At 50.1% G+C, this 167,312-nt stretch carries 139 protein-coding genes and 1 riboswitch (1 of these 140 cut by a window edge); of the genes, 114 read left to right on the top strand and 25 right to left on the bottom strand.

The genetic code is table 11. The features are described 5' to 3' along the window. Positions 1–31: 31 nt before the first annotated feature. Positions 32–328, bottom strand: a complete 297-nt coding sequence (locus tag KB559_RS15130; RefSeq protein WP_211022752.1) for a transposase — start codon at positions 326–328, stop codon at positions 32–34. 483 nt (positions 329–811) lie between these two features. Between KB559_RS15130 and gltC the strand changes: the two genes are divergently transcribed. From gltC to KB559_RS15115, 3 genes are all read left to right on the top strand, one after another. Continuing rightward, a complete protein-coding gene (gene gltC, locus KB559_RS15125) occupies positions 812–1,714 on the top strand; it encodes a glutamate biosynthesis transcriptional regulator GltC (RefSeq protein ID WP_211022777.1) in 903 nt (300 codons plus the stop codon). Between the two features lie 294 nt (positions 1,715–2,008). Further along, complete coding sequence (locus KB559_RS15120) at positions 2,009–2,452, top strand: DUF1641 domain-containing protein (RefSeq protein ID WP_211022751.1); 444 nt, start codon at positions 2,009–2,011, stop codon at positions 2,450–2,452. 41 nt (positions 2,453–2,493) lie between these two features. Next, a complete protein-coding gene (locus tag KB559_RS15115; RefSeq protein WP_211022750.1) occupies positions 2,494–3,672 on the top strand; it encodes an NAD(P)/FAD-dependent oxidoreductase in 1,179 nt (392 codons plus the stop codon). A 570-nt stretch (positions 3,673–4,242) separates the two neighbouring features. Here KB559_RS15115 and gdhA read toward each other — a convergent pair. Together gdhA and KB559_RS15105 are read right to left on the bottom strand one after the other, a co-directional pair. Next, the gene (gene gdhA / locus KB559_RS15110) at positions 4,243–5,622 is read right to left on the bottom strand and encodes an NADP-specific glutamate dehydrogenase (protein ID WP_211022749.1); all 1,380 of its coding nucleotides are present in this window, start codon (positions 5,620–5,622) and stop codon (positions 4,243–4,245) included. 261 nt (positions 5,623–5,883) lie between these two features. Next, positions 5,884–6,798 carry a GNAT family N-acetyltransferase gene (locus KB559_RS15105; RefSeq protein WP_211022748.1) on the bottom strand — a complete coding sequence of 305 codons (915 nt, stop codon included), beginning with the start codon at positions 6,796–6,798 and terminating at the stop codon, positions 5,884–5,886. 163 nt (positions 6,799–6,961) lie between these two features. Here KB559_RS15105 and KB559_RS15100 point away from each other — a divergent pair, with 163 nt between their 5' ends. Next, positions 6,962–7,948 carry a Gfo/Idh/MocA family protein gene (locus tag KB559_RS15100; RefSeq protein ID WP_211022747.1) on the top strand — a complete coding sequence of 329 codons (987 nt, stop codon included), beginning with the start codon at positions 6,962–6,964 and terminating at the stop codon, positions 7,946–7,948. 76 nt (positions 7,949–8,024) lie between these two features. Here KB559_RS15100 and KB559_RS15095 read toward each other — a convergent pair whose 3' ends face one another. The 7 genes from KB559_RS15095 to KB559_RS15065 form a co-directional block, all read right to left on the bottom strand. Further along, positions 8,025–9,440 (bottom strand): copper amine oxidase N-terminal domain-containing protein, encoded by a 1,416-nt coding sequence (locus tag KB559_RS15095; RefSeq protein WP_211022746.1) that lies wholly within the window; start codon positions 9,438–9,440, stop codon positions 8,025–8,027. Positions 9,441–9,485: 45 nt separating this feature from the next. Further along, the gene (locus KB559_RS15090; protein WP_211022745.1) at positions 9,486–10,871 is read right to left on the bottom strand and encodes an MBOAT family O-acyltransferase; all 1,386 of its coding nucleotides are present in this window, start codon (positions 10,869–10,871) and stop codon (positions 9,486–9,488) included. Between the two features lie 209 nt (positions 10,872–11,080). Next, positions 11,081–12,487 carry an ABC transporter substrate-binding protein gene (locus KB559_RS15085; protein WP_211022744.1) on the bottom strand — a complete coding sequence of 469 codons (1,407 nt, stop codon included), beginning with the start codon at positions 12,485–12,487 and terminating at the stop codon, positions 11,081–11,083. A gap of 315 nt (positions 12,488–12,802) precedes the next feature. Further along, positions 12,803–13,630 (bottom strand): carbohydrate ABC transporter permease, encoded by an 828-nt coding sequence (locus tag KB559_RS15080; RefSeq protein ID WP_211022743.1) that lies wholly within the window; start codon positions 13,628–13,630, stop codon positions 12,803–12,805. Continuing rightward, the gene (locus KB559_RS15075; protein WP_211022742.1) at positions 13,627–14,586 is read right to left on the bottom strand and encodes a carbohydrate ABC transporter permease; all 960 of its coding nucleotides are present in this window, start codon (positions 14,584–14,586) and stop codon (positions 13,627–13,629) included. Before KB559_RS15075 ends, KB559_RS15080 begins: the two co-directional genes overlap by 4 nt. Positions 14,587–14,816: 230 nt before the next feature. Next, positions 14,817–15,500, bottom strand: coding sequence for a CidB/LrgB family autolysis modulator (locus tag KB559_RS15070; RefSeq protein WP_211022741.1), 684 nt, complete (start codon positions 15,498–15,500; stop codon positions 14,817–14,819). Beyond that, complete coding sequence (locus tag KB559_RS15065; RefSeq protein ID WP_211022740.1) at positions 15,497–15,877, bottom strand: CidA/LrgA family protein; 381 nt, start codon at positions 15,875–15,877, stop codon at positions 15,497–15,499. Before KB559_RS15065 ends, KB559_RS15070 begins: the two co-directional genes overlap by 4 nt. A 144-nt stretch (positions 15,878–16,021) precedes the next feature. Here KB559_RS15065 and cidR point away from each other — a divergent pair, with 144 nt between their 5' ends. The 6 genes from cidR (at position 16,022) to KB559_RS15035 (ending at position 23,801) form a co-directional block, all read left to right on the top strand. Further along, positions 16,022–16,930 carry a cidABC operon transcriptional activator CidR gene (gene cidR / locus KB559_RS15060; protein WP_211022739.1) on the top strand — a complete coding sequence of 303 codons (909 nt, stop codon included), beginning with the start codon at positions 16,022–16,024 and terminating at the stop codon, positions 16,928–16,930. A gap of 131 nt (positions 16,931–17,061) precedes the next feature. Next, positions 17,062–18,459: a branched-chain amino acid transporter BcaP gene (bcaP, locus tag KB559_RS15055; RefSeq protein ID WP_211022738.1), complete on the top strand. Its 1,398-nt coding sequence runs from the start codon at positions 17,062–17,064 to the stop codon at positions 18,457–18,459. A 267-nt stretch (positions 18,460–18,726) separates the two neighbouring features. Further along, a complete protein-coding gene (gene pdaA / locus KB559_RS15050) occupies positions 18,727–19,488 on the top strand; it encodes a delta-lactam-biosynthetic de-N-acetylase (protein ID WP_247681856.1) in 762 nt (253 codons plus the stop codon). Between the two features lie 190 nt (positions 19,489–19,678). Further along, entirely contained in the window at positions 19,679–20,140 is a 462-nt protein-coding gene (locus tag KB559_RS15045; protein WP_244861380.1) for a MarR family winged helix-turn-helix transcriptional regulator, read from the top strand. Positions 20,141–20,163: 23 nt separating this feature from the next. Beyond that, complete coding sequence (locus tag KB559_RS15040) at positions 20,164–21,891, top strand: ABC transporter ATP-binding protein (protein ID WP_211022736.1); 1,728 nt, start codon at positions 20,164–20,166, stop codon at positions 21,889–21,891. Continuing rightward, positions 21,888–23,801 carry an ABC transporter ATP-binding protein gene (locus KB559_RS15035; protein WP_211022735.1) on the top strand — a complete coding sequence of 638 codons (1,914 nt, stop codon included), beginning with the start codon at positions 21,888–21,890 and terminating at the stop codon, positions 23,799–23,801. Before KB559_RS15040 ends, KB559_RS15035 begins: the two co-directional genes overlap by 4 nt. A 177-nt stretch (positions 23,802–23,978) precedes the next feature. On the opposite strand, the gene KB559_RS15030 is transcribed toward KB559_RS15035, so the two are convergent. After that, positions 23,979–24,575, bottom strand: a complete 597-nt coding sequence (locus KB559_RS15030; RefSeq protein ID WP_247681842.1) for a Crp/Fnr family transcriptional regulator — start codon at positions 24,573–24,575, stop codon at positions 23,979–23,981. 304 nt (positions 24,576–24,879) lie between these two features. On the opposite strand from KB559_RS15030, the gene KB559_RS15025 reads away from it, so the two are divergent. Together KB559_RS15025 and KB559_RS15020 are read left to right on the top strand one after the other, a co-directional pair. After that, positions 24,880–25,332: a V4R domain-containing protein gene (locus KB559_RS15025; protein WP_211022733.1), complete on the top strand. Its 453-nt coding sequence runs from the start codon at positions 24,880–24,882 to the stop codon at positions 25,330–25,332. 137 nt (positions 25,333–25,469) lie between these two features. Then, positions 25,470–26,960 carry a methyl-accepting chemotaxis protein gene (locus tag KB559_RS15020; protein ID WP_211022732.1) on the top strand — a complete coding sequence of 497 codons (1,491 nt, stop codon included), beginning with the start codon at positions 25,470–25,472 and terminating at the stop codon, positions 26,958–26,960. A gap of 370 nt (positions 26,961–27,330) precedes the next feature. Here the strand turns inward: KB559_RS15020 and KB559_RS15015 are convergent, their stop codons facing one another. The 4 genes from KB559_RS15015 to KB559_RS15000 are packed head-to-tail and all read right to left on the bottom strand — an operon-like array spanning position 27,331 to position 29,996. Next, positions 27,331–27,678 (bottom strand): EamA family transporter, encoded by a 348-nt coding sequence (locus KB559_RS15015; protein ID WP_211022731.1) that lies wholly within the window; start codon positions 27,676–27,678, stop codon positions 27,331–27,333. Continuing rightward, positions 27,662–28,009, bottom strand: a complete 348-nt coding sequence (locus tag KB559_RS15010; protein WP_211022730.1) for a DUF2304 domain-containing protein — start codon at positions 28,007–28,009, stop codon at positions 27,662–27,664. The genes KB559_RS15015 and KB559_RS15010 overlap by 17 nt, the downstream gene beginning before the upstream one ends. Beyond that, positions 28,006–28,713: a glycosyltransferase family 2 protein gene (locus KB559_RS15005; protein ID WP_211022729.1), complete on the bottom strand. Its 708-nt coding sequence runs from the start codon at positions 28,711–28,713 to the stop codon at positions 28,006–28,008. The genes KB559_RS15010 and KB559_RS15005 overlap by 4 nt, the downstream gene beginning before the upstream one ends. Then, entirely contained in the window at positions 28,710–29,996 is a 1,287-nt protein-coding gene (locus KB559_RS15000; protein WP_244861350.1) for an ArnT family glycosyltransferase, read from the bottom strand. The genes KB559_RS15005 and KB559_RS15000 overlap by 4 nt, the downstream gene beginning before the upstream one ends. 82 nt (positions 29,997–30,078) lie before the next feature. Here KB559_RS15000 and KB559_RS14995 point away from each other — a divergent pair, with 82 nt between their 5' ends. Further along, positions 30,079–30,354: a hypothetical protein gene (locus KB559_RS14995; protein ID WP_211022728.1), complete on the top strand. Its 276-nt coding sequence runs from the start codon at positions 30,079–30,081 to the stop codon at positions 30,352–30,354. 43 nt (positions 30,355–30,397) lie between these two features. Here the strand turns inward: KB559_RS14995 and abc-f are convergent, their stop codons facing one another. Beyond that, entirely contained in the window at positions 30,398–32,440 is a 2,043-nt protein-coding gene (gene abc-f / locus KB559_RS14990; RefSeq protein ID WP_211022727.1) for a ribosomal protection-like ABC-F family protein, read from the bottom strand. Positions 32,441–32,950: 510 nt separating this feature from the next. Between abc-f and KB559_RS14985 the strand changes: the two genes are divergently transcribed. Next, positions 32,951–33,415 (top strand): hypothetical protein, encoded by a 465-nt coding sequence (locus KB559_RS14985; protein WP_211022726.1) that lies wholly within the window; start codon positions 32,951–32,953, stop codon positions 33,413–33,415. A 110-nt stretch (positions 33,416–33,525) separates the two neighbouring features. On the opposite strand, the gene KB559_RS14980 is transcribed toward KB559_RS14985, so the two are convergent. The 4 genes from KB559_RS14980 to KB559_RS14965 all read right to left on the bottom strand — a co-directional run bounded on the left by KB559_RS14980 (position 33,526) and on the right by KB559_RS14965 (position 37,178). Next, positions 33,526–34,470, bottom strand: coding sequence for a DUF4097 family beta strand repeat-containing protein (locus tag KB559_RS14980; RefSeq protein WP_211022725.1), 945 nt, complete (start codon positions 34,468–34,470; stop codon positions 33,526–33,528). Further along, positions 34,463–35,077: an HAAS signaling domain-containing protein gene (locus KB559_RS14975; RefSeq protein WP_211022724.1), complete on the bottom strand. Its 615-nt coding sequence runs from the start codon at positions 35,075–35,077 to the stop codon at positions 34,463–34,465. The genes KB559_RS14980 and KB559_RS14975 overlap by 8 nt, the downstream gene beginning before the upstream one ends. Continuing rightward, a complete protein-coding gene (locus KB559_RS14970) occupies positions 35,074–35,400 on the bottom strand; it encodes a PadR family transcriptional regulator (RefSeq protein ID WP_211022723.1) in 327 nt (108 codons plus the stop codon). The genes KB559_RS14975 and KB559_RS14970 overlap by 4 nt, the downstream gene beginning before the upstream one ends. 212 nt (positions 35,401–35,612) lie before the next feature. Continuing rightward, the gene (locus KB559_RS14965; protein ID WP_211022722.1) at positions 35,613–37,178 is read right to left on the bottom strand and encodes an FAD-dependent oxidoreductase; all 1,566 of its coding nucleotides are present in this window, start codon (positions 37,176–37,178) and stop codon (positions 35,613–35,615) included. A gap of 141 nt (positions 37,179–37,319) precedes the next feature. On the opposite strand from KB559_RS14965, the gene KB559_RS14960 reads away from it, so the two are divergent. From KB559_RS14960 to KB559_RS14850, 23 genes are all read left to right on the top strand, one after another. Beyond that, on the top strand, positions 37,320–38,972 hold the full coding sequence (locus KB559_RS14960) for a spore germination protein (RefSeq protein WP_211022721.1): 1,653 nt from the start codon (positions 37,320–37,322) through the stop codon (positions 38,970–38,972). A gap of 48 nt (positions 38,973–39,020) precedes the next feature. Next, on the top strand, positions 39,021–40,235 hold the full coding sequence (locus tag KB559_RS14955; RefSeq protein ID WP_211022720.1) for a Ger(x)C family spore germination protein: 1,215 nt from the start codon (positions 39,021–39,023) through the stop codon (positions 40,233–40,235). 21 nt (positions 40,236–40,256) lie between these two features. Then, on the top strand, positions 40,257–41,396 hold the full coding sequence (locus KB559_RS14950) for a GerAB/ArcD/ProY family transporter (protein ID WP_211022719.1): 1,140 nt from the start codon (positions 40,257–40,259) through the stop codon (positions 41,394–41,396). Positions 41,397–41,799: 403 nt separating this feature from the next. Then, positions 41,800–42,189 (top strand): Fur family transcriptional regulator, encoded by a 390-nt coding sequence (locus tag KB559_RS14945; RefSeq protein ID WP_211022718.1) that lies wholly within the window; start codon positions 41,800–41,802, stop codon positions 42,187–42,189. After that, positions 42,171–42,986 (top strand): winged helix-turn-helix domain-containing protein, encoded by an 816-nt coding sequence (locus tag KB559_RS14940; protein ID WP_348772925.1) that lies wholly within the window; start codon positions 42,171–42,173, stop codon positions 42,984–42,986. Before KB559_RS14945 ends, KB559_RS14940 begins: the two co-directional genes overlap by 19 nt. Before the next feature lie 218 nt (positions 42,987–43,204). Beyond that, positions 43,205–44,455 (top strand): methyl-accepting chemotaxis protein, encoded by a 1,251-nt coding sequence (locus KB559_RS14935; protein WP_211022717.1) that lies wholly within the window; start codon positions 43,205–43,207, stop codon positions 44,453–44,455. A 78-nt stretch (positions 44,456–44,533) separates the two neighbouring features. Continuing rightward, a complete protein-coding gene (locus tag KB559_RS14930) occupies positions 44,534–45,397 on the top strand; it encodes a uroporphyrinogen-III synthase (RefSeq protein ID WP_211022716.1) in 864 nt (287 codons plus the stop codon). 84 nt (positions 45,398–45,481) lie between these two features. Further along, a complete protein-coding gene (locus KB559_RS14925; RefSeq protein WP_211022715.1) occupies positions 45,482–45,790 on the top strand; it encodes a phasin family protein in 309 nt (102 codons plus the stop codon). A 3-nt stretch (positions 45,791–45,793) separates the two neighbouring features. Then, positions 45,794–47,464 carry an ABC1 kinase family protein gene (locus KB559_RS14920; RefSeq protein WP_211022714.1) on the top strand — a complete coding sequence of 557 codons (1,671 nt, stop codon included), beginning with the start codon at positions 45,794–45,796 and terminating at the stop codon, positions 47,462–47,464. A 486-nt stretch (positions 47,465–47,950) separates the two neighbouring features. Continuing rightward, complete coding sequence (locus KB559_RS14915; protein ID WP_373316688.1) at positions 47,951–49,399, top strand: DEAD/DEAH box helicase; 1,449 nt, start codon at positions 47,951–47,953, stop codon at positions 49,397–49,399. 143 nt (positions 49,400–49,542) lie between these two features. After that, the gene (locus KB559_RS14910; protein WP_244861352.1) at positions 49,543–50,469 is read left to right on the top strand and encodes a M15 family metallopeptidase; all 927 of its coding nucleotides are present in this window, start codon (positions 49,543–49,545) and stop codon (positions 50,467–50,469) included. A 93-nt stretch (positions 50,470–50,562) separates the two neighbouring features. Continuing rightward, entirely contained in the window at positions 50,563–50,916 is a 354-nt protein-coding gene (locus tag KB559_RS14905; RefSeq protein WP_211022713.1) for a DUF3243 domain-containing protein, read from the top strand. A gap of 168 nt (positions 50,917–51,084) precedes the next feature. Then, positions 51,085–51,942 carry an ABC transporter ATP-binding protein gene (locus KB559_RS14900; protein ID WP_211022712.1) on the top strand — a complete coding sequence of 286 codons (858 nt, stop codon included), beginning with the start codon at positions 51,085–51,087 and terminating at the stop codon, positions 51,940–51,942. A gap of 35 nt (positions 51,943–51,977) precedes the next feature. Beyond that, the gene (locus KB559_RS14895) at positions 51,978–52,787 is read left to right on the top strand and encodes a (2Fe-2S)-binding protein (RefSeq protein ID WP_211022711.1); all 810 of its coding nucleotides are present in this window, start codon (positions 51,978–51,980) and stop codon (positions 52,785–52,787) included. A 42-nt stretch (positions 52,788–52,829) separates the two neighbouring features. After that, positions 52,830–53,879 (top strand): ABC transporter substrate-binding protein, encoded by a 1,050-nt coding sequence (locus tag KB559_RS14890; RefSeq protein WP_247681841.1) that lies wholly within the window; start codon positions 52,830–52,832, stop codon positions 53,877–53,879. Next, the gene (locus tag KB559_RS14885; protein ID WP_211022710.1) at positions 53,876–55,966 is read left to right on the top strand and encodes an iron ABC transporter permease; all 2,091 of its coding nucleotides are present in this window, start codon (positions 53,876–53,878) and stop codon (positions 55,964–55,966) included. Before KB559_RS14890 ends, KB559_RS14885 begins: the two co-directional genes overlap by 4 nt. 450 nt (positions 55,967–56,416) lie before the next feature. Continuing rightward, on the top strand, positions 56,417–57,778 hold the full coding sequence (locus KB559_RS14880; RefSeq protein WP_211022709.1) for an FAD-dependent oxidoreductase: 1,362 nt from the start codon (positions 56,417–56,419) through the stop codon (positions 57,776–57,778). Positions 57,779–58,008: 230 nt separating this feature from the next. After that, positions 58,009–58,920 carry a formate/nitrite transporter family protein gene (locus KB559_RS14875; RefSeq protein ID WP_211022708.1) on the top strand — a complete coding sequence of 304 codons (912 nt, stop codon included), beginning with the start codon at positions 58,009–58,011 and terminating at the stop codon, positions 58,918–58,920. A gap of 191 nt (positions 58,921–59,111) precedes the next feature. Beyond that, positions 59,112–61,178, top strand: a complete 2,067-nt coding sequence (locus tag KB559_RS14870; protein WP_211022707.1) for a molybdopterin-containing oxidoreductase family protein — start codon at positions 59,112–59,114, stop codon at positions 61,176–61,178. Positions 61,179–61,349: 171 nt separating this feature from the next. Continuing rightward, positions 61,350–62,573, top strand: a complete 1,224-nt coding sequence (locus KB559_RS14865; RefSeq protein WP_211022706.1) for an MFS transporter — start codon at positions 61,350–61,352, stop codon at positions 62,571–62,573. A 47-nt stretch (positions 62,574–62,620) separates the two neighbouring features. Then, on the top strand, positions 62,621–63,118 hold the full coding sequence (locus KB559_RS14860) for a GNAT family N-acetyltransferase (RefSeq protein WP_211022705.1): 498 nt from the start codon (positions 62,621–62,623) through the stop codon (positions 63,116–63,118). A gap of 65 nt (positions 63,119–63,183) precedes the next feature. Continuing rightward, the gene (locus KB559_RS14855) at positions 63,184–64,875 is read left to right on the top strand and encodes a glutamine--tRNA ligase/YqeY domain fusion protein (protein WP_211022704.1); all 1,692 of its coding nucleotides are present in this window, start codon (positions 63,184–63,186) and stop codon (positions 64,873–64,875) included. A 113-nt stretch (positions 64,876–64,988) separates the two neighbouring features. Continuing rightward, complete coding sequence (locus KB559_RS14850; RefSeq protein WP_211022703.1) at positions 64,989–66,128, top strand: cation:proton antiporter; 1,140 nt, start codon at positions 64,989–64,991, stop codon at positions 66,126–66,128. A gap of 298 nt (positions 66,129–66,426) precedes the next feature. Here the strand turns inward: KB559_RS14850 and KB559_RS14845 are convergent, their stop codons facing one another. Then, positions 66,427–67,635: an MFS transporter gene (locus KB559_RS14845; RefSeq protein WP_211022702.1), complete on the bottom strand. Its 1,209-nt coding sequence runs from the start codon at positions 67,633–67,635 to the stop codon at positions 66,427–66,429. A gap of 132 nt (positions 67,636–67,767) precedes the next feature. Between KB559_RS14845 and mobA the strand changes: the two genes are divergently transcribed. After that, positions 67,768–68,406 (top strand): molybdenum cofactor guanylyltransferase, encoded by a 639-nt coding sequence (gene mobA, locus KB559_RS14840; protein WP_348772927.1) that lies wholly within the window; start codon positions 67,768–67,770, stop codon positions 68,404–68,406. A 458-nt stretch (positions 68,407–68,864) separates the two neighbouring features. Continuing rightward, entirely contained in the window at positions 68,865–69,551 is a 687-nt protein-coding gene (locus KB559_RS14835; protein ID WP_211022701.1) for a TorD/DmsD family molecular chaperone, read from the top strand. Between the two features lie 76 nt (positions 69,552–69,627). On the opposite strand, the gene KB559_RS14830 is transcribed toward KB559_RS14835, so the two are convergent. Continuing rightward, positions 69,628–72,828, bottom strand: a complete 3,201-nt coding sequence (locus KB559_RS14830; RefSeq protein ID WP_211022700.1) for an efflux RND transporter permease subunit — start codon at positions 72,826–72,828, stop codon at positions 69,628–69,630. Positions 72,829–72,856: 28 nt separating this feature from the next. After that, entirely contained in the window at positions 72,857–73,768 is a 912-nt protein-coding gene (locus KB559_RS14825) for a TetR/AcrR family transcriptional regulator (protein WP_211022699.1), read from the bottom strand. A 242-nt stretch (positions 73,769–74,010) separates the two neighbouring features. Between KB559_RS14825 and cls the strand changes: the two genes are divergently transcribed. The 39 genes from cls to KB559_RS14630 all read left to right on the top strand — a co-directional run bounded on the left by cls (position 74,011) and on the right by KB559_RS14630 (position 116,343). Beyond that, positions 74,011–75,519 carry a cardiolipin synthase gene (gene cls, locus KB559_RS14820; protein WP_211022698.1) on the top strand — a complete coding sequence of 503 codons (1,509 nt, stop codon included), beginning with the start codon at positions 74,011–74,013 and terminating at the stop codon, positions 75,517–75,519. A 47-nt stretch (positions 75,520–75,566) separates the two neighbouring features. Then, entirely contained in the window at positions 75,567–77,045 is a 1,479-nt protein-coding gene (locus KB559_RS14815) for a phytoene desaturase family protein (RefSeq protein WP_211022697.1), read from the top strand. Between the two features lie 61 nt (positions 77,046–77,106). Continuing rightward, entirely contained in the window at positions 77,107–78,138 is a 1,032-nt protein-coding gene (gene fni, locus KB559_RS14810; protein ID WP_211022696.1) for a type 2 isopentenyl-diphosphate Delta-isomerase, read from the top strand. 109 nt (positions 78,139–78,247) lie between these two features. Then, entirely contained in the window at positions 78,248–78,808 is a 561-nt protein-coding gene (locus KB559_RS14805) for an ECF-type riboflavin transporter substrate-binding protein (protein ID WP_211022695.1), read from the top strand. 15 nt (positions 78,809–78,823) lie between these two features. Then, positions 78,824–80,584 carry an ABC transporter ATP-binding protein gene (locus KB559_RS14800; RefSeq protein WP_211022694.1) on the top strand — a complete coding sequence of 587 codons (1,761 nt, stop codon included), beginning with the start codon at positions 78,824–78,826 and terminating at the stop codon, positions 80,582–80,584. Next, positions 80,577–81,404 carry an energy-coupling factor transporter transmembrane component T family protein gene (locus KB559_RS14795; protein WP_211022693.1) on the top strand — a complete coding sequence of 276 codons (828 nt, stop codon included), beginning with the start codon at positions 80,577–80,579 and terminating at the stop codon, positions 81,402–81,404. Before KB559_RS14800 ends, KB559_RS14795 begins: the two co-directional genes overlap by 8 nt. Positions 81,405–81,629: 225 nt before the next feature. Then, the gene (gene ychF, locus KB559_RS14790; RefSeq protein WP_211022692.1) at positions 81,630–82,730 is read left to right on the top strand and encodes a redox-regulated ATPase YchF; all 1,101 of its coding nucleotides are present in this window, start codon (positions 81,630–81,632) and stop codon (positions 82,728–82,730) included. A 142-nt stretch (positions 82,731–82,872) separates the two neighbouring features. After that, entirely contained in the window at positions 82,873–83,217 is a 345-nt protein-coding gene (locus KB559_RS14785; RefSeq protein ID WP_211022769.1) for a TM2 domain-containing protein, read from the top strand. Positions 83,218–83,220: 3 nt separating this feature from the next. Continuing rightward, the gene (locus KB559_RS14780; protein WP_247681839.1) at positions 83,221–83,667 is read left to right on the top strand and encodes an NINE protein; all 447 of its coding nucleotides are present in this window, start codon (positions 83,221–83,223) and stop codon (positions 83,665–83,667) included. A gap of 188 nt (positions 83,668–83,855) precedes the next feature. Beyond that, positions 83,856–84,923 (top strand): peptide chain release factor 1, encoded by a 1,068-nt coding sequence (gene prfA, locus KB559_RS14775; RefSeq protein ID WP_211022767.1) that lies wholly within the window; start codon positions 83,856–83,858, stop codon positions 84,921–84,923. Position 84,924: 1 nt separating this feature from the next. Then, the gene (prmC, locus tag KB559_RS14770; RefSeq protein WP_211022691.1) at positions 84,925–85,809 is read left to right on the top strand and encodes a peptide chain release factor N(5)-glutamine methyltransferase; all 885 of its coding nucleotides are present in this window, start codon (positions 84,925–84,927) and stop codon (positions 85,807–85,809) included. A gap of 186 nt (positions 85,810–85,995) precedes the next feature. Beyond that, positions 85,996–87,186 (top strand): FtsW/RodA/SpoVE family cell cycle protein, encoded by a 1,191-nt coding sequence (locus KB559_RS14765; protein ID WP_211022690.1) that lies wholly within the window; start codon positions 85,996–85,998, stop codon positions 87,184–87,186. Between the two features lie 447 nt (positions 87,187–87,633). Continuing rightward, positions 87,634–87,954, top strand: a complete 321-nt coding sequence (locus KB559_RS14760; protein WP_211022689.1) for a MazG nucleotide pyrophosphohydrolase domain-containing protein — start codon at positions 87,634–87,636, stop codon at positions 87,952–87,954. Between the two features lie 445 nt (positions 87,955–88,399). After that, complete coding sequence (gene spoIIR / locus KB559_RS14755; protein WP_247681854.1) at positions 88,400–89,080, top strand: stage II sporulation protein R; 681 nt, start codon at positions 88,400–88,402, stop codon at positions 89,078–89,080. 225 nt (positions 89,081–89,305) lie between these two features. Further along, positions 89,306–90,478 carry an L-threonylcarbamoyladenylate synthase gene (locus KB559_RS14750; RefSeq protein WP_247681838.1) on the top strand — a complete coding sequence of 391 codons (1,173 nt, stop codon included), beginning with the start codon at positions 89,306–89,308 and terminating at the stop codon, positions 90,476–90,478. A gap of 56 nt (positions 90,479–90,534) precedes the next feature. Then, on the top strand, positions 90,535–91,398 hold the full coding sequence (locus KB559_RS14745) for a DUF72 domain-containing protein (protein ID WP_211022688.1): 864 nt from the start codon (positions 90,535–90,537) through the stop codon (positions 91,396–91,398). A 28-nt stretch (positions 91,399–91,426) separates the two neighbouring features. Further along, on the top strand, positions 91,427–93,463 hold the full coding sequence (locus KB559_RS14740; RefSeq protein ID WP_211022687.1) for a Na+/H+ antiporter: 2,037 nt from the start codon (positions 91,427–91,429) through the stop codon (positions 93,461–93,463). Between the two features lie 120 nt (positions 93,464–93,583). Next, complete coding sequence (locus KB559_RS14735) at positions 93,584–94,144, top strand: manganese efflux pump MntP (RefSeq protein WP_211022686.1); 561 nt, start codon at positions 93,584–93,586, stop codon at positions 94,142–94,144. Positions 94,145–94,200: 56 nt separating this feature from the next. Next, positions 94,201–94,800, top strand: a complete 600-nt coding sequence (locus tag KB559_RS14730) for a low molecular weight protein arginine phosphatase (protein WP_211022685.1) — start codon at positions 94,201–94,203, stop codon at positions 94,798–94,800. Between the two features lie 50 nt (positions 94,801–94,850). Beyond that, a riboswitch (ZMP/ZTP riboswitch) is annotated at positions 94,851–94,933 on the top strand. 214 nt (positions 94,934–95,147) lie between these two features. Further along, positions 95,148–95,732 carry a TIGR01440 family protein gene (locus tag KB559_RS14725; protein WP_211022684.1) on the top strand — a complete coding sequence of 195 codons (585 nt, stop codon included), beginning with the start codon at positions 95,148–95,150 and terminating at the stop codon, positions 95,730–95,732. 36 nt (positions 95,733–95,768) lie between these two features. After that, the gene (gene glyA, locus KB559_RS14720) at positions 95,769–97,019 is read left to right on the top strand and encodes a serine hydroxymethyltransferase (RefSeq protein WP_211022683.1); all 1,251 of its coding nucleotides are present in this window, start codon (positions 95,769–95,771) and stop codon (positions 97,017–97,019) included. 163 nt (positions 97,020–97,182) lie between these two features. Continuing rightward, positions 97,183–97,821 carry a GDSL-type esterase/lipase family protein gene (locus KB559_RS14715; RefSeq protein ID WP_211022682.1) on the top strand — a complete coding sequence of 213 codons (639 nt, stop codon included), beginning with the start codon at positions 97,183–97,185 and terminating at the stop codon, positions 97,819–97,821. A 492-nt stretch (positions 97,822–98,313) separates the two neighbouring features. After that, positions 98,314–99,606, top strand: a complete 1,293-nt coding sequence (locus tag KB559_RS14710; protein ID WP_211022681.1) for an ABC transporter substrate-binding protein — start codon at positions 98,314–98,316, stop codon at positions 99,604–99,606. A gap of 45 nt (positions 99,607–99,651) precedes the next feature. Further along, on the top strand, positions 99,652–100,944 hold the full coding sequence (locus tag KB559_RS14705) for an ABC transporter substrate-binding protein (RefSeq protein WP_211022680.1): 1,293 nt from the start codon (positions 99,652–99,654) through the stop codon (positions 100,942–100,944). Positions 100,945–100,963: 19 nt separating this feature from the next. Then, entirely contained in the window at positions 100,964–102,253 is a 1,290-nt protein-coding gene (locus KB559_RS14700; protein WP_211022679.1) for an ABC transporter substrate-binding protein, read from the top strand. Positions 102,254–102,283: 30 nt separating this feature from the next. Then, entirely contained in the window at positions 102,284–103,588 is a 1,305-nt protein-coding gene (locus KB559_RS14695) for an ABC transporter substrate-binding protein (RefSeq protein WP_211022678.1), read from the top strand. A 24-nt stretch (positions 103,589–103,612) separates the two neighbouring features. Continuing rightward, positions 103,613–104,917, top strand: a complete 1,305-nt coding sequence (locus KB559_RS14690; RefSeq protein ID WP_211022677.1) for an ABC transporter substrate-binding protein — start codon at positions 103,613–103,615, stop codon at positions 104,915–104,917. Positions 104,918–105,292: 375 nt separating this feature from the next. Next, positions 105,293–106,579, top strand: a complete 1,287-nt coding sequence (locus tag KB559_RS14685; protein ID WP_211022676.1) for an ABC transporter substrate-binding protein — start codon at positions 105,293–105,295, stop codon at positions 106,577–106,579. 156 nt (positions 106,580–106,735) lie between these two features. Beyond that, positions 106,736–107,365: a uracil phosphoribosyltransferase gene (upp, locus tag KB559_RS14680; RefSeq protein WP_211022675.1), complete on the top strand. Its 630-nt coding sequence runs from the start codon at positions 106,736–106,738 to the stop codon at positions 107,363–107,365. A gap of 27 nt (positions 107,366–107,392) precedes the next feature. Beyond that, complete coding sequence (gene wecB, locus KB559_RS14675; protein ID WP_211022674.1) at positions 107,393–108,547, top strand: non-hydrolyzing UDP-N-acetylglucosamine 2-epimerase; 1,155 nt, start codon at positions 107,393–107,395, stop codon at positions 108,545–108,547. A gap of 378 nt (positions 108,548–108,925) precedes the next feature. Beyond that, positions 108,926–109,303, top strand: coding sequence for an ATP synthase subunit I (locus tag KB559_RS14670; protein WP_211022673.1), 378 nt, complete (start codon positions 108,926–108,928; stop codon positions 109,301–109,303). Between the two features lie 35 nt (positions 109,304–109,338). Continuing rightward, positions 109,339–110,103, top strand: a complete 765-nt coding sequence (gene atpB / locus KB559_RS14665; protein ID WP_211022672.1) for a F0F1 ATP synthase subunit A — start codon at positions 109,339–109,341, stop codon at positions 110,101–110,103. A gap of 87 nt (positions 110,104–110,190) precedes the next feature. Next, positions 110,191–110,403, top strand: a complete 213-nt coding sequence (atpE, locus tag KB559_RS14660; protein WP_006213098.1) for a F0F1 ATP synthase subunit C — start codon at positions 110,191–110,193, stop codon at positions 110,401–110,403. A gap of 113 nt (positions 110,404–110,516) precedes the next feature. Continuing rightward, positions 110,517–111,008, top strand: a complete 492-nt coding sequence (gene atpF / locus KB559_RS14655) for a F0F1 ATP synthase subunit B (protein WP_211022671.1) — start codon at positions 110,517–110,519, stop codon at positions 111,006–111,008. After that, positions 111,005–111,553, top strand: a complete 549-nt coding sequence (locus KB559_RS14650) for a F0F1 ATP synthase subunit delta (RefSeq protein WP_211022670.1) — start codon at positions 111,005–111,007, stop codon at positions 111,551–111,553. Before atpF ends, KB559_RS14650 begins: the two co-directional genes overlap by 4 nt. 15 nt (positions 111,554–111,568) lie before the next feature. Further along, complete coding sequence (gene atpA, locus KB559_RS14645; protein WP_211022669.1) at positions 111,569–113,083, top strand: F0F1 ATP synthase subunit alpha; 1,515 nt, start codon at positions 111,569–111,571, stop codon at positions 113,081–113,083. A 313-nt stretch (positions 113,084–113,396) separates the two neighbouring features. Next, the gene (gene atpG, locus KB559_RS14640; protein ID WP_211022668.1) at positions 113,397–114,257 is read left to right on the top strand and encodes an ATP synthase F1 subunit gamma; all 861 of its coding nucleotides are present in this window, start codon (positions 113,397–113,399) and stop codon (positions 114,255–114,257) included. 215 nt (positions 114,258–114,472) lie between these two features. Next, positions 114,473–115,873, top strand: coding sequence for a F0F1 ATP synthase subunit beta (gene atpD, locus KB559_RS14635; RefSeq protein WP_211022667.1), 1,401 nt, complete (start codon positions 114,473–114,475; stop codon positions 115,871–115,873). Between the two features lie 59 nt (positions 115,874–115,932). Beyond that, positions 115,933–116,343 (top strand): F0F1 ATP synthase subunit epsilon, encoded by a 411-nt coding sequence (locus tag KB559_RS14630; RefSeq protein ID WP_211022666.1) that lies wholly within the window; start codon positions 115,933–115,935, stop codon positions 116,341–116,343. Positions 116,344–116,501: 158 nt separating this feature from the next. Here the strand turns inward: KB559_RS14630 and KB559_RS14625 are convergent, their stop codons facing one another. After that, on the bottom strand, positions 116,502–117,197 hold the full coding sequence (locus KB559_RS14625) for a copper homeostasis protein CutC (protein WP_247681837.1): 696 nt from the start codon (positions 117,195–117,197) through the stop codon (positions 116,502–116,504). 222 nt (positions 117,198–117,419) lie between these two features. On the opposite strand from KB559_RS14625, the gene KB559_RS14620 reads away from it, so the two are divergent. From KB559_RS14620 to KB559_RS14505, 24 genes are all read left to right on the top strand, one after another. Further along, positions 117,420–117,671 (top strand): DUF1146 family protein, encoded by a 252-nt coding sequence (locus KB559_RS14620; protein WP_211022665.1) that lies wholly within the window; start codon positions 117,420–117,422, stop codon positions 117,669–117,671. 251 nt (positions 117,672–117,922) lie between these two features. Next, complete coding sequence (gene murA, locus KB559_RS14615) at positions 117,923–119,269, top strand: UDP-N-acetylglucosamine 1-carboxyvinyltransferase (protein ID WP_211022664.1); 1,347 nt, start codon at positions 117,923–117,925, stop codon at positions 119,267–119,269. 413 nt (positions 119,270–119,682) lie between these two features. Further along, a complete protein-coding gene (spoIID, locus tag KB559_RS14610) occupies positions 119,683–121,080 on the top strand; it encodes a stage II sporulation protein D (RefSeq protein ID WP_247681836.1) in 1,398 nt (465 codons plus the stop codon). Positions 121,081–121,181: 101 nt separating this feature from the next. After that, a complete protein-coding gene (locus KB559_RS14605) occupies positions 121,182–121,943 on the top strand; it encodes a M23 family metallopeptidase (RefSeq protein ID WP_211022663.1) in 762 nt (253 codons plus the stop codon). Between the two features lie 300 nt (positions 121,944–122,243). After that, complete coding sequence (gene spoIIID / locus KB559_RS14600; RefSeq protein WP_114497259.1) at positions 122,244–122,528, top strand: sporulation transcriptional regulator SpoIIID; 285 nt, start codon at positions 122,244–122,246, stop codon at positions 122,526–122,528. Between the two features lie 214 nt (positions 122,529–122,742). Next, positions 122,743–123,741, top strand: coding sequence for a rod shape-determining protein (gene mreB, locus KB559_RS14595; RefSeq protein ID WP_211022662.1), 999 nt, complete (start codon positions 122,743–122,745; stop codon positions 123,739–123,741). A gap of 108 nt (positions 123,742–123,849) precedes the next feature. Continuing rightward, positions 123,850–124,746, top strand: a complete 897-nt coding sequence (locus tag KB559_RS14590; RefSeq protein ID WP_211022661.1) for a flagellar hook-basal body protein — start codon at positions 123,850–123,852, stop codon at positions 124,744–124,746. Positions 124,747–124,773: 27 nt separating this feature from the next. Continuing rightward, entirely contained in the window at positions 124,774–125,592 is an 819-nt protein-coding gene (locus KB559_RS14585; RefSeq protein WP_211022660.1) for a flagellar hook-basal body protein, read from the top strand. Between the two features lie 10 nt (positions 125,593–125,602). After that, the gene (locus KB559_RS14580) at positions 125,603–125,806 is read left to right on the top strand and encodes a DNA-directed RNA polymerase subunit beta (protein ID WP_211022659.1); all 204 of its coding nucleotides are present in this window, start codon (positions 125,603–125,605) and stop codon (positions 125,804–125,806) included. A gap of 509 nt (positions 125,807–126,315) precedes the next feature. Beyond that, positions 126,316–126,738: a 3-hydroxyacyl-ACP dehydratase FabZ gene (gene fabZ, locus KB559_RS14575; RefSeq protein ID WP_211022658.1), complete on the top strand. Its 423-nt coding sequence runs from the start codon at positions 126,316–126,318 to the stop codon at positions 126,736–126,738. A gap of 37 nt (positions 126,739–126,775) precedes the next feature. Then, positions 126,776–128,494: a phospho-sugar mutase gene (locus KB559_RS14570; protein WP_211022657.1), complete on the top strand. Its 1,719-nt coding sequence runs from the start codon at positions 126,776–126,778 to the stop codon at positions 128,492–128,494. A gap of 26 nt (positions 128,495–128,520) precedes the next feature. Then, positions 128,521–130,539, top strand: a complete 2,019-nt coding sequence (locus KB559_RS14565; RefSeq protein ID WP_211022656.1) for a DUF5693 family protein — start codon at positions 128,521–128,523, stop codon at positions 130,537–130,539. Continuing rightward, positions 130,512–131,732 (top strand): polysaccharide pyruvyl transferase CsaB, encoded by a 1,221-nt coding sequence (gene csaB / locus KB559_RS14560; RefSeq protein ID WP_211022655.1) that lies wholly within the window; start codon positions 130,512–130,514, stop codon positions 131,730–131,732. Before KB559_RS14565 ends, csaB begins: the two co-directional genes overlap by 28 nt. A 53-nt stretch (positions 131,733–131,785) precedes the next feature. After that, positions 131,786–132,508: a WecB/TagA/CpsF family glycosyltransferase gene (locus KB559_RS14555; protein ID WP_211022762.1), complete on the top strand. Its 723-nt coding sequence runs from the start codon at positions 131,786–131,788 to the stop codon at positions 132,506–132,508. Positions 132,509–132,620: 112 nt separating this feature from the next. Continuing rightward, on the top strand, positions 132,621–133,742 hold the full coding sequence (locus KB559_RS14550) for a glycosyltransferase family 4 protein (protein WP_211022654.1): 1,122 nt from the start codon (positions 132,621–132,623) through the stop codon (positions 133,740–133,742). A gap of 396 nt (positions 133,743–134,138) precedes the next feature. After that, positions 134,139–134,885, top strand: a complete 747-nt coding sequence (locus KB559_RS14545; RefSeq protein WP_211022653.1) for a stalk domain-containing protein — start codon at positions 134,139–134,141, stop codon at positions 134,883–134,885. A gap of 232 nt (positions 134,886–135,117) precedes the next feature. Next, the gene (locus KB559_RS14540) at positions 135,118–139,239 is read left to right on the top strand and encodes an S-layer homology domain-containing protein (RefSeq protein ID WP_211022652.1); all 4,122 of its coding nucleotides are present in this window, start codon (positions 135,118–135,120) and stop codon (positions 139,237–139,239) included. Between the two features lie 151 nt (positions 139,240–139,390). Beyond that, positions 139,391–139,732 (top strand): hypothetical protein, encoded by a 342-nt coding sequence (locus KB559_RS14535; protein WP_211022651.1) that lies wholly within the window; start codon positions 139,391–139,393, stop codon positions 139,730–139,732. Positions 139,733–140,241: 509 nt separating this feature from the next. After that, positions 140,242–143,577, top strand: coding sequence for an Ig-like domain-containing domain (locus tag KB559_RS14530; RefSeq protein WP_211022650.1), 3,336 nt, complete (start codon positions 140,242–140,244; stop codon positions 143,575–143,577). Between the two features lie 224 nt (positions 143,578–143,801). After that, positions 143,802–146,357: a hypothetical protein gene (locus KB559_RS14525; protein WP_211022649.1), complete on the top strand. Its 2,556-nt coding sequence runs from the start codon at positions 143,802–143,804 to the stop codon at positions 146,355–146,357. A gap of 96 nt (positions 146,358–146,453) precedes the next feature. Further along, the gene (locus tag KB559_RS14520; protein ID WP_211022648.1) at positions 146,454–146,984 is read left to right on the top strand and encodes a hypothetical protein; all 531 of its coding nucleotides are present in this window, start codon (positions 146,454–146,456) and stop codon (positions 146,982–146,984) included. A gap of 118 nt (positions 146,985–147,102) precedes the next feature. After that, positions 147,103–147,375, top strand: a complete 273-nt coding sequence (locus KB559_RS14515; RefSeq protein ID WP_211022647.1) for an alpha/beta-type small acid-soluble spore protein — start codon at positions 147,103–147,105, stop codon at positions 147,373–147,375. Positions 147,376–147,558: 183 nt separating this feature from the next. Beyond that, complete coding sequence (metK, locus tag KB559_RS14510; RefSeq protein ID WP_211022646.1) at positions 147,559–148,761, top strand: methionine adenosyltransferase; 1,203 nt, start codon at positions 147,559–147,561, stop codon at positions 148,759–148,761. Positions 148,762–149,014: 253 nt separating this feature from the next. Next, positions 149,015–153,043 (top strand): SwmB domain-containing protein, encoded by a 4,029-nt coding sequence (locus KB559_RS14505; RefSeq protein ID WP_211022645.1) that lies wholly within the window; start codon positions 149,015–149,017, stop codon positions 153,041–153,043. Positions 153,044–153,259: 216 nt separating this feature from the next. Here KB559_RS14505 and KB559_RS14500 read toward each other — a convergent pair whose 3' ends face one another. Beyond that, positions 153,260–154,021, bottom strand: a complete 762-nt coding sequence (locus tag KB559_RS14500) for a hypothetical protein (protein ID WP_211022644.1) — start codon at positions 154,019–154,021, stop codon at positions 153,260–153,262. A gap of 265 nt (positions 154,022–154,286) precedes the next feature. Here KB559_RS14500 and KB559_RS14495 point away from each other — a divergent pair, with 265 nt between their 5' ends. The 12 genes from KB559_RS14495 to fliW form a co-directional block, all read left to right on the top strand. Beyond that, a complete protein-coding gene (locus KB559_RS14495; RefSeq protein ID WP_211022643.1) occupies positions 154,287–157,010 on the top strand; it encodes a stalk domain-containing protein in 2,724 nt (907 codons plus the stop codon). 48 nt (positions 157,011–157,058) lie between these two features. Beyond that, entirely contained in the window at positions 157,059–158,234 is a 1,176-nt protein-coding gene (locus KB559_RS14490; protein ID WP_280520351.1) for a sensor histidine kinase, read from the top strand. Beyond that, a complete protein-coding gene (locus tag KB559_RS14485; protein ID WP_211022641.1) occupies positions 158,227–158,955 on the top strand; it encodes a response regulator in 729 nt (242 codons plus the stop codon). The genes KB559_RS14490 and KB559_RS14485 overlap by 8 nt, the downstream gene beginning before the upstream one ends. Positions 158,956–159,346: 391 nt before the next feature. Next, entirely contained in the window at positions 159,347–159,772 is a 426-nt protein-coding gene (locus KB559_RS14480; protein ID WP_211022640.1) for a vWA domain-containing protein, read from the top strand. 225 nt (positions 159,773–159,997) lie between these two features. Further along, on the top strand, positions 159,998–162,106 hold the full coding sequence (locus KB559_RS14475; protein ID WP_211022639.1) for a helicase-related protein: 2,109 nt from the start codon (positions 159,998–160,000) through the stop codon (positions 162,104–162,106). After that, positions 162,103–163,143 (top strand): ComF family protein, encoded by a 1,041-nt coding sequence (locus tag KB559_RS14470; RefSeq protein WP_211022638.1) that lies wholly within the window; start codon positions 162,103–162,105, stop codon positions 163,141–163,143. Before KB559_RS14475 ends, KB559_RS14470 begins: the two co-directional genes overlap by 4 nt. A gap of 93 nt (positions 163,144–163,236) precedes the next feature. Continuing rightward, positions 163,237–163,662, top strand: coding sequence for a TIGR03826 family flagellar region protein (locus KB559_RS14465; protein WP_211022761.1), 426 nt, complete (start codon positions 163,237–163,239; stop codon positions 163,660–163,662). Between the two features lie 128 nt (positions 163,663–163,790). Continuing rightward, positions 163,791–164,075 (top strand): flagellar biosynthesis anti-sigma factor FlgM, encoded by a 285-nt coding sequence (gene flgM / locus KB559_RS14460; RefSeq protein ID WP_211022637.1) that lies wholly within the window; start codon positions 163,791–163,793, stop codon positions 164,073–164,075. A gap of 8 nt (positions 164,076–164,083) precedes the next feature. After that, on the top strand, positions 164,084–164,584 hold the full coding sequence (locus tag KB559_RS14455) for a flagellar protein FlgN (RefSeq protein WP_211022636.1): 501 nt from the start codon (positions 164,084–164,086) through the stop codon (positions 164,582–164,584). Positions 164,585–164,602: 18 nt separating this feature from the next. After that, positions 164,603–166,156: a flagellar hook-associated protein FlgK gene (gene flgK / locus KB559_RS14450; RefSeq protein ID WP_211022635.1), complete on the top strand. Its 1,554-nt coding sequence runs from the start codon at positions 164,603–164,605 to the stop codon at positions 166,154–166,156. 22 nt (positions 166,157–166,178) lie between these two features. Continuing rightward, complete coding sequence (gene flgL, locus KB559_RS14445) at positions 166,179–167,084, top strand: flagellar hook-associated protein FlgL (protein ID WP_211022634.1); 906 nt, start codon at positions 166,179–166,181, stop codon at positions 167,082–167,084. A gap of 69 nt (positions 167,085–167,153) precedes the next feature. Further along, positions 167,154–167,312, top strand: partial view of a flagellar assembly protein FliW gene (gene fliW / locus KB559_RS14440; RefSeq protein ID WP_211022633.1) — the beginning only. 300 nt of this gene lie beyond the right edge of the window; the window shows 159 of its 459 coding nt (coding positions 1–159); the start codon lies at positions 167,154–167,156; its stop codon lies beyond the right edge, outside the window.

Genomic DNA, 167,312 nt, shown 5'->3' with positions numbered 1-167,312 from the left:
TCGGAGCGATGATCTTCGATGAACTGGAACCTTAGTTCTTTTCTTTCCCGAAGATGTGCACGGCCTTTTTTAAAATTTCGATCTCTTCTTTCAGGTCCGCGATCTCACGTTTTTGGTCTTCAATGAGTTGGGATTGCTGTCGAAGTGATTCTCCTTGGTTTACCGGCTCATTTTCAAACTCACGGTACTTACCCACCCAGTTTCTCAACGTACCGGGATTGATGTTCAGCTCGTCGGCCACCTGCTCCAGCGTCTTTGTCTGCTCTTGCACATACTTTACGGCCTCACGCTTAAATGTTTCATTGTATCGTTGCCTAGACTCACTCATTTCTCGACACCCTTTCTGACTCAATAGATTTATTATCTGTGTGACATTAAGAGGTGTCTACTTTTTATTCTAGCTGCAGTTTTACAGTTAATTGATGGGATTCCCCGAATTCGTCGCAATTAGCTGCAGAATTTCCCTCTATTTTGTTTTAGGCAACCCATGTATATAACAACAAGGTTAGATCAAGGAATGGTTTCCCTTCCCGGATCTAACCTTGTTTGCTTAATGCACTTCCGCCGACCCCTAACCTCGGTCCCAGGCTCCGGAGGTCAAGCCAGTCAAGCCGGTCAAGCCAATTTGTGCATAACCAGCCTTCTCTTTACTACAGCAGAAACAGCTAGAAGAGGTGCAAGGCTTCCGTTCCGGAGGGATACCCTATATAATGAGGGATAATCAATCGATATTACATGGTATGGAAGTGTTTTTGGAATATTGAATCTGGCGGGATATCAGCGGGATATCCGCGGGAGCGGAGGCGGCGAAGTGGAACTCAGGCAAATCCAATATTTCATCGAGGTTGCGAAGCTGGAGCACGTAACCGAAGCGTCTTATGCGCTGCATGTATCGCAGTCGGCGGTAAGCCGGCAAATTTTTAAACTGGAATCGGAGCTCGGGGTGGACTTGTTCATCCATGAAGGCCGAAAAGTAAAGCTGACACCGATCGGTCGATTGTTTCTGGAGCATATGGAACATTTGATGAAGGTAATAGATAACGCCCAACAGGAGATCAGCGAGTATCTGGACCCGGAGCGCGGGATTGTTCGGATCGGATTCCCGAGCAGCCTGGCGGCGCAGATGATTCCGAAGATCGTTTCCGCTTTTCGGGAGCGGCACCCGTTTGTTCATTTTCAATTGCAGCACGGGTCTTATAAGGAATTGGTCGAGTGGGTGGCAAAGGGCGACATGAACTTGGCGATCATGGGGCCTGTCCCGCATAATGAACCGCAAATCAAAAGCACCGTACTCTTTCAAGAGAAGTTTGTCGCTTTGCTTCCGGCAGGTCATCATTTAGCCGGTCAAGCCTCGGTTAAGCTGAATGAATTAAAGGACGATTTGTTCGTTCTGTTCCCTGAGGGATTTGTACTGAGGGAAATCGTGGTGGAGGCGTGCGCGAATATTGGCTTTCAGCCGAAGGTAACATTTGAAGGCGATGATCTGGATGCTATCAAGGGACTGGTATCCGCGGGACTTGGCCTTACCGTATTGCCTGAAATCGCGTTGAGCGAGCATATTGCGTCCTCGATCGTAATTCTGCCAATAACGGAGCCGCGAGTAACCAGGGATGTGGGCGTGATCGTTCCGGCAAACCGGGAACTGCCGCCGACGGAGAAATTATTTTATGACTTTTTGCAGGAAATAATACCGGAATTAGGATTTCCAGAGTGAAAAGCGCGCAGCAGTGATTATGTAAAATCCCAGGTAAAGCAAGCCCTTTATCGACTGTAAGCACAGAATAGGTTGAGTTAAATAGGACAAACTATGATGAAATTCACTTATTTTAGTCATTAAGTTAATACTTAATGGCTATTTTTGTAGAAAATATGTTACAATGGATGACGGGTTGTTTACTTCTTAATTGTTCAATTTTTCACTAACTTACTTAGTTAAGTTGTGACGGGAATTGGGTCCCTGATCAACCCAAAATTCAAGCATTAAGGCTTATTGTAAAGGAGAATTGGAATGTCAGAACCGACCACTGAAACAAATTCTGCAGTAGAAACGAATGTTTCGTCCACCGATAATGCCGGACGCGATATCGTTGATCAACTGCTCAAGCCCGAAGTCCAGGAATCCTTGACGGTCCTGGTTCAGCAGCTGCCTAAACTAACCGAGCTGGTTAATTTGATGACTAAATCGTATGATTTCGCCAAAACGGTAGCAACGGACGAAACTTTAAAGAGCGATACAATCGGGGCGATTACGGAAATCGCCGGACCGGTTAAAGACAAAGTTAAAAATCTTGCGGCTACTGTAATTGAAGCCAAAGACCGCGCCGATGAGAGCCAGGAAGTTATCGGTCTTTTCGGTCTGCTCAAAATGCTTAAAGATCCTGAAGCGCAGAAACTGTTCCGTTTCGTAAATGCTTATCTTCAGGTTGCCGGTGAGAAAAGTAAACAAAAATAAATACTAATTCATTTTTTCAGAACGGAGGACGGAGAATTACTATGTCTAAACATATTGTTATCCTGGGTGCCGGTTACGGCGGTGTACTGAGCGCTTTGAACGTGCGTAAATATATGACCAAGGAAGAAGCACGGGTTACCGTAGTCAACCAGTATCCAACACACCAGATTATTACTGAACTGCATCGTCTTGCTGCAGGCAGCATCGCTGAGCGGGCGGTAGCTTTGCCGCTGGAGAAGCTGTTCAAAGGAAAAGACATCGATCTTCGCATCGCAAAAGTAGAGAGATTCTCGGTAGACAGCAAAGAAGTGAAGCTGTCCGACGGTACGCTTCTTTCGTATGACGCTCTCGTTGTCGGTCTTGGCAGCATCACCGCATATTTCGGGATTCCGGGACTTGAGCAGTACAGCATGGTCCTCAAATCGGCAGAGGATGCCAACCGCATTCACCGTCATATTGAAGACCGGATCGCTGAGTACGCTAAATCGAAAAACCCTGCGGACGCTACTATCCTTATCGGCGGCGGAGGGTTGACCGGGGTTGAGCTGGTCGGGGAAATCGCCGACAAGCTTCCGGAAATGAGCAAGAAGTACGGCGTGAATCAATCCGAGATTCAGCTTATGCTTGTAGAAGCCGGACCTAAGATTCTGCCGGTTCTGCCGGACGTGCTGATTGAACGCGCAACGGCCAGCCTGGAGAAACGCGGCGTTAAATTCCTGACCGGTTTGCCTGTTACGAATGTGGAAGGCAATGCGATCGATTTGAAAGATGGACAAAAGATTGTCGCCAATACGTTTGTATGGACCGGTGGCGTACAAGGCCATCCGCTTGTCGGCGAGTCGGGTCTCGAAGTTAACCGCGGCCGCGCGACTGTGAACGATTTCCTTCAATCCACTTCGCATAGCGATGTTTTCGTTGCCGGTGACAGTGCGGTATACTTCGGAGCGGACGGACGTCCTTACCCTCCAACCGCGCAAATCGCTTGGCAAATGGGCGAGCTGATCGGCTACAACCTGTATGCAGCCTTAACCGGCAAGCATTTGGAAACCTTCAGCCCGGTCAACTCGGGAACCTTGGCCAGCCTTGGCCGCAAAGATGCCGTAGCTACGGTCGGCGCAAGCAACACGCAACTGCGTGGCTTGACGGCTACAATGATGAAAGAAGCAAGTAACATCCGTTACTTGTCCCACATCAAGGCTTTGGACGCTTTGGCTTACTGATAACTAACAAGTACAAAACGACATATAAGCGAAGAGCCTGTACCTTTGATCGGAGATGCGATCCTGGGTACAGGCTCTTTTGGTTCTTTAGCATTCTATAGCATTCCTTGGCATCTCTTGGCATTCGTTGGTATTGGTTGGCTTGCAATCTCATTTCTTTGATATTCCCTGAATTTCCTGCAATTCTACATTACTTTGAGTCCAGACAACGTAATATTAGTGTAACTGATGCAATAGGGCAGCATTTTTTAGCTTGTAGGAGATAAAGTTACTCGGAATGAGGAGGGATGATGTATTTTCGCAGCAATACTTCCCTTTCGAGCCAGGAAATTAATAAACTACTGCACTTTTGCAGGATTCCTCCCTAATTCAGTATGCTCCAGCATTATCACACCGCCCGTACTATTCCGATGACTTTTTCTACTGTTACAACGCATTTCGAGACCTGTTCAAGACCAGCTCAAAGACTAATCTAAATCTGTCCTAAGGCTCTCTAAAACAACCAAAAAGAGTATCCGCTGAGCCATGGCCCCGCGGATACTCTCCTACTTCAAGCTAATTATATTATGATTAAACCACGCCGTGAGCGACCATCGTGTCGGCGACTTTCAGGAAGCCGGCGATGTTGGAGCCGACCACGAGATTGCCTGCATGACCGTACTCTTCAGCCGCATTTACGCTGTTGCTGTAGATGTTTTTCATGATTTGTTGCAGCTTGGCGTCAACTTCTTCAAACGTCCAGGCCAGTCTTGCACTGTTTTGCGCCATTTCCAGAGCCGATACGGCAACCCCGCCGGCGTTGGCTGCTTTGGCCGGTCCGAAGTACACGTCGTTGCTCAGGTATACTTCAATGGCTTCCAAAGTGGAAGGCATGTTGGCGCCTTCGGCAACGAATTTCACGCCGTTCGCTACGAGCGTCTTGGCAGCTTCTTCGTTAATTTCGTTTTGGGTTGCGCAAGGCAATGCGATGTCGCAAGGAATGCTCCAAATGTTCTCGCAGCCTTCATGGTATTCTGCGGACGGATGTTCGCTTACATATTCCTTGATCCGTTTTCTTTCCACTTCTTTGAGGCGTTTAACTGTTGCCAGATCAATGCCGTTTTTGTCATAAACATAGCCGTTGGAATCACTGCATGCAACAACTTTGGCGCCGAGCTGTTGAGCTTTTTCGATCGCGTAGATCGATACGTTACCGGAGCCGGAAATGACAACCGTTTTACCTTCAAAGCTTTCGCCCTTAGTTTTCAACATTTCGTCGGTGAAGTAAACCAGACCGTAGCCGGTAGCTTCCGTACGCGTCAAGCTTCCTCCGTACGTAAGTCCTTTGCCTGTCAGGACGCCTGCTTCATTTCCACCGCGAAGGCGTTTGTATTGGCCGAACATATAACCGATTTCTCTCGCGCCTACACCGATATCGCCGGCAGGTACGTCTGTGTCTGGACCAATATATTTGGACAATTCTGTCATAAAGCTTTGGGTAAATTTCATGACTTCGTTATCGGATTTACCCTTCGGATCGAAGTCGGAACCGCCTTTACCGCCGCCGATCGGCTGGCCGGTCAAGGAGTTCTTGAAAATTTGCTCAAAGCCGAGGAATTTGATGATGCTGGCGTTTACGGACGGATGGAAGCGAAGTCCGCCTTTGTAAGGTCCGATCGCGCTGTTGAATTGAACGCGGAAGCCGCGGTTCACTTGAACTTTACCTTGGTCATCGACCCAAGGCACGCGGAAGGAGATCAGTCTTTCAGGCTCCACGATTCTTTCCAGGATCGCATGGTTTTTGTATTTAGGGTTCTTTGCGAAAACCGGCACGAGGGAATCAAGGATTTCTTTTACGGCCTGGTGAAATTCGCTTTCTCCGGGATTGCGTTTTTTGACGGTTTCATAGACTTCGTTCACGTATTCTTGTGCGGCTTGGAGCTCGGGACTAGTTTGTGTAGTAATTGCCAATGTGTTCTCCACCTTTCGTTTTTTAGCATTATGGTTTGTTCCATTTTTCACGATTTTTCTAACTCTAATTGTAATATCTATGTAAGATATAAACAAAACTTTATTTAGATGAAGTTGATGACCTTTTGAGATGAACTTTACAGTTCGTGTAAGATAATTGAAGCATCGAAACAAACTTAATGCATAAAAAACCAGGCGGCTCAAGGATTGATCCGCTTGGCGATAGAATTCAGGGATTGAGGAAATAGAGCAATTTTCAGGTTACAGTTTTTTCTCGTAAAAAGCCATTTGAAACAATGCTTTCATTCCTACGGCTTCGTACAATTTGTTTGCGCCAGTCAGGCTAACGTCATCGACACTGAGCAGGACTTGCTCTATCCCGCGGTTATATGCGGCGTGAAATACGTGTTCCAGCAGAGCGCGGGCGATGCCTTGTTTGCGCCATGGACGCCTTACGCCGAGGAGATCGACATAAAGGTGATCCCCGAAGTTTTTACTGATAATGAAGCCGGCTAATTGATTATCGGCATGGGCTATGAACCAAAAGTTACGGTCATAATGAGCTCCGCCTTTCTCTTTTAACCACTGGGACTTGTCTACTTCATAATAGGTTCTAGTGTCCTGAAACGTCTCGCAGTAAGCGGACCAAAGGAGATCTTCATCGGTTGCGGGATTATAAAGATCGATAGATATGCCGTTACCCGGAGTTGAAAGAGCAGGAGGAGTCTGCAACTCCATACCCATCCGGCTATACTTCCGTTGAAAGACATAACCGCGGTTTTCCAGCAACTGCCGGGCCGCTTCGCTGAGTGCAGGGATGACGTTGGAGAGGGTGCAGGCAGTTTCGGTAGAATCCAGTGCATATTCGCGGGCTCTGTTTTCAATGGCTTCAAGGAGAAGAGAACCCAGTCCCTGACTTTTCCACTTGGGATGGACATAGCCGTAAGAAGACAAACGACCCTTTTCATTTTCTTCAAGAAAAGCGAAAGCGACCACCTCGCCGTTCATCTGGATCATCCATGAATTGGTGGCTAATGGAATGTCGCTGCAAATGTCCAGCAAGTCTTCAAGCACGAAATCAGGCTGTCCGTATTCGTCAATATCGCAGGCGATAACAAGCTCCGTAATCTCCTCCGCTAAAGCCAAGTCGACCGGTTCAAGCGTAACATTTTGCATATAAGCACCCCTAATTTCCCAACAAATTTGATTATATTATTCCACAGGGTTCCATTTTCTGCCACTGGTTTTTGCGTTTCCGAAACTTTGCTCCCCTTGTGATTCGCCTAAATAACCGCTACGCTTAAGAAATAAGACAAAACGAATTCAGGAGGCAGACAACATGGATTTGAATATCGGAATTGTAGGTACGGGCTGGTTCAGCAAAGTGCATGGCGATATTTTGGCCGGGATGGATGGAGTTCGGGTTGCGGCAGTTAGCGGAACAAGCTTGCCCAAGGCAGAATCCCTGGCGGCGCGATATTCCGGAGCTCGCGGCTATGCCAGTTTGACCGAGATGCTGGATGGAGGGAAACTGGATGCCGTATACCTCTGTATTCCGCCGATGTCCCATGGCGACATTGAAGCCGAACTGATCGAGCGGGGAATTCCGTTTTTGGTAGAAAAGCCGCTCGGCGCCGAGCTTGATACCCCGCTTAGCATTCTGAATAGCCTGGAGAAGAAGCCGGTCATTCATTCCGTAGGCTACCACTTCCGTTACAAAGCCTCCATTCAGAAGATGAAGGATGCTTTGGATGGCCGAACGATCGGGATGGCTCTCGGCACCTGGATGGGAGATATGCCGCAGGTTTCCTGGTGGAGAAGGCAAGATGGCTCCGGCGGCCAGTTTATCGAACAGACGACGCATATTGTCGATCTGCTGCGCTATACGGCCGGCGAAGTGGAAGAAGTTTATGCGACCTATGGCAACCGCGTAGTTCATAATCAATTTGAAAATGTAAATGTTGCGGATGTGGGCACGGTCACCCTCAAACTGCAGAGCGGGGCTATTGCTAATATTTCAAATACCTGCGTTTTGCCGGGCGGTGTGGGTGAAGTTGGCCTGAAGCTGTATACCGACGAAGGAATTCTGGACTGGAACCCGGATCGTTTGGAAGTAACACGAGCGGGAGAGAAGAGCTCTTATGTAATAGATGACAATCCTTATGTAAAAGAAAGCGAAGCCTTTATCCATGCGTTGCGAACCGGAGATACGTCCGGGATTCTTTCCGGCTACGCCGATGCCGTGAAGACACAGCGGGTAACATGCGCTGCGCTGGAATCGGCCGCAACCGGCAAGCCGGTGACAATCGCGGGCGCCGCCGAGTAATTAGATTGATTCGCCAGGCTCGGCCGTCATAATCAAAAAGCTCTCTTCCCTGCATCGCGGGAAGAGAGCTTTTTTCTTAAAATGTTATATCATAATTCACGAAATGAGGATCCCCATTAACTTCGGTGGTCGTAATTTCTCCGCCTAAAAGTTGGGTCAACTGTACAACAGGTCCGACCAGCCGGCCCTTGACGATGACGGGCTGCGAATCCAGATTCACAGCTTCCCCGTTCACATTCGCCAGCGGATCATTGACGCTAAGCACGAGCTCTTTATCGCCGAGAGTCAGGGTTGCTTTCTTGGCGGTGGTATCATAGATGAATTCCGCACCGATGCCTTCCGCAAAATCTTTCAGCGGAACGCGAACCTGATCCTTGGACGTAGTCGGGATTTGCTGGAAGGAAGCCGGCTGTCCGTCGACGGTCAGGGTGAGCGAAAAGAGAGGTCCATTTTCATTGATGACCAGGCTCTGCACCTGTTGCTCAAGATCCTTGTTGAACTGATCTACGTTTTCGGCGGTGACCTTGTTCGTTCCCACAGCGATTTCTTCCGCAATGCGCTGATTCACTTCCGCCGAGTGATGCGACAAATCTTTGTATACACCGAGATCGTAGGTGATGGAGTCATCGCTTTGGAAGTCGTAAATACTCACATTGTCAAAGGCGCTGAATTGCTCGAACATATATTTTTTCATAGCCATTTGATTGGCGAAGCGTTCCGGATTCAGACTGTACCATACCTGCTGGCGGATGACGGAATACGGCGGGTAATAGAACGTAAACTCTACTTCCGGATGTTCCTTAACCAGTCTCAGAATATTGTCCTGAAACCGCTGTTTAACTACGTCCAGCGAAGGCTCGTTTACCGATGTTGTCTGCTCGGAGTTCCATGCCTCTTGCCATTTGATCATGACGCGATCCGCGCCATATTTAGCGTAGCCCCCCCAGTAATTGAGCTTTTCCAAATTGCGGTATTGGGGATACTTGTCCTTGGGCAGAAACAGGGCGCCGAAAGCATGCTTTACATTAGAGATATTGAAAATATATTTATAGTCGTTAAGCTTGTTATCGTCGTACAAGTAAAAGGGAAAAGACTGCTCATCCCGCACGGAATTTTCACGCAACGAGAAGTAATCAAGGCCCCAAAGTACTTTTTTAACTTGTCCGGTACCGAAAGCTACATCGGCGATCATGCTTTGCTCCTTGGCGGTTGAGCCCTCCGTCGACAGCTTAAGCACATTGCCGCCGAGTGTCTCGCCGACCTGGGATGGAATGAAATTCTCGGTCATGGAGCTGCCGATAATGACCATGTCGTATTTGTAATTTTTGGCCAGCCCCGGGTTCTGATAGCGTTGTTCCCCCGAGAAAAGAGGCTGATAAGACGCCTTCCGGTATTGCTGGAGAGGGTCGACGGCATATACGAACGTTCCGACGATCGCGCCGAACAGCACGATAAAGACGAGGAACGAAACAATAAAACGAAGGTTCTTCAAGAAGTGATCTCCCTTTCGCAGAATGATGAATATCCGGGGAATTTTTTAGAATGTGAAATACAGGAATTCGCTGACTTGGTTAAAATACAAGACGGAGAACACGAACAGGAACGCGATGAACGCGGCGTGTCTCAGGTTAGGCCGGAATTTCTTGTTCATTTCCATCGAGTTACGGGCAAAGACGGCAACTACCAGTCCTACGAAAATCAGCAGAACTTGTCCCAGCAGACTCATCGACAGGTCGATGGACCCGATATCGAACATGCCGCGGAACACTTTAATAGCGTCATCCCATGTTTTGGCGCGGAAAAACACCCAACTGAAGTTGATGAACATAAACGTAATGAACCAGGCAACCCAGTTCGGGAGCACGATTCCGGTTTTTTTCCACAAACGTTGGATGACCTGCGCGACTCCGTGCATCAGACCCCAGATGATAAATGTCCAGCCCGCGCCATGCCAAATCCCGCCGATCACGAAGGTGGCGACCAGGTTGAAGTAGGTGCGGAAATGACCTTTGCGGTTGCCCCCCAACGGAATATAGATATAATCCCTGAGAAAACGGCTCAGTGTCATGTGCCAGCGGCGCCAGAAGTCCTGGATGCTGAGGGCTTTGTATGGTGAGTTGAAGTTAATCGGCAGCTTGATGTTGAAGAGCAGGGCGATCCCGATCGCCATGTCGGAATAACCGCTGAAATCAAAGTACAACTGCAACGTATAGGCCAGCGACGTAGTCCAGGCTTCCACGAACCCTAAATGGGCGGTTACGTCAAAGCCTTGCGTTGCGATCGGAGCTAAAGTGTCGGCAATGACGACTTTCTTGAACAGACCGATGCAGAATACGAACAATCCTCTTGCAACATTGCCCGGAATAATTATTTTGCTGCGGGCCCGGTCGAATTGCGGCATCATTTCTTTATGATGAAGGATCGGACCTGCGATTAGGTGAGGATAGAAGGTTACGAAGAGCACGTAATTTACGATGCTGTACTCCTTGGCCGAACCCCGGTAGGCGTCAACCAGATAGGCGATTTGCGTAAAGGTAAAGAAGCTGATTCCGAGCGGCAGAGCCAATTGCAACAGTTGAAGTTGCGCGGAGAACAGCGAATTTACGTTGGTTATCAGGAAATCGGCATATTTATAGTAGCCGAGCAGCAGAACATCCCCGGTAATCGCGAGCGTAAGCAACAGCTTTCGGACGGACCTGGATTTATCAGCATGGCTGATGGCGCGGCCCATAATGTAGTTGAAGGCGATTGAAGCGAGAATCAGCGGTAGGGACTTAATGCTCCACCAGGAATAGAAAAACAGGGACGCGAGGGCCAACCACAGTTTTCCGATAATCGGGGGGCAAAAGCGATTTAGTAAAAAATAGACGACAAATGAGACGGGCCAGAAGGCAAAAATGAATTCGTAAGAGTTAAACAGCAAGTCCTGTGTACACCTCTTTGCTAGATTAAGAATAGTATTCAAATAATATGATCATACCCCAGACGGCAATAATCGACAATGCAAAAAATACGAATGCGCCCCCGTGGCTGAATCGAAAAAGAGGCCGTTCTTCCGGGTGGAAGGCAGCCTCTTTATTCCAAATTCGAGCCGACAAAATATTAACGTTGCTACTCACATGAAAGTTACTGTTACTTGACGGTTTTATTATAGTTTTCTATTTTGCTACTAATCTCTTTAGAAGCATCGTCCAGGGCTTGCTTCGTCGTCTTGGAGCCTCCGAGCGCTTCCTCGATGGCGCTTTCCACGATTTGCCGGGCTTCAGGGAACACGCCCATTACAGCGCCTTGCGTTGCCTGGCTTGGTTTGCTGGCATGAAGCTGGTCGATCGCCGTTTGGAACTGCGGATATTTGGCCAGATTATCCTTCACGATTTGTTCGTCATAGGCCTTCTTCGTGATTGGGAAATAACCGGTAGAAATATGCCATTTCGCTTGGGTATCCGGCTGAGCCAGGAATTTGATGAATTCCCAGGCGGCTTGCTGCTCGGCTTCCGGCTTGTTGTTTAAGATCCACAAGCTCGCTCCACCGACTACTACGCCGCCGTCCTCCGTACCGTCGGGTTTCGGCAGGAATGCGGTGCCGACTTCGAATTTATCTCCTACGCCATCAACGATGCCGCGCAGGCTAGCCGTAGAATCCAGCGTCATACTGATTTGTCCGGCGAGGAACGCCTTTTTCGTATCATCCGTTTTACGCCCGAGATTGATGGCGGCTTTACTGTCAATGAGGCCTTTCCACCAATCCAGAGTTTTCGTGCCGGCTTCGCTGTTTACGAGTGAAGCATCAGCCGGAGCGGTCCGGCCGTTTCCGTTGTTCACGTACTCCGCTCCCTGATTTGCAAAGAATTGCTCCATAAACCAGCCGTAGATCGCGAAGGAAGCGGGGGCTCCCTTTTGTGCCAGCTTATCGGCAGCCTGTTTTACTTCCTCATATGTAGCTGGCGCCTTCTCCGGGTCGAGTCCGGCGGCTTTAAATAAGTCCTTATTATAGTAGAGAATCGGATTGGAGGTATTAAACGGCATGGAGTATTGTTTGCCATCAAACGTGTAATAGCCGGCGATGTTCTCCTCCAACTGGCTGACATCGTAACTCTCCTGGTCGATAAAGTTCTGGACCGGGGTGATAGCGCCGGAATCGATCATGAAGCGGGAGCCAATTTCGTATACCTGGATCAGGGACGGTCCGCTCTTGGAATCCAAAGAGGCTTTCATTTTATTCAAGCTCTCGTCGTAGGTGCCTTGATAAACGGCTTCGACTTCTACGGTGCTTTGCGAGGCGTTGAAGTCCGTCACTAACTGATCCGCCGCTTTGCCCAGCTCTCCGCCCATGGAATGCCACCAGACCACTTTAGTCTTGGATGCGGAGGTCTCTTCTTTGTTCCCGTTTGAGTTTGCGTTGGCAGCTTGTTTGTTGTTGCTTGCCGCTCCGGCATTGGACGCGGTGTTCGTTTTGGCCCCTCCGCAGGCCGTCGCCAGCATGGACAGCAGCAATACGGTAATCAGCAATAAGGAACTTTTCAGCTTCGGTTGTCTCATTTCGGATGGTTCTCTCCTTTTTATATAAGATGAACTATTAAAGTGGATGGGGGGCAAGTACGTAAAATGTTCCTATGATCGCTGTTGGTTCCAGATTTCTTGATCTTATAGAATCTGAATCGGTAGAAATCCGGAACCAAAGGCGACCGCAGCCTATGCTTCCGATGCAGCTTTCTTGCAGAAAGCTTTGAACTTCTTCGGAATCATTTTACTCCCTTGCCTGCATCCCCTTCTTTTAAATCATCTTATAAATATAAGATTTTGTATTTAAAACCGTCCTGAAGGACGGGGATCTTTACGGATAACGTCGAGCGGCTACCCCTTTACCGCCCCCGCGGTCAAGCCGCGGACAAGCTGTTTAAGACCGAGAACGATCAGAAGCAGAGACGGCAGCAGGACGAGCGCCACACCGGACAATACGATGTTCCAGGCGGTGAATTCCTCGAATTGCAGCATGCTGACCCCGATTTGAACGGTGCGCATCTCGGCGGTATTGGTGATGAGCAATGGCCAAAGGTACATATTCCAGGTGTTCAGGAAGACATATACGGCCAAGGTGGCAAGTCCCGGGCGGGAGAGCGGCAGGACGATGTTGGCAAAATACCGCAAATGCCCGCATCCATCCATTTTCGCGGCTTCGAACAGTTCCTTGGGCAGCTGCAGATAGAATTGCCGGAGCAGGAAAACCCCGAATGCCGAAGCCAGAAAAGGAAAGACCAGCCCCGGGTAGGTGTCGAGCCAATTCCATGATTTGATCAATAGGAAGTTGGGAATCATCGTAACCTCCCACGGAATCATCATGGTCGATAGAAAGACGGCGAACCAAATCGCTTTTCCGCGAAAGGAAATAAACGCGAAGGCATACGCGGCCAAGCTGGCAGTAATCAGTTGCCCGATCATCACCAGGCCGGAGACGAGAAAGCTGTTAAGAATAAAACGCCCTACTGGAATGAGGTCGATCACTGCCTCGAGGCTGCCCAGATATAGACTGGAAGGCAGCAGCTTGGGCGGGAATTGATTGGTCTCCTCCGGGGTCATAAAGATGGACAGAAACGTATAGAGCAGAGGATATAGAATGAACAGCGCCATCAGGCACAACAAGAGATATACCGCGCTTTTCCGAAGCGGGAGGGGGAGCGTCATTGATAATGCACCTTCTTTTCCACAAGAGTGAATTGGATCAGCGTCAGAATCATGATGAGCACAAAGAGCACGATGGCCATGGCGCTTCCGGTGCCGAATTGATAGTTGACGAAGGCTTCTTTATAGATGGAATATACAAGAACCTCTGTAGAGCCGGCGGGGCCGCCCTTGGTTAAAATATGCATCTGTCCAAATGCTTGAAAAGCTCCAATAAGCGAAACGACCGTCAAAAAGAAAACGACCGGTGATAGAAGCGGCAGAATAATCCGTACGAAAGTCCGGACCGGGCCGGCTCCGTCGACCTTTGCGCTGTCGTACATGTCTTCGGGGATGCCCTGTAGCCCGCTGAGTAGCACGATGAAGTTGAAGCCTGAGTTCATCCATATCGTCATGACGGAAATGGACAGCAGCGCCCACTTCGGATCGGTTAGCCATTGCACGGCCGGAAACCCGGCCAGATCGAGAAAGTAATTGAACATCCCGAGGGTAGGATGAAACAGCATCATCCATATGACTGCGGAAGTGCTCACTGAGAGCGCCAGTGGCAGCGAGAAAATAAACTGGAAAATCCGCATCCCCTTGAGCCGGGAATGGGCGAGCGCGGACATGATCAAACCGAGCAGAAGCCCGCCGGGCACGGTGATGAGCGCAAATTTTCCGGTTACGGCGAGACTGCCCCAAAATGAGGAGGAGGTCAGCAACTGCCGGAAGTTATCGAACCCGACATAAGCGGCGATATGGCCGCGGGGGTCGGTCAGGAAGAGACTGAGGTATAGGGAGCGCATCAACGGGTAGAGCAGAAACAATCCAAAAAGCAAAATGGATGGCGCCAGAAAGAGGTAAGCCAAAGCGGGTTCCTTTAGGCGGGACAGGCTCCGTTTTTTTGCGCGAACCGCTTTATAAGAAGATGCCGGAGTTACGGCCGGAGCGGTTGCATTTTGGGCGGAAGAATTCACAGGGATGCTCTCCTTTCAATTCGGATTGGTAGAGATATCTCTATCAGTTTAGGAAAGGGGGATTATCCCGGCATCAACGCGGGGTAAAGTTACCGTTAAATATGAATGGAATTGTATAACCCTAAATATCGCTATGGCGAAAAAAAACGACCCCGCCAATGGCAGGGTCCAAGAGAGAAATCAATATATGAAAATTAGGAGGAAACAATAGTTAAAGTACTTACTTCGAATTAACGAATAAGCACTGAGATCAGCATCGGCGCCACGCCCAGCGTGAACAGGGCGGCCAGAATCATCGAGATGCTGGAGATCGTTCCGGTCAGGGAGCTCAGCTCAAACGCCTTGGAGGTGCCGGTGCCGTGCGCGCTCGTACCGAACAAGACGCCGCGGGCAACCTCGCCTTCGATGCGGAACAGCTTCATGACCATCGGTCCGAGCATGGCACCCAGAAGGCCGGTCAAAATAACAAAGACTGCGGTGATGTTCGGAACCCCGCCGATCACCTGCGATACGCTCATGGCGATCGGGGTCGTAACGGAACGGGGGATCAAGCTGCTGACGAGCTGGGCATCCAGATGCATCCACTCCGCCAGGATTGCGGAGGAGATCATCGCTACCACCGAGCCGGTGAGGACGCTGACGAGTATTTCCACCGCATGCTTTTTCAGCACGTTATAGTATTTGTAAAGAGGCACCGCAAAAGCGATGGTGGCCGGCTGCAGCAGAGCGCTGAGCCATTTTCCTCCGCTATGATAAGTTTCGTAAGGAACAGAGATCCAGATTAATCCGATGACCAGCACAAGCGGAGTGATAAGCAGCGGCGACAAATATACCCGCGGCCGGATGCGGTACAATTGTTTCGACAATCCATAAACAACGAGCGTAACGATCAGACAGATCAAGCCTGGAATCATGATAGCTTGCGCTCCTTTCTTTTGGCGATTTGAGAGGCGACCAGGCCGGAACTGACCATAACGATTACCGTACTGGAGATGACTACAATAAGTATCCGTACACCGTCGTGCTCCAGTAACGGAATATATTTCATGACACCTACCGCGGCAGGGATAAAGAACAGCAGCAGCTCGGCAAGCAGCCAATTCGCCCCCTGCTCGATCCATGTCAATTTGATGATGTTCGTTTTTAGTAATGTGAAAAGGACGATAATGCCCAGAATGGATCCCGGTATCGGCAGATGAAGCCACTGCGCCAGGAAATTCATTGCTATCGAGATCAGGATCAGAATAGCTACCTGCATCACGATTTTTCCGATCGTTTTAACCATTCCCATAGGTCGTGGGCTCCTTTCTGCAAAGTTAGATTTGATATTGAAAATATTACATCAATTGCTTTCATGGGTAAAATGAATATACTGAATGAATAGCATTCCATTTGTCTATGGTAAAACAGTCAATGTAGAAGGGACACGCGAAAGATGGATATCCGGCAGATGCAGTATCTGATCGAGGTTGCGCGCCTGAAGAGCTTTACGAAAGCAGCCAGCGCACTTTTTGTTACTCAGCCGACGATCAGCAAAACGATAAAGGGGATGGAAGAAGAACTTGGGGTTGTCCTGTTCGACAGGGTCGGTAAAAGAGTAGAGCTGACCGATGCCGGGCAGCTAATCGTTACGCAGGCACAACAGATCGTCACCTCTTTTCAAAATTTGACGGCGGAACTGGATGACTTGAGAAACCTGAAAAGAGGACATATCCGGATCGGACTGCCCCCTATGGTGGGCTCGAGTTTCTTCCCGCGGGTCATTGGCCAATTTCATCAGCGCTATCCTGAGATTACGATCCAACTGTTTGAGGATGGGGCGAAGAAGGTGGAGTCCGACGTTGCGGACGGGCTGCTGGAGGTCGGGGTGGCGGTGCTGCCAACGGTCCAGGAGGGGCTGTGCAGTTTTCCGTTTGTCGAGGAAAAGCTGAATTTGGTGGTGCATCCTTCACATCCGCTGGCCGACCGGGAACAGGTAGAATTGGCGGAGCTGGCGGGTGACGGGTTTGTTCTTTTCCGGCAGGATTTTACGCTGCACGACCGGATTATCGCGGAATGCGCCAAGGCGGGGTTTCAACCGCATGTTATATATGAAAGCTCCCAGTGGGATCTGATCAGTGAGATGGTGGGCGTCGGCCTCGGAATCACCCTGCTGCCGGAGACGATTTGCCGTGAAATCGGTAAGGAGCGGGTTCGGATTCTGTCCCTTGTGAACCCGGTTATTCCTTGGAAATTGGGCATTATATGGCGAGAAGACCGATATTTATCGTTTGCTACCCGGGAATGGATCCGATTTGCGCAAGAGGTTCTGACTTCTCCTGGGGATATCGAATATTCTCTTTAATGTATAAAAAACCACGAAATGTTCACTTTTTGGGTAAATTAACCATGTAGAGCTGCCTAGTCATGTAAGTTCGGTTTTATTATAATTACGGAATGTGTTTAAATACTTCAATATTAGGGGACAGAGCCTAGATGAGTTTTTTTAGAAGAAAATCGATTACATCCATGCTTCAAGAAAAAGCGGCCTCCAGTGCTGGAGGATTGAAGAAGGAGCTTGGCGTATTTGATCTGACCATGCTCGGTGTGGGCTGTGTAGTCGGCACCGGGATTTTTGTGTTGACCGGAGTGGCTGCTGCCAAGCACGCCGGGCCAGGCCTTATCTTATCCTTTTTGCTGGCGGGAATCGTCTGTGCGTTCTGCGCGCTGTGCTATGCGGAATTTGCCTCCATGGTTCCCGTATCGGGAAGCGCCTACACGTACAGCTACGCCACCTTCGGCGAAATCATCGCCTGGGTTCTTGGCTGGGACTTGATCCTGGAGTACGGCTTCGCCGCCTCTATGGTAGCGAGTGGCTGGTCGGGCTATTTTCAGGGACTGTTATCGGGATTTGGACTGGAAATCCCCAAAGCGATCAGCAGCGCTTTTAATCCGGCAGGGGGAACCTACTTTGATTTGCCTGCGGTTCTGATCGTGCTTTTGCTTACTTTTGTCGTGTCACGCGGGGCCAAGGAATCCACCCGGCTTAACTCTATTATGGTAATCATTAAAGTAGCGGTCATTATTCTGTTCATTTCCGTCGGTGCGTTCTATGTGAAGCCGTCCAACTGGACACCGTTCATGCCGTACGGCTTCAGCGGCGTGGTCACCGGCGCAGCCACGGCATTCCTGTCTTACATCGGCTTCGATGTCGTCGCTACAGCGGCCGAAGAAGTCAAAAATCCGCAAAAGGACCTGCCCAAAGGGATCATCTGGTCCTTGGTCGTCTGCTCCTTGCTCTATATTCTGGTCACCGCGGTATTGACCGGCATGGTGCCGTACACGCTGCTGGATGTAAAAAACCCGGTTGCTTTTGCACTCCAATTCATCCATCAGGATTGGGTCGCCGGCTTTATTTCACTCGGCGCGATCGTCGGGATCACCACGGTGCTGTTCGTGCTTCTGTTCGGACAAACCCGTCTTTTTTACGCAATCGGCCGCGACGGCCTGCTCCCGGAGAAGCTGTCCCGGCTGCATCCGAAAACGGGGGCGCCTGCGGTCAGTACTTGGGTGACCGGCATTGTAGTTGCCATCTTCGCCGGGGTCATTCCGCTGAACAAGCTGGCGGATCTGGTGAGTATCGGCACCTTGTTCGCCTTTATTGCCGTTTCCCTCGGGATCGTGATCTTGCGGAAAACCCGCCCCGATTTGCAACGGTCCTTTAAAGTGCCGCTCGTTCCGCTGATTCCGATCATTGCGGTGCTCACCTGCGGGTACCTGCTGATCAGCCTGCCGGGGATCACCTGGATCGCTTTCCTGATCTGGATGGCGCTGGGGTTATGCGTTTACTTCATGTACGGCTATAAGCATAGCCATCTGGCCGAGAAGAAATAGAACTCAGCTACACCTTTGTGCTATGAATGAATCTATAAGGCATGCATATTTCCGGCAAAAAAGGCTGAAGTTAAGCAGAGCACTGGAGCAGAGCTTGCAAGCTGGAGCTCGAACTGCCAGGTTTCTTTAACACAACAATTCATGAAGAAGGAGAGAACTTTCCTTATGAAGGTTGCCTTGATTCCGGGGCTGCTTGCCTGTTTTCTTCTCAGCCCTGCAGCCGTAGGGAATGCTGCGGCTTCTGCTGCGGCTACAGCCAAGACGGAAATGGCCACTGCCGCTGTCTCTGCCGATGTGCCTTATCATTTCGGATTTAAAAGAAGTGTGGGCGGTCAGCTTCCTTCCATTAACGAGGAGGGTTTTAAGGAGATCGTAGATCGGCACGGCGCGATTTTTTTGGGGGATACGTCCCGCAAAGACCTGTTCCTAACCTTTGATAACGGGTATGAGAACGGGTACACTACGCCGATACTGGACACGTTAAAAACGAAGAAGGTGCCGGCAGTCTTTTTTATTACAGGCCATTATGTGAAGGATCAACCGGAGCTTGTGAAGCGTATGGCAGCGGAAGGGCATTTGGTCGGCAATCATTCTTGGAGCCATCCGGATATGACGACGATCCCGGACGGGAAGATCAAAGAAGAGCTGGACCGGGTGAAGCAGGCGTCTACGCAGCTAACCGGCACCGATAAAATGCGCTATTTGCGCCCGCCGCGCGGCATATTCAGCGAACGGGTACTGCGGGTGACGAAGGAGCTCGGGTACACGAACGTGTTTTGGTCGGTCGCCTACAAGGACTGGGATGTCAATGACCAAAAAGGGGCGTCCTACGCCTACCAGAAAGTCGTATCCCAGCTTCATCCCGGGGCCGTCATTCTGCTGCATTCCGTTTCCAAGGACAATGCTGCCGCCTTGGGATCGATCATCGACGAAGCCCGCCGCCAGGGTTATGAGTTCAGAAGCCTGGATGATCTCGGCAAAAAGCCGGAGTCAGAGGCTCAGCCGCAGCAACCTAAGGAAGCAAAATAAGAGACAGACCGTTCTGATTCGGGAGTAACCCGTTCGGAACGGTCTTTTTTAGTGGAAGTCATTTTTGGGTTTATTTAGCGCTAGGAGTGCTGCTTGACTTTGGAATTTTAGGCTCCTATAATTAGGCTTACGAATAAATAAGTTACCTAAATATTAAAGTATATAAATAAATGGAGGCGATGACTTGAATATGGGCGAGGATCCGATGGCCCAGCGTTTAATGGAGGTACTAAGCCGGTTCCGGAAAGCGGAGTGGCATAAGACTCCGAAGGAAGGCTTCACCCCGAGCGAGCTTAAAGTATTATTGCTTATCCAAAAAGGAAGTTTAAAGGAAAATCGGGGCGTGGCCATCTCAACCATCAGCAGCATGATGGGCGTGAGCCCTCCTACGGTAACCCCGCTAGTTCGCAGTTTGGAGACGCAGGGCCTGATTACCCGGTTTAATGATCAAGAAGACCGGAGGGTTGTTCGCGTCAAGCTCACGGAGAAGGGTGAGGAAATAAGGCGCGAGGTAAAGGCGGCATATGCCCGGTACTTCACGGAGCTAAACAGCTTCTTGGGCCCGGAACGGAGCAGCCAGCTTGCCGATCTGTTGGAACTGGTGTTTCAGTATTTGGATGAGAAACATAAACAAGACATCAATCATTCGTAAAAAGAGAAGTGGAGATGATAGGAATGACTAGGCTTTTCCGGCATTTGAAGCCATACGGCTGGCTGGTAGCGGCAGTATTGGTGCTGGTGTTTTTTCAAACACTCTCCGAATTGTACCTGCCTACTTTGATGTCCGATATCGTGGATACCGGTGTCGTTAAGGGGGATACCCCGTATATTTGGAAGATAGGCCTGTTTATGCTGCTTGTAGCTCTGGGCGGGATGGCCTGTTCGATCGGGGCAAGTTATTTTTCGGCCAAGGCGGCGTCCGGGTTCGGTAAAACCTTGCGAGGCAAAGTGTTCGGCCACGTATCGAATTTCTCGCTTGAAGAGTTTGATAAGATCGGTACGGCCTCGCTGATTACCCGTACCACCAATGACATTACCCAGATCCAGCAGGTATTGATTATGATGCTGCGGATGATGATCATGGCGCCGATGATGTGTATCGGCGGTATTATTATGGCTGTGTCGAAGGATGCGACCTTGTCGCTCATCTTTATCGTCATTATGCCTGTGCTGGCAGCAGCGATTTTTCTGATCGCGAGAAAAGGGATTCCGCTGTTTAAAGCTATCCAGAAGAAAATCGACAAACTGAATCTGGTTATGCGCGAAGGGTTGACCGGGATTCGGGTCATTCGGTCGTTCAATCGGATCGACCATGAGAAGAAGCGTTTTGACGCGGCCAACTTCGACTTGACCGATACTTCGATCAAGGTAAATAAAGTGATGGCCTTTATGATGCCGATTATGATGCTGGTGCTGAACGTTTCTTCCGTGGCGATCATCTGGTACGGCGGTCTGCGGATTGATGCCGGTCATATGCAGGTCGGAGATCTGATGGCATTCCTGCAATACGCCATGCAGATTATGTTCTCCCTTATCATGGTATCGATGATGTTCGTGATGATTCCCCGGGCCTCGGCTTCGGCTGTGCGGATCAATGAGGTGTTGGAAATGGTTCCTGTTATTAAGGATACAGTGACCCCTACATCGACTTCCGGTCAAAAGGGATATGTGGAATTTCAAAATGTAACGTTCAGCTATCCCGGTGCGGAGCAACCGGCAATACAGGACATTTCCTTTAGCGCCAAGCCCGGTGAAGTCACCGCGATCATTGGCGGTACAGGTTCCGGCAAGTCGACGCTGATCAGTCTGATTCCTCGCTTCTATGATGTGGAAGAAGGCAGCGTGCTTGTGGACGGCGTTGACGTAAGGGATTTGCCGCAGGAAGAGCTGCGGGCCAAGATCGGCTTTGTGCCGCAAAAGGCAGTCCTGTTTACAGGAACGATTCAGGAAAATATCCGTTACGGCAAGGAGGATGCGACGGACGAGGAAGTCTGGCATGCCGCCGAAATCGCACAGGCCTCCGATTTCATCGCGGGAATGGAGCAAGGCTACGATTCCGTGATTGCACAGGGAGGAACGAACGTCTCCGGCGGGCAGAAGCAGCGCCTTTCCATCGCCAGAGCGCTCGTCCGGGGGGCGGAAGTTTATATCTTCGACGATAGCTTCTCCGCGCTCGATTTCAAGACCGACGCCAAGCTGCGCGCTGCGTTAAAAGAGGAAACACGCGAGTCGACCGTTATTATTGTGGCACAGCGGGTAAGCACCGTGTTGGATGCCGACCGCATTATCGTGATGAACGAAAGCCGGATCGCCGGGATCGGCACGCATCACGAACTGATGGAGACCTGTGACGTATACCGCGAGATCGTGTATTCGCAGCTTTCGGAGGAGGAGATCGCATGAGCCAGGAGCAATCAAGAAAAGGTCCCGGCCGGTCCGGAGTCAGACGCGGCGGACCCGGCGGACCCGGCGGACATGGGCCCGGCGGTCCGGGCATGATGATGCCGGCAGAGAAAGCCAAGGATTTCAAAAGTACGCTAAAACGTCTGATTCGCTATTTGCGTCCGCATAAATATCAACTGGGCGCTGTCCTGGTTATGGCTATTTTAAGTACTCTATTTAGTATTCTCAGCCCGAAAGTCATGGGTAAAGCAACGACGAAATTGTTTGAAGGAATTATCGGCAAAATGAAGGGCATTCCGGGGGCGGCGATCGATTTCCACTATGTGTGGCAGATCATTATGGTCCTGCTCGGCCTGTACTTGCTCAGCTCGATATTCAGCTATTTCCAGCAGTATCTGATGGCCGGCGTCGCGCAAAAGACCGTTTACGACCTGCGGCGTGATGTGAACGACAAGCTGTCCAGACTGCCGCTGAAATACTTTGATGCCCGGACGCACGGGGAAATTCTGAGCCGGGTGACCAACGACGTGGACAATATCAGCTCCACGCTTCAGCAAAGCTTGACCCAGCTAATCACGTCTATATTGACGATTATTGGAGTTCTGGTAATGATGCTGTCGATCAGCCCGCTGATGACGCTGATCGCCGTGCTGACTTTGCCGGTAAGCATTATCGCGATCACGTCGATCGCCAAGCGTTCCCAGAAGCAGTTTATTCGTCAGCAAAAAGAATTGGGAGAGCTGAACGGACATGTGGAAGAAATGTATACCGGCCACAAAATTATCAAAGTGTTCGGCCGTGAACAACGTTCCCAGGAACAATTTGACGACATTAACGGCCGCCTATACGATGCAGGGTGGAAGGCGCAGTTCATCTCCGGCGTGATCATGCCGATCATGAGCTTTATCGGCAATATCGGTTATGTGCTCGTCTCCGTAGTCGGGGGTATTCTGGTCACGAAGAAAAGTATCGAAATCGGGGATGTTCAGGCGTTTATCCAATACGCAAGACAGTTTACTATGCCGATTACCCAGACGGCGAATATCGCCAACATCATTCAATCCACGGTAGCTTCGGCGGAGCGCGTCTTCGAAATATTGGATGAAGAGGAAGAAGTGAAGGAAGCTTCACATCCTGTCGTTCTTGAGGAGCCTAAAGGCAATGTAGTCTTTGATCATGTGAAATTCGGGTACGAGCCGGAACATACGCTGATTCAGGACATGAACATTCAAGTATCTCAAGGGCAGATGATCGCCATCGTCGGTCCGACCGGTGCAGGTAAGACGACGCTGATCAATCTCCTGATGCGTTTCTATGAAGTGAACGACGGGGCGATTACGATCGACGGCGTCAATATTACCGATATGAAACGCGGGGATCTCCGCAGTCTCTTCGGTATGGTACTGCAGGATACATGGCAGTTCAACGGAACGATCCGCGAGAATATCGCCTATGGTCGCGAAGGCGCCACGGAAGAAGAGATTATACAGGCTGCCAAAACGGCGCATGCCGATCACTTCATCCGGACGCTACCAGCCGGATATGATACGATTCTGAACGAGGAAGCATCGAATATCTCGCAGGGGCAAAAGCAGCTTCTGACTATTGCCCGCGCCATTCTTGCCGATCCGGCTATTCTGATCCTGGACGAAGCGACAAGCAGTGTCGATACCCGGACCGAGGTCTACATCCAAAAGGCGATGAACGAGCTGATGAAGGGCAGAACGAGCTTTGTTATTGCCCACCGGTTATCGACGATTCGGGATGCCGATCTTATCCTCGTGATGAACCACGGATCCGTAATCGAGCAAGGCACGCATGAGCAACTGCTGGGGCAAGGCGGATTCTACGCCGATCTGTACAACAGCCAGTTTTCGAAGGGCGGCGGCTTTGATCAGGAAGTAGGCTAAATCTTTATCAAACCCAGCCTTCGAACGAGAAAAACGAGCGGACAGACCATCTAACTCTTGCTCGTTGGATTATCTTGATGTGTACCTCCAAAAAAATAAGGGGCTGTTCCAAAAGTCATGAATGATCTGCTTTTGGGACGGCCTCTTTTTTTACTATAGAATCCGGGTTTGCTGCTCCTAAGCTTCCCCCGCCAGACTCCTCAGCTTGGCCTCATCCAAAATGCGTATCTTTCTTCCGCGGACCACCGCAATGCCGCCCTTTGACAGTTGGCCCAGCTTACGGCTGATGGTTTCCGGGGTAGCTCCGATCACCCCCGCAAGCTCCTTCTTGCTGACAGGCAGGTTGAATTCGTTGGAGAAAGGCACCGACTTGTTGCGGAAGTACAACAGCATTTTAGCCAGCCTGCGGTCGGCTTCAAGCAGCGTAAGAACGGCGGCCCAACTGTCGGCCTCTTCAAGCTGTCCGCTGAGCGCGCTCATGAACCGGGCGGCCGTATCCGGGCTGCGGCGCAGCACCTCCAGGAAATCGGCGCGGTGAATGCGGCAGATGTCGGCCTCGTCTGCCGCATCCGCGCTGGCATAATGGGGTTTTTCCTGAAGCAGCGAAAATTGGCCGAAGAAGTCGCCCGGGAACAACAGCCGGATAATGTGTTCTTTGCCGTTGTCTTCAAGCTTGGTCAATTTGATGACCCCCCGGCTGAGAACAAAGAGTGAATCCGAGCGGTCTCCTTCTTTAAAAATGTTCTCCCCTTTGCCATAATGGCCGGATCTCATCACAGAGTGAAGAAGCTCGAATTCCTCGGGACGAAGCTGACTGAATACCGGAACACGGGAGAGGCAGGAGGGAAGTTGTCCTGCTCCGTTTGAGTGTAATAAACAAGCCATTCGTTATCACCTCGACAAATATCTTTATTTTTAAGTTACCAACAGGTGGAAGTCGTTCTCGTGATTTTAGTCACAAATAAAAGGGACAAAACTTGACTTAAATCAAGGCCGGAAATCCGAAGATAGTGCAAATTGGTAGTAGAGAAGCGGCTATGGGGATAAGAGGCTTTATACAGGACAGGAGGAGACAACGATGAAAGGATTTAATTTTGACGATTTAAAACAGGTGGATCGTACCCGGCTTGGCAAAGAGGTACCGCTGGAACTGTTCCGGGCGATCCGGCTGATCGGAATGCGTGAGGGATTGCCGCTGGAAGGTAAAGGGACGACGGCCTCCATCGGCCGGAAAATCGGTGAAAGCCTGCCGGTGTCCACGGAAGAGGAATTGTTGGATCTGTTTGCCGAGCTAAAGATCGGATTGCCCCGCGTAACTCACCGGGAGGAACGCTTGATCAAAATCGTAGTGGACGATTGTTTTTGCAAGGGACTTCCCGTTCTGGAGGAGAAGAAGGTGTGCGACCTGGAGGGAGCGATTATTGAGGGGGCGCTGGGACGGATTATGAACCGAAAAGTTAGCGTCCGTGAGACGAAATGTAATGTCTGCGGGGATGAGCATTGCGAATATGAGGTTCGTTGGTATGACTAAGTCGGGAACTTTATAAGTTAATTTTCTAATATCAGGATATTTGCCAACATTTTTCGATAACACTCTACACGATTCGACATGTCCTGCCGATATTCATTTTATTATCACACATATAATGCTGGCAGGAGGAAATGGGTATGGTGGAGCAGGATAATCAAACTCAGTTTATTTATCAGGATTTACGCAAGAGAAATCAAATGATCTGTTGGATGGTTACCTTTACGGTCGGATTAACGATATTTATGCTGCTCGGATTACGTGCGGGGGGTACGGCGTTCGCGTCGATTATGATTCCTTGCGTCATATTGGTAGCGGTAGTATGGTTTGGGCATCTGACTAAAAAGTTTGAACGTTGGATTTCATTAATCTCGGTTCTGGGGATGTTTGCTATATCCGTGGTTCCCATTTTGCAAAACGGGGGCAGCGCAACTGGAGGGTTATCGGCCTTCTTCGTACTTAGTATCGGCTTGATGTACAACGTACCTATTGTCGTATGGTCCGCATTCGGCTCCGGTTTGGTACTTCTCCTTGTTACTTATTTTATGGCTCCGTCAGACGTTCCCAATTCCGGCATAGAGTTTTCATTATATTTGTTCTACTATATCGTCTCGGCTGCGGTTTTGCTCGCCCAGTCGGGGTTAAGCAGAAAGATGCTGAATCATGTAGGCGAATTGAGCCAAAGCACAACGGAGATGCTCGCGAAAGAACTGGATCGTGAAAAGGTTACCGCTGAAGCCACGCGAACGATCTCCCAGAGCATTACAGAGATTCGGGTCAACAGCCAGGATAGCCAGCAGGCATTCCGGGAAATGAACACCGCCTTTCAGGAAATGGCAACGGGATCGGCCGTTCAGACGGAAACCATTGGCGGAATATCCAATCTGATTTATTCCTCCAACCTGAAGATCGGTCATATGATGGACTCCATGACTCATTTGGTAGAGACCGTCATGGAGACAAAGAAGGCTTCCGCGGATGGTTCGGAAGTAATCACGCAGTTGACCACAACGATCGATCAGTTCCACGATAATATGAATGAAATGAAATCGGAAATCGGCGCATTGATCACCAACATTCATCAAATTGCCGAACTGACGTCTTCGATTCAGGAAATTGCCAGCCAGACAAGCCTTTTGTCGTTGAACGCCAGTATTGAAGCGGCTCGGGCAGGAGAGCAAGGGCGGGGATTCGAGGTCGTTGCCAACGAGATTCGCAAGCTGGCCGATCTTACGAATGAATCGGCGAAACAGATTACCGAAAATGTCGGACATGTTACCCGTCAAGCCGATGTGTCCCATATCCGGCTGGAGGAGAATGCGGCAAGCATGAAGCAGAGCCTGGAGCTTGTTGATCAGACGAAGCGGGCGTTTGATTCGATCGACAAAAGCGTTGGCGAGCTGACGGTCGGTGCGACTGAAATTTCGGAGGTAGCGGGTTCCGTGAAGAAAACGTCTGGAGAAATTGAACATTCCGTCAACGACTTTGTGGCGGTAATCGAGCAATCTTCGGCAACGCTGCAGGAATTGCTGGCTACCGTAGATACGCTGACCGCCCAGAATGAACCGATGGTCCGCAGAATCGAAGAGACGGATCAAGCCGTCAAACAGCTGGTCTCTATTGAGAGTTGATCATATCAAGTAAAAGAATCCGCCTGGACTATTATGTCCAGGCGGTTGTTTTGTAATCGAAGCAAGTGTGAGTACGTGCGGTATACGTAAATCGGCACAATAGTACTCAGCCTAGCTGATTAAATGGAAAACCTACAGTTAATTTAAAGAGAATACACTCTTATCGCAAAATAGATGGATAACCTGCATTTATTTCAACCGTATTGGTTGATTCAGCGTTTTTACTCCAAGTTTAACTGCAGATTTTACAGCTAATTGTGCAGGAATCGTCTTTTGTTTAAAAATAACTGTAGGTTTTCCAGTTAGTTGTCTGACCAGCAATTAATGTATGGTTTACAAGCAAATTAGGGCTCTAATGCCCGCTTGTTCCTCATGACTTCGCCAGCAAATACACCCCGAAAAGAATCACCGCGACTCCGGCCAGCTTGGTAGGCGTGATCGTTTCGTTGAACATGAAATAAGCGGGGATCATCGCCAGCACGTAAGCGAATGCTTGCATCGGGTAAGCAACGCTGAGCGGCATTCGCGTGAGGACCGCAAACCAGAGCAAAGTGGCGATACCGTACAGCGCAACGCCGCCGATGACGGCCGGTGAGGTAACAAGTTTACCCCAGTGCAGTCCGCCCGAACGCCCCAGCCCGATTTTAAATAACATCTGGCCTGTGACCAGTAATACTATGTTGCCTAATAATAGGAGATAACTAATCGTTTTGTCCATGGAGAGCCTCCCGTTCCTTCAGAATCGTCAATTCCTGGGTCAGCCGCAGCACTTGGGCCGTGAGCCTCGTAACGACGATCGTCAGGTGAAGAATGAATGCGAAGCAAAATAATAGTCCAAACAAAAACAGGATGGCAGGCGCATATTTAACTCCGAGCCTCGCTGCAATCCATTCGATGAAAGATACGTTAAACGAAACGATGAACAGAACCGCACTGAACAGAATCCACAGCAAAGAATACTGTTCCTTGAGCTTTTGCCGGCGGACCAATTCCAGCACCAGAAGCAGAAACAGGAAGGCCAGCACGACGGACAATACATAGATCATCATGGCTTGGACACCGCCGTTCTGTCGTAACGGATCGCACTCATCAATACGGCTAACGTTACTTTAATCATATAATAGACCGATTTCCACGGGGTGATTGAGGATTTGCCGGCTTGGCGGTCATGCATTTCCGTCGCTACCTCGGTAATCCGGCATCCTTTGCGTTTCAAATAAACGATCGACTCCACTTCGGGATAGTCCATCGGATAATAGTCGGCATACAACTCGATCACTTTACGGCCCGCAGCCCGGAAGCCGCTGGTCGTATCGGTAAAACGCTGGCCGGTTACCAGCGAGACCAGGCCCGAGAAGAACACCATGCCTATCCGGCGGAGACGGGAGGAGCGATAGGAGGTCGTCTCCACGTATCTCGAACCGATGACCAGGTCATAGTCTTTTGCCTTAGCGATCAGCTTGGGGAGCTCCTCAGCGGGATGCTGCCCGTCGGCATCCATCTGCACCGCGATATCGTATCCCATGCGCTGGGCATACAGATATCCCGTCTGCATGCCTCCTCCGATCCCGACGTTGTAAGGAAGCGTCAGCACCTTGGCCCCGTCGGCTTCCGCAATCTGCTCCGTCCGGTCGGTCGACCCGTCATTGACGACGATAATGTCGGCCTCGGGCGTATGACGGCGAATGTCCCGGATGACGCCCGAAATGCTGCCTTCTTCATTATATGCAGGAATAATAATCAGCGTTTTCATAGGGATGACGACCTCCTTGCTTCAAGTCGGTCCGAACCGGAGTATCTGGCCAGCAGACGCTCGATCAGATAAGAACCGAACAGGATCAACAGCGCCATGTTAGGGTAACCGTATCGGTTGAACGCGACAAACGGAAGGTAAATGACCGTGAAATAGGCGATCGCCAACCACAGGGGCAGCAGGCGGGAGAAAGAGCATTTAACCAGCGCCCAGACGATCCCTGCCATATTCACCAGCATGAGCGCAATTTGCAGGACGTTCATCACAGGGCGGGTGATCGGCCAGATCGGACGCGAATAAAAGGGATGGAAGTACAGCTCCACCCATCTCCCCAAAGTGAACCAATATAAGTATTTCAGCGGCTCATGTTTAAAACCGTAAGAGATGACGTCCAATCCTTTTTGAATCGCCGTGCTGTCCGAGCCCTTGAACAAGGTCTCCGGATCGTACTGCGGATGGGCCTCGAAGAATCCGGCCGGCGGCAGCTGCCCGTGTATCCGGGTTCCGAGCAGGAACGGGCTACCTCCCGAGTTGGTAAACAGAATGAACTCGTGGAAAGTGACCCAGTTGCGAATCCACCAAGGCGTCAGCAAAGCCGCATAGACGATAACGATCAGAAACATGTACTTCAGCGCGAGCCGCCAAGGGAGCTTGTCCCTCCACCAAAGCACCAGAAATACGGCGGGATATAGCGACGCATGCGGTTTGAAATAGGCGGCGGCAGCCGTTAGAACGCCGATCAGTATGTACAGGCTCGTCCGGTTACGTTCCAGCGCGAGAATAGTGACGCATACCAGAAGCAGCAGCAGCGTCCGGAAGGTTGTTTCCGACAAGATGACGCCCGAAGAGAAATAATCGGGTAAATACAATGCACTAATGATGGAGGCGATCAGACCGACCCGTGTGTTGAAAAGGCGTCTGCCGATCCAGAAGATCAGATAAACGGATAAGGCCTGTTCCAGGCATTGAAAAATCCGGAAAGCGATGACGCCCCCTTGGTCTTGACCGAATATCGCCATGAAGCCGGCTAACATAAACGGCATCCCCGGCATAATGAAGGCGGACGGCCTTTCCTTGGTGTTATACGCCAGCACTCCTTCATTCAGCAGCAGCCGCGAGCTTTGAATGTACTTTACATCGTCATTGTTCGGATTCACCGGATCTCCCAGCAGAAAATAATCGTTGTACGCGAGGACGATGATGCAGGACAGAATGCCCGTAAAGGCGATCAATCCGATCAAGAGAACCCTGGCCCTGCGGCTCATTCCTGTTGGTGAGAACAAATTTCTTCAACTCCTTTACTTCATGAATGTTTTCATTTTCCTTTCAGACCCATTATATCAGTTTATATCCATAAAAAAGCTTATGCAATCCTTCAACGCTTGGAAGGCTCATAAAGTTTCAGACGGTACGCTGCATCTTTGCTCCAGCGACTGTCCGAAATCGACATGGACCGCGTTGCGAAACCCATTGGTAAACATTTCCGGCCTTCCCGATCCTCCATATCGTATACCCACTTCGCGGCACGCTGAAGCCCTGTGTCTACCTCAGGCCGGAATTGCTTTGGGCCGCCAGCGCGGCCGGGGAGAATTCCCCGGCCAGCTCCAGCAATCGGCTGCGGATCGTCGCCTCAGCGCTTGATCGTTGTACATGTCAATTCGTTTCCTGTAAGGCGACTTTAACTTTACTCGATCAAGGCAAAATACTGCTCCAGCAGATCATCCACCCGCTGCTGGAGTTGATTCCGGGCGGCCTGCAATTCGGTCAGCCGCATGGCGTCGCAAGCGGCTTCCGGCTCCAGCATGGCCGCGTCGACCGCCGCCAGCTCCGCTTCGGCGGCTGCGATATCGCGCTCCAGCTTGCTCACCGCAGCTGGATTCGGCGCCTTCGGCGGGCGGCCCGCCTCCCGGCCTGCGGCAGAGCCGGGGCTCGCCGCAGCAGCCGGCCCCGGGCCGGCAACGCCCGCCGCCGGCACCAGGGTGGCACCGCCGCTTTGCGCAGCAGCGGCGGCCCTGTCCGTAGCCGCGCCGTCATCGCCGCGCGGCGCAACCCGCCGCTGGCTGTCCGCGCCAGCGGCCTCCGCTGCGGCTTCCCGCTTCAGCCGCTCCGCGCGGAAGTCGTCAAAATTGCCCCAAGTCACGGACAGCTGTCCGTGATCCAGCAGCCAGACCTGGCCGGCAATTTTGTTGATGAAGTAGCGGTCGTGCGAAACGGCCAGGAGGGAGCCGGGGTATTCCTCCAGCGCCTCCTCCAGCGCTTCGCGCGAATCGATGTCGAGATGATTCGTCGGCTCGTCTAGCAGCAGCAGGTTGGGCTTCTTATACATCAGAATCGCCAGGCGGAGCCGGGTCCATTCCCCGCCGGACAAGCTGCGGACCTTTTTAAAGACGTCGCTGCCGTAGAACAGGAACCGGGCGAGCTGATTCCTCGCTTCTCCCGTTTCCATTCCAAGCTCATCGCGGAAGTATTGCAGCACGGTCCCTTCCTCATCGGCAGGAGCGGACTCCTGGGCCAGATATCCGGTTTCCACCCGGGAACCGAGCCGGATATCACCCGCATCAGGGGAACTCAATCCGAGAATGCTCTTTAAGAGCGTGCTCTTTCCGGCTCCGTTGCCGCCGATCAGCGCGGCGTTCTCCCCGTATCTCAGCGTTCGGGAGACACCTTCGTACAGCTTTCGTCCGCCCGCGGATTGGCTTACCTCCGAGAGGATGAGCGCTTCTTTGCCTGAACGGTCTGCTTGCTCCAATTGAAGGTCGATTCGTTTGCGTTCCAGGATCGGCTTCTTCAGCTTAACCATCCGGTCCAGCGCTTTCTGCATCGAGGCCGCACGCCGGTGGAATCCCGGATTTGGCGGATTGGAACGGTTGCCCCATTCGATCAGCTGTTTGATCATTTCTTGCATTTTCTTGATCTTCTTCTGCTGTTCCTGATAATCGGCGAATTGCTGGAGCAGCCGGGTTTCTTTTTCTTCCTTGTACTTGCTGTAATTGCAGTGGTACGTGAACGCTTCGCCATCCTCGATTTCGATGATTTTTTCCGCCACGGCATCGAGAAAATAACGGTCATGCGATATAACGACCACTGTGCCGCCAAATGAGCGAAGGAAGCCTTCCAGCCACTCGATGGCGGCCATATCGAGGTGGTTGGTCGGCTCGTCAAGCAGCAAAATGTCCGGGTTTTGCAGCAGGATGACGGCGAGGCCGACCTTGGTCTTTTCACCGCCGGACAGGGAAGAGAAGGGACGGTCATATTGGTCTTTCGGGATGCCGATCCCGCCCGCCACCCGGTCGATTCCCGCCTCGATTTCATAACCGCCGCCGCGCTCAAAGCTTTCATGAAGCCGTCCATATTGCTGGAGAAGCGGCTCCAAATCCGATTTCTGTCCGTCGGCTGCGGCTAAGGACATCTCGACTTCCAGGCGCGTCATTTCCGCCCGGGCCTCCAGCAGCGGCCGGAAAGCGGATTGGAGCACATGGTATACGGTCTCCTCCCGGCCGTAATCGGGGATTTGAGCGAGGGAGCCGATCACCGCGTCTTTGCGGATCATCAGCGCTCCCTGATCTGGAGCCTCGCTGCCCGTAAGCAGGCGCATCAGCGTCGTTTTGCCGGTTCCGTTCCGCCCGATCAGTCCGACGGTTTCGCCTTCTTTGATTTCGAACGATACATCGGTCAGCACCAGTTCGGCACCGTAATATTTTTGAATATGGGCACATTGAATCATCATCGTAATTATCTCCTTCGGCCAATGCCGTCCGCCCGTACCTCTTCGGAGAACAAAAAGAAGGCTGCAGGAAAAACCTGCAGCCTTCTTCACACGTACAATTTCAGTCCGTGAGGTAGGGTAGGAGCGGCATTTCGCAATTAGTTATGGATATCGAATTGTGAAAAATGGACAGACTTATCCCGTTACGGAATTCAGCATGAACATTGCCAAACATTGCCATCGGCAGTTGGCCAATTCGACTCCACGCAAACTTGCGATCCACTTCTACCCACCTCCATTCGTAAAACAAGATATTGAAAGTATATGTGTTGGCTATGGAAAAATCAAGTAATCGTACAAAAAGAAAAATTTCACATTATTGTAATGTTTGAGCCTGGATTTTTTCGGGTAATGATTGGTTTGTTGTTTATTTCCCCATTCTTTTCCTTTATAATCATTCTTAGGCCAAAAACGCGGTTTCGCCACAGCGGCTGCGCAGTGTCAATCTATGATGAAGTAAGGGGAGCCTAATTGGAAAGATCAACAGCGAAGCAAATCCTTGATGAATTGCTGGAAGTGTCAGGCAGCGAGGTCTCCGTCCATATCAAGTCCCGGTTCCCGGGGGGCCGCAATGTAGGCGGCAAGTACAGCCTCTCGGATCACTCGGTGACGATGTATCTGGGAGAGATTAAGAAGCAGTGCCTTACACTGTTCGGCTCGGTTGACGGTTGCGAGCGATTGCTCCGGATCGTCTTCGCTCATGAGCTCGGTCATGCGGAAGATGCCATGTTGGCTGAATTATCTAACCGCCTCGATATTTGTGACAGTGAGCTGGAACGGAAGAGAATCGCCCTGCGGATCGAAGAGAACGCCTGGGAGTATGCCATGAAGCTTGTACCTGATACGGACCGGCAGATGATGGATACGGTCATTTACTATTCCCTGCAGTCCTACCGCGAAGCGATCGCGCAAGAAACGGCACAGGAAATCGCCTGATACAGGCTGCACGAATATAGAACAAACCTCATTGCAAAAAGGGTTAAACCCGGCATCTCGCCGCGGTTTAACCCTTTTGTTTATTTACGCGACCAGAGGGTCGTTCGTTCTTATTGAATCTTTATATTTCCCGACGTCGTTCTGGCTTTGATCACATCCCGGGTCTGCATCGGAGAGTCGGGAGCCTTGACGTTGCCGGTCGAGGACTTCAAATCATAAATTCCTTTGAATTCAGGGTCTGCACTTAAGGTGATATTACCGGAGGTAAGGGAAATGTCCAGTGAATCGGAGCGTTGGTTGGTCAATGTAATATTGCCGGACGTGCTCTTGATCACGCCATCCCCGGTGAAATTCTTGAGGCGGATATTGCCGGAGCTTAACTTGGCATCGATCGCACCTTCCGCGTCTTCAACAGAAAGTTCGCCCGAGGTTCCGTGGGCGGTTAGATTCCCTTGAATCTGCTCCACTTTTACATTGCCCGAGCCGATTCTGATCTCGGTTTCTCCCTTAATCTCAGAAGCCTTCAAATTGCCGGATGTCGCCTTCATCGTCAAATGCTCGGAGGTAATGGAAGAAGCGGTCAAGTTCCCCGAAGACGTCGTCAGCTCAATATTTTTGGCGCTCAAGCCTTTAAATTGTCCGCTATTGGAGTGCAGCTTGAAGTTAATTTGATCGATCATGGCCGGATCGGTTAAGGCCACGGTCATATGCTGCTTGCTGGATTGGAAGTTGATGACCATAAAACTCCACTTATTTGACCTCGAAAGATCGAGGTTGACATTCGGGCCGGACACAGTTGTTTTTTTCAGTCTGTTGATCGTATCCTCGGCCATGTTGCCGCGAATCTCGATATAATTGGTTCCGTTCGTGCTTTCAATGACCTCGACATCGATATCATAACTGCTTTGAACCGCAAGAGATTTCAATGATTCCAAGGTCCATTTTTGCTCGTGATAAGGATCCTCATCCCCAAAATTAAAGCTCTGATAAGCCATCCCGGCAAAACCGATAATGATTAAAATAATGGCCAGCAAAGACCACCTTTTGTTATTCATGTCCCGCTCCTCCTTTGGCTACCCGTACATTCCATCTCCAATAAGATACGCTGATCAGGACCAGCGCTTTAAAAATATAACGCGAGGCAATGGCGAGAAAAATGCCCACACCCACCAGGGCTACCGTAGCGTAGGTTTTTGCAGCAAAATATCCATGACCTGCGAAATAATCAAGCACGACTGCCAGCGGACTGAGTAATCCTGCCAGAGCAGAGGCGGCCAAAGCGATTCCGACAGACCAGAAGGAGATTAATAGAGGAACGAGAATCAGGTTCAGGAAAAACAGTCCGATATAAACCATCGTCGTTACGGCTCCGCCGCGCCGTTTCACAGGCTGTTGTCTGACAGGCGTCTGGATGGGGGCCGGCTCTGGATTGGCCGGATTAAACCAGTATACGGGTTCTTTGGGGGCAAAGCGTCCGTCGATGGCTTCTTTGGCCAGCTCGGCGGGATTTCCCAGCTCCTGCGCAATTTCTTCCTCGGTTTTACCGTTTTGCAGGGCAAAGGCGAAATGTGCCTCGTAATCTTCCATCAGTTCGCTTCGTTCTTCCGGCGGCAGAACCGAAAGATGGTCATGAAGCTGCGCCAAAAACTGACTTTTATTCATAAGCGGCTTCCTCTCTCGATTAAATTAGATACGCTTTTTACAAATTGCTTCCACTCGATAACCAGCTTTTTCATATAATGTTCACCTTCGGGCGTCAGCTTGTAATATTTACGCGGCGGGCCTTCCGTGGATTCCTGCAGATAGGTTGTGCAGTAGCCCTCGCCGACGAGTCTCCGGAGCAGGGGATAGAGTGCTCCCTCCGCAACCTCGATATGCTGGGACACGGATTGGGCGAGCTCATATCCATAGCGGTCACGCTCATGGATTAGCACCAGCACGCATAATTCCAAGGCGCCTTTCTTAAATTGGACGCTTATATCCAATGATATCGCCTCATTTTCGCTGTTTATTAATTTCTAGTACTGAATATTGATTAGTATTGCTGAATAGATAGTATCATACAGTACTGATTAATGCAACATAGTGAATTGCGTTCCTCTAAAAATGGGCTGTTCCCACATGAAAATAGCGATTGGAAAAGGGGATGAACCCTAATCCAATCGCTATATGAAGCCGCTCATTCCACACGCAGTTTCTATTCCCGGCTTCCGTACTGCGGGCTGAGCCGGGGCAGATCTTCCGTAGCCGGTCCTTCGATCACGGCGCCGGTATAGTCGAATCTGGAGCCATGGCAAGGACAATCCCAGGAGCGTTCGGCCGGATTCCATTTGCATTCGCATCCCATATGCGTACAGGTGGTGTCCACCAGATAGATGTTTCCCTCGGGGTCTCTGTAGGCGCCGGCTTTTTTGCCCAGATGCTTGACGGCTGCGCCTTGATCCGGCATGAGATCCTCGACTTTTCGATGGACGATGTCAACTTTGCCGGATACTAATTCTTTGGCAACGTTGGCATTTTGTACGACCAGGTTCTTGATTCCGGGATTAGCTTTGAAACGGGAAGGGGTGAATAGCTCGGCATACCGGCTGTCTTTGCCCTGAATCAGGTCGGAAATCAGCAAGGCGGACAATGTGCCGCTGGTCATGCCCCATTTGCCGAAGCCCGTAGCTACGAAAATATGCGGGTGGCTGGCGGTGATGGGGCCGATATAAGGAACCTGGTCGATGGTCGCCAGATCTTGGGCGGACCAGCGGTAGGGAACGCTCTTCGCGCCGAATGTCATGCCGCCGAATTTCTCAAGCTCTTCGTAGTGCTTGATCGTACAATCGCTTTGTCCGGTCTTATGCGATTCCCCACCGACCAGAATCACTTCTTTGCCGTCCAGCTCGGCGGCTCTGAGCGAACGCTTCGGATTGCCGCAGTTGATATACATTCCCCCGGCGTAAGGAGTTTCGGGTTCGATCGCTACGACATAGGAACGATCGGCATGAAGCCGGGTGAAGTAGAGTCCGCCCCCATCGTAGAAAGGAAAATGCGAAGCTGAAATAGCGCTCCTGCACGTAATCGTCACGCCCGACTCCGTCTTCAGCAGCAGCTTTCCGTCTCCGGTCTCTTCAGCGGAATCGGCCATGGTCGTATTTTCATAGAAATCGCCGCCATGCTTGATTACATAGTCGACTAGCGTATTCAAATATTGAAGCGGGTGAAACCGGGCCTGATCCGGCATTTTGACCGCTCCTTTGACTACAATCGGAAGCGGAATCGTATCGCACCATTCTCCCGGCAGATTCAGCTTTTCATAAGCGGCCCACTCTTTTTCAAGCTGCTGTAACTGATCATCCGAATCTGCATACAAGTAGGCGTCTTCCTTAGTAAAGCCGCAGTCGATATCATGCTCGCGAACGGTTTCTCCGATAAAGCGGAGGGCGTCCCGGTTAGCTTCAAAATACAGCCGGGCTCCTTCTTCCCCGAAATGGGAAATCAGCTGGTCATAGATCAGTCCGTGTTGGGCGGTCACTTTCGCCGTGGTATATCCGGTCGTCCCGTCCAGGATTTTACCCGCATCGACGACGGCCACCTTATATCCTGCTTTTACAAGCAAATAGGCCGAGGTAATTCCGGTAATTCCGGCTCCTGCGATAAGGACATCGGCCTGAATGTCCTCTTTCAGCGCGGGAAATGAAGGGAAAGACGATGTTTCTCTCCACAGCGATTCCGGATATCGGGGAAGTCCGGGAGAGGTGAACGAACTGCTGTTCATAAGAGGGTCCTCCTTGTTGGTTTATTGTCTCATTATTACCACTGCAAGGAGATAAGAAACGAGGTCAGGGGCCTTCGCATGAAAAAGGAATGAAAAGCAGATACTGGGATCAGGATTCGATATGGATAGGAGCTGCTTAGTATGATACGCAATCGGTCCCGCGGCCGGACCGGCCAGCAAAACAGGAACGCGCAGAACGGAGATTCGCTGAAATCTGAAGTTTCCGGGAAAAACATAAATTCTTCCGATGCAAGGGCATTTTCGGGACATCTGAAGAGCATGCTGGACCTCATCCGGGAAGAATCGGGGAACAGCCCTGATATCGTCATCCGGCAATTTGAAATCGGGGAGCCCGCCTCCCGTCAGGCTGACGCGGCCGTTGTATTTCTTAACGGGCTCAGCGATGAAAGAACGATAAACAACGTAGTAATGAGATCCTTGATCGAATTTAAACCTGATCCGAATCTTGTCACCGACCCTGACCGCCTGATGGAGACGATTTTAAATGAGGCGCTCGCTTCGGGGGATTGCTCAATCCACATGGATTGGAAGGATATGCTGTTGTCGGTCTTATCCGGAGATACGGTTATTTTACTGGAAGGCTGTGAAAAAGCGCTTGTGATCAGCACCCCGGGCGGGGAGTGGCGCGCAGTGACCGAGCCTTCATCCCAACTTGTCGTCCGTGGGCCGAAGGATAGCTTTGTCGAGTCGATCGGCATCAATATTTCGCTCATCCGCCGCCGGATTAAAAATCCCGACCTGTGGCTTGAAACAATGAAGATTGGAACCGTATCCCATACCCATGTGGGGATTATGTACCTCAAAAGTTTGGCGGACGAAAATCTGGTGGAGGAAGTGAAGCGGCGTCTTCATGCCATAAAGATTGAAGCCGTGTTGGAGTCCGCTTATATTGAGGAATTTATCCAGGATGAGACGTTTACACCCTTCCCGACAGTGTTCAATACGGAACGGCCGGACGTCGCGGCCGGAAACCTGCTGGAGGGCAGAATCGTACTCCTGGTGGACGGCACTCCGTTTGTACTGATTCTCCCTACCGTATTTGCCCACTTTTTTCAATCTCCCGAAGACTATGCCCAACGTTATGACATCACGATCTTGATGCGTCTTATCCGCTATATCAGCTTCATCATTCTTTTGTTGGGGCCCTCGGTGTATATTGCACTGACTACCTTTCACTACGAAATGATCCCTTCCCTCCTGCTGATCAGCTTCGTGGCGCAGAGGGAGGGGGTTCCTTTTCCGGCCTTTGTCGAGGCGATGCTAATGGAAGTCGCCTTTGAGATTCTACGGGAGGCCGGCGTCCGAATGCCAAGAGCCATCGGCCAAACGGTTTCGATCGTGGGTGCACTGATTTTGGGACAGGCAGTAGTGGAGGCGGGAATCATCACGCCGGTCATGGTTATCGTCGTTGCGCTCACGGGTATCGCCAGTTTTGCGCTCCCGGCTTACAATCTATCGATTGCCGGCCGGTTGATCCGGTTTTGTTTCATGGTGTTGGGAGGCATGTTCGGCTTCTACGGTATTACGCTCGGACTCATTGCACTCGTGGCGCACATGAACAGCTTGCGTTCTTTTGGAGTGCCTTATTTGGCTCCGCTCAGCCCGTTTGTTATGCAGAGTCAGAAGGATACGATTCTAAGATTGCCGTTCTGGACATTAAACAACCGTTCCCGAAAGATCGGCAACCACAAGACCAACATCGAGAAAGCCGAGGAAATTGCGCCGCTCGGAAGGCCAGGACAGCAAGACGGGTCAGACGGGAACAGGCAGTGAGGCGAGTTGCATCAAGCTCGAATTTCACCCAAGGAGAAACGGTAACCTATGGTACAAAAACGGACGAAGACAGCGGCATTTCTGGCGCTCGCCTTCCTAATAATCATTACATCGGGATGCTGGGATGCCAGGGAACTGAATAGAAGAGCGATTGTTTCGGGCATTGGCATTGACCGTTCCAAGGAAGGCTTTCTGGTCTCGCTGCAGGTTATCATTGCGGATGAGATTTCTGGAAAAATCGGCCGCGGAGGGACCCCGACTTCGGTGTATAGCGCTTCCGGGCGAAGTGTGGTGGAAGCGATGCGAAATGTATCGCTGAAAGTACCGCGCCTAATTTCAACGGCTCAAACCAGGATGGTAGTAATATCCGAGGAAGTCGCCAGGGAGGGCATTTCCGGCATTGTCGATTTTCTCGATCGGGATTCGGATCTTAGATTGTCCACCCAATTGTATGTCGCCAGAAAGGGGACCAGAGCGCTTGATATTGTCTCGGCGATTACCCCGCTCGGGAGGATTACCGCCTATGCACTGGTTCAGAAAACGGAATTGGCTGCCAATGAGCTGGGGGCTAATTTTTCCCTCGAGATTGACGATGTGATCCGGGGTTTGCTGGCTCCTGGAGGGGGGCCGGTTATGAACGGATTGAATATCCTGGGGGATCTCAAGAAATCGGGGGACAAGAGCAATTTGGAGAGAACGAATGCCCAAGGAGTCGTCATCATTGATGATATGGCCATATTCAAGGGCGATAAATTAGTGGGCTGGATGGATCTCGAAGAGTGCAAAGGCCTCGTATGGGCCATGAACAAGATGAAGAAAACGGTGGTAGTTGTAAAGGATGAAACAGACCATGAAGAGATCACAATGGATGTTTTTGAAACAAGCACGGCAACGAAAGTGGATATTTCCAATCCGCTGAAGCCGGTCATCCAATTAAGGGTGAAGCCGCAGATTTCGATTCGCGAGGCGGGGACATCGACCGATTTACGGGATCCGCGCGTATTGGCGAAGATCGAGGAGAAGGCGAACAAGGTCATCGCTGCGAAGCTCGAGGGCGCGGTAGCAAAAGCCCAGGGGCTTAAAAGCGATATATTTTATTTCGGACAACAGATAGAACGTCAGAACCCCAAAGTCTGGTCGAGAATCAGCGGTCAATGGGAAGCGATTTATCCGACAATCGAGGTCCGGTGTGAGGTGGAGTCTATAATCCGCAATACTCAGATGAGGGACCGTTCCTACAAGTACAACATCAAGAGCAAATAAAGAAGGAGGGATGTCGCCGCCATGGACAAGACAAGAATCAGCTCTTTACAATTTTTTTCGTTGATGGTGCTGTTTCAGATGGGGACTGCGCTGGTCGTAAACGTGGGGATATTGGCCGGCAGGGATGCCTGGCTGGCTATTCTGGTCGGTATGGCTGCCGGAAGCTTGCTGTTTGCCGTTTATGCCAATCTGAATAAGCTGTTTCCGGACATGCAGCCCACTTCTTATTGCAAAGTGCTTCTCGGAAAACGCCTCGGAACGGCGGTCGGCATCGCTTATGTGGTGTTTTTTCTGCATAAGGCTTCCCGGGATTTGATGGATGGGGGATTACTGGTTCTGGCTTCTGCGCTGAAGGAGACCCCGCTCATGATTATCAACTTATTGATGATTCTGACGGTAGCCTATGCGCTTCATAAAGGAGTCGAGGTCCTGGCTCGTACGGCATTTATATTTTTGATTGTCGTCATGGTGATCGGGGCGTTTATCGTACTGGTGGTCTTTTTTTCGGATATTATGAATCTCAATCGGTTGCGACCGATTCTTGGCGGAGGAGTTAGGGATGTATTTGTGTCCGTGTACCGTCAAAATTATCAATTTCCGTTTGCGGAGGTCATCTGCTTCGTAACTGTCATGCCGTCGTTAAGCAACAAAAAAGGGGGGGTGAAGGCAGGGTATCTTGCGATCCTATTATCGGGACTGATCCTCTCGGGTGCCATAGCGTCTACGATTGCTGTGCTCGGCGTCGATATAACCGAAAGGTCGGTCTTCCCTTTATTGACGATGATCGGGAAAGCCTCCATTGCGGACTTCATACAGCGCACCGATATTCTGGTGGTCATGATCCTGATTATCGGCGTATTTTTCAAAATAAGCTTGTTTTATTATGCGGCGGTCATCGGAATGTCGGATATTTTCAAGATCCCGTACAGGAAGCTGCTGTATCCGGTTGCTGTAGTCATTTTGCTATTTTCCCTGATGATTTCCCGCTCTTTCAGCGATCATCTGACCAAGGGAGGAGAAGTTCTGTACAGAGTGGATCCTGTATTCTTTGTCGTTATTCCTTTGATCCTGTTTCTTGCCGGCTTTGTTTATAAGTTTCGCTTAAAAAGGCAGGGTCGGAGCGGGGCTCAGAGTCGGGAAGGTGACCGGAATCCGAATTAGAACCTGTGTTTGAGTTAAAATCGGAAGAATGATCGGCCTGGGCATGACTGCTCCTTTTGCTCATGAATTTACGGTGAAGATCCGGTACGATCATGAATATGATCAAGGCCGCCAGCGTTAATTTTTGGGTTAAGGTCACCATACCATAGTTAAAGTTCTTCCAGAAAGTATACCAGGGCTGCCCGAGCAAAACGTCCACAAAGATCGCATAGACAAGGCCAAGCGATAAGAATATTAGGGTGACCAGGTATTTTTTGATCAGCAACGGAACCCCCTCCTTTTTTTTAGTATGAAAAAATAAACGCCTTAACATGCAAGCCTACATTGAAGAAGTAAAATTGACTATTCATGAATTAAGACTTATACTAAGTCTAAAATAGTCATTAAAGGAATGATCCAATATATGAAATCCTTAAATTTGACGACCCAGCGCAAAGCCGTTTATGACGTCGTTCGGAATGCCGACGATCACCCGACTGCGGCTGAGGTCATGAACAGACTGGTTGAGCAAGGCTACAATTTTGCATATGGAACGGTATATAATTCACTTCGATATTTGGCGGACAAAGAAATGATCCGCGAATTGAAGCTCGGCGAGGCGGCCAGCCGCTACGATGCCAAGCTGGATGATCATCAGCATATTTTGTGTGAAGTGTGCGGACGGGTGGACGAGGTGATGTCCCAGGTGCCCGAGGAATGGAGCAGTACGGTTGCCAAAGAAACCGGGTATGACGTGCATCATGCCCATGTAGTATTCGGGGGGGTGTGTCCATCGTGTCGGCAGAAGAAGTGAAGACCCGGGGGCGCGTTCAAGCTGGAACTGTAACCCCGTTCAGACGGCCGGAGGAAAGCAGCAAGGACATCTCTGAACATTTCGACGGCCGGGAGATGTGTCCGGTAACGCAGCGGGTAATTCTGGTCAGTCCGTTTCCGGGCGGAATCCACGAACTGGTTCGCGATTTGTCCGAGGACTGCTTCGACGTCCTGGTGTTCCATCATTGGGAGCAAGGAATCCGCAACGCACAAACGGCGGACCTGCTGATTTTCGACCTGACTCCGTTTCAAGATCCGGAGGAAGCGGCTCTCGTGAAATCGCTGGTACAGGATGCGGGCAATGTTCCGTCTCTGCTGCTGGTTAATGAGACACTCCTTCCGAAGCTGGATCAAGGAATGATGAATCAAGAGCTTCTCGTATGGCCGGCGCGTCCGGGAGAGATTAACTATCATGCCCAGCGCATTATCCGCAACGGAGGCCAACGGACGCCGGCATCGCGTCTGATGACCGGGACTTCTCCGGCAATCTTCAAGGATCTGTGGATCGATCGCAACAAAATGGCCGTATACCGCAGCGGGGCCAAGATCGGACTGACCAAGACCGAATATGAACTGCTGGTAAAATTGCTGGAACGGGAAGGCTCCGTTCTATCGCGGGAGGAACTGCTTACGGAAGTATGGGGAACCTCGTTCCTGGGCGGCAGCAATATCGTTGACGTTCACATTAAGAGCTTGCGAAAGAAACTCGGAGACCGCGCGGTAAACTCGATATATATTGCAACCGTAAGAGGGGTAGGTTACCGTTTGGCGGATTGAGAACAAGCGGCGGGGTTCGTGCGGATAGGCAATGTTGTGATGAAAATACAAAAGGGCTGTCCCAAAAGCATGCGGCTTGGGGGCGGCTCTTCATTTTTATTAAAGCTGATACATATCCTAGTTTTTGGGGATTACGCGGGTCCACTCTAAAGGAAATGAAGCCGAAGATGTCGAAATAGGTAAACTTGTAAAGATTTTTGAAGAGGGGATCTGTATTCATGAAAAAACGCGTCAGAATCACCTTGCTAGTATCTACTGTTGTTGCCGCCCTGGTTCCGATTTTACTGGAATTTCTGATTTCGAGTGAGATGGAAGGAAGGACCTTGATCATTGCAGGCGTTTCGCTGGTAGTCGCGGCAGCGGCGGCCTGGTTTGCGATCCGCAGCATTGCTGTTCCGCTGGACCGGTTGGGCGAATCGGCCCGGTTAATCAGTCAGGGAGATTTAACGAAACGGGTCGATGGGTTAAACAGATCGGATGAAATCGGCATTCTTAGTAATCATGTACAGCGCATGGTCGATAACTTGAACGACATGATAACAAGCGTACACGAAACAACGAACCGGGTATCCGCTTCGGCGCAACAGCTCTCTGCCGGTGCGGGGCAAACGACGAGAGCGATTCAGGACGTCACCGTTGCGATTCAGGAAATGGCGGCAGGCAGCGAGCAGCAAATGAATAATATCGAAACCGGCATTAGGGGCGTAGAGGAGATGTCCAGTCAGGCCGTTGTCATTTCCGAACATATTCGGACATTTACAGAAACCATGGAGCGGACGACGGCGGTCGCTGAGGAGGGGAATTCCTCCGTAATCAGCGTCGTTGAGAAAATAGAGCACATCCAGCATACCGTCGAAGAGCTGGGAACCGTAATCGAAACGTTAAGCGAGCTTACGGAGAATATCGGAGGCATCGTAGAGGTGATCACGGGGATCGCCAAGCAGACGAATATGTTGGCTTTGAACGCTTCCATCGAAGCGGCAAGAGCCGGGGAACAAGGAAAGGGCTTTGCCGTTGTGGCCTCGGAAGTGCGCAAGCTGGCTGAGGGGTCGGAAAGGTCGGCCCACCAAATCGAAGAATTGATCGGCAGCATCCAGTCGGAGGTCCGCCGTGCGCAGAATTCGATGGAGAACGCCAAGCAAGGCGTGGAAGAAGGAATTATCGCAGTGGATACGTCCGGCCGTTCCTTTTCGCGGATCCGCAAAGCGGTCCGGGGAACCGCCGATAAGATTGAGGGCGTGCTGGCATCGTCTCAGGAATTGGCTGCCGGCGCCGGAAAAGTTACCGAATCGATAAGCGGCATACGCGTCGTAGCCGAAGAGTCGGCCGGAAACACACAAACCATTTCGGCGGCGGCCGAGGAGCAGCTTGCCTCCATTGATGAAATCGCCTCTTCCTCAGCGGAATTGTCCCGGATGGCCGTAAAGCTTCAGGAACTGGTCGGGAAATTCAAGGTACAGAAGCTCTAGGATTGACTTGAATTGGCGAAGGCTTAATCGGGAACAGACAGAAAGAGGCCGCGAGAGACCTTGAATAGGAGGGAATACATGGCACGCAGATTGGAAGGGAAAAGAGTGGCCATCACCGGTCCGCGCCGCTCTGAAGAGCTCGGTAAACTGGTCGAAAATATGGGAGGCATTCCTTTATACAGACCCGCCCAGGGGACCGTGCTGTTGGAGGATCTGGATTTGAGGAACGGCCTCGTTGCCTGGGCCTCCCATCCGCCGGATTGGTCGATATTTACGACCGGGATGGGAATCGACGCGCTGTTCGATATGGCCGAGGACATGGGAGTTGCCGAGGATTGGCGGAATATCCTTCAGAACAGCAGCATTGCCGCGAGAGGATACAAGACGGCAAATGTACTGAAGAAGCGTGGGCTTACCCCGATTGTAAGAGATGACGACGGCAGCACTGAAGGGCTGATTCGCGGTTTGGCGGAACATGATTTCCAAGGGAAGGACGTTATCTTACAGCTTCATGGCGATCCTGCCCCCAGACTGGTATCCTGGCTTGAAGAGCAGGGGGCTTCTTGCAGACAAATTCTTCCGTACCGGCATATCGCTCCGCCCCGCGAAGAACTTGATCTGTTGCTTGCGGACCTGATCGAGGGGCGGCTGGATGCCGTGACGTTTACGAGCGGCCCGCAGGTCCGGTTTCTGATGGAGCATGCAGCTGGCCAGGGAAAACGGGAAGCCTTGATGGATGCGCTGCAGGGCCCTGTCATCGCTGTGGCGGTCGGCAAAGTCACAGCGCAAGGCTTGTTTGAAGCGGGAGTTCCCCGTGTGGTAGCTCCGCGCGAGGAACGCATGGGCAGCATGATGGTGGAGCTGGCCAAATACTATGCTGGAGAGACGGAACCCCTGACAGGTGAAAGAAAACCTGCTCCGGACGAGAAAATCGGGGAGTAGGTAGTATTTGGCGGAACCATGGGTATTACTATGGTAAGGGCTATGCTTTTCGATCACATGAATGTACGGGAAAGGATGTTTAGCATGAGCGATTTGTTAAAGAAGGCCATCTCATTGGGGTGGGGACTTACGATTGTCAGCAAAGAAAAGGTGGAAAGCCTTGTCGATGATTTAGTCAAACGCGGCGAGCTCGCGCCTTCGGAATCCAAACAGCTTGTGGAGCGTCTGATCGATAAAGGGGCGGAAGAACAGAACCGCTTCAAGGAATTAGTGAACGAACAAGTAAAATCCGTACTGCAATCCATGGGCCTTGCTTCGGCCAAGGAAATGGAAGAACTGGCCAGGCGGGTGGCCGAACTGGAAATTAAGCTCGCCGAGCTGCAGCAGCCGTAAGCCATGGGCATCCGTGTCCGGCATTCCGGCCGTTATCGTGAGATCGCCATGGCGCTGATGCGCCATGGCTTCGGCTATATGGCCGAAGAAATCGGGCTGAATCGGCTTTTCGCCGTGCCGCTCCGCTGGATTCACAAGACCGAGGTGGGCAGCCTCTCCTTGGGAGAGAGGATTCGGCTTGTGCTTGAAGAGCTTGGCCCGACGTTCGTCAAGCTGGGCCAGCTCGCCAGCACCCGTTCGGATCTGCTTCCGGAGCCGATTATCGCCGAGCTCGTGAAGCTTCAGGATCAGGTGCCGCCGTTTTCGGGCGAGGAGTCCCTCGCTATCATCGAGCAGGAATTCGGGATGCCGGCTGCCGAACTGCTGGCCCAATTCGAAGAAGTACCTATAGCCGCGGCGTCGATCGGACAGGTCCATAAAGGGCAGCTTGTTACCGGCGAGGTTGTAGCCATAAAAATTCAGCGCCCCGGCGTGGTGCCCCAGGTCGAACGGGACTTGGATATTCTTAAGAACCTGACGGGTGCAGCCCAAAAGCACTGGCCTTGGGTCAACCGGTATCAAATTCCGCAAATGGTGGAAGAGTTCTCCCGGTCGATCACGGCCGAATTGGATTACAGCATCGAGGGCCGGAATATGGAAAAGATCCGTAGGCAATTTAAGGACAGCGAAGAGGTCTGCATTCCCGGAGTCCATTGGTATTGCTCCACGTCCAAAGTTTTGACGATGGATTATGTGGAGGGCATTCATTTGAACCGGATGACCGAGCTTCGGAAGGGCGGGTTCGACACTAAGGAGATCGCCGAGCGATTGGTGAACGCCATGTTCGAGCAGATTTTTGAGGGCGGACACTTTCATGCGGATCCGCATCCCGGCAACCTGCTCGCAACCCGGGACGGGAAGCTGGCCTTTATCGACTTCGGCATGATCGGACGCTTAAGCCCCGAGATGCGGGATCATCTTTCCTCGCTCGTGATCGCCTTGATGCGGCGCAGCAATGAGGGAATGCTCCGGGCCATCCTGCGGATGGGACTGCTGGAAGATACGCGCGATTTGAACGCTTTACGCACGGACCTTGAACGGCTTCATGATCGCTACTATGATATTCCGTTTTCGGAAATCAGCATCGGAGAAGCGCTGAACGACCTGTTTGCAACCGCACAGCGGCACCGGATTGTTTTGCCGCCGGATTTGCTTCTGCTCGGCAAGGCGCTGCTCACTCTGGAAGGCGTGGCGATCAGTCTGGACCCGCAGCTGCGCATTCTCGATTTGGCGGAGCCTTATGGCAAGAAGCTGCTGCGGGAGAAATTCGGCAGCCGCCGCCTGGGGAAACAGCTCATCGGCGGGGCCGTCGACTTTGCGGAAGCGCTGACGGGTTTTCCCCAGCAGGTGAACCGCCTGTTCACTTTGCTCGGCAAGGGCAAAGTGAAGATGGAGATGAGCGTGCCGGAAATGGAGCATTTCCTGAAGAAGCTCGACCAAATCGGAAACCGGCTCTCCTTCAGCATTGTTCTGTTGGCATTCAGCATTATTATGGTCGGACTTATTATCGGCTCCTCCTTAACCCGAATGCCCACCGTGCTGTGGAACATCCCTGCTATCGAAATCGGTTTTGTGGTCGCTTTTCTGATGGTCATTTGGCTGCTGTATTCCATCTTCCGTTCGGGGAGGTTTTGACGGGCCAAGTCTAAATTGCCGGTACGCCTGAAGGCTGCCGGCTTTTTTTGACATTCCCCTACTTCTCCGATTTTTTTAACGAACCTGAGGAACGCTATTTCGTGATAATTTACTGTTTGTTTAGGCTAACGAATCTGAGGATTCTTATTTGAAGATTTTGACCCTTTTTTGGCTGGAAATTGAAGAATAACGTGTACTGAGTTCGTTAAAATCTAAATTTACTAGTTTTCGATCGGATAAGGCTTCCTAGGTTCGTTAGAATTGGAGGGACTTGGAGGACTTGGAGAGGGGCTATATTTCTTCGGTCTCATGTGGGATTTGGCGGACAGAGGCCAGGTTCTTCGTTATCCCGATGAAAACTTAAAAGGTAGCCGGATTTTCGGGACAATCTCTGTTACAATAAAAAGGCCCGCTTTTAGAATTAGGAAGACAAGGGAAAAATGTGGCTAATCCAATGCCGGGCTAATAACTAATGAGGTGAACTTTTTGACAACTTTTCAGAAAATGGGTCTATCGACGGCCGTTTTACAAATATTGCAGGGACAAGGGATCGTGAATCCCACTCCGGTACAGGAAAAGGCTATTCCTGAGCTGCTTGCGGGGGAGGATGTCATCGTCCAGGCCCAAACGGGCACCGGAAAAACATTGGCGTTCTTGCTGCCGATCATGGAGAAAATCCGGACGGACCGTCCGGATGCGCAGGCGCTGATCATTACGCCGACGCGCGAGCTTGCAATTCAGATTACCGCGGAAGCGCGGAAACTGGCGGCAGCCCGCGAAGGCATGTCCGTGCTGGCCGCTTACGGCGGGCAGGACGTGGAGCGGCAGCTCCGCAAGCTGCAGAACGGGACGCAGCTCGTCATCGGTACGCCGGGCCGGCTATTGGACCATTTGCGCCGGGGCTCGCTGACGCTCGGCTCTGTCCGTATGCTGGTGCTGGACGAAGCGGATCAGATGCTGCATATGGGATTTTTGGCCGAGGTGGAGGAAATTATCCGCCTTGTTCCGCGCAGCCGTCAAACGATGCTGTTCTCGGCAACCATGCCCGATAACGTAAAACGTTTGGCCAAGACGTATATGCAGCAGCCCCGCGATATCCGGATCGCCGAAACCTCCCGCGTGACGCTGGACAGCATCCGGCAAATTGTCGTGGAATGCACGGACCGGAACAAGCAAGAGGCGTTGATCACGATGATCCGGCAGCACCGTCCGTATCTGGCGGTAATTTTCTGCCGTACGAAACGCCGGGCAAGCACGCTGAATGAAGCGTTGCAAGAGGCGGGCTTTGCTTCGGACGAGCTCCATGGCGACCTGTCGCAGTCGAAGCGCGAACAGGTGATGCGCGCATTCCGCGACGCCAAGCTGGAATTGCTGGTCGCGACCGATGTAGCGGCCCGAGGCATCGACGTCGAGGGCGTCACGCACGTGTTTAACTACGACATTCCGCAGGATGTCGATAGTTACATCCACCGGATCGGCCGGACGGGCCGGGCCGGGGAGAAGGGCATCGCCGTGACGTTTGCGGCGGTGAAGGATGTGGAAGCGCTCCGGAACATCGAGCGCGGTATTGCCCGCCGCCTGGAGCGGCAGCGGTATGAGAAGAGCGGAGTGTCCGCCGTAGGCGGCAGCGGCAAGCCTGCAGGCACCGGGCAGGGACGTTCCGCCGCGGAAGGACAGGAGCGCAGCCGGAAGGGCAGCGGATTCGGCGGCCGGAACGGCCAGGGCCAAGGGCAAGGCGGCGGACGCGGCGGATCCTCGGGCCGGGGGAAACCGGGAACCGGCGGCCAGGCGGGCGGCGCAGCAAGAGGTGGGCGCAGCCAGGACGGCGGCGCGAAGCGCGGCTCCAGGAATGCATCCGGCAGCGGGCGCGGCGGACGTGATCAGAGCCCTGGAGGTAGACGCGGCCGGAATGAGGGCGGCCGTCGCGGGCGTTAATCACCCGGGCACCGCTAATTTAGAAATGAAAAGGCAGCCGCCCGTTCTTTGAGAATGGGGGCGCCTTTTAGATACGATTACCAGCAACTAAAACGTCCGCAGAGGCGTCAGTATAGAAACACACACACATGGGGGGAATCATAATGAAGCTTCGGACGGGTTGGGGAGCGACAACATCGGCTGTCGTCCTTGTGATGGCTGCCGTTTTATTTACAGGATGCGGCAAAGATAAGCCGGCGGATACTGAACCATTGAATCAGACACCGGGAACCGAACTGAATGATGCAGGGAATACAGGTGCAAATGAAGGTGTTAATGGCGGGTCCGGCAGCGGAACCGATGGCAATACCGATAATGGGGCTAATGGCGAGACCAACACTGGAGCGGATCAGGGAGATACTTCCGCAGCAGGTGGAGGGACAGATTCCGGTACGGCAGAAGAAGGGAACGGAGCAAAGCCGGATGCAAGTCAGTCCGCAGCGGCCGATGCCGACAGCGTGGCCGTGCTGGTGAACAAGGAATTCGCCTTGCCGGAGGATCATAAGCCTGGCGATCTCGTCTATCCGGACGTTCGCTTCACCTTTAAAGAGAAAATCGAGAAACGCATGATGCGCAAAGAGGCCGCTTCGGCTTTGGAGAAATTGTTTGAAGGCGCGGAGAGCGACGGAATTTACTTGGCCGGCGTTTCGGCGTATCGTTCCCACAGTACGCAGACATCGCTTTTCAACCGTTACGTAAAAAAGGACGGATTGGAAAAGGCCAAAACCTACAGCGCGGTGCCAGGGCATAGCGAGCATGAAACCGGCTTGGCCATCGACGTGTCGGGCAGCGACGGCAAATGCGCCGCGGAGGATTGCTTCGGCGATACCGAGGAAGCGAAGTGGCTGGCGGAGCATGCATCGGAATATGGCTTCATTATTCGTTATCCCGAAGGTAAAGACGATATTACCGGCTACAAATACGAGCCATGGCATCTTCGTTATGTAGGCAAGGAAATTGCATCGGATATCGCCGAACGGGATATTACGCTGGAAGAGTATTACGATGCCGTGCCGGTAGCCAATCCTTAAGCGATCAACACGGTTAGAACGACGGATTGATTCACGATCCTGCGTGCGGGTTATGTACTAACGAACTCTATATCTCAGAAGGAGGCGTTATGCATGTCCGAACATAACCATGTTGTAAACAAGGAAGGCCAGACAGCGCTGGGAAGAGTGGATGCGGCGTTAGACCGGATGGATGATAAGGCAAAGGATGAAATTCTGGAGAGTTTCGATACTTTTAAAAAATATTTGGGTTTACGGGTCGAGCTCGCGGAAAATATCGGCTTGAGCGAGGAGACGATGGCAAAAGCGGCTGAGCGGATCGGCAATTATCTGGCAGCCAAAGAGGAGCCTCGCAACCGGGAAGAGAAGCTGCTCCAGGAATTGTGGAAGGCCGGGAATTCGGAGCAACAGCATGCGCTGGCGCATATGTTGGTGGGGCTGGCTCAGAACGCCCACGAAAACAAATGAATTTAAACTTAGTAAAGGGGCGCCTGTCAAGGCGCCTCTTTGTCGTCTTCGGACATAAATTCCTGTTGACAAGTGATAATGATTATCAGTATCTTTAGAAAGTAGAGAAGATTACGGAAATCTTTTTTGGACCTCATTTTCAGGTCATATACGGAAAGGAAGATGGTCATGGCGTCATTGAAGACCTCCCATTTGGATATAGCGTATGAGGACCGGTTGATTGTCCAGGATTTGAATATATCGATCCCCCAAGGGAAAATTACGGCTTTGGTAGGTGCGAACGGGTCGGGGAAATCGACGATTTTAAAAACGATGGCCCGGATTTTGCAGCCTAAGGGAGGAAGCGTACTGCTTGACGGCAAGTCGATTCATAAGCAGTCCACCCGGGAAGTTGCCAAGCAGCTCGCGATATTGCCGCAAAACCCGACCGCACCGGAAGGGCTTTCGGTGTACGAATTGATTTCATATGGCCGTTTTCCGCATCAAAAAGGGTTTGGCGGATTAAAAGAGCAAGACCGCAAGATCATCGAATGGGCGATTGAGGCAACGCGGATGAATGAGTTCAGTGACCGCGCTCTGGAGCAACTGTCGGGCGGACAACGCCAGCGGGCCTGGATTGCAATGGCATTGGCCCAGGAAACCGATATTTTGTTCCTCGATGAACCGACCACCTTCCTGGATATGGCTCATCAGTTGGAAGTGCTGCAGCTGCTTGAGGAACTGAATGCCGAGTCTCAACGGACCATTGTTATGGTCGTTCACGATTTGAATCACGCGGCCAGATACGCCCATCATATGATTGCGATTAAAAAGGGGCAGGCAGTTGCCGTCGGAGCACCGGAAGAGGTTGTTACTTCCGAAGTGCTGCGCGAAGTGTTCGGCATCGAAGCGGATATCGTGACCGATCCGCGCAGCGGGGTGCCGCTTTGTCTTCCGTACGAGTTATACCGCGCAGCTACAGAAGGTAAGGTCCGGCCCGGTAAGAAGGATGATTCGGCCAATAATAAGGTAGTCTCATTCCTATAGGGAAAGTTACCGGCAGAAGTACAGGAGGCGTAGTGATGGATATTGATTTTGGGCTGCTTGATCGGGCGCTCTCCATAGTAACCGAAGAAAGGGCGGATGCCCTGTTTACGATACCGGCGGAACGCCTGCCGGATCGTGAACAGGCGGAGCGGCTGCTCGAGGTTTACCGGGAGCAGATTAAAGGGAAAGACATCCAGGTTGCAGCCACCTATTATGCTGCTTGTTGGCGAGTCGTTCCGGCCGCCCTGCTTTATATGGTTGCGGGGTGCGACGGTGGCGTAGATTTTTCGCTTAAAAATCTCACTATTCAAATTGGCATAGTAAATGATTATCCCCGGTTTTTCTTCGTGATCAAGGATTCCGCTAAGAATGCTTGGCCGACGGGGGATATAAGCGAATGGCGTGAGGAAGTACTGGGAGCTTTCATCCGGGATACGCTCCGCCCGGTTATGGAAACGGCATCAGCCATCTCGGGGCTTCCGGTGGCGCAATTATGGGGACAAATGCCGCTCGGCGTGGAGTTTTACCTGGATTATTTGGGCAAGCAGATGGGCGACCCTTCTGTGACTGAACCGTTTAAGGAGCAGTACGCCTTTTTTTCGAGAGTCCTTGATGCCCAATGGTTCGGTTTGAAACGAAATCCGTTCGATTTGAAAGAAACTTGGATCGAGGATCCTTATCGGCCCGGTGAGATGACTCGAATGAAACCGACCTGCTGTCTGGCCTACCGGACGGATTCAGGACACGGGTATTGTTACGGCTGTCCAAAACTGTCGAAGGCAGACCGGGAAGCCAAGCGCAAAGAACTGGTAGCTGCGATGGCAGCGAAGGAGAAGGCGACGTAGGTGGAGTTAAGGCTTTATTTTTACATAATGGGGGAGTTAAGGATGAGAAAAATGAAAATGTTAAAGATGGTGGCTTCCGTAATTTGCATTTGCCTGGTTTTGGCGGCGTGCGGAAATGCGAAAAACAACAATAACCCGGCACCTGCCGGTAACGGGGAAAATGCAGGGAATACGGCGGAACAATCTCAAAATGCGGCCAACTCGGGACAGCAGGCAGACGGTGTGCGTTCATTCAAGCATGCGCTTGGTACTGCGGATGTTGAAGGGACTCCGACACGGATCGTAGCCTTGGAATATACGTATGCCGAGGATTTGATCGCATTGGGAGTTCAGCCTGTCGGCGTAGCCGATGTGAAGGGATACCAAGCCTGGGTGAATACTACGCCTGGACTGGATGCGAACGTGCAGGACGTGGGAACCCGTCAGGAGCCGAACCTGGAAGCGATTATGGCGCTGGATCCGGATCTGATTCTTACTTCCGATTTCCGGGCAAAGGACATTTACGACAAACTGGCGGATATCGCGCCGACGATTGCTTTTTCGCCTTATCAGGATGAGAACGGCGTGGATCAGTATCAGGAAATGATCGATACGTTCAATACGATTGCGGATGCGGTGGGCAAACAGGAAGAAGCTAAACAAGTGCTGGCCGGATTGGACGAGACTTACAAGGCAGCGGCCGAGAAGTTGAAATCCGCAGGCAAGGAAAATGCGGAGTTTACGCTGGTACAGGCATTCAGTAACCAAAATTCGCCGGTATTCCGTATTTTTACGGATAACTCGATGGCCGTGAAGATTTTGAATAAAATCGGGCTTCAAAATGCAAATAAGGAACCGGCCTATGAAGTATACGGCTATTCGGAGAAATCCGTGGAGGCTTTCCCGGCGCTTCAGGACTCGAACTTTTTGTACATCGTGCAGGATGACGACAATGTGTTTGAAACGCACTTGAAGGAAAACCAAGTTTGGAAAAACCTGAATTTCGTAAAAGAGAACCGCACCTATGCGTTAGGAGGAGACTCGTGGGTGTTCGGCGGACCGTTATCGGCAAAAACCCTCGTGGATAAAGCCGTGTCCGTGCTGGCGCCATGAGTACGGGTCTCATTTCGGCTAACGCGAATGCCGGAACTCGTTCGAAGCGAACCTCCCGGGGTTCGCTTCTTCTTGTATTCGGAGCCGGTCCGCTAATTCTGCTGCTGCTCCTGTGCGTGCAGATCACGCAAGGTACGGCGGGCATTTCGCTGTCTTTGATCCGGGAGGCATTATTCCATCCGACGCTGGATGATCCGTTGCAGCAGATCGTGCGCGGGGTGAGACTGCCCCGGGCTCTGATTGGTGCGCTTGCAGGAGCGGCATTATCCGTGGCAGGCGTACTTCTTCAAACGCTGACCCGCAATCCGCTGGCCTCCGCCGGAACGCTTGGCATTAACGCCGGAGCTTATTTGGCCGTGGTGGCGGGCACGATCTTTTTTCCGTCGCTGATTAGCGGATTCCCGTTGTTGACGGCGATGGCGGGCGGGCTTCTTGCGGGAGCCGTCGTGTTCCTGATGGCCGGACGGAAACGGAGCGCGCCCGTACGCCTGGCTTTGGGCGGCATGTCGCTTACGCTGGTGCTCTCCTCGCTGACAGGCACGCTTCAACTGTTATTTGAAAATGAAACCGCAGGCCTGTTCCTTTGGGGCTCCGGCTCTTTGATCCAAAATGATTGGCATAACGTGGCGGCAATCTGGCCGTGGGTGCTGGGCGGCTTGCTGCTGTCGGTGCTGTTCAGCCGGAATCTCGACATTCTATTGATGGATGAAGATGTCGGCAAGTCGCTCGGCCAGCGGATCGGATTAACCCGGACGGTCAGTGTGCTGACGGCCGTATTGCTGGCCGCGGTGACGGTAAGTGCGGTGGGGCCGATTGGCTTCGTCGGTCTCATTGCGCCGCATTTGCTGCGGCTGATGGGCCTGCACCGTCACCGTCTGCTCATCCCCGGCGCGGTCATTTGGGGAGCGATCGTGCTGGTGGCGGCCGATCTGGCCGTGCTGTTGCTGGAGCCGGCGTTCGGGCTGCTGCCGGCCGGCTCCGCCACGGCGGCGCTCGGCGCGCCGTGGCTCATTTGGCTAGTGTACCGCATGAAGCCGTCGCGCGGCGAGGTGCAGGGTGCTTCCTCCGGCATGGGCGCGGGCTTCCGGCGCGTCCTGCCGTATCCCGCCCTGCTGGTGGGGGCGGGGCTTCTGCTGCTGCTCGCGCTGGGCGCCGGCCTCGTCTTCGGCGGCACAACGGTGCCGCTGCATGACGTCTGGGCCGCTTTGACGGGCGAGGCCAGCAAGATCACCAGGTATATGGTGATCGAGACCCGGCTGCCCCGCCTGTTGGTGGCGGCCCTTGCCGGCGCCTCGCTCGCCGCGAGCGGCACGCTGCTGCAGGGCGTCGTGCGCAACCCGCTCGCCGATCCCTCGGTGATCGGCGTCACGTCCGGCGCCGGGCTGGGCGCGCTCGTCTTCCTGATTCTGCTGCCGCAGTTACCGAGCTCGGTCGTGCCGGTCGCCGCCTTTCTTGGCGCCATCGCTGCAGCGCTCGTAATCTTCGCGATCAGCCGCAAGGGCGGCATGCAGCCCGCGAAGGTCGCGTTGATCGGCATGGCGGTCTCGGCCTTCGGCTCGGCCGGCATCCAGGCGCTCGTCGTCAAGGCGCAGCTTCGCGTCGCTTCGGCGCTGACCTGGCTGTCGGGCAGCACGTATGCCCGGGGCTGGGACGACCTCGGCTGGCTGTTCGCCTGGCCGCTCGTGCTGCTGCCGCTCGCCTGGTGGCTGGCCCGCCGCCTTGATCTGCTCGCCCTTGGCGACGCCTCGGCGATCAACCTCGGCGTCTCCGCCGAGCGGACGCGCATGCTCGGCGGCCTGCTTGGCGCGGCGCTCGCCGCTTCGGCCGTGGCGACGGTCGGCACCGTCGGCTTCGTCGGCCTGCTGGCGCCGCATGCGGCCCGGCTGCTCGTGCCGAACTCGAATCGCAAGCTGACCTTGCTCTCGGCCCTGCTCGGGGCCGTGTTCCTGGTGCTTGCGGATATCGTCGGCCGCGTGCTGCTCGCGCCAAAAGAAATTCCGTCCGGCTTGGTCGTGGCTTTGCTCGGCGCGCCGTACTTCCTGTGGCTGATGCGGACAGCCGGCGCGCGGTCCGCTTCTTCCAAATAAACCTGAGAACCGTTCGGCTTCGGCCGAGCGGTTTTTTGCGTTCGTCAACCGAATGAAATGAAATAAATACAAAGTTCAACTCATGATATCGGGTAAAGCTAGAAATAATAATAAACCTGAGCCAATGAACAGCCAATAAACCACCATTAAACTTAGTAAGCCCCCTAATTGTGCGCCTCAGAAGGACAAAACGTTAAAATGTCCGTTCAAAAGGTGGACAAAGGGACAATATCATCAGCCAGCCCTCCAAAAATATTTAAAATTGTGAATATTTTTTGAAATGGCGGTTTGCTACTTGCAATGTGAAAAATGTCACACTATAATAAGAGTATCAGGTGAACAAATTCACAATCACAACAAATTTAAAGTGACTAATTTCACAAATAATACCCCTAACGATTACAAACTTATTAAATAAAACAATACAGGGGATTCGAGGAGGAAGAAATCATGAAAGTAGCAGTTATCGGATGTACTCACGCAGGAACAGCAGCCATTGTAAATACAGCAAAGCTTTATCCGGAGGCGGAAATTACGGTATACGAGCGCAATGACAACATCTCCTTCCTGTCGTGCGGCATTGCTTTATATGTCGGCGGCATGGTGAAAGACCCGCAAGGCCTGTTCTATTCGTCGCCGGCACAATTGGCTGAACTGGGCGTGAACACGAAGATGCGCCATGAGGTAACTGCGGTGGATACGGCGGCAAAAACGCTGAAGGCCCGCAACCTGGAGACCGGCGAAGAGTTGACTGATACATTCGATAAGTTGATCGTGACGACAGGCTCGTGGCCGATCATTCCGAAGTTCGAAGGCATCGAGCTGGAGAACATTCTGCTCTCGAAAAACTTCAATCATTCGAACACCATTATCGAAAAGGCCGAGCAAGCTAAAAACATCGTCGTGGTTGGTGCAGGCTATATCGGAGTAGAGCTGGTCGAAGCGTTCCAACTGAACGGCAAGCAGGTGACTTTGATCGATGCGGAAGACCGTATCTTGAGCAAGTATCTGGATGCCGAGTATACGGATAAAATCGAAGCATCGCTCCGTGAGCATGGAATTACTCTTGCCTTGGGCGAGAAAGTGACGAAATTCACAGGTGAGCACGGCAAAGTGGGCCAGGTAGTAACGGACCGCGGTCAGTACGATGCGGATCTGGTCATTATGTGCATCGGGTTCCGTCCGAATACGGACCTGTTGAAAGGGCAAGTCGACATGCTCACGAACGGCGCGATTATTGTGGATGAATATATGCGGACCAGTACGCCGGATGTGTATGCGGCAGGCGACAGCTGCGCGGTCTTCTACAATCCGACGAAAAAGCATGCCTATATTCCACTCGCTACCAACGCTGTCCGGATGGGAACTTTGGTCGCCCGTAATCTGGTGGCCCCAACGGTTAGATATATGGGGACTCAAGGAACCTCGGGTATCAAAATCTACGAGGATAATATCGCAGGAACCGGGATGACGGAAACGGCCGCTAAAGATGCCGGTATTGAAGCGGAAGCGGTCATCATTACGGATAACTATCGTCCTGAATTTATGCCGACCCATGAGCCGGTAATGCTGAAAGTGGTCTATGAAAAAGAAACCAGACGCATTCTGGGCGCTCAAATCATGTCGAAGGTCGATTTGACGCAGTCGATCAACACCATTTCGGTTTGCATCCAAAACGGCATGAAGATGGAAGAGCTGGCGTTCGTCGATTTCTTCTTCCAGCCTCATTACAACAAGCCTTGGAACTTCTTGAACAGCGCAGGCCTTGGGGCGCTGCCGGAAGTACCGGTAAGAGAAACGGTTCAGGCGTAACACCGGACCTGGATCGAAGCTGATCAAATCAGAATTAACCCCATGCTAGACTCTCTCTTCGCCAGCAGAATTATCATTCTGCCGGCTTTTTCTTTTTTACATATTTGTGTGAAATTCTTCACTTTATGAGGCCATGTCGTGACTTATGTTACTTAAGGATTGAAATACCCAAGTTACAATTAAGGCGGAGTAGGAGAGTTTACAAACATAGTCCTAAAGGAGAATGAATCATGGCTTACAATAAACCTGATCAAATTGCGAAAGTGACGGTCGAAATGGGCATCAAGAAGGCGCACAATCCTTTGCTGACGGTTTTGATTCTTGGGTTTTTAGGCGGGGCCTTTATCGCCCTCGGATTTTTGCTGGATATTCGCGTTATAGCCGGCGCTCCGAAAGAATGGGGCAGCATCGCTTCTTTTATCGGCGCAGCGGTATTCCCGATCGGTCTGATCCTGGTGCTTCTCGCCGGTGGAGAGCTACTAACAGGAAACATGATGGCCGTGCCGTTATCGCGGCTGGCGAAACGGATTACGACGGGTGAGATGTGCAAAAACCTGGTCCTCATCACTATAAGTAACTTTGTAGGCGCGTTGTTCGTCGCTTACTTTTTCGGACATGTCGTAGGGCTGACCTCCAGCGGCGTATACTTGGATAAACTGGTTGATATGGCCGGGCATAAGCTGGATGACAGCTTTTTGCAGGCTTTCATATCGGGGATCGGCTGTAACTGGCTCGTGGCCCTTGCCGTATGGCTGTCTTATGGTGCAGATAATATGAGCGGGAAAATTCTCGGGATCTGGTTCCCGACGATGGCTTTCGTTGCAATCGGGTTTCAGCACGTCGTAGCAAATATGTTCCTGATTCCGGCTGCCATCTTTGAAGGCTACTTCTCCTGGGGAGATTACTTCAGAAATTTTGTTCCGGTATGGTTGGGGAACCTCGTGGGCGGCGCATTGTTTGTTGCCGGTGCTTACTGGACGGCCTATTTAAAAGACAACGGTGCAGGAACGACATTAACGGGAAAACAGGTGAATTCGGCCAATGTATCGAATAATGGACCAACCAATGTACCAGCCAATGCTCCAGTCAATGCTTCGGCTAATGCTTCGGCCCCATCTTCCGGTCCGATGCTCTTTCCTTAAGCAGCCGGCTCAAGGCTGTAACTTCATAGTAATATACTTCGGTATTAAACGGTCTAAAGGCTGCGTCTTCGTTCGCGAAGAGCGGCCTTTTTCGTCTTACACGTTTGTCGGAAAGACGGCGGCTCCACCTTGCCTGTAGACAAGGATTGGGCTTTTTTCTACAATTACTTAGATAGGGAGGGAAGCTCGCAATGATTCATGAAGAGAACGGAATATTTCCCGCGGTGTGTCCGCTTGATTGCCCGGATACCTGCGGTTTACTGCTGCATAAAGAGAACGGAAAGATCGTGAAGGTGACGGGAAATCCCGACCATCCGATTACGCAGGGAGCGATCTGCAATAAGGTGCGTAATATGGCTGAGCGGGTCTATCATCCTGAACGGGTGCTGTACCCTATGAAGCGCATCGGCGCTAAGGGAGAGGGGAAATTCGAACGGATTACCTGGGATGAAGCCATAGCTGAAATCGCAGGGCGATTTCAGGAACTGACCCGAGAGCATGGTCCCGAATCGATCCTGCCGTACAACTTTTACGGAAATATGGGGATTCTTAGCGTCGAGGGAATGGACCGGCGATTCTTCAACCGGTTGGGCGCATCCAAACTGCAGCGGGCGATCTGCACGGCTGCGGGGAGTGCCGGCTGGGAATACACGATGGGCTTTGGCGGCGGTACCAGCCCGGAAGAAACGTTGAAGGCAAAGCTGATTATTGTGTGGGGCGGCAATATCGTCAGCACGAATATGCACCAGGTCGCCCTGATTGAAAAGGCCCGGAAGCAGGGGGCGAAGCTCGTAGTCATCGACGTTCACCGCAACCGTACCGGCCAAAGAGCCGATTGGTTCATCCCGCTATATCCCGGGACGGACAGTGCGTTGGCGCTAGGTATGATGCATGTGCTGTTTGCGCGGGGATTGGTGAACGAAGAGTTCCTTGAACGGTATACCTTGGGTCATGAGGAGCTTCGCGAGCATGTGAAAACCTATACGCCACTTCATGTTTCGGCAATTACGGGGGTTCCTGCCGAGGATATCGAAGCCCTCGCAATCATGTATGCGGAGACTTCGCCCGCTTATATTCATATGGGCAACGGGCTTCAACACCATGATAATGGCGGAATGGCGATCCGTACGATTAGCTGCCTGCCGGCTTTGACCGGGCAGTGGCTCGTTCCGGGCGGCGGAGCGTTCAAGTCGAACGGCGCTTACGCCAATATGAATTCGGATGCGTTGGAGCGCCCGGACTTAAGGTCGGATGACCAGGTCCGCACCATCAATATGAACCGCATCGGGGAGGCGTTGCTCACGCTTGATCCGCCGATCCGTTCGCTGTTTGTTTACTGCTCGAACCCGGCTGTGGTGGCGCCGGATACGGGCAAGGTCGAACAGGGCTTGCGCAGGGAAGATCTATTCACAGTAGTTCATGATTTATTCCTGACCGATACGGCCAAATATGCGGACATCGTGCTACCGGCGACATCGTCTTTTGAAAATACGGATTTGTATGTTTCTTATTGGCATCATTATGTCCAGCTTCAGGAACCGGTCATTCCGGTTCAGGGCGAGAGCAAAAGCAATGTGGAAGTGTTCCGGCTGCTGGCCGCGGCTATGGGCTTCGGGGAAGAAGCGTTTCAGGAGACGGAAGAGGAGATGATCCGGCAAGCGCTGAATTATCCGGACAATCCTTATCTGGAGGGGATCTCTCTGGAAGGCTTGCAGGAGAACCGGGCGATGAAGCTGAACATGGCGCATCAGCAGAGATATCTGGATGCTCTGACGACGCCTTCGGGGAAGATCGAGCTATACTCAGCCCGGATGGCGGACGCCGGACTTCCGCCGCTCCCGACATACATCCCGCTTTACGAGGGATATGACGGAGTAAATCGTCCTGGAGAGGGTAGTCCATATCCGCTGATGTTCGTATCGCCGCCGAATCACAGCTTTCTGAATTCCACCTTCGGCAATGTCGAGAAGCTGACGAAGCTGGAGAAAAGCCCACTGCTGCAAATTCACCCGCAGGATGCGGCCGCGCGCGGCATTGAAGACGGCGATGATGTTATCGTCTGGAACGACCGGGGCAGCTATCAGATCAAAGCAAACGTAACCGACAAAATGCTGCCGGGCACGGTAGTCAGCCAAGGTCTATGGTGGGGGCGGGACGGGCAGCGTCGCCGCGCCAATGCCCTTACGCCGGACCGGCTCGCCGACATGGGCGGAGGGGCTGTCTTTTTCTCGACCGTTGTTGATGTAAAGCGTCAATAAATGTGCTTGCGAAATCCGGACTATTTAGGCGATACTATGGTAATCTGGGCTGCAAATACTTGCAATCACTATAAAAAGTGACGGTAACAGGGGGCCGAATCGGGCTCCCTTTGTTATTTTCTTGTACATAATTATAGGGATAAAGGCTTGGCAGAGGGGAGAGAAAGTGGAATGAAATGGTTGCAGGCGTATCCGAAGGAAATCAAAATTTTCCTTGTCGCCAGTCTGATTAGCTCAGCCGGAGGATCTCTGATGTGGCCTTTGATTACGATGTTCGTATTCAAGGTGCTGGGCAGGAGCGGGGCCGATGCCGGTCTGGTCATCCTGGTTATGTCGCTGGGAGGGATCGCGGGACAAATTCTCGGCGGCTCGTTATATCATAAATTGGGCGTAAAAAGGCTGATCGTCGGCGGCGTGGGGATGAACGCGCTTTTCCTTCTGCTGTTGCCTCTGGGGAGCGGAAATTGGTCTCTGTTTATGCTGCTGATGGGATTGATCGGGTTCTTTAACGCGATGTCTATGCCTGCTATTCAGGCATTTATCGGCTTCCGTTTTGCGGAGCGCCGGGGAGAATTATTTAATGTTATCTATGTAGCCAACAATATCGGCGTTGCCCTGGGGACGGGGCTCAGCGGATTTTTGGCGCGGATTTCCTATGATATGAGCTTTATTATGAACGGGGTGACGTCGGCGGCATTTGCTATTTTCTTCTGGTTTTATTTGAACAAAGTTCAAAAAAACGAGGGCGACCTGCAGATGGAAAAGAAACGCAAAAGCACGTCGGAAGGCCAGAATACTTGGAAATTGTTAAGCCGCTATAACGTTTATCTGTTTATGGGCATTGGCTCCTTCTTCCTTTGGCTGGGTAACTGCATCTGGAACAATGGGGTATCGCCGTTTACGCTTTCCAAAGGGATGCCGGAGTGGAATTATAGTATTTTATGGACACTAAACGGGGTGCTGATATTCGTCGGCCAGCCGTTTATTTTGTGGATCAAACGGACGTTTGCCGAATCGGCGGAAGCGCAATTAACGGCTAGCGCAATCTTTTATATGCTGGGATATGTAGCGATTCTCGGCTTCCGTTCATATCCTGGCATGGTGTTTGCGATGGTGCTGACCACCTTTGGAGAAATGCTTATCTCACCGGCCATTCCATCGTTTATTTCGGATCGGACAGGCAAGTCGGCGCCGTTCTATCTAGGCGTTGTTGGCGGGATGGGTGCCGCGGGAAGGGTCGTCGGCCCGTACGCCATGGGCGTCCTGTTCGATTGGAATGGACTTGTCCCGGTGGCTTGGCTGGCTGTGGCGATCTCGATGTTGGCGGTAGGAGCTTTTTTGATTCACGCTTACAAGAACCGCGATGCAAAAGGCGAGCTTTATCGTACGGTATAATTTAACTTTTTGGGGTATAATCGAAATCATATGTTGGAGGTGCAAGCATGTCAGAATCACTCTGGATCCGTCTGTCGCAAATGGGTGATGCGGGGGCGTTAATGGAGATCGACTCCCTCACTTGGGACGAGCATTCCACGCCGGCACAGCGCCTCGTATGGAGCTCCCGGGAGCAATATTTGCAGAAATGTCCGCCGGGAAGCCAGCTCGTCGCCGGTATCGGAGAGGAAATTTGCGGGTGTTTGGGATTTGACCACCCGACTCCCTTGGAGAGCAATCGTCATGTTTATGAACTTAATATCGCCATTCATCCCGCATACCAGAGACGCGGCGTGGGCCATAAGCTGATGGAGGCCGTCAAGCAGCTCGCCGCCGAACGGGGAGTTCGCAAGCTGTCCTTGCGCGTTCTGGCAAGCAATCCCGGAGCGGTTGCCTTTTACCGGAGCTGCGGGTTTGAGGAGCAGGGCCGTTTGGTTGAAGAGTTTTACTTGGGCGGACAGTATGTCGATGATATTTTGATGTGGTGTCCTGTTGAACATTCGTAAAGATATCGGTATATTTATAAGAAGAAAATTCGGAGAAAATAAACAAAAGCTTTGAACTTCGTTGAATGGAAAGGTTGATCACCGTGGAGAACAATAACTGTACCCCTCCCAATTTCATCAAGAATATTATTACCGAAGATTTGAAGAACGGAAAAGTGGAAACCGTAGTGACACGCTTCCCGCCGGAGCCGAACGGCTATCTTCATATCGGCCACGCCAAGGCGATCTGGATTAACTTTACCCTGGCCGATGAATTCGGGGGCCGGACCCATTTGCGTTTTGATGATACGAACCCGGTAAAAGAGGATATCGAGTACGTCAACTCCATTAAGGAGGATGTGAAATGGCTCGGTTTTGAATGGGAAGAACTGCGCTTCGCTTCGGATTATTTCGAAGAGATGTACAATCGTGCCATCGTGCTGATTAATAAAGGTAAAGCCTACGTGGATGATTTGAGCGCCGATCAAATTCGCGAAACGCGCGGGACGCTCACGGAGCCGGGGCAAAACAGCCCTTATCGCGACCGTTCGGTCGAAGAGAACCTGGATTTGTTCGCGCGGATGCGCGCCGGTGAGTTCAAAGACGGAGAGAAGGTACTTCGCGCCAAGATCGATATGGCTTCGCCGAATATCAACCTCCGGGATCCTGTCATCTACCGGATCGTACATGCTTCCCATCACAATACCGGCGACAAATGGTGCATCTACCCGATGTATACGTTCGCCCATCCGCTGGAGGATGCGATCGAAGGAGTAACGCACTCCCTTTGCTCCACCGAGTTTGAAGATCAACGCCCGTTCTATGATTGGGTCATCGCCGAAACGGAAATGCCGAGCGAGCCGCATCAATATGAGTTCGGACGGCTCAATTTGGAGCAAACCGTAACAAGCAAGCGGAAGCTGAAAATGCTCGTCGACGAAGGGGTTGTCGATGGCTGGGACGATCCGCGCATGCCGACGATTTCGGGCCTTCGCCGCCGGGGATATACGCCGGAAGCGATCAAAGCGTTTGTCTTCGAAACCGGGATTTCCAAAGCCTACGGCTCCATCGATCTGAAAATGCTGGAGCATTTTATCCGGGAAGATCTGAAGCTGAAGGCGCCGCGCACGATGGCGGTCGTCGACCCGCTTAAGGTGGTCATCACCAATTATCCAGAAGGCCAAACGGAACTGTTGGAAGCTGAGAATAACAGTGAAAATGAAGAGATGGGCAACCGTCAAATTCCGTTTTCCCGTGAAATTTATATCGAGCGCGAAGATTTCATGGAGGATCCGCCGAGCAAATACTTCCGGCTGTTCCCCGGCAATGAAGTCCGCCTGAAGCATGCGTATTTCATTAAATGCAACGATGTGATCAAAGACGCGGACGGCAACGTGGTGGAAATTCACTGCACCTATGATCCCGAAACGAAGAGCGGCAGCGGGTTTACCGGCCGCAAGGTCAAAGGAACCATCCATTGGGTGGAAGCCAGTCAGGCGGTACCTGCCGAATTCCGGCTGTATGAGCCGCTGATTCTGGACGAAGAACCGGAAGAGGAAGGCGCGGAGGAAAAACCGTTCCTGGAGCGGATCAACCCGAACTCTTTAAGCATCATGCACGGCTATGTGGAGCCGGGAATGAAGGATGCACAGCCGCAAGACAAATTCCAATTTTTCCGTCACGGCTATTTCAACGTCGATTCGAAATATTCGAAGCCGGGGCATCCGGTGTTTAACCTGATTGTATCGCTCAAAAGCTCGTTTCAATTGCCGAAATAAATTTTAGATAAATAATTGAATATTGGTTTTTTATGGAGGAGCCTGGTCACCCAAGGCTTCTTTTTGTTTTTTTTTAGGCATTCAAAATACAAAAGTTGTACAGGAGGAGTTCTATGTTCTTTTTAACAATTCTAATCATCTTGCTCGCCACCAAGCTGGCCGGGGACCTCAGTGTTCGTTTAGGGCAGCCCGCGGTCGTAGGTAAACTGCTCATTGGAGTAGTTATTGGACCCGCTCTGCTCGGATGGGTAGAAAACTCACACATCATTGGAGAGTTGAGTGAAATCGGTGTGCTTTTATTGATGTTCATGGCTGGTCTGGAGACTGATTTAGGAGATTTGAAACGCTCCTTAACCTCATCGATGGCTGTAGCGGTAGGCGGAATCATCGTACCATTTGCCGGTGGATATTTAGCGGGGGCTGCGATCGGTATGTCACCGGCTCACGCGATTTTCTTGGGGCTGCTGCTGTCCGCCACTTCGGTCAGTATTTCCGTCCAGTCGTTAAAAGATCTCAATTTGATGAATACCAGGGAAAGCACGACACTTCTGGGAGCGGCGATTATCGACGACATTCTGGTGGTAGTATTGCTGGCGTTCGTAATGAGCCTTTTTGGCGGCGGTGATGTAAATCTTGCGATGGTTATCGGCAAAAAATTCATTTTCTTTTTGATTGCAGGACTCTTTATTTGGAAAATAGCGAAATGGATCATGAAGTGGCTTGCCCCGCTACGCGTGACTGAGTCGATTATCAGCGCCGGCCTGATTTTATGTTTCTTTTTGGCTTACATTGCGGAGGAGCTCGGGGTAGCCGGCATTATCGGTGCGTTTGCCGCAGGATTGGCGATTTCGCAAACGAGCTATAAACATGAGGTTGAGCAGAAGCTGGAGCCTATTGCGTACACGATTTTCGTACCTATCTTTTTTGTCAGCGTCGGTTTCTCCGTTTCCTTTGACGGATTGGGGAGTCAGCTCGGTCTTCTGGTGCTCTTCTTCCTGATTGCGCTGGTTACCAAACTGGTAGGCTCGGGGCTTGGGGCTCGCCTGACAGGGTTTTCGCTCCGGTCCTCGGCGGGAATCGGCTCGGGGATGGTATCGCGCGGGGAGGTTGCGCTCATCATCGCAACATTGGGTTTAGAGAATGGGTTACTGGAGCAAAAGTATTTTACGGTCCTGGTCATTGTAGTTATTTTGACGACTCTCGTTACGCCATACTTGTTGAAACTGACCCTGGGAAGGGGACAGAATGACTGATAGATTATGATTTTTTGTTAATTATTAATTAATCTTGCTCTGAAATGCATTTCATAGTGTACACTTTAGTTGGGAGCCGCAATCACCCCGGTGATCGACGAGCATCTCCAAGAAAACAAAGCTCCAGAATCAGCGGCGTAACCTTCCCGGATTTGCCGGATGGGCGTGACGCTGATCGGAGCTTGTTTTCTTTAAGAAGTTGTTCAAAAAGTTATCTTTCCAAGACGAAGCAGATCACGAAGCGGATTCGACGTCGAATCTTGAATTTCCTGAAAACCTGACTTTTTGAACTCGCATTTTATTGCTCTTGCGGAATGGATGGAGAGTATCCGTTTTTGCGGATATGCTGCCACAGTAAGCCGAATCCGAGCGCTCCGATGATCGCAAGAGCGACCCCCATTTTGTACATGATGACGGGGCCGAAATTTTGGAACACCCATCCGCCCAGAAAACCTGAGATCACGCCCGATACTCCGCTCAAGGCAAATGCATAAACGGCTTGGCCGGCGGAGCGAAGCGGTCTCGGAAGGAAAAGGGCGGTAAGCCTTGTTCCTACATAGAAGAAACCGCCGAAGGTAACGGCATGGAGGATTTGAATCAGGATAATCTGCACCGGATCCGTCGCCTCGGCCATCAGATTCCAGCGCAGCGCGAACAACAGGCTGACGAGCGTCAAGCATCCCATCAGAACAGTGATTTTACGCTTCAGATAACGGTTCAACAGGACGAAAGCAAGCACTTCGAAGATGGTCGACAGGAATACTGCGCCGCCGACCTGGAATCGCGACCCTCCCAGGTCGCTAATGAATAATGGCATAAAGATGCCGTTGATTGCATTTGGAATCGCGACCAATGTCCCGCACAATACGAAGGCAAGAAAATGTTTATTTTGCAGGGTACGGCGAATTTCACGGGACGAGATCCACGGCGTGTTTGTAGTAAGCGTGATTGGCGGCAGAAGCAGGGCAGACCCCATCGCCAGCATCAAGGTGATGCTGAAGAGCAGGGAAATTCCGTTCTGGCCAACGCTATCGATAATCGGGCCTGCCGTCAAAGCTACGAATGTCCAGCCCATAGAGCCCCAGAGCCGATAGGCGCCGAACTTTTGCCGGCTCTCTTCAATGTACCCGAGGGTCAGGCTATTCGACTGAGCAAGCAGCGGGCTTTGGAAAAAGAAAAGCATCAGCATCGATACATACAGCATTTGATAGGTATCCGCTTTGAACACAAGATGGCCTGTTATCAGCAAGCCAGTTAGCATGATCAATAGAATGATTCTTATATTTTGACCGCGGTCGCTTAAATATCTCCAAAAAGGATGAGCCAGGAGCGAAATGAACGGGCTGATAGCCATAAGGCTGCCAATCTCCAGCTTGTCCATGCCGATGTCCTGCAAATATAATTGAAAAAAGGCAGCAAAGATAACCATCGTACCGTAAACGAAAAAATTAAGCAGCCCCAAGGGCAATTTAGACGAGGACTGGGTATTGTCCGGCAAGCGCTCCATTCCTTTCTGTCCAACTCCGATTGTACTGTGGGAAAATGATAAGTGATTATGTTCCCAATGTAACACAGAGATGAAAGGGGATACAAACCATCTTCTTTTTGTTTTTCCAGTATTTGTTGAAGAAAGGGGAAGATTCTGATCGAGATCACCGCCATTATTTTAGCCGGAGGACGTTCTAGCCGGATGGGAAGCAATAAAGCGCTTTTGCCGCTGCAGGGCATACCGGTTATTGAAAGGCTGGTCCGGGAGCTGGACACGGTCGTCGGGCGAGTTATCATTGCCGGGGGCAATCAGCCGGAAGCCTATAGTTACTTAGGAAAGGAAATCTTTTCCGATGTTTATCCCGGAGCGGGACCTTTGGCCGGACTGCATGCCGGATTAACGGCCGCTGAGACTCCGTGGAGCCTTGCAGTCGCGTGCGACATGCCCTTTGCTTCCCGGGAAGTATTTGAATGGCTTGTGGAGCGTGTACGGACGGCGGAGAAGTCAAGTGGACCAGAAGCTATTATTCCGGTCGTACAGGGGCGTGTACAGCCCTTGCTGGCTGCATATCGCCGCAATGTATTGACCGGGCTGGAGAAGGAGCTTCAAGCCGGGAGCTTGAAGATGACCCGATGGACGGAAGGACTGCATGCCGAATATGCGGATGGAGCTGAAATAGCCGCCGCGACCGGGCTCCCATTGGAACAAATCCCCTTCAATATGAACCGTCCCGATGATTACCGCCAAGCACTTGATTGGCTGGATAGAGATCATAAGGGGAATGCTTAAGAGAAGGTTCCAACGACTTGTTAATAATCTGTCAAATATTTCACATAAAGCGTTTTCATTTTACAGTATAATAGAGCATGAAGATACATGATCCCCCTTAATCATGTGTCGGTATATGTACAATGGATGATTTCCGTCAAATAAGGAAGTCATCTTTTTTTAAACAAAGAATACATTTGTTGTGTCAGGATCATGCATGTCAGCACTGCATTACCTATAAGCTATTATTCAAAAAGTTAGGTTTTCAGGATCGAGAAGGTTGGAAGAAGCTAGGGACTGAGTAGCGGAGCTAAACGTTTTCGTAGAAAACGACTTCGTAAGCATTTGCTCATGGGGTACGTGAGCAACGGAAGGCCCGGCTGAATTCAAGATTCGATGTCGAACCCTCATCATGAACAGCCTCGTCATGGAAAGATGACTTTTTGAATTACCTTTAAAAGATCAGGGAGATGACCGATATGACCATGCTGTTTAAGGAGCCTGTTCAAATTCCGGAAGAGCAAGCCCGTTGGATGGAGATTAGAGGTTGGGTTTATGAGTTACTAATGGATTTTCTGAGCCGTCCGCCGCGGATGTCGTTGATTGCTCAGTGGCGCAGACGGGTGGAACTGAAGAATATTATTCCTATGTGCCAGGGCGGGAAGAGATTGAAGAGTTACCTGGAAGGCATTCCCGAAGAGAATTTCCGGCAGGTCTGCTATGAGGAAGCCGAGGAATACAGACGGCTATTCATGGGCGACAACGCCGTCATGATCGCTTGCGAATGTCAGTACCGCGCAAAGGAAGAGAGCTTGGACGCTCTGGTCTGTCTTTTGGATATCAGAAACACCTATATGGAGAGCAGCGTTGTCTTTAACAAGATTTCAGGCGAACGAGACGATCATATTGCACTGGAATTGGAATTCATGGCGGTTTTAAGTGAAGAAATGCTCAGTAAAGCCGGTCTTCATGAGAGCTGCCTGGAGCTGGCGGATGTGCAAATCCGCTTTCTTGAGAACCATCTGATGCAGTGGGCGCCCCGTTTCTCGGGCGAATTGGCTTCGGCGACGTCCAGCCCGATGTACATTGGTTTGGCTGAACTGCTTGTCCAATTTCTCGCAACGGATCTTGAGAACCTCTATGCATGGCGGAATTTGCAGAATTAGTTTAAGAAAATATAGAGAACAAAATAAAAAGCCGGGCCGGAGACCATTCTCCGCCCGGCTTTTATTGAGTTAAAGATTAATCCAAATCTCCGGCCGCAGGACCGCGGCGGCGGAATTTCATGAGGAACTCGTAGACCACCGGCACGATGACTAGCGTCAGCAAGGTGGAGCTGATCAAGCCGCCGATAACGGTGATACCGAGACCGCGGGAGATGATGCCCGCGCTGTGTTCCCAGCCCAGAACGAGCGGCAGCAAGGCGCCGATCGTAGCGAGCGCAGTCATAAGGATTGGACGAAGCCGTGTAGCCCCTGCTTCAAGCAATGCATCGCGGGTGGACAGGCCTTCGCGCTCCTTGTGGATGACGCGGTCGATGAGAACGATCGCGTTGGTGACGACGATCCCGATCAGCATCAGAACGCCCATCAGAGCCGACACGTTCAGGGTTTCTCCGCCGATCAGCAGGCCGATCATGGCGCCGATCACGATAAACGGCAGCGAGAACAGAATTGCAAACGGTGCAAGACCGCCGCCAAACGTAACCACGAGTACAAAGTATACGATCGCGACCGCAGCAGCCATAGCAAGACCCAACTGACCGAACGTATCGTTGATTTGCTCGGTTACACCGCCGAAGCTTACTTTGATTCCTTCCGGTTTATCCATGGCGTCGATTTTGTCCTGCAGTGAAGAGGACGCTTTTTGGACGTCGGTAGCGACGATCTTGGCGCTCACCTCAACGACCGTCTTGCCGTCGATACGCATGATGGAATCCGGAGAGCTTCCTTTTTCGACCTTGGCGACTTCTTTAATCGGCACTTCCATGCCAAGCGGGGAAGTCAGCGTCTCGTTCTCCATGTCCTGAATGCTGGTATAAGCATTCTTCTCGGTTTCGATATAGACTTTATAATCTTTGCCGTCAAGCTTAACTTCGGTAAGCACCGGACGCTCGCGAACCGGACTCAGCTTCATTGCGATTTGTCCCGGGGTCAGCCCGAGCGAGCTCAATTTTTGCTGATCCGCTACCAAAGTGTACTGGTCGTAAGCCGTGGAGAGCGAGGTCTCGCCTTTCTCGAAGTTCTTCGTATCCTCCTGAACCAATTTCAGGATTTCATCGGATACCGGCTTGATCTGTTCCAGATTGTCGCCGAATACGTTGACGCTGAGCGTACTGCCGCCCATACCGCCCGTCATCATTTCGGACATGTCTCCCCACTCGCCGTCGGGAACTTCATTCTTCAAGCCAAGCAGGAGCTTTTCTTTAACGTCTTCGAAGTGCTTCGTATCTTTCTTATATTCGATATAGAATAGAGCGGAGTTGGAAGAACCTACGCCAAGCGGATTGCTTCCGCCGACGGAATATTGCATTTTATCCATGTCTTCCTGGGCCAAAACGTATTGCTCCGCCTTTTGCATTTTCTCTTGGACATCTTCAAGACGGTCTCCGGGAGCCGGAGAATAAGTAACCATAACATATTTATCTTCTTGCTCCGGCAGGAAGCTGACGCCGACGAGCGGATACAGGAACAAGCTGCCTACCAGCAGGACGATGGCAAGTCCAAAGGTGATAAGCTTATGGGACAAAGACCAGTTGAGGATGCGCTGATAACCCCGTGCCATTCCTTTCGGATTGCTGTCATGGTCATGCTTCTTGTTCAGTCCTTTGCGGAACAAGGTGTGCGCCAGGGCAGGCACCAATGTAATGGCAACCAGCAACGAGGCGAGCAGCGAGAATACCATCGTGTAGGCGAACGGTTTGAACAATTCGCCGACCATTCCGCTTACGAAAGCGAGCGGCAGGAAGACGGCGATCGTAACGATCGTCGAGGACATGATCGGAACGAACATTTCCCGGGTTGCCGCGATGATCAGTTTGCCGCCCTTCAGCTTCTCGCCGGTCAGGGACAAGCGGCGGTAAATGTTCTCGATGACGACGATGGAGTCGTCGACCACGCGGCCGATGGCGACCGTCATGGCGCCGAGCGTCATCATGTTCAGCGTAATATCCATCTGCTTCAGCGCAAGAACCGCGATTAGAAGCGATAATGGAATGGAGATAATGGAAATGATCGTCGAGCGGATATTCCGCAAGAACAACAGGATGATCAGAACGGCGAACAATGCGCCGAACAAAGCCTTGGACAGCATCGTGTTGACGGAGTCCGTGATCGGCTTGCCTTGGTCAAGCAATACGGTGAAGTCGATATGGCTGTACTGTTTTCCCAGCTCATCGGCTTTGTCCTTGACAAGGTTCGCAACATCGACGGTGTTGGCGTCGTTGTCCTTCACGATTTGAATCCCGATCGATTCGGCACCGTTGGTGCGGGAAATCGATTCAGCTTGACCGATGACTTCGATCTTGGCGATGTCGCCGAGTTTTACGGTCGGAATGCCGGCCGGAATGCCAGCCATGCCGCCTTGAGGCGCACCGGCTCCGGCAGCGGCATCATTGCCTGCAGCGCCTGCTCCGGCACCGGCGGCACCAGCCCCCGCGCCCGCAGCGCCTGCACCCGCGCCGGCAGCACCCGCACTCGGCATAGCCGGAATGGCGAGGTTCTTAAGATCATCTACAGTAGTGATGTTGCCGTCAACAACGACAGCCTTTTGCGATTGTTCCAGGTCGAACAGGCCGAGCGGAACGCGCAGCGCGGAAGCTTGGACGATACCCTTTACGGTATCTTCGCTAAGTCCGAGCTGCTGCATTTTCGCCTCATCGAAATTGAGGCGGACTTCTTTGACGTATTGTCCGGCAATTTGCACCGATGCTACGCCATCCAGGTCTTCAAGTGCAGGCTGGATGTCGTTTTGAATCGTGCGGGTCAAAGCTTCCAGATCGCCCGAAGCGTTATCGGACAAGCTGAGCGAGATGACCGGCATGGAATTCAGGCTAAACCGGGTAATTTGCGGCTTTTGCGCATCTTCCGGCAAAGTTACATCGTTCAACGCTTCCCGGACGGCAGCCGTGGCATTGTCCAGATTGGTGTCATAATCAAATTCGATGAACAGGGAAGCCGCGTTCTCCATGGATGTCGATGTAATTGTTTTTACTCCGTCGACATTGTGGAGCTTGGTCTCCAGCGGCTTGGTAATATCCTGGACGACGCCTTCCGGCGCTGCTCCCGGATAAATTGCAGTAACGCTAAGGTAAGGGACATTGATATTCGGAATAGTCTCCTGCTTCATCGTAAGGCCGCTGTATAAACCGACAACCGTGACGATAATCGTCAACAGCCAAATCGCAAATTTATTCCGCAGTGAGAATTGAATGATACTTTTCATCAGCTAGGTCTTCCGCTCCTCTCTATATTTACGCATGATTCAAATAAGGCCGCATAAGTCGTTCCAGTTCCTCCATCCGATCATCCAGTTCGGGAATAGCTTTGACATTAGCGAGCATTCCCGTCAGAACGACCCGGCGCGGCCGGAGTTCGAGGATTTCTTCCTCCATCAGTTGCAACGATTCGCGTCCTTGCTGGCGGACATCCGGAGATGCCACCCGGCTTTCAATTAATTCCTTCAGTTCCCGGATTGCCAGGAGGGGGTGACGTTCCGGCTCCTTCATGCAGGTATCGTCCGCTCCCCAGCGTTTCAGGACTTCCTCGCTGATCAAGGGCTCCGGGCGCTGGCTGATCATCCGTTCTGCAGCTCCATCAAGCAGATCGACCATATAAACGGCCATCCGATGGGTACCGACCGTTATGGCCGGATCAAACAACAACCTTATGTAGACTCCAAGAATGCCGTGGACCAGCATGATCAGATCCGCCGTATAAGGTGAGATTTGTTCTCCGTAAGCCGCTTCAATCGCCTTTTTGCTGTAATGGTGCAGCTTGGCGTTGTTTTCCCGGATGACCCCAGGCTCCCCGCGGTACAGGTTGCCGTTTTTGATCCAATCCCGAAACTGCATCAGCAGAAATTCCCGCAATTCCAGCACCAGGTTGAGCAATACTTCGATTTGCAGTATGAGTCGTTCCCGGGGATTAAGACCCGGCTGATTTTCGGCCTGCAGCAAATGTTCCTGCAGCAATTGATAGCAATAATCGAACAGGCTGAACTCCAGCTCATCCTTCGACTTAAAGTGAAGGTACAGACTTCCTTTGGACATGCCGCAGGTGTCAGCAATTTCCTGCATCGAAGTGGCGGAAGAACCCTTGGCGGCAAAAAGCTGCATGGCGGTTCTGAGAATCAGCGTTCTTTTATCTCCAGATTTAACGGACAATAACGGTTCACCTCCTCCTGACTCTTAAGTTCTCATATTGACCAACGGGTCAAAATGATTATATTACATATTTAAAGCACATTACAAATTTACGCGGTAAGTAGGGTTCGGTTCCAGAAATGCGGCAGGGGCAACGTTTCTTTATCGTCAGGATCTTTTAATGGTAGGAAGATATCGAAGGTTCATGTAAAATGTAGAGAGATAGGCGAACGTGCAACAAAATAGGGAAGAGGAGTACAACCATGAGACGTGGACTACAAATTATATTAATCGCAGCCATCCTGTTTGCTTTTTACTTCTTCGGATTCGGCATCTTCGGTAAATTCGGCGGGATGCTGGTCAGTATATTTCAAACCCTGACTGTCGTCACGATCGGTCTTGCGATCTTTATGGAGAATCGCAATCCTTCCAGTACGATGGCCTGGATTCTTGTACTGGCACTGTTGCCGGTCGTTGGCTTGGTGCTCTATTTCCTGCTGGGGCAAAACTATTTCAAACGGCGGAAATTCGATAAGAAAGCGGAGGCGGACCGGCAGAGCTTCGAACGGATCGACCATAACGGCAATATGCTGCCTCGGGATTTGTCGCAGTTTACACCAGGGCAGCAGCGGCTTCTGCAAATGTCGCAGCGGATTGCCCGAACTCCGTTTTCCATGGCGACGCGGACGCGGGTGTTGACCAACGGGGAGGAGACGTTCTCTACCCTGCTGAAGGAATTGAAAATGGCCCAGCACCACATACATATGGAGTATTACATTTACCGGGCGGACGACATCGGCCGCGAAATTCAAAAGACACTGATCGAGAAGGCGCAAGCCGGCGTGGAGGTCCGGTTCATGTTTGATGCGGTCGGCAGTATCGGGCTTCCGAAATCTTTTATCAAGGAACTCAGGGATGCCGGCGTCAAGGTCGGAGTCTACGGCGAAGTACGCTTCCTGGCGCTTTCCAGCCGGGTCAACTATCGAAATCACCGGAAAATCGTCGTCATCGACGGCAATACCGGCTTTATCGGCGGACTGAACGTGGGCGATGAGTACTTGAGCCGCAGCAAAACTTACGGTTTCTGGCGGGACACGCACATGCTGGTCAAAGGGGAGGCCGTCCGGTCTATGCAGATTATTTTTTTGCAGGACTGGCAGTATGTCACCGGCGAAAAAATCATGGACCTCGAATATCTGTCCCCGGAGCTGGAGCAGGGCTGCAGCGGCGCGGTTCAAGTCCTGCCCAGCGGGCCGGATAACGAAAGCAGCACCTTGAAGAACATCTTCTTCGCCATGATTACGTCGGCCAAAAAATCGGTTTGGCTGGCGACGCCTTATTTCATACCGGATGAGGATATTTTGACGGCCCTCCGCGTAGCGGCCATGTCGGGGATCGACGTACGGATTTTGTTTCCGGCCAAACCGGACAAGTGGCTGCCTTTCCTGGCCTCGCATTCCTATTTTCTCTCGTTGCTTGAGGTGGGCGTGAAAATCTATGAATACGAGAAGGGCTTCCTTCATTCCAAGCTGCTCATTGTCGACGGCGAGGTTGCGACTGTAGGTACGGCAAATATGGATATGCGCAGCTTCCATCTTAACTTCGAAGTAAACGTGCTGCTCGTCCAGAACGACAGCATTGCCAAAATCGTCAAGGATTTCGAACGGGACTTGTTGTCCACGAAGCAAATTAAAAGAAAAGCGTTTATGAAGAAAAAGGTCGTCGTTCGCTTCATGGAATCGGCTGCCCGGTTGATGTCACCGCTATTGTAAGGGAAGTTGTTTCATCCTTTAATGAAAAGGAGGCGGGCGTTGTACAGATGGAAAGAAAAGCGTTGATTGTCGGGGCGGGCTTTGGAGGCCTGTCCTGCGCCATTGAGTTGGCTATCAGGGGATTCCGGGTAACCGTGCTGGAGCGCCAACCTAGCGTTGGCGGCAAGTTACAGCGGGTCTTGATCGACGGGTACCGTTTTGACAGGGGACCTACAACGATTGAAATGGCGCATGTTTTTCGAAATCTGTTCCGCCGGGCTGGCCGGGACCTGAATGATTATGTACGGCTGATTCCGCTTGAGCCTAGGTCGCGCAGTGTGTTTGCCGACGGGAATGTCGTGGATTTGACCGGGGACGTGGAATTTATGCAGCATCAAATCGGCACCTATAGCCCGGAGGACGCCTTGCACTATCCTGCGTTTATTCAGGAGTCTCGGCAGATGCTCCGTTACGCCAGTGAACATATCCTTAACCGGCTTCCGCTTAATGGTTTGGATAAATGGTGGCCCAGAATACTCATGAGCCTGCTGGTACCGGAGCTTCACCATTCTTTGAATCGCCAGCTTCGCCGGCATTTCAGCCATCCCAATACGCTCGCAATGTTCGGAAGATATGCCGCCCGCGTAGGTTCTTCCCCGTTCAAGGTTTCATCCTTATGCGGCATGCTGGTAAGCTGCGAGGCCGATCAGGGGATATATACGGTCCGCGGGGGAACCTACCAGTTGATCGAAGCTATGAAGCGTCTGGCGGAAGAACTGGGCGTTGAAATTGAGACTGGCGTGGAAGTGACCCGAATCCGGGTGGTCGACCGTAATGTTAGAGGGATTGAAACTACGAAGGGCGATTATGAATCCCCGCTGGTCATCGTCAATGGGGATGCGCTTTCTCTTAGCAAAAGATTGCTGGAGGAGAAGGACCGCCCCTCCATGACCGATCGTCTGATTTCCACCTTCGAGCCCTCCTTGTCGGCCTTTGTCCAGCTCGCAGGGGTACCGGTCCGGTTAGACCGGCTCCATCATCACACTGTGTTCTTTTCTGAAAATTACGAGAATGAATTTCATGATATTTTCTCCAGACGTCGTCCGCCGACCCACCCGTCGGTATACATTTGCAATTCTTCCTATTCGGAGGAAGGGGCGGCCCCTCCAGGCTGCAGCAACTTGTTTATCATGACCCATACCCCTTATTTATCGAGGGAATGGGATTGGGAGCGGGAAGGGGAAGCTTACTCCAGAACGGTATTCTCCACATTAAGACAGCACGGATTAAACGATTTGGTCCAAGAGCATGAACTCGCCCGGTATACGCCGGTCGATTTGGCACGGGATACATACTCCTATAAGGGAGGAATGTTCGGGCTTGCTTCACACAGTTTTATGCAGGAACTGAAGAGGCCCGGCAACCGCAGCCGGGATATAAGGGGTCTCTGGTATGCGGGAGGCACGACGCATCCCGGCGGGGGCGTCCCTTTCGTCACCTTGTCCGGCCAGTTGGTAGCGGGTTATATAGCGAAGGGTTCAGTCTGATAGCCGGAGATTTATATAGAGGAAGTAAAAACTGAGATTTACGTTAGAAGGAGGAACGAAGATGGGAGATACATCCGGGCGCAAATCCGAGCATATTCGTCTTTGTCTGGAGGAGCAGGTTGGCGGTGAAGGGATTACTACTGGATTTGAAAAATACAGGTTCCGCCACAACGCGCTGCCGGAGCTGAACTTTGACGAGGTCAGCTTGAAGACGGTCTTTCTCGGCGCGGCTGTACGCACGCCGCTGCTGATCAGTTCGATGACCGGCGGAAGCAAGCTCGCCGGGGAGATTAACGACCGCCTGGCGGAAGCGGCGGAGCGGCGGGGTTGGGCGATGGGAGTCGGCTCGGTCCGCGCCGCCGTGGAACGCGGGGAGCTGGCTCCCACGTTCGCGGTCCGGCGCAAGGCGCCGAGCATCCCGATCATCGCCAATTTGGGCGCGGTCCAGCTAGGGTACGGCTTCGGCGCGGCGGAATGCCAGCGCGCGGTCGATATTGCCGGAGCGGACATGCTTGTGCTGCATTTGAACAGCCTGCAAGAGGTGTTCCAGCCGGAAGGTAATACCGGCTTCGGCGGTTTGCTCGCCCGCATTGAGGAAGTGTGCCGGGCGCTGCCGGTTCCCGTCGGCGTCAAGGAAGTAGGCTGGGGCATCGACGGAGGTACGGCGAGACGCCTCCGCGAAGCGGGCGTAGCTTTCATTGACGTGGCCGGCGCCGGCGGAACCTCCTGGAGCCAGGTCGAGAAGTTCCGCAGCGCCGACCCGGTGCGGCGTGCGGCTGCGGAAGCATTCGCGGATTGGGGCATCCCCACCGCCGAATGCATCCGCGAAGTGCGGGCGGCGGCGCCGGATGCCGCCCTTATAGGCAGCGGGGGCCTGAACACCGGCGTGGACGCCGCCAAAGCGCTGGCGCTTGGCGCGGATCTGGCCGGGTTCGGCCGGGCGCTGCTGGAACCGGCGGTGCATTCGGAGGAGCGGCTCGATGCGCTCTTGGAGCGCGTCGAGCTGGAGCTTCGCACCGCCATGTTCGGGATCGGCGCCGGGACCGTTTCGGCGCTGCGGAATACGCCGCGGCTGGTGCGGCGTGAGGTGTAAATAAATTAATCATATAAATCCGGGAAGATTACAATGAATTTTTCATTGCGTTTCTGAAACATTCCCATTATATTGAAGTTAGCAAGCTTCAGACAAAGGGGGAAACGTTATGAAGTCATCGATTTGGAAATGGAATACGAGGACGGTAGTTACCATCGGGATCGGGGCGGCGTTATACGGAGCGACAAGCTGGATCGGCATTCCGATCGCGCCGGATACGCAGCTTCGTCCGGCAGTGGCGCTGCTTGCGATCTTCGGGGCATTATTCGGACCGGTGGTCGGCTTTGTCGCCGGGCTCATCGGCCATGTGATTAACGATTTCCTTACGAGCGGCACCGTTTGGTGGGGCTGGGCGTTGGGATCGGGGATAACGGCGGCCTTTATGGGTCTGATTTATTTGTCCAAGGGGTTCAACCCGCAGGACGGGGAGATCCGGAAGGGCCATGTGGTCCGGTTTTTGATCTATGGTTTGGTCGGGATTTTCGTTTCCCTGGCTTTCTCGGGATTGTTCGATATTTACGTCATGGGAGAGCCGAACGATAAAATCATCATTCAAACGGTAACCGCCGGATTGGCCAATACCGCGGTTTTCGTAATTCTCGGCATTCCCGCAGTGTGGGCGTATGCCAAGCGCAACCGGAACAATACGAATTTAACGGTGGAAAGATAGGAGAAACCAGCGAATATGCAGCCGGCGATTTCATTTCGAAATTTCAGTTTTCGTTACAAAAGCCAATCCGAACCCACCCTGAAGAACATCTACCTGGACATTTCGCCCGGGGAGAAAATCTGGATTGCCGGGCCGAGCGGCTCCGGCAAATCAACCTTAGCCCATTGCATCAATGGGCTAATTCCTTTTTCCTACGGGGGCGAGGTTTCGGGCAATTTATACATAGGCGGTCTTGAAGTATCAGAGCAGGGAATCTTCGAGCGGAGCCGCAGCGTGGGCACCATTTTGCAGAACCCGGATGCCCAGTTTGTCGGTCAAACCGTCGGGGAAGATACAGCCTTCCAAATGGAAAATGAACAAGTGGCTCAGTCGGTCATGAAGGCAAGAGTCGTCACCGCTCTGGATCTAGTCGGCATGCTGGCCTATGAGGGACAGGGTCCGCATGATTTGTCCGGGGGACAGAAGCAGAGTGTCTCTCTGGCGGGAGTGCTGTCGACCCACGCGGACATCCTGCTCTTCGATGAACCGCTGGCCAATTTGGATCCGGCCAGCGGAGTAAGGGCGATGCAATTGATCGAAGATATTCATCGGCGCGAAGGAAAAACGGTCATTATTATCGAACACCGGGTTGAAGATGTTCTTGCCCAGCCGATCGACCGGATCGTCGTGATGAGTGAAGGGGAAATCGCCGCGATCGGTACACCCGAGGAACTGCTCAGAGAAGGAGTGCTGGCACGTCACGGCTTGAGGCAGCCGCTGTATTTGAACGCATTGGAATATGCCGGTGTTCCGATTAGCGGGCTCAAGAGTCTTGCCACGCCGGAAGGACTCGTTACTCTTGCAGGGGACGGGAATCTTCCGGAAGGCAGCGAATATCTCGGGGAGACCGAGATCCGAAGCCGGCTGGAGGCCTGGGCGGAGCGAGTGGAACCTGCCACGGGGCGTCTCTCGGGGGCCCCGTTGCTCGAACTGAAGGATATTTCCTTTGCTTATGGCCGCGGTCGAACTGATGTCGTTCGAAATGTCTCCTTCTCGATTTCGGAAGGGGAGCGGCTGGCCTTGCTCGGGAGCAACGGGGCGGGGAAGTCCACGCTTTCCGGGCTCATTACCGGCATTTTGAAGCCGAAATCCGGGACGATTACGCTTCGCGGTGAGGATTTAAGCCGTTGGAGTATCCGGCAAAGAGGCGAAGAAATCGGTTATGTGATGCAGAATCCGAATCATATGATCACACAGCACATGATTCGCGATGAGATTGCGCTCGGTCTTACGGCGAGGGGCGTACTTTCCCCGGAGCGGGAGCGGAGAATCGATGAAGTCTTGCACACTTGCGGGCTATATCCTTATCGCAACTGGCCGGTTTCCGGGTTGAGTTTTGGACAGAAGAAACGGCTGACCATTGCGTCCATTCTGGCATTGGAGCCGAAGCTGATGATTCTTGACGAGCCCACGGCGGGCCAGGATTACCGTCATTATACCGAGTTCATGGATTTTATCGACGGGTTGGCCGGCCGAGGGATGGCCTTTTTGTTCATCACGCATGATATGCACCTGGCGCTGGAGTATGCGGACCGGGCCGTCGTTATGGCGGAGGGGGAAATTATCGCCGCCGATACGGTGCCCCGGATTCTCTCGGACAGCGAGGTGACGGGACGGGCCCGCCTGCGGGAGACCAGCTTGTCGCGCTTTGCGAAGGCGTGGCGGTTATCCTCCCCGTCCGGGTTCGTGCAAGCTTTTATCGAAGCCGAGAAGAAGGTGAAGGAAGCCGATGAGTAAAGCGGGAAATCTGTTTGTTGAGGGAGATTCCCTATTCCACCGGATGGACGGAGCCGTGAAGCTGATTCTTCTTTTGACCTGGACGGTGTCGACCTTCCTGTTCCTGGACCTCCGGATATTCGCCGTTATGCTCTCTGCGGGAATCGGCATGCTGCTCCTATCGCGGATTCCGTTCCGGCGGATGGCGTTATTATTCTGGGTGCTAATGGTGTTCACGTTAATCAACAGCATTTTTATTCTGATCATTACGCCGAGATTCGGCTCTACCCTGACCGGCAGCAACACGCCGCTGATTCCGGTGGGGTACGATACGATCAGCGCGGAGACGCTCTTTTACGTACTTACCTTGTCCGCCAAATATTTAACGCTGCTGCCGGTTACGATGCTGTTCATTTTCACGACCCATCCGAGCCGGTTCGCGGCCAGCCTTAATAAATTGGGCGTTCATTATAAAATGGCCTACGCGGTAAGCATCGCCTTCCGGTATATCCCGGACCTGACACAGGAGTTCAAAAATATTTTGAACGCGATGCAGATGCGGGGGATGGGCATCTCGCGCGGCGACGGTAATTTGTGGCGCAGGATGAAGAATTTATCCCTAGTCGTCGTACCGCTGCTTCAATCTTCTCTCCAGCATATTGAGTCGGTGTCGAATGCCATGGATTTGCGCGGCTTCGGTACCGGAAGCAAGCGAACCTGGTACATGGGCATGCCAATGTCGCGCAGCGACAAATGGATGCTGCTCCTCTGCGTACTGCTATTAGTGGCGGCTATCCTGCTAAAGGGGTTCTGGGCGGAGAAGTTTTGGTACCCTTTTTAAAGGTTGTTCAAAAAATCATCTTTTGATCACGAAGTGTTTCAAGCAGTTGAATCGACATCGAATCTTGCGTTGACCCTCGAAGTCCGGTACTCATGTTCAAAAAGCCGACTTTTTGAACATAAACTTTTAGCTGTAAAATTGGAGATGTCCTTGAAATCTGGCCGGGGGATAGGTACTATGGTTGAAGAAGATGAGCAATTACAAGAATGAGGAGTTGTCATAGATATGGCTTTAAAAGCAGGAATCGTGGGCCTTCCGAATGTCGGAAAATCCACGTTGTTTAATGCAATTACCCAAGCGGGAGCGGAATCCGCAAACTATCCGTTTTGTACGATCGATCCGAACGTCGGCGTGGTTGAAGTGCCGGATGAGCGTCTCGACAAGCTGACCGAACTGGTCGTCCCTAACAAGACGGTGCCTACCGCTTTTGAATTTGTGGATATTGCGGGCCTTGTCCGCGGCGCCAGCAAAGGCGAGGGCCTCGGCAACAAATTTTTGGCTCACATCCGTGAAGTGGACGCGATTGTGCATGTAGTCCGCTGCTTTGAAGATGAGAACATCACGCACGTCGACGGCAAAATCAACCCGATCAGCGATATCCAGACGATTAATCTGGAACTGATTTTGGCGGACCTGGACAGCGTCGAGAAGCGGATCGAGCGTTCCCGCAAAAATATGAAGGGCGGCAACAAGCAATATGCGCAGGAAGTGGAAGTTCTCGAGCGCATCAAAGAAGCTCTGTATAACGACCAGCCCGCTCGTAGCGTAGAGTTGTCCGACGATGAGAAGCTGATCGTCCGCGACCTCCATCTTTTGACGCTCAAGCCGGTATTGTATGCGGCCAACGTGAGCGAGGACGGTGTTACCGAAGCGGACAGCAATCCGTTCGTGCAGCAGGTTCGCGAATTTGCGGCCGGTGAGAATGCCGAAGTCGTTCCGATCAGCGCTAAAGTGGAAGCGGAAATCGCCGAGCTGGAAGGCGAGGACAAGGCTATGTTCCTTGAGGAGCTCGGCTTGCAAGCCTCCGGGTTGGATCGTTTGATCCAGGCGGCTTATCGCCTGCTCGGCCTGTATACGTATTTCACGGCCGGCGTACAGGAAGTACGCGCCTGGACGATCCGCAAAGGGACGAAAGCGCCGGGAGCGGCCGGAGTTATTCACTCCGACTTCGAACGCGGCTTTATCCGAGCGGAAGTAGTATCCTATGACGATTTGATGGCTGCAGGTTCCATGAACGCCGCCAAGGAACGCGGACAGCTTCGTCTGGAAGGCAAAGAGTATGTCGTTCAGGACGGAGACGTCATGCATTTCCGGTTTAACGTTTAATCCGATAACCGATTAACGGGGTTTGCCTAAACGGCAAGCCCTTTTTTTATTTACCAGTTTTTTGTATTGCTGTGAACGGAAGTGGTTTGTATACTAGAGTCAATTGATCTTAGATCGTTAATATGGAGGGAACGCAATGAGTATGAATTATGCTTTAGGCAGAAAGAGTCAGCTCGATTCGAGAGAACTTCTTCTCTTGGAATCCGAGGTAAAAAACAGAGGAAAGAACATGGTCGTTGCCTATATCCTGTGGTATTTCTTGGGTATTGTCGGCGGACACCGTTTTTATTTGGGCAAGACAGGAACAGCCGTTACCCAGCTTATTTTGTCCATCACGGTCATCGGGTTGATTGTGACGTCCATCTGGTGGATCGTGGATGCGTTCCTGACTCACACCTGGGTAAAAGAACACAACGCCGTACTGGAAAATCAGCTTATTGATCAAATTATGTATAACAGAGGCATGTCGGAAACTTATCCGATCTAACCGATGAACTCTACTATGAACATCTCCAAGCAAACGTTGTCCACGACGGAGCTCCTTATTCTGAGTTCGGAAATGTCCAAGCAGGAGAAGTCATTGACGCTGGCCTACCTTATGCTGCTAGCAGGCCATTTGGGCGTTCACCGCTTCTATTTGAAAAGACCGCTTTCCGGCACGATTCAATTGGTCTTGTTCGCTTTAACCATGGTTTGTTACTTCGTGTTTGCCATTATGTCCGCTTTCGAGAGCGAAGTTTACTCGGATGGTTTAGGGATGTCGATCGTGTTTCTAGTCCTGACTCTTCTAATGGGACTGGCACTGACGATTTGGGTCATTGTCGACGCTTGCATCCTGCCTGGTATGGTAAAGTCATGGAATGCGAAATTGGAGCAGTCTTTAATCGATCAAATTGTAGCTTACCGATCAAACGCTGCATTTGCACAACCGAAGTAGCTGCTAAATAAGATCAGTGGGTTTCAACTTCGGTTGAGATCCACTGTTTTTTATTATTCGGGGTGCTGGCAGGCTGCTGTTCAATCCGATTAGAATATGATATAATATAAAGTCGTCCGGACTAGAATTTGTAGTGCGGATATGACGATGATTTTTTCGACTTGCTTATGAAGAAAGAGGTGATTTCCTTGTTGGACCGACTACAATCCCTGGCTGACCGTTATGAGAAGCTGAGCGAGCTGCTCTGCGATCCCGACGTGGCGAACGATACGAAGAAGCTGCGGGATTATTCTAAAGAACAATCGGATTTACAGCCGGCTTATGAGGCGTACACTGAATACAAGCAGGTTATGGAAGAGCTTGATGCCGCGAAAGCGATGCAGGCAGAGAAGCTTGACGATGACATGCGCGAAATGGTGAAGATGGAAATCGAGGACCTTTCCGCACGCCAGCAAGAACTGGAGGAGAAAATCCATGTTCTGCTGCTGCCGAAGGACCCGAATGACGATAAAAACGTAATCGTGGAAATCCGCGGCGCTGCCGGCGGGGACGAAGCGGCTTTGTTTGCGGCTGACCTGTACCGCATGTACACCCGCTTTGCCGACACCCAAGGGTGGAAAGTGGATATCATGGATGTGAATGAAAGTGACCTTGGCGGTTTCAAAGAGGTTATTTTTATGATTAACGGACGCGGCGCTTACAGCAAAATGAAATACGAAAGCGGTGCCCACCGGGTACAGCGGATTCCGTCGACGGAATCCGGCGGACGGATTCACACGTCGACCTCGACGGTGGCGGTCATGCCGGAAGCCGAAGAAGTCGATATTGAAATTCTCGATAAGGATATCCGTGTGGATACGTTCTGCTCCAGCGGCGCGGGCGGCCAGTCCGTCAACACGACGAAATCGGCGGTGCGGGTAACGCACATTCCGACGGGCATTGTGGCAACGTGCCAGGACGGTAAATCGCAAAACTCCAATAAGGAGAAAGCGTTGCAGGTGCTTCGCGCCCGGATCTCGGATATGATGCGCCAAGAGGAAGAGGCGAAATATGCCGGGGAGCGGAAGAGCAAAGTGGGAACCGGGGACCGCAGTGAGCGGATCCGTACCTATAACTTCCCGCAAAGCCGGGTAACCGACCACCGGATCGGTCTTACGCTGCACAAGCTCGATCAGGTCATGAACGGAGAGATCGCGGAAATCGTATCGGCGCTGACGATTGCGGAACAGGCCGAACTGATGGACAAAGGAGAATAACATGCCTGACGATAACGGATATGTGTTATCAGGAGCGGTTAATATTTCAGAAGCCCGTAGAGAGGCTTCTTCTTTTTTAGCGGCTCGGGGCGTGCACGAGCCGGATTCGAATGCGGAGCTGCTGCTCCGCCATGTTTTGGGGTTGGAAGGCGCGGCGTATTTGGCCGCGCTGCGCGATCCCTTCCCGGCGGAGCGTAGAGACGCCTGGGAGGCAGTAATCCGCCGCAAGGCGGCGGGCGAGCCAGCGCAGTACATTATCGGGGAACAGGACTTTTACGGCTTGACCTTCAAGGTCACGCCGTCCGTGCTGATTCCCCGCCCGGAAACGGAGCTGCTCGTGGAGCGAATCGTCCAGATCGGCGATTCGCTGTGGCCCGGCGGCGCTCCGCTGGCCGCCGACATCGGCACCGGCAGCGGCGCGATTGCAGCCGCGCTGGCCCATTTGCGCCCGTCATGGCGCGTATCGGCGAGTGACATCTCGCCGGAAGCGCTGGACGTGGCGGCAGCGAATGTCCGGCGGCTCGGCCTGAACGTGACGTTCAAGCAGGGGAACCTGCTTGAACCGTTCGCCGGCGAGCCGCTGGACATCGTGGTCAGCAATCCGCCGTACATACCGGCGGATACCATCGCGCACCTGCAGCCCGAGGTGCGCGACTACGAGCCGCGCGGCGCGCTCGACGGCGGCCCGGATGGGCTCGCGCCCTACCGCGTCATGATGGCGCAGCTTCCGCTGCTGCCTCGTCCGCCCCGCCTGATCGGCTTTGAGCTCGGGATGGGGCAGGCCGGCGATGTTGCAGATCTGCTGCGCCAAGCCGGCTGCTGGCGCGAGGTCGTCACGGTTACGGACCTCGCGGGGATTGACCGGCATGTGATAGGCATCGCCTGACGGGCGGTGTCTTTTTTCTGTGCAAACAGGGGTAATTAGGACTGGTGTCATCGTCCAATAGACTTTAGCGGGAGTCTTCCTTTACAATGGGAAGGTAAACTATTTGTTCGGCTGGTTGGAGAACGAAGGATGGATGCCTGTTTACTCAGGCCGAAGGAAAAATCGGATGGCGGAGGACGGGAAGTAATGCTTAACAAACTTAAAAAAATCGACTACACGATCGTGTTCATCCTGTTGCTCCTTATGGGCATCAGCATCGCGGTACTCTATAGCGCCACATCGAATACGGCTTACCACGGATATCATATACGGATGGGCGTATACTATCTGCTTGGATTTGCGGCGTTTTTTGCCTTTTCCCTGATTGACTTCAAACTGTTTATCAAATATTCGCCCTACATTTATCTGTTCGGGGTCGGTTTGCTTATCGTAGTGTTTTTCATCGGAAATACGTATTACAGCGCGACCGGATGGCTTACCCTGCCGGGGGGACTCAGTTTTCAGCCGGCGGAATTTTTCAAATTGCTGCTGATTCTGTTTCTTTCCTTCATGCTGCTCCGCAAGCGGAAGCCAAGGTTGTCGTTTTGGCGGGACGTCGTGCCGATTCTATTGATTACATTCATTCCGTTTCTAGTCGTAATGGCGCAAAATGACCTCGGTAACGCCCTCAGTTATTTGGTGATTTTGGCGGGAATGCTGTGGATCGGTAACATTAAATACATGCATGCCCTGATTGCATTGGTGATCTTTGCAGGCTCGGTTTTTGGCGGGATTACCGCGTATAAAGTGTATCATGATAAGGTATACACCTTCTTTGTAGATATCGGACGCGAACACTGGATTGAACGGATCGACCCTTGGCTGGTACCGGAAAAAGCGACCGAAAAAGCCATCTATCACACACGGAACGCCAAATTGGCGATCGCATCAGGCGGTATGACGGGAGAAGGTTACTTAAAAGGAGAGACCGTTCAGTCCGAACGCGTGCCTCTAACCTATTCCGACTCCATCTTCGTAGTAATCGCCGAGGAATTCGGCTTCCTGGGCAGCTCGGTGTTGCTGCTGATCTATTTTGTACTGATACACAGGCTAATTCTCATTTCACTGGAGTGCCGGGATCGCGGCGGACCGTTCCTTATCGTGGGGATCGTAGCGATGTTCCTGTACCAGATTTTCGAAAACATCGGCATGTTTATCGGTCTGATGCCCCTCACCGGGATCACCCTCCCTTTCATCAGTTATGGAGGAACCTCGCTGATGATCAACATGGCCTGCATCGGCGTCGCGATGAGCATCCGCATTCACGGTCATGAAACCGACGAGGAGCAGCAGATGCCTGCCTCCCGTTTCACCAAACTTAAAACGCAAAACCGGTAACACGAAAGCGGCGATTCCTTTGGGGGTTGCCGTTTTTATTGTTGTTTATTATTACAGCCTACGAAAAACAGAATCGAACCTGGTGTAGGGCGGGGTGAGCAGGGCTATGGCTATTTTTAGTGCTTGTGTCCTCCCACGGTGGAAAAATATGAAGATTTGTCTTTCAAATAGTGGACACTCTTCACCGGAAGAGATATACCTCGCCTCGGATTTTTAATTCTATATATAGTGAGTTGGGATTTTTGATATACTAGATGTTGGTGATTGTTGGTGGGCGCGTAAATGTGCGTAATGTCCACTTTTAGGTGGACATTTTGACGATTTGTCTACCTCGGGAGGACGGTGAAATGTGAAGCGTGTTGATTGAATTGCCCCAAGTAGGGAGGCCGGGGGAACAATCGATGAAATTGTTTGAGATCGAGCAATCTTGGTATGTTGGAGGGAAACATGGATATTATTGAATTTCAACAATGGGTGAAGGAATATTACAAGAATCGCAACTGGTCAGACTTAGATATATTTGTCCGTATTGGTTTTCTTGCTGAGGAAACCGGGGAAGTAGCCCGTGCAATTCGTGCATTAGAGATTGGCAGGGATCGTCCGGATGAGGTTGCAGGCACATTTCAAGAAAATAAAACCGAATTAACGGAAGAACTTGGAGATGTTTTAGGAAATCTCATTGTGATCGCAAATAAATATGATATATCGCTTGAGGATATCCTAAAATCGCACAAACAAAAGCTTCAGGCACGTTACTCAGAAAATTAAAATAAACGGGACGTATTTAACCGAACAGCGTACTTGAGCAGAGTAGCGAGTAGCCCCCAATATGACTACTTTTTCATTGAACTAACAGGTAACATTAGTTAAACAACAACAGCGGCAGTCTAAGACTTCAATTATTGAGTCTTGTTCTGCCGCTTCCTCATTAATGGTGGAGCAGTCTAGAGTAAGGAGAGAATTGTAATGAATGGATGGAAGTAAGGATTGTGTATAGAGGTTATTAGTAAAGATATGAGTAAGGATATGATTAATAAATTTTTAATAGATTAATAGGTTTAGCTCTCTTTTAACCGGACATACTGATAGACATCAGAGGATGGCGAAGGGAGTAGCGACGATGCGGGAAGCCGGGAATGGGAATGGCAAGGGATCGGGAACGGGAACGAGAACGAGCAGAGGCAAAACAGTAGCTCTTATTATAATTAGTATTATGATATTGATGATGTCCTGGGAGGGACAAAAAATAGATTCGGCAGCAGCCGAAGGTCGGATTCCTCAGGAGTCGATCCGGTTGCGGATTTTGGCCAATTCGGATAAAGCGGGGGATCAGGTCGTTAAACGCCGCGTAAGGGATGCGGTGATTAAGCAGATCGACGGCTGGGTGACCGAGCTGGATAATCCGCAAAGTTTGGATGCGGCGCGCGGCGTCATTCGTGATCATATGGATGAAATTGAAGGCCTGGTAGGGAAGACGCTGGCCGGTAGCGGCAAAAAATATAGTTACAAGGTCGAGTTGGCGGTGGTGCCTTTTCCGACAAAAATGTACGGCAGTGCCGTGTACCCGGCGGGTGATTATGAGGCGTTGCGGGTAACGCTCGGAGAAGGAAAGGGCAAGAACTGGTGGTGTGTGTTGTTCCCGCCGTTATGTTTTGTGGATGCCGGCAGCGGGGATGCGTTGCAAAGCAAAGCGGACAAGGGAAAGGCCGGGGCGGACGCGAAGTCTGCTAAGCAAACATCATCCGGTAAAGGCGAAGTGAAGACAGCGTCGTCCCAGACAGGTCCTGGTGCCGAGGGGGTTAATCAGGTTGACCCGGAGGAGACGGAAGTTCGGTTCTTTTTGTGGGATATGCTGGTGAAGCTGTGGAACTGGATCGTGGGCTTGTTCTCATAAGAAATCTTTGTGAAATGAACCGTGCGGGGATAGCCTGTGCGGTTCTTTTATATTGGGGGGAGATGGGGAGTGGTCCGGGAGGATCTGGAGCGGATGTTAAGGGGATGAAGGCGCGACTGTTGTGTTGAATCTGAGAAGGGCGGCTCTGCTGAAGGTGGCTAACTTTCAGTGAGGGTTGTTATAATAGAGAGTATATCTTTGAAAAGTTTGGGATGATCAACTGTTATGGGAGACAAGATGATGGAAGATGCAGGTTTTGAAAATAGACGTTCTACCCGTTTATGGGATGTGACTGCCTTGGTGAATGATGAAGCTGGCCAGGGTGCTAATGTTTTAGAGGATTCAAAGGTTATTGCCGCTGAACAATCGTTGGCCGAAGCGGGAGAGGTGCTTGCGGCGGGCGGAACGGTGGCTTTTCCGACGGAGACGGTGTACGGACTCGGAGCGGATGCCCGCAACACGGAGGCGGTGGAGGCGATATTTGCCGCCAAAGGGCGGCCGTCCGACAATCCGCTGATCGTACACATCGCGGACATGAGCCAATTGGACGGTCTCGTCACCGCGGTGAACGAGACGGGGCGCCGGCTCATGGAGGCATTCTGGCCGGGGCCGCTGACGCTGGTGCTGCCAGCGGCTCCCGGCGCCGTCTCGCCTCGCGTGACGGCGGGTCTGGACACGGTGGCCGTGCGCATGCCGGCCCACGATATCGCGCTGCGGCTCATCGCCGCAGCGGGTTGCCCGGTGGCGGCGCCGAGCGCCAACCGATCCGGGCGGCCGAGCCCCACGCTGGCGAGCCACGTGGGCGATGATCTTGCCGGCCGCATCGACGGCATCGTCGACGGCGGGCCCACCGGGGTGGGCGTGGAGTCGACAGTGGTGGAGGCCGGCGACGACGGGGTTGTGACCGTGCTCCGCCCCGGCGGAATCACGGTCGAGCAGCTCGCCCGCCATGCCGCGGGCGGCGTGCGGCTGGACGCCGCCCTGCAAAACGCTGGCGGCGACAGCGAAGCCAAGGACATGCCGGCGCCTCGCTCGCCCGGCATGAAGTACACGCACTACGCACCCCGCGGTGCGCTGCGTGTAGTGTCCGGGTCCGCCCCCGAGCGGGTGGCGGACCGCATCCAGGCCGAGCTCGACGCGGCCCGGGCGCGCGGGGAGATAACGGGCGTGCTCGCCTTTGACGAGCATCTCCCGTTCTACCGCGCCGACTGCGTGCTATCGCTCGGCAGCCTAACGGCGCTGGAGACGGCTGCGCATCGTCTCTACGCGGCGCTCCGCCGCTTTGACGACAGCGGCGTCACCTTTATTATGGCCGAGTCCTGTCCGCAGGAGGGACTCGGCGCCGCCGTGATGAACCGCCTGCTTAAAGCGGCGGGCCAACAGGTAATCTATGTGTAAGAGAACAAACTCTATAAGGTGATCTGACCTTATTCCCTACGGAAAGGCGGGGTACTATGATTACAATTGGTTTAACCGGATGGGGAGATCATGAGGAGCTGTATCCTCCCGGGACTCCGGCAAAAGCAAAGCTGGCGCTGTACTCTAAGCATTTTCCGGTCGTGGAAGTTGATAGTTCCTTCTATGCCGTGCTTGGTGAACATACTTACCGGCGGTGGCTTGAAGAAACGCCTCCGCATTTTACTTTTATATTAAAGGCATTTCGGGGAATGACCGGGCATAATAGGGGAAAGAATCCTTACGGAGGGCCGGGGGAGATGTTTCAAGCCTATCTCGATTCGATTCGGCCGATCGTAGAGTCGGGCCGTCTGAAAGCCGTGATGTTTCAATTTCCCCCTTGGTTTGATTGCAGTCCGGACAATGTGCGGCAGCTTCGCGCTGTAAAGAAGTGGATGGGTTCCTTGCCGCTGGCCTTAGAGTTTCGGAACCAGAGCTGGTATGCACCGAATGTTCGTGAGGACACGCTCTCTTTTATGAAGCAGGAGGGCTGGATTCACATAATTTGCGATGAACCGCAGGTCGGGCAGGGCTCTGTCCCGGCAGTCCTGGAGCCGACAAATTCCGAATTAACGATCGTCCGGCTTCATGGGCGCAATACGGGCGGCTGGCTGCAGGGGAGTGCGCCGAATTGGCGGGAAGTCCGCAATCTCTACCGGTATAACCGGGAGGAGCTGGAGGATTGGCGGGACAAGCTGGATATCCTCGAAAAGAAGGGCACCGGGGAAGTTTGCATGATTTTTAATAACAATTCCGGCGGTGATGCCGCTCCAAACGCGATGGAGATGATGAGTCTTCTAGGTCTGAAAACGGCGGGACTGCCTCCGAAGCAGATGGATTTATTCGGGGACGAACACAACTGATATTTACTTCGGCAGGGGGAACTGTATTTTGGAAATTTTTGAAATCGTACTCATTATGCTTGTATTGATTGGAGTATCGAATGTACTGAACCGGTTCATTCCGTTTGTGCCGGTCCCCCTTTTACAGATTATTCTCGGTACTTTGGTGGCATTGCTACCGATCGGCATTCATTTGCCGTTGAATTCCGAGCTGTTCTTACTGCTGTTCATCGCCCCGCTGCTTTATAATGACGGGAAGCGGACGCCTCGGGAGGAGTTGTGGGACCTGAGGGCCCCTATCCTGCTCCTCGCGCTTGGCTTGGTGTTTGTCACCGTATTTGCGGGCGGATATCTGATTCATTGGCTTATTCCGAGCATTCCGCTGCCAGCGGCCTTTGCGCTCGCCGCCATTTTATCTCCGACGGATGCTGTCGCGGTAAGTGCCTTGGCGGGGAGAATCCATCTCCCTAAGGGCATTATGCGGCTGCTCGAAGGAGAGTCGTTGATGAACGACGCCTCGGGGCTGGTTGCGTTTAAATTTGCGGTGGCGGCAACGGTCACCGGGGTATTTTCGATTACCGAAGCTACCCTCAGCTTCTTATGGATCGCGATCGGCGGACTGATCTGCGGAGCTGTGGTCGCCTTTTTGATCGTGTGGCTGCGGATGTTCATCCGGCGGCTTGGTATGGAAGATGTTACGATACATATGCTGATCCAGATTTTGACGCCATTCGTGATTTATCTGGTGACGGAGGAGCTCGGATTTTCCGGAATTTTGGCCGTAGTGGCCGGAGGGATCGTCCATGCGATCGAACGGGACCGCAACGAATCGATGCAGGCTGAACTCCGGATGGTATCGCAGAATACCTGGTCCGTGATCCTGTATATTTTAAATGGCCTCGTATTCGTCATTTTAGGTCTGCAGATCCCAGGCGCGACGGAAACGATATTCCAAAGCCCGGATTACAGCAATTTGCAGGTCCTTGGATTTATTGGTCTGATTTCTTTGGGGTTGATCGTGCTTCGATTTATATGGGTGTATTTATTCTGGGAAGGCTCCTGGCTGCTTGGTAGCGGGGAAAGCATGGGTAGACCGAAGCTGATGTCCTCTGTGCTCATATCCTTGTCGGGCGTCCGGGGGGCGGTTACGTTGGCTGCGGCGTTCTCCATTCCTTATTTTCTTCAGGATGGAAGTCCGTTCCCTGAACGGGATTTAATTATTTTTCTGGCGGCCGGCGTTATTCTGTGCTCGCTGATTATCGCCAGCGTGGTGCTGCCGCTGCTCTCCAAACGGCCTGAAGAAGGCGCCGACCCTGTCGCCGAACGCGAACAGGAAGCCCGGATTTCCATGATCCAAGCCGGAATTAAGGCGATCAAGGAGGCAACCGGGGAGGAGAATGAAGCTGCAGCGAGATCCGTGCTCGGGAGCTATCACCGCCAACTGATCCAGCTGCAAAACGGGCGGGGGCAAGAGTGGTCCGACCGGAAAAGGAACAATGCAATGATGAAGTTAAGGCTTGCGGGGCTGCAAGCGGAACGGCGGGAAATCCAAAATATGCTGGACCGCGGTGAAATTACCGGGGAACTGGCGTCCAAAATCCAAGAGGTCATGAATCAAATGGAGATGGTCATGTCAGGCCGTTTTAAAATGCAGGTCCTTGTATCGCTCTTTCGGATTCGCCGCCTGTTTACGAAGCAGTTTCTCAAACGTAAAACGTTGGACCTCCCACCGGAAACGATGGAACAGCTGAAGGCGACAAGACTTCGGACCTCCATAGCTGCGCTTGAAGCCGTCGAGGCACAAGTCAATGAGGAGAATCGGCGGGAATCGATTTTGGTAATAGCCCAGTATAAGGATTTAATCAAGCGCCTACAGGGACATTCGGGGGTGATGGGCGCTATTGAAGATGAAGATGTGTTTAACCAGCATAAAAACGAACTGCGCATCAAAGGCATTCAGGCCCAGCGCAACGAGGTGCAGTCGATGTTTGAGCAAGGGGATATCAGTTGGGCCTCGGCCAATAAGCTAAGACAATACATCAACTATTTGGAGGCCGGCATCCTGGAACCTGGTGAGGAAGAATAGTCAGAATAGAGATGATAAACCTGACTATTTGAACTTTGCAGATAGCCTTCCCATGTCATGAAACACTTCTTGTCCGCATATGGTTGTACAAGAAGTTTTCGGACATGGAGGAGTGAACGTATGACAGAGGCATTTGTGCGGCTGGGGGAATTGATGACCATTTTGCTTATGGCGGTTGCCTTGGGGATGGACGCCTTTTCCTTGGGGATCGGTATCGGTATGAAAGGGGTACGGCGCAACGATGCCATCCGCATCGGTTCGGCCGTAGCTCTTTTTCATGTCCTTATGCCGCTTATCGGTATTTTTGCCGGTCAATATGTGGGAGTACTGCTCGGGCATCTTGCCCGTTATGTCTCCGGCGGGTTGCTCCTGCTGCTTGGCGCTCATATGATTTATAGTTCAGTCAAAGGCAACGGTTCTCAATCGATCAATCATCGCACCTTGTGGGGAGTACTTCTATTTTCGCTTAGCGTCAGCATTGATTCTTTTTCCGTTGGAGTATCTTTAGGGATGTTTCATAGTGATCTGTTGATCACGGTGCTTGCGTTCGGTTTCTTCGGCGGACTGATGTCCATCATGGGCTTGGCTCTGGGACGGAGCGTAGGCCGGAGTCTCGGCGATTACGGGGAGGCTGCGGGGGGAGCGATTTTGCTTGCGTTTGGCCTCATGTTTATCTTCTGATACAATAGCAATGATTAAGGAAAACAGTAATGGCATCCTTGCGGAGGTGACTGAAAATGCGAATTTTGTTTGTCTGTACGGGCAACACTTGCCGGAGTCCCATGGCGGAAGGGATGATGCGCAAATTGGCCCGAGAGCGCAATATAGGAGTAGAGGTGCGCTCTGCGGGAGTTGCCGCGGCCAAAGGAATGTCGATATCGCATCATGCGGAGGCCGTACTTCGGGAACAAGGCATTGGAGATCGTATTCTATCGACACCGCTGCATGAGGAATTGGTAGAATGGGCCGATTTGATCCTGGCATTGACCGAGAGTCACAAGCGGCAAATCATCTATACATTCCCTGAGGCGGCCGATAAAATATATACGCTAAAAGAATACGCCCAAGACGACCCGGCGGTATTAGCCGAAAGAGAAGAACTTCAGCGGCTTGCGGCCGATCTGGAATTGGACCGGGCACTGGGGAAAAAGCCGGATGAGGCGGCGCAGCGGCGTCTCGCCGAGCTGCTGCAGCGGATGCCGGGTTATGACATTTCCGATCCATTCGGAGGATCTCGCGGGGAATACGACCGGACGGCGGCGGAAATCCGTAACGCTTTGATGAAAATACTGGACAAACTGGAGCAGGATCGGTTTGGCGGCAGAGCTTCCGGGTAAAAACCCGGTTGCATTTGTTCCGCTTATGTTTTATTCTTAAGCTAGTAATGAAGATCCGATGTGACTGGCGACGAAAGTGGATCAAACCACGGTGGAGCATCGGAACATACGGCCGGTCGCCTGGGCAAAGAGCACGACGCTATCTCGCGTCATGCTCTTTTTTCGTCGTAAGTCCGCTTTCTTGTATGCCGTCCCTTGCCGCCTATTTACTCTAAAGGTTGAATTTATTCTCTCTTTGTATGACTTGCTCGAAGTTTGTCGTTAATATGCCTGAGGTTTTAGGTATAATAAAGATAGTTTGTTTTATCGAGACAGAGGCATCTTCGGAGTGAAAGGAGCAGGCGAACATGGAAACGGCAGAGCTTGGAGATATCCGAGGGCAGGTCGCGGAAATTTTGGAAGAGTTAGCGGGAGCCGCAGGGCTGAAGCCCGGGCGGCTGTTGGTTATCGGTGTCAGTACTAGCGAAGTGGCGGGGGTCCGAATCGGCACAGGCGGTGCGGAGAACATTGCCGCAGAGCTGTTCGCTGGCATTGATGAGGTTCGACAAAGACACGGGTTCGATGTCGCTTTTCAATGCTGCGAGCATTTGAACCGGGCGCTTGTTGTGGAGCGGCAAGTATTGGAACGTTTAGGGCTTACGGAAGTGGCCGCTGTTCCGGTGCCGAAAGCTGGAGGTTCCATGGCGGCAACCGCTTATAAGCGGTTGATCGAGCCTTGCCTGGCCGAAAGCTTGGAGGCCCATGCCGGGCTCGACATCGGCGAGACGCTGATTGGCATGCATTTGCGCCGAGTGGCCGTGCCATTTCGGCCGACCCTGCGGTACGTAGGCAAAGCCCGAGTGAACGCAGCCTGGAGCCGACCGAAGCTGATCGGCGGGGAACGCGCCGTGTACACGCTGCCGCAAAGTCAGGATTCACGGTTATGTGACTAAGTGATTAATTATTTTAGCATAGGAGGACTAAGAAACATGGATCAATTGAGAAAGCAAGACCCGGCGGTACTGGAAGCGATGAATCTGGAGCTCAAACGTCAACGGAACAACATTGAACTGATCGCATCCGAGAACATTGTCAGCGAAGCTGTTATGGAAGCAATGGGCTCCGTATTGACAAACAAATATGCGGAAGGATATCCCGGCAAACGCTACTATGGCGGCTGCGAGCATGTCGATATCGTGGAAAATATCGCGCGCGATCGTGCGAAGGAACTGTTTGGCGCTGAGCATGCTAACGTACAGCCTCACTCCGGCGCTCAAGCGAACCTGGCCGTTTACCTTACAGCTTTGAAGCCTGGGGATACCGTTCTCGGGATGAACCTGGCCCATGGCGGTCACCTTACGCATGGCAGCCCGGTCAATGCTTCCGGCTTGTTTTATAACTTCGTGGCTTACGGAGTTCAAGAGGATTCATTCCTTATCGATTATGACGAAGTACGCAAAGCTGCCTTCAAACATCGCCCTAAAATGATCGTAGCTGGTGCCAGCGCATATCCGCGTATCATCGATTTTGAAAAGCTGGCCTCTATCGCTAACGATGTAGGTGCCCTGTTCATGGTCGATATGGCTCATATCGCCGGACTCGTTGCCGCTGGCTTGCATCCAAATCCAGTGCCGCATGCACACTTTGTAACGACTACGACGCACAAAACGCTGCGCGGACCGCGCGGCGGCATGATCCTTTGCCGTCAGCCATGGGCCGCTGCTATCGACAAGGCCGTGTTCCCTGGAACGCAAGGTGGACCGTTGATGCATGTCATTGCTTCCAAAGCCGTTGCTTTGGGTGAAGCGTTGGAGCCTTCCTTCAAAACGTATGCGGAAAATGTTGTGAAGAACGCCAAGGTGCTGTCAGAAACATTGGTTTCCGAAGGCTTGAACCTGGTATCCGGCGGTACGGATAACCACTTGATGCTTATCGACACCCGCAATCTGAACATCACGGGCAAGGACGCCGAGCATGTGCTTGATTCCATCGGCATCACCGTGAACAAGAATGCCATTCCATTCGATCCGACCAGTCCGTTCGTAACCAGCGGTATCCGCATCGGTACTCCGGCCGTTACGTCCCGGGGCATGGATCAGGAAGCGATGAAGACGATCGGTCAGGTTATCGCGCTTGTCTTGAAGAATTCCAAGGATGAAGCGAGCTTGGCTAAAGCCCGTCAACAAGTGTCCGAATTGACCGATAAATTCCCTATCTATCCGGAACTCAGCTACGAATAATCGAAAATTGTAGTTTTACCGCCCGCAGATCACTGCGGGCGTTTTTTTGTGTGCTTAACCGAATGGAAGTCCCAACCAAGAATACGCGAATCTCCCGATCCTGTCCCGTATTTTTTTCATACGATATTAGATACCGGAATTGATGAGCGGAGGAGGTGTTGCAATGGGTTACCATTACACGGCCATTGGGGATTCATTAACGACAGGCGCGGGAGCCTGGTTGAGCGGCGGATTTGCGCCTGCTTATCGGCGTATGGCGGAGAGTCGCCTCCGTACCTCTGTAGGATATGAAAATTTAGGGGTGAACGGGCTCACCTCGCAAAAGTTGCTGCCGATGGTCCAGAGTGATCCGCGAATGCGGGCGGCGCTTCGGCGGGCCGATATCATCACCGTATCCATTGGCGCGAATGACCTTAGGCCCTATACCAAGGCTATTGCCGACGGATCTGGATTGCAAGGTTCTCAGATACCTCAAGTGTTGAACCGCACGAAAGGAAATGTGCGCCAAATTGTATATAACCTGTATCAGATCAAATCACCGCAGCGGAAGCCATTTATCATTCGGATGGTTGGCGTGTACAATCCGTTTCCGAATATCAGAGAGGCAGGGATATATGCGCGCCAGTATAACGCGTTTCTTACCACACTGGGCGGACCCAATTATCGTGTAGCGAACATTTATCCGGCGTTCGAGGGAAAAGAAAGAGAACTGCTTTTTCTGGACGGGGTCCATCCGAACAGCCGCGGTTACCGCGTCATTGCACAAGAGTTGGACCGGCTTGGCTATATGCCACTTCGGTGAATCGCGGGTAGAAGGCAATAAGCAATTTGGAAGGCCGACCAGTTTTGCTGGTGGGCCTTTTTAGTGAAGAGTAAAGGTTTTTTGGGAGTCGTGTAAATACTTCAAAAAATAGTAATTGACACCAATAGAAAGGAGGATATAATCAAGATAAATGGTAACTTATAACATCTAAGGATCATATCGCCTCTTAATACATATTAAATGAGATCATTTCGCTCGTTTGAGCAAACGCTTGCATTTAACTTAGTGAAGTTGGATCACACCTTGTTTAGCCCCCCTCGGTAACGCTGCTTCTTAGATAAATCACCAGTCGGATTTTAGGATTCCATAGATTTAATAAGGAGACATCTTTTATTGGCAAAAATGCAAACGATTGCACGAATGACGTAAGTGTCAAATCCCTCGACGAGCCATAGCCTCCTTACTAGAGCAGGGCCAGCGATTGCTGGATCAGAAGTTCATTTTATGAAGCGTAATCATTGGAGGGCTAAAATGAAGATCAATTTTTTGTTGTTAAGAATAACAATCTTCCTACTGCTTCTTACGTCCTGCTCCTCCAGCAAACAAACCCTTCAATACGAAGGCGACCCGGAAATGAAGGCTACGTTAAAAGTGATGTATCCTCCTGGTGAAGAGTCGTTCATGACCGATTATGGAGATTTATTTAAAGTCAAATTCCCAAATATCGAAATACAAGTAATAGGTTATTGGAATACGCGCTACAAGGAAGTCATGCAGGAGGAGAAGCCTGACGTTATTGCCTTATCTATCGATGAGTATACAAAGTTCATAGAGGAAGACAGATTGTATGATTTAAATCTGTTGTTTTTAAATGATAAATTTGATTTGGATGGAATCAATCCCAATATTCTAGATTATCTAAGGCAGTTGGGTGGAGGTAAGATATACGGCTTACCACCAAAGTTCTTAAATAGAGCCATATATTACAACAAAGATCTATTTGATAAAAATAATGTCCCATACCCTCATGACCAGATGACTTGGGAGGAAATAATCCAGTTGTCAAAACGATTTTCATCAGGGGATGAGATAAGTGGATTATATATGCAGAGCTTTGCTACTAGTGTGAACGAAATAGCTACGAGCCGTGGTCTGAGTTTTTATAATGCAAAGGATAAGAAGATCACAGTGAATACCGAATCGTACAAGAAAGTGTTCGAGCTTGTATTGGATGCTTATAACTCAAAATCAATAGTATTGCCCGGAATTGATAGTCTTGAAGTATATGATCCATTCATCACTGGGACCAGTGCTATGACCATGGATTACTACTATTACATTAATAATAAGATAAACTGGGCGAAAGAAGAGCAAGGTTCGAAGTTTCATTTGAATTGGGATTTGGCTTCCGCTCCTGTGGGAGATGAGTCTAGACGCGGAACAACGTCCTATTTTAACTTTGCCAATATATTTTCTGTAAACTCCGAATCTGAACAAAAGCAGGCGGCTTGGGAACTCGTCAAGTTTATTAATGGTGAGGAACTGGCTAAGAAGAACTCAAAAACCCCAAGCTTTGCTGCCCCAACGAGAACCGATTATTTATATAACCCGGAAGGGAAACGGATTGAAGCTTTTTATAATCAAAGGCCAGAGATAAAACCAGTATCTGCTGAGTTTTACAGTAGTTTGCCTAACGGATTTTTTACTAATATGGATGGAATCATTAACTCTGAACTAAAGGCCGTAACGGTAGGCGTCAAAACCCTCGACGAAGCCATGGCTTCCATGCAGGAGCGGGGGCAGCGGTTACTGGATGAGAAGTAGCGAGAAAGTTCAATTACCTGATGGCACTGGTGGAGGGGGATCGTTTTGAAATTAAGATTAAAAATTATATTAGCTGTTATGGTATGTTCTTTGCTTGTCGTAGCTTGTTCGCCTAATAAGGAAACAGTTAAATATGAAAGCGACCCGGAAATGACGGCTACCTTGAAAGTTCTGACGAATGCGGATACTAAGTATTTCATGGAGAGTGAGGGGGATTTATTCAATGTAAAGTACCCGAATATTGAAATTCAATTTGTCCGGTATACGCCTGATAATATCGACAAGGTCATTGAGGAAGAGAAGCCTGAGATTTTTATCCTGACACTAGACGAATATAAAGAATATTTACAAAATAATCGGTTATTTGACCTGGATGTCCTGTTTTCCAATGATGCGTTTCAGCTTGAAGGAATCCATCCGGAAATCGTCAATTATTTACGACAAATCGGAAATGGCAAATTATATGGGCTCCCTACCGAATTTACAAATCAGGCGGTCTACTACAATAAAGATTTGTTTGATAAGTACGGTATTCCTTATCCGCAAGATGGAATGACATGGGAAGAGCTCTTTCAACTGGCGAAACGGTTCCCGGCAGAGGACGGAGTATACGGCTTGTATATGAATTTCTCTAATCTGGTGGATGATTTGGCTTGGAGGCGGGGATTAAACCCAATTAATACAAAAGAGATGAAGGTAACGCTGAACACGGCATCTTACAAGGAAATATTTGAAATGATCTTGGATGCTTATGAATCGAAAGCGATCACATTGCCGGATCTGGATCGATTTGAAGTATACGACCCTTTTATTACAGGTGAAAGCGCCATGATCGTAGATTATAACGAATACATCAAGAACCATATCAATTGGGCCAAAGCAGAACAGGGAAGCAAATTTAATTTGAATTGGGAATTAGCCTCCGGTCCGGTCGAGGAATCAAGCCGTGATATATCGCCACATTTTACGATCACTGGTATATATGCGATTAATGCGGAATCGGAGCAAAAACAAGCGGCATGGGAGTTTATTAAATTCGCCAGCAGTGAAGAATTGGCCAAGGTAAAATCAAAAGCTATTTCCCACATCTTCTTGTCCACACGGACAAATACGATTCCAAATCCCGATGGCAAACGAATGGAGGCCTTCTATAATTTGAAGCCCGACGTAAATGCCCATACTGGTGTCGATTATCGTTTGCTTCCACTGAGAACTTATTCGAATTTGAAAGGGATCATCAACTCCGAGGCTAAAGCCGTAATGGTCGGGGCCAAAACCCTGGATGAGGCAATGCTTTCCATGCAGGAGCGCGGGCAGCGTTTGCTGGATGAGAAGTGAGGTAAAAGGGGGCATAGAATTGAAAACCCGAGTAACTGCCATATTGGCAGGAATGATCGTTCTATCTCTTCTTATTTCCTGTTCACCCAGCAAAGAAACTGTACAGTACGAAGGCGACCCGCAGATGCATGCCAATCTGAAAATCATGACAGTCGACAGCAAAGATGATTTTATGCAGGATTATGGCGACTTGTTTAATGCGAAGTACCCGAATATTGAACTGAATGTGGTTTCTTTTCAAGAAGGCAATCTCCAAGAAATATTGAAGCAAGAAAAGCCCGATATCTTCCTAACCTCGCAGAACGTATATGAACAACTTCTTCATAAGAGCAAGCTGTATGATCTGGATGCATTACTTAACACAAATGCCTTTAATCTCGAAGGAGTTCATCAGGGGATTGTCGACTCCCTTAGAGACGCCGGTAACGGGAAACTATACGGACTCCCTTCCGTGTTTCTGACGAAAGCTCTATTTTACAATAAAGATTTGTTCGACAACTACGGTATTCCATATCCTCAGGACCGAATGACATGGGAAGAGGTTCTTCAATTAGCTGCACGATTTCCGGCAGGGGACGGAGTTAGCGGATTGTTTATGCGTGACTTTTACTCCTTATCGGAAGATATGGCCCGCTGTTACGGACTAAGCAAGGTTAATGTCAAAGATCAGAAGGTAACGGTAAATACGGCTTCTTATAAAAGTATTTTTCAAGACATTCTCGGAGCCTACGAAGCAAAGGCAGTTGTACTGCCTGAAGTTGATCTTTTCGAGGTTTATGATCCATTTATAACAGGTGCTAGTGCCATGACGGTGGATTATTACTATTACATTAACCACAACATAATCCCCGCCAAAGCGGGAACTGGAGATAAGCCTCTCTTAAACTGGGATGTAGCCACGGCTCCGGTGAAGGAGACGAACCGTGATACTTCGCCTTATTTTAACATTGCAGCTATTTTTTCTATTCATTCCGAATCGGAGCAAAAACAGGCGGCCTGGGAATTCGTTAAGTTTGTTAATGGTGAAGAATTCGCAAAAGCCAAGTCAAAAACAAATGGGTTTACGCTGCCTGCGCGAACGGATTACATTTACAACCCTGAAGGAAAGAATCTGGGCGCTTTTTATAGCTTAAGACCTGATGTGAATCCCATCCAGATCGATTATGATAACGTCCCGAAAGGGTTTTATACCCATATGAAGGAGATTATCAGTTCCGAAGCTAAAGCCGTCATGGTCGGCGTTAAGACCATTGACGAAGCCATGGTTTCCATGCAGGAGCGGGGGCAACGGTTACTGGATCAGAAGTAAAACTGTAAACCAGATTGAGGAGGGTTAGATTTGAAGATCCGGTTAAAGGTCCTATTTGCGACTTTAATGGTGCTATTGCTTCTTTTATCAGCTTGTTCATCGGATAAAGAAACAATTAAATATGAAGGCGATCCGGCTATGAAGGCCACGCTGAAGGTGATGTCTATAGAAAGCGAACGGCAAATCATGGAGGAATATGGAGATCTCTTTAAGGCGAAATATCCGAACATCGAACTTGAGATAGTTAATTACCAATGGAGAAACACAGCGAGCTTAAATAAGGTGCTAGAGGAGGAGAAGCCAGATGTGTTCAGCATTACTTCCAATGATGAATATGAGCAGTTTATCCAGGATAACAGGATGTATGATCTAAGTGCGCTCTTATCCAATCGCGATTTTGATTTAGAAGGGGTTCATCCGGAGGTCATTAATTACTTAAGGAAAGTTGGCGATGGAAAAATCTATGGAATTCCATCCTCCTTTCTTTCCAAAGCAATCTATTACAATAAGGATCTCTTCGATAAGTATGGCATTCCGTATCCCAAGGATCAGATGACATGGGAGGAAGTGATCCAGTTAGCAAAGCGATTTCCATCCGAGGATGGGATAAGCGGGTTATATATGCGAAACTTTTCCGACTTCGTCAATGATATGGCTTGGGTCAGTCGTATCAATCCGGTTAGCGAGAAGGATCTTGCAGTTACCCTTAATACAGAATCCTATCGAAAAATATTTGAATTGATTTTAGACGGGTATCAAACCAAGGCTGTGAATTTACCGGATATAGATCTATTTGAGGTATATGATCCTTTTATTACGGGGACCAGCGCGATGACCGTAGATTATTATTATTACATTAATAACAACATCAATTGGGCCACGGAAGAGAAAGGGGATCAATTCCATTTAAACTGGGACGTCGTATCTTCTCCGGTGGATGAGTTTAATCGTGATATCTCCCCCTACTTCCGTGTTTCCGGTATTGTAGCGATAAATGCCGAATCCGGGCAAAAGCAGGCGGCATGGGAGCTTGTGAAGTTTATTAACAGTGAGCAATTGGCTAAGGCCAAATCCAGAACGGTATCGGTTGTCGTACCGACGCGAACGGATTATATCTATAACCCGGAGGGCAAGCGGATGGAGGCCTTTTATAATTTAAAGCCAGACGTAAATCGTAAGATCATCAATTACAACCTGTTCCCGAATCGATTCTTTGGCAACTTGGATGGAATTATCAATTCTGAGGGAAAAGCCGTCATGGTCGGCGTTAAAACCCTCGACGAGGCGATTGCTTCGATGCAGGAGCGGGGGCAGAGGCTGTTAGATCAAAAATAAAAATGATAGAATGGGGGCGAACAAGTGAAAAATAGAATGAAGTTAGGGGTTAAAGTTGTACTGTTCGTTTTTGTTATGTCCATCGTCGTGGCTTGTTCAAAGAGCCAGGAAACCATACAATTTCAGGCGGACCCTGAAATGGAGGCTACGCTTCGAGTCATGTATCCTGCCGGGGAGGAATGGTTCAGGAAGGATTACGGCGATTTGTTTAATGCCAAATACCCTAATATTGAAATCACGATTATCCCGTCCCCCCAAGGGGGAATGGATAAGTCGTGGTGGAAACGCGAAAAGCCCGATGTATTGGCGCTCGATCTTCCGGTCTATGAACAATTGATCGCAGATGACAAGTTATATGATCTGAACACCGTCATTACCAACGACGTATTTCATTTGGATGGGATGCATCCGGGAATCATCGACTTTATTAGACAAAGAGGTGGAGGTAAGCTGTACGGGTTGCCTCCGACTTTTTATAACAAGGCCATTTATTACAACAAAGAGTTGTTCGACCGTTTCAAAGTTCCCTATCCGAAGGATCAAATGACATGGGAAGAGGTTATTGAACTGGCTAAACGGTTTCCGGCTCAGGAAGGCGTTAATGGCCTATATATTCGCGATTATGAGTTTCTGGTAAGCGAACTTGCCGCAAGCCGCAATTTAAGCCCTTATAACACCGCTAAGTTACAGATGACTATAAATTCGGAAGGGTACAGAAAGGTTTTTGAGACGGTGCTTGATGCGTACAAGTCAGGGGCTGTAGTATCACCCTCTGCGGGTACTCAGCAATATGATCCTTTCATTAATAAGACCAGTGCCATGGCTTATGATTATTCTTACTACATTAATAATGAAATCAATTGGGCCAAGGAGGATTTAGGCAATAAGTTTCAATTAGATTGGGAATTGGCTTCGGCTCCTTCCGATTCCGGCAATCGCGAGCTTTCATCTACTTATTTTTTCACAGACATTCTCACCGTTAGCGCAGACTCGGATCAAAAACAAGCGGCTTGGGAATTAGTAAAATTCATCAATAGCGAGGAAATGGCCAAGGTAAAGTCGAAAACGGCAGGACTGAGCCTGATGACGCGTACCGACTATAACTATAATCCGGATGGCAAACGGATGGAGGCCTTTTACACTCAGAAGCCAAACCTGGATCGGGGTACGATCGACTACACAAAAATTCCGAAAGGATTTAGTTTAAGAAAGATCATTAATCAGGAAGTAACCGGGCTGATCGCAGGGGTAAAGACCGTGGACGAGGTACTCGCTTCCATAGAGAAGCGCGGACAGGCAGAACTCTCTAAAGGGCAGGAGAAGAAATAAAGCAAAGCCTGAAAACCCCAGATCAACCATCGATCTGGGGTGGTTATTTTCCGATTTGACAAAAGCGCTTACATCTATATAATAAAATCCAACGTTCGTAATTAACGAGTGCAGGATATGAATACCGGCTCGTTTCCTCTATAAATAATGAAGTTCTCTTTTCCGCTGCTTCAATCACTCCCTAGCATAGCAAACCATGTCCAATTGATCCAAAAGACTCATATTGTTTCATCAACCTGAAGACGAACTTGTTCATATCCGGGTAAACCATCACGATCTGTTAGAGCAACGGGACAACTCTGCCTGCCAAGAACAAGGTCTCTAATAAAAAGTGAGGAGAGTACCGCGAAAATGATAATAAGGCGATTTAAGGGAGTGCTATCTTCGATATCTGCGATGGCGGCGCTAACGGTGCTGATTTCAGCTTGCGCGTCGGGCAAGGATGTCTTGAAGTATGAGGCCGATACGAATATGAAAGCTTCCATTAAGGTCCTCTATCCGGGCGGAGAAGATTGGTTTATGAGAGCGTATGGAGAACTGTTCCTCACAAAGTATCCGAATGTTGAAATTACGGTGATCGATTACCCGTTGAAGGGGGTCGATGAAGTGGTAGAACAGGACAAGCCGGATGTTCTTGCGCTTCGATTCCCGGACTACGAAAGGTTTGCTCAAGAGGACAAGCTGTACGATCTAAACGCGATGATCACGAATGACTCTTTTGACCTGGAGAAAATGCATCCGGACATCATCGATTTTCTAAGACAGCGGGGAGAGGGCAAGCTGTACGGTCTGCCGCCGACATTTTCGAACAAAGCGACTTTCTACAATAAGGATCTGTTTGATAAATATCAAATCCCGTATCCGGAAGACCGGATGAATTGGGAGGAACTGATTGCGCTAGCCCAGCGTTTTCCGGTAGACGAAGGAATCAGCGGGCTTTATCTGCAGGATTTCTCCTTTATGGTTAGTGAGATGGCGCTAAGCCGCGGTATCAGCCGGCAGAACGCCGCAGCCAAAAAGGTAACGATGGATACGAAATCCTTTGAAAATGTCTTTGAGACGGCCTTGAAAGCCTATCAATCGAAAGCAGTAGTATCCCCCGAGTTGGGGGGATCGGACTATGATCCTTTCATTATGGGCAAAAGCGCAATGACAGTTAATTATTTCTATTACATTAATAATGCGATCGGTTGGGCACAGAGAGACCTTGGAAGCACATTCCAATTAAATTGGGAGTTGGCTTCAGGCCCGGGGGATGATGCCGATCGAACGACGACGTCTTCATTGTTCTTCACGAACATTTTTACGGTGAATGCCGACGCTGGCCCGGATCAGATTCAGGCAGCCTGGGAGCTCGTCAAATTCGTGAACAGCGAGGAAGCGGCAAAATTGAAATCCAAAACGGCGGGATTTGATCCTTCGACCCGTACGGAGCATATATACTCTCCGGACGGTAAACGGATAGAGGCCTTTTATGATCAGAAGCCAAATCTGAAGGATATGTCCGTGGACTATAGCAGTTTGCCCGAGGGTTTCTCGAGTAAATTGGATAACATTATCAATGCGGAGGGAAAAGCGGTTCTGGCTGGTCTTAAAACGCTGGATGAAGCAATTGCAGACATCCAAGCTCGAGGACAGAGCGAGATGGATAAACAGGATTAGCGTGGATTGTACGGTCCTGTTAAACAAAGAATATGGAGGCGACATGGTTCGTGGTAATCAGAAAAGGACAGTGATATAATAAACAAGATTTGCGGAACACTCGGAATGTGGGGTTGCCGCAAGTGTAGACTTAGCTATAAACCGGAGGGACAAACAATGGCAAAACTGGTGGTATGCGATCACCCTTTAATTCAACACAAACTGACATTTATCCGTGATATGCGGACCAACACGAAGGATTTTCGTGAATTGGTGGATGAAGTGGCCACGCTGATGGCCTATGAAATTACAAGAGAAATCCCTTTGGAGTCGATTAAAGTTCAGACGCCTGTGGCGGAAGCGGAATCCCGCGTTATTTCAGGACGCATGTTGGGGCTCATTCCCATTCTCCGGGCCGGTCTCGGCATGTTGGACGGGGTACTGAAATTGCTCCCTGCCGCTAAAGTGGGCCATGTAGGGCTGTTCCGTGATCCGGAGACCCTGCAACCGGTCGAGTACTACATCAAGCTTCCTACGGACGTTCAGGAGCGTGAATTGATCGTTATCGATCCCATGCTTGCAACAGGGGGATCGGCGATCGCCGCGATAGACGCGCTTAAGAAGCGGGGGTGCACGCAAATTAAGATGATGAACTTGATCGCAGCGCCTGAAGGCGTCAAAGCGGTACAGGATGCCCATCCGGATGTGGATATTTATGTTGCTGCACTGGACGAGCGTCTGGATGAACACGGTTATATTATTCCTGGGCTTGGCGATGCCGGTGACAGATTGTACGGTACGAAATAAGAATAGGTTTAGGGAAGGGAAGCAGCCATGTCAAAAATCAAAGTGATGACGATCTTCGGAGTTAGACCGGAAGCGATTAAAATGGCTCCGCTCATTTTGGAGCTTGAAAAGCATCCCGAGCATATCGAATCCATAGTTTGCGTTACGGCGCAGCATCGGGAAATGCTTGATCAGGTGCTGGACGTTTTCCGGATCGTCCCGGACTATGATCTCGATGTTATGAAGCCGAATCAAAGCTTGAACGAAATTACGCTTCGCGTATTGGAGGGACTTGAAAAGGTCCTTCGCGAAGCGAAGCCGGATATCGTTCTCGTCCACGGCGATACGCTGACGACGTTTCTGGCAAGCTATGCAGCTTTTCTCCAGCAAATCAAGATCGGACATGTCGAAGCGGGTCTTCGTACATGGAATAAATTGTCACCTTATCCGGAAGAGATGAACCGGCAATTAACGGGAGTGCTGGCGGACTTGCATTTCGCCCCGACAGACTGGTCTGCGGGGAATTTGCGCAAAGAGAACAAGCCAGAGTCAAGCATATATATCACAGGCAATACAGTAACTGATGTGTTTCAATATACTGTACAGCCGAATTACAACAATTCTGTGCTGGATTGGGCCGCCGGAAAGCGGCTTATTCTTATGACCGCACACCGGCGTGAATCTCAGGGGGAGCCGCATATGAATATTTTCCGCGCCGTAAGACGGATTGCGGATGAATTTGATGATGTGGCCATTGTTTATCCCGTGCATTTGAGCCCAGCGGTAAGAGAACCGGCGTATGAAACTTTGGGAGACCATCCCCGTATTAAACTAATCGAGCCACTGGATGTGGTGGATTTGCACAATTTCTATCCACATACACATCTGATCCTAACGGATTCCGGCGGTTTACAGGAAGAAGCGCCGTCTTTTGGCGTTCCTGTACTGGTGCTTCGCGATACGACGGAGCGCCCGGAGGGCATCGAAGCGGGAACGCTGGAACTCGTCGGCACGGATGAGGAGATGGTATATGAGCGGACAAAGGCGCTGCTCAGCGACAGCGAGCTATATAATTCTATGAGTCGGGCCGCTAACCCGTACGGAGATGGAAAGGCATCGGAACGGATTGTCAATGCGTTATGTCACCATTTCGGGATTATAAGCGAGCGTCCTGAACAATTTCACAGAAAGTTCACAAATTGAAAAGATCAAGAATTGTGTTTCTCATGAAGATAGCATACAGTTATACTGTACGGTTTAACGCTTTCTTGCTTTGATTTAAAGGATTCATCGCTTCAACGCTTTCGTTGACAAAAACTCGTCACATTCAGTAAAATAAGTTGGGACTGCGATCGATGAATAAATCTAACAAAGAAGTTAAACCTTGGATGATAGCCTCTTATATTAGCGGGGCTGGAATTCTGCTTGTTATCTATATTTTGTCGGGTTTTCTGGTTTCCAAGTGGCTTGTGTCGTATTTCGAGGCTTCCAAGGTATGGATAGCTCTCGGATTAATTCTTGGCTTGCTGCTTGGTATAACCAACATTATTTTCTTAATTTACAAATTTATAGGGGGACAAGATGGATGATTTAAACTCCATTGTCACAGCCGTATCCCGGATAACTCTATTGATGTTATCTGCTCTGTTACTTGGATGGGCTTTTCTCCCGGAGCATAGGCCTCTATGTAATGGATTGATTCTGGGCCTTGCAGCTGGATTGGTGTACGTCCGTTTCTTATCCTCGAAGGTGCGGGGGTTAGTCAACCTCGTGGTCAGTCAGGAGAAGAAGCGATACAGTTTCGGGTTTGTTACTAGAATTTGTCTGGTATTTGTAACGGTAATGATTGCGGCCAAAGTGGAGCAGGTATCCATGCCCGGCGCCATTATCGGTGTGTTTATACCGCAGATTTTGACAATACCAACAAGTATAGTAATTGGTCTAAGAAACAAGTCTTAACGAGCTGATTAGTGGAAAGGGGTGAGTACGTACACATGCATGAAGCACCGATAATCAACCTTGGTGGATTTAATCTGGATCTTTCCGCAGTTCTTATGCTCTTTGTCAGCTGTCTCATCGTCTTCGTACTTTGCAGACTGGCCGTCGCCAATTTATCAGTGGAGAATCCAGGGAAGCTTCAGAACTTTATGGAATGGGTTGTGGAGTTTGTTCAAGGGGTCGTCGGAAGTGCAATGGATCTGAAAAAAGGGAAGCCTTACATCTCTTTGGGATTAACGCTTATTCTTTTTATCTTCGTCTCCAATCTCCTCGGTTTGCCGATGGGAATCATTACAGAAGCCCATAAGCCGGAGTCGATTTTCGGATTTGTTATTGAGGCGACACGTAATCTTAGCGGCGGGGAGCATGCTGAAATACTTTGGTGGAAATCGCCTACGGCCGATATTTCTGTAACCGCGGGTCTGGCCATCATCGTCTTTTTCCTGATGAACTACCTCGGTCTGAAGCATAACCGGAAGCATTACCTTAAGCATTACATTGAACCGTTCCCGGTATTCCTTCCACTTAATATTATCGAGAACTTGGCCAAGCCTATTGCTTTGGCAATCCGGTTGTTTGCAAACATCTTTGCCGGCGAGGTCCTGATTACAGTTATTTTGAAAATGGGCTTCCTGGGAATTCCGTTTATGGGAATATGGCAAGGGTTCAGTATTTTTGTCGGCGCGCTTCAAGCCTACATCTTTACGATCTTGACCATGGTTTACATTGCCCAGACAACGATTCATGAAGAAGATCATTGATAAACTCGAAGAGCCTGCCTCAGGGCTAATCTCTAAGAGGTGTATTATATCAAAAACTTATTAACAAAATTTAAGGAGGAAATTTAAATGGAATTTTTGGCAGCAGCTATAGCAGTTGGTTTGGGTGCACTCGGCGCAGGTCTTGGTAACGGTATGATCGTAAGCAGAACGGTAGAATCTATTGCACGTCAACCGGAAGCTCGCGGTCCGTTGCAAACGACTATGTTTATCGGTGTCGGTATCGTCGAAGTAGTTCCACTTGCCGCTACAGTTATCGCGTTCCTGATCATGTTCTCTTAATAATAGCTACGGTTTGGCGGGGAGGGCCGATGCCATCCGCGCCTTCGTTTTATGAGTGTTGATATTATATGCAATTGAAGTGGTAGTGTAGCTATCGGAAAGGAGTGACATCGGTGAGCGTCCTGTGGGAAAATATTGTAATTACGATGATTTCATTTGCTATTCTGTACTGGTTACTTAGCAAATTTGCGTTCGGTAAATTATTTGCAATCATGGAACAACGCCGTCAACTGGTGCTGTCCCAATTGGAAGAGGCCAAACAGACGAGAGAGCAAGCTGGTGTATATGTGGAAGAGCAAAAAGAAGCTCTGAAACAGGCCCGTCAAGAAGCCTTCGAAATTATCGAGCAGTCCAGACAAAGCAGCAGCAAGCAGGCGAAAGAATTGCTTGAACAAGCTAAACAAGATGCATCTCGCGTGAAGAACGAAGCGGTGCGCGATATTGAAAGCGAGAGAATGAAAGCGGTTGAGGCCTTGCGCGGCGAGATCGGCGCATTCTCTGTGAATATCGCTTCCAAGCTGATTAAACGGGAAGTCGAAAGCAATCCTGCTGAGCAAGAGGAACTCGTAGGCCAATACCTGAAAGAAGTAGGTAGCAAATCATGAGTCGGGAAGTAGTGGTAGCCAGCAGATATGCTAAGGCACTCTATGAGATTGCTGGACAGGAAGGCCGAACTCTTGAAGTCGAGCAGGAGCTTAAAGCCCTGGTTGAGGCTTTGCATAATGATCCTGAAATCAGGCAGTTTATTCAGAGCCCTAACATTTCCTCTGACACCAAATGGGAAGCCATCCAAAATGGATTGGAGGGGAAACTCTCCAAACCGGTTATTTCTCTTGTCAAGCTGCTTGTTGACCGGGGAAGAACCGTGATTTTGCCAGAACTCTTGAACAGCTACACCAAAATTACAGGTGATGCTCTCGGGTTAGCCGATGCATTGGTGTACAGTACTTACCCTCTTAGTGAAGAAGAAAAACAAACCGTTGCAGCCGAATTTGGTGCTCTGGTTGGCAAGAAAATTCGTATTCTGAACGAAGTGGATAAGGAATTGCTGGGCGGTATCAAAGTGAAACTTGGCGATACGCTGTACGATGGAAGTTTATCCGGCAAGCTGGAACGGCTTGAAAAGTCTTTTCGAAGACAAGCACTGTAGATAGGGGTGAAACACTTGAGTATCAGACCTGAAGAGATCAGTTCACTGATTAAAAGTCAGATCGAACAATATAAATCGGAAATTGAAGTGGCCGAAGTCGGCACCGTTATTCAAGTTGGTGATGGTATCGCCCGTGTCCACGGACTTGAAAACGCCATGGCCAACGAATTGCTCGAGTTTGAAAATGGCGTATTTGGACTTGCGTTGAACCTGGAAGAAAGCAATGTCGGTGTCGTTATCCTGGGGCCATACAGCGAAATTCGCGAAGGCGACCAAGTGAAACGTACGGGGCAAATCATGCAAGTTCCTGTTGGCGAAGCATTGCTGGGCCGCGTTGTAAATCCGCTGGGTCAACCGGTGGACGGCAAGGGTCCTATCGAAACTACGGAATTCCGTCCGGTTGAAAACAATGCTCCGGGCGTTATCGACCGGAAGTCGGTTCATGAACCGATGCAAACCGGAATCAAAGCGATTGATTCGATGGTTCCAATTGGCCGCGGTCAGCGGGAACTTATCATTGGCGACCGCCAAACCGGTAAAACGGCAATCGCTATTGATACTATCATTAACCAAAAAGGCAATGGCGTAAAATGTATTTATGTCGCAATCGGCCAAAAGCAATCTACGGTTGTCAACGTTGTCGAAACACTGCGTCGCCATGGAGCGCTTGATTACACGATCGTCGTGACCGCATCCGCATCGGAACCGTCTCCGCTCCTGTATATCGCACCTTACGCCGGCGTTGCTATGGCTGAATACTTTATGTATAAAGGTGAGCATGTCCTCATTATTTATGATGATTTGACTAAACAAGCGGCAGCTTACCGTGAATTGTCCTTGCTTCTTCGTCGCCCTCCGGGTCGTGAAGCATATCCGGGTGATGTGTTCTATCTGCATTCCCGTCTTTTGGAACGTGCAGCTAAACTGAGCGATGAGCTCGGTGGAGGATCGATTACGGCGCTTCCGTTTATCGAGACCCAAGCTTCGGACGTATCCGCGTATATCCCGACCAACGTAATCTCCATTACGGACGGTCAGATCTTCTTGGAATCAGACTTGTTCTACTCCGGTCAACGCCCGGCGATCAACGTCGGTATCTCCGTATCCCGGGTAGGGGGCTCCGCTCAAATCAAGGCGATGAAGAAGGTTGCCGGTACGCTCCGTCTGGATTTGGCACAATACCGCGAGCTTCAAGCGTTCTCCCAATTCGGTTCCGACCTCGACAAGTCGACGCAAGCTCGTCTGACCCGCGGTTCCCGTATGATGGAAATCCTGAAGCAAGGCGTCAACCAGCCTTTGGCGGTTGAAGAGCAAGTCATCAGTCTTTATACGGCAGTAAAGGGCTACCTGGATGACATCGCAGTTGCCGATGTTCGTCGTTTTGAGTCCGAATTCCTGGCCTTCGTGAAGAGTCAACATGATGACGTTCTGCAATCGATCCGCACTACAAAGGATCTGGTCGCCGACAATGAAGCGAAATTGAAAGAAGTTATTGAGAAGTTTAAGAGAGGCTTTGCGGCTTCCGTATAAGTGCAAGTTCAAAGTCGGCTTTTCAGCACCGAGAAGGTTGCGAGAACCCGAAGAAGGAGGAACGGAGTGTAGGCAAAACCTACATGAGTACCGGACTTCGAGGGTGAACGCAAGATTCGATGTCGAATCAACATCTCGAAACACTTCGTGATCAAAAGATGACTTGTTGAACAACCTCTATTAATAAAGATGATTTGCAAACCGGCCCTGGCTTGTTGCCGGATCGCCGGTTTGTGACTGAATGGGTTTGCGAACAGATTGAAGATTAAGATGCAGGCAAGGGATTTGCCAACATCTTTAAGGTGGTGAAATCATGGCAAAAGGGATGCGCGAAATAAAACGCCAGATCAAGAGCGTTCAGAACACCCGTCAGATCACGAAAGCGATGGAGATGGTGGCTTCGGCCAAGCTGAGAAAGGCACAAGAAAAAGCGCAGGCCTCACGACCCTATGTTGATAAACTGAAGGAAGTGGTGTCTAGCATCGCAGCAGGTTCGGACGGCGTTTCTCATCCGATGCTGGTTTCGCGTGCAATTAAGCGTACGGCTTATATTGTAATTACTTCCGATGGCGGTCTTGTCGGCGGTTACAATGCGAACTTGCTAAGAAACGTAATGGATACGATCAAGAGCAAGCACGCCTCTACCGAAGAATACGGCTTGTTCGTGATCGGCCGTAAAGGCCGCGACTATTTTACCCGCCGAGGCCTTCCGGTAGTAGAATCCGTAACCGACTTGTCCGACTCGCCCAAATTCGCCGACATCAAATCGCTGGCTTATGCCGCTGTACAAGGATTCGAACTGGAACAGTATGATGAAATCTATCTCTGTTACAGTCAATTCATTAACGCGATTACCCAAAAACCGACTGTCGACCGCCTGCTTCCATTCGACAACGTGGAGCATCATGGCGTAACAGCCGATTACGAGTATGAACCTTCGCCGGAAGGAGTACTGGAAATCTTGTTGCCGAAATATGCGGAAACTCTCATTTTTAGTGCGCTTCTTGAAGGAAAGGCGAGCGAACTTGGTGCAAAAATGACTGCAATGGGCAGCGCTACGAAAAATGCGACCAAGATGATCAATGAACTGACATTAACTTACAACCGTGCACGTCAAGCGGCTATTACCCAGGAAATTACGGAAATTGTCGCAGGAGCAAACGCACAAGGCTAATAAGCTCGTAATTGGTCAGAAAAACAAATGCCGGTTAATCCCTTAAGCAGGTTGAGTTCTTTGTTATTAAACCAACTTGTCGGGGATTACTCGCGGCTTCATTTACGGTTACGATGACAGTTTGCGGAAAAGCAAAGCTCATGGAATCCACATCCGAGCAGTTTTGCCTGTTGTTTTTTGGCGTGTGACCGCAAAACTTTTAGGAGGGAACAAAGATGAACAAAGGACGCGTTGTTAGCGTAATGGGTCCGGTTGTTGATATCGAGTTTGGCCGTGGTCAACTGCCGGAAATCTTTAACGCAATTAAAATTGTAAAACAGAACGCGCAGGAAGGTTCTAGCGAACTGATCTTGGAAGCGTCCAATCATTTGGGCGACAACCTGGTTCGTTGTATCGCGATGTCCTCGACGGACGGATTGGTGCGCGGAACGGAAGCCGAAGATTTGGGTGCTCCGATTTCCGTACCAGTCGGCGAAGCAACTCTGAGCCGCGTATTTAACGTACTGGGTGAAACGATCGATAATAAAGGTCAGGTTGCAACTGCGGTTCGCAATCCGATCCACCGTGAACCTCCGAAGTTTGAGGATCTGTCAACGCAATCCGAAATTCTGGAAACCGGGATTAAAGTTATCGACCTGTTGGCTCCTTACGCCAAGGGCGGTAAAATCGGTTTGTTCGGCGGCGCGGGTGTTGGTAAAACCGTAACGATTCAGGAATTGATTCGTAACATCGCCCAAGAACATGGCGGTATCTCCGTATTTGCCGGCGTAGGGGAACGTACCCGTGAAGGTAATGACCTCTACATGGAAATGACGGAATCCGGCGTTATCGAGAAAACGGCGATGGTGTTCGGGCAAATGAACGAACCTCCTGGTGCGCGTTTGCGCGTAGCGTTGACCGGTCTGACTATGGCCGAGTACTTCCGCGATCAGGAAGGCCGCGACGTTCTGTTGTTTATTGATAACATTTTCCGTTTTACACAAGCGGGCTCGGAAGTGTCGGCCTTGCTCGGCCGGATGCCTTCCGCGGTAGGTTACCAGCCTACGCTGGCTACCGAAATGGGTCAACTTCAAGAGCGGATTACTTCGACGAAAAAAGGTTCGGTTACATCGATCCAGGCCATTTACGTGCCTGCGGATGACTATACTGACCCGGCTCCTGCTACGACGTTTGCTCACTTGGATGCAACGACTAACCTGGAGCGTAAAATTTCCGAGAAAGGGATTTTCCCTGCCGTGGATCCGCTGGCTTCCAGCTCCCGGATTCTGACCCCGGAAATTGTCGGCGAAGAGCACTATAACGTTGCTCAAGGCGTTAAACAAATCTTGGCTCGTTATAAAGAGCTTCAAGATATCATTGCCATCCTGGGTATGGATGAATTGTCCGAGGATGACAAGCTGCTCGTGGCCCGTGCCCGGAAGATCGAACGCTTCCTGTCGCAGCCGTTCTTTGTTGCCGAACAATTCACCAGTATCCCTGGTAAATTCGTGCCGATTGCGGAAACGGTTCGCAGCTTCAAAGAAATTCTGGACGGTAAACATGACAACCTGCCTGAAGGGGCGTTCCTCTTCGTAGGTACGATTGAAGAAGCCGTTGAGAAAGCGAAGACGTTGTAAGTCGCACCGTTAAGGCGGATGCTTCAGAAATGAACGTCCCACGAACAGGAGGGATGAAAGTGAGCACCTTTTTATTGGAAATCGTCACACCGGAGCACGTGGTATTCTCTCAAGAAGTGGATAGCCTGACCGTGCGCGGAGTGGAAGGGGAGCTCGGCATCCTGCCGGGGCATATTCCTTTTGTGACCCCTTTGCAGGTAGCTCCGCTTGTGATTAGATCCGGAGGCAAGACGCAGACGATCGCCGTTCATGGCGGGTTTGTCGAAGTTCAAGGCGATAAGGCCATCGTGTTGGCCGAAAGCGCTGAGCTTCCGGAAGAGATCGACTTGGAGCGGGCGATCGCAGCCCGGGAACGGGCGGAACGCAGATTGTCGGCGTCCGAACAGGACCGGATCGATCATCGCCGCGCGGAATTGGCCTTGCAAAAAGCCATTACGCGGATTAATGTATCCAGCCGCTCTAAGGAGTAGGAGATCGACAAAAAACCGGGCTTTTCATGCCCGGTTTTTTGTCGTTTTATGTCATGCAGGAATCACCGCTTGCGACAACGAACATATTAAAGACAACCTTCTAATGTGTATTCAAAATGTCGACTTTTCAGCAACAAGAAGGTTTTTTGAACAACCTCTTATTGGAAGCGGTCTGCAATGCTGCGAACCCGGGTAAGCTTGTCCGGATCAATCGGTTGCATCAGATCTCCGTTCATACGTACGCCAGAGCCTATATGGAATTCGCGGACCCCCGTTTCCTTCAGGAAGGCTTCCAGACGATCGGAATGCAATCCTGCACCAGGAAGCACTGTAGGGCCGGATTGCTCGCTAAGCAGGTTCAGACGGCGAATGACGTCGGCAGCCTGAAGGACTGAGGAGCGTCCTCCAGAGGTGAGAACGTGGGTGATTTGAGGATAACGGCTCAATACGGAGAAAGCCTGCTCCTGATCCCGGATTTCATCAAAAGCCCTGTGAAACGTTACAGGCAATCCTTCGGCGGCCTTTAGCAGACGAGTAAGCCCAATTTCATCGATGTTGCCTTCGGGTGTGAGCAACCCGAGAACGAATCCCCTGGCACCGATATTCCGGAAGACTGCAATATCGCGCTCCATGGTACGAATATCGTCCGGTCCATAGCAGAAGCTTCTGCTATGCGGGCGAATCATGACACGGAAATCCAGGTCGATCTCCTCATGAATCATCTGAACAAGGCCAAGGGATGGAGTTAATCCTCCCTCCGCAGGTGATGTAATAATTTCCAGACGATCTGCCCCGTTAGAAGCCGCGATTTGGGCATCGGCTAAGGTGTAGACTATGACTTCGGCAATCATCATACAATTCATTCCTTTCCGGGCGGATACAAAAAATTGAATAAAGTGAATAATAGATGATATTGGAAGCCTTTGCAAGTGAAAGAAATGCTGGATTATTATCACGCTGGCAAGTATGATATATAAGGTCTATATTTTTACATTACTTTATCCGATATATTTAGGGGATATATTAACCGTTTAGGTATCTGCGGCATAAATATATCGTGTCGGGAGGAAGTTCAAGTGAATCCAATCGAATCTGTACCCGTATCGGTGGGAGTAAACGGCCTTACGGCCATCCTCGTGTCACTGGCATGTATCGCGATGTCCTGGTGGGCGCTGCAAAACCTGAAACTGGATTTGTTCATTCGCCATCCGAAGGGACCGCAGGGGAAATTGCTCCATCTGCTTCTGTCCGTCGTTCTGGGACGGTTTGTCGCAGCCTTCGTGCTCGAGTACTGGGGATACACGCAAATGCTGAAGTATATGTTTTAATTCCTAAGTCTTTGGTTATAAGTGTGTTAGACTAAGGGGACAAGGAAATTGTCGAATAACATCAAAACATTGTGTCAACAATGGTGAATAAGGACTACGATACGTTACGGAAACTCTGGCTTAATGAGAGCGCCGTTTCCTCGGTATTACTGTACTTTTCGACAGGTTTAGAGCCTTGTGCGCCTCAAATGACCGATGATATGATGAAGTTTAGGGGAAATGGTGAAAATGAACGCGCGGAGGGAACCAAGATGAGCAAATTTATCGTCCGCGGTGGCAATGTTTTGGCCGGGAACGTTAAAGTAAGCGGAGCTAAAAATTCAGTGCTGCCAATCATTGCAGCATCCTTGTTGGGTGAGGAAGGCGTAAGCGTGATTCGTGACGCTCCTCCTTTGGATGATGTAATGACTATTAATAAAGTATTGGAATCGCTGGGAGCGACTGTTACATATGATCGTGAAGTCATTACGGTCAATGCGCAAACCATCGCTTCCTGTGAAGCGCCGTACGAATGGGTGCGCAAAATGCGGGCGTCCTTTCTTGTCATGGGTCCTTTATTGACCCGAACGGGTTATACGCGAATTTCATTGCCGGGAGGCTGCGCGATTGGTACAAGACCGATTGACCAGCATCTTAAAGGTTTTGAGGCAATGGGTGCGGAAATTAATCTGGGCCAGGGCTTCATTGAAGCCAAATCCCAAGGCCGTCTACGCGGGGCGAAGATTTATCTGGATGTAGCCAGCGTCGGGGCAACGGAAAATATTATGATGGCAGCTACTTTGGCCGAAGGAACGACAGTGATCGAGAACGCCGCCAAAGAACCGGAAATCGTCGATTTGGCCAACTATTTGAACGGAATGGGCGCTATCGTTCGGGGAGCAGGCACAGGTGTCATCCGGATTGAAGGCGTGGAAAAGCTTCACGGAGTAGAGCATACGGTAATTCCTGACCGCATTGAAGCAGGGACCTTCATGATCGCTGCGGCTATGACCGGAGGAAACGTATTTGTGGAAGGCGCGATCGCGGATCATCTCGGCCCGATTGTTTCTAAATTGGAAGAGATGGGCGTTCGTGTCGATATATTTGAAAATGGAGTGCGCGTCATTGCCGACAAACCGTTAAAAGCGGTGGACGTCAAGACATTGCCGTATCCGGGATTTCCAACGGATATGCAGTCGCAAATGATGGCATTGCTGCTCGTATCGGAAGGCACGAGTGTAGTTACGGAAACGGTGTTCGAGAACCGGTTTATGCATGTAGACCAGTTCCGTTTGATGAACGCGGAAATTAAAGTGGAAGGCCGCAGTTCGATTGTTACCGGCGGAGCTAAACTAAGCGGCGCAAAAGTATGCGCCACGGACTTGAGAGCAGGGGCTGCCCTAATCATTGCCGGCTTGGTTGCTGACGGAACGACTGAAGTTAGCGGTACGCATCATATTGATCGCGGGTACGTGCATCTGGCGGAGAAATTATCCGGACTTGGCGCCGACATTTGGCGCATTGCGGAAGGGAAAGAGACTTCAGCGGAAACCGAAAAGACCTCGGTTACGGTTCAAGAAGATCTGCCAATTCTCAAAATTCAACCTAGCTGGGCATAATCCACGACTATTAAATAAGAAAACGCAGGCCATTCCTTTCGGGGAATGGTCTTTTTGCTGTTTTGCGGGAAAATGATCGGATTTCTATAGAAATGAAGACGGTATGAAAAGAAAGCGGTATCAAATCTGGTGATTTAGACGCCTTTCCCTTAAACATCCATCACGTAAGTATATGAGGCAAAAAACGACTGTATGCAAGTCTAGGGCTTGAATGATATGAACAAACGGTGTCTTTACTTACCTGACGGGAGCCTACTTTTCTCAAACGGGTTCTAGCAGATGAGCGGAATTCATATCTATAAGTATATCGAGCATTAGGTATAACCCTGAGAAACGCTAGGGTAGGGGCATGCTCGCCAGCAGGTATGTTTACGCTACGCTGCAGCACGAATCCGGATGGAGGTAATCTAGGAATGAATGAGAAGTGGGGTCCATTTAAGGAACCGGGAACAAATCATAGAATTACAGTAAAAATGAACCGGGGTGAGGGGGAGTCGGGCAAGGGTACAACGGAGCCGAGTAGCGTAGAGGAGGCAGGATCAAGCGCAGCTGAGGTGAGTGGCACGGTGAAGCCGCCGAGTGGGCAGCACGCGCAGCAACGCTTGGCCGCGGCCGATGGCGAGCCTGAGAGGGAGACGCCGCTGCGCGTGCGCATCGCGCCCGGCTCGCGGGCCCGCCGCCCTTCCTCCTTCCGCGGAGGCGGAAGGAGGAAGGATGCCCGCGGGCTAGCCGCCGGGCTGGCGGGCCTGGCCGCGCTCGCGGTGCTGCTGCCCGCGCTGCTGGCGGTGCGCGGCGCCGGACCGCCGCCGGCGCCGGCCGACCCGGCGGCCGCAGCCGCTAGGGCGCAGCAGCTGCAGCAGCTGCCGGGCCCCGCGCCCGGCGCGGGCGCGGAGCGGCTCGTCCCGGCGGAGGACTCGGCCGCCGCGGACAAAACGCCGGTGCGCGTGTATCTGACACGCACCGGCAGCGTGGAAACCCTGCCGCTCGAGCAATACGTGACCGGCGTACTGGCCGCCGAGATGCCGGCGGACTTTGAGCTTGAAGCGCTCAAGGCGCAGGCGATCGCGGCCCGAACCTTCATCGTCCGTCGTTTGGCGGCCAACGACACCAGCGGTGTCCCCGGCGGTAAGGCGGACGTGCTTGATACGGTAGATCACCAAGCATATCTCTCGAAAGAGACGCTGGAGCAATGGAAGGACAAAGGCAAAGCCAGGGAGTTATCCAAACTGGAACGCGCCATTCAAGAAACCCGCGGCATTGTGATGACCTATCAAGGAAAGCCGATTACAGCATCCTTTTTCTCGGCCAGCGGGGGATACACGGAGAACTCCGAGGAGTACTGGTCGCTTCGAGTTCCTTATCTTCGTAGTGTACCCAGCCCTTGGGACAGTGTAGCCAACCCAAATAACGAAGAGACAGTAACTTTTAAGCTTAATGAGGTTTTTAGTAAATTGGGACAAACCGTTCCGGCCGTACCCGTCTCGGCAGGCGGCAGCAAGAGTCTCAATTCCGGGAATCTCTTTCGGATTAACTCTTTCACTTCCGGACAGAGAGTAAAGGAGATTAAGGTGGGGGATAAGGTCTATACGGGCCGGGAGATTCGAGAGAAGCTCGGGCTTCGTTCCAGCCAGTTCAAAATTCAATATGACGGAACAAACGTAAAAATCACCACCTACGGCTATGGTCATGGCGTGGGAATGAGCCAATGGGGGGCGAACGGAATGGCGCAGAAAGGATATACGACTACTCAAATTCTCAAACACTATTACACCGGAATATCCTTTCAACAAGCGGCCCGTCTCTTAAAGTAACTATTTCTGAATCGGACTCTCTTGCAAAATTTTCAAAAAATGATATAAGCGAAGTATAAAAGCTTCGGCCCCGGTAACACTGGTTACTGAGGTGATGAGCAATGAATGAACAAAATAACAAGAAGAAATCCCATGAGGAGTCTCCTAAAATTGCAATGGGAGAGCCGGTAGTACCGGTGTCCACGTGGAAAAAAGTATTGTCGAAGAGATGGGTTTACCCGGCAGCTTACATGGCAGCAGCGGCAATTATACTAACCTTAGTGTGGGTCTACCAGGATGCCAGCCAAAAGCCTATGGACTCCACACCTGCCAGCGTGACGGATTCCGTAGAGCAGGCGGGCAGCGAGGACCTGCTGGGTCAGGATACCGCGAAGGAAAGCGGCAAAGACAAGGCCACCGAGACCGTAGCTGTAGCTGAAGATCTGGTATGGCCGGTAGCCAATGCCGCGGATGTTACCGTAGTGAAGCCATTCTATGACAATGAAGCGAGTGCCGAGGATCATGAAGCCGCGCTTGTCCAGTATAACGATACCTTTATCGCAAATACCGGAATCGACCTGGCCCGGGCGGATAACCAGTCGTTTGAAGTAACGGCCGCTATGGGCGGTAAAGTAACACGGGTGGATGAAGTTCCTTTGCTCGGTTTCGTAGTTGAAATTACGCATGCCAACAACTTGAAAACCGTTTACGAAAGTCTGTCGGACGTAAAAGTAAAAATGGATGCCGAAGTGAAACAAGGCGATACGATCGCATTAGCCGGCCGGAATGAGATGGAAAAAGACCTTGGCAACCACGTTCACTTCGCCGTATATGAAAATGGCGAATTGATTAATCCGTCCAGCGTTTTGCCGAAACACGAATAAGACGGAAAAAGAAAATGAATTACAGAAGGCTGTCCTTAAAAGTCATATTGACTTGAGGGACAGTCTTTTTTTATCTGGATGGAGCGGATTTATGTATTGGGGTGATGGGCTCGTCCGCACTCGCGAATCGCGCAGGAGTAGAGGGAATCCGTTAAAATAAGCAGGTAAAAATGAAGGCTTTGCAGGAGCACTTGTCAAAATAATTGGCCTCGCCCGGGCTTGTCAGGCTTGGAAACAAAGAATATATGGGCACGCCCCTCATATAATGTACCAAACTATCTCGAGTAGGGAGGCGGGAGCGTGCACGATTACATCAAAGAACGGACGATTAAAATAGGTCGCTGCATTGTGGAAACTCGGCATACGGTCCGGACCATAGCCAAAGAGTTCGGCGTATCTAAAAGCACGGTGCATAAGGATTTAACCGAGCGTCTGCCGGAGATTAATCCGGATTTGGCGGACCAGGTCAAGCACATTCTCGAATATCATAAGTCGATCAGGCACCTTCGAGGAGGCGAGGCGACGAAGATCAAGTATAAGAAGAAAGGGCAATCCAAACGGGAGGTGATTAGCTCCGCTCGTTAATGGGTAAATATTATGTTTGGCATCCCGATGAATGTGATTGAACACCTCCCCCAAAGTATGGTATTTTTAAATATGGTATGAGATTGTGGATTTATATCTCATTTTCCCGAGTTTTGAAGGTTTTTTCGCAGCCAGATGTCGAATTACGGCTCCGTGATTCGGGGAAACTTTTACCATATATTTGTCATAAAATACGTTCTGGGGGAGCATCGCGATGATGAGCAAGGATATTGGTATTGATTTGGGCACAGCCAATGTGCTGATTCATGTCAAAGGAAAGGGAGTAGTCCTCGACGAACCGTCTGTGGTTGCGATCGACAGTGACGCCAAACGGGTGCTTGCGGTCGGTGAAGATGCGAGACGGATGGTTGGCCGTACACCGGGAAATATCATTGCGATTCGTCCATTACGGGACGGAGTTATTGCCGACTTTGAAATTACGGAAACGATGCTCAAGTATTTCATTGATCGGGTTGGAGGCAGAAGCTGGTACAGCCACCCCCGTATTTTGATCTGCGCGCCAACTAACATTACTTCAGTTGAACAGAAATCGATCCGCGAAGCGGCGGAACATAGCGGTGCCAAAGAAGTATTTATGGAAGAGGAACCGAAGGCTGCGGCCATCGGCGCAGGAATGGACATATTTGAACCGAGCGGCAATATGGTTGTCGATATCGGCGGAGGGACGACGGATGTGGCGGTGCTTTCCATGGGGGACATCGTCACGGCTTCGTCCATTAAAATCGCCGGGGACAAGTTTGACGCCGCCATTATTAAATATATTAAAACGAAGTACAAGCTGCTGATCGGGGAACGGACCGCCGAAGATATCAAGATCGGCATCGGAACGGTACACCCTTCGGGACGGGTTGCGGAAATGGATATTCGGGGCAGGGACATGGTATCCGGGCTGCCGCTCACGATTACTATCACTGCGGCTGAAATCCAGGAAGCGTTGACCGATCCGGTATCTTCTATAGTAACCGCGGCAAAATCAGTGCTGGAGCGTACTCCGCCGGAACTGTCCGCCGACATCATCGACCGGGGCGTTATTCTGACAGGCGGAGGCGCTCTGCTGAACGGGCTGGACGAGCTCTTGATTGAAGAACTCCGCGTACCGGTATTGATTGCCGAAGATCCGATGCACTGCGTCGTGAAAGGAACCGGCATTATGTTGGACAATTTGGATCGGGTTATTAAGAAAAAATTCTGATTATCCGATATAAATATAAGATATGTTGTTGGAATGAATGATCCTGAATATATAACCGCAATTAATTGTTGCGGGTGAAATAGATGAGTCAAGTATGGAGGTTTGCCCATGTTAAGAGGACTATATACCGCTGCATCCGGCATGATTACACAGCAACGCCGGCATGATACGGTAACGCAAAACATCGCCAATATCAATACGCCTGGCTACAAACAGGTTAATGCCGTCAGCCACTCTTTTCCCGATATGCTGATTTCGCTCGTCGGAGATAAGGAATCAGGAAATGCGAAGCGCATCGGCAAGCTGTCGACCGGCGTGTTTGCGGAAGAAAGTCTGGCCTCTTACGTACAGGGGGATTTGAGAGAAACGGGCAAGGCGTCCAATTTCGGACTGTTATCCAGCCTGAATTTGAATGACCCCGCTACCGGATTGCCTATTGCTTTTGACGCTTCAGGTAAATACCTAAGCGAAGACGGAGAGGTTATATACCGTCCGGAAGCTTTTTTCTCGGTGCTGGACAATAATGATCAGGTCCGTTATACTCGGGACGGTAATTTTACGGTGAATGCTGCAGGTGATTTGCTTACTTCGCAGGGGCAGCGGGTGCTTGGAGTTGACGGGAATCCGATCGTATTGCCTGCTGGAATGTCGATCAATCAGGTTCAAAGTGATGCCGTCGGTAATTTTGTTTATTATGAGAATGGAGTCGCTGTCCCGGTCGCCAGACTCGGAGTGGCGGTAGTCAACCGGCCTCAAGAATTGGTTCGTGAAGGCAATGGCGTATACCGGGCTGAAGATCCCGAAGCTGCGGATATTCGCATCGGGCTTACGGTGGAGGATGAAGCTGCAGTCCGTCAAGGATACCTGGAGACTTCGAATGTGGATACCGCTCAGGCCATGGTTGATTTGCTTGCTGCCCAACGTGCGTACGAATCGAATCAGAAAATTATCCAATATTATGATAAGAGCCTGGATCGGGCGGTAAATGATATCGGCCGCGTCTAGACCAAGTTTAATTAAAGGAGGTGCCATATGAATAACTCCATGATCAGCGCCATGGTGTCCATGAACGGGATTCAGCAGCGTTTGGATTTGCTTTCCGACAATATCGCCAATATGGATACTACGGGGTATAAGCGAAAGGAAGCTTCCTTTGAAGACACATTGACCCGTGTTCAGAAGCAGACTTCCAAGATGGAGCTGACTGGACGGGCAACACCCTCCGGTTTTGATCTCGGATTCGGTTCCAGAATGACGTCGATTACGAGCAATTTCACCCAAGGTTCCATTAAATTAACCGATAATCCAACGGATCTTGCCATTGAAGGAAATGCATTGTTTGCGGTGCTTACCGAGAGCGGGAAGGCTTACACCCGGGCCGGCGATTTTCATCTTCAACAGGATCCTTCTGATCCTGAATCCACATACCTGGTCAACAATATGGGTCAATTCGTATTGAATGCGGATGATGAACGTATTGCGGTCCCGGCGGGTTCGAAGCTGCAAATTGACGGACAGGGAAATATCCGTGCGGTTTCCGGAAATGAAGTGAATGATCTTGGGCGGATTCAATTGCTGACTCCAATACGGCCGGAAGCCTTGGAACAGGTTGACGGAAATCTGTTTGTACTTGCTTCCGGTGCAGTGGAAGCGGATGTCCTGAGTGAAACGGCGTTGCTTCCTCAAGCTCAGCAGGCCCAGATCCGGCAAGGGGCGTTAGAAGGCTCCAATGTCAATCTGACGGATGAAATGGCGGAGATGCTGCAGGTACAGCGGGCTTATCAGCTTGCGGCCCGGGCGCTCTCGTCCAGTGAAACCATGATGGGCTTGGCCAATAACTTGCGCGGGTAGGTGGACTTTCATGACCGAAGAGAATAGCCCGGCTGTTGCAAAACGGTCCGGGTGGATCACCCTCCTGCGAATCGTGCTTGTACTATTGTTTCTGGTAGTTGCCTTGGTCGGCGGAACGGTTGTCGGCTATGTGGTGTTAGGGAAGCAGGAGATAGGCGGCGTTTGGCAGTGGGAAAACTGGCGGCATGTGTTCGACTTGGTTTTCGCACCTTAGCCTGCGGCCTGTTGGTTAAGAGTTATTATATAATGGAAGAAATTGAATAAAAAGTTACAGAAACTCCCGGAATCGGGAGTTTTCTTTTTAAGGCCATAAAATGTATAATGATGGGGGACTGTCACCAGGGTGGAAATCAAAAGGGCTTTATCCGAAAGCGGTATAGGCCGCCTGCGGATAAGCCCCTTATCTTAACCTCCGCTTCTGCAGACGCGAAGGATAATTACAGTGTGGCCGTCCGCCTGATCTTTTATACGAAACTTTAAGAGGTTGTTCAAAAAGTCATCTTTCCACGACGAAGCAGATCATGAAGCGGATTCGACGTCGAATCTTGAATTCAGCCGGGCCTTCCGTTGCTCACGTACCATATGTACGCTCCGCTACTCAGTCCCTAACTTCATCCAACCTTCTCGGCCCTGCAAACCTGACTTTTTGAACACGCATTTTAAATCCGATGTCTAAGCATAACCAATTTGAGATTTATGAAAAATGGAAAGGGGTATTACATAATGCTCGATATCAAGCAAATTCAGGAGATTATTCCGCACCGCCCGCCATTTCTGCTGGTGGACCGGATCTTGGAGATGGAGGACGGCAAGAGAGCCGTCGGGATCAAGAACGTAACGATCAATGAACCGTTTTTTGTGGGTCATTTCCCCGATTATCCGGTGATGCCAGGGGTACTGATTGCTGAAGCTTTGGCCCAGGTAGGGGCAGCTGCGATTCTAAATGTGGAGAGCAACCGCGGGAAGATCGGTTTCCTCGCCGGCATGGACGGCTTCCGTTTCCGCGGACAGGTCGTTCCGGGCGACCAGCTTCGCCTGGAAGTGGAAATCACCCGTATGAAGGGCTCGATTGGCAAGGGCAAAGCAGTCGCCAAAGTCGATGATAAAATTGTCGCAGAGGGCGAAATTATGTTTGCGTTATCCTGAGTTAGATAAAATTTTGTTTAGGAGGACTTTTGAAACCATGACTGAGTTGAACTTGAACATTAGAGAAAAAGTAGAAAGCTGGCTGAACGATCCTTCCATCGATGAGGCAACCAAACAGGAGCTGCGCGATTTGGACTCTAATCCATCCGAACTTGAAGACCGGTTTTACCGGGAGCTGGAGTTCGGTACCGGGGGGCTTCGCGGCGTAATCGGCGCAGGCAGCAACCGAATGAACCGTTACACGGTTGCCCGGGCTACCCAGGGGTTTGCAAAATATATTTTGGAGGAGCATGGCGATAAGGCTGGCCAGCCATCGGTGGTCATTGCCCATGATTGCCGTCATTTCTCTCCGGAGTTCGCGCTGGAAGCCGCGCTTGTTTTGGCCGGCAACGGCATTGTTGCCAAATTGTTCCCGTCGCTTCGCCCTACGCCGCAGTTGTCCTTTTCGGTGCGCAGTTTGAAGGCAACCGGTGGCATCGTGGTTACGGCGAGCCATAATCCGCCTGAATATAACGGTTATAAAGTATACAATGCTTCCGGCGGTCAGCTGGTGCCTCATGAAGCAGAGCGCGTGATCGGTAACATTCAGGCGTTGACTTCGCTTGCTGAAGTGAAGCGTCTTAGCCGTGAAGAGGCCGAAGCCAAGGGATTGCTTGTATGGCTTGGAGAAGCGGAAGACGAGGCTTTCGTGGAAACGGTAGCCGCAACCAGCGTAAACCGCGAGTTAATGGTTTCGGGTGCGGCCAAGGACGTCGTTGTGGTATTTACGCCTCTGCACGGAACCGGTAATCTTCCGGTCCGTCAAGCGCTGCAGAAGCTCGGATTTTCCCAGGTTCATATCGTTAAAGAACAAGAGCTGCCGGACGGCAATTTCTCTACAGTGAAATCTCCGAACCCGGAAGAGCGCGAAGCCTTTGCTATGGCGATCGAGCTTGGTAAACAGGTTGGCGCTGACATTCTCATCGGTACGGATCCGGATGCAGACCGTATGGGCGCGGTTGTAAAGAATGCGGCCGGAGAGTATGAAATTTTAACCGGAAACCAATCCGGATCTCTTCTTGTGCATTATGTTCTTAGTCAAATGAAAGAAACCGGAAAACTTCCTGCGAACGGCGCGGTCGTGAAGACGATCGTTACGAGTGAGCTGGGAGCCGCGATCGCCCGTCATTACGGGGCAACCGTATTTAATACGCTGACCGGATTCAAATATATCGGTGAAAAGATGAACGAATTCGAAAAATCGGGCGAGCATACTTATTTGTTCGGTTATGAGGAAAGCTATGGATACCTGGCCGGCAACTATGCCCGGGATAAGGATGCCATCGTAGCCTCGACATTGATTTGTGAAGCGGCGGCTTATTATAAACGCCAAGGGAAAACGTTGATCGATGTGTTGGAGGAGCTGTACCAATCATTCGGATATTATCGTGAAACTCTAGCATCCCGGACTTTGAAGGGGAAAGACGGGCTTGCGCAAATCGGCGCGCTGATGAATGACTTCCGCAGTAATCCGCCTAAGAGTATCGCGGGTGTCGCGGTGACGGATCTGCTGGATTATTCGCAAGGACTGGACGGCCTGCCTAAGGAAAACGTGCTGAAGTTTCTTTTGGAGGACGGCTCATGGTTTTGTCTTCGTCCTTCGGGAACGGAACCAAAAATTAAATTCTACTTCGCGGTACGCGGCACATCGAACGAGGACGCCAAAGCGCGCCTTGCCCGTTTGCAAGATGAAGTGCTGGCTCGCGTAGACGCATAATTTTTTACTTTTGAGGAGGTACCTTTGTGATTCGAAGTTGGCAGCGGTGGAATGACGCTTCCCGCAAGTGGTTGTGGATCTTGGTTATAGTTGGTATTGTGGCTTCTTTGCCTGTAATCGTACAGCGGGTACAAACCGAGTCGTCGGCAAATAAGGTAGAGTTTGTTTTCAATTATCGGGGGTTGCTGGACATTGCGTCTTATCAAGCCAATCCGGCAGCTTACATGGATGAACAGCTGGATCGCCTAAAGGCGGCCGGCGTTAATACGATAGCGATGTTTGAAAGCACGCTGGATGAATTGTCGAAGGCGCGCCGGATTATGGTGTTTAACGCGCTGGATGTGGCAAAGATGACGCAAACGGTCGTTTCTCCTGAGGGGAATTATACTTATATCGCTTTTACTAGTACGGAGAACGAACAAGAGCTGCGTCCTATGATCGAGGAGACGTTCCGTAACCTGGACATTCCCGTGATGCCATGGCGGTACCAAGACCGTGAAGGGCTTGCAATCGGTTTGGGAATGGAAGAGGCGGTAATGAAGCCGATGCAGATGGATCCTTTTGCATTCGCAATGTTGAGTGACAAAGGCTTCAATATTCTCCCGCGGTTATCGGATAATATCCGTTATGACCAGGATGCCCTGGATCAGGAACTGTCTTTTTTAGCGGAAAACGGAGTGAAGCGTATCCTCTTTGACGGGGAGTCCGTGAAGGGGTATCAGGATAACGGTGCTATGAACAGTCTGCAGGGCTTTGCGGATCTGTTGAATAAGCACGGTATCGGTTTGGCAGCCATCGAGAATTTGAAGGCTCCGCAAAAAGGATTGAATACACTGGCCTATTTGACGGATTACAATATCGTACGTCTGCATTCTTTGTCCGATACTGAGGCTGGACAGGATAAGAAAACTTTGTCCGACCGGTTCGTGCTTGCAACAAAGGACCGGAATATCCGGATGATATATCTGAATGCTTCGCCTTCCAAGGATGCGGCTAAAGCGGCTATCACGAACCCGATCAACAATTTGATCGATTCGCTGCAAGGTCCGGAAGGGGCAATTCAGCGCATTCAAGATAATGGTTTCGAAATGGGACAGGCAGAAGCCTTTGAAATTCATGATTCTTCTTGGCAGAAATACCTAAAGGCGTTTGTTGTTCTGGGCGGAGTTGCTTTCTGCGCTTTGCTGGTTTCTTACTTTATTGCTCCATTGACACTGCTTGTTTTCCTGCTGGGCTTGATCGGTTCCGCCGGACTTTACGTCCTGAAGCCGACTCTGTTTGAGCAGGCGTTAGCTTTGGGCATTGCCATCAGCGCGCCGACGATAGCGACGATCCTTGCGATCCGCAAGGTTAAAGAAATCAAGGGGGCTCATCCGGATATTTCAGCCGGGCGGAGATTGACCCATACGATCGTTCTTTATATTAAAACAGCGCTGATTTCGCTGGCGGCCGTTCCGTTCGTAATTGCGCTGCTGAATAACATTACTTACAGCCTCGTGCTTAATCAGTTCCGCGGTGTAAGCTTGCTTCACCTGGGGCCGATCTTTTTGATTGCCGTTTATGTGTTCTTGTATCAAGGTTCTTCGGTATGGCAGGAACTGCGCAATTGGCTGCGGATGCCGATTACGCTCATTTGGGTCGTTGCCGCAGCCGTGCTTGGTGTCGCCGCTCTTTACTATTTATCGAGAACAGGAAATGCCGGTACTCTCCTTCCGGGAGAAGCCTGGTTCCGTTCCTTCCTTGAAAATACGTTTGGCGTACGCCCGCGGAATAAAGAGTTTTTGCTGGCGCATCCGCTGTTCATTGTAGGCATTTTTGCTGCTTTCCGTTATCGGTGGGCGCTGTATGCCATGGTCATTGCGGTAATGGGACAGCTATCCATGGTCGATACTTTCGCGCATATCCATACGCCGGCAGTTCTTTCGTTGATTCGCGGAGTGCTGGGTCTCGGACTTGGTCTTATCGTCGGCCTGATCGCCGTGCTCATATGGCATATTATTGAAAGGTGCTGGGATAAATGGTCGCCGCGTCTTCTAAAACCTTAGTCCTGTCGGGATATTACGGATACCGTAACAGCGGGGACGAAGCTGTACTGCAGTCAATACTCTCCGCCTTGGAGCATGAAGGACAGGCGGCGGGCATGAAGATCACTCCGGTCGTTTTATCTATCGATCCTGAATGGACTAGCCGGACTTATGGCGTGAAGTCCGTACATCGGATGAAACTTGCCGAGGTAAGGAACGCTATAAAGAACAGCGACGGCCTGATCAGCGGCGGAGGTAGCCTGCTTCAGGACGCCACCGGGCTCGGCTCGATTCCCTATTATTTGGGAATTATCAAGATTGCCCAATGGTTGGGCAAGCCGACCTTCATTTATGCGCAAGGCGTAGGGCCGGTACGCCGGAAGCTGTTCCGTCCCTTTATCGCATCGGTGTTCCGCCGCTGCGAATACATTTCGGTAAGAGATCCGGAATCGGCCGAGCTGGTGCGCAGCATGGGGATCCGGAAGGGCGACGTCCAGGTCGTCCCCGATCCGGTGATGGGGATAGTCCTGCCGGAAAAGGAAACGGACCCTGCAGGTGCGGCCGATCTCCAGAACGGATTAGATGTGGAGTCGCATGCAGGCTTGGAGCCCAATCCGCATGCTGAAGGCGGCGGGTTTTCGAGTGCGCCCGACTCCGGCGAACTTCCGGTAGTCGGGGTATCGGTCCGCCTCTGGAACTCCGAGCGGACCGAACTGGCGAAGCTGGCCGAAGGCCTTGCTTCGCTCAGCCGCCGGGTTCCGGTGCATATCCGTTTTCTGCCGTTTCATTTCCCTGGCGATGACGAAGCCTCCCGCTTCGTCATGGAACGCCTAGGGAACCTGGCAGAACACGGAAGCACCGTCAGCATTGCGGCGGAGACGGAGCATCCGTACGAGATGCTCCGCGAAGTAAGCCGCTGCCGCCTGCTTGTTGGAATGAGGCTGCACAGCCTCATTTACGCGGCTTCGCAGGAAGTGCCGCTGCTCGGCGTTTCTTATGATCCGAAGATCGACCAATTTATGGGGCGCCTCGGCAGCGTGCCTGTCGGCACGACCGAGGAGCTCGATCCCCGGATTGTTGCCTCGCAAGCCGAGCGGCTGCTGCTTGAGGGCGGGGTCTGGCGCAAGTCTCATGCTCCGAAAATTTCGGAGCTGAAGCGCGAAGCCCGCATCCCCGCGCAGCGCATTGTTGAACTTTTACAGAGCAAAGGGTGAGCAAGGTGGAGACGAAGCAAAATGAGATCGAGGTTCTGCCGACGGTATCGATTATGGGAATCCCAGTCTGCAAATGGGGAATGAAGGATACGGTCAAGTATTTAACGCAAGTCGTTAAATCAGGCAAGCCTCATCAAATCATTACAGCCAACCCGATCATGGTAATGGCCGCAATGGAAGACCCCTCCTACAAACAAATGATGCAGAAGGCCGAATTGATCGTGCCGGACGGTACCGGCGTAGTATGGGCCGCACAAAAAGTCGGTGAACCGGTGGCCGAACGTGTAGCCGGATTCGACCTGCTTCATGAATTAATGAAGGAAGGGGAGCGGCACCACTGGAAGGTGTATCTCCTTGGGACGACAAGCGAAGTGATTCAGGAAGCGGCGCGACGGTTAACTTTGCAATATCCGGGAACGGAAATTGTCGGATTTCGTGACGGGTACTTCGGTCCTGATCAAGATCAGGAGGTTATTGATGCCATCAAGGCGGTTTCGCCTCATCTGCTGTTTGTAGCCCGGGGCGCCGACACTCAGGAGCCATGGATTGGAAAATACAAACAGACTCTGGGCGTGCCGGTCATGATGGGAGTTGGAGGAAGCTTTGATATCATTTCCGGCAAAACAAAGCGGGCACCGATGACCTTCCAGAAGCTTCGCTTGGAGTGGTTGTACCGCCTGTTATCGGAGCCTACCCGCTTCCGGAGGATGCTTGCGCTGCCGAAATTCGTAGTGCGCGTACTGCGTGAGGGAGAAAACCTGACGAAAATGGGCTAAACCATTGAATTATTGCGCGAAACCGCGTATTATTGCTCAAATACGGAGGTTGTGTTTCTCCTGAAACGGAGTATAATTCATTCCGGCAGAATAAATGGGGGTTGAAATACACATGTGGATGATTTATACCATCGGGTTTATCGTCTCGCTCGGTCTGGCACTGGGATTGACGCCATTCGTAAAGAAGTTTGCCGTTAAAGTCGGCGCGGTGGATGTACCCAATGCTCGTAAAGTGCACACAAGAATTATGCCGAGACTCGGTGGATTAGCTATTTTCTTATCTTTTGTGATTACGTTCTTCCTGGTTCTACCGTTTCTTCCGGAAAGTTTTTCGGTACGCGAAGTAAACTTCGTCAAAGCCTTTCTTGTCGGCGGAACCATGACTATATTGCTTGGTGCGTTCGACGATCGTTTCGATTTGCCGGCCAAATTTAAATTTCTAGTTCAAATCGCGACGGCTTGCGTTGTCGTATTTGGATTTGATATCCGCCTTGAATTTGCAAATATTCCTTTTCATACGTATGCTTCGGTTGAAAGCTGGATTGCGATTCCGTTTACGATTTTGTGGATTGTCGGCGTCACTAACGCCATCAATCTGATCGATGGTCTGGACGGTCTGGCTGCAGGGGTTTCCGCCATTGCGATCGGTACGATCACCGTCATGGCATTCCTGATGGGTAATGTCGTGGTTGCGTTGCTCTGCCTGTTGCTGCTGGGCAGCATTATCGGCTTCCTGTACTTTAACTTTCACCCGGCCAAAATATTCATGGGCGACTCCGGGGCCCTGTTCCTTGGCTTCAGCCTGGCGCTGCTGTCCTTGCTCGGTTTCAAACAGGTAGCGATCGTGTCGTTCCTGACACCGCTGATCCTGATCGGAGTTCCGCTTTCGGACACGTTGTTTGCCATCGTGCGCCGCTGGATGCAGAAGAAACCGATCTTCTCGCCGGATAAAGGCCACTTGCATCACTGCTTGCGCGAGCTCGGCTTCAGCCATCGCCAAACCGTGCTGATCATTTACGGCATCGCCGCCTTCTTTGGCGTATTGGCTGTCATCCAATCGTCTGCGGCCATGTACAACGCCAACTGGGTCACCTTTGTCGTCATCTGCGTCATGGTGTTCTTCCTGCAAATCGGAGCCGAGGTGATCGGCCTGATCGGCAAAACGAAGCGCCCGCTGCTCGACTTCTTCGCCCGCTTGCGAATGAAGGCCGGTGCGGAGGACAGCTCCAAGTAAGATCTACCTGCAATATTGTATCTTCGATGACAGCAATTATACGGATATTTCATTTATAAAATAGGGACAACCTCTGCCATTGCTTTGGAGCGTGGCAGGGGTTGTTTTTGGTTTGAGGGGATGAAGTTCAAGAGCTGCATTGAGAACTTATCTAAGTAAAAGTAACCCAAGAACGGCACGTAGAGATTTTGGACAAGCGGCTACCCGCTCTATTGAGCAGTAAGCCGATATTCATCAGTTGAAGATGGCGAAATAGTCTTAATCGTATGAATGATCTCGACATAGTCAAGAACATTCATTTATTTTTAATCATTTTTTTAAATGTGTTTATAATTAGCTAGTTAGCTTTATATATTAATGAGAGCAATAATACATACGTCTGGGGGAATATGTTAAATGAAAAGATCCAAGGAATTATTGAAAGGTGTCATTCTCGGCACAACAGCTACACTTCTTCTGACTTCGGGTGTCTCTTATGCAGCGCAGTATCCGTTCATCAAAAAAATTAATGCCGTCTACAACAACATTAAGGTGATTATTGACGGTGTTGAAGTTAACCCGACAAATGAAAAAGGCCAAAAGATTGAGCCCTTTACTGTGGATGGCACGATATATCTCCCCTTACGGGGGATTGCTGAGGGATTCGGCAAAGAAGTTGAATGGAATCAGCAAACCAAGACGGTCACTATCGGTGCTGTAAAAGCTGCGGAAAAGCCGGTGAATCTCGATCAGTTTAATCTTAATAGTGGTTCTTCCAACTGGACATGGAGCAAGCAGCTCGACTCCGTTGCGTTGCTTGATGAGAGAAAGCAGCCATCTGTCAACTTGTTGACAACGGGCACTAACCAGGAAGAAGCCAAGGCCAGCTATCAACTGAATGGAGAATACGAAGAGTTGAAGGGGAACTTTGCAGTAACTAATTTCAACTCCCAAGGGCTTACTTATGGAGTAAACATCATTATTAAAGGCGACGGGAAAAACCTGTTCGAAACTTATAATGCTACCAAAGAAACGAAGCCGACAGAATTTAAAATCAATGTCAGCGGAATTCAAAAGCTTGAAGTTATTATTGCTAAAACGTCCTCAGGTACAACTTACGCTCCGACAGCCTTGTGGGACATCGTCTTAACACCGATGAAATAGTGAACGAAGAGCCTGTGCTACCGCAGGCTCTTTTTGAATTGCATTGTTTCGCATTACCACGTTGGCCTATCCAGGGCCATTTTTTATTTTGAATTCTTTGAATTTGTCTAATCCTTTTTTGCCAATTTTTCTAAAATAATGCCACATCGTGACCGATAACAACACTATACGACTTTTGGACGGTTTCCGTCATGCGGGGACTACAACAATCCAATTAAAGGAGAGATAATTCATGCAACGCCTCAAGAAGCCGTTCTTATGGCTCACGTTACTATCGCTTGTAATTTCACTGTTGCCTGTTGGTCTGCTTACGCCAAAAGTAAGTGCGGCCGATGCCGTTCCAACCTACTTCATTCCTTCTATTCAGGAATTGAGGAATACGTTCTCGCTTTCAATGACAGGAACAGGTGATAAGCAGATCACCCGCTCCAGTGCACATCACGTAACAACATCTACCGTGACTATCGAAGGCTCCTATAGAGCAGGCTTATCTTCGACAGGTATGACTGTTACCGTAGAGCGACTTGTACAGAAGAACTCTACAGATTGGGAGACAGATGATTCTAATGTCTACTCTAATATCATTACTGCACTAACTGGAAATACTTTTAGAGCAAGCGATGTGACCCTTTTTGAGGGTTTTAACAGGATTACCTTTTCGGGGCAAATGGGTGACACGACAAGATCCGAGTCTTTCTATGTACTGTATGATAAAGTTCCCTATCTGCAAGAACTGATTATGTATGACGGAGGTTCTCAAGGTAAAGCACTTAATGAGGGAACCCCGGTTATTACTACTGAGTCTATGGTATCACTGGAAGGCATAGCTCAAAATGTAAATGAAATTACTATCTATGTGAATGGGAAAATTTCAAACAGTGTACCTCGAGATGAATATAGCGGAAAATTTTATGCAGCTGGTATTTCCCTTGCCATAGGGGCTAACACAATTCAGATTGTTATGACCAATAATGCGGATACTGTTACTTCTCAACGTACTATTTTTAGAGTAGGAGATGGTCAAAGTACCACTTCTCTGTATTTGTATGATAAGGACAAGAGGGCTGGTGCTACCGGTGCAGTAGTATACGATGCGTTTAATAAAACTCCTTCTATTACAGAAACACTTGTTACTCCAAGTATTATTGGACAAATTATCGTTCCTTATGAGTATCATAAAGAGGAAGGAAATTTGAATGACTGGAAAAAATATTTACAGTTGGAATATACGCCAACGGGTGTTACAGGTGCTACTCCTGTAATTATTACCGATGCTCAAATTGAAATTTTGAAAATGAATCCCTTTAATGATAACGGAAAGATAGATAATAACTCTATTGTTATTGCCTCGAGAGACAAAGAAGTTGTTATCTCTGATGCGGCAGGTAACCCGAAGTATTTTATCGTTACTTTCTCTGCTTCAGGTATTCCTATAGACCAGGGGAATTTATCACTCAAAGCAAGCTTTGGTGATGTTGGTAATCCAGGATTCTCTACAACAATTCCTCTTTCATTCAGATATGCACCTGGAGAAACTACTATCACGAATCTGTACTATTTGCCAGCATACAAGACAACGAATGATCCCGAAAGTACGGATGATTACACTAAAATCAAGTTGGATGGAGCAACGGTCGATTCCGGGACTTTTTATGTGTTGATCGAGACGAACAAGAATACTGTTGATTGGAATTCCTTAGAGGCCACCTACTTGCCAAAAGGTTCAAAGCATCTTGATATTAAGGATGTTGAAGATAGTAGTATTAATGAGAAGCCTGCCTCATTGACTCTTGAAGGCAATCAAAAGATTTATAAAATTCAAAACTTTTCAGCAGGTCAACAACAGCTTAGTTTTCGGTTTGGTACTGGGGCAGAAGCGAGGGCTACCGTCTCGTATCTAATGATGACCAAGATCGCATTTACGAATTGGATTTATGGACAAACTTATTCAGTCAATTCGAAGGCTGATAACAATGTGATGCTTATCGAAGGGGAGTACCTGGGATTTGAGAACTTTGTTCCCACGGAGAATGCGAGCGCTACAATAAATGGGGTATCAGTGCCGATCGTCGTAAGTGGACAAGACGTGAACAAAGTAATTTTTACTGGAAACAAATTCACTTTAAATGCTCAAATCAGCCCTAATGGCCCTCTCTTCTTTGGAGAAAATCGGATTATCTTCAAGGGAACCTCAAGAGATGGAAATGGGAATGCCCGTACGGTAACAGGAGAATTACTTGTCTATATAGTCGATACGAATGGATCAACGATTGGTAATTTCCAGCCCGAAGCAAAGACTACAGTTGGGTTGTTCTCCGCAGATTCTGAAGGCAATACATTGGTAAATTTGATGACTACAATTCTTAATGTTAATGACAGTGTAGCTTCATCTGATCTGGAGAGAGCCCAGGCAGCTTATGATAAATTTATTAGTTCTATATTTGTTCCATCCCCAAGCTTCACGTATGATGCTACAGCGACTAGTTATACAACTACTAATACAACTGCAAATTTAATTTTACGAGGTAGTGGAGCTAGTCAAGTTAAGCTTAACTTCGGCTCAAAGGAAATGTTTACTGCCAAGGAGCGGCTTGTTGATAACAAGGTAGTAACCATTGATGGCCAATTTTCGTTTGATTTCGGAAATGGCCTGAAAAATTATAAGTATCAACTTGTAGGTAGTGAGAAGGATTTCTTGCTCCGTGTTGAGGGTATCGACATTAGTGTTCCGGGAACCTATGTGTTCAATCTGGAACTAGTAAATGATTCCGGCTCAAGAACAAGCAAGAAGCTGGAGATTGTGCGAGTAGTTGAACCGTATCGCATGCTTGCCCCGCAAGCGAACCTGGATGGACAATATATTGTGAACAAGAACTTTGTCCGCTTTGATATTCAAGCGGAAGGTGCAACGAAGGTGTTGATTGATAAGTATGAAGCTATACCTTCACAAGAAGAAGCTGGACGCTTTGTCTACGATTATGTAGGTCTCAAGCCAGACAAATCGACGAAGATCAAGATTCAGATTCAGAGAGCTGATACAACCTACAATGATACTATAGAGGTCTATTACACCTCAGCAGTAAATGTGGACAGCCAGTTTATGGCGGAGAAGGTAGCCACCAAGTACAGTGTATTTGGTAAAATGATTGAATTGAGCTTTCCGAAGGGAACGATACTACAAACCGCTTCACCTGGGCTGAATGCTATTCAATACTATCCTGACAATAAACTGTTGTTCGGAATTGCTGATCCTGTAGATGGAGTTGTTGGAAAGCAGGACGATTACGGGAATTATGTAAATAGATCTCTTGAGGGAGAACCTAACAAGCCAAATGAAATTGCTGTTCCTTACCCGGTTAAAGCACAGTTTATAAGCCCTGAAAGTAGAGCCAACTTTACGGCCATCTCTAATGTTTACTGGATTCATGGAGGATTAGGGGAAAAAGGGCTCATACAATCAACAAATGGGCTTGCGCCTTATTCACTGGAAGGAAGCTTTACAAAATTTGATCCAGATCGAAAAATCATTCCGTCTAAGCGCGGAGAACTGACATTAGCCTATGACAATAATGTTGTAGATGATGCAGGAACCACGATTACCGTATTCCGCTATACGGATGCAGGTATTTGGGAGAATGTCGGTGGCGAGGTCGATGCGAAGAAGCATACGGTAACCGTGCCATTCGATGATTTTGGATACTACATGGTTATGAAGCTCAAGAAGGGTTATAGTGATATCACGAATCATGGATGGGCAAGAAACATTCTGAATTCGCTCTATGCGAAGGGGATTATGAAGAACTTGCGCGGTAACAGCTTCGGTACAGATGACCGGATCACCCGCGGCGAGTTTGCGACTCTGCTCGTGAAGGGCCTGAACATACCGCTTAATTACCCGAGCAGTCATCAGAATTCTACATTTACAGATGTAGGGCCAGGAGCGGCAACAGATACATGGAGCTACGCCTATATAGAAACAGCAGCACGGGCAGGTATTGTAACAGGTACGAAGGAAGGCGAGTTTGCTCCTTACACGCCGGTTACAAGAGAACAGGCGGCTGTCATGATTGCTAGAGCGCTCAAGCTGAAGCTCGCGCTGAATGACGATAAGTTAAATTCAGCCTTAGCCAAATCCTTTACGGACTCTGGAAGTATAGATTATTACGCCAGACCTTCAATCCAAGCTGTATCCAAGGCCAAAATCATGAACGGGATCGCCTCCACACTCCCTGGACAGAAGAAGGCAAGCTACAGCTTCAATCCGAAGGGTTATATGACACGAGCGGAAGCCGGGAAAATTGCTGTGGAGTTGTTCAAGAAGAGTACGGCCATCTTCCCAAAAAACTTTAATTAAAATAAGAAATAACAGTACGATCCCCCTTGTTCGGTGAATCATTCTGACAAGGGGTTTATTTTTTCCAGTTACATCATTTTGTAATTTGTTGGAGATTAAGATACAATAGCAAGAGTAATAGATATTTTTGCAAAAGGGTGAAATTATACAGATGAAACCGATCATGGCAAAACCGCAGTTGGGCTACTCGAAAGCTAAGAGAAAGTTTGAGGATAGATCCCGAGTATTGGAGAAGAAGATTGAGGAGACTGCCAAGCTGCAGGAAGTCACTCAGGAGGTTATGGAAAGCCTGGTACTCGAAACCGGTTTTCATGAGGCGTTTAATGATTTGCGTGCAGCTGAGAATGAGTTGATTGAATGGTCTCATATGACAATGACGCATGAGAAGACGTACAGAGACAACAAACAAGCTATTGACGATATGTATGCCAAGCTTGAGACGGATCCGCAAATGCGCACCCGGATTATCCAGTTGGCGATGAGAGTAAGATAAAAAGGAAGCCCTTTCCTTATATTATTCAAATAAGGCGTCCAATTAGGACGTCTTATTTGCGTTTTAACTACATAGATTATGGGTATTGATAATGGAAAAAGTTGCTTAGTGACTGACAAATTTAAGGGTGTTATACTAATTTCCGTCAGGCGGAAGCGGAGTTAAAATGTTGTAGAAGTGGCGAACCTTAGTAAAGGTAACAATCTTGCAATTTTTTTTCGGAAGTCCGCAACTTTTTCGAATCTCGTGCGTTTAAGATGTAGAGCATTGACAATGATGACCAATTTAGACATCCCAACATGTTCCTTATGGGGAAACTTGTCTATCTATTAGAAAAATTAGCTTTACGGCACTAGGGACTCATTGTATAATGTCTAGGTAGGATTAGGAAACTAGTCTATTTCTACATTCTATTTCGTGTGGTATTGTTTACAAGTTTCTGCGGCTCCCGTCGCAGACCTAATTTATAGGAAACCTGCTCAGGCTCTGGAAAGGGGGTGCAATGGCTAATGAGTAACACGAGCTATTCATTTAAAGAAAACTCTCATGTGATAGTTAATCAAGGAGGAGAAAAAAAGGTTATGAAGAAAATTTTATCCGTAGCTCTGTCTACAGCAATGGCATTCTCCATGTTTGCTTCCGTAGCATTCGGTGCTGATGCTAAATTGACAGACGAACAACAATTCAACGCATTGAAAGAAGCTGGCATTTTGACTGGCTACCCAGATGGTCAATCCCACCTGGAAAAAGCACTGACTCGCGCAGAGCTTGCTAAAATCATCGTTAAATCCATTGGGTTGGAGCCAGTAACTGGCGTAGCAACTTACAAAGATAAGAACTACACAGCTAACCACTGGGCAGCTCCTTTCATTGAAGCCGCTACACAAGCCGGCATCCTCAATGGTAAAGACGCTACTAAGAAATTGTTCGATCCTACTGGCAACGTAACTGTACAAGAGCTTGCAAAAGTTCTGGTAACTGCTTTGAAACTGGAAGTTCCAACTGACGCTAACAACACTGCTAGCGAATGGGCTAAAGGTTATGTAGCAGCAGCTGTTAAAGCTGGTTACCTGCAAGACGGAATCAACTACCAAGCTAACGCTTCCCGCTCCCAAGCAGTAGTTGCAGCATATGCAATTTACGAAGCGGCTCAAATTCCTACAGTAACTAAATACGAAGTTAAGGACAGCAAGAACGTTGAGTTCACGCTCTCCAACGGCGACGTAGTTAAAGTTGCTCTGGAAACAGCTTTGGAAGGTAACAAAGCTACAGACGTTAAGTTCACTCACAACGGTCATGAGTACACTCATAGTGTAACTTGGGTGTTGACTTCTGCTACTAAAGTAGAAAAAGTCAATGCAGATAACCTGAAAGAAGTAGTAGTAACTTTTGATGGCGAAGTTGATAAAGCTACTGCCGAATTGAAAGAAAACTATTCTCTCTCGACTGGTTCTGTTGATTCCGCTTCCCTCTCTGAGGACAAGAAAGTTGTTACCCTCACTTTGGTTGGCAACGGAATTAAAAACCAAGTAGCAAACAAACTTTCGGTTAGTGGTGTTAAAGCTGGTGACAAAGTTATCACGGCTAAGGATATCGCATTTACACCGGTTGACTCTGCTCTTCCTGCAGTAGTTAAAGTTGACTCTTTGGGAACGAAAGCAGTGAAAATCACTTTCTCGGAGCCAATTAAACAATCTCCGATCACTGGTTTCAAACTGGATGGCAAAGCGTTCTATGGCCAACCAACAATTAACAGCCGTGTTGTTACATTGGTAGCTTACGACACATCTGCTTTGACTGTTGGAGAGCACACTTTGACAATTACAAATGTTGAAGATTACTCTGGTCTTAAAAACATTCCAGTTGATCAGAAATTCACTGTAGTTGAAGACAAAACTGCTCCAACAATCGAATCTGTTGAAGCAACGCTTGAAAAAGCGGTTGTAACTTTCAGTGAAGATGTAGATCCAGATACAGTGAAAAAAGAAAATGTTTACTGGAAATCCGGCGACACGAAATACAAAGCAAGCAGCCTGAAATCTTTGGCTGGTAACAAATATGAATTCAATTTCGATGCTGATGTAAAATTGCCTACTTATGAAGTGTCTTTCTTCGTTGAAGGTGTTAAGGACTACTCCGGTAACGAAATTAAAGAAACTTCCAAGTTGGTTAAAGCAGCTGTTGACACTGAGCGTCCTAATGTAATCGACGTTAAGGTGAACAGCACAAATGATGGTTTCACAATTCGCTTCAATAAGAAGCTGAAAGCTGTTAATACTGACAACGTTAAAGTATTGGATAAAGACGGCAAGCTTCGCAGTATCAAAACTATCGGTTTGAATGCTGATAAGAATGCAGTTGTGGTAACTATGTACGAAAAACTGCCAGAAGGCTTGAACACAATCAAAGTAACTGGCATTAAAGACAACACAGCTCTTGAAAACATGATGTTGGATTACACTTATGAAGTAAATGTAGGAGACAAAACTTCTCCTAAATATGACTCTCATGCAGTGAACTTCGATATCAACAATGGCTTCCGTAGAGTAATCGTTGTATTCAATGAAAAGATGGATCCAGCTACTCTGGGTAATGCTGCAAACTACACTGTTACATTCAATGGTGTTGAAAGAGCGTTGCCAGCCGGCACTGACTTGACAGTTACTCAAGATTCCAAGGCTGTTGTAATTGACTTCCCAGAAGAAATCGATGGCGTTAAAGTTCTTAACAACTCGATTTCTCAACTTAAAGTATTTAGCGTGAAGGACGCAGCAGGTAATGTGTTGGATGGATTCACTAGAACTCTTCCAATCAACAACAACGTTACTGCAGCAATGGCAGACATTAATAGTGACCACCCTGGCAATGAAGCTCAATTGCTTGACAACAAGACAATTGAAGTGAAATTTGACCAACCAATCACTAGAGCGACTGCTAGCGACTTTGTTGTGAGTGTTGGTGGATCTGCAGTAGATATCGATAGTGTATCTGCTAACAATACAGGCGTTGTTAAAATTACTCTTAAAAATGAACTGAACACAACTGCAACTGGCACCATTGTAGTTCGGGTTCCAGCTGCTAATGCTATTGAAACAGCAGTTGGTAAAGTTAAGATCAATGCTGACGCTACTACAGCTATCTTGGATAAAGCAGCTCCAGTAGTTGTAGCACCTAAGAATGGTTCGAATGTAGAATTCTACAACGTGCAAGCATCCGCGACTGGTGCGACTTATGATGTAATTGTACCATTCTCCGAAGCTTTGGATTCTGGATCGGCTTCTTACTATGCTAACGACTTGATCGTTACTCGTGAGTTCGACAACAAAGTCTTGACTGCTGGAACAGATTATTCTACTTCGGTGGCTACTGGATCTAACCTCCTGCGTGTGACTATTGCTGCTAACGGCTTCGATTCCAAGTACAAAGTAGAAGTGAAAGCTGCTACTTACATCCAAGATCTTAGCGCAGTTAAGAACAAAGCAGCAGCTAAGGGAGCAATCTCTACAACTGCAGCTATCGATTACAAAGCTGTTGGTGCCCCAACTTTATCGGGTACTTACAAGTCTGCTGACTACACAAAAATTTCTGCAGGCGAAACTGTAGTGCTGACTTTTGATGATGCTATCAATGCAGCGAATATTGCAGCTTTGACAAGCGAACTTCAATCCAAATTGCCTGGTCTGACATTGACTAGCAGCAACAGCACAACGTTTACTTTTACGAACAATGGCGCTGATGTAACAATCAGCACATTGGGTGTAAATGGTAAGATTACTCTTACTGCAGCTAACCTGACTGACGATGAAGGCAATACGCCTACTGCGAATGTTGACGTGCAACTGTAAGAATCAACAAATTATGATTTGAAATGAAGGGCTATCCTAGTCATTACCAATGACAAAGGGTAGCCCTTTGTCTATAAAAATTCCGAACAAAACAATTAATTGCAAAATGTGCTTTTTCACCTGAAATTCAGCCAACTCTAATAAAACAATTCGAAACTTTTCCCCTTCCCCACTCGTTTAAATAGATAAGGTTTCCAGTCAAGGAATGCGGAGGAGGAAAGGTTTTGAAAAATGCAAATAAAGTAGCGGTATTGCTCACAGGTGCGATGATCCTAAGCCAAACGGGTTATCTTGGTACTGGTATAGTAGATGCTGCTACTTCGAAGACTACAACTACGAATAAGTCGACCACAAAGGCTACAACTACTAAAGTAACTACTAACTTAAGTACTTTAGACAAACTTAGTCCAGTTAAATTAAGTGCCAGCAGTTATGTCAAACTAACCGATGTTAATATTCTTACCCAGGATGATGGAAATATACTTACGTATACACTTAACATCTACAATGGGGATAAGAAGGATATTCAACTGATTGATTATTGGTCTAAAGTGAAAACCAAGGGCGGGGCTTCCCTTTCGACACAATTGATCACTAAGGACAAGACAAAAAAGAAAATTGCTCCCCAATCCCAATTGACACTTACGTATTATTCAAAGATTGGTAATATCACATCCGTTAATGATCTAATGTTTGAGTTAATCAAGTGGGACTTTAGCAAGGCGGGTTATGAGAATGTATTAGGAACATTCAAAGTTCCGGCTACGTTTACAACGTTGACTAGTTTAGGACAAACCAAAAAGCTGAGAATTAATGATATTCCGATTCAGACGAAATTGGAAAGCCATCAGCAGTACAAAACAAACGATAAAATATATACCATGGTCACATTAAGCCTACAAAATTTAGGATATAAAGCGTTAGAAGATCCTAAGTACTCATATAATGTGGTGACTACAGACGGAGCAAGTTTTCCTTTGACAGTAGATCAGACTAACACTGATTTTAGGATTCAGCCCCAAGAGAAGAAGAACATTCAGTTGATTGCAGAACTTCCGGCAGCGGCTAAGACAGACAAATTAAAACTTCAAATCATATCGGTTGATGAAGAATTGAAGGCAAGCTTACCGGTTGCTACATATTCAATTCCTTCGGGACAATCAACGAGTTTGCTTATTGAGGGCACAGATTATAAAACCTTTGAAGTTAATAATATTGCTGTAGAAACCCAAATTAGAAACACGAGTGTGAGTGCGGATGAGGAAGAGGCGAATTGGTCGATTAATTTGTACTTCCGGAATACTGGCAATAAAGCTGTGAAACTCCCGAAATATGAGGCTACGCTTACTTCATCTGATGGTTATATATTCCCAATTAGTACAAAATCTTTTGATAATCTAACTTTAAAACCATTAGAAGAAAAAACGATTAGTTTAAGTGCAACTATTCCTGCGTATTTAAAGCAAGATCAAACGGTTTTGCAATTAAGCCAAACTTCCACTGGAGGTGAAGGGGAGACGCAGCAATCCAAAGTGGCTTTCCCCGTAGCTTTTTACTCGCTTCCATACAAGCAGCAAATCGAGGCTACAGATAATGTTAAATATTACGTAGAAAACCAGTATGGTAAATTCAATTTGAAGTTAGGCTCCATTCAAATGCTCCCTTGGTCGGATGGAGATTTGGTGTCCGCTAAATTTACTATCGAAAATACAAGGTCGACAACCGTAAAGTTACCAGATCTGGGCGGCATGCTAAAACTGGATCAAGCTACACTTAGTGGCGATACTCAGGTCGTTACCACGGCCAACTCGATGATTCTGGGACCGTATGGTAAAGCAGATGTTTATTTGTTGGCTAAAGTGCCATACGGGTTAGATTTCCGCCAAGCGAGAATTACCTTGCAAGAAAAGAATGGTGAAGATCTGACCGATTTCTTTACGCTTAATACGAGCAAATCGCAAACTTCGATACCAACTATTAGTAAAGGTACTGAGTACCGTATTGAAACCGCAGGCAAAAATGCCGAGGTCAAGGAACGGCGGACGATGTTCTACTCCGGTGTTTCCTCAAATATTATGTATACCGAATTGGAAGTGAAGAGTGAAGAAACACGCCAGTCTGATCTTTCAAAAATTGAAGCTTATTATAAAACAAAGGACGGCCAATTCTTCCAAGCTACGACAAGCCAACCGGAAGGCTCAACCAGTCCGAACGGCAAGAATTTGGTAACCCTTTGGGCGAAGCTTCCACGTAATTTGGATACCTCCGATATGGTGCTCTACGTTGGAGAGGGGATTAAAGAAGGGAAATTTACGGCTCCTAAAGATCAGTCCACGGGTTATGTCAACGGGGTTGCGTTGGAAATTAATCAACAGAAACAAGAACCTAAACGCAATAGCTTAAGCGGAATTGATTTGTTCCCGTATAATCTATCTATTCCTGCGCTCTCCGGGACACTAGCTGGAGGGTCGGTAAATCTGAAGTTTGATTATCATTTGACGAGAAATAATGAATATGAGATTGGTACCTTTGATCATAAGTTGGTCTTAGAATTTAGAGATGCTGGTGGCAAGTATTTTGAACAAGAACTCAGTCTGGAACAGGATTTAAAAGTAGGAGAAAATCAAACTTATTCCACAACGTTTAGCAATTCTATATTTGAAGAAATGAAGGGCGGTTCTTTTGAAATAACACTTTATGATAAATTCCAGGGAGAAAAAGTGAAATTGGCTAGTCAGGCTTATTATTACTTTACTTCCTCAACCTATACCTCAGATTGATTTAAAATCCCTCCGTCTGGAGGGGTTTTTTGCTTGTTCAAACCTATTAAAACCACTATCATGTAAGTAATAGAAATAGTTTAGGAGGAACATAACGTGAAGACAGCATGGAAAGTAACAGCGGCTGCAGTACTAATCGGTGGAGGTATTTGGGCCGGTTCACTAATGAATTTGACAGCAGAAGGGGCAGGGGTGACTAATCAACCTGGAACCGCTGACGATCCTGTAGTAACCAAGAGTTACGTCGACCAAGCAATCCAACAGGCAATTAAAGGTGGTGGAACCACAACAACTCCAACCACACCCACCAACCCAACAGCACCATCAACAGGTGAAGGAAGCGGAAGTTCATCTGACGCAGTATCTATAGTAGATTTAAAACCGGGGCAGATTCTGATTGCCTCAGCAGGAGCAGAATTTGTTGTTCGCGCTGGAAAAGCAGTTATATACAGCCAAGATTCAAATGGGGTGGCAGATTTAACGGACGGTAAGGACATTGCGAATGGCGGAGCGGTTGCGAATAACCACTTGCTTTCTTTTCCTAGAGATGGGAGAGGGATTCAAGTACAAGAAGGAAACAAGTACAACTTGACTGTTATGGTAAGAGGCGGATATAAAATCCAATAATAAACGAATAATTTCAAGCACATGAATTTGCCAAAAGTAACAAACATTAATAGGGCTAGCCTTGAAGGTCATGCACATACTACATCCGAGGTATAAAATTACTGGAGGTGTATGATCCATGGCAAGAAGTAACCGTAAAATTGTCCCAGAGAGCCGTCAAGTACTTAATCAATGGAAATATGAAATCGCTGCAGAATTTGGGCTGCCCGTCAGTGGAGCTGGAGGCTTGGTTGGAGCGGATACAGAATTTGCAGGTGAGCTTGGTGCCTTTGGTGGTGGAACAAGCACAGGCGGGAGCTGGGGGCATTTAACATCACGGGAAAATGGCTCCGTCGGAGGCGAAATTACAAAACGTTTGGTGGCTCAAGCCCAAAGAGATATGTTATTGTAGGATTTTAATGAACTTGTCCTAATTATTTTGACATGACTTGGCAAATACGTTAATATGACTTTTGAGGATTAACCTTTTCCGCTAAGGAAAAGGTTCATTTTTTATGGGTCCTCAATCACGCCATTATTTTTAGTATTGGATACTTCGGCAATTGCCATACTATCCATAGGGGAGGTTGATTTCATGTCCATACAAGGGCGACACTTATTTACTTCCGAGTCCGTAACGGAAGGACACCCGGATAAAATTTGCGACCAAATCTCCGATGCGGTTCTTGACGCATTTTTGGCCAACGATCCGTATGCACGTGTAGCTTGCGAAGTTTCCGTAGCTACCGGACTGGTTCTGGTGATCGGTGAGATCAGTACAAAGTCGGAATATGTAGATATTCCTGCCATCGTTAGGAAAACGGTAAAAGAGATCGGTTATACACGTGCCAAATACGGCTTTGATTCCAATACATGCGCTGTTCTGACCTCGCTGAATGAACAGTCTGCCGATATTGCTCAAGGCGTAAATGCAGCACTGGAAAACCGCGATCCGGAACAAATGGATAAAGAAACGGAAAATATCGGTGCAGGTGACCAAGGACTGATGTTTGGTTTTGCGACGAACGAAACACCTGAATTAATGCCGCTTCCTATAGCATTATCTCATCGTATCGCACGCCGACTTTCTGAAGTTCGCAAGGACGGAACCCTGGAATACCTTCGTCCCGATGGGAAAACTCAAGTCACCATTGAGTATGTGGATGGAAAGCCTAATCGCGTCGATACCATCGTTGTATCCACGCAGCATGCTGAAGAAATCACACTGGAGCAAATCCAGAGAGATATTAAAGAACAAGTCATTCTTCCTGTCGTTCCGGCAGAATTGTTGGACGAGCAGACCAAATATTTCATCAACCCTACCGGGCGTTTTGTTATCGGCGGACCGCAAGGGGATGCCGGATTAACCGGGCGAAAAATTATTGTCGATACTTACGGCGGATATGCTCGCCATGGCGGCGGTGCCTTCTCTGGTAAAGATCCGACAAAGGTCGACCGTTCCGCTGCTTATGCAGCCCGTTATGTAGCGAAAAACCTTGTAGCCGCAGGCTTGGCTGACAAGGTAGAAATCCAGCTCGCTTATGCTATCGGTGTAGCAACTCCTGTCTCCATCAATGTGGATACTTACGGAACAGGAAAAGTATCTGAGGAGAAGCTGGTCGAATTGGTTCGTGAGAACTTCGATCTCCGCCCAGCGGGAATTATCCGGATGCTGGATCTCCGCCGTCCAATTTACCGTCAGACGGCTGCCTACGGCCACTTTGGACGTACGGACCTGGATTTGCCTTGGGAACGTGTGGACAAGGCTGAGGCGCTTAAGGCTCAAGCGGGATTGTAAAACCAAGGAGGGTATTCTTCACAAAGTGAAGGGTACTCTCTTTTTTCGTGAATAGATCATCTAAAAAACACAATTTAATAGAATAGGTAACTCCTTTTGATGCGAAGCGTGCACAAATGGGGGGTGGAATTTGACTGGAAAATCTAAACTTGTCCGGCCTTTTTGCCGTTAATAAATATAGGTATGCGCTTAATTGCCATGTGCTGAAATAAATACATAGAGCATTCAATCAGTGAGAGGGGAGTACGACAAGATGAGAAAGAAAATTTCGATAGGTTTGGCATTGTTAATGGTCATCAATATGATGTTGGTCGCTTTGGGATCGGCTGCGCCGGCAACATCATTTGCGGTGACATCCATGTTGCCTGCTGGAGGGGCCAAGGGGGTTCCGCTGGAGACCAAAACGATTCAGTTATTGTTTGATCGGGATGTTAAGGCAGGCACGGGGACAATCGAGGTCATTGCTGAGGAGATTGGAAAGCCAGGGTTAGTTACGACTGTATTGACTCAAACTGTTTCTCCGCAAGGTTATGTAACAAAGAGACTGGATCTTACACTGCCGGACAATAATCACCTCGGCACGGGGACACCGTTGATTCCGAATGCAGTCTATCACGTGAAAGGAACGGCGGGGGCTTTTATTGATGCAGGGAATCCGGGGACTGCGTCTGAAGCCTTTGATCTTGTATTTACCAGCCTGAGTGCACCTGGCAGCAAGCCGCCGGCCATAAGTGCTGTCAACCCGTTCTTGCCGGCCACAGGGGCCACGGTGACGGGGACGGACGAGGTATTCAGCCTGACATTTGATAAGCCGATCCTCAAGGGTAACGGCAACATTTATGTAAAGCGAGCTTCAAACAATGACAGTGTGCTGGCGTTATCGGTGCAAGATGCAGGAGTATTAATTAACGATAAGACAGTATCCTGGCAAGTTAGCAATCTGGTCAAAGGAGATCGTTATTATGTTCTAGTAGATCAGGGGGCATTTGTCGATATCGATAACCAGCCATCTGAGGGCATAAGCAATGCACAAAGATGGTTTGTCAATGTAAAAGGAAATCCGGTAGAATGGCATACCAAGACTCCGACAGTTCCTGCCAATAGTGCAGTGAATGTGGGAATCAATGATACGATTCAACTGAACTTCACACGCCCGGTGTATCCGGACAGAGGGACGATTGAATTACAACTGACTGCTCCGTCAAACGGCACGCCAGCTTTGGTTAAGGCCTTTGAAGTTACTTCTTCTGAAGTGAAGGGCGGCGGAACCTCCCAAATCACCATTACTCTACCGCAGATGAACTACAACACCGGATACAAGGTATCCGTGCCGGCAAGGGCCTTCATAGATAGCGATAATAATGACACCGAGATACGTGAGTGGTCCTTCACAACGGGGGCGGCAGCTTCGGGCACGCTTAAAATTAATTCGTTGTCTCCTTCCGACCGGAGTTCAGGAAATGCCGTAACGAGCAAAATGGTTGCTGCATTTAACAACCCGATCATAGATAAGGATTTAAGCAAGGTTTCGCTTAAAAAACAAGGCAACACAGGCGTCGTTCCTGCAGCTGTTAGCGTATCGGGACGCCAACTAATCGTAACGCCTTCCAGTAATCTGCAGGAAGGGGCTACTTATTATGTGGACATCGCTGCCGGCGCAGTTGCGGATAGCGTAACCGGGGCTCCTTTTGACGGTTTGAGCGGCTCATCGAGCTGGACATTCCAAACGTTGACTTCAGATCGGACGGCTCCAGTACTGCAAAGCGCGGTAATGTACAGCAATTCAGTGATTCGATTGTCGTATAACAAAACATTGAATGCTTCTATCAATCTTTTGACATCCAGCTTTTCGGCAACGGTTAATGGAGAGACCCGACGGATTAGTAATGCCTATGCCTCCGGAGAAAGCGTGTACGTGACTTTAGAAACCGGAGTAGCGGTAGGGCAAAATGTGCGGATCAGCTATAGTGGGAGCTCAATCCGTCCGATTCAGGACACTTCCGGCAATGCCGCCGGATCTATCTCAAGCAAGGATGTTACGAACGGCATTGATTCGGTGCTTCCTAAACCGAAAGATGGATCCGTCTCTGGTCGCAGCTTGACTTTGTATTTCAGCGATACGCTGAAAAGTGTCTCCACCTATGCGTATGACCAATTCCGGGTAACCGCCGATGGCTACTCCAAAGGTGTTGACTCCATCTATCAAAGCGGCTCGACAGTGACCTTATATTTGACCAACTCTATATCCAATGGAGAAGTCGTAAAGGTATCTTATTCACCTGGATCATACCCGTTGCAGGACTACCGGGGGCAAAATATTTCCGGATTTGACGATTACTATGTCCGGAACACCTACGATACGGTAGCGCCTGAATTTACAGGAGTGGGGGGGGCGGGCAACAAAATTGTGCTCAGTTATAACGAAGCCCTGAGAACGACCCCGCTTCCGATGAAAAGCCAATTCTCTGTCCTGGTTAACAATTCGCCGGTTTATGTCACAGCAGTTGAGATTGTTTCCAATCAAGTGATCCTGACGCTGGCGTCGTCGTTCACAAAGGAACAGGCCGTCACACTATCTTATGTGTCCGGGTCGGGCGGAATTTCCGATTTGAACGGCAACTTGGCGGGGTACATTAATCTCCAGCCCGTAAATTACAATGTGATCACTGAAGGGATCCGTTCAGCGGTAATTCAAGGGGATACGATTACAATTACCTATAATACGTCCCTTAGAACGGTATCTTCGTTCCCGTTAAATCAATTTTATGTAACGGCAGATAAAACTTCTCAAACCATACAATCCGCTTCTGCCAGCGGCAATACGGTGATCGTAAAATTGGCTAATCCGGTGACATCCCTTCAAGCCATCGAAATATCTTACATGTCGGGATCAACCTTACTGTATGACACTTCTGGCAACGTAATGAAGGGCTATACCTCAATGCCGGTGACGAACGCGACGAGCTCTTCGGCGAATACAGGTATTATCGGGCAGCCATCTTACGTATCCTTGATGTCAGCGATTGATTTTGGACAAACGGGATACGTTCTGGACACAAATGCGGCACAAATCACGGCGGACCGATCGAGATACGGACAGACGATTTCCAAGTACACCTTGGACAGTACCAAATTAAAAGGGGCCTTCGATTTCTTGATCGACAATAACAGCTCGGTGCAAATGCTGGCTTTTGAAGTGCCTGCTACTGAAAAAGCAGCGGAAGTCGCCGTTCCAATGAACCCGCTCATGGAAGTATACAGCACTGGTAAAACAGCTTCCTTTGCTGTGAAGTACGGAAATAATCTGTATGTACTTCCTGTGCAGAGCTTGCCGTATACTGAAATTTCCCGGTCGCTGGGCAACGGGTCGTTCTCATCGGTGAACCTTGTGATCAGATTAGAGGCGGTTTCCAAAGTCATGTTACCTTCGCTCCCTTCCAGCGGGGCCGTCACGGTGAGCTCTTTGGCCGATCCGGTGGAAGTTTATGTAACGGCAAATAGCGGATCCAATCAAGTTGAAGTCGCCTATAAAGGACAACTTTATATCAAGACTTCTAAACAGCTGCCGTCCGTTACCTCTTCACTGGTTAAATATGATCTGTCTAACCGTATGGTAGCCTACATGCCGTCAGCGGTTAAGACCAGCGGAGCAGGTGTAATATTTATAGCTAAAATCAATGGAAATACGGTTGTTGGGCCTGCTGTAGGCTACGGGTACTTCGAGGATACGGCAAACCATTGGGCGAAAAATGACATCGCCGAACTAGCCGGCAAGATGATCGTTGACTCGGCCTCCGCCAGCAAAAGTTATAAATTTGAGCCGGACAAAAAAATTACGCGCGCTGAATTTGCCACCTTCCTGGCCAAAGGGCTCGGTCTTCCTCTGGATGTGACAAGCGCAAGCCGGTTCCCCGATGTAACGGCATCAAGTACGACGGGATTATATATCGGGGCTGCGGCCAAAGCGGGAATCATCAACGGGTATCCCGACGGAACCTTCAAGCCGAACAACTACATCACCCGGGAGCAGATGGCGCTCATGATGGTAAGAGCTATGGAGTATGCCGGGTATAATACCTCGGCGAACGGGGCGAGCACACAGACCTTAACCCGATTCAAAGACGGCGCCAAAATCCAGGCCAAGGACACGGTCGCAATAGCGGTAAAAGAGGGGATTATTCAAGGTGTATCCGCGAATTTGTTCCAACCGGGCGGTAACGCAACCCGTGCCCAAGCCGCTGTCATGCTTAAACGCGTGCTGGATAAACTGAATAATATTTAAGTGCGAGTTCAAAAGGTCAGGTTATCAGGACCAAAGCGTATGCTTCCAAAGTGCGTTTTTACAAAAGGCTGCAGGTTGGATGAAGCTAGGGACTGAGTAGCGGAGCGTACGCTTTAGTACGTGAGCAACGGAAGGCCCGGCTGAATTCAAGATTCGACGTCAAATTCGCTTCATGATCTACTTCGTCGTGGAAAGATGACTTTTTGAATAACCTTTTTAATTACAAATGCCTTCCGGTGCCCTCTGGGTCACTGGGAGGTTTGTTTTTGTATATAACGCCTCAACCCGTTTATTAAGCACAGCTTCATCCATCAATTCATCCTCTCCTCGGATCAGTTCATAATAGTGGATTCCTTCACTTGCTTTGGTGCATAGGGGGCGGAGCCAACCTGCTTGACATAAAGACTGCAGCATTCTAACGGCGGCTTGATGGTCGGTATTAAAGTGCTCTGCGACATTTTGGGAGCAGATCGGAAGAGGTGAGTTTAGCGCGAGGCGAATCATTTCCATTTCCGCTAATAATGGACGATCTGTAGAGTGTAGGCCTGGCTGGTAACGGATGAGCAGCATCTGGAGCAAGTATTTACATAATTCGGGCCGTTGCTCCACATCGTCGTAGGCAAGAGAAATGACCCGGTAGCCTGAGGCTTGAAGAAATAGCTCGCGGTTCAACCCGTCGGCATAGTCCTCGCGATTTGCTACTCTTTCATAGGCGTTATCTTTAATTTCGATCAGGAATTTCAGATGCCCCGGCAAATAAGCAAAATCCGCGAAATGGCCCTTCCCGCACCAATCGCGAACCTCGTATTCCGGATACAGATGATCCAAGTTGCCGAACAGCGGCCACCATACATTTTTGAGAAATTGCATTTCTTCGTAACCGTGATTTACGGAAAGCAGTTCCTCTCGATCCTTGGATTTGGAATCCATGTGAGACTTCAAAAAGACTTCATACGCCAATTCAAACTTTCCTGTCATAGCACTTACCGACCCCCAAATTGATTTATAAGCACAAAAAAGCCCCAACCCTCTGAATCAATCAGATTGTCAGGACGTTCTTCGTCACTTTATAGGGTAATTATAGCAATTATGTATATAGTAGTCCAACTGTAATTCCATGAAATTTGCTTTTTTTCGTAACTTTTCCGGCATTTTGTAGTCTATTATTTATGTACTAGATTCCCGCGGGTGGACAGAGCCCGGGATAACAGATTGCAATAAGATGGGAGAGTAGCTTACAAAAATGGTTGTTAAGAGAGAGGAAGCCGGGAAAAGGGCTAAAATAGTGCGGATGGCGGCTGGCCAAGGTAAAAAACTGATTCTGGTCTCATTAGCGGGCTTGATCTGGATTCAGCCGATGGTTTTAATGGAGCCGTTTGGAAGAACAACGTCTACCGTATATGCGGCGGAAAGTCAGGCGACCAAATTAGGAACTGAAGACATTACGTCCGGCGCGAAGCTGGTAAAATATCAATATACAACAACGCGCTCAGGTAAACAGGTAAAAGTACTGGCCGATGTAATTGAAGTGGATCTGAGCAATCCTTATGTCCAATTGGATGTGATGACAGGCAAAGGGGGCCAAGTGACGACTAGACAATCCGTGGAAGGCATGGCGCAAGAAACCGGTGCGGTAGCCGGCGTGAACGGCGACTTCTTTGCCACGGGAGGACAAGGCGTGCCGATGGGTGCGGCCGTGTCTCAAGGAACGCTGGTAACCAGCCCGGCGAAGCTTCAGGGGATGTTTACATTTGGCGTGAGAAGCGATAATACGCCGGTGATTGACCGTTATAATTTTACGGGTACCGTGATGGCGGAAGACGGGTCGACATTCCCGCTTACGGGGATTAACCAGGAGTCTTATACGACGGAACCGGACAAAGCGTACAGCCACGTGAATAATATGTTCATCTATACAAGCGCTTGGAAATCCGAGGAACGCCCGAAAGCAAGCGGAACGACTCCGACCGAAGTGCTGGTGCAGGGAGGCGTTATTCAACAAATATCCTATCAAACTGCGATTCCCGGACAGGTACCTTCGGACGGCTATATTTTGCGTGCGCATGGACAAGCTGCAGACTTTATCGCCACGCATATGACGGTGGGCCAGCGGGTGGATGCTTCCTACCAACTCGTTTCTCAAACTAGCGGCCAGCAAGTGAATCCGTCGGAATTCAAGATGATGATCGGCGGGCACACCCTCTTGGTAGATGGAGGTAAGGCATCGGCTTTTACTCGTTCCACCACGTCGATTAGCGGCGGCAGCGCTGTTGCCCGTACTGCGGTCGGCTATTCGCAAGACGGGAAGAAAGTATACATTATCACGGTTGAAAAGAATGGTTCCAGCTCCGGTCTGACATTGGCTGAGCTGCAGAAATTCATGGTTTCGATCGGCGTCTGGAAAGGTGTCAATCTGGACGGCGGCGGGTCTACGACGATGGTTACCCGCCCTCTAGCGGAGACGGAGGCGAAACTGACCTTTACAACCTCAAACGGCTCGGCTGGGCAACGTGCAGTGGCCAACGGGCTTGGGGTGTATACGACAGCGCCTCAAGGAGCGTTGAAAGGATTGAAGGTTAGCGGGGCTTCTACCTTGCTGATCGGTCAAACCGCTGCATATTCGTTAAAAGGCTACGACATCTACTTTAACCCGGTGGATGCGGCCGGCATTCAGGCGACCTGGAAATCGGACAACGGCAATGTTGCCTGGACCGGGGAAGGGTTTAAGGGTATAAAAGCAGGAACCTCGAAAATTACGGCGGTAAGTGGGGACGGCAAGGACAGCATGGAAGTGACAGTGCTTGGCGGGGCGGACCTGAGTAGCCTGACGCCTGTAACGACCTTTGCTTCCCTGGAAGCCGGGGTTTCGGTATCCGTACCGGTTACTGCCAAACTTAAAAACGGAAATACCGTGAACGTTCCGGATGAGTCCGTGAAGTGGGAATTCACAGGGATGAAGGCAAGCGTCCAGAATGGAGTGCTTAGCGTTCAATCCGTAAACAATGGAGCAAAAGTAGCTTACGCTACGCCTAAATATGATGGATTCAGCGGTACGCCGATCGTATTCTCGGCTTCTTCGGAGCAGGTTTGGGAGAATTTCGAGAATGCCACTTACCCTGTATCGTTTACAGGATTGCCGGCTGAAGCCAAAGGAACGGCTGCTATTGTTCAGGGAACCGGGGAACGCGAGAAATCCAAAGTGTTGAAATTGGATTACGATCTTACCGGGGGCAGCGGCAACAAGTTCGCTTACGCTCAGATCAATGGCACGACAGGCAAAACCATTCCGGAAGGCGCCACTTCGATGGCGATCGACGTCTTGGGCGACGCCAGTCTGAACTGGCTGCGGGCCGAGTTCGCCGATGCGGACGGCAAGAGCATCTACGTGGATCTCGCGCGGCCGCTTGATTTCACCGGCTGGAAAACAATCACCGTGGATCTGACCGCTAGCGCCATCAAACATCCGGCCAAGCTGAAACGGCTGTATGTCGTCAATTTGGAAGAGGGACAAGATGAACGCGCCTTGACCGGTAGCGTATCTTTTGACAATATTCGTTTTACGGCACCTGTTACGGGTGGGGATACCGGACTGCCTAGCGCAACTGTAACAATGGTAGCCGGTCAGAGCAGCATGACGGTTGACGGTAAGAAGCAAACGCTGGATGTTGCTCCGTTGATCAAGGACGGAACGACGTATGTTCCGATCAAATATGTGCTGGATGCTTTTGGCGGACAAGCGGCCTGGAATGCAAAGGCGAAGAAAATTACCGTAACGCGTGGTACTACAGTCCTTGAATTAACGGTCGGCAAGAAGGAATATATGTTGAACGGGGCTGCGAAACAGTCCGCAGTTACTCCGATCATAGCCAATAATAGGACTTTAGTACCTCTAAGATTGGTGTCTGAACAACTAGGAATTAACGTAAATTGGGAAAAGAAAACCAAAACGATTACCCTTCAATCGTGATATGATAAGTTTTGGATAAATGGAAACTTGGAAATGGAGAAGGTTGAAGTGGCAGATTATCAAGCTGATGCAATTGACCGTGTTATAAAGAACGCCGTTGGCGTCATGGAAAACAGCAAGCTGCAAATCCTTGAGATCCTGGATGCTGCGCGCAATGAGCTCAAAACGCTCAACAATGAGCTGCAGCAAGTGGTAAAGGAAACGGCAGAGACCGTGGAAAAGGTCGATCAACTTGAAATTAATTACCGGCGTTCCCGCATCCGGCTGACGGAAGTCAGCCGGGATTTTGTGCGGTACAAGGAAGAGGACATCAAGCAAGCCTACGAGAAGGCTACCCAGCTTCAACTGGATCTTTTGATTTTTCGTGAAAAAGAAATGTATTTGAAAGCCCGCCGCGATGAATTACAGAAAAGGGCGCGCAATGTCGAACAATCGGTTGAACGCGCCGAAACCGTCAGTTCGCAAATGGGCGTCGTTTTGGAGTATTTGTCCGGTGAATTGGGACAGGTCTCCCGGATTCTGGAGTCGGCGAAGAATCGGCAGATGATCGGCCTGAAGATTATTTTGGCGCAGGAAGAAGAACGAAAGCGGATTTCGCGGGAAATTCACGATGGTCCTGCACAATTGCTCGCAAATCTAGTTCTTAGGACGGAAATTGTAGAAAGAATGCTTGCAAAGCAGGAATTTAAGATGGTGCAGGACGAAATAATAGATTTGAAGAGTCAAGTCCGCTCCAGTCTGGAAGAAATGCGGAAAGTCATCTTTAATTTAAGGCCGATGGCTTTGGATGATCTCGGCTTAATTCCGACATTGCGCAAATATGTACATGATTTTGAGGAAAAAACGAAAATCCGGACGACCTTCGAAACAAGAGGCAAGGAACACCGGATGTCTTCTCCAATGGAAGCAGCGGTATTCAGACTGGTTCAGGAGGCTCTCACCAATGCAGCCAAGCATGCCTTCCCAACTTACGTAGGAGTGGACATCACCTATCAGGCTCAAATGGTCAAAATCGTAGTCCAGGATAACGGACTAGGTTTCAAAGTGGACCAATTGGAGAAGAAGACGAAGGAGCATACCCATTTCGGTCTGATCGGGATGAGAGAACGGGTGGAATTGCTAGAAGGAAGAATGGAAATCGAGTCAACAGCGAATTTGGGCACTAAAGTCATTATCCACATTCCGACTAACGCAGAGAAGAGAAAGGAGTACCAGGATGGATAACCTCATTTCTAACAGTAGACAAACTATTAAAGTACTCTTGGCTGACGACCACCAATTGTTTCGCGAGGGATTAAAACGGATCTTGAATATGGAGGAAGACATCGAAGTGGTCGGAGAGTGCGGCGATGGCATCCAAGTACTGGAATGCTGCCAGCAGTTTCATCCGGAGATTGTCCTCATGGACATTAACATGCCGTTATTAAACGGGGTGGATGCAACAGCCGAGCTCCGCGAGGCGCTTCCGGAAGTTAAAGTTATTATTTTATCGATTCATGATGATGAAAGTTACGTCTTTGAGACGCTTCGTAAAGGAGCTACCGGCTATCTGTTGAAGGACATGGAAGCCGAGTCTCTGATTAATGCGATACGCACCGTTGCCGAGGGCAACGCCTTTATTCATCCGAAAGTAACGGGCAAACTGATTCAGCAGCTTCGCCGTATGGAGTATTTAAGCGAGACTGGCGCTATCGCCGAAGACAATGCGATCCGCGAAGCTGGCGTTAAATTTGTGGCAGGAGAAGATAATCCGCTCACCCGCCGTGAAGCCGAAGTGCTCCGTTTGATGGCGGAAGGCCGCAGCAACAAAATGATCGGCGAACATCTTTTTATTAGCGAGAAGACGGTTAAAAACCATGTCAGCAGCATTTTGCAAAAAATGGACGTGGATGACCGGACGCAAGCGGTAATTAATGCGATCAAATTTGGATGGGTTACCCTGTAACCTGATAACCGACATGAAGACCGGCTATCGCACCAACCGCCTATAGGCGGCGATACAGGAATAGCGGGAGACTGCGTCCTGAATCCGTTGCGAGAAGGCCTTTTGCGTGCTAGGCTGCCATTTTTTACTGGATCATGAAATATGAGGACTAAATGTTTATTTCTCAGTTTCAGTAACATATTTAGGCTGCATCCTTTTCCCTCAGAATCATGGATTCATTCCATCTGCAGGGCTGCGTACATATTTCTCCGGCGGGTAGCCGGATGGTTGGGAACCACAGCCCAGGAACCGACTCCTTCATAGCGGCATATATTGTCGTTATAATAGGAGCGTTCAATTAGCGGATCAATCAACCGCTGCTATTGAACGGCCCCCACAAAGGAGGGGTTCCATGGTTTCTTACATGGGTTGGATTGTACTTAGCTATGGATTAGCGGCGGTCCTGGTGCATTTCCTGCACGGAGTACTCCTGAGGGAAAAGCCCAAGGATGGCAAAAGACTGCATTATATTTTAGTAACCCATAATCATGGGAATCAGATGGAATGGTATTTAAGAGCGTTATCATGGTATGCGCGTCTTCGCGGCGAATCCGTTAAAGTGACGGTGCTGGATGAAGCGTCGCAGGATGATACGGTAGCGATCATTCAACGTCTTAGGGACCAGGCTGGAATCGAGCTGACTACGATCGGCCTGATAACGGCAGATGCTGATGAGATCAGCCGGCAGGCGACCGCATGGACGGAAGAGGAAATTCAAGTATATGTGGATCTCCGTGTCCCCCAGGAGGCGGCTAAAATCCCATATGTCCATGTGTAAAATGCGTTTGCAACGACAAATAAATATCAGGAAACAATGTAAAGTGTGAAGCACACTCTTTGATGGCCGAAGGCCCAGGAGTGTGCTTTTTTGTGTTGTGGCGTCTTTCCGTAAATTTTATATATAGTTGCAAATATTACAGCTAGGCCATGATTCATCAGATATTGTTAAAAAAGGGATATATTAAATGCTCGATAGCTTAGAAGGTTATAAAGGAGGGTTAGGATGAAGGCGAGTCTATATGCAGTCAGACTGGAACAAGGGTGGGAGTTGGGAGTGAGTCTGGATTGCAGGGTGGATTTATGGTGGTGGGTCAAAGGAAAAGAGAAGTGTAAGGTAGATAGCCAAAGGGGGGATTTTAAAGGGAGGGTTGCGGGGGAGATGGCTTCGCCTAGGGTTATCGTGCTACTCTCCGGGTCGATGCCGTTAGGCTGGGCGGTTTTACTTAGAGATGGCTTCCGGAGTTCCAGGGAGATGGATCATTGGGAGCCAAGAGATTGGATGAGTTACATAGCGTCTAACTTGAAATTCTTTTTGGAAGGCGAGAGAGATCCGGGAAATTCCTCTCGGCTGGAAACTCCCTGTTTGCTATGGACTAATGAAGAGCAAGGTAGTCCGCAGGCTGACAGGGAGCAAGCGATGGATGCAGCGATGAACTGGGAAGAGCTGCAGCTAGAGGCGGCGCGGATCGCAGACGCGCTGGAGGGCAGGTCGCTGTTGGAGGCGGAGCTGCAGCAGCTTCTTACGGAGCGCCTGCCGGAGCTGAGCCGGGGCTGGCGCTTCGCGGTGCAGCTCGCGCACCTGCAGGGGCGCGTGCAGCTCACGTCGGGCGTCGCGCTCGCTGACGCCCGGCCCGCACGGGGCCGCCGCCTCGGCCGGCGTGCCCGCCGCGAGCTCCGCTGCCGGCGCTGCGGCAGCGGGGTGCATCGCCGCACACCCTGCGGGTCGTGCGGCTGCAGCGGCTGCGCCTACTGCGAGGCCTGCCTCGCGCTGGGGCGCAGCCGATCTTGTGCGCTGCTGCTGCGCGGCAGCAGCGCCATTGCCGTGCCGCCGCCGGCTCCTGCGGGCGTAGGCGGCACGGCGGGGCCCCCCACCGCGTCCCAGCTGGACCGGTGGGGGCTGAGCCCGGCGCAGCGCGAGGCGGCGGGCGCCGCGCTGCAGTTTTTGGCGCAGCCGCTGCCTAAGGCAGCTGCTCCAGAGGCCAGGACCGCGCCGGTTGTACCGCAGCGCGGCTGGGCCCTGCTGCTGCCTCGGCGCACTGCTCTCCGGGGAGCAGCGGCTCCCGCTTCCATACTCGCGTCCAGATCCGCACCGCCCTTGCTCCGACCGCCGCGCTTCCTGCTCTGGGCGGTTACCGGAGCAGGGAAAACCGAGATGATCTTTCCGTTGCTGGGCTATGTGCTGGATCGAGGAGGAAAGGTGCTCGTTGCGACTCCGCGCCGGGATGTCGTTCTGGAGCTGGCCCCGAGGCTGGCTAAAGCCTTTCCGAATGAAAAGATGGCCGTTCTGTACGGCGGAAGTCCGCAGCGATGGGAAGAAGGACGGCTCTTTTTATCGACAACCCATCAACTTTTGCGTTTTAGCCATGCCTTTGACCTTGTTGTTATCGATGAGCTGGATGCTTTTCCATATCATAATGATCCGATGCTTGCTTTTGCCGCTGAGACCTCTTGCAAGGCGGAGGGCCGTTTCATATATCTTTCCGCTACGCCTCCGGCCAACTTGCAACGGGAAGTTCGGGCAGGCCGGTTGCCGCATTCGAAAGTGCCGGCGCGTTTTCACGGTCACCCGCTTCCAGTGCCGCGTCGTATCCAGATGGAATCCGTAGAGGCATGCCTTCGCAGGCAAACATTCCGGAAGGAACTGATTTCCTCTCTAGAAACTTCAATCCATAGAGGAGCGCAAGTCTTTGTATTCGTCTCCCGGATTCGTCATATCGAGCCCGTCGTAACGTTGCTTCGCAAACAGTTTCCGGGGCTGCCGATCGAAGGAACCTCGTCGCAGGATAAGAGCCGAAGTGATCGTGTCTTAGACTTTCGTGCGGCGAACACGAGGCTTCTGGTGACCACGACGATTCTGGAACGGGGAGTAACCGTACCCAAGAGCGATGTATACATATTGGATGCAGACAGCGAGCTGTTTGATGAAGCCTCCTTGGTGCAGATGGCGGGCCGCGCAGGGAGGTCTAAGGAGGATCCTCGGGGAACGGTCGTTTTCGTTTCCAAGGAGTGGACTAAATCTCAAAGGAGTGCAGTACGACAGATTCGGTCGATGAATGTCATCGCCGGAAAAAATGGGTTCCTCAAGGAAAAGAAGGAGGCAGTAAGCGGATGATGAATATTCCTTGTAACTGTGCGGAAATCAAAAGAGCGCCTCGAGAACGAAAGCGGGTTTGGAATCAGGTGAAAACCAGAGATCTTAGATGCGGATATGGAAGCGGACCTGATCATCAGGGAGAACTTGTTAATGAATCAACTACGACGAATTACGCAATGATCGACTGGAGCAACGCCAAGGATGCAGTGCTGTCCCCGTTGCATAATCTGCTTGCTCCGCCAGGTCTTCCTTGTCTCACTTGCGGTAAAACGATCTCCGACAAAGTGACGGGTTACCCGGAAATATGCTCTTCCTGCTATGCTTCTATACCGTGGATCACTTCCATTCGATGTGAAATATGCGGCCGGCCTGTCGGGTGCCCGGATTGCAGTCGGGCAGGCAAGGAAGACAGACATTTCGTGTTGAACCGGAGCGTCGTTTCCTATAATGGCATGATGCGAGAGTGGCTGGCGCAATACAAATTCAGAGGCAATGAAGCCCTTGGCTCCGTTTTGGCACGGATGACGGGCGCGGCCGCGAAACGTTTGGTAAAAGAGTTGGGTGAGAAGACCGGCACCGGCCGTTTCCATTTTGATGCGGTTACTTATGTGCCTGTAAGTACGGACCGAATGATGGAGCGCGGCTTTAATCAGGCAAGAAGTCTGGCGATCGAAGCGGCTAACGTGCTTGGTGCACCGCTTATGGAGCTGATCGTTCGTTCCCGGCATACCGAAAAACAGAGCTTCAAAAGCCGTTGGCAGCGCCTTCGTGATTTGAATGGGGTTTTCCTTCCGGCTCCGGGAGCGGAGGGATTGCTATATGCGGCTTTGAGTCGCAGGACAAGCCGGGGGCGTAGTTTTCCACTCTCTATTTTTGCATCCGGTAAAAATGAACTTGGGAACGTTTACTCTTCTGCCCCTATAAAGCTGCTGCTGATCGATGATGTTTATACAACAGGCAGCACAGTGGATTCCTGCGCCGTTATCCTTCATGAGACATGCGCTTTGCTGGGCCGGCCGGCGGAAATCTACAGCTTGACCTGGGCCCGTTCCTGATAATTCGGGGTATAAAACATTGGACGAATTTCCTCAAATAAGGTAATCTATCAGCAGAATATGTAATTTGAAAGGACGCGGCATCAAATGGAGATGAATCTAGGGAATTGCCCGCGCTGTGGGAAGTTGTTTGCCAAAAATTTCAGAGACATCTGTCCAGCCTGTATGAAAGATATCGAACTGGATTATGAGAAGTGCCTTAAATATTTGCGCGAAGAGAAGACCGCAACGATTCAGGAAGTTTCTGACGCTACGGAGGTTTCAATTCGGCAAATCACCAAGTTTATTAGAGAAGGCCGAATCTCAATAGCCAACAATCCGAATATGATGTATCCGTGCGAGGTGTGCGGTGTTCTTATTCGAGACGGCAACATGTGCGATTCTTGCCGGGCCCGCCTTGCCAAGGATTTAACGGCTGCGGCGAGGGAAGGAACCCAGGATAGAAATAAGACGGGCGAAGACAATCGAGCAGGGGGCGCATACGGGGTAATCGACAAATTTCGAGGACCTGAGCGTTAAAACTACAGATATCTTGGCATAATATTCTTTATAAACCAATGGTTCGCTATTAAATATGATTCACCACACGCCGATAAACTTAGTAAAGAATATCGGCTTTTTTATTTTTGGAAGGAAAGGTGGAGCCCATGAAAATTAATGAGACCGGACGAATCGGAGCCATAAATAATTATCAACGGCAAATCGAATCGGGGCGTAAGGAATCGGATAATAAAGCCCGCCGTAAGGATGAAGTGTCGATCTCGACGGAGGCCATGGAGCTTCTTAAGGCTCAGGCAAGCGCTCAGGAACCGGGTCGGGCCGAACGTATCGAGGAATTGAAATCCCAGGTATCTTCCGGAACCTATCAGGTTGACGCCGGCAAGCTGGCGGATAAGCTTCTTCCATACTTCAAGTCTTTTACTGATAAATAGGGGGCACTATGGCTATACAGCAATTGATTGACTCGTTAAACGAGCTGAATGAAGCCCATCTGAGCATGCTGAAATGGGGAGAGTCGAAGAAAGAAGCCATTATGGCAAACGATATTGAGACCTTGATATCAATTATGAATCAAGAGTCGAAGCTCATGAAGCAGATTTCCGCGCTGGAAGAAAAGCGCTTGGCTGCTTGCCAGGCGTTTTTGCAGGAAAAGGGCATTAAGTCCATGCTCCAACTGAACATCACGGAATTGACCCGGCTTGTCTTTGACCCTGAGGAGAAGGAAGCCCTGAAGAATATGCAATCCGCTCTATCGTGGACGCTTCATGAACTGAAGAGGCTTAACGATCTCAATCAGAAGCTGATTGAACAGTCCCTCGCTTTTGTAAACTATTCTGTTGAATTGCTGGGAGCGCCTCCCGAGCAGGAGGCTACTTATAAACCACCGACCGACAAGCCATCGGGCTTTAAAGGACCGGGGTACTTTGACGCCCGGGCTTAACCCGACAAGGAGGATTTTATGACATCGACTTTCCATTCGCTGGAGACGGCAAAGCGCAGTTTGTTCACGCAATCCATCGCTTTGAATACGACCGGCCACAATATTGCAAACGCCAATACGGACGGGTACTCCCGCCAGACGGTGAAGATGAGCGCGGCTCGTCCTCTGGAAGCGTACGGAATTAACCGTTCCGTGAATCCTGGGCAGCTCGGCACCGGGGTTGAGGTAAACTCCATTGAACGAATCCGGGAACAATTTCTCGACGAGCAGTTCCGTAATGAAAATAAGTCACTGGGTGCGTGGAATATCCAGTATGATACGCTCGATAAGCTCCAAGCTATTATCAACGAGCCCTCCGACACCGGGATTAGCTCGCTGATCAATAAATTTTGGAGCGCTTGGTCGGATCTCAGTAAAGATCCCGAGAACATTACGAACCGGAAGATCGTAAAAGAAACCACGCTCGCTCTGACGGACGCGTTAAACCATACGAGCAAGCAGCTAAGCGATCTGAATGCGGATTTGACGAGAAACGTGGAAGTCAATGCATCCAGTATGAACTCAATGCTGTCTTCGATCGCAGACTTGAACAATCAGATCACCCGGATCGAAAGTCTGGGCGACAACGCGAACGATCTGCGGGATCAACGCGATCTTTTGACCGATCAATTATCTAAACTTGTAAATATTGAAGTTACTAATCTTCCAGAGGGTTATCAGATTTCCATGGGTGGCCAGGTTCTTGTGGCAGGCTCGACTCCGACCCCAATTACCGGAGATCTTTTGCAGAACGCCTATGCCGCCGGCACCCTTAATAATGGCGAAGTATTCGGCATGATTCTTTCCCGTGACAAGTATGTCGCGGATTATCAGTCGCAGCTCGATCAATTTGCGAATTCCTTGGTTAATGGAGATATTCAGGTAACGCTCCCTAAGGGAACGATCTTACCGGAAGGTACCGTGCTAGACGGAGTAACTTATCAGGGTTCCACACGTACGTTAGCCGCAGATTTAACTGTTACGGTGAAAGGCATCAACGGCCTTCATAAACTCGGATATAATGCGAACGACGGAACGCCGGTTGCCGGCGGGGAATTCTTTGCTGCCGCTGGTGGTGGAACTTTAACCGCAGGCAATATTACTTTAAGTCAAGCCATTATCGATGACCCTAGCCTGATTGCCACTTCGTTAAAAACTTCGGGGGCAGGGACTTCAGAGACCGTAATTAAAGGTAATAACGGTTTAGCGCTGCTGATGGCCGAACTGAAAGACGTGAAATTCACTTTCGGCACCGGCACAGGCGCGACATCGACTATAGATGATTACTTTAAAGCCATCGTCGGACAAGTAGGGGTTCAAGCCAATGAGGCTAAACGTCAGGCGGACAATGCCCTGATTTTGACCGACCAAGTGAATTCCAATCGGCTGTCGGTTAGCGGAGTTTCGCTGGACGAGGAAATGTCGAACATGCTCATGTTCCAGCATGCCTACTCCGCCGCTGCCCGTTTCATGACTACATTCGACGAAATGCTGGACAAACTCATCAACGGAACCGGCACGGTAGGTCGTTGATCCTTAGGAGGTTAGAATTCTCATGGCATTACGCGTAACTTCAAATATGATGAGCAACCAGGTTCTGCGCAACTTGAACAAGAACCTGAACAAAATGTCGGACCTGCAAAATCAAGAATCTACCGGCCGCAAATTAAACAAACCGTCGGACGATCCGGTCGGCGTGACTTACGCTTTGCGTTACCGTTCTGAGTTGTCCGCCAATAGCCAGTATCAGCGCAATGTGGACACGGCGTTAGGTTGGCTGGATACTACGGATTCGGTGATGTCCCAGGCTGAGTCCGTCATGAGTCGGTTGAAGGAATTGACAGTAAGAGCGGGTACCGGTACGAACCCTCAGTCCGCGTTGGACAGTATTGAGGTGGAATTGCAGGAATTAAAAGGGCAATTTGCTGACCTCGGTAATACCCAGATTAACGGGAAGTATGTTTTTAATGGTCAGACCTATGATATAAGACCGTACGATCCGAACAATGCTGCATCTTTTGCAGCCGTCGAGACGGATCAGGGGCCAGTGGAGTATGTGGTCGGCCAAGGGATTAAGTTTCAAATAAACACCTCGGGTAATGACTTCTTTGGCGCAAAAAACGGGGATGACAATGTTTTTAATATTATCGATAAGTTATCCACTGCCATGAAAAGCGGGAAATACGACGATGTCACTAAAGAACTTACTAATATCGATTCCAGGCTTACCAAAATGGTTTCTGTTCATGCGGAAACCGGTGCACGAACCAATCGCGTAGAACTCATGCAAAACCGGTTGGAAAGTGAGGACTTCAGCTTGACAAAGCTGCAATCCAAAACTGAGGATGCAGACATAGCAGAGGTTATTATCCAATCTAATATTGCATCCAATGTTTATCAGGCTTCTCTGGCTACAGGCGCCAAGATCATTACACCGACGTTGGTTGACTTTATTCGATAAAAGGGAATGTATTGCGATATATTTAAGCTATGAACTAATCGGGTTCATAGCTTTTTTAACACAAGGAGGATGATCAAAGTGGTACAGGAAGCTACAACTCATTATAATAACTGGCTTGAAGGAGCTTATTATTTCGCAAAAGGGATTCCGGGATTTGAAATGCTTAAGGACTTTCAAATTAAACCTCATAATGAACTCTTTAGTTTTATGGTATCGATAGAAGACCCT

Source organism: Paenibacillus sp. Marseille-P2973 (genome assembly GCF_018101095.1).
GTDB lineage: Bacteria > Bacillota > Bacilli > Paenibacillales > Paenibacillaceae > Fontibacillus > Fontibacillus vini.
Note: the sequence above shows the minus strand (reverse complement) of the source record. Positions and strands in the feature narration are given on the sequence as shown.

Excerpts from the sequence above, each read along its gene's own strand:
- KB559_RS15130 (WP_211022752.1), bottom strand. The coding sequence starts at position 328 with ATGAGTGAGTCTAGGCAACGATACAATGAAACATTTAAGCGTGAGGCC.
- KB559_RS15120 (WP_211022751.1), top strand. The coding sequence starts at position 2,009 with ATGTCAGAACCGACCACTGAAACAAATTCTGCAGTAGAAACGAATGTT.
- KB559_RS15115 (WP_211022750.1), top strand. The coding sequence starts at position 2,494 with ATGTCTAAACATATTGTTATCCTGGGTGCCGGTTACGGCGGTGTACTG.
- KB559_RS15105 (WP_211022748.1), bottom strand. The coding sequence starts at position 6,798 with ATGCAAAATGTTACGCTTGAACCGGTCGACTTGGCTTTAGCGGAGGAG.
- KB559_RS15100 (WP_211022747.1), top strand. The coding sequence starts at position 6,962 with ATGGATTTGAATATCGGAATTGTAGGTACGGGCTGGTTCAGCAAAGTG.
- KB559_RS15085 (WP_211022744.1), bottom strand. The coding sequence starts at position 12,487 with ATGAGACAACCGAAGCTGAAAAGTTCCTTATTGCTGATTACCGTATTG.
- KB559_RS15080 (WP_211022743.1), bottom strand. The coding sequence starts at position 13,630 with ATGACGCTCCCCCTCCCGCTTCGGAAAAGCGCGGTATATCTCTTGTTG.
- KB559_RS15070 (WP_211022741.1), bottom strand. The coding sequence starts at position 15,500 with ATGATTCCAGGCTTGATCTGTCTGATCGTTACGCTCGTTGTTTATGGA.
- KB559_RS15065 (WP_211022740.1), bottom strand. The coding sequence starts at position 15,877 with ATGGGAATGGTTAAAACGATCGGAAAAATCGTGATGCAGGTAGCTATT.
- cidR (WP_211022739.1), top strand. The coding sequence starts at position 16,022 with ATGGATATCCGGCAGATGCAGTATCTGATCGAGGTTGCGCGCCTGAAG.
- bcaP (WP_211022738.1), top strand. The coding sequence starts at position 17,062 with ATGAGTTTTTTTAGAAGAAAATCGATTACATCCATGCTTCAAGAAAAA.
- pdaA (WP_247681856.1), top strand. The coding sequence starts at position 18,727 with ATGGCCACTGCCGCTGTCTCTGCCGATGTGCCTTATCATTTCGGATTT.
- KB559_RS15045 (WP_244861380.1), top strand. The coding sequence starts at position 19,679 with ATGGGCGAGGATCCGATGGCCCAGCGTTTAATGGAGGTACTAAGCCGG.
- KB559_RS15040 (WP_211022736.1), top strand. The coding sequence starts at position 20,164 with ATGACTAGGCTTTTCCGGCATTTGAAGCCATACGGCTGGCTGGTAGCG.
- KB559_RS15035 (WP_211022735.1), top strand. The coding sequence starts at position 21,888 with ATGAGCCAGGAGCAATCAAGAAAAGGTCCCGGCCGGTCCGGAGTCAGA.
- KB559_RS15030 (WP_247681842.1), bottom strand. The coding sequence starts at position 24,575 with ATGAGATCCGGCCATTATGGCAAAGGGGAGAACATTTTTAAAGAAGGA.
- KB559_RS15025 (WP_211022733.1), top strand. The coding sequence starts at position 24,880 with ATGAAAGGATTTAATTTTGACGATTTAAAACAGGTGGATCGTACCCGG.
- KB559_RS15020 (WP_211022732.1), top strand. The coding sequence starts at position 25,470 with ATGGTGGAGCAGGATAATCAAACTCAGTTTATTTATCAGGATTTACGC.
- KB559_RS15015 (WP_211022731.1), bottom strand. The coding sequence starts at position 27,678 with ATGGACAAAACGATTAGTTATCTCCTATTATTAGGCAACATAGTATTA.
- KB559_RS15010 (WP_211022730.1), bottom strand. The coding sequence starts at position 28,009 with ATGATGATCTATGTATTGTCCGTCGTGCTGGCCTTCCTGTTTCTGCTT.
- KB559_RS15005 (WP_211022729.1), bottom strand. The coding sequence starts at position 28,713 with ATGAAAACGCTGATTATTATTCCTGCATATAATGAAGAAGGCAGCATT.
- KB559_RS14995 (WP_211022728.1), top strand. The coding sequence starts at position 30,079 with ATGCAATCCTTCAACGCTTGGAAGGCTCATAAAGTTTCAGACGGTACG.
- abc-f (WP_211022727.1), bottom strand. The coding sequence starts at position 32,440 with ATGATGATTCAATGTGCCCATATTCAAAAATATTACGGTGCCGAACTG.
- KB559_RS14980 (WP_211022725.1), bottom strand. The coding sequence starts at position 34,470 with ATGAATAACAAAAGGTGGTCTTTGCTGGCCATTATTTTAATCATTATC.
- KB559_RS14975 (WP_211022724.1), bottom strand. The coding sequence starts at position 35,077 with ATGAATAAAAGTCAGTTTTTGGCGCAGCTTCATGACCATCTTTCGGTT.
- KB559_RS14965 (WP_211022722.1), bottom strand. The coding sequence starts at position 37,178 with ATGAACAGCAGTTCGTTCACCTCTCCCGGACTTCCCCGATATCCGGAA.
- KB559_RS14960 (WP_211022721.1), top strand. The coding sequence starts at position 37,320 with ATGATACGCAATCGGTCCCGCGGCCGGACCGGCCAGCAAAACAGGAAC.
- KB559_RS14955 (WP_211022720.1), top strand. The coding sequence starts at position 39,021 with ATGGTACAAAAACGGACGAAGACAGCGGCATTTCTGGCGCTCGCCTTC.
- KB559_RS14950 (WP_211022719.1), top strand. The coding sequence starts at position 40,257 with ATGGACAAGACAAGAATCAGCTCTTTACAATTTTTTTCGTTGATGGTG.
- KB559_RS14945 (WP_211022718.1), top strand. The coding sequence starts at position 41,800 with ATGAAATCCTTAAATTTGACGACCCAGCGCAAAGCCGTTTATGACGTC.
- KB559_RS14935 (WP_211022717.1), top strand. The coding sequence starts at position 43,205 with ATGAAAAAACGCGTCAGAATCACCTTGCTAGTATCTACTGTTGTTGCC.
- KB559_RS14930 (WP_211022716.1), top strand. The coding sequence starts at position 44,534 with ATGGCACGCAGATTGGAAGGGAAAAGAGTGGCCATCACCGGTCCGCGC.
- KB559_RS14925 (WP_211022715.1), top strand. The coding sequence starts at position 45,482 with ATGAGCGATTTGTTAAAGAAGGCCATCTCATTGGGGTGGGGACTTACG.
- KB559_RS14920 (WP_211022714.1), top strand. The coding sequence starts at position 45,794 with ATGGGCATCCGTGTCCGGCATTCCGGCCGTTATCGTGAGATCGCCATG.
- KB559_RS14910 (WP_244861352.1), top strand. The coding sequence starts at position 49,543 with ATGAAGCTTCGGACGGGTTGGGGAGCGACAACATCGGCTGTCGTCCTT.
- KB559_RS14905 (WP_211022713.1), top strand. The coding sequence starts at position 50,563 with ATGTCCGAACATAACCATGTTGTAAACAAGGAAGGCCAGACAGCGCTG.
- KB559_RS14900 (WP_211022712.1), top strand. The coding sequence starts at position 51,085 with ATGGCGTCATTGAAGACCTCCCATTTGGATATAGCGTATGAGGACCGG.
- KB559_RS14895 (WP_211022711.1), top strand. The coding sequence starts at position 51,978 with ATGGATATTGATTTTGGGCTGCTTGATCGGGCGCTCTCCATAGTAACC.
- KB559_RS14890 (WP_247681841.1), top strand. The coding sequence starts at position 52,830 with ATGAGAAAAATGAAAATGTTAAAGATGGTGGCTTCCGTAATTTGCATT.
- KB559_RS14885 (WP_211022710.1), top strand. The coding sequence starts at position 53,876 with ATGAGTACGGGTCTCATTTCGGCTAACGCGAATGCCGGAACTCGTTCG.
- KB559_RS14880 (WP_211022709.1), top strand. The coding sequence starts at position 56,417 with ATGAAAGTAGCAGTTATCGGATGTACTCACGCAGGAACAGCAGCCATT.
- KB559_RS14875 (WP_211022708.1), top strand. The coding sequence starts at position 58,009 with ATGGCTTACAATAAACCTGATCAAATTGCGAAAGTGACGGTCGAAATG.
- KB559_RS14870 (WP_211022707.1), top strand. The coding sequence starts at position 59,112 with ATGATTCATGAAGAGAACGGAATATTTCCCGCGGTGTGTCCGCTTGAT.
- KB559_RS14865 (WP_211022706.1), top strand. The coding sequence starts at position 61,350 with ATGAAATGGTTGCAGGCGTATCCGAAGGAAATCAAAATTTTCCTTGTC.
- KB559_RS14860 (WP_211022705.1), top strand. The coding sequence starts at position 62,621 with ATGTCAGAATCACTCTGGATCCGTCTGTCGCAAATGGGTGATGCGGGG.
- KB559_RS14855 (WP_211022704.1), top strand. The coding sequence starts at position 63,184 with ATGGAAAGGTTGATCACCGTGGAGAACAATAACTGTACCCCTCCCAAT.
- KB559_RS14850 (WP_211022703.1), top strand. The coding sequence starts at position 64,989 with ATGTTCTTTTTAACAATTCTAATCATCTTGCTCGCCACCAAGCTGGCC.
- KB559_RS14845 (WP_211022702.1), bottom strand. The coding sequence starts at position 67,635 with ATGGAGCGCTTGCCGGACAATACCCAGTCCTCGTCTAAATTGCCCTTG.
- KB559_RS14835 (WP_211022701.1), top strand. The coding sequence starts at position 68,865 with ATGACCATGCTGTTTAAGGAGCCTGTTCAAATTCCGGAAGAGCAAGCC.
- KB559_RS14830 (WP_211022700.1), bottom strand. The coding sequence starts at position 72,828 with ATGAAAAGTATCATTCAATTCTCACTGCGGAATAAATTTGCGATTTGG.
- cls (WP_211022698.1), top strand. The coding sequence starts at position 74,011 with ATGAGACGTGGACTACAAATTATATTAATCGCAGCCATCCTGTTTGCT.
- KB559_RS14815 (WP_211022697.1), top strand. The coding sequence starts at position 75,567 with ATGGAAAGAAAAGCGTTGATTGTCGGGGCGGGCTTTGGAGGCCTGTCC.
- fni (WP_211022696.1), top strand. The coding sequence starts at position 77,107 with ATGGGAGATACATCCGGGCGCAAATCCGAGCATATTCGTCTTTGTCTG.
- KB559_RS14805 (WP_211022695.1), top strand. The coding sequence starts at position 78,248 with ATGAAGTCATCGATTTGGAAATGGAATACGAGGACGGTAGTTACCATC.
- KB559_RS14800 (WP_211022694.1), top strand. The coding sequence starts at position 78,824 with ATGCAGCCGGCGATTTCATTTCGAAATTTCAGTTTTCGTTACAAAAGC.
- KB559_RS14795 (WP_211022693.1), top strand. The coding sequence starts at position 80,577 with ATGAGTAAAGCGGGAAATCTGTTTGTTGAGGGAGATTCCCTATTCCAC.
- ychF (WP_211022692.1), top strand. The coding sequence starts at position 81,630 with ATGGCTTTAAAAGCAGGAATCGTGGGCCTTCCGAATGTCGGAAAATCC.
- KB559_RS14785 (WP_211022769.1), top strand. The coding sequence starts at position 82,873 with ATGAATTATGCTTTAGGCAGAAAGAGTCAGCTCGATTCGAGAGAACTT.
- KB559_RS14780 (WP_247681839.1), top strand. The coding sequence starts at position 83,221 with ATGAACTCTACTATGAACATCTCCAAGCAAACGTTGTCCACGACGGAG.
- prmC (WP_211022691.1), top strand. The coding sequence starts at position 84,925 with ATGCCTGACGATAACGGATATGTGTTATCAGGAGCGGTTAATATTTCA.
- KB559_RS14765 (WP_211022690.1), top strand. The coding sequence starts at position 85,996 with ATGCTTAACAAACTTAAAAAAATCGACTACACGATCGTGTTCATCCTG.
- KB559_RS14760 (WP_211022689.1), top strand. The coding sequence starts at position 87,634 with ATGGATATTATTGAATTTCAACAATGGGTGAAGGAATATTACAAGAAT.
- spoIIR (WP_247681854.1), top strand. The coding sequence starts at position 88,400 with ATGATATTGATGATGTCCTGGGAGGGACAAAAAATAGATTCGGCAGCA.
- KB559_RS14750 (WP_247681838.1), top strand. The coding sequence starts at position 89,306 with ATGGGAGACAAGATGATGGAAGATGCAGGTTTTGAAAATAGACGTTCT.
- KB559_RS14745 (WP_211022688.1), top strand. The coding sequence starts at position 90,535 with ATGATTACAATTGGTTTAACCGGATGGGGAGATCATGAGGAGCTGTAT.
- KB559_RS14735 (WP_211022686.1), top strand. The coding sequence starts at position 93,584 with ATGACAGAGGCATTTGTGCGGCTGGGGGAATTGATGACCATTTTGCTT.
- KB559_RS14730 (WP_211022685.1), top strand. The coding sequence starts at position 94,201 with ATGCGAATTTTGTTTGTCTGTACGGGCAACACTTGCCGGAGTCCCATG.
- KB559_RS14725 (WP_211022684.1), top strand. The coding sequence starts at position 95,148 with ATGGAAACGGCAGAGCTTGGAGATATCCGAGGGCAGGTCGCGGAAATT.
- glyA (WP_211022683.1), top strand. The coding sequence starts at position 95,769 with ATGGATCAATTGAGAAAGCAAGACCCGGCGGTACTGGAAGCGATGAAT.
- KB559_RS14715 (WP_211022682.1), top strand. The coding sequence starts at position 97,183 with ATGGGTTACCATTACACGGCCATTGGGGATTCATTAACGACAGGCGCG.
- KB559_RS14710 (WP_211022681.1), top strand. The coding sequence starts at position 98,314 with ATGAAGATCAATTTTTTGTTGTTAAGAATAACAATCTTCCTACTGCTT.
- upp (WP_211022675.1), top strand. The coding sequence starts at position 106,736 with ATGGCAAAACTGGTGGTATGCGATCACCCTTTAATTCAACACAAACTG.
- wecB (WP_211022674.1), top strand. The coding sequence starts at position 107,393 with ATGTCAAAAATCAAAGTGATGACGATCTTCGGAGTTAGACCGGAAGCG.
- KB559_RS14670 (WP_211022673.1), top strand. The coding sequence starts at position 108,926 with ATGGATGATTTAAACTCCATTGTCACAGCCGTATCCCGGATAACTCTA.
- atpB (WP_211022672.1), top strand. The coding sequence starts at position 109,339 with ATGCATGAAGCACCGATAATCAACCTTGGTGGATTTAATCTGGATCTT.
- atpE (WP_006213098.1), top strand. The coding sequence starts at position 110,191 with ATGGAATTTTTGGCAGCAGCTATAGCAGTTGGTTTGGGTGCACTCGGC.
- KB559_RS14650 (WP_211022670.1), top strand. The coding sequence starts at position 111,005 with ATGAGTCGGGAAGTAGTGGTAGCCAGCAGATATGCTAAGGCACTCTAT.
- atpG (WP_211022668.1), top strand. The coding sequence starts at position 113,397 with ATGGCAAAAGGGATGCGCGAAATAAAACGCCAGATCAAGAGCGTTCAG.
- atpD (WP_211022667.1), top strand. The coding sequence starts at position 114,473 with ATGAACAAAGGACGCGTTGTTAGCGTAATGGGTCCGGTTGTTGATATC.
- KB559_RS14625 (WP_247681837.1), bottom strand. The coding sequence starts at position 117,197 with ATGATGATTGCCGAAGTCATAGTCTACACCTTAGCCGATGCCCAAATC.
- murA (WP_211022664.1), top strand. The coding sequence starts at position 117,923 with ATGAGCAAATTTATCGTCCGCGGTGGCAATGTTTTGGCCGGGAACGTT.
- spoIID (WP_247681836.1), top strand. The coding sequence starts at position 119,683 with ATGAATGAGAAGTGGGGTCCATTTAAGGAACCGGGAACAAATCATAGA.
- KB559_RS14605 (WP_211022663.1), top strand. The coding sequence starts at position 121,182 with ATGAATGAACAAAATAACAAGAAGAAATCCCATGAGGAGTCTCCTAAA.
- mreB (WP_211022662.1), top strand. The coding sequence starts at position 122,743 with ATGATGAGCAAGGATATTGGTATTGATTTGGGCACAGCCAATGTGCTG.
- KB559_RS14590 (WP_211022661.1), top strand. The coding sequence starts at position 123,850 with ATGTTAAGAGGACTATATACCGCTGCATCCGGCATGATTACACAGCAA.
- KB559_RS14585 (WP_211022660.1), top strand. The coding sequence starts at position 124,774 with ATGAATAACTCCATGATCAGCGCCATGGTGTCCATGAACGGGATTCAG.
- KB559_RS14580 (WP_211022659.1), top strand. The coding sequence starts at position 125,603 with ATGACCGAAGAGAATAGCCCGGCTGTTGCAAAACGGTCCGGGTGGATC.
- fabZ (WP_211022658.1), top strand. The coding sequence starts at position 126,316 with ATGCTCGATATCAAGCAAATTCAGGAGATTATTCCGCACCGCCCGCCA.
- KB559_RS14570 (WP_211022657.1), top strand. The coding sequence starts at position 126,776 with ATGACTGAGTTGAACTTGAACATTAGAGAAAAAGTAGAAAGCTGGCTG.
- csaB (WP_211022655.1), top strand. The coding sequence starts at position 130,512 with ATGGTCGCCGCGTCTTCTAAAACCTTAGTCCTGTCGGGATATTACGGA.
- KB559_RS14555 (WP_211022762.1), top strand. The coding sequence starts at position 131,786 with ATGGGAATCCCAGTCTGCAAATGGGGAATGAAGGATACGGTCAAGTAT.
- KB559_RS14550 (WP_211022654.1), top strand. The coding sequence starts at position 132,621 with ATGTGGATGATTTATACCATCGGGTTTATCGTCTCGCTCGGTCTGGCA.
- KB559_RS14545 (WP_211022653.1), top strand. The coding sequence starts at position 134,139 with ATGAAAAGATCCAAGGAATTATTGAAAGGTGTCATTCTCGGCACAACA.
- KB559_RS14540 (WP_211022652.1), top strand. The coding sequence starts at position 135,118 with ATGCAACGCCTCAAGAAGCCGTTCTTATGGCTCACGTTACTATCGCTT.
- KB559_RS14535 (WP_211022651.1), top strand. The coding sequence starts at position 139,391 with ATGAAACCGATCATGGCAAAACCGCAGTTGGGCTACTCGAAAGCTAAG.
- KB559_RS14530 (WP_211022650.1), top strand. The coding sequence starts at position 140,242 with ATGAGTAACACGAGCTATTCATTTAAAGAAAACTCTCATGTGATAGTT.
- KB559_RS14515 (WP_211022647.1), top strand. The coding sequence starts at position 147,103 with ATGGCAAGAAGTAACCGTAAAATTGTCCCAGAGAGCCGTCAAGTACTT.
- metK (WP_211022646.1), top strand. The coding sequence starts at position 147,559 with ATGTCCATACAAGGGCGACACTTATTTACTTCCGAGTCCGTAACGGAA.
- KB559_RS14505 (WP_211022645.1), top strand. The coding sequence starts at position 149,015 with ATGAGAAAGAAAATTTCGATAGGTTTGGCATTGTTAATGGTCATCAAT.
- KB559_RS14500 (WP_211022644.1), bottom strand. The coding sequence starts at position 154,021 with ATGACAGGAAAGTTTGAATTGGCGTATGAAGTCTTTTTGAAGTCTCAC.
- KB559_RS14495 (WP_211022643.1), top strand. The coding sequence starts at position 154,287 with ATGGTTGTTAAGAGAGAGGAAGCCGGGAAAAGGGCTAAAATAGTGCGG.
- KB559_RS14485 (WP_211022641.1), top strand. The coding sequence starts at position 158,227 with ATGGATAACCTCATTTCTAACAGTAGACAAACTATTAAAGTACTCTTG.
- KB559_RS14480 (WP_211022640.1), top strand. The coding sequence starts at position 159,347 with ATGGTTTCTTACATGGGTTGGATTGTACTTAGCTATGGATTAGCGGCG.
- KB559_RS14475 (WP_211022639.1), top strand. The coding sequence starts at position 159,998 with ATGAAGGCGAGTCTATATGCAGTCAGACTGGAACAAGGGTGGGAGTTG.
- KB559_RS14470 (WP_211022638.1), top strand. The coding sequence starts at position 162,103 with ATGATGAATATTCCTTGTAACTGTGCGGAAATCAAAAGAGCGCCTCGA.
- KB559_RS14465 (WP_211022761.1), top strand. The coding sequence starts at position 163,237 with ATGAATCTAGGGAATTGCCCGCGCTGTGGGAAGTTGTTTGCCAAAAAT.
- flgM (WP_211022637.1), top strand. The coding sequence starts at position 163,791 with ATGAAAATTAATGAGACCGGACGAATCGGAGCCATAAATAATTATCAA.
- KB559_RS14455 (WP_211022636.1), top strand. The coding sequence starts at position 164,084 with ATGGCTATACAGCAATTGATTGACTCGTTAAACGAGCTGAATGAAGCC.
- flgK (WP_211022635.1), top strand. The coding sequence starts at position 164,603 with ATGACATCGACTTTCCATTCGCTGGAGACGGCAAAGCGCAGTTTGTTC.
- flgL (WP_211022634.1), top strand. The coding sequence starts at position 166,179 with ATGGCATTACGCGTAACTTCAAATATGATGAGCAACCAGGTTCTGCGC.